The organism is Halomonas halmophila (genome assembly GCF_006540005.1).
Taxonomy (GTDB): Bacteria; Pseudomonadota; Gammaproteobacteria; order Pseudomonadales; family Halomonadaceae; genus Halomonas; species Halomonas halmophila.
Genome location: NZ_BJOC01000021.1, coordinates 1 through 161,504 on the forward strand (window position 1 = coordinate 1; position 161,504 = coordinate 161,504).

A 161,504-nucleotide genomic window follows, 5' to 3' on the forward strand; every position below is an offset into this window, starting at 1 on the left:
AAAGCGGCGCCAGCCGCGTTCTTCCAACTTAAAGCTTACAGCTTAACCCTTGAGCTCCGCTTCCATGGCTTCGAGGCTTTCTTCGGCGCTGAGCCATTGCTGTTCGAGTTCCTCGAGACGAGTGGCGAGTTCGCCGCGACGCGCGAGCTGCTGGTTGAGTTCGTCCTTGCGGGCGTCGTCGGTGTAGAGCTCGGCGTCGCCCAGGGCGGCTTCAACCTCATTCAGGTCGGCCTGGGTCTTTTCCATCTCTCGTTCGGCACGGTCGCGCTCGCGCTTGAGTGGTCGCAGCTTCTCGCGCAACTCAGCCGCAGCGCGACGCGAGGCCTTGCGGTCATCCCGGGGCTCGCCTTCTTCCTGCTGGCGTTCGGCCTTGTCGTGGCGGGCTTCGCGGCGCTGCTCCTCGAGGCGTGACTTGAGCCAGGCGCGGTAATCATCGAGGTCGCCATCGAAGGGTGTGACGCGGTGGTCGGCGACCCGCCAGAACTCGTCCACCGTGGCGCGCAGCAGGTGGCGGTCGTGGGAGACCACGATCACCGCGCCCTCGAAGCTGGCCAGTGCCTCGGTCAGGGCCTCGCGCATTTCCAGGTCGAGGTGGTTGGTCGGCTCATCCAGCAACAGCAGGTTGGGCCGCTGCCAGGCCACCAGCGACAGCGCCAGGCGCGCCTTCTCGCCGCCCGAGAAGCGCGATACATCCTCGAAGACATCATCGCCCTGGAAGCCGAAGCCGCCCAGAAAACGCCGGATCTCGGCGTCCGCGACGGTCGGCGAGAGGCGCTGGACATGCTGGAAGGGCGTGGCCGAGAGGTCCAGCCCCTCGAGCTGGTGCTGGGCGAAGTAGCCGACGGCCAGGTGTTCTCCCTCGACCCGTTCCCCATCCAGCAGCGAAAGTTCGGCGGTCAGCGACTTGATCAGGGTCGACTTGCCGGCCCCGTTGGGACCCAGCAGGCCGATGCGCTGACCGGGCTGCAGCGCCAGGTTGACGTCCTCGAGCTGGCGATGCTCGCCGGTTGCACCGTGATAGCCCAGGACGGCGTCATTCAGTACCACCAGCGGCTGGGACACCTTGTCGGAACAGGGGATGCGGAAATGAAACGGCGAGTCGGCATGGGCCTCGGCGATATCGCCCATACGCTCGAGCATCTTCAGCCGGCTCTGGGCCTGGCGCGCCTTGCTGGCCTGGTAGCGAAAGCGTGCCACGAAACGTTCGATTTCCGCCTTACGCGCCTGTTGCTTGGCGGCCTCGGCCTGCTGCAGGGCCAGTTTTTCGGCCCGGGTGCGCTCAAAGGTGGTGTAGTTGCCGCGATACAGCTCCAGCCGGCGGTGCTCGAAATGCACGATGTGATCGCAGACCGCATCGAGAAAATCGCGGTCGTGGGAAATCAGCAGCAGGGTGCCGGGATAGCGCGTCAGCCATTGCTCCAGCCACAACAGGGCATCGAGATCCAGGTGGTTGGTTGGCTCATCGAGCAGCAGCACGTCCGATGGCGTAAAGAGGGTGCGCGCCAGGTTGACGCGCATGCGCCAGCCGCCCGAAAACGAGGCCAGCGGGCGCTCCAGGTCATCCTGGCCGAAGCCCAGCCCGACCAGCAGTTGGGCGGCCCGCGCCGGGGCGCTATAGCCGTTCAACGACTCGATGGTACCGTGCAGCTCGGCTTCGCGATGCGCTTCGCCACGCGCCTGGGCCGATTCCAGCGCGGCCTCGGCCTCCCGCAGGGCCTGGTCCCCATCCAGCACATACTCGATGATGCTGCGCTCCAGCGCTTGCACTTCCTGGGCCATGTGGGCGATGCGCTGGCCACCGCTCATTTCCAGCTCGCCGCGCTCTGGCGCCAGCTCCCCCAGCAGCAGCTTGAAAAGACTCGACTTGCCGGTGCCGTTAGCCCCGACGATCCCCACCTTGTGCCCCGCGTGCAGGGTCAGGTCGGCAGCGTCCAGCAGGCTCTGAGAGCCGCGTTGCAGGGATACTTGGCGCAGTGCGATCATGCGGACTCCATTCGTCTGCGTGAGATCACCGCCCGTTGGCGGCCACCTTGTGATGAGCGACGATTCTACCGAAAACGCCGCGCTCTTGCGGTCCCGACTACCCCGGGAGTCGCTCTGGGACTTCGCCCTGGCGCTCTATGCCCGGGATGGCGCCGAGAGCGCTTGCCTGACGCTGCAGGATGAGGCCGGCGTCGAGGTCACCGAACTGCTGTGGCGCTGCTGGCTGTATCGCCATGAACTGCAGGCCGGGCATATCCCGGCGTCGCTGCGCGAGTGGCAACGCACGGTCATCACGCCCCTGCGCCAATTGCGCCGTGACCTCAAGCCAGAGGTCGAGGCGCGGCCGAGCGTATCGACGCTGCGTCAACGCATCAAGCAGGCCGAGCTGGATGCCGAGCAGGAATGCCTGCGGCGCCTGGAAAGCGCCAGCCGGGACGGCGCCATCGGCCTTTGCCCCTGCTCCCGGGCCACTCAGCCTCTGAAAAAAGTTCTACCTTTCGCCCACCAACTTCAGAAAAAATCACACTTTTTTGCCCTGGCCAGACTGGAAAGCCAGCTTGACCCTCCCAGACCCCCGCGCTAGCCTGAAAAAACACCGCGTATACGGCAACAAGACGATACATTCGATTGTACGCCGGTCGATGAGTGACTGATTTTCCGGCAAAACCTGCAGAGGAATGACAAGAATGAAGGCACACAAGCTGCTGACTACCGCGAGTATCGGGGCACTGATGCTCGGCATGTCCACCGCCGCCTATTCCGATAACTGGCGTTATGCCCACGAGGAATATGAAGGCGACGTCCAGGATGTCTTCGCACAAGCTTTCAAGGGTTATGTCGAAGATAATTCCGACCATACCGTTCAGGTTTATCGCTTCGGCGAATTGGGCGAATCCGATGACATCATGTCGCAGACCCAGAGCGGCATCCTGCAGTTCGTCAACCAGTCGCCCGGTTTCACCGGCGCTCTAATCCCCACGGCACAGATTTTCTTCATCCCCTATCTGTTGCCGACCGACATGGATACCGTTCTCGAATTCTTCGAAGAGAGCAAGGCCATCAACGAGATGTTTCCCAAGATCTATGCCAAGCATGGTCTGAAACTCCTCCAGATGTATCCAGAAGGCGAAATGGTCGTGACGGCTGACGAGCCGATCACCTCTCCCGCGGATTTCGACAACAAGAAGATCCGCACCATGACCAACCCGCTGCTGGCCGAGACCTACTCTGCCTTCGGTGCCACTCCGACGCCGCTGCCCTGGGGTGAGGTCTATGGCGGCCTGCAGACCGGCATCATCGATGGCCAGGAAAACCCGATCTTCTGGATCGAGTCCGGCGGTCTGTATGAGGTCTCCCCGCACCTGACCTTCACCAAGCATGGCTGGTTCACCACCGCCATGATGGCCAACCTGGACTTCTACAAAGGCCTGTCCGAGGAAGACCAGCAGCTGGTGCAGGAGGCTACCGACGCCGCCTACGATCACACCATGGAACACATCCAGGGTCTGGCTGAGGAATCCCTTGCCAAGATCAAGAAAGCCTCCGATGAAGTGACCGTGACGCGCCTCAACGACGAACAGATCGAAGCCTTCAAGGAGCGCGCTCCACAGGTCGAGAAGAAGTTCATCGAGATGACCGGCGAAAAGGGCCAGGAGCTGCTCGACCAGTTCAAGGCCGACCTCGAGGCCGTGCAGTCGGACAGTGAAGGCAGCGGCTCCAGCGAATCCGATGCCAAGGCTTCCGATAGTGGGTCTGCCGAGGACAGCAGTGCCGAGACCAATCAGGAAAGCTGATTCACTACTTGACCCGCATCATTCGGGGGCAGCCTGGCTGCCCCCGAATTGTTTGCGATCCTTTCGGCCGGTACCAGCGTTCATCCAACGTTGATCGCTACGCCACGCTCAGTCGCTAGGATAGCCAGAGGGTCAACCCGATTTTCGCCATGTGTCTGCTTAGGGGAGCGCGGCCATGACCGACGAAGAAGAAGCCGAAAAGCACTACCACTCCGGGCTGCCCGGTATCCTGGGCACCATTGATACACTGATCAGCAAGCTGGAAGCCATCATCCTCGCCATCGGCGTGCTGCTGATGGCCGTCAACACCATTGCCAATGTCGTCGGGCGCTTCGTCATCGGCGAGAGCCTGTTCTTCACCGGCGAGATCAACCGCATCCTGATCATCATGATCACCTTCGCGGGCATCGGCTATGCGGCACGACACGGCCGCCACATCCGCATGTCGGCCATCTACGACGCCCTGCCGGTGGGCGGTCGGCGTGCCCTGATGGTAGCAATCGCGCTGTTCACGTCCATCGTGATGTTCTTCCTGGCGTATTACGCGGTTCTTTACATTCTCACCCTTTACGATAGAGGCCGCGTCCTGCCGGCACTAGGGTTTCCGATCTTCATCATCTATGTCTGGGTGCCGCTGGGCTTCGTGATCACCGGTATTCAATACCTGTTCACCGCCATCAAGAACCTGACGTCACGTGATGTCTACCTGTCGACCTCGGTGGTCGACGGCTACAAGGATACGGAAACGGAAGTCTGACGCAGGGCGCATCGCCCCGGGGGAATACACGATGACGACAATAATGGTTACGACCATGATCGCCCTGCTACTGCTGGGCTTTCCCATGATGATTCCGCTGGCCACCGCAGCGATCATCGGCTTTATCATGATGTTCGGCGGGTTGGGTCAGATGGAAACGCTGATTCAGCAGTTGCTGGCCGGTATTCGGCCCGCCTCCCTGATTGCCGTGCCCATGTTCATTCTGGCCGCCGATATCATGACCCGGGGTCAGTCGGCCAACCGGCTGATCAACATGGTCATGGCCTTCATCGGTCATATCAAGGGCGGCCTGGCCGTCAGTACTGCGGCCTCCTGCACCCTGTTCGGTGCCGTGTCCGGCTCGACACAGGCCACCGTGGTCGCTGTGGGTTCGCCCTTGCGCCCACGCATGCTCAAGGCCGGCTACTCGGACTCCTTCACCCTGGCACTGATCATCAACTCCAGTGACATCGCCTTTTTGATTCCGCCGAGTATCGGCATGATCATCTACGGAATCGTGTCGGGCACGTCCATCGGCGAGCTGTTCATCGCCGGTATCGGCCCGGGCCTGATGATCCTGGCCATGTTTACCCTGTATGCCGTACTTTATGCCACCATCCGCGGCGTTCCGACCGAGGCAAAGTCAAGCTGGGGAGAGCGCTTCTCGGCGATTCGCTCGGCACTGTGGCCACTGGGCTTCCCGGTCATCATCATCGGTGGCATCTATGGGGGGGTCTTCAGCCCCACCGAGGCGGCGGCGGCCTGTGTGCTCTACGCCGTACTGCTCGAGTTCGTGGTCTTCCGTTCGCTGAAGCTGGGTGACATCTACGCCATCGCCAAGTCCACCGGCCTGATCACGGCCGTGGTCTTCATCCTGGTGGCCGTGGGCAACGGCTTTTCCTGGATCATTTCCTTCGCCCAGATCCCGCAGGCGATCCTCGAGGCCGTGGGTATCGGTGAAGCAGGCCCCACCGGCGTGCTGATCGCCATCTGCGTCGCCTTCTTCGTGGCCTGTATGTTCGTTGATCCGATCGTGGTCATCCTGGTGCTGACCCCGGTCTTCACCCCGGCCATCGAGGCCACCGGGCTCGACCCAGTACTGGTGGGTATCCTGATTACCCTGCAGGTGGCCATCGGTTCGGCAACGCCACCCTTCGGCTGCGACATCTTCACGGCCATTGCCATCTTCAAGCGCCCCTATCTCGATGTGATCAAGGGCACCCCACCCTTTATCTTCATGCTGGTGCTTGCCGCAGTACTGCTGATCATGTTCCCGCAGATCGCACTGTTCCTGCGTGACCTGGCCTTCAGGTAAGCGCCTCGACCGGATCAAAGGAGTAAGGTGACAATGTTCAATCGAATCATGGTGGCCGTGGATGGCTCCAAGGGCGCGGTCAAGGCACTGGAGAAGAGCGTGGCCTTGCAGCAATTGACCGGCGCGGAACTCTATGTACTGTGCGTGTTCAAGCACCACAGCCTGTTGGAGGCGTCGCTGTCGATGGTGCGCCCGGAGAAGCTGGACATTCCGGATGACGCCCTCAAGGACTACGCCACCGAAATCGCCGTACATGCCAAGACGCGTGCCACCGAGCTGGGCGTGCCGGCCGACAAGATCCGAGCCTTCGTCAAGGGCGGGCGACCCTCGCGCACCATCGTACGCTTCGCCCGCAAGCGCGAGTGCGACCTGGTGGTGATCGGTGCCCAGGGCACCAATGGCGACAAGAGCCTCTTGCTGGGCAGCGTGGCCCAGCGTGTGGCAGGCTCCTCGCACTGCCCCGTGCTGGTCGTCTGATCGTGTAGCGTTCCCGGTGGTATCGTCCCGTCGCCGGTCGAGTTGCGTGCTGCGGAACCCGACCGGCCCTGTTAGAGTCCCAAGAGTTCCATACACCATTGGCGCCCCCACGCGCCGGAGCACAAGGTTTTTCATGAAGACACTGCTGACTTCCGCTTCGCTGGTCGCTCTGTTGAGCGCTGCCCCCTTTGCACTGGCGGCTCCCGAATCCGACCAGGAGCGTCTGGGCTACAGCCTTGGCGTTACCCTGGGCAAGAGCATCAAGCAGGACGTGTCCGATCTCGACATCGATGCCTTCACTCAGGCCATTCGTGATGTCTACTCGGACGGCGAACTGGCCATGACCGACAAGGAAATGTCCAAGACGCTGACCCAGTTCCAGAAGCAAGCCCAGAAGCAAAAGGCGGCCGAAGCCAAGAAGCGTGCCGAGGCCAACAAGGCTGAAGGCAAGGCCTATCTGCAAAAGAATGCCAAGAAGGACGGCGTCACGGAGACCGAGTCCGGCCTGCAATACCGCGAGATTGAATCCGGCGACGGCGCCTCGCCGAAGGCCGGGGACACTGTCAAGGTCAACTACGAAGGCAGGCTGATCGACGGTACGGTCTTCGATAGCTCCTATAAACGTGGCGAGCCGGTCAGCTTCCGCGTAGGACAGGTCATCGAAGGTTGGCAGGAAGCCCTCAAGCTGATGAGCGTGGGCGACAAGTGGGAAATCGTGATTCCCTCCGACCTCGCCTATGGCGCCCGGGGCCAGGGCCCGATCGGGCCTCACGAAACCTTGATCTTCGAGGTGGAGCTGCTCGATGTGACCCCGGCCGAGTCTTCCTCCGACGACAGCGACACGGCCGACGGCGCCTCGGAAGAGAGTGATAGCAGCGAGGGTGACAGCAGCGCCGAATAACCCTGCTCGGCAGCGCACCTCTCTGACGGCCGGCTGATTCAGCCGGCCGTTTTTTTGTGGGCCGCCTATAGCGTATCCAGCGTCCGATTCACTGCCGTCTCGAGCGGGCCGGGCGTCGGCGAGTGCAACACACGCTCGAGTATCGCGCCGCGGTGGTTCACCAGATAAAGCGAGGCCGTGTGATCCACCGTATAGCCCGCCCCGGAATCGGGCGCCTCGTGGCGTCGCCAGATCACATCATAGCGCTCGGCAATCGCCTCGAGCTGGTCAGGGCTGCCCCTGGCGCCGATGAAGGCCTCACCGAAGGCCGCCAGATAGGTCTCCAGCCGGGCCAGGGTATCGCGTTCGGGGTCGACGGAAATCATCACCGGCACGACACGCTGACGCTGCTCCTCGGGCAGGTCCTGGCGCACCTGACGCACCACGGCCAGGCTCATCGGGCAGACATCCGGGCACCAGGTATAGCCGAAGAAGATGATCGCCAGCTGATCGTCATCCAGTCGCGACAGCGTGAATTCCCCCTGGGTCGAGGGCAGCGAGATGGGGCCGCCCGGCGGCAGGTCACGCGCCGGGTTGGCCTGCTGCCACTGCTCGAAGGCCAGCCCGGCGCCCACCAGCAGCACCAGGCATGCGGATATCGCGTACCAGCGAAGCCGTCTCATCCAGATACTCCTGCAGCGAACCTCCGGCGGGTGCCGCATGCTGCCGAAGGTGAAGTCATGAGGTCGATAGTGGCAAGATAGTGGTTTGCCGAGTGCACAGCCAGACGCACTTCGACCCCAGCCGTAAGGAGATTGCATGCAAGGCGTCGGCTCAGCCCTGGGACCGCTCTTTTTACTGATTCTGCTGGGCGCCCTGCTGGGGCGCCTCGATCAGCCGGGCGGTGACTTCTGGCCGCGCATGGAGCGGCTGATCTATTGCCTGCTGTTCCCGGCCATGCTGGTCGGCACCCTGGCCACCGCCGACATGCAGCAGGTGCCGGTGGGCCGTGTGGCCAGCGTGTTGCTGGGCGCCATGGGGCTGGTGGGAGCCGGGCTGTGGCTGGTCCGCCACTGGCTGGGGCTCGAGGCACCGGCTTTCACCTCAGCCTTCCAGGGCGCCCTGCGTTTCAACACCTATGTCGGTGTTGCGGGGGCCGCTGCCCTGCACGGCGAAGCCGGCGCCACGGTCGCGGCGGTGGCCGTGGCGCTGATGGTGCCGGTGGTCAATGTGCTCTGTGTCAGCAGCTTCATTGCCGCCGGTACCCTGGGGCGCGGCGGCCTGCGCCAGAGCCTGCTGGCACTGACCCGCAACCCGCTGATCCTGGCCTGCCTGTTGGGCATTGGCCTGAACCTGGGCGGCATCGGCCTGCCCGGCTGGAGCGCGGCGACCGTCGATCTGCTGGGGCGTGCTGCCCTGCCGCTGGGCCTGGTGGCCGTGGGGGTCGCGCTGAGACCCCGGGCGCTGCTGCGACTCGACCCGGGTATCTGGGCCGCCAACAGCGCCAAGCTGGTACTGATGCCGGCGATTGTCCTGGGCCTGGCGCTGTTGCTGGGCCTCGACCCGATCAGCCGGGATATCGTCCTGCTGTTCGCCGCCCTGCCCACGGCGACCTCGGCCTATATCCTGGCGCGCCAGCTGGGCGGCGATGCCGAGCTCATGGCCGCCCTGATCACCGGGCAGACCCTGCTGGCCATGGTGTCGTTGCCGCTATGGCTGCGGTTGGTGGGCTGACCGGACGCACGAATAAAAAGTAATAAAAAATATTCGCATTTGTGTTGACGAGGCAAATGAGAATGATTTACTCTACAAACATGGCGTTGATGAGGCGCCATGACCGAGGCAAGTTTCCTGCCAGTTGCTTGTCTGGGTTTCTCCTCCTCATTGCTAGTCACGGTCTTTTGCCGCCCCGCCCAGGGCGGCTTTCTTTTTCCCGTTCGTCGGCCCCCTCGTTCTCCCGGCTCCTTGCAAGGGCCTGCCAAGGCACTCAGTCATGCCTGGCCAGCTGCTGCTTGAGCAAGGCTCCCAGGGCCTCCACGGCCGGCCAGGACGCTGCCGAGACATGTCGCCCGTAATGCAGTTGTGCCTCGCAGCCCTTCAGGACGGGTAATCCCTCGGCCTCGCCCAGCTCGCGCATGGCCGGCGTCAATCGGTCACGCTCCAGAATTCCCAGTGCCAGGCCCGACTCCACGGCCGTTTCCAGGGCATGAATGCTGGTGCTCGTGAAAACGGCGTGCCAGGAGCGATCAATCGCGCTCAAGGCCTCGCTGCCCAACTGACGATAGGGACAATCCTCGGGATGCAGGGCCAGCGGCAAGGGGGCCGTGTTATCCACCCGCAGATCCTTGGCCCCCGCCCAGACCGGCCGGGTCCGCCATAGTGCCTCGCCACCACTCAGGTAGTAGGGACGGTCCAGGGCCACGATCAGCGACAGCTCGCCGCGCTCCAGCAGGCGCGTCAGACGACCGCTGGGCGCCGTCACCGCTTCCAGCACCACATCCGGGTGGCGGCCCAGAAAGTCCGGCAGCAGGCGCCCTACCAGACGACTCGCGTAGTCTTCCGGCATGCCGAAACGCACGCGGCCACTCAGGCCGCGACCGCTGATGCGCGCCACCAGCCCATCATGACGGCGCAGCAGCTCGCGGGCCTCGCCCAGCAGTGCCTGGCCCGCGGAGGTCGGCGTCACCCCGCGCGCGCCACGAATCAGCAAGGTGGTGTCGAGGCGTGACTCCAGGCGCTTGATCTGCATGCTCAGGGCACTAACGGTGCGGTACCGCTCTTGGGCAGCCGCCGCCAGCGTGCCCAGTCGGGCCACCGCGACGAAACTGCGCAATGCCTCGAGGTCCAGGGAGTCCGACAGGACTTCAGCCATATTGAACGCTCTCTCCAATAAGTTTCGATTCACGAAACACTTTAGTCGAGCCAGACTGTGCCGACCAGCTCCTCTTCAACACACAACGAGGCACAAGCATGATCGGCATCAGCTTTCGTCCCGGCTTTCTCCTCCGGATGCGCCCGACACCGGCCCTCGGCGCCATGGCGGTGGCACTGGGCTTCGTGGTGTGCTGGAGCAGTGGCTTCGTCGGCAGCCGCCTGGCCGTCGCCGTCGAGACGCCGGTCATGGCGCTCTATGTCTGGCGCTTCGCCCTGGCGACCCTGCTGGCCGGCGGCTGGTGGTGGTGGCGTGCGCAGCGCCGCGGGGCACGCCGGCTCGACCGCCGCGCCCTGCTACACGAGGCGCTGGTCGGCAGCCTGACGGTGGGCGGCTATCTGTTGACCATGTTGCTGGCCATCGAGGCGGGCGTCAGTGCCGGGGTCGCCGCCCTGATCGGCGCCCTCCAGCCTCTCGCCGCCATCACCCTGGCCAGCAGCTGGCTGGGCGAGCGCACCCGGCCACTACAGTGGATCGGCATGGTGGTGGCGACACTGGGCGCCGCGCTCAGCGTGCTGGATGATCTGCAGACCGTCGGTGGAGCGCCCCTCTGGGCCTATGGCCTGCCGCTGGTGGCCGTGGCCTGTGTCGCCCTGGGCAGCGCCCTGACCACCCGTCAGCGGGTCTCGCTACCGCTCGAGGCGCGCTTGACGGCACAGTTGGTAGCCGCCACCGGGGTCTTTCTGATCGCCGCGCTGGCCATGGGCCAATCGATGGCTCCGCCGTCACTCGGCCTGGATAACCTGGCGGCGATGGCCTGGCTGATCGTGCTGGCCACCTTCGGCGGCTATGGCTTCTTCGTGGAGAGTCTGCGGCGCTTCGGCGTGGGCCAGAGCGCCGGCCTGGTGGCGCTGACGCCGGCCGTGACGCTGGCCTGGACCGCCCTGATGTTCGGCGAGCTGCCCGGGAGCCTGGGCGCCATCGGCATCCTGCTGGGGCTCGTCGGCGCGGCGGTGGCCCTCAGGGCCGGACGACGCCAGCACCGCGGCGCGGATGGTCATGACGCCACGGCCAGCCCGCGGGGTCGCTGGCAGCGCCAGCCGGCTTCACGCCCCGGCACACCGGCCAGCACCCGCGAACGCGGCAGGCTCAGTCGTCGGCGCGGCGGTGAACCAGATCCCACACGCCATGCCCCAGACGCTCCCCGCGGACCTCGAACTTGGTAAGCGGACGATAGTCCGGGCGCGGCACATAGGGCGCCGAGTCGGCCTCGGCGGTATTGGCGTAACCCGGTGCCTCGGCCATCACCTCGGCCATCCATTCGGCATAGGCCTCCCAGTCGGTGGCCATGTGCAGGGTACCACCCGGCTTGAGGCGCGTGCGCACCAGCTCGACGAAGGCCGGCTGGACGATACGGCGCTTGTGGTGCTTCTTCTTCGGCCAGGGGTCGGGGAAGAACAGCTGCACGCTATCCAGGCTGGCCTCGGGCAGACACTGCTCGAGCACCGCCAGGGCATCCTCGCGATACACGCGCAGATTGGCGAGGCCACGCTTGTCGGCCTCGTCGAGCAGCTTGCCGACACCCGGCGCATGCACCTCGATGCCGATATAGTCGGTCTCGGGATGCGCCTCGGCCTGCTCGATCAACGAGGCCCCCATGCCGAAGCCGACCTCCACCACGCGCGGCGCCCGGCGGCCGAACAGGGTGTCCAGGTCCAGGCGCCCGTCTTCCAGGCTCAGCCCCAGGCGTGGCCAGACGTCCTCGAGGCCGCGGGTCTGAGCGGTGGTCATGCGGCCGGCGCGCAGCACATAACTCTTGATGCCGCGACGATGCAGCGGTGCATCGGCCGACTCGGGGCCGGAGGTATCGGTATCGTTCATGCGGTGTTCACTACTCGGGTCACGAATTCAGGAATAGCGGGCACTTGGCCCGGCTCAGGCATTGATGCGGCCACTCATCGGCGACGAGGCCTCGGCCTGCTGGCGGCACGGCATGCGGCCGGCCAGGAAGGCCTCGCGACCGGCCTGGACGGCATGGCGCATGGCACTGGCCATCAGCACCGGCTGGCGGGCATGGGCAATGGCCGAGTTCATCAGCACGCCATCACAGCCCAGCTCCATGGCCCGGGACGCTTCCGATGCCGTGCCGATCCCTGCGTCGACCAGCACCGGCACCCCGGCCTGCTCGATGATCAGGCCCAGGTTGTAGGGGTTCTGGATCCCATGCCCGGAACCGATCAAAGAGCCCAGCGGCATGATCGCGCTGCAGCCCAGCCGCTCCAGCTCGGTGGCGACGATGGGGTCATCGCTGGTATACACCATGACGTCGAAGCCGTCGTTGACCAGCGTCTCGGCGGCCGACAGCGTCTCCACGACGTTGGGGTAGAGCGTCGCCTCGTCCCCCAGCACCTCGAGCTTGACCAGGTTGTGGCCATCGAGCAGCTCGCGTGCCAGCTGACAGGTGCGCACCGCGTCCCGGGCATTGAAACAGCCCGCAGTATTCGGCAGCAGGGTATAGCGCTCGGGCGAGATCACATCGAGCAGGCCCGGGGCCGAGGCATCCTGCCCCAGATTGGTGCGGCGCACCGCGAAGGTCACGACCTCGGCCCCGCTGGCGCCGATCGCCGCCCCCGCCTCATCGAAATCGCGATACTTGCCGGTGCCCACCAGCAGGCGTGACGCAAACTCACGCCCCGCAACCTTGAGCGGCGTATCCTGGATAAAATCGGTCATGCGTCTAGAAACTCCCGTGGCTGTTATGAGTGAGCTGGCCTGCCGTCAGCCGCCGCCAATGGCATGCACGACCTCGACCCGATCCCCCTCGGCCAGGCGTGTCTCAGCGTGCACGCTCTTCGGCACGATGGCCTCGTTGACCTCCACCGCGATGCGGCGGCCCGTCAGGCCCAGGTGCTCGATCAGTTGCGACACCGAGAGGTCGTCTTCCAACTGGGTGGCTTCGCCGTTGAGTTGAACCTGCATGGCATCCTCGTGGGTCGTCACATGTTCAGCCTTGTGGCTGCCCATTGTAGCGCCTCTGCCTGACGCCGGGTACGGTAGGCGCGTCACGCAAGGGAGATTTCGAGCATGCAGGACCGATTCTGGTGGTTGGCCGTGGCGCTGTCCGGGGCCCTGATGGTGGTGATGGGCGCCCTCGGTGCCCACGCCCTGGCGGGCGAGCTGTCGCCGCGCCTGATGGCCGGCTTCGAGACCGGTGTGCGTTATCAGGCCTGGCACACCCTGGCGGTGCTGGGCGTTCTGGCCTGGCGCGCGGCCGCGCCGCTGCCCGGTCAACGACTGGTGCTGACACTCTGGGCAGCGGGCATGCTGCTGTTCAGCGGCTCGCTCTATGGCCTGAGCCTGGCCAGCGCCACCTGGCTCGGGCCCGTCACCCCGCTCGGCGGGCTGCTGCTGATACTCGGCTGGCTGGCGCTGGCCGGCGTCATCTTCAAGGCACGCTGACGGTTACGGCGTCTCGTCGCGCTTGTCCGGCGATGGCCAGACATCGGCATCGACCAGCTCGGGACGCTTGAGTACCTGCGGGTCGAAGACGGGTTCGGAGATGCCGTCGCGACGCTGACGCTCGTAGTCACGCAGCACGCTCAGCGCCGCCGGCACCAGCATCAGAATCGCCAGCAGGTTGGTCGTCGCCATCAGCCCCATGGCCAGGTCCGCAAAGTCCCAGACGAAGGTCAGTTGCGCCACCGAACCGATCATGACCATGGCCAGCACGGCCCAGCGCAGGGTTTGCTCGGCACGGCGCGCATGGCCACGGAACAGGTACTCGACATTGATGGCCGAGAAGGAATAGTTGGCCAGCAACGAAGTGTAGGAGAAGAAGAAGATACTGACCGCGATGAAGATACCGCCAAAGCCCCCCAGATGATCGACCATGGCGTCCTGGGTCAGCTTGATGCCCTGAATGGACTCGCCGGCCGATGTCGCGAGCAGGGTCTCGTAGACACCGGAAAGCAGGATGACCACCGCCGTGCAGGTGCAGATCACGATGGTGTCGACGAAGACCCCGAAGGCCTGCACGAGGCCCTGCGCCGCCGGATGCTTGACGTTGGCCTGTGCCGCGGCGTTGGGGGTCGAGCCCATGCCGGCCTCATTGGAAAACAGGCCGCGCTTGATGCCGTTCTCCATGGCGACCTTGATGGCATAACCCGCTGCACCACCGACCGCCGGGCCGAAGCCGAAGGCGCTCTTGATGATCAGCGCCAGCATCTCCGGGATGGCCGTCAGGTTCATGAACAGGATCACCAGCGCCACGATCAGATACAGGATCGCCATGGTCGGCACGATCTTCTCGGCGGTCCGCGCGACCGACTTGAGGCCGCCGAAGATCACCAGTGCCACCAGCAACACCAGCCCGACACCGGTCATCCAGCGCGGCACCCCGAAGGCGCCCTGCACGGCCTGGGCAATGGTGTTCGACTGAGCCGCGTTGAAGGCCAGTCCGTAGGCCACGATCAGGAAGAAGGCGAACAGCATGCCCAGCCAGCGCCAGCCCAGGCAACGCTCGATGTAGTAGGCCGGGCCGCCACGGAACACGCCATCCTCGTGGCGATGCTTGTAGGTCTGCGCCAGCGTCGACTCGATGAAGGCGGTCGAGAAGCCGACCAGTGCCGTCACCCACATCCAGAAGATGGCACCCGGGCCACCGACCCACAGCGCGATCGCCACCCCGGCCAGGTTACCGGTGCCGATGCGCGCCGCCATGGAGGTGGCAAACGCCTGGAAGCCGCTGATGCCTTCACCCGCACCCCGCGACGAAACGGTCACCCGCGCCATGTGGCCGAACAACCGGAACTGCATGCCCCGGGTCAGGATGGTGAAAAGCAGCCCGGCCCCCAGCAGCAGGTAGACCAGAATGTAGGACCAGACGAAATTGCTGACCGGGTTCATCACGGCATAGGCCGCATCCTGCAGGGTCAGAAGGAGGGACGTGATCACATCCATGTGTTGGGCTCCAGACAGTGGGGTAGTCACCCCGCCACCCGGGTGCGCGGGTCGGCGGGGCGGTTCGTGCAACACTGCCGCCCAGTCTAGAGGGGCGCTGCGCGCTTGTCAGCCGCACTGGCGCGCCTCGTCGTCGGTCAGCCCTGCTTGTGCACGGCGCGCCAGTGGTGCAGCAGCGGCTCGGTGTAACCGGCAGGCTGCGCGCGTCCCTTGAAGATCAGCTCGGAGGCAGCCTGGAAGGCATGCGACGCCGCGAAATCGGCACTCATCGGCGTGTAGTCGGGATCATCGGCATTCTGATCATCGACGACCCTGGCCATGCGCTCCAGGGTATCGCGAACGCGTGCTTCATCCACCACGCCGTGATAGAGCCAGTTGGCCACATGCTGACTGGAAATCCGCAGGGTCGCACGGTCTTCCATCAGGCCGACATCATGCACATCGGGCACCTTGGAGCAGCCCACGCCATGCTCGACCCAGCGCACCACATAGCCCAGGATCCCCTGGCAGTTGTTGTCGAGCTCCTGCTGGATCTCATCCTCGCGCCACTCCGCGCGCTCGGCCACCGGCACACAGAGCAGTTCATCCAGGCAGTCCGGCTCGCCCAGGGCTTCCAGCTCGCGCTGTACCTCGGTCACGCTGACCTGGTGGTAATGCAGGGCATGCAGGGTCGCGGCGGTGGGTGACGGCACCCAGGCCGTGTTGGCGCCGGCCCTGGGGTGACCGACCTTCTGCTCGAGCATGGCCGCCATGCGATCCGGCATCGGCCACATGCCCTTGCCGATCTGGGCGCGTCCGCGCAGGCCGCAGGCCAGCCCCGTCTGGACATTGCTGCGCTCATAGGCGCCGATCCAGGTACTGCCCTTCATCTCGCCCTTGCGAATCATGGCGCCGGCCTGCATGGCGGTGTGCATTTCATCGCCGGTACGATCGAGGAAACCGGTGTTGATGAACACTACCCGCGAGCTGGCCTCGGCGATGCAGGCCTTGAGATTGACCGAGGTACGCCGTTCTTCATCCATGATGCCCATCTTGAGGGTGTCACGCTCCAGGCCCAGCAGGTCCTCGACGCGCTCGAAGAGTTTGCGGGTAAACGCCACTTCCTGGGGGCCATGCATCTTTGGCTTGACGATATACACCGAGCCCTCGCGGGAGTTGCGCGGCTGACCCGCGCCCCGGGCCAGGTCGTGCATGGCCAGCAGGCTGGTCACCACGGCATCGAGAATGCCCTCGGGCAGCTCCTGGCCCTCGGCATCGAGCACCGCCGGGGTGGTCATCAGGTGCCCCACATTGCGCACGAACATCAGGGCGCGGCCGGGCAGAGTGAGCTCTCTGCCGTCCGGCGTCGTCCACTGCCGATCGGCATTGAGACGCCGGGTAATGGACTGGCCCCCCTTGTCGAGCGAGGCTTCCAGGTCGCCCTTCATCAGGCCCAGCCAGTTGGCATAGACCGCGACCTTATCCTCGGCATCCACCGCCGCCACCGAGTCCTCGCAATCCATGATCGAGGTCAGCGCCGACTCGACCACCACATCCTTGATGCCCGCCGGGTCGGTCTTGCCGATGGGGTGGGCGGCGTCCACCCGGATCTCCAGGTGGAGGTCGTGATTGACCAGCAGCACGGCCTCCGGCGCGCTCGGCTCGCCCTGGAAGCCCACCAGCTTGCCGGGCTGCTTGAGGCCGGTCTCGCGGCCGCCCTCGAGGGTCACGATCAGGTGGCCGTCGCGCAGCGCGTACTTGACCGCTTCACGGTGCGAACCGGTGGCCAGTGGCGCGGCGCGGTCCAGCACACCCTTGGCGTAGGCGACCACCCGGGCGGCACGCTCGGGGTTGAAGCCCTCGCCCCGCTCGGCGCCATCCGTGTCGGGGATGACATCGGTGCCATAGAGCGCATCATAGAGACTGCCCCAGCGCGCATTGGCTGCATTCAGTGCATAGCGGGCGTTGTTGACCGGCACCACCAGCTGCGGCCCGGCCTGCACCGCGATCTCGCGATCCACGCCGGTGGTGGTGACCTCGACGCGGGATGGCGCCTTGACGCGATAGCCAATCTCCTCGAGAAATGCCCGATAGGCCGCCATGTCGCGCACCGGCCCGGGATGCTCGCCATGCCAGGCATCGAGTTCGGCCTGCAGGCGTTCCCGCTCGGCCAGCAGTTCGCGGTTGCCGGGCGTCAGGTCATGAAAGAGTGCATCCACGCCCGCCCAGAAGGCATCCGGATCGACGCCGGTGCCCGGCAGGGCCTGTTCGTTGAGGAAACGGTCGAGTTCGGCGGCCACCTGGAGGCGGTGGCGAGTGATGCGTTGGCTCATGGATCATTCTCCCTGGACATGCCGGCTCAGCGCCAAGGGACGTCGAGCCACTGTTCACAAATGATGAGGATGTCGAATCGAGTTTGTGGAAAATTATTCCACGTGTAAAGCTGATGACCGGCCCTCGACCGCCCGTATCGACCAAATGACGAGACACCACCCCGGTGAATGCGCAGCGTTGACTGGCCCCACCGGTTGCATGACGCTAGCATGGGCGGGCACAGCAGAGGATGCGATGAGCGACTTTACCGCCCTACAGGAACATGGCCCCCTGGCCCCGGTCGATCAGGCCGACGACGCCCTGGCACGCTATCTGGATCATTATGGTCTCAGTTCGCTGCTGAGCGAGCCGTTGACCCTGCATGCCGGCTTTGTGGAGACCCAGGGATTTCGCCTCTGGACCCAGGTCTGGACGCCGCCCGATCCCATCGGCACGATCGTGGTGGTGCACGGCTACTATGATCACCTGGGTCTCTACCGCCACCTGCTCGAGAGCCTGCTGGAGCGCCACTGGCGCATCGTGCTGTGGGACCTGCCGGGGCACGGCCTGTCCAGCGGCGTTCGCGCCTCCATCGGCGACTTCGATGAGTACGGGGCCTGTCTGGCGGCGCTGCGTCGCGACCTCGAAGCGCGCGAGCTCGCCGCGCCCCCCTGGGTGGGCATTGGCCAGAGCACCGGTGCCGCCATCCTCGCCACCGATGCCCTGACCCACGACGACGCGGAACACTGGCAGGGCCTGGTGCTGCTGGCCCCGCTGGTGCGCCCCTATGGCTGGTCGCAGGCCAACTGGCTGCAACGCCTGGTCGGCCCCTTCGTGCGCACCGTGCCCCGACGCTTTCGCGACAACTCCACCGACAGCGACTTCGCCACCTTCCTGCGCGAGAGTGACCCCCTGCAGCCGGATCGTCTGGCCATGCAATGGGTCAATGCCATGCGCCGCTGGATGCCGCGCCTGATCGCCCTGCCGCCGAGCCGCATGCCGACCCTCATCCTGCAGGGCGAGCAAGATTCCACCGTCGACTGGCCATTCAACCTCGGTGTGCTCAAGCGCAAGTTTCCCAATGCCGAGATATGCCGTTATCCCGACGCACGCCATCACCTGGTCAACGAGTCGGAGCCCATACGCCGCACTCTGTTCGCGGACCTGGCGCGTTTTCTCGCCGACCTTGAAGAGGGCTTCGAGGCCCTGCCACCGGAAGGGTCGGAACCCGCATGACAACCCGCTGCCTTGCACTCATCACCCTGCTGCTGATGCTGGCCGGCTGTGCCGCCCATACCCCCCAGGGCCCCGCGACGGTACGCCAGGCATTGTTCGGCCTCGGCGAACGCGCCGCCGAGCAGGTGGCCAAGGCGTCGCCCCTGCCCACTCCGCATACCGACCTGGTGCTGCTGCTGGCCACACCGGACGTCGACCCGGCGCTGGGCATCACCGACGAACGCCTGATGGAAAGCCTGACCCGAGCCCTGCTGGGGCTGGATGAGGGCCCTCAGGTACTCGACTGGCGGCCCGCCATCGTCGGCGAAGCCGGCGGCAACCAGTGGCGGCTCGACAGCAGCCTGGCCGCCTCGGGCCCACGACTGACGCTCTCCGATCGTGAGCTGCTGCCCTATCGCCTGACCCTCAGCCTGCGCCGTCCCGGCGAATCGCAACACCTGTGGCAGACGCACATCGACGGCGCCCTCGACGCCACCGCCCTGTGACCCATCATCCGGGCACTGCCTAGCCGCCCTTTAGCAGGCGATCCAGCTGACGATAGCCGATGGCCTCGACCAGATGTTCACGACTCGGCTGCGCGGCCCCGACCAGATCGGCCAGGGTCAGAGCCACCCGCAATACGCGATGAAAGGCCCGCGCCGAAAGCTGCAGGCGCTCCAGCACCTCGGCCAGCCAGGCGCGGTCTTCCGCGCCCAGCGCACACGCCGCCTCGAGCTCCGGCCCCGCCAGATGCGCGTTCAGGGCGCCCCGCTCCAGCTGGCGCCGGCGGGCTGCCAGCACCCGCTGACGCACCGTGGCCGAGTCTTCGCCGGGCTCGCGGGAGGTCAGCTGGTCCGCCGGCAGGCTCGCCACTTCCACCTGCAGATCGATTCGATCGAGCAGTGGCCCGGAAAGGCGCGCCTGGTAGCGTTGTATCTGCGCCGCCGTGCAGTGGCAGGCCTGGCGCGGATCGCCCAGATGGCCACAGGGGCAGGGGTTCATGGCGGCCACCAGCTGAAACCGCGCCGGATAGCGCCGCTCGTGACTCGCCCGGGCGATATGGATTTGCCCGGACTCCATGGGCTCGCGCATGACTTCCAGCACATGGCGCGAGAACTCCGGCAGCTCGTCGAGAAACAGCACACCGTGGTGCGCCAGCGAAATCTCGCCCGGCCTGGGACGCGACCCGCCGCCCACCAGCGCCACGGCACTGGCCGTGTGATGCGGTCCCCGGAACGGCCGACAACCCCACTGTTCGGCCAGCGGCAGGCCGCTGACCGAGCGCACCGCCGCCACTTCCAGGGCCTCGTCATCGCTCAGTGGCGGCAGGATGCCGGGCAGGCGGCTGGCCAGCATGGTCTTGCCGGTACCTGGCGGTCCGGCAAACAACAGGTTGTGGCCGCCGGCCGCCGCCACTTCCAGAGCACGTCGCGCCTGGTGCTGGCCGCGTACCTCGCACAGGTCCGGCTGCGGCGTATCACGTCGCGGAGGCGCCTGCAGCTGGTGCACGGGGAGCTTTTCCTGGCCCAGCAGATGAGCCACCACCTCGAGCAGATGCTCTGCCGGCAGCACCTCCAGATCCCCGGCGAGTGCCGCCTCATCGGCATTGGCGCGCGGCACGACCAATGAGCGGCCGGCCTGACGCGTGGCCATGGCCAGCGGCAGCACACCACTCGCCGGGCGCAGGCTGCCATCCAGTGCCAGCTCGCCGACGCACTCCAGCTCTGCCAAGGCCTCGGGCGGAATCTGCCCGGAGGCCACCAGCAACCCCAGGGCAATCGGCAGGTCGAAGCGACCGCCCTCCTTGGGCAGGTCGGCCGGCGCCAGATTGAGGGTGATACGCCGCAGCGGAAACTCGAACCCTGCGTTGACCAGGGCACTGCGTACGCGCTCGCGACTCTCCTTGACCGCCGCCTCCGGCAGGCCCACCAGGGTGATGCCCGGCAAGCCATTCGAAAGGTGGACCTCCACCAGCACCTCGGGCGCCTCCAGGCCGAGGCCCGCCCGGGTGCGAATTATCGCCAGCGTCATCGGCGTTCCCTCGCGCCACTAGTCCGTGAGTCATCCTTGCGTTGACTGTCAGGCTAGACCAGTGGCGGGACGCCTGCCCGCAATTCAGCGGTGTGCCGATTCCGTGTCGTCGACACCCTGGTTGCCAACTTGCTCGCTACTCGCCTCGGTAGTGCCAGGGTGCGGAGTCTCGGCGGTGCCTGCCTCCAGCGCGGGCTCGCTGACTTCCTCGGCGTCGGGGTCGCTGGCGGCGACCGAGGCATCCAAGGCGTCTTCCAGGGCAGCGACCTGCTGTTCAAGGGCTTCGACGCGGCCGCGGGTGCGTTGCAGCACATCCATCAGGATGTCGAAGTCTTCCCGCGAGACCAGCTCGAGGCGGTCGAAGGCGCCCTTGACGACCTGGTGCACGCCTTTCTGGACATCTTCCGGTGCCTGGGAGGCACCCTGCAGGCGCTCACCAATCTGCTGGGCCAAACGGCCGATGCGATCCTGACTGACCATCTTGTGTCTCCTGAACGACGTAGGGGGATCCTCCTGACAGGATACGCAAGGCGCCCGCGCCGCGCATTCTTCTCTCCATGCGCACCATGCGCCAGCCGCTCGCCCATGGTGCGCTGCACCAGAAAACCGGCACCAAAGTGGTGCGATGGCGCCGGCATGCGTGTCGCCCGGCACCCCTCCAGCCGGCTCATTTCGCTCGCATATACCTGAAAATAAAGCGTTATCCCCTTACTGGCATGGTTTGCGCTACTGCCTTGCAAAACATGCACCGTGCGGCATCGCGCCTCACACTTCGATAATCACAAGGGGAACACCGGTATGAAACTGATTACCGCCGTCATCAAGCCCTTCAAGCTCGACGACGTTCGTGAGGCCCTCGCCGACAATGGCGTTCAGGGCATCACGGTCACCGAGGTCAAGGGCTTCGGGCGCCAGAAGGGGCATACAGAGCTGTATCGCGGCGCCGAGTACGTCGTCGACTTTCTGCCCAAGGTCAAGGTGGAGATCGCCGTAGACGATGACCGCCTGGATACCGTGCTGGAGGCCATCTGCAATGCCGCCAACAGCGGCAAGATCGGCGATGGCAAGGTCTTTGTGACGCCTCTCGAGGACGTCATTCGCATTCGAACCGGTGAGCGTGGCGGCGACGCCGTTTGATCGCCTCCCAGCTTCCTGCCTGTTCCCGATACGGAGACGCTTGTCATGACTGAACTCGCCTATGCACTCGATACCTTCTACTTCCTGGTCTGCGGCGCCCTGGTCATGTGGATGGCCGCCGGTTTCTCGATGCTCGAGGCCGGCCTGGTGCGGTCCAAGAACACCGCCGAGATCCTGACCAAGAACATTTCCCTGTTCGCCATTGCCTGCACCATGTACCTGCTGGTGGGCTACTACCTGATGTATTCCAGCGGAGCCGGTGGTGTCATCCCGAGCCTCGGCTTCCTGCTGGGCGGCGAAAACACCGTGGAAGCGGTCACCGCCGGCGGCGATGGGGCGCCCTACTACTCGGCCCGCGCCGACTTCTTCTTCCAGGTGGTGTTCGTGGCCACCGCCATGTCCATCGTCTCCGGCGCCGTGGCCGAGCGCATGAAGCTGTGGGCCTTCCTGGTCTTCAGCGTGATCATGACCGGCTTCATCTACCCGGTCTCCGGCTACTGGACCTGGGGCGGCGGCTGGCTGGCCGAGGTCGGCTTCTCCGACTATGCCGGTTCCGGCATCGTGCACATGGCCGGTGCGGCCGCGGCCCTGGCCGGCGTGCTGGTGCTCGGCCCACGCAAGGGCAAATACGGCAAGAACGGAGCGATCTACGCCATCCCCGGTGCCAACATGCCGCTGGCGACCCTGGGTACCTTCGTGCTGTGGCTGGGCTGGTTCGGCTTCAACGGCGGTTCCGAGCTGAAGGTCTCCGACGTGGCCTCGGCCAACAACATGGCCCAGGTGCTGGTCAACACCAATGCAGCGGCGGCCGGTGGCGTGATCGCGGCGCTGATCCTGGCCAAGGTCTGGTTCCGCAAGGCCGACCTGACCATGGCGCTCAATGGTGCCATTGCCGGTCTGGTGTCGATCACCGCCGACCCGCTGTCGCCGAGCGCCCTGGGCGCCACCCTGATCGGCGGCTTCGGTGGCCTGCTGGTGGTGGCCTCCATCGTGACCCTCGACAAGCTCAAGCTGGATGACCCGGTGGGTGCCATCTCGGCCCACGGCGTGGTCGGCATCTGGGGGGTACTGGCGGTGCCGCTGTCCAACAGCAGCGCCAACTTCGGCGCCCAGCTCATCGGCATCTTCGGCATCTTCACCTGGGTCTTCGTGGCCAGCCTGATCGTCTGGCTGATCATCAAGGCCGCGATGGGTGTCCGCGTCAGTGAAGAAGAAGAGTACGAGGGTGTCGACCTGGCCGAGTGTGGTCTCGAGGCCTACCCCGAGTTCAACGTCACCAAGAAGTGACGCCGCACTGCCACAGGAAAGTGCACTCAAGGCCCCCTGCCAAGGGGGTCTTTTTTATTCTGTTCGCTGCAGGTGTATGCTCTGTCACAATGAAGCCTGCAAGCACGGCGTGCAGCGCCGTGGGCACACGAACCACGCGAGGACAAGACCATGAAACTGGTGACCGCTATCATCAAGCCGTTCAAGCTCGACGACGTCCGTGAATCCCTCTCCGAGATCGGCGTCCAGGGCATCACCGTCACCGAGGTCAAGGGCTTTGGCCGTCAAAAGGGCCACACCGAGCTCTACCGTGGCGCCGAATACGTGGTCGACTTCCTGCCCAAGGTCAAGCTCGAGGTCGCCGTCGACGAGGACATGACCGACCAGGTCATCGACGCCATCACCCAGGTGGCCAATACCGGCAAGATCGGCGACGGCAAGATCTTCGTCACCCCGCTCGAACAGGTCATCCGCATCCGCACCGGCGAAACCGACAAGGACGCGGTTTAACAGCAGCTGTAAGCTGTAAGCTGTAAGCTGTAAGCTGTAAGCTGACAAAGCCTCGCAATGGTGAGGCTCGTATCCAAGAAAACCCTCCGCGGTGCTGCCACGGAGGGTTTTTCTTATCGCTTAAAGCTTACGGCTTATAGCTCCGGGCGCAGCCCGGGTAGCCCGGGCGCCTGGTCATTTCTCGACGAAGGCGCGTTCGATGACGTAGTCGCCGGGGTCGCCCATGCGCGGTGAGATGTTGAAGCCGAGTTCGTCGAGCAGGGCGCTGGTCTCGTCGAGCATCGCCGGGCTGCCGCAGATCATGGCGCGGTCCTGCTTGGGGTCGATGACCGGCAGGCCATGGTCGTCGAACAGCTTGCCGCTGCGGATATGGTCGGTCAGGCGGCCGGTGGTGTGGAAGTCTTCCCGGGTCACGGTCGGGTGATAGACCAGCTTCTCGCTGATTTCCTCGCCCAGGTACTCGTGAGCCGGCAGCTCACTGGAAATGAAGTCGCTGTAGGCCAGCTCGCTGACACTGCGCACGCCGTGGACCAGCACGATCTTCTCGAAGCGCTCGTAGGCCTCGGGGTCCTGGATCAGGCTCAGGAAGGGTGCCAGGCCGGTGCCCGTCGAGAGGAGGTAGAGGTTGCGGCCGGGCAGCAGATCATCGGTCACCAGGGTGCCGGTGGGCTTGCGGCTGACCTTGACTGTGTCGCCGACCTGAAGGTGCTGGAGTCGCGAGGTCAGCGGGCCATCCGGCACCTTGATGCTGAAGAACTCGAGGTGATCCTCGTAGTTGGGACTGGCCACCGAATAAGCACGCATCAGCGGCTTGCCGTCGACCTCCAGGCCGATCATCACGAACTGGCCATTCTTGAAACGCAGGCTGCGCTCCCGCGTGGTGCGAAAGCTGAACAGCGTATCGTTCCAATGGTGGACACTGAGAACTTCTTCTTCGGCAAACTTGCCCATCTTGTCACCCTCATATTCCATGAGCGCATATGCGCGCCACTCGATCTTTGCAATGAATTCTAAGCAAGGTCAGAATATCTGTTAAATGGATTGTATGGATAAAGCTTATCTATAATCTGGATATATGAGCCGGAGACAAAGCCATGCGCTATACCCTGCGTCAGCTCGAAGTGTTCGTCGCCGTGGCGCAATACGAGAGCGTTTCCCGCGCCGCGCGGGCCCTGGCACTCTCGCAGTCCGCGGCCAGTACCGCCCTGGCCGAGCTCGAACGCCAGTTCGATTGCCGCCTGCTGGACCGCATCGGCAAGCGTCTCAAGCTGAATGCCCTGGGCTTTCAGCTGTTGCCCAAGGCGGTGGCCCTGCTCGATCGCGCCGAGGAGGTGGAGGAGCTGCTGCGCGGCCAGCAGGGCATCGGCACCCTGGATGTGGGCGCCACCCTGACCATCGGCAACTATCTGGCGACCCTGCTGATCGGGGATTTCATGCAGCGCCATCCCGGCAGTCGCGTACAGCTGCAGGTGCGCAACACGCGCACCATCGTCGAGGAGGTACGCCAGCACGAGCTGGACCTCGGCTTGATCGAGGGGCAATGCGAGGAAGACGACATCATCACCCAGCCCTGGGTGGAGGATGAACTGGCGGTGTTCTGTGCGCCGAGCCACCCCCTGGCGCACCAGGGGCCCGTCGAGCTGGACCGGTTACTGCGGGAAGCCTGGATCATGCGCGAGCAGGGCTCGGGCACGCGCCTGACGCTGGAGCAGGCAGCGCGTCATCGCCGCGGGCGCTTCAACACCCTGCTCGAGCTTGAGCATACCGAGGGGATCAAGCGAGCCGTGGAGTCGGGCCTGGGAATCGGCTGTGTCTCCAAGCTGGCGTTGCGCGATGCCTTCCGGCGCGGCAGCCTGGTGCAGATTCCGACGCCGGAACTCGATCTGAGCCGTCAGTTCTCCTTCATCTGGCATCGCCACAAGTATCTGGCCATCGGCATGCGCGAGTTTCTCAAGCAATGTCGACACATGACGGAGGGCATCCGCAGCAGTGATCAGATCGACCTGCCCTACTATTCTTGATCTTGAGCTGACGATGACCCGGCGCTGACTTCATCGAGCCTTCGTGGGGGGCGTCGGTCTTTTTCGACACTGCCTGAGCGCCGCCATCTCGGCTAGGATGGGGGCCTGCCGGCAGGGAGCGCCGGTGCAACCTCGGTCGCCTCGATCGACGTCAATCGGAGGACTCGACATGCAACAATTCCTGTTGCCACGCGCCCCGCTCAGGCGCGGCACGCTGTTGTGCTGCCATTTTCTCATCCAGCTCGGCCTGCTGACGGCCACCCTGCTGTGGCTGCTGCCGCTGACGCCCTGGCTCGCCGACACCTCCTGGCAGGCCGCCTGGCCCATCCTGCTGCCGGGGAGTGCCGCCTGGCTCCTGGCCATGCTGCTCACCCGTCTGATCCTCGAGCTGGGCCTGCTGCCCTACCATCTGGCACGCTCCCAGCGCCAGGGCCTGGCGGCGGGTGACATGATCACCCGCTCCTACGAACGGCGCCCGGCCGTGCACGACGAGCAGCGCGCCTGGACGTCCCGGACCAGCGCATTTGCCATGGACGAAGAGGCGGTCGGCAGTGCACGGGTCACTCAGTCGGCCAGCCGACCGCGCGGCGCGGCCGTCACGAACGATGATACGCCGGGCTGAGCTCGTGCAGGGCGTCCAGGAAGGCGGTGACGCTGTCGGGATCGGTAAACTGGCTGATGCCATGCCCCAGGTTGAAGATGTGGCCGGTCCCGCTGCCGTAGCTCTCCAGAATGCGCGCCACCTCGGCGCGAATCGCTCTCGGGTTGGCGAACAGCACATTGGGGTCGAGGTTGCCCTGTAGCGCCACCCGCTTACCGACCCGTGCCCGGGCATCGGAGAGTTCGGTGCTCCAGTCGAGGCCCAGGGCATCCGCACCGCTGTCGGCCATGGCCTCGAGCCATTGCCCACCGTTCTTGGTGAACAGGATCACCGGCACGCGACGTCCGTCGTGCTCTCGGATCAGGCCGTCGACGATCTGCTGCATGTAGCGCAGCGAAAACGCCTCATAGGCCGGTGTCGACAGCGCACCACCCCAGGTATCGAAGATCTGCACCACCTGGGCACCGGCACGGATCTGGGCGTTGAGGTAGTCCGTCACGGCACGCGCCAGGACGTCGAGCAGGCGATGCATGGTCTGCGGGGTGTCGTACAGCATGGCCTTCACATGGCGGAAGTCCTTGCTGGAAGCGCCTTCCACCATGTAGGTGGCCAGCGTCCAGGGGCTGCCGGTGAAGCCGATCAACGGCACCCGACCGTTCAGCTCGCGGCGCACGCTCGAAACGGCATTCATCACATACCCCAGGTCGCGCTCGGTGTCCGGCAGCGTCAGGGCGTCCACGGCCTCGGGGGTACGCACGGGCTTGCGGAACTTCGGCCCCTCGCCTGTCTCGAAATACAGCCCCAGCCCCATGGCATCGGGGATGGTCAGGATATCCGAGAACAGGATGGCCGCATCCAGCGGGTACCGCTCCAGCGGCTGAAGGGTCACCTCGCAGGCCCGGTCACGGTCCTGGCAGAGGTTCATGAAGCTGCCCGCCTGAGCACGCACCTCGCGGTATTCCGGCAGGTAGCGGCCCGCCTGGCGCATCATCCAGACCGGCGTCCGGTCAACGGGCTGGCGCGCCAGGGCACGCAGCAAGCGGTCGTTGTCGAGTTCCATGCGTTGGCTCATCCACGGAAAATGTGGCGGCCATTGTAACCCATCCAGCGCCACCGTGAGCCGGCGCCACCTTCCTGATAGAATGAGATCATCCTGACGACCATGCCCGGTCCTTCATCGAGGTACATCGTGACGATTCGCTATATCGCCTCTTCCCGGCTTCCCACTCCCTGGGCCACCTTCACCATGCACGGCTTCGAAGACGAGGCCACCGGCAAGGACCATATCGCGCTGACCCTGGGCGATACCGCCGACGGCCAGCCGGTGCTGGGCCGTGTGCACTCCGAGTGCCTGACCGGCGACGCCCTGTTCTCCATGCGCTGCGACTGCGGCTACCAGTTGCAGGAGGCCCTCAAACGCATCGCCGAGACCGGGCGCGGCGTGCTGCTGTATCTGCGTCAGGAGGGTCGCGGCATCGGCCTGCTCAACAAGATTCGCGCCTACCACCTGCAGGACCAGGGCGCCGACACCGTCGAGGCCAACGAGCAACTGGGCTTTTCTGCCGACCTGCGCCGCTACGACCTGTGCCTGCCGATGCTCGAACACCTGGGCATCGACGCGCTTCAGCTGATGACAAACAACCCGCGCAAGGTCGAGGCCCTGACCCGTGTGGGGGTTGAGGTTACCGAGCGAGTGGGCCTGACCACCGGTCTCAACCCCCACAACGAGCATTACCTGAGTACCAAGGCCGGCAAGCTGGGGCACATGATGGCGCTGGGCGATTTCACTGCGGCAAGCGACGTGGACACGGAACGCAAGCCATGATGCCGCCTGGCGGCAGGCAAATAGCCTCTTTCAATCGGCTCGATCAAGATGTTTCGGTATCGTTAAATTTAGCAGGCTAATAAAGTGTGTGACATCAAACGTCGCAAACGAGGATGACACGATGAAAACCACACTGATGACCGCTACCCTGCTGCTCACCGCACTGCCGCTGGCCGCCCAGGCGGGTCAGGCCTCCGAACGGACCCAGCAGCTCAACGAGCCGCTTGCCGCCATCAGCCAGCATGCAGCGAGCGCCCAGGTGGAGGCCGATGTCGAGTCCGACCTGGTCGCCGGCGGTGGCAGCGCCGCCATGGCCCAGGCCCGTGCCGAGCTGCGCGCCAAGCAGCAGCATCAGACCGATATCGCAGTCAGCAATGACCCGCTGCAACCGGCGCGTGAAGCCACCACCTGATCAGGGCCCGGCCAGGGCCACCTGGCACCTTCCTGACACGCCAAGGCCCCTCGCGAGGGGCCTTTTTGCGGATACCCGCTCAGCCTGTCTGTTGCTCGCTGCGCGATCCACCGCTGCCCCAGAAGATCCGCATCAGCATGGCGGCCGCCAGCAGCGCGGCTATCCCCGCCAATGCCCCCATCAACGCGCTATTGGCAAGCCCGGCGACAAAGAAGGCCAAAATGCCGGCCATGCCGGCACAGAGTGCGTAGGGCAGTTGGGTCCGCACATGGTCGATATGATCACAGGAAGACCCCGCCGAGGACAGGATGGTGGTATCAGAAATCGGCGAGCAGTGATCGCCGAAGATCCCTCCGCTGAGCACCGCCGCGATGGCCAGCGGCATGGGCAGCCCCATGGCCTCGGCGACCGGCATGGCGATCGGAATCATGATGGCGAAGGTACCGTAGGAGGTGCCCGTGGTGAAGGCCACCAGGGCCCCGATCAGGAACAGCAGGACCGGCACCAGGCTGGGCGCGATACTGGCCTCGGCCAGGGTCACCAGAAAGTCGGCCGTGCCCAGTTCGGAGGTCACGCTGCCGATCGACCAGGCCAGCGTCAGGATGATGTAGACCAGCGTCATGCTCTTGATGCCGGAAACGACCAGATCCATGGACTCGCGGAAATCGAACAGCCGCTGCTGCATGCCCATGGCCAGGCCGACTACCACCGCCACGAAGGTGGCAATCAGGATCGATAGGCCCCCATTGGCCTCGCCCACGGCGGTGACCAGGTCATTGTCGGGATAGTTGCCGGTCCACAGGAACATCGGCGGAATCATCAGCACCAGCACGCCGATGGGCACCAGCATGTTGCGCTTGCGCGCCCGAGCCTCGGGCACCACTTCCATCTCGGCCACCTCGCGGTCGGACGGCGGTGTGGCATCCGGGGCCAGCACCTCGCCGGTCTTGCGCGCGCGATTCTCGGCTCGCGCCATGGGGCCGAAATCCCACTGGGTGAAGACCACGAAGGCGATCAGCCCCAGCGCCAGCCAGGCATAGAAGTTCAACGGAATCGACGCCAGATAGATCAGGTACTCGGAGCCGCTGATGTTCATCTCGGTCAGCTGGGTGCCGATCAGCCCCATCACGAAGACCACCCAGGTGGAAACCGGACCCAGCAGACACATCGGCGCCGAGGTCGAATCGACGATATACGCCAGTTTTTCCCGAGAGACCTTCATGCGATCGGTGATCGGCCGCATCACGCTGCCCACGGTCAGGGCATTGAAGTAGTCCTCGAAGAAGATCAGCACGCCGAGCCCGAAGGTCGCGCCCTGGGCCCCGCGCGGCGAGGCCACACGGCCCGAAATGGCCCGGGCGATGGCCTGGGCGCCACCGGTGCGCTGCAGCACCGTGATCAGCACGCCGAACAGGCCGCAGTAGATCAGCACGGTGACGCTCCACTCGTCGCCGACACTGGGGATGATGAAGTCGTTGAAGCTGCTGTAGAGCCCGGCCGCCGGGTTGCCGCCGCTGAGCATGGTCGCACCCAGCCAGACGCCACAGAACAGCGCCGGAATCACATTACGCGTCACCAGCGCCAGCACGATGGCCAGCACGGGTGGCAGGAGGGAAAGCGCACCGAAGGACATCTCGGTTTCTCCTTGGAATTATTGTCAATCACCGCCGGAACGCCTCGCGGCTCAGCCGGCGAGGCACTGCCATACCCTGCCGGCCCGGCAGGGCGATGCGCATACTAAGGGGGCAAGGCGTGGGCAGCAACCGAAATGTCACATTCCGGGAAACCCCGGCCGGAGTGGCGAAAACCTGCGCGCCGGCCGGGCGTCTTCAGCGCTTCAGGCAGCGTCGGCGGAGCGCGCCTTGCGAATGCGGTCATAGGCGTTGCCGATCTCGCTGGTGCGTTCCTTGGCCACTTCCCGCATGTTGTCGGGCAGGCCCTTGGCCGCCAGCTTGTCGGGATGGTTTTCGCTCATCAGACGGCGGTACTGGCGCTTGATCTCGGCGTCGCTGGCATCCGAGGACACGCCCAGCACCTGGTAGGCGTCTTCCAGCGAGACTTCGTGCGAGGCGGCGCCACCGCCCTCGGCCGCCCCGCGCAGCATGGCTTCGACCTGCGCGATTTCGGCCTCGGAGCACCCCAGGCCGCGCACCACCCGCATCAGCATCTCGTGCTCGGCGGAGTGCAGCTCGCCATCGGCGGCGATGGCCGCCAGCTGGACCTGCAGGAACACCTGGCGCAGTGCCGGCTGACTGCCGATGATCGGTTTCAGCTTGGCCAGTTCCGCGTCCAGGTCGAAGTCATCGCGCTTGCCACGGGTGAAGTCTTCACGTGCCTTGGCCCGCTGCTCCTCGCCCAGGCGCAGGCGGTCCCACAGCTGGCGCGAGGCCTCGAGTTCCGCCTCGGTCACCTGGCCATCGGCCTTGCACATGCAGCCCATGACCGCGAAGGTCGATTCGAGAAACTGCTTTTGAACGGCGGCCAGGCGGCCCAGCATGCTGCGACGCACGCGCCGTACCAGCCAATAACCGAGACCGCCGCCGATCAGCAGCCCCACGGGCCCGCCGATCAGAAACCCCAGCAACCCACCAATCAGCACCATGGCCAGCATGTCGACTCCTTGAAGCATCTCTCGCAAACTTGGCGACGAGCATAGCATCCCGGCATGCCGGGGAGCGATGCGCGCCCGGCCGCCGGGTCAGTCGCCCAGGCGCTGTCGGATCGAGGCCTCGATGCCATCGGCATCCAGACCGCACTCGGCGAGCAACTCGGCCGGCTTGCCGTGTTCGACGAAGCCATCCGGAAGGCCCAGCTGCAGCAGCATCGAGGCACGTCCCTCGGCGGCCAGCAGCTCGGCGACCCCACTGCCGGCACCACCGGCCACCACGTTCTCTTCCAGCGTTACCAGCAGGTCGTGCTCGTCGGCCGCCGCCAGCACCGCCTCACGATCCAGCGGCTTGACCGAACGCATGTTGAGGTGGCTCGCATCGAGCCGCTCGGCGACCTCGGCGGCCGGCACATTCAGGCTACCGAAGGCCAGCAGGGCCACCCGTGGGCCGTCGCCGCCCGCCCGGCGGCGGCACTCCGCCTGACCGATGGGCAACGCTTCGAGGTGCTCGGGAACCTCGGCGCCCGGGCCGGTACCACGCGGATAGCGCACGGCCGCCGGACCGGCATGCTGGTAGGCGGCACTGAGCATGGCGCGGCATTCGGCTTCATCCGCCGGCGCCAGCACCACCATGCCGGGCACACAGCGCAGATAGCTGAGGTCCAGCGCGCCGTGGTGCGTGGGGCCGTCCTCGCCGACCACGCCGGCCCGGTCGATGGCAAAGGTCACGTCCAGATGCTGCACCGCCACGTCATGAATCAGCTGGTCGTAACCGCGCTGCAGGAAGGTGGAGTAGATCGCCACCACCGGCTTCATCGCCTCGCAGGCAATGCCGGCGGCCAGGGTCACCGCATGCTGCTCGGCGATTGCCACATCGTAGTAGCGCTCGGGATACTCCCGGGAGAAACGCACCAGATCCGAGCCCTCGCGCATCGCCGGCGTAATGCCGATCAAGCGCTCATCGGTGGCCGCCATGTCGCACAGCCAGTCGCCGAAGACGTTGCAATATTTGCGCGGCTTGGGGGCCAGGGGGTCGACCGGCTTGAGCGGCGGCGGCGTCTGGCCGGCATCGGCCTTTTCCAGCTTGGTGATGGCGTGATAGCCGATGGGATCGGCCTCGGCCGGCAGGAAGCCGCGCCCCTTGCGCGTCTTCACATGCAGGAACTGCGGGCCTTCCATGTCGCGCATGTTGCGCAGGGTCTGCACCAGGGTCGGCAGGTCATGGCCATCCAGCGGGCCGATATAGTTGAAGCCCATTTCCTCGAACAGCGTGGCCGGGCTGACCATGCCCTTCATGTGCTCTTCGGTGCGCCGCGCCAGTTCCAGGGCACCCGGCAGGTGCGAGAGCACCCGCTTGCCGTTCTCGCGCATGCTGGTATAGGGCTTGCTCGACATGATGCGGGCCAGATAGCTGGCCATGCCGCCGACATTCTCGGAGATCGACATCTCGTTGTCGTTGAGGATCACCAGCAGGTTGGCATCCACATGGCCGGCATGCGCCAGCGCCTCGAAGGCCATGCCCGCCGAGAGGGCGCCATCGCCGATCACCGCGCACACCCGGCGCTGCTCGCCACGCGCACGGGCGGCCAGTGCCATGCCCAGCGCCGCCGACACCGAGGTGCTGGAATGACCCACGCCGAAGGTGTCGTACTCGGATTCGCTGCGTCGCGGGAAGGCGGCCAGCCCGCCGAACTGGCGAATGTGCTGCATGGCCTCGCGGCGACCGGTCAGAATCTTGTGCGGATAGGCCTGATGCCCGACATCCCAGACCAGGCGGTCACGGGGCGTCTCCAGGGCATGATGCAGAGCGACCGTCAGCTCCACGACCCCCAGGCCGGCGCCGAAGTGGCCGCCGGACACACCTACGCTGTACAGCAGATAGGCACGCAGCTCATCGGCCAGCTGCGTCAACTGGGTGTCATTCATGGCGCGCAGAGCGGCCGGGGTCTCCAGGGTATCGAGCACCGGCGTGGCCGGACGCTCGACCGGAATGTCATCGAACAGCTTCATGTTGGCCCTGTGGTTCAGTGGTCACGCTCGATCATGTAGCGGGCCAGGCTGGCCAGCACATGACCTGCCTCGCCCAGCGGTGCCAGAGCCGTCACGGCCTCGTCAACCAGGGCGCTGGCCTTGGCATCGGCACCCTCGAGCCCGAGCAGGGTGGGATAGGTCGGCTTCTCGCGGGCGGCATCGGCGCCCGAGGCCTTGCCCAGCACGGCGGTGTCCCCGGTTACATCGAGCACATCGTCGCGAATCTGGAAGGCCAACCCGATGGCCGCGGCATATTGCTCCAGCGCCAGCAGGCGCTCGTCATCCTCGGCCACGGCCACCAGCCCGCCCAGGCGCACGGCGGCATGGATCAGCGCACCGGTCTTGTGGCGATGCATGGTGGCCAGCGCCGTCAGGTCGGGATGGCCGCCCACGGCATCGAGATCCAGTGCCTGGCCGGCCGCCATGCCATCCCGGCCGGCAGCACGCGCCAGGCTCGTGACCATCGCCGGCAGGCGCGGATGAGCGGTGTCGGCCAGTATCTCGAAGGCCAGCGTCTGCAGGGCGTCGCCCGCCAGAATGGCCGTCGCCTCGTCATAGGCACGGTGCACCGTGGCCTGGCCACGGCGGACATCATCGTCGTCCATGGCCGGCAGGTCGTCGTGCACCAGGGAATAGGCATGTATCAGCTCTACGGCCATGGCCGGCCCGTCCAGCGCCGTGTCGCTGGCGCCCAGCGCGCGGCCGGCGGCATACGCCAGCACCGGCCGCAGGCGCTTGCCGCCGACCATGACGCCATGCCGCATGGCGGCGTCGAGACGCGGCGACGGCGCCTCGGCGCGCATGAAGAGGGCATCCAGCCGTGCATCGACCCGACTGCGGTCATCGGCCATCAAGCGTTCAATGTCCACCGCCATCCTCCTCGGGTGGGGCGAAGGGCTTGAGGTCGACCCCACCGTTCTCGCCCTCGGTGAGGCTGCGCACCTTGAGCTCGGCTTCATCGAGCTGGCGTTGGGCATCCCGGGTCAGGCGCACCCCCTGCTCAAAGGCGGTCAACGAGTCCTCCAGCGACAGCTCGCCGGACTCCAGTCTTTCCACCAGGGCCTCCAGACGCTCGACGGTCGCCGCGAAATCCGTCGGCGCTGTCGCGTCCTTGTCCTCTTGATGCTTGTCCTGTCCCGCCATGGCTACCCTCTCAGCCATTTCACTTTGAGGCCGCCAGTATACACGCATCCCCCGGGGGGTCGTCTGCCCCGCCCACGATGCAGGATGCAGCCCGCTCATCCCTCGACGGAGGCATTTTCATCCGCATCGGCGGCGTTTGTGGTAGGATGTGCCCCCTCGTTTCGAGCCTTTCGCGGCCCTGGCCTCCCTCGGCTGCCTCGGGCATCACCTACCTGACACGCAATCGCAAGCGGCGCGCACCAAAGACAGAGGTTGATTCGACCATGGCCAAAACGTCCCTGGACAAGAGCAAGATCAAGATCCTGCTGCTCGAGGGCGTCCACCAGAGCGCGGTGGACAATTTCCTGAATGCCGGGTACACCAACATCGAGCACCTGCCGACCTCACTGGACGAGGAAACGCTGATCGAGCGGATCCGTGACGTCCATTTCATCGGCATTCGCTCGCGTACCCAGCTCAATGAGCGTGTCTTCGCCGCCGCGGAGAAGCTCGTGGCCGTGGGCTGTTTCTGCATCGGCACCAACCAGGTCGACCTGGACGCGGCCCTGGTGCGCGGCATTCCGGTGTTCAATGCGCCCTACTCGAACACCCGCTCGGTGGCCGAGCTGGTGGTGGCCGAATCCATCATGCTGCTGCGCGGCATTCCCGAGAAGAGCGCCAGTGCCCACCAGGGCGGCTGGCTCAAGTCCGCCCGCAATGCACACGAGGCCCGCGGCAAGACGCTGGGCATCGTCGGCTACGGCAGCATCGGCGCCCAGCTCTCGGTACTCGCCGAATCGCTGGGCTTCGACGTCATCTACTACGACGTGGTGACCAAGCTCGGCATGGGCAATGCGCGACAGGTCGGCAGCCTCGAGGAGCTGCTGGCCCGGGCCGACATCGTCAGCCTACACGTGCCGGATGTGCCCTCGACCCGCTGGATGATCGGCGAGGCCCAGATCAACCTGATGAAGCCGGGCAGCATTCTGATCAATGCCTCGCGCGGCAGCGTGGTGGTCATCGAGGCACTGGCCGAGGCGCTTCAGGCCGGACGCCTGCACGGTGCGGCCATCGATGTGTTCCCGGTCGAGCCCAAGGGCAACAATGAAGAGTTCGTCAGCCCGCTGCGCGGCCTCAACAACGTCATCCTGACGCCTCACATCGGCGGCTCGACGCTGGAAGCCCAGGAGAACATCGGCATCGAGGTATCCGAAAAGCTGATCACCTTCTCCGACAACGGCACCACCATCACCTCGGTCAACTTCCCCGAGGTGGCACTGCCCTCGCACCCCGGCAAGCACCGCCTGCTGCACATCCACGAGAACGTGCCCGGCGTAATGTCCGAGATCAACCGCGTGCTCTCCGAGGAAGACATCAACATTCTCGGCCAGTATCTGCAGACCAATGCCAGCATCGGCTATGTGGTCGTCGACGTGGACAAGGAGTACGGCCCCCGTGCGCTGGAGGCCTTGAGCAAGGTTGCGCACACCCGCCGCGTGCGCGTGCTGTACTCGGAAGCCAGCTTCGACTGAACCCGGCGCCTACTGTGCCGTTCCCGACGACCCCGGCCCCGTGCCGGGGTCGTTGCGTCAGGGCTGCGCCGCCCCGAAGTGCGAACACCGCGCGGGATGGGTAGAATACGCGCCACACCAACCCCGGTCCGTCCTTTGCGAGGACGACAACCAGGAGATCCGCATGTCCACACCTCAAGACCCGGGGCGCATCGTCGTGGCCGCCCTGTACAAGTTCGTCACCCTCGATGACCACGAAGCCCTGCGCGAACCATTGCGCCAGGCCATGCTCGAGCATGACGTGAAAGGCACCCTGCTGCTGGCCCGCGAGGGCATCAATGGCACCGTTTCGGCCACCCGCGAGGGCATCGACGCCCTATTGGCCTGGTTGGCCCGCGACCCACGCCTGGCGGACGTCGATCACAAGGAATCCCTCTGCGACGAGCACCCCTTCTACCGCACCAAGGTCAAGCTCAAGCGCGAGATCGTGACCATGGGCGTGCCCGATGTCGATCCCAATACTCAGTCCGGCACCTATGTCGACCCCGAACAGTGGAACGACGTCATCGCCGACCCGGAAGTCCTGGTGATCGATACCCGCAACGACTACGAGGTCGCCATCGGCTCCTTCGAGGGCGCCATCGACCCGCAGACCAAGTCGTTTCGCGAATTCCCGGAGTACGTCAAGGCGCACTACGACCCGAGCCAGCACAAGAAGGTGGCCATGTTCTGCACCGGCGGAATCCGCTGCGAGAAAGCCTCCAGCTTCATGCTCAACCAAGGCTTCGAGGAGGTCTACCACCTCAAGGGCGGCATCCTCAACTACCTGAAGCAGGTCCCCGAGCAGGACTCGCTGTGGCACGGCGACTGCTTCGTCTTCGACAACCGGGTGACCGTGCGCCACGACCTCAGCGAGGGCGAGTACGACCAGTGCCACGCCTGTCGCATGCCGATCTCCGCCGAGGACCAGCAGGCCGACACCTATGAACCCGGCGTCAGCTGCCCGCACTGCTTCGACGCCCTGCCGGACAAGACCCGCGCCGCCGCCCGCGAACGCCAAAAACAGATCGAGCTCGCCAAGCAGCGCGGCGAACCCCACCCGCTGGGCCGCGACCCCAGGCAGATGAAGGGCGAGTAGGTCACCACGCCGCCGCTCCTATCTACCGCCACGCAACCCATACAGGCGGAACCTCGCCGGCAAGACAGCGCCGGGTCGACAAGGTATGCTGGCGGCTCGATAGCTGAGGCGACGAACAAACGGGGATTCAGGTGAGCGAAGGCAAGCGACGATCAGCAGGACGACCGGCAACCGGCAAAACCAGCGGCGGGCACAGCCAGTCGCTGGTGCGCGGGCTGAACCTGCTCGAACTGCTGGCCGGCAGCCCCAACGGGCTGGCCCTCTCGGAGGTGGCCGAGGAGTCGGGCCTTGCACCATCGACCACTCACCGGCTGTTGCAGGCCCTGCAGAGCCAGGGTTACGTGACCCAGGACAACGAACTGGGCGTGTGGAAGGTCGACGTCAAGACCTTCCGCATCGGCAACAGCTTCCTCGAAGCCCGCGACTTCATCGGCACCAGCCGGCCCTTCCTGCGCCGCCTGACCGCGCAGACCGGCGAGACCTCCAACCTGGGCATCCGCGATGGCGGCACGGCGGTCTTCCTGGCCCAGTGCGAGTCGCCCCAGATGATGCGCATGATCACCCGCCTGGGCTCCCGCGCGCCCCTGCATGCCTCCGGCGTGGGCAAGGCCCTGATGGCCTGGCTGCCGGAGGACGAGATCGAACGCATCCTCGAGGAACAGGGCCTGGCGAGCATCACCAATTGCACGCTGAATGACACCGCGGCCCTCTACGCCAGCCTGGCCGAGGTACGGCAACGCGGTTATGCCTGTGACCGCGAAGAGCATGCCGTGGGCCTGCATTGCGTGGCGGCCTGCATTCACAACGAACACGGCACGCCGCTGGCGGCCATTTCGGTGTCCGGGCCCATGGCGCGCATTCCCGAGCCGCGCCTGCTGGAGCTGGGCGAGCTGGTGCGTGAAACCGCTCACGACATCACGTCCCGCCTCGGCGGGCGGGTCCCGGCGGCGGACGAAGTACCGAGCTGAGCCAGGGCTCGGCGCTCAGTCTTCCTGCAACGGGTGCTCGAGGCGCGCCATCATCTCCAGTAACTGCTCACGCTCCTGCGCCGTCAGGGGCGCCAGCAATTGCGCTTCGCGCTCGCGCACCCGGGGAATCAGCTCGGCCATCAGCTGCTGGCCCGCCTCGCTGAGGCGCAGATCATGCCAGCGCTGGTCATGCGGCGACGGCCGACGCCACACCAGTCCCCTGCCCTCCAGCGCCTGCACCGCGCGCGAGACCCGCGCCTTATCCATGCGCGTCGCGTCACGGATCTGCTTGGCGGTCATTTGCGGCTGGTGGTGCAACCAGGCCAGCACCCGCCACTGCGCCACGTTCAAGCCATGTTCATGCTCATACAGGCGTGCCAGTGCCTCGCTGACGCGATCCGCCAGCCGGTCCAGGCGATAGGGCAGAAAGTGTTCCAGGTCGAAGTCCGCTGACGATCTGTGTTCGGCCATTAGGGAAGTCCCGCAACGGTGTCAATCTTGGATGAGGCGCCGGATGATGCCATCGGCATGGGCGGATCATGTGACCCAGCCAAATAGTTGCACATGAAACCATATGCGGCTACTCTCCTCTATATAGTTTCATTTGAAACCAAGCCCGACAGGTCATCACAATGACAAGATCCCTCGACTATCAGCCTGGCTTCCGCAACCATTTCAGCAGCGAAGCCTTGCCCGGCGCGCTGCCCACCGGCCAGAACTCACCCCAGCGCTGCCCCTACGGCCTGTATGCCGAACAGCTCTCCGGTTCCGCCTTTACCGCGCCGCGTCATCGCAACCTGCGCAGCTGGCTGTATCGCATTCGCCCCTCGGTGGTGCAGAGCGCCTATGAGCCGCTGGCCATGCCCAGAGTGGCCACCGCGCCGCTCGACCAGCCCGCCGCCGATCCCAACCAGATGCGCTGGGACCCGGCCCCGCTGCCGGAGACCGCGACCGACTTCCTGGATGGCCTGCTGACGGTGGCCGTCAACGGCAATGCCGATGCTCAGCAGGGCTGTGCGGTGCACCTCTATGCCTGCAACCGCGACATGACCGAGCGTTTCTTCTACGACGCTGACGGCGAGCTGTTGATCGTGCCCCAACAGGGCGACCTGCGCCTGCGTACCGAGCTCGGCGAGCTCGAGGTCACACCGGGCGAGATCGCCCTGATCCCGCGCGGCATCAAGTTTCAGGTGCGCCTGGCCAACGGCAGCGAGGCGGCTCGCGGCTATGTCGCCGAGAACCATGGCCAACCGCTGGAGCTGCCCGAGCTGGGGCCGATCGGCGCCAATGGCCTGGCCAACCCACGCGACTTCCAGAGCCCGGTGGCCGCCTATGAGGAAATCGAGGGTGATATCGCGCTGGTGGCCAAGTTCGCCGGTCGCTTCTGGGTTACGCGCCTGGACCACTCGCCACTGGACGTGGTGGCCTGGCACGGCAACTACGCGCCCTGCAAGTACGACCTGGCATGCTTCAACACCATCAACACGGTGAGCTTCGACCATCCGGACCCGTCGATCTTCACGGTGCTGACCTCACCCTCGGAGACCCCGGGCACCGCCAACCTGGACTTCGTCATCTTTCCGCCGCGCTGGATGGTCGCCGAACACAGCTTCCGGCCGCCCTGGTTCCACCGCAACCTGATGAGCGAGTTCATGGGGCTGGTGCACGGCGCCTATGACGCCAAGGCCGAGGGTTTCCGCCCCGGGGGCGCCAGCCTGCACAACTGCATGTCGCCCCATGGCCCGGATGCCGATACCTTCGAGAAGGCCTCGACGGCGGAGCTGACGCCCCAGTACCTGGGCAATACTCTGGCCTTCATGTTCGAGAGCCGCTACGTCTTCCACCCCACCGAAGCCGCGCTGGATGCCGACTTCCGGCAGCGCGATTACGTGGATGTGTGGTCGACGCTGCGCCGCCACTTCGACCCGACGACGCGCTGAGCTGACGACGGTGATGAGCGCCGGGGACAAGACGCAGCGAGGGTCTTTTGCCATGAATGGCAAAAGTAGCGCCCAGGGATGGGTTTACAGCGCCCTCGCGGAGTCTTGTCGACGGAAAAGCTCATCACTTTCCAGCAATCGACATCCACACTCCCTCTGACAGCACAGGACAGACACCCATGAAACTCGCCTCTCTCAACCAGGGCCGCGACGGCGAACTGATCGTGGTCTCCCGCGATCTGGCCCGCGCCGTGCGCGCCACTGATATTGCCCCGACCCTGCAGGCCGCCATCGAGCACTGGGAAACACTGGCGCCACGCCTCGAGCAGCGCTACGCCCAGCTCAACGACAGCACGGCCGAGGGCGCCTTCGATCTCGATCAGCGCGCCCTGCATTCCCCCTTGCCGCGCACCTACAACTGGGCCGACGGCTCGGCCTACCTCAACCACGTTCAGCTGGTGCGCCAGGCACGCAATGCCGAGATGCCCGACAGCTTCTGGCACGACCCGCTGATGTACCAGGGCGGTGGCGACGCCTTCATCGCCCCCACCGAAGACATCGAGGCCGTCAGCGAGGAGCACGGCATCGACTTCGAGGGCGAGCTGGCGGTGATCACCGACGACGTGCCCATGGGGGTCGACGCCGCGGCCGCCGCCGAGCACATCAAGCTCATCATGCTGGTCAATGACGTCAGCCTGCGCGGTCTGATCCCCGGCGAGCTGGCCAAGGGCTTCGGCTTCTTCCAGGCCAAGCCGGCCTCCAGCTTCTCGCCGATCTGCGTGACACCGGACGAACTGGGCAACGCCTGGCAGGACAGCCGCGTCCACCTGCCGCTGACCGTGCACCTCAATGGCGAGACATTCGGCCAGCCCGAGGCCGGTCCCGACATGATCTTCGGCTTTGCCGAGCTCGTCGCCCATGCCGCCCGCACCCGGCACCTGGGCGCCGGCGCGGTGATCGGCTCGGGCACCGTCTCCAATCCGGGCCCGGATGGCGGCCCCGGCAAGCCGGTCGGTGACGGCGGCGTCGGCTACAGTTGTCTGGCCGAGGTGCGCATGGTCGAGAAGATCCTGTACGGTGAAAGCCGAACCCCCTTCCTGCGCTTCGGCGACCGGGTGCGCCTCGAGATGTTCAACCGCGACGGCCAGAGCATCTTTGGCGCCATCGACCAGCAGGTCGTGGCCTATCACGCACCCTGAGCCTCGAGGAGACCAATGCCGCATGACCACGCTCTACAGCTATTACCGCTCGTCCGCCGCCTACCGGGTGCGCATCGCCCTCCATCTGAAGGGCGTGGCGCATGAGCAGGTCGCGGTCAACCTAGCCCGGGGCGAGCAGCACAACGACGCCTACCGCGCCCACAACCCCCAGGGCCTGGTGCCGATGCTGGTCACCGATAACGGCCGCCAGCTGACCCAGTCGCTGGCGATCTGCGAGTATCTCGAGGAACGTTATCCGACGCCCGCCCTGCTGCCCGACGACGCCGAGTCGCGTGCCCGGGTCAGGGCGCTGTGCCAGGCCATCGCCAGCGACATTCATCCCTTGAACAACCTGAGGGTGCTGCAATACCTGGTGCAGGACCTCGAGGCCGGTGACGACGCCAAGCTGGCCTGGTACCAGCACTGGGTCCACCGCGGCTTCGCCGCCCTGGAGACCATGCTGACGCGCGAGGCCGGCAGCGGCGACTTCTGTCATGGCGATACGCCGAGCCTGGCGGATGTCTGCCTGGTGCCCCAGGTCTTCAATGCCGAACGCTTCGCCTGCGACCTCTCGGCCTACCCGCGGATCATGCGGATCGCCGACAACGCCCGGGCCCTGGACGCCTTCCAGCGGGCCGCCCCCGGCGAGCAGCCGGATGCCGTTTGAGGCTGATCGTGGAAGGCAACATAGGGGTTGTGGATAACTCAGCCCTGTGGATAGAAGGCGCCCTCGCCGACCAGCACGGCAGCACCGCCGACCTCGACCCAGACCTGGTCACCCTCGCGGCGCGCCCTCACCTGAATCTCGCTGGGACGCCCCATGTCGACGCCCTGGCGGATGCGCCAGCTACCGCCGCCGCGGCGCGTCCGGGTGCCCAGATAGCCGGCCAGGGCAGCCGCCGCGCTGCCGGTGGCCGGGTCCTCCTTGAGGCCGGCAAAGGCGCGAATGAAGGTGCGCGTCGCCAGGGCCTCACCGTTCGCCACGTAGAGATAGACCTGCTCGACGCCGCTCGGCGAAATGTGCTGCAACCACTGGCCGATGTCCGGCATCACCTTTGACAGCGAGGCCTCGCTGTCCAGGGGCACCAGATGAAAGGGCAGGCCACAGGAGGCCTGAATCGGGTCATCGACGATCGCCTCGGGCGCCAAGCCCAGCAGGCTGGCCGCCGCCGAACGGCCCAGCGAACTCGCCCCGACCTCGGCCGGCACCGCCGCGCTGAAGCGCGCCAGCTCCCCCTCGAAGCGCACTTCCATGGGCCCCACCGGCGCCCGCAGAGTCAGTGGCTCGGCCGTGTCGATCAGGCCCTGGGCCGCCAACAGATGGGCCGTACCGATGGTCGGGTGGCCGGCGAACGGCAGCTCGCGGCTCGGCGTGAAGATGCGAATCGGGAAGTCGTTGTCGCCCTGGCGCCGGCCGACGAAGACCGTCTCCGCCAGGTTCAGTTCGTTGGCGATCGCCTGCATTCGCGCCCCGTCCAGACCCTCGCTGGCCAGGAAAACGGCCAGCGGGTTGCCCGCCAGGGGCGTGGCGGTGAAGACATCCAGCAGGTAATAGCGCAGCAATGACGCTGTCATGAGATCTCCCGTGTCGAATGGTGTTCGCAGGCCTACAGCATAGCGTTCCTGGCGCCGACCCGCCGCTGCTCAACGTCGCCAGAATGGCTTGCGGGCTTCGTGCTCGGCGCGGGCCGCACTGATCCCGATATCGTCGAGCAACCGCGCGTCGAGATCGCGAAGCCGACGGCGCGTGTGATGCCGCTGCCGCTGGCGGCGCCAGGTCTGTCTCCAGCCAGTCAAACGATCCCGCATCATGAGCCTCCTGTCGCAGTCCCTAGAGGTGTCTCGACAGGTTAAGCTCAGCCCCGCAAGCGATACAGATTCAGTTTTAGCGTTTTTATGGGCTACAGTTGTACAGTCAGCCTGACTGTACCGAGCGCCTTGCGCTCATCTGTACCGCTTCGGATGCATATCACGATGACAGCCGCGACACGCTACGACGACATTGCCGACCTGCTCGCCCGACGCATCGACCAGGGCATCTATCCGGTCGGCGACCGGCTGCCCTCGATTCGCGCCCTGTGTCGCGAACAGGGCATCAGTGTCACCACCGCGCAGAGCGCCTATGCGCGACTCGAGGAAATGGGACTTGCCAGCGCGCGCCCTCGCTCGGGCCATTATGTGCTGCCGCGCCCCCGACCCCGGGCCTTGCCGACGGTCTCGCGCCCCGCCCAGCGACCGCTCGAGGTGGCACAATGGGACCAGGTGCTGACCATGGTTGGATCGGGCCCGAGTGCCGATCAACCACGACGCCTGGGCGCCGGCACCCCGGCCCTGGATGCCACAACCCTCAAGCCGCTTGGCCGCCTGCTGGCCGGCCTGCACCGCGACCCGGACCCTCGCGACCTCGGCTACGACAGTCTGGCCGGCCACCCGCCGCTGCGCCAGCAGGTGGCGCGCCTGGCCACCACATCCGGCTGCCTGCTGCACCCCGACGATGTGGTCATCACCACCGGCTGCCAGGAGGCCCTGGCGATCTCCCTGCGCATGCTCGCCGCTCCCGGCGACGTGGTCGCCGTGGACTCTCCCAGCTTCTACGGCGCCATGCAGATTCTCGAGGCCCATGGCCTCAAGGCAATGGAGATCCCCACCGACCCGCGCCGCGGCATCAGCCTCGAGGCGCTGGAGCTGGCGCTGGACCAGTGGCCGATTCGCGCCATTCAGGTCACGCCGACCTGCAACAACCCGCTCGGCTATTCCATGCCCGAGTCGCACAAGCGCGAACTGCTCGAGCTGGCCCGGCGCTACGACGTGGCGGTCATCGAGGACGATATCTACGGCGACCTGGCCTTCGACACGCCCCGACCCAGGGCCATCAAGGCCTTCGACGACGAGGGTCGGGTATTACTCTGCAGCGGGGTGTCGAAGAGCCTGATGCCGGGGCTGAGGGTCGGCTGGATCGAGCCGGGGCGCTACCGCGACCGAGCACTGCACGAGAAATACATCTCCACCGGCGCCTCGGCGACTCAGCCCCAGCGCGCCGTCGCCGCCTTCATCGAAAAGGGCCATTACCAGCGCCACCTGCGCGCGATCACACGCCGTTACCAGCGCCAACGGGATATCATGATCGACTGGGTTGGCGAATACTTCCCGGCCGGCACTCGCATCAGCCAGCCGCAAGGCGGCTTCCTGCTGTGGCTGGAGCTGCCCGACAGCGTCGATACGCCCCGACTCAATGAACGCCTCGCCGCTGAACGACTGCACGTGGCACCGGGCCCCATGTTCTCCGCCTCGGGCAAGTATCGCCACTGCCTGCGCCTCAATTACGCCGAGCGCCCTACCGCCTCGCTCGAGGCCGCCATTCGTCGCGTCGGTGAACTCGCGGCGCACACCATGGGCCCTGAATAAGTGAAGCCGCTTCGCCGTGGCGTTACACTGGGCGGGCCATCTCCACCGTCAGCCGAGGCCTGCATGAGTTCCCACCTGCTTTCCGTCGATTCCCTGTCACGCGATGATGTGGACCACCTGATTCGCGTCGCTTCCCGCATGGAGCCGATCGCCCAGCGGCGCAAGGTCACCCGGGTGCTGGAGGGGGCGGTGCTCGGCAACCTCTTCTTCGAGGCCAGCACGCGCACGCGGGTCAGCTTTCATGCGGCCTTCTGCCGCCTGGGTGGCAGCGTCTGCGATACCACCGGCTTCACGTTCTCCTCCATGGCCAAGGGCGAATCGCTGTATGACACCAGCCGCGTGATGAGCGGCTACTGTGACGCCATCGTCATGCGCCACCCCGACCAGGGCTCGGTGGCCGAGTTTGCCGAGGCCACCAATGTGCCGGTGATCAACGGTGGCGACGGCCCCGGCGAGCACCCCAGCCAGGCGCTGCTCGACATCTACACCATCGACAAGGAATTCGCGCTGCGTGGCAAGTCGCTGGCCGGCGCCCATATCCTGCTCACCGGTGACCTCAAGTACGGCCGCACCGTGCACTCGCTGATCAAGCTGCTGTCGCTCTATGAACCGATGCGCATCAGCCTGGTCTCGCCGCCGGGCCTCGAGATGCCGCAGCACCTGATCGAGCTGGTCGCCTCCCGTGGCCACCGAGTCGAGACTCGCGAAAGCCTGGCCGCCGACTACTCGGACGTGGACATGGTCTACACCACGCGTATCCAGAAGGAGCGCTTCACCGCCGAGATGAGCGAGGGCTTCAGCCTGTCCCGGGACTACACCGTGGACAAGGCCTTCATGGACCAGCGCGTCAACGACCACGCCATCGTCATGCACCCGCTGCCGCGCGACAGCCGCCCGGATGCCAATGACCTGGACGTGGACCTCAACGCCGATCCACGGCTGGCGATCTTTCGCCAGACCGACAATGGCATCCCCATGCGCATGGCGATCTTCGCCACCCTGCTGCAGGTCGAGGACCTGGTCGAGCGGGACATGCGCGATGTGCCCTGGTTCGTGCCGAAGACCTTCGGCGTCAACGACGTGGAGCGCTGACACCATCGGCCGGGCCCGATCGGCGAGTTTCGCCTAAGCTGATAACGGAACCGATGACGCAGATCCGCAACGGCAACCGGGGAGGCGAGCCAATGAATCTGCAACGCGCCTATATCCTGCTGGCAATCTTCTACACGGGGCTGCTCGCCCTGGGCATCCTGGCCATGATACTGGGCGGCGGCCCGCCACTGGCCCTCTTTCAGCTGGCGCTGGGCTGCGTGGCCATTGCCGGGCTGTGGGGCTACTTCCTCGGGCGGCCGGTCATGAACTGCCGCACCTGGCGTCCCTTCGCCGGCCTGCTGGTGGTCAGCATGCTGGCCCAGCTGTGGCTGGTCGTCAGCGCCTCCCCCTCCAGCGGCGAGCTCACCTGGCTGCTGGCCAGCCTGGTTTTCACCGCCCCCTCGGCCGTGCTGCTGTTCCACTATGGCCAGCGCGACCAGGACCTGTGGGCCACCCCCGACGAGCGCCAGGGTGGTCAGGCCCTGGCGGCACTGCTCGAACAGCAGCAGGAGCTGGAGGTGGACCGTCAGCAGGCGCCACGCCCCGCCAGTGTCCGTATCACCCGCGAGGGGGACCACTACCGGGCACGGGTGATGCGAGGCCAGGGAGAAGCGGCCGAGCAATTCGTGCGGCGTTTTCAGCGCCCGGCGACCCTGGCCTTCTTCATCGAGCGCTTCACCTGCCTCGAGATCGGCGATTTCGTGGCCAAGTACCGCAACGAGGACGAGCCGGCATAGCCGCAGGCAACGGATGCGGCTCCGGGATGAGCCTGCCCAGGGTTCGGGCAAGGGGACAACGGCCGGGTGGCCTGGCGGTGCGAGGAGATGAGGCGTCCGCTCAGCGTGGCAGGCCTTCCTGATCGGCCAGCCAGCCTTCGACAATCAGCACCGCGGCCAGGCCGTCGACGCCGTCGTCACGATAGTTGCCGCGATGCCCGGCGTCACGGGCGATGGTCTTGGCTTCACGGGTGGAGCCACGCTCGTCGGCCATCTCGCAGGGGATGCCATAGCGGCCGAAGAGACGCTTGCCGAACTTGCGCGCCCGGGTGCTCATGACGCTTTCGGTGTCGTCCATGTTGAGCGGCAGGCCGACCACGAACAGGTCGGGCTGCCACTCCTCGATCAGGCGCGACACCTGGTGCCAGTCGGGAATGCCGTCCCGCGCCGGCAGCGGATCCAGCACCCGGGCGCTGGCGGTCAGCTCGTTGCCCACCGCCACGCCGATGCGCCGTGTGCCGAAGTCGAAACCCAGAATCAGGCGCGGCCTGGTCACACCTTATCCCCACAGCCAGCACCTACGGCGGCGGGCTTTCCGCAACCGACACCTGTCCGCCGACGCCACAGGCCATGACGCGCCGGCATCTCAGCCATGTCCCGCTTCGCGGGTCATCAGGTTGAGATCGACACCCAGCACACCGGCACTGGCGGTCAGGCGCTGCTCGGGTTCGACCTCGAAGAGGATATCGGAACGCCCTTCCACGGTGAGCCAGGCATTGTCCTTGAGCTCGGACTCAAGCTGGCCGGATTCCCAGCCGGCGCAGCCGAGACACACCAGGAAGCGCTTCGGCCCGCCACCATTGGCCAGGGCCTGCAGGATATCCATGGAGGTGGTCAGGGCGATGTCATCGGTGACCTGCAGGCTCGAATCCCAGGCGTCGCTGCTGCCCTCGTGGAGGATGAAGCCGCGATCCTTGTGGGTCGGGCCACCATAGTAGACCGGCTCGTTGCGGTACGGGCTTTCGTTGCCCTCGAGTTCGAGCTGATCGAAGAGCGAATCCAGAGTCAGCTCCAGGGGCTTGTTGACGATGACGCCCATGGTGCCCTTTTCGTCGAAATCGCACAGATAGGTCAGCGAGCCGGCGAAATTGGAATCTTCCAGGTGCGGCATCGCCATCAGGAAGTGATTTTTCAGACTTTGCATGAGACTCCCCGGCGGTCCTGTTGAGCGCCGTCAGTTTACCTTCGCCGAATCATGCGGGCGACGGGGCGCGGTAGCGTCGAGCCTGCCGTCCCTCGCCGACCCTTCGGCATTACCCGAGGATTGTATCACCTCTACCCGGCCATACGCCGAGCGATGGCATCCATCAGTGACCCGGCGATGTCGGTGCCGCGCTGGTCGTCGATCTCGCGCACACAGGTCGGGCTGGTCACATTGATCTCGGTCACGTAATCGCCGATGACATCGAGCCCCACGAACATCAGCCCCTTGTCGCGGATCATCGGCTTGACCTGTTCGACCAGCCAGTAATCGCGGTCGGTGAGCTCGCGGCTGACGCCCCGCCCTCCGGCAGCCAGGTTGCCCCGGGTCTCGCCGGCCGAGGGTACCCGCGCCAGCCCGTAGGGCACCGGCTCGCCCTCGATCAGCAGGATGCGCGTATCGCCGTCCTTGATCTCCGGGAGGTAGCGCTGCGCCATGGCCTGACGCTGGCCGCGCTCGGTGAGCAGCTCGATCACCGAGCCGAGATTGCGGCCCTCGGGGCCGATGTGGAAAATGCCGCTGCCGCCCATGCCGTCCAGCGGCTTGAGGATGATGTCGCCATGCTCGGCATGGAAACGACGGATCTCGGCATCACGGCAGGCGACCAGCGTCGGCGCGCAGCATTGCGGGAACTGCTGGGCGAATAGCTTTTCGTTGCACGAAAGCAGCGCCCGGGTGGGATTGACCACCAGCACGCCCTCGCGCTCGGCGAACCCCAGCAGGTGCACGGCGTCCAGGAAACGGCCGTCCACCGGCGGGTCCTTGCGCATCAGCACCACGTCGAGCTCGGCGAGGGGCGCCACCCGCGACTCGCCCAGCGCATACCAGTGCTCGGGGTCACGGAAGACCTCCAGTTCCTGCCAGCGGGCATGGGCGCGGCCGTCCTGCAGGAAGAGGTCTTCCTGTTCCATGTAATACAGCGACCAGCCGCGATCCTGGGCGGCCCAGAGCATCGCCAGGCTGGTGTCTTTCTTGTAGCTGAGATCGGCGATGGGATCCATCACCACGCCAACCTTGAGGGGAGCTTGGCTCATCGCATCGGTTTCCGGCATCGAGGGAAGAAGACGACCAGTATGCCGCATGGGCGACAGGGGCACCAAGGCCAAGCATCGAGGCGCTATCGCCAAGCGCTGATCCGTCGGCAGGCCTTCAAGGAGGCGCTGTGAACCCATCCCTGGGCGCTACATTTGCCCTGCGGCGCTAAAGCATCCTGCGCCGCTTGCAGGGCCTGGGTTGGCCATCCGTGGCCAACCCGCTCGGCGGGAAGCACATCCACTGGATGTGCTTCTCCTTCCGCCTCGCCCATGGCAAATGACCTCCTTTCCGGCCTGCCCCCGGCGCGCTTTACCCTGAGTCGCCGGGGGGCCCCTGCTCCCCGCTCGGTACCAGGCGGATACCGGTCGGCTCCAGGCGGATGACACCCTGCTTGTAGAGGCGACCGATGGCCTGCTTGAAGGCATTCTTGCTGACGCCCAGGCGCGCCTTGATCTCCGCCGCCGAGCTCTTGTCGCCCAGCGGCAGATAGCCGCCACTCTCGCGCAGGGCCTTGAGCACCGACTCGCCTACCACATCGAGGCGCGCCGAGCCGCTCGGCAGCAACGACAGGTCCAGGCGGCCGTCGTCGCGTACCCGCTTCACATAGCCGGTGACGCCTTGCCCCCGGCGCAGGGGCCGATTGACCTCATCGCCATACAGCAGGCCCCAGAAACGCCGCTCGACCACGGCCTTGTAGCCCAGATCCGTCGTCTCGGCGATGACCAGCGCCACCTCATCCCCAGCACTCAGGCCTTCCGCCACATCCGCGACATGCCGATCCAGGCGCTGGCTGGCCACCGGACGCCCCTGCTGATCTTCATAGATCTTGACCAGCACACGCCGCCCGACACTGGGACGAAAGCGCTGCTCGCCATAGGGCAGCAACAGATCACGGGAATGCCCCCAATCCAGGAAGGCCCCTGTCTCATTGACCGTGACCACCGGCAGGTAGGCCACATCGCCGAGGTTCGCCCGGGGTTCCCGGGAACGGCGCATGGGCTCACGGCGAGTGTGGCCGGCGCGCGAGGCTGGACAATGGCGAGAGTCAGACATGACGGGCATACCGATCGAGGAGTGTCAGCGCATTGTCTCGCGAAGGCGCCGCCAGCAAAAGCCGCCGGCGACGGCAATCCATAGCGTCGTGGCGCCTCGACCGCCCACAAGATGAATTTCATTCACTTTGGACGGGAGAAACCTTCATTGGTGTTCATGGTTAGAGGGCTGCCAGAATACTCTCACATTGCCGATACCAACCACCGGGGAGACATTCCACCATGGCACACGACCTGATCACTCAGCGGCTCGACCAGGGCCCCCTCATCTGTGCCGAAGGCTTTCTGTTCGAGCTCGAGCGGCGCGGTTATCTCTCGGCCGGCGAGTTCGTGCCCGAAGTGGCGCTGCTGCGTCCGGACGCGCTGGAAGCCCTGCACCGCGATTTCCAGCATGCCGGCTCCGACATTGTTCAGGCCTTCACCTACAACGGCCACCGCGAAAAAATGCGCGTGATCGGCAAGGAAGAACTGCTCGAGCCGCTGAACCGGGCGGCCCTGCAGATTGCCCGCAAGGTGGCCGATGAACAGCCCGGCAACCTGATGGCCGGCAACATTTCCAACAGCAACGTCTGGGATCCGGACGACCCCGAGTCGCAACACAGCGTGCGCGCCATGTTCGATGAGATGGTGCAATGGGCCGTCGAGGAAGGCGCCGACTTCATCATCGGCGAAACCTTCTACTATGCCGGCGAAGCCCAGGCCGCCCTGGAAGCGATCAAGGCCAAGGGGCTGCCGGCCGTGATCACCCTGGCGCCGATGGCCGAAAACCGCATGATCGATGGCCCGGGCATTGTCGAAACCTGTGTGGCACTCGAGCGCAACGGCGCCAGCGTGGTCGGCCTGAACTGCTTCAGGGGGCCGGATACCATGCAGCCCTGGATCGAGCAGATTCGCGCAGCCGTGGACTGCCATGTGGCGGCACTGCCGGTGACCTACCGCACCACCGAGCAGGAGCCCACCTTCTTCAACCTCTCCGACCACCAGGGGTGCAGCTGCCCGTCGCCCCACGGGCGTCCCTTCCCGACCGCGCTGGACCCCTTGTTCTGCAATCGCTACGAACTGGGCAGCTTCGCCCGCGACGTGCATGCCCAGGGGGTCAACTACCTCGGCGTCTGCTGCGGCGCCTCGCCGATGCATGTGCGAGAGGTGGCCATGGCCGTGGGTCGTGAACCGCAGGGCGCGCAATTTGCCGAACGCATGCAGAACCACTTCATGTACGGCAACCATGATCGCCTGCCGGAGCACATCGCCGCACTGGGCGACAAGGCCTGAAAGGCAGCGCAGGGCGTGGTGCCAGCAGCGGTAGGGGAAAGGTGGCAGGAAGCATGCCGCAGGGGTTCACCGCCCGGCTATAGGTCCCCGAAGCGGTCCTGCAACAGGGTCAGCGCGACCACGGGAGCGGTCTCGGTGCGCAGGATGCGCGGCCCGAGAGTCAGGGCCTCGAAGCCGACCTGGCTGGCCGAGGCCATCTCGTTGTCCGAGAGGCCGCCTTCCGGGCCGATCAGCATGGCGGCGCGATCGGGCGTATCGCGGCGCTCGAGCACACCGGGCGTGCCCGGATGCAGGGCCAGCCGCAACGGCTCGTCGCGTTCGGCCAACCACTCGGCCAGGCTGCGTGGCGGGTGAACCGCGGGCAGGGTGGCGCGGCCACATTGCTCGCAGGCACTGGCGGCCACGGCCTGCCAGTGGGCCAGTTTCTTGGCCTCGCGCTCGCCCTTGAGGCGCACGTCGCCTCGCTCGGTGTACAACGGCGTGATGGCCGTGACGCCAAGCTCCACCGCCTTCTGGATGGCGTAGTCCATGCGATCCCCCTTGGAGATCGCCTGGCCCAGGTGCACCGCCAACGGCGACTCGCCACGCCCGGCGCCGACATGCTCGATACGCGCCACCACACGCTTGCGGTCGGCCTCGGTGAGCACGGCCTCGGCCTCGTGGCCCCGGCCATCGAACAGCACCACGGACGCGCCGACACCGAGCCGCAGGACACGACTCAGATGGCGCGCCTGGCCTTCCGGCAGCACGATGTCGCCACCGGGCGAGAGCTCGGCGGCGACATGAATGCGGGGGGCTTTGATCGCCATGTATGGGAGGGCTCTGCGGTTGTTCGGTCAAGACGATGAGCTTTTCCGCGGGCAAGGCTCTGCGAGGGCGCTGTGAACCCTTCCTTGGGCGCTACCGACGCCATGCCTGGCGTAGGACCCTCGCCCGCCTTGCCCCGGCGCTCATCTCTCGTGTCAGTCGCTTACTGGGTGGCCTGTTCGCCCTGCTGTTGCTCGGCCTCGCGCTGCTTGCGCTGGGCGTAGATCGCCTCGAAGTTGACCGGCGCCAGCATCAGCGGCGGGAAGCCGCCACGATTGACCAGGCTGTCGATGCACTCACGGGCATAGGGGAAGAGCACATTGGGGCAGAAGGCACCCAGGGTATGATCCAGCTGAGCCCCCTCGAGGCCGCCAATACGGAACATGCCCGCCTGCTCGACTTCCGCCAGGAAGGAGGTAGTGCCTTCCTCGCTGTGAGTCACCTGAGCCGTGACCTTGACCACCACTTCGTAGAGGTCCTCGTCGATCTTCTGGTGGCTGGTGTCCAGATCCAGGCCGACCTTGGGCTTGAACGGCTGCTGAAACACCGCCGGGGAGTTCGGTGCCTCGAAGGACAGGTCCTTGACATAGATGCGCTGCAGCGCGAACTGCACCTGCGGCTTGTCCTGCTGATCGGCGGCCTGGCCGTTGACGCCACTGCCCTGATTGTTGTCTTCCGCCATGGAAATACGTCCTTTGCGTTAATGAATCGAGAAAAAGAGAGACCGGTGCGTCACTTCTTGACCAGCGGCAGGCCATCGGACTGCCACTGCGTCATGCCACCCTTGAGCTTGAGCGCACGCTCGAAGCCGGCCTTGGCCAGCTTGCCCTGGACGGCGCCGGAGCTCTGGCCATGCTTGCAGACGACGATGACCGGCTTGCTCTTGTGCTTGTCGAGCTCGCCCATGCGATCATCGATGCTGCTCTGGGGAATATTGCGCGCACCGGCGATGTGGCCCGCCTTGAAATCCTTCGACTCGCGGATGTCGACCACCACGGCATCCTCGCGATTGACCAGCTGGGTGGCTTCGCTGGTCGTCACACCATGGGCACCACTGTTGCGGACCTCGTAAAGGATCCAGGCGAGCAGCACCAGCAGGAAGGCGCCCACCAGCAACGGATGGTTCTGCACAAATTCAAACAGCTGATCGATCATGGCTTGGGGTAACTCTTCGTCGGGTGCACGGTGAACGAGCCGGCCGCTTGCCGGCGGCGCCCAGTATACATGATGCAAGGGGGCTGCGAGGACGCCCCAAATGACGTCCGGCCAACCCGTGCGCTATGATGCCGTATGCAGTGGCAAGTCGCGACCCCGGTAACGCGCGCAAGGCTCGCCGACGCAACGCCACTTCCAGCTTCTGGACATTGCCCAGGGTGATGCGCCCATCGCTTCTTCACAACGAGGCCCTTCGATGACCGATACTTCGACCCCGACGCCCCGCCCGGTAGCGCTGATTATCCTCGATGGCTACGGCCACAACCCGGATGCCGAGCACAATGCCGTGCAGGCGGCCCGCACCCCCAACATGGACCGTCTGTGGGCCGAGCGCCCGCATGCCCTGCTGAATACCGACGGCCGCCATGTCGGCCTGCCGGACGGCCAGATGGGCAACTCGGAAGTCGGCCACATGAACCTCGGCGCCGGACGTATCGTCTACCAGGACTTCACGCGCATCACCAAGGCCATCGAAGACAACGAACTGGCCACCAACGCGGTGCTTACCGATGCCATCGATGCCGCCGTGGGCGCCGATCGAGCCGTCCACCTGCTGGGACTGCTGTCGCCGGGTGGCGTGCACAGCCATGAAGACCACATCCTGGCCATGGCCGAGCTGGCCGCCCAGCGTGGCGCCAGACGCATCTACCTGCATGCCTTCCTGGATGGCCGCGACACCGCGCCCAAGAGCGCCCATGCCTCCATCGAACGCGCCAACGCCCGGCTGGCCGAGCTGGTCGGCGCCGGCAATGGCTTTGTGGCCTCTCTGATCGGCCGCTACTTCGCGCTGGACCGCGACAACCGCTGGGATCGCGTCGAACAGGCCTATCGCCTGATCACCGAGGGCCATGCCGCGCATCAAACCGAGAGTGCCGAGGCCGGCCTGCAGGCGGCCTACGAGCGCGGCGAGACCGACGAATTCGTCAGCGCCACCGCCATCGCCCCGGCCGGTTCGCCCATGGCACTGCAGGACGGCGATGCCGCCCTGTTCATGAACTTCCGCGCCGACCGGGCCCGCGAGCTGACCCGCGCCTTCGTGCTGGACGACTTCGATGGCTTCGAGCGACGAGCCCGCCCGGCGCTGGCCAACGGCAGCCTGGTCACCATGACCCAGTATGCCGCCGACATTCCGGCACCGGCGGCCTTCCCGCCCACCGACCTGCCCAACACCCTGGGCGAAGTCATGGAACAGCGCGAGCTCACCCAGCTGCGCATCGCCGAGACCGAGAAGTATGCGCATGTCACCTTCTTCTTTTCCGGCGGTCGCGAGGCCGAATTCAAGGGCGAGACGCGCATCCTGGTGCCCTCGCCCCAGGACGTGAAGACCTACGACGAGAAGCCGGAGATGAGCGCCGTCGAGGTCACCGACCATCTGGTCGAGGCCATCGAGTCCGGCACCTTCGACCTGATGGTCTGCAACTATGCCAATGGCGACATGGTCGGCCATACCGGCGAGTTCGACGCCGCCGTAGCGGCCATCGAAGCCGTGGATGCCTGCGTCGGGCGCGTGGTCGAGGCCATCGAGAAGGCCGGTGGCGCCTGTCTGATCACCGCCGACCACGGCAATGCCGAGCAGATGGTCCACCCGCAGACCGGCGCGCCCCAGACCGCCCATACCACCTTCCAGGTGCCGCTGGTCTACGTCGGCCAGCGCGCACTGCAACTGCACGACGACGGCAGCCTGTGCGACCTCGCACCGACGCTGCTGGCGATGATGGACCAGCCGGTGCCCGACGAGATGACCGGCCGGATTCTGCTTGCCCCCCGGTGAGCCGGACCGTCTCGCCACGCTCCCCCGACCCTGGCCGGCGCCCCCGAGTGCCGGCCAGGTGGCGCGTCCTGGTGCTGGCCGTGACGCTGCTCGGGCTGTCATCCGCGCTGGCGGCCACCGACGAGCAGGAGGCGCAGCAGCGCCTCGATGCCATCGGCGAACGCATTCAGGACGTCACCCGCGAGCTCGACGCCACTCAGCAGGCCCGCAACGAGGCCAGCGAGAAACTGCGTCGGATCGAGACCCGGCTGGCCGAGACACACCGTCGCCTGGACGACATCCAGGCCCGGCGGCGTGCCCTGCGTGACGAGGTCGTGGCACTCGAGGAGCGACGCGAGCAGCTGGAAACCGAGCGCAAGCAGCAGCTGGCCGCTCTCGCACAGCAGATGGACGCCCTCTATCGACTGGGCCTGACGCCTCAACTCAAGCTGTTGCTCAACCAGGACGACCCTGGCCGGCTCGATCGCCTGCAGACCTATCTCAATCACCTGGCCGAGGCCCGCAATCAACGTCTCGAGGAGCTCGACAAGCTGGACACGGCCCTCGACGAGAACCAGCAGAAGCTCGACGAGCGCAGTCGCAAGCTCGACAAGCTGGCCGCCAGGCTGGAGGAGCGCTCGGCCGAACTGGCCAGCCAGATGGACGAGCGAGAAGCTCTGGTCGCCGACCTCAATGAGCGCTACGACTCCAAGCAGGCACGCCTGGCCGCGCTTGATGAGGAGCAGACTCGGGCCGCACAGGCATTGCAGCAGGTTCAGGAACGCCTCGCCCGGCTGGAGCAGCCGCCACCTTCCACATCCATCGGCAAGACCCGTGGCGATCTGCCCTGGCCGGTGCAGGGACAGCTCACTTCCGGGTTTCACCAGAAGCGCGGCGTGCACCGCAACGGCATGATGATCCGCACGGCGGCCGGCACCGACGTAGAAGCCGTGCATGCCGGCCGGGTCGTGTTCGCCGACTGGATGCGCGGCTTCGGCAACCTCTTGATCATCGACCACGGCGATGGCGTGATGACGCTCCACGCCCACCTGCGCCGGTTCAAGGCCGAGGTGGGCGCGGCGGTCGAGGCCGGCCAGGCCATCGGCGAGGTCGGCGTCTCCGGTGGCCAGGCGTCGCCGGGACTGTATTTCGAGGTCCGTCGTGCCGGCGAGCCCATCGATCCGCAGAGCTGGATCGCCAGCCGCTGAGCCGGATCGAAACGCCGGGAAAGCGCGGCGAGTGTTTTCCTGGCCACCATGGCCACGCTATGCTGGTCCCATCCTAACGAACTGCGAGAGACCGCATGTCCTTACGCCCCGCTGGCCAATCCCCTGTATGGCGCCGCCTGGTCACGATCTGGCTCCCCGTCTGCCTGCTGTTGGCCCCGCTGACCACCGTGGCGGCGCCGGAGGCGCAGCCAGAGGACAACGACCTCCCGGTGGCCGAGATCCAGGCCTTTGCCGAAGTCTTCGAGCGCATCAAGCGCGCCTATGTCGAGGATGTCGACGACGCGACCCTGTTGCGCAATGCCATGCGGGGCATGCTGAGCGAGCTCGACCCGCACTCCACCTACCTGGACGAGGAAGCCTACGACAACCTGCGCGAGTCGACCCAGGGCGAGTTCGGCGGCGTGGGCATCGAGGTCGGCAAGCGCGACGGCCAGCTCACCGTGATCACGCCCATCGATGACACGCCCGCTTCCGCGGCCGGCCTGCAGGCCCAGGACAGCATCCTGCGCATCGATGACACGCCCACCGAGAGCCTGTCGCTGCAGGAAGCCGTCGAGCTGATGCGTGGCGAGCCGGGTACGCAGATTCGCCTGACCATCCTGCGGGCCGGCGAGGACGCGCCGCGCACTATCACCCTGGAGCGCGAGATCATTCGCACCCAGAGCGTCAAGCACGACATCCTGTCACCGGGTTACGGCTACCTGCGCATCAGCCAGTTCCAGACCCGCACCGGCGACCAGGTGCTCAATGCCCTGAACGAACTGACCGACGAGCAACCGCTGCAGGGGCTGGTGCTCGACCTTCGCAACAACCCCGGCGGCGTGCTGCAGGCCGCGGTCGATGTCGCCGACGCCTTCCTCGAGGACGGCCGCATCGTCTACACCGAGGGCCGGCTGCCCGACAGCGAGCTCAGCTTCTCGGCCAGCAGCAAGACCGCGGCCCCGGACGTGCCGCTGGTCATCCTGATCAATGGCGGCAGCGCCTCGGCCGCGGAAATCGTCGCCGGCGCCCTCCAGGACCAACGGCGTGGCGTGGTGATGGGCACTCAGAGTTTCGGCAAGGGATCCGTGCAGCAGATCATGCCGCTGGGCGACGACGAAGCCCTCAAGCTGACCACGGCGCGCTATTACACGCCCAATGGCCGTTCCATCCAGGCCCAGGGCATCGAACCGGATGTCAGGGTGGTGCGGGGTCGCCTGGAGGTCGCCCAGGACAATGGTCTGCAGGTTCGTGAAGCCGACCTGGAGGGTCATTTGACCGGCAACGGCGAGGACGACGACGCCAGCCAGCTGAATACTCGCCTGCGCGATGACTATCAGCTCGGCGAGGCGCTGAACCTGCTCAAGGCACTCAACGTTCTCGAGAAGCGCAAGCGCTGAGGCCGTTCACCGGCAGCTGGCGGGCAGGCGGCCGCGGCGCCCGGCTGCCTGCTGCATCAGCAGACGCTTGAGCGGCCCAAGGCGATCGACGCTCGATAACCCCAGGTTGCGCGCCAGCGTCAGTGCCGGCTGCCGGGTACCGAACAGTACCCGAAAGGCATCCATCAGGCGCAGCATCACGGCATTGTCACCCCGCCGCCGGCGTGCATAGCGCGCCAACCAGGCTTCATCGCTCAGCGCCAGCCCCCGACGGCGGGCCGTCAGCAGCTCTTCGGCCAGCACGGCCACGTCCATCAAGCCTAGATTGGCCCCCTGGCCCGCCAGCGGGTGAATGCTGTGGGCCGCATCACCGACCAGCGCCAGCCCGGGCTGGGTATATCGCTCGGCATGGCGCTGGGTCAGGGGAAAGCTCACGGCCCGATCGGTCGGCGTGACCGCGCCCAGATGGCCACCGATGCCGGCTTCCAGCTCCGCGCCCAGTGCCTGCGGGGACAGCGCCACCAGATGCTCGGCGTGCGCCGGCGAGGTCGACCAGACAATCGAGCAGTGCCGGGCATCTCCCTGCAGCGTCAACGGCAGAAAGGCCAGGGGCCCATCGGCCAGGAAGGCTTGCCGCGCCACTCCACCATGGGGCCGCTCGCAGCGCACCGAGGTGACCACCGCCACCTGACCGGTTTCACCGCACTGCGTCGCAATTCCGGCCAGCTCGCGCAGCGGCGAACGCGCCCCGTCGGCGGCCACCACCAGCGGGGCCACGAGGCTGCCGCCCTCCTCCAGCGTCAGCGCCGATGCCCCCGAGCGCCGTTCCAGGCCGGCCACCCTCGCCGCAAAGTGACACTGCACACTGGGCAACTCCGAGAGCCGAGCCTCCAGCGCCGCGACCACCACGTCATTCTCGACGATATGACCGAGCACCGGCAGGCCCGCCTGGTCGGCCGAGAAGCTCACCTCACCGGATCCTTCGCCATCCCAGACCTGCATGTGGTGATAGGGCGTGACCCGGCGCTTTTGCATCCGCTCCCAGACACCCAGGCCTTCCAGCAGGCGTTGCGAGACAGGGGTCAGGGCACTGACACGCCGATCGGCCGCGCCACGCCCGGCCGTGTCGGCCTCTACGGGGCCGCTGCGGGCATCCACCAGGCTGACGCTCACGCCCGCCTGTCCCAGCAGGCACGCCAGGGCAGTGCCGACCATGCCCGCACCGACGATGATGACATCACTCTCTGCCGCCTCGGGCGTCATCTGCTTTCCTCACTCAAAAGATATGTCCCGGTATGCGCGCTCAACGCTCCAGGCCCATGGCCCGCCGACCCAGGGTGCGCCGCAACGGGCCGACCAGGTTGAGCCCGATCAGCCCCGCCGCTCGCGCGTGAGACAACACGGGGTGGTCGCGGCCAAAGAGTCGCACCAGCCCATCGCTGAAGCGAATCACGTTATCCCGATCGCCTCGGCGACGCGCCTCGAAATCATTCAGCGTGGCCATCGCGCCCGGGGCATCCCCTCGCACGCGGCCGGCCTCGATGGCCGCCACCAGGTCCATCACTCCACGCAAGGCCAGATTGAAGCCCTGACCGGCCACCGGATGCAACGCATGCGCCGCATTGCCCATCACCGCCAGCCCGGGACGAATGCTCTCGCTGGCCGTGACCAGAGACAGCGGATAGGCATGCCGCTTGCCGAGGCGCCGGAAACGCCCCGCCCGATCCCCGAAGCTGCGCTGGAGACGCGCCAGAAAGTCGGCATCGCTCAGCGCCAGGGCTTCCTCTTCGGCCCCTGCGGTGAAGGTCCAGACCAGCTCCATGCGTTGTCCATCCATAGGCAACAGGGCGATCGGCCCCGCGCTGCTGAAGCGCTCATAGGCCGTACCACGATGATCACGATCGACCTCCACGCTGGCAATCACCGCGACCTGTTCATAGGGCGACTCCCGGCTCTCGATCCCCAGCCGTTCCTTGAGGCCGGAGCGACCACCGTCGGCCAGCACGGTCAGGCCGGCCTCGAGGCACTCGCCAGTGGAGAGCGTCAATCGATGGCCGGCATCGGTGGCATCAATCGCCTCCACCCTGGCCGGACAGTGCCAGTCCAGCGGCAGTTCGGCGAGCTGACGATGCAGTACCCGGCCCATCCAGGCATTGGGCATGACATAGCCCAGGGCGTCGTCACCGAACTCTTCGGCACGCAGTCGCGTCGCTCCCAGACGGCCCTGCTCACTGACGTGAATGCGGCGGATCGGCGCGCCGCGTTCGGCCATGGCGTTCCACACGCCCAGGCCGGCGAAATGATTGGCCGTGCCCCGGGAAATGGCACTGGCCCGCGCATCGAAGCTGGGCTGCCAGGGAGTTTCCAGGTCTGCGGGCAAGGAGGCCGCTTCGACCACCGCCACCCTGAGCCCCTGCCCCTGTATCGCAGGCGTCAGCGCCACGCCCAGGCTGGCGCCGACCAGCCCGCCGCCGATGATCGCGACATCCACCTGTTGCGGCGCCGTGCGGGAGGCAGAATGACTCATGCGACACCCCGTAATTTCATAATATACATTACATAAAGCATGATTCACGTATCTCGCCAGCGGTTAATTATTGACCATTCACCCTGCCGATATAGCCCGGTGGGAACTCATGTATCGGCGCCTTTGCCTCGACGTCATCGCGCTACCCGGTGGCTGCCACCCACACACGTACGAAGCACTGGCCGTCGGGGCGACCAGTCGGCTCGAGACATCAATGGGATTCGTGCAGATTTGAAGCGAACGGCTCGTCACCCGACAGGGCATGCAGAATGCTGTCGCACTGACAGAAAAGGGGCCGACGGCCGCCGTGTAGCCGTGACACAGGTCAACAGGACAAGAACACAGCGACGGCAACACCCGGCATTGCCCATCATCCAGTGCCGCACACCGGTACCACGGGCACCCGCTCGGGGCGGACGCCCCGTGACACTCCGATAAGCGTAGCGCAGTGGCGGCATCTTGTCCGCTACCCGGTCAGGCCGCACCCGGCATGCGCTGGGGCCATCATCCTCGGGCGCGGCAACAGCGGCCCGTCATGGCCGGCGCGGCGCGACTCAGTGGGCGGGCCCCTGCTGCTCGGTCTGCTCGACCTGGGGCTGGCCGGGGTGCTGCTCGGTATACAGCATCATGGCCGCCATCCGGGCATGTTCAGTCAGCGCGAAGAGATCGTTTTCGTTTTCAGTGCTGTCGTCGATATCGGTCTCGATATCGGTCAGTCCTGCCAGGTCATCGATGGCCTCACGCAGGGCCTCGGACCACTGCTTGCGCGGCTCCTCGCCGGCATCCCGGACCACCTCGAGAAATCCCAGCGTCCAGTCCTGCAGGCCCTGAGCGCGCTCTCCCAGCGAAAACAGTTCATCCGGCAGCAGGGGCTCGTAGTTCATTTCCGCCGCCGAGAGGGCCTCCAGCGTCTGGCGACGCCAGCCCAGGAGGTGTTCCGCGGAGGTTTCATCCCGGGGTTGTTCGACTCCCAGGTTGTAACAGACCATCTGCAGCCAGCCCTCGGCATCCAGATCGTGCAGGGCCAGGGAGGCACACAGGCGGCCATCGAGAAACGACGGGGCCTGCATGCTGCCATGCAGCAGGAAGATATCGGCGATGGTAGAGAAGTCCTGGCGTTCGTTGATCAGTGACATGTCGCGATCCTGGAGCAATCGTGCGCGTTGACCGCGCTTGAGCGGCTCTCTTATAGTGGCTGAAATTCGTATGCATGCCCGATGTTAACGCATCGTCCCCCCAAGACGCGCCCTCGGCCCGCCGGAGCACCCATGAGCGACTCTTCTAGGCCTACCATCGACATCACCCTGCTGGAGCGGCAGTACACCATTGCCTGCCCGCCGGAGGAAGAGGACAAGCTCGAACGAGCCGCCCGCTACCTCGACCGTGCCATGCAGGGCATACACGCTCAGGGCAAGGTCATGGACCGCGAAAGGATCGCCATCATGGCGGCCCTGAACATCGCCAACGAGCTGCTCGAGACCCAGGACCATCAACGTGCCGGCGAGCAAAGCCTGAGCGAACTGAGCGAACGCTTGGACAAGGCGCTGCACCACGCCCCCGCCAAACGTGAAGGCAGTAGCGAATAAGCGGTAGGTACCGGTAAATCGCCGCATGATTCACGATCCTGGGTAGTCGAGCATGAATTCCCTGGTTCCCGGCTTTGGCCAGGCGCCTGGCTCTGCTAGGATGGAGGCGTTCCCTGGGGTGTTCGCCAGTCATTATCGTCCCTCGAGCCTATGCGCATTACCCAGGGGGCCAATTGCTAGCCGGGCCCGTGTGCATGTCCGTGAGACGGAAAGCCTGACGGCTCGGCTGCGGCCACCCACCTTGAACCAATGGGTTCAAGGGCCAGAATGACAGCGGCACTCTGGGGAACTTCATTCATCATGAGCAGCATGCCGGATACCGTCGCACCCACCAATCGACGCACACTACGGCGAGAACTCCGCCGTCGCCGACGCCAGCTGGATGCGCGTCAACAACAGCTTGCCGCCCGACGCCTCTGCCATGGCCTGCGACAGCTGCCGGAACTCTTCCGGGCCCGTCGCGTCGCCCTGTATCTACCCAATGACGGGGAAATCGACCCCACGCCCCTGCTGCCCTGGCTCGCCCGGCGCGGCGCCAACGCCTATCTGCCGGTCCTGCGTCCGCTGGCCAGCAATAGCCTGTGGTTCGTGCATTACCATGCCGACACGCCCATGGTGACCAACCGCTTCGGCATTTCCGAGCCGGACCGACGCTACGCCGCCCACCGGGCCCATCGCCAGCCGGCCTGGACATTGAATGCCATCCTGCTGCCGCTGGTTGGTTTCGATGATGAAGGCCAGCGCATCGGCATGGGCGGCGGCTTCTATGACCGCACCCTGGCCTTTACCCGCCGCCCCGGACCACGCCCTAGCCTGATCGGTGTCGCTCATGAGTGCCAGCGGGTCGAACGCCTGCCGGCCGAGCCCTGGGATGTGCCGCTGGATGCCATCGTCAGCGACCGGCAGGTTCTGCGTCCCTGAGGACGTCACAGGGCGCACAGTCGTTGCTGAACACCCTCTGTGCGATCCATACGACGCTATATAAAAAGCGGCCGGTGCCTCGGGCACCGGCCGCTTTACTTGAATCCTGCAGCTTGTCAGCGGAAGCGTTGCTCAGTTGCCGGCCAAGGCCTGTGCATAACCGGTGACCACGACAGCTACACCGAACAACAGAACCAGCACCATGACCAGGTCAGGCTTGCGCTTCATCTTCGACTCCTTGCTTGAGCTGACTTGCATAGGCGGCATCCCCGGTGCTCGGTTTCCACGACCCTGTTGCCGCATGGCCGTCCCGGTGGCGAACGTCGCGCAAAATGCGGCCTTGCCGCGGCCGATAGCACCAATCTGCCGATCGATGGCGAGGGTAGCGGATGAGGCCGGGCATGACAACTCTCATGCCCGGGTATCCCTCTGGTGGAGGAAGCCGGGAAAGGACTCGGGGCCCATCGAGCAGGGGCCGCCGCGACAGGCGGCGACCCGAAAGTATGCACTCACTATCGCTTCACGGACCGGCCATCAGGCCATGAACAGCCGATAGGCCGGATTGTCGGTTTCCTTCCAGTAGCGGTAGCCGATGTCGTCGAAGTACCCCTGGACGTGGGACAGATCATCAGCGGGCACCTGCATGCCGACCAGCACCCGGCCATAGGCCGCACCATGGTTGCGGTAATGGAACAACGAGATATTCCAGTCCTGGGGCAGATGCGTCAGGAAGTTCATCAGCGCGCCCGGGCGCTCGGGGAACTCGAAGCGATAGACCTCTTCGGCAAACCGCTCCTGGGGCCGCCCACCCCCCAGGTGACGAATATGCAGCTTGGCCAGCTCATTGTCGGTCAGGTCTTCCACCGTATAACCCGCTTCCTGCAGCTTGTCGATCACGGCCTGGCGATCCTCACCCCCGGGCTTGACCTGCACGCCGACAAAGATGTGCGCGGACTCCGGATCGGCATAGCGATAGCTGAATTCGGTCACCATGCGCTTGCCGATGGTACGGCAGAACTTCTTGAAGCTGCCGGGCCGCTCCGGGATGGTCACCGCCAGGATGGCCTCGCGCTGTTCGCCGAGTTCAGTGCGCTCAGCGATGTGCTGCAGCCGATCGAAATTGGTATTGGCCCCGGAGTTGATGCAGACCAGCGTCTCGCCGCTCGCCCCGGAGGTCTGGATATACTTCTTGAGCCCCGCCAGCGACAGGGCGCCCGAGGTCTCGGAGACGGCACGCGTCTCCTCGAAGATATCCTTGACCGCCGCGCACATTTCGTCGGTGTTGACGGTAATGACCTCATCGATGAGGTCACGCATCAGGGCGAAGGGGGCTTCACCGATCTGCGCCACGGCCACCCCTTCGGCGAACACGCCCACCTGATCCAGGATCACCCGCTCGCCGCATTCCAGGGCCGCCTTGAGGCAGGCACTGTCTTCCGACTCGACCCCGATGACCTTGACCTCCGGCCGCAGGTACTTGACGTAAGCGGCGATACCGGCGATCAGGCCGCCTCCGCCGACCGGCACGAAGATGGCGTCCAGGGGCGTGGCCTGCTGACGCAGGATTTCCATGCCCACGGTGCCCTGTCCGGCGATGACGTCGATATCATCGAAGGGCGGGATATAGGTATAGCCATGCTCCTGGATCAGCTCCTGGGCATGGGCCGCCGCCTCGGCGAAGGCATCGCCCTTGAGCACGACCCTGGCACCGCGCGCGCGCACCGCCTGTACCTTGATTTCCGGGGTGATGCGCGGCATCACGATGACCGCCTTGACGCCCATCAGCTTGGCCGCCATGGCCAGCCCCTGGGCATGGTTGCCGGCCGAGGCAGCGATGACGCCCTTGGCCTTCTGCTCATCGGTCAGCTGGGCCATGCGATTGTAGGCCCCGCGAATCTTGAAGGAATGGACCGGCTGCAGGTCCTCGCGCTTGATCAGGATCTGGTTGTTGAAGCGACGGGAAAGAAAGGGGGCCGGCGACATCGGCGTTTCCCGAGCCGCTTCATAGACCCGGGCCTGGAGGATTTTCTTGACGGTGGCTTCGAGCATCCTGATATCCCAATGGGGTAGCGCATGAAGGTCGCGATCGCCGGACCGGCGTCGCACGCAATATCTTTACCAATATACAATGTCAGCGATTCGCGAGAACGCCCCACGAACCAAGAGCAGGGTAAACCTTTATTGGTAGCATCCCGCCTGGCATGGCGTCCAGCACGGCACCGCGTTATCCCCTATAATGGCGCCGCATTCGCCATCTTCCGCAAGCGAGTACCACCATGAATCAGGACGACCTCAAGGACGCCGTGGCCGCCGCCGCCCTCGACGAGATCCGCCCGCTGCTCGGGCAGAACATCATCATCGGCGTCGGCACCGGCTCGACCGCCAACCGCTTCATCGACCAACTGGCCGGCCTGCGCAGCGACTTTCGCGGTGCCGTGGCCAGTTCGGAAGCTACCGCGGCACGCCTCAAGGGCCACGGTATCGACACATTCGAGCTCAATGAAGCCGGCACGCTTCCCGTCTACATCGATGGTGCTGACGAAGTGAATGCTCACTTCCACATGATCAAGGGCGGCGGCGCGGCGCTGACCCGCGAGAAGGTCGTGGCGGCCTGCTCGGAACGCTTCGTGTGCATCGCCGATGCCTCCAAGCGCGTGGAGCGCCTCGGCGACTTCCCCCTGCCCATCGAGGTGATCCCCATGGCGCGCTCCTATGTGGCACGGGAGCTGGTCAAGCTGGGCGCCGACCCGGTCTACCGCGAGGGCGTGGTAACCGACAACGGCAACCAGATCCTCGATTGCTACGAATTCATGATCGATGACCCGGTTGCCATGGAGGCCCGCCTCAATGCCATCGTCGGCATTGTCACCAATGGCCTGTTCGCGGCACGCGGTGCCGATGTGCTGCTGCTGGGCACCGACCGGGGCGTGGAGCGTTCGACACCCTGAGCCGTCGGCCCGGGTCGATCGGGCGGGCACTGTAGCGCATCAGGGGCGCCACAGCGTAAGCAAGCACTCACTTCTCCGGCAAGAGCCGCGCCAGGCCTTCCAGGGTGGCGTGCAAGGCCCCTCGGTTGGCCTCGACCACGGCGCGGCCAGCCTCGGCGAGCCGCGCCCGCTCCGGCGCATCACCGAACAGGCGCAACAGTGCCTCCGCCAGGGTCGCGCTGTCCTGAACCTCGACCAGCGCCGACGACTCGCGCAGGGTCGCCGCGAGATCCTCGAAATTGGCCAGCTCGGGGCCGGTCAGCACGGGGATGCCCATGGCCGCCGGTTCGAGCAGATTGTGCCCGCCCACGGGCACCAGGCTGCCGCCGACGAATGCCAGATCGGCGGCGCCATAGAGCGCCCCGAGCTCGCCCATGGTGTCGCCCAGATACACCGCCGTAGTCGCCGCCGGGATGTCACCCGCCGAACGCCGCACGCATGCCATGCCCGAGCTTGCGCACAGCTCGGCGACGGCCTCGAAGCGGCGTGGATGACGCGGCACCAGGATCAACAGGCTGTCGGGCAACGCCTGGCGCAGCCTGGCATGCGCCGCCAGCACCACTTCATCCTCGCCGGGGTGCGTCGAGCCGGCCACCCAGACGGGGCGCGACCCCAGACTTGTTCGTAAGCGCTCACTTACCTCGAATGCCCGATCATCAGTGGCCATATCGTACTTCAGCGAGCCGGTGATCGAGGTCTCATGCGCGGCCATCCCGAGGGCCTGGAAGCGCCTGGCGTCCTCGGATGACTTGGCTCCCAGCCAGTCGACATGCGACAGGGCCTCGGCCATCAGGCGCGACAGTCGCCGGTAGCTCGTCAACGAGCGCGCCGACAGCCGCCCGTTGACCACCGCCACGGGCACCTCATGGCGCTCGCAGGAAGCCAGCAGATTGGGCCACAGCTCGGTTTCGAAGAAGATCGCTAGGGCCGGCTGCAGTCGCGTCACGAAACGCCGCGCCGCGCCGGGCAAGTCCAGGGGCACGAAGTAATGACTCACTTCGCCGTAACCCCCTTCACGCTGCAGACTTTCGGCCAGTGCCATGGCACGCTCGGCGCCGGTGGCCGTCATGGTGGTGATCACCAGGCGGTGCCGGGGATAGCATCGGTACAGGGACTCGATCAGCGAGCGCGCCGCCTGGACTTCGCCGACCGAGGCACAGTGCAACCAGATCGGTCGCCGGCGATCTCTGGCGACGGGCACGCGACCGAGCCGTTCCATGCGGCTGCGGCCGGGAAGATGCTCGCGCCACACGCGCCACCACAGCAGCGGTGCCAGCAACAGCAGAACCGCGGAATAGACCCGCCTGGCCCAGGGGTGGCCACCGGCCATCAGCGCTCTCGATCCAGGATGGTCGAAATCATGGCGGTGGTGGAAACGCCATCCTCGAAGTCCAGCACCCTGACCTCGCCACCGGCGGCACGCACCGCGTCTCCCCCGGCGATGTCCTCGGGCCGATAGTCACCGCCCTTGACCAGCACATCCGGCAGGACCGCCTCGATCAGGCGCTGCGGGGTATCCTCGCTGAACGGCACTACCCAGTCCACGGCCCCCAGGCCGCTCAGCACCTGCATGCGCCGCGCCAGCGGGTTGATGGGCCGCGAGGGGCCCTTGAGGCGCCCGATGGAGGCGTCGTCGTTGACTGCCACAATCAAGCGATCACCGAGCTGGCGGGCATGTTCCAGATAGGCCACATGCCCGGCATGCAGGATATCGAAGCAGCCATTGGTCATGACAACGCGTTCGCCACGCGCCTGGGCGGCGCGCACGGCTTCGCACAGCGGCGCCGCGTCGATGGCACCGAACTCGGCCAGCTTGTCGCCGTGCAGCGCCGTATACAGCTCGGCAATCGACAGGGTGGCGGTGCCCGGCTTGGCGACCACCAGTCCGGCGGCCAGGTTGGCCAGGGTCATCGCCTCGGCAAAGCCGTGCCCTGCCGCCAGGGCCAGGCCCAGCACACCGATCACGGTGTCCCCGGCCCCGGTCACGTCGAACACCTCGCGCGCCCGGGTCGGCAGATGCAGCGGCTCCGCGCCATCGCGGATCAGCGTCATGCCGCGCTCGCTGCGCGTGATCAACAACGCCTCGAGTCCCAGCTCGGCGCGCAGGCTCTCGCCGCGCGCCGCCAGGGTGGCATCATCCGGGCATGGCCCCATCACCGCTTCGAACTCGGCCAGGTTGGGCGTGATGACGCTGGCACCACGGTAACGGGTGAAATCGGTGCCCTTGGGGTCGACCAGGATCCGCTTGCCGGCGCGACGCACACGCTCGATCAGCCCACCGACGTCACTCAGGGTGCCCTTGCCGTAATCCGACAGAATCACCAGATCGGCGTCCGGCAGGGCGAGCTCCACCTGCTCGGCCAGCCCCTGAGTATCGACCTTGCCCAACCCTTCCTCGAAATCGAGGCGAATGAGCTGCTGGTTGCGACTCATCACCCGCAGCTTGGTAATCGTCGGTATTTGCGCGCTACGCGCGAAGTAAGTGCTTACATCGGCATCTTCGAGGCGCTGCGTCAGGCGATCGGCATTGTCGTCATCGCCCACCAGGCCGGCCAGACCGGCCCGGGCACCCAGCGAGGCGATATTGAGCGCCACGTTGGCGGCACCACCGGGGCGGTCCTCGGCATCCTCGACCCGCACCACCGGCACCGGCGCCTCGGGCGAGATGCGCGAGGTGCCGCCATGCCAGTAGCGGTCCAGCATGACATCCCCCACGACCAGCAGGCGCGAGCGCTCTAGGGCCGTCAAATCAAGTTTCATCGGCAGGCTCCGTTGTCTGATGAGGCGCGGGCAACGCCAGCACGGCCTCGAGGCATTCGATGACCTCATCGGCACGAATCAGCGACATGGCATCCGGATGGCGCACGCGCTGTCCCCAGGGCACGCTGTCAGCCGCCTTGTGCAAGTACTCACTCACTGCCTGGGGGTAGCGGTTGACCACGAACTCGCGCCATCGATAAGGCCCTGCCCGGTCGGGGTTGGTCGTGGCATACAGGCCGACGGTCGGCGTGTTCATGGCATTGGCCATGTGGACCGGCCCGGAATCCGGCGCGATGACCGCCTGCGCCGCGTCGATCAGCGCCAGCAACCCCTTCAGCGATGACTCGCCAATCGCGTCGATGACCGCCCCCGACCGGGCCCGAGCGGCGATGAGCTGTCCCATCTCGCGCTCCTGGGTACTGCCGCCGCCGGTCAATACCGTCTTCAGGCCATGCTGCATCCAGGCATGCTCGACAACGGCGGCATAACCCTCGGCGGACCAGTTGCGGAAATTGCGCAGCCGCGGATTGGCACAGGGGCTCATGAGGATATAGGGCGCGCCGGCGGTGAATCCGGCGGCTTCCTGACGGGCCGCTTCGGGCACGGCCAGGGACCACTCCAGCGACAGATCGTCGACGCCCATCAAGCGCGCAAAGTCGAGGAACGACTCGAGCACGTGCGCCCGGGCGTGCGGCGCCAGCTGGCGATGGGTGAACCAGTGCTGAGCATCCTTGGCACGCGCCTTGTCGTAGCCGATGCGCAGGTCCGCCTTGAGGCCCAGGGACAGCACGCTGGCCCGCAGCGCCTGCTGCATGTGCAGCAGGACGTCGAAGCGCGTATCCGCCAGCTGGCGCCAGAGTTGGCGCATGCCGGCAAGGCCCGAGGACTTGTCATAGACGATGAACTCGACCCCGGAAAGTCCGGCCAGTAAACTGTGCTCGCCCTTGCCGATGATCCAGGTGATGCGCGCCTCGGGCCACTGGCGTTGCAGCGCACGTATCGTCGGCACCAGGTTGCAGACATCGCCCAGGGCGGAAAGGCGCAGCACACCAATGTGCTCGGGTCGGGCGGGCAGAGGATGCTTCATGCGATTGGCAACGTTTCGAAAGGGACAGACTGGCATTCTATATGATGCGGATAGTTTATGTGACGCCCACGGGGCGCCACAAATCGACCCGCAGATCTTTGATCCCGAGTATTGGCGCCGAATGGACAAGGTCGTTGGCGAAGCGCCCGGACGCGGCGCCAGCCTGTTTCTCGACGCCGACGACAACGAGCAGTGGGTACTACGCCCCTATCGACGTGGCGGGCTCATCGCAAGACTCAGCAACGAGCGATACCTGTGGTTCGGCGCGGAACGCAGTCGTGCATTTCGTGAAATGCGTTTGACCGCACAGCTGTATGCCCAGGGCTTACCCGTACCGCGCCCCATCGCCGCCGGCGTGATGCAGCACGGTTTGACGTATCGTGCCGATCTGATCACCGTTCGCCTGTCCGGGGCCCGCGCCCTGGCTGACTGCCTCACGGAGGCCGATGACACCTTGTTGCAACGCGTGGGAAGCACCATCCGGCGTTTTCACGATGTCGGCCTGGACCATGTCGACCTCAACGCCCGCAACCTTTTGATCGACCAGGATAAAAAGGTCTGGCTGATTGATCTGGACCGCTGTCGGCTGCGCCGCCCGGGCAAGTGGCAACAGGCCAACCTGACGCGTCTGGAACGCTCGCTGCACAAGCACCTGGCCCCGGACATCGCTTCGCACGTCACCCGACAGATTCAGTATGGCTATGGGTGAGTTATCCCTCATCAGATAGCTGACCTAAACTCCTGTATTAGTTGCAATATGTCCTAGTAGCCGACTGATAGGTGGTTACAATCTTTCCCAGCTTGTTATGTGAAGAGGAAGTCAAAGACTAATGGATATCGTGTTGTGTGCCGACGAAACCTATATCGACAAGGCGGCCACCGTGATGGCTTCCGTGCTGTGCCATGCCAGTCGGTCCGAGGAGATCACCTTTCATTTGTTGGGTCACGACATCAGTACGGCTTCACGTGCCAAGCTGGAAGCCTGGTTTGACAAGCTTCCCGCCAGGCTGAGGTTTACCGAGACACAGCACCAGACCACGGCACAATGGCAGGCATTATCCTTGGGGCGTTTTGGCCCGGCTGCCATGTTGCGCTTGAGCATGGAGCGCTGGCTACCAGAAGACGTCAAGCGGGTTCTCTATCTGGACTGTGACGTGCTGGTACTCGATGACGTTGCACGGTTGGCCGGTATAGAGATGCATGGATATGCCGTTGCCGCCGCCATGAATCTACAGAATGTGCCGCAAGATCGTCTCGGCATCCCCTACACGAAATATTTCAACTCGGGAATTCTACTGGTGGATCTCGACCGCTGGAAATCACGGGGAGTGATGGCCAGTATTGAGCAACGACTCAACAGCCAATCAGAGGCTACCTGGCAATATCCGGATCAAGATGCACTGAACCTGGTATTTACTGACTGGCTTCGCCTTCCCTTGCGCTGGAACATGCAGCCATACACCTACCCTGCAGTGGAAAAAAAAGCGACTCACTACGTCGAATGGCGCCACGAGTTGCTTGAAGCAGCCTCAAACCCTGCAGTGGTGCATTTCATGGGCCCCATAAAACCATGGAATGTTGACAGTCGGCACCCTTTGACATCGCTGTTTCGTAAATACATGTACTTAACGCCTTGGACTCCAATCCTGGAAGTTGGCCAGTTAAGTCCATTCAAACGGTTACGGAGACGCTTGCTTCAAGCCCCCAAATCCTGGCGCCGCCGCCGTCGCCTGCGGCAATCCCCCAGCCTGACGCTGCCCGTAGCCAGCCGAGAGGCGCGCTGATGAGAACCCTGATCGTCGTTCGTACCCTGAAAGTCGGCGGCATGGAGCGGGTGGCCGTCAATCTGGCGGATGCCTTCGCCGAGCAGGGGCATGACAGCCATTTGATGTACTTCAAGGCGCGCCCGCCCCAGCTTGCTCCACGGGATGAGCGCGTCAGAGTGCATTACTTCGCCCTGTCACGGGCCATGTGGACGTCAGGGCTGGGTGGCCCGGTGGATATCCTGGCACGCGTCGCCAACAGCCTGGTGCGCAAGAGTCACTCGCTGATTGCCGGCTGGTGGGCGGGTCGCCTCTTCGCGCGCGAGCTGGCACGGCTGGAAGACGAGTACGGGCGCTTCGATCGCATCATCTTTCGGGGCATGGGCACCTTCGAGGCGGTCTGGTCCTTTCACGATGCCCGTGCCTGCTATGTGCTGGAGAACGTACTGGGGCTGTGTCTCCAGCAGGACCGACTGGCACACCACAAGGCACGCTGCCTGTTTCACGACAAGCACCTGGTCTGCGTGTCCTCCGGCGTCGCGACACAGGTCGGGGAGACACTGGACACCCTGGGGGCCACACCGGCCTCCCTGCGCACCATCACCAACCCCTGCCCCATCGACGAGATTCGCCGCGCCGCCACGGAGACTTCAGCGGCCAGCCGCTATCCACCCTACCTGCTCAATGTGGCCCGTCTCGTGCCGCAGAAGAATCAGCGACGGCTGCTCGAGGCCTATGCCCTGATGACGACACCGATCCCGCTGGTCATCGTCGGCGAGGGGCGCCTGCGTGCGGAGCTGGAAGAGCAGGCCAGGTCGCTGCAGATCGCCGAGCGGGTGCACTTCGTGGGCAATCAGCTCAACCCTTACCCCTGGATGCAACAGGCCCGGCTGTTTGTGCTCAGCTCGAACCACGAGGGCCTGGGCATCGTGCTGCTGGAAGCCCTGGCCTGCGGCACCCCCGTGGTCAGCGTCGATTGTCCCGGCGGGGTGCGGGATATCATGCAGGGCGAGCTGGCCGAGCACCTCTGCGAGATGCCCCCCGAGGCCCTGGCCGAGTGCCTGGACCGAACGCTCGCGGCCGACGGCTATGCCATCGACGACGCCTGGTTGAATGCCTTCGCGCCGACCCGGATTGCCGCCCAGTTTCTGCAGGAGCCTGCCGACTCATGATTTCCGCCAATATCATCACCCTCGACGAAGCCGACCATATCGCCGACTGCATCGCCTCGGTGCGCCAGGTCTGCGATGACGTCGTGGTCGTGGACTCCGGCAGCCAGGATGCCACCGTGGCGATTGCCGAGTCCCTCGACGCACGGGTGGTACACCAGCCCTACCTGGGCGATGGCCTGCAGAAGAACATCGCCCTGGAACATGTGCGCCATGACTGGGTGCTGAGCGTGGATGCCGACGAGCGCCTGACGGCCGAGATGGTGGAAGCGATCCGCCGCCTGGACCTGGCCGATACCCCGCATGACGGCTTCGCCTTCCGCCGCCGCAACATGGTCGGCTCGCGCTGGGTACGGGTGTGTGGCTGGTATCCCGATTATTGCATCCGCCTCTATGATCGTCGGCGCACGCGCTTCGGCGAGGTCAAGCAGCATGCCAGTGTCGGCGCCGCCAACGTCAGACAGCTCGATGCCGACCTCTGGCACTACTCCTTTGCCAACCTCGGCGAGCTCTTCACCAAGGCGGCGCGCAATTTCAGCGGCCGCTCCGCCAAGATCATGTATCAGAAGGGCAAGCGCGCCAACGGTTGGTCACCGTTCCTTCACGGGCTGGCCGCTTTTGTTCGCAAGTACTTGTTTCAAAAAGGTTTTATGGGCGGTATCGATGGCCTTTCGGTGGCGCTGAGCGCCAGCCTGAACAGCTACCTGAAATATGCCAAGCTGCTGGAATATCAGCGCGACCCCCAGGTGCTGGCCAACGAAGATTTCAACAAGGTCTGGTGAGTCATGCGGGTAACACACGTCAACCTGGCCCGCGGTTTTCGGGGCGGTGAGCGCCAGACCGAGTTGCTTATCCGCGCCCTGAGCCGTGAGGGGCTCGACCAGCAGCTGGTGTGCCGCCGGGACTCGCCGATGCGCGAGCATCTGGCCGAGGTGCCGAGGCTCGGCTTCGTCACCGCTGATCATCAGCTGGGCGGGCAATGGCGCGCCGGGCCGGCGGACGTGGTCCATGCTCATGACGCCAAGGCCGTTCACTGGGCCTGGCTGCAGCACCGGCTCAGGGGCACCCCCTACCTGATCACCCGCCGCGTGGACACGCCGGTCAAGGACAAGGCCATCAACCGCCTGTGCTATCGCCGGGCGGCCCGGCGGGTGGCCATCTCGCGCCCCATCCAGGCACAGCTGGAGGCACGCCACTGGGGTGACATCGAGCGTATCCCCAGCGCCCATGCCGAGCTGACCACGGACCCGGTAGCCACTCAGGTCTTTCGCGATGCCTTTGCGGGCAAGTTCCTGGTCGGCCACGCCGGTGCCCTGGTCGATCGCCACAAGGGCCAGCGGGTGCTCCTCGAGAGCGCTCGACAGTTGGCCACGCAGCGCCCCGAGATGCACTTCGTGCTGCTCGGCGATGGCCCGGATGGCGAAGCGCTGCGCGCGGAATCCGGTGACCTGACCAATGTGAGCTGGCTGGGCTTCAAGGACAACATTGCCGATTACCTGGCGGGCCTGGATGTGTTTGCCTTCCCTTCGCGCAACGAGGGCCTGGGGTCCGTGCTGCTGGATGTCATGCAGCTCGAGGTACCGATCATCGCCAGTGACGTGGGTGGCATTCCCGATCTCGTCGAGCACGATGTCACCGGGTTATTGTTTCCCCCCGGGGATGCCGCCGCCCTGACGGAAGGACTGAAGCGCCTGTGCGACGATGCCGACCTGGCTAGCCGGCTGAGTCGGAAAGCCAGCGAGCGTCTGGTGAGTTACAGCCCGCGGGCCATGGCCGAGGCGTATCTGCGTCTCTATCGTCAACTATAACGCACGCATTATCAGGAGTTGTTCCAGTGAGCCCCGTCACTGCCAAGGCACACAAGAACCTGCATAAAGTCGGCATCTACTCGGGCCATGCCGCTCAGCGACTGGTTCCCGCCGCCTGGCTGCGGCATCAGCGCGAGCGGCTGCTGCGCCAGCTGCAGACCCTGCCCCGGGCCGAGCAGAACGCCATCCGCCAGCGTGTGCATTACTGCAACCGCCTGAGTGCGCCGACCACGCTACCACCGACCACCAGCAGCCTGGCGGACTTCCCGCGCGAGAAGAGCCGTTCCTACCAGCTGGACCTGGTGGCCATGCTGCGTTATTTCCCGTCGCACCTGCGCTTCTGTCACCTGTTCGGTGATGTCACCGACATCCCCGAGGTGCCGACCCTGGTCAAGAGTCGCCCGATCGCTGACGACAACCACAACAGCGTGCTGCTCAAGCTCAATCGCGTGCGTCACTACTACCTGCCCCGCGACCGGTTGAGCCATGAACAGAAGAAACCACTGGCGGTGTGGCGCGGATCCTGCCACCAGGATCATCGGCGCCGGTTTGTCGAGACCTTCCATGACCACCCGCGCTGCAATATTGCCGATATCCATCCCAATGCCGCCGGCAAGCCCTGGCATGGCGACTTCATGTCGGTCGACGAACAGTTGCAGTATCGCTATATCATCAGCCTTGAGGGCAAGGACGTGGCCACCAACCTGAAGTGGATCATGGCCTCCAACTCGCTCTGCCTGATGCGTCGGCCGCGCTTCGAGACCTGGTTCATGGAAGGACGCCTTGAGCCCGGCGTTCACTATGTCCCACTCAAGGACGACTATTCCGACCTGGACGACCAGCTGGCCTACTATGACGCCCACCCGGAAGAAGCCAGGGCCATCATTCGCCGCGCCAACCGCTACGTCGATACCTTCCGCGACCAGGCTCGCGAGCGCCTGATCGGACTCCTGGTGCTGCACAAGTACTTTGCCGATTCCGGCCAGCTCCCGCCCCTCGATCTGCCCGGCGGCGACTGACACCCGCCGTTTCCCGCCGGGGCGGAGTGTGACAAGCTGAACGGATAACCCGAGTGACCCTGTGCCGCCCCGGTGCCGCCGCCAATGAAGAGACTGCTCGATACCCTGCCTGCCACCTGGCAAGGCCCCCGCTGGTGGGCCCTGCTGGTCCTCGGGCTTGCCCTCGGCCATGCCACGGCGACCGTCACCCAGCTGTCCCACTGGGTTCTGGTACCCGTCACCGCCGCCTGGCTGATGATGGCCCATACCCTGCGCTGGGGCGCCAGATCACCGCATCCGGCGTCGCGCACCTGGCCCTGGTCGCTGCTTCCGCTGATCCTGTGGGGCATCTATGTGTACCTCGCGGACAGCTTCGGCATCGTCGATCTTGGCGCGGTCTTGTTCCATCTGCAGGCCGGCATCAGTGAACATGGCGGCGGGGAACGCATCCTGGTCGGGCTCGTCTATACCCTGACCATGTTGCCCATTCTGGCATCCTTCACCTGGCTGGTGCGTCACGACCGCCGCTGGCGACTTGTCGAGCGCCTGCTGGCCCTGGCCCTGCTGGCCGCCAATCCCTTGCTGTATGGCATCGGTCAGCGGGGCGCGGCCGTCGTCACCGAGAAAGGCGCCTGGCTGGATCAGCGCTATGTGGCCCCGATGATACTCGAGGCACCGAAGGCCCCGCCCAACCTGCTGGTTCTCTATCTGGAAAGCCTCGAGCGCACCTACGCCGATCGCCAGCGCTTCGACGATGTCTATGTGCCGCTCGGCACCCTGGGCGATCAGGGCGTGGTGTTCGAGGGGGTCCGCCAGGTCGACAATACCGGCTGGACCATGGCCGGCATGATCGCCAGTCAGTGCGGTGTGCCGCTAATGCCGGCCGGGCTGCTGCATGACAGCCAGCTGGAACCCCTGGAGCGGGTCGTGCCCGGCGTGAACTGCTTGGGTGACCTGCTGGCCGATCAGGGCTATGAGCTGACCTACATGGGCGGCGCCAGCAAGGCTTTTGCCGGCAAGGGGCGCTTCTATCAGGGCCATGGGTTTTCCCGCGTACTGGGACGCGATGACCTCACCCCGCGCCTGCGATCACCGCAGGACCTCAACAGCTGGGGGCTCTTTGATGATGACCTCTACGCCTTGACCGTCGAGGAGATTCGCCGCCTGGACGCCCAGCCAGGGCCCTGGGGACTGTTCAACTTGAGCCTGGCCACCCATCCGCCCTATGGCTACCCGCCCGACGAGTGCCGGGAACGCCAGGGCGAGTTCGATGGCGCCGATATCCTCTACAGCGTGGAGTGCTCGGCCCGCATGGCCCATGACCTGGTCAAGCGACTGGCGGGCGAAGGGTTGCTCGAGAACACCCTGGTGGTCATCGCCAGCGACCATCTGTCGATGCGGGTCTCGGCCTGGGAGCAGCTGACCGCCGGGCCGCGCAGCAACACCTTCATGCTGCTGGGCAATGATCTGACTCCACGGCGCATGAAGGTCGAGGCCTCGACCATGGATATTCTGCCCACGGTACTCGAAGCTATGGGTTTCACCATCGACTGGCACCGTGCCGGCCTGGGCGTGTCCCTGCTGTCGGAAGAGCCCACTTTGATCGAGGAGCACGGCATTTCGACGCTCAACGAGCAGCTCAAACGCGAGACCGCGCTTCACGAGCGGCTCTGGCAGGGGCTGGATATCGGCGGCATGGCACCGGATGATGTTTCCAGCACGCCCGGTGAGGCATCTCTCACGCCTCCGAAACGCGAGTAGCCCGGCCCGCTACTGCCTGCCAGTGTGCCTCGCTTAGGGTAGCCGTTTCACGAAGGGGCAGTGTCCGACGCTGCCAGAATGGCCCTCAGCAGGCGTTGCGGCGACAGCTGGTTGAGGCAGTTGGTGTGCCCCAGGGGACAGGTTCGCTGGAAGCAGGGCGAGCACTCCAGCGCCAGGTAATGGATATCGGCGTCCGGGGTCAGCGGTGGCGTATAGGCCGGCGACGAGGAGCCATAGACCGCCTGGATGCGGGTTCCCGCTGCGGCAGCGACATGCATCAGCCCCGAATCATTGGTCACCGCCTGCGCGCAGTCGGCCAGCAGGTCCACGGCGTCGCCCAGGCGCGTCTTGCCACACAGGTTGTGCACGCCCTCGATGCCCTCGGCAATCTCGTCCCCGGCGGCGGCGTCCTTGGGGCCGCCCATCACGCGGACCTCATGCCCCCTGGCTACCAGCGCCTCGGCCAGCTCACGAAAATACGCCAGCGGCCATTGCTTGGCAGGGCCGTATTCGGCGCCGGGCATCATGGCGATGGCCGGCCGCGCACTCAGTCCGAGCCGCTCCTGCAGCTGGGCCAGATTGTCGGGGTCGAGCCGCAGCGCCGGCCGCGGCAGCGCAAAGTCGCCACCGGTGGCTTCAGCGGCCGGCAGGCCGAGCGCCACGAAACGCTTCACGGTCTGGTCGAGGACCGTCTTGTCGAGGTGTCGGCGTTCATTGAGCAGGCCGTAACGCTGTTCGCCGGTAAAGCCGACACGTTGCGGTATACGCGCCAGGAAGGGCACCAGAGCGGCTTTCCACGAGCGGGGCAGGATGATGGCCCGGTCGAAGCGTCCGCGCAGCTCAGCGGCCAGCTGACGGCGTGTCGCCCAGCCGAACTCACCGTGCCCGACCTCCAGGGCCGCCACTTCATCGACTTCTGCCATGCGTTCTAGAATCGGCCGCGACCAGGCCGGCGCCACGACCCCGATCCGCGCCCTCGGCTGACGCGCCTTGAGCGTCTTGAACAGGCTCTGGGCCATGACCATGTCGCCGACCCAGGCGGGGCCGACGACCAGGATGCGCTCTGCCGTGGCCGCCTCAGCCATTCAGCCACTCCAGATAGGCCCGCACGCCCTCGGCTACCGTACGGAACTCGCGGTCGTAACCCGCCTCGCGCAGCCGCTCGACATCGGCGCGGGTGTAGCTCTGATAACGACCCTTGAGGCTCTCGGGGAAGTCGATGTACTCGATCTCGCCCTTGCCGTAATAGTCGATCACCGCCTCGCCGATCGCCTTGAAAGGCTCGGCACGCCCGGTTCCCAGGTTGAAGATCCCCGAAGCCTGGGGATTATCGAGGAACCACAGGTTCACATCGACCACATCGCCTACATAGATGAAGTCGCGGCTCTGCATGCCGGCAGCGTAACCGTCCCAGGCGCCGAACAGCTTGAGATTCTCCCCGCCGCTGATCTGGGTGTGATGGTGGAAGGCCACGCTTGCCATCTTGCCCTTGTGCTGTTCGCGCGGGCCATAGACATTGAAGTAGCGAAAGCCGACGACCTGGCTCTCGAACTCGTCGTGGCGCGCCCGCACGTACTGATCGAAGAGCAGCTTGGAGTAGCCGTAGACGTTGAGCGGCTTCTCGTGCTCAGGGTCTTCACGAAAGACCTCGCTGCCCCCGTAGATGGCCGCCGAGGAAGCATAGAGGAAGGGAATGCCCTTCAGCTGACAGAAATGCAGCAGCTCCTTGGAATACTCGAAGTTGTTCTCGAGCATGAAGCGGCCATCCCACTCGGTGGTATCCGAGCAGGCGCCTTCATGGAAGACCGCCTCGATGGGGGGCAGATGGGATGACTCGCCATTCAATGCGGCCCGCACCCTCGCCAGGAAGTCATCCTTGTCGAGGTAGTCGCCCAGCGTGCAGTCGGCCAGGTTGATGAACTTGGTGCCGTCGCGAAGGTCGTCGACCACCAGGATGTCGTCACGGCCTCGTTGATTGAGGGCCTTGACCAGATTCGAGCCGATGAAGCCGGCTCCGCCTGTCACTACGATCATGAGATTCCTCTAGACTCCGGGCCTGCGGCTATAACCGATCTGCCTGTGATTGTATACTTGACGGCTCGTGAATTCATGGCCAACGGTGCTTTCGCAATGACACAGTCGACGCCAGACGTGACAACCTTCCAGGGCTTGATCCTGGCCCTGCAGCAGTACTGGGCCGAAAAGGGCTGCGTGATCCTCCAGCCCCTGGACATGGAGGTCGGGGCTGGAACCTTCCATACGGCCACCTTCCTGCGCTCCATCGGCCCCGAGACCTGGAACGCGGCCTATGTACAGCCCTCCCGCCGCCCGACTGACGGTCGCTACGGCGAGAACCCCAACCGCCTCCAGCATTACTACCAGTTCCAGGTGGTGATGAAACCCTCGCCGGCCGAGCTGCAGGAACTCTACCTGGGCTCGCTGAAGTGCCTGGGGATCGATCCGCTGGTCCACGACATACGCTTTGTCGAGGACAACTGGGAGTCGCCGACGCTGGGTGCCTGGGGGCTCGGCTGGGAAGTCTGGCTGAACGGCATGGAGGTGACCCAGTTCACCTATTTCCAGCAGGCCGGCGGCCTGGAGTGTTATCCCGTCACCGGCGAGCTGACCTATGGCCTCGAGCGCATCGCCATGTACGTCCAGGATGTCGACAGTGTCTACGACCTGGTCTGGACGGTCGCGCCGGACGGCAGCCGCGTCACCTATGGCGACGTCTTCCTGCAGAACGAGCGCGAGCAGTCGACCTACAACTTCGAATATGCCGATGTCCCGGAACTGTTCAAGGCCTTCGACCACCAGGAAGGCCAGTGCAACAAGCTGCTCGATGCCAGACTGCCTCTCCCGGCCTATGAACAGGTGCTGAAGGCCTCGCATACCTTCAACCTGCTCGATGCCCGCCATGCCATCTCAGTGACCGAGCGTCAGCGTTATATCCTGCGTGTGCGCACCATGGCCCGTGACGTGGCTCACGCCTACTACGAATCCCGCAAGGCCGCCGGCTTCCCGCTGGCTTCCGAGGCCCTGCGCCAAGAATTGCTGGCGAACGAGTCGCCTGCCGAACAGGGAGACGCTTGATCATGGCCGCCGATACCTTTTTGCTCGAACTGGGCGTCGAAGAACTGCCGCCGGGCGCCATCGATACGCTGTCGGATGCCCTTGCCGAGGGCATTCGCCAGGGGCTGGATGACGCCAATGTCGAACACGGCCAGGTCGTCGCCTTCGCCAGTCCTCGCCGCCTGGCGGTCCAGGTGGCCCGGTTGGCCGACAAGCAGCCCGACCGCGAGATCGAGCGCCGAGGCCCGTCCCTCGCCGCCGCCTTCAAGGATGGCGAACCCACCAAGGCCGCCGAAGGTTTCGCCCGCTCCTGTGGCGTCGGCGTCGATGAGCTGATCCACTTGAAAACCGACAAGGGCACCTGGCTGGGCTACCGCGAACAGCAGATCGGTGAAGCCACCACCTCGCTGCTGCCGGCGATTGTCGAGCACGCCATCACCGCCCTGCCCGTCCCCAAGAACATGCGCTGGGGCGACTCGCGGGTCGAGTTCTCGCGTCCGGCCCATTGGCTGGTCATGCTCTACGGCAAGCAGGTGGTCGAGGCCTCGGCGTTGGGGCTGCAATCCAGTCGCACGACGCGCGGCCATCGCTTCCACGCCCCTCAGGCCTTCGAGCTGGATCACGCCGATGACTATCTGGCCTGCATGGAGAACGCCTGGGTGCTGGTGGACCGCGACAAGCGTCGCGAGCGCATTCGCGAACAGGTCCTCGCCGAAGCCGAGGTCAACGAGGCCACCGCGGTCATCGACGAGGAACTGCTGGTCGAGGTCAGTGGCCTGGTGGAATGGCCTGTCGCCCTGACCGGCAGCTTCGACGAACGCTTCCTGGAAGTGCCGGCCGAGTGTCTGGTTTCCTCGATGAAGGCCAACCAGAAGTACTTTCACCTGCTCGATGCCAAAGGCAATCTGCGTCCCCAGTTCATCACCATCGCCAATATCGAGAGCCACAAACCGGAGCTGGTCATCGACGGCAACGAGAAGGTCATTCGCCCTCGCCTGTCGGATGCCGCCTTCTTCTATGACACCGATCGCCAGCGTCCGCTCGGCGAGCGCATCAAGGAACTCTCCAGTGTGGTCTTCCAGCAGCAGCTGGGCACGCTGGCCGACAAGGCCCATCGCAGTGGTGCCATTGCCGCCTTCATCGCCAACCGTATCGGAGGTGACGTCAACCAGGCGCAACGTGCCAGCGAACTGGCCAAGTGCGACCTGGTGACCGAGATGGTGCAGGAGTTTCCCGAGCTACAGGGCACCATGGGCCGCTATTACGCCACCCATGACGGCGAATCGCACGAGGTAGCCCGAGCCCTCGAAGAGCAGTACCTGCCGCGCTTTGCCGGTGACGAGGTGCCCGCTACCGCCACCGGCCTGGCCCTGGCACTGGCCGACCGCCTCGACACCCTGACCGGCATCTTCGGCATCGGTCAGCGCCCCAGTGGCACCAAGGACCCCTTCGCCCTGCGTCGCGCCTCCATCGGGGTGCTCAACATCCTGATCAAGGCCGGGCTGGACCTGGATCTGCGCGAGCTCCTCGAGCTGGCCGCCTCCCAGCACCAGAACCTGCCGAAGGCCGAGGGGCTGGTCGACGAGGTTCAGGCCTACATGCTCGACCGCTTCCGAGCCTGGGCCCGCGACGAAGGCATCGGCGCAGAGGTGTACCTGGCCGTGCGCAGCCGTCCGGTCACCAAGCCCCTGGACTTCGCGCGTCGCCTGAAAGCCGTGCATGCGTTTGCCGATCGAGAAGAGGCCGCCGCCCTCGCCGCCGCCAACAAGCGCGTCGCCAATATCCTCGCCAAGCAGGGTGAGGGCGCAGGGCTCGACGTCAATGCCGGGCTGCTTCAGGAAGACGCCGAGAAGGCCCTCTTTGAAGCGGTGACGGCCTGCCGGCAACAGGTGTCCCCGTTATTTGCCGAAGCCCGCTACAGAGCCGCTCTAGACGTCCTGGCGGGCCTTCGCCAGCCGGTCGACGACTTTTTCGACCAGGTGATGGTCATGGCCGACGATGACGCCGTAAAACGCAATCGCCTGGCGCTGTTGGCCAGCCTGCAGGGGCTCTTCCTGGAAGTGGCGGATATCGCCGAGCTGACCTGAGTCAGTGACACCTCAGGGTTGAGCGGCTTACCGGCGGGGATTTGACCCCTCCCCGATGACACAGGGGCGTGTTTCACGTGAAACACGCCCCTGCTTTTTGAAGACCTCACCCCTGTACTCCCTGGCCTCGCCTTACTCCAGCTCCAGCCGCTCCCTCCGTTTCACACCTGTGCATTCTTCACCCCTCCTCCCTTACAGCCACCAGGCGACTTCCCCAACGGCCAATCAGGTTACCCACCGGCACGCCAACCATGTTCCACGTGAAACACCCTCGCTTTCACCTGGATGACGCTCGACTCGCGACGGCAGCTCGAAACACTAATTCCCCGCTGCTATCCAGGCTACCTTTTCCGCCCTTCAAACCACTGAGTGGCTGTCGGCATGTCAGACAGCGGATTCACTCAGGAGAGCCACATGTTTCACGTGAAACATTAATCCGCTGAGCCAGCTAATAATCATTACGGCACCACGAAACCAAGCGGCAACTTTTCCCTCTTCCCTCTTCCCTCTTCCCTCTTCCCTCTTCCCTCTTCCCTCTTCCCTCTTCCCTCTTCTCTCTTCCCTCTTCTCTCTTCCTTCTGCTCTTCTCCCGTCACCCCTCACACCAACCACGATTGTTTCATGTGAAACATCCTTCTACACTGGCGACTCTCTCATCCTGAAACAGCCGCCGACCATGTCCACCAAGCTCGTCATCCTTGACCGCGACGGGGTCATCAACCAGGACTCCCACCACTACATCAAGTCGCTGGCGGAATGGATTCCTTATCCGAGCGCCATCCAGGCGATCGCACGTCTGACGCAAGCCGGCTGGACGACTGCCATCGCCACCAACCAGTCCGGCATTGCCCGCGGTTACTATGATGAGACCGAGCTCAAGCACATGCACGACAGCCTGAATGCGCTGGTTGCCGAGGCCGGCGGCGAGATAGCCCATATCGCATACTGCCCCCATGGGCCGCACGACCAGTGTGCATGCCGCAAGCCTCTGCCTGGCATGCTGATCGATATCCGGGAAGCCCTCGGCCTGGAAACGCTGCAGGACAGCTGGATGATAGGCGATAGTCTCGGGGACCTTCAGGCCGGACAGGCCGCCGGCTGCCAGCAGGCGCTGGTATTGACAGGGAAAGGCCAGCGCACTCTCGACAGACACCCCGATATTTCCGCTTCCGATACACCGGTGTTTGAGGATCTGGCGGCCTTTACCGCATGGCTGTTGCATGACGGGGATAGCCGTTGAGGCTCGGTAGACTCGCCCGGGAACCAGGACAGCTGCCCTTTTCCGCTTCACTCAGGGGATGACCAAACCGACAGCCGTGCTTCACGTGAAACAACTTGCATGCATCCGACGCGAGCCCTCTCACGCCATCTCCCGGGCTACCCAAGCGCGACACGTTTCAAGACTTGCGATCACGGGCTATTGCCGTCAACGCGAAGCGACGCAATAGGCACCCGAGCAATTTCGCCTATTATTCAATAAATTGGCATAAAAAACGCCACACCGATAGCATCGGTGCGGCGCTTCTGCTGTTCTGGCCACAGGCGAGCACAGGGAGTGTTTCACGTGAAACACTCCCTGGAGTAATAGGGCTAGATATCCAGATTGGCCGTCAAGGCATTGCGCTCGATGAAGTCACGGCGCGGTTCGACCTCGTCACCCATGAGGGTGTTGAACATCATGTCGGCGGCCACGGCGTCCTCGATGGAGACCCGCAGCATGCGACGCGTGTTGGGGTCCATGGTGGTTTCCCACAACTGGTCAGGGTTCATTTCGCCCAGGCCCTTGTAGCGGGAGATGGAGAGGCCCCGCTGGGCTTCGTTCATCAACCACTCCAGGGCATCGTAAAAGTTCCCGACCAACTTCTTGCGCTCGCCGCGGGCGATGTAGGCACCCTCTTCCAGCAGGCCGTCCAGGGTCTCGCCCAGCCCCGCCAGGGCACGATAATCGGCTCCAGTAAAGAAGTCGACTCCCCAGATATAGTTGGAGGTGGTGCCATGGGCCGTCAGGCTGACCGCCGGCAGGAAGAAACCTCGCTCCGAGTCTTCCTCGAGATGGAAGTGGTACCGAGGGCCACCCTCATAGGAGACGATGGCATCCATCTCGGACTGCAGATGGTCGATCCAGCTCTGCATGACGGCACGATCGCGCAGGCTCTCCTCGCCCTGCAGCCTGGTGGCATGCACGATCTTTCTGAGCACGATGTCCGGGTAGACGCGAGACAGGCGATCGATCCGGTTCATGACATCGCGATATTGACTGACCAGGGCTTCGAGCTGTTCGCCTTCGATGCCGGGCGCATCGGCATTGACGTGCAGGCGTGCCCCATCCAGTGCCGTCGTCGTCAGGTACTGGGTCAGGGCCTGCTCGTCCTTGAGGTAGCTTTCCTGCTTGCCCCGCTTGATCTTGTATAGCGGCGGCTGCGCGATATAGACGTGGCCGCGCTCGATCAGCTGCGACATCTGGCGGAAGAAGAAGGTCAGCAGCAGGGTCCGAATGTGCGAGCCATCCACGTCGGCATCCGTCATGATGATGATGGAGTGATAGCGCAGCTTGTCGGGATCGAACTCTTCGCGACCGATACCACAGCCCAGGGCCGTGATCAGGGTGCCGACCTCCGCGGATGACAGCATCTTGTCGAAGCGCGCCTTCTCGACGTTGAGGATCTTGCCCTTGAGGGGCAGGATGGCCTGGGTACGCCGATCGCGTCCCTGCTTGGCACTGCCACCCGCCGAGTCACCCTCGACCAGGTAGAGTTCGGAAAGGCTGGGATCCTTTTCCTGGCAATCCGCCAGCTTGCCCGGTAGACCGGCAATGTCCAGGGCACCCTTGCGACGCGTCATGTCCCGCGCCTTGCGGGCCGCCTCGCGGGCACGAGCTGCGTCCAGCATCTTGTTGACGATGGCCTTGGCCTCGTTCGGGCGCTCGACCAGATAGTCGGAAAACTGGCGCCCCATTTCCTGCTCGACGGCCGTCTTGACCTCGGAAGACACCAGCTTGTCCTTGGTCTGCGAGGAAAACTTGGGGTCCGGCACCTTGACGGAAATGATCGCCGTCAGGCCCTCGCGTGCATCATCCCCCGAGGTGCTGACCTTGGCCTTCTTCAGGAGCCCTTCGGCCTCGATGTAGTGATTCAGGGTGCGCGTCAGGGAAGCGCGAAAACCGGCCAGGTGCGTACCACCATCCCCCTGGGGGATGTTGTTGGTATAGCAGAAGATGTTCTCGGCAAAGGTGTCATTCCACTGCATCGCCACTTCGACGCCCACGCCATCCTCGCGCTCCACATTGAAGTGGAAGACCGGATTGAGGACCGTCTTGTTGGTGTTCAGATGGTCGACGAAGGCCCGCAGACCGCCCTCGTAGTGAAAAAGCTCTTCCTTGCCGCTACGCTCGTCGGTCAGGCGAATGGCCACACCGGAATTCAGGAATGACAGCTCTCGCAAGCGCTTGGCCAGCACATCATAATGAAACTCGATGTTGTGGAAGGTCTCGGTGGAAGGCCGGAAATGCACTCGGCTGCCGCTCTGCTCGGTGGTGCCGACGACACTGAGTGGCGACTCGGCCACACCATGACGGTAAACCTGCTCGTGGACCTGTCCCTGACGCCAGATGGTCAATTTCAGCTCTTCGGAGAGCGCGTTGACGACGGAGACGCCGACACCGTGCAGGCCACCGGAGACCTTGTAGGAGTTGTCATCGAACTTTCCGCCGGCGTGCAGCACAGTCATGATCACTTCCGCGGCCGATACCCCCTCGCCTTCATGGATCTCGGTGGGAATGCCACGCCCATTGTCGCGTACCGTGATCGACTCGTCCGGATGAATCACCACCCCGATTTCACTGCAGTGGCCGGCAAGTGCCTCATCGATGGAGTTGTCCACCAGCTCGAAGACCATGTGGTGAAGGCCGGTGCCGTCATCGGTGTCGCCGATGTACATACCGGGCCGCTTGCGTACCGCATCCAGTCCCTTGAGAACCTTGATGCTCGATGAGTCGTAAGCTTGTTCGCTCATTGACTACTCCATCATGAAGTCTGTCTGTCCATTGGCAGCAGCTGCCCCTGGCCCACCTCGGAATGTTTCACGTGAAACATCGACACCGGTGTGTTCGGGTCCCACTGTTCCATCAAGGCGCCCGGATCCACACTGGTAATGAACGCCTGGCAGCGCATGTGCATCAGCCACTCACAGAAGATGCGCTTCCGGCCATCATCCAGCTCGGCGGGCAGGTCATCAATCAGATAGACGCATGAGCGCCCTGTGAGGCGTTCCAGGAGCCTGCCCTGGGCCAGCTTCAAGGCGCTCACCACGAGCTTCTGCTGGCCTCTGGAGAGGATCTCGACGGCAGGCCGGCGTCCGAGGCGAATGCTCAGATCGGCACGCTGTGGTCCCTGCTGAGTGAAGCCCATCTGCTGATCGGTTTCTCTACCTTGTTCCAGCACCTCGGCAAGCTCACGCTTGCGGTCCCAGCCGCGGGCATAGCGCAACTGCAGATCGGGCAAGCTGATAAGCCCCTCGAGCGTTTCCTGAAAGACGGGAAGAAAGGCATCCAGCCAGGCATGTCGCAGGTCATCCATGCGGGCGCCCCAATGCGCCAGCTCCCGCTCCCAGGCGCTCATTGATGCATCCTGCATTCTACCATGTCTGAGCAGGGCATTCCGATGCTTCAGCGCTCTTCTGTAGCGTTTCCAGGCATCCAGGAAGTCATGTTTCACGTGAAACACACCCCAGTCGACAAACTCACGCCGGCCGGCCGGTGAGCCTTCCAGCAGACGAAAGGCATCGGGATTGATCAACTGCAACGGCAGCGTCTGCACCAGCTCGGACACCCGCCCTACCTTTTCGCCGGAAAGCCGCATTTCCAGCTCATCGGCATCGAGACGACGGCGTACCCCGATGGGAACCGGCGGCTCACCATCAAGATGTCCATGCAACACCAGCTCGGAGGCATCATGCGCGATGGCATTGCGCAGCTGGCGTGTCCGAAAGGAACGCCCCATACCAAGCACATGAATTCCCTCGAGAAGACTCGTCTTGCCCGAGCCATTTTCACCGACGAAGACATTGATGCGTGGTCCAGGAGAGAGTTCGAGGGTCTTGAAGTTGCGCAGACCCTGGAAGGCGAGACGATCGAGAGGCATCGAAGAGAGGGTCCTGTTGCCGATGCCCTGTCAATCAGGGAATCGGCACGGCGAGTCAGAGTAATTGCGGAAGCGTCGCATGCCATGACCCGGCCCGCACAACCAGGTCGATGGCGGGCCGCTTTCCGTATGGCGCCAGCGGCAACGTCACGGGCTGCCTAGAGGCGCATGGGCATGACGACATACAAGGCATCGCCGCCACCCGGCTCCTCCAGCAGGGCGCTGCTATTGGGGTCGGCCAGGGTCAACTGAACACGATCCTCGTCCAGCACACTCATAACATCGACCAGATACCCGACATTGAAGCCGATCTCCATGGCTGGGCCGGTATATTCGACACCCACATTTTCCTCGGCCTCTTCCTGTTCAGGGTTGTTGGCCATTACGCGCAGGTTGCCTTCCTCGAGATTCAGGCGCACACCGCGATATTTCTCGTTGGAGAGGATCGCCGTGCGTGACAGCACCTGGCGCAGCTCGGCACGATCGGCGATCAGCACCTTGTCGCCCCCCTTGGGCACCACGCGTTCGTAATCCGGGAACTTGCCGTCCACCAATTTGGAGGTGAAGGTGAAATCGCCGGTATGGGCACGCACATGGGTAGACCCCAGGGTGATGCTCACCGGATCCTCACCATCATCCAGCAATCGCACCAGCTCCATGACGCCCTTGCGCGGCACGATCAGCTTCTGTGCAGGCTCGACCTGCACTTCGGCAGAGCGCGACGCCACGGCCAGACGGTGGCCGTCCGTGGCAACGGTGCGCACCAGATTGGTACCGAATTCCAGCAACATGCCATTCAGGTAGTAGCGCACATCCTGCTGCGCCATGGCGAAGGAAGTGGCATCGATCAGGCGCTTAAGGGTGCCGCGCGGCAGGCTCAGCTCTGTGCTGGCCTGGCCATCCTCGATGTTCGGAAATTCCGCCACCGGCAGCGTCGACAGCGTGAAACGCGAGCGGCCGCTGCGCAGCACGGCGCGATTGTCTTCCACCGCCAGCTGAATGTCCGATTGTTCGGGCAGCGACTTGCAGATATCCATCAGCTTGCGCGCGGGTACGGTGACCGAACCCGCCTCATCGACCTGGTTAGCCACGGTACGACCGATCAGCTCGACTTCCAGATCCGTGCCGGTCAACGAAACCTGATCCTGCTCGACCTGGATCAAGACGTTGGACAGTACCGGCAGGGTCTGACGCCGCTCCACCACGCCGGCGACCAGAGTCAGCGGGCGCAGCAGCGCTTCTCGGGAAATGGAAAATTTCATGTCGACTCCACTTCTTGTCCTGGAGGGGTGTGAAGGAAGCACTGCATAAATGTCTGCGCATGCAAATCGCTTCGTTGTGCGGTTCTCGAAAGCTCGCCTAACTACTTGTTATGTCTCGCTTTCTGTGCTCCATACGCCTTGCGCTTCACTATGCTCGGCGATGTATGCAGCACTTCCTGAGGCCGGCGAGCCGACCGGATCGATTGCGTGGCACTCAACTCGTCAGTATACGTAGCAGGTTCTTGTAGTCTTCGCGAACATCCGCGCTCTCGTCCTGCAGCGCCTGAACCTTGCGGCAGGCATGCAGCACGGTCGTGTGATCACGGCCCCCGAAGGCATCGCCGATCTCGGGCAGGCTGTGATTGGTCAGTTCCTTGGCGAGTGCCATGGCCACCTGACGCGGCCGCGCAACGGAGCGCGAACGCCGCTTCGACAGCAGGTCCGCCAGCTTGATCTTGTAGTATTCGGCCACGGTGCGCTGGATGTTATCCACACCGACCTGCTTGTCCTGCAGTGCCAGCAGGTCCTTGAGCGACTCGCGGATGAAGTCCTGGGTGATCGTCTTGCCCATGAAGTGCGAATCGGCAATGACCTTCTTCAGCGCGCCCTCCAGCTCACGGACATTGGAGCGGATCTTCTGGGCAATGAAGAAGGCGGCGTCATGGGGCAGGTTGACCTTGGCCTGATCGGCCTTCTTCATCAGGATGGCAACCCGCGTCTCGAGCTCCGGCGGCTCGATCGCCACGGTCAGCCCCCAGCCGAAGCGCGACTTCAGACGTTCCTCTACCCCACTGATTTCCTTGGGATAGCGGTCTGAGGTCATGATCATCTGCTGACCGCCCTCGAGCAAGGCGTTGAAGGTGTGGAAGAACTCTTCCTGGGAGCGCTCCTTGCCGGCAAAGAACTGGATGTCGTCGATCAGGAGTGCATCGACACTGCGGTAGAAGCGCTTGAAGTCATTGATGGCGTTGAGCTGCAGTGCCTTGACCATGTCGGCCACGAAGCGTTCCGAGTGCAGGTAGACCACGCGCGCATTCTCGCGCCGCATGTCCAGCGCATTGCCCACCGCATGCATCAGGTGCGTCTTGCCGAGGCCGACTCCGCCATACAGGAACAGCGGATTGTAGGCGCCCCCGGGGTTCTCGGAAACCTGGCGGGAGGCGGCCCTGGCCAGTTGATTCGACTTGCCCTCGACGAAGGTGTCGAAGGTAAAGTTCTGATTCAGCCCGCTGTTGTGCTTGAGGCTGCCCTCGACCTGCACCTGACGCTCTCCTGAGGTCCGACGTGGGGCACGGGCTTCCTCGGCCTCATTCCCGGCCTGGTCGATCTCCGATTCATCCGCCACATCTCCGCGCGGTGGCGTGTGCACATTGGGCGCCTGGGGCGTTGCCGAAACAGGGTCACCGAGCTCTCTCGGTTGCGGGGCAGGAGCGGCACGACGGCTGCCCACCACCAGCACGACCTTGGGCGGCTTGGCAGGCGCCAGCTCGCGCATCAGTTCGCTGATGCGCTTGGCGTACTTGTCACTGACCCAGTCGCGCACAAAGCGGTTCGGCGCCAGCAGGCGCAGCTGGTTGGCCTCCCCCTCTTCCGCCTGCAAGGGGCGGATCCAGGTATTGAACTGCTGGGAGCTCAACTCATCCTGAAGGGTAGCCAGACACTGTTGCCAGAGAGCGAGTGACACACAACCTCACATCGTAGATTCAAGAACGGCCGAACATTGTAGCGCTCAACCTGCGGGTTATCCACATGACAGCATGCCTGATTTGACAATGTGGAAAACCCTGTTTTCAGGCTGAGTGTCAAGCGGCGCACAACAGGTGGCAGCATCGGCCCCTGTGTACAGTTCTGGAATCCTTGCAGAGGCTATTCACAGCCAGCTCCCGCTTTTCTCCAAGGTTGTGCACAGCAGCAATAAAAAGCTAACTATTTGAAGATAAGACTTTAATCCAGGTTTTCCACAATTTTTCTCCCCAACAATAATAACAGAATCAGTTATCCTTTCTTCTTGTAATAATGATTGTCATGGCGACCCGAGAAACGAGGCTTGTCGGGCCCAGGTCGAGCAGGAATTGCGCCAGCGCCTGGAAATCACTACAATGCCCGGTCTTGAGCCGGTTTTGCTTGGCGCCGATGCAGCAGCCGAGCGCCTCAAACAGTTTTCGACTCCGTACCAACACCACGTGGGAATAATCAGTTATGAAACGCACCTTTCAACCCAGCGTTCTCAAGCGCAAGCGCATGCATGGTTTCCGCGCTCGCATGGCCACCAAGAATGGTCGTGCCGTCCTGGCGCGCCGTCGCGCCAAGGGCCGCAAGCGTCTAAGCGCTTGATCGAGAACACGTGTCCTGTCAGGGCTTTCCTCGGCGGCTGCGACTGCTGACCGCCGAGGACTATCGACGTGTCTTCGATTCGGCAGCCTTCAAGCTGCACGGCAAAGGGATGATGGCGCTGGCCACACCCAATACCCTGGGCCACCCGCGTATTGGCCTGATCTTCAGCAAGAAAAATGTCCGTCGGGCCGTTGATCGCAATCGTCTCAAGCGAATCACGCGTGAATCCATACGGCATCGACAGCACCGACTTCCCGCCGTGGATATCGTGCTGCTCGCCCGACGTGGCGTACAGGAGCTGGACAATGATGTTGTCCACCGCCAGTTACATGGCATGTGGCGTCGCCTTGAGCGTGAAGCGCAGAAGGCCTCACGTCGCTCCTCTGACGCCTCGACAGAGCATCGATGAAGCATCCACCCTGCGGCTGTCATCATCGTCTGGAGCTCTGATGAGCTTGTTTTCTCCGCTTGCCGCCAAGCTTGACGTCACCCCGCCGAAAGCGGACGCTCCTCTGACGAGAGCCGGCCTGCCATTGGCGGGCTTTCGTTTGTGCAGGGTGTACGAATCACGCTACGCCATCGGAATGTTCACCACCCATCGGGCAGACCCCTCATGGACGTAAAACGACTCCTCCTGCTGATTCCCCTGGCAGTGCTCGCCTACTTGATCGTAGTGCAGTGGAACCAGGACTATGGCCAGGCCACACAGGCGCCGAAAGCCCCGGGCATTGCGAGCGAGAGCTCGACAGCGCCCGAGGGCACCGAAAAGAGCAGTGACCTCTCGGTTCCTGCCAGCAGCCCTTCCAGTGCGGACATGGACAATCAGATGCCGGGTAACGAACCGGCATCCAACAGTCGCGACCTGATCGCCGTGACCACGGATGTGCTGGATATCCGTATCGACCCGCAAGGCGGCGACATCGTTTATGCCGCCCTGCCCCAGCACAAGTACGCCCAGAATTCCGACCAACCCTTCGTACTGCTTTCCGACAACGGCACCCGCAGTTATGTGGCGCGCTCGGGGTTGCAGCTGGAAGGTCATGATGGCCGCATCGCCTTCGATCCGGAGCAGACCTCCTACCAGCTGGCCAAAGGCGATGATCAGTTGCAGGTGGATCTGAACGCCACGGTCAATGGCGTAGATGTCATCAAGCGCTTCACCTTCGACCGCAACAGCTATGCGGTGAATGTCGAGTACTTGATGAACAATGCCAGCGAAACCCCATTAACCGCACGCTTTGTGGGACAGCTGGTACGTGACAACTCCAGCGACCCCTCAAGCGGGCCCAAGATGGGGATGAGCTCCTATCTGGGAGCCGCTTTTTCGACCCCGGAAGACCGCTACCTGAAGGTCGACTTCGAGGAAATTCGAAACGGCGAATTCAACAACCGCGATGTGGAAGGCGGCTGGGTGGCCATGATCCAGCACTACTTCACGTCGGCCTGGGCCCCACCCCAGGATCAGCAGAACCTCTACTATGTCGCGACCGACTCCCAGAACCGCAATGTCGCGGCCTTTGCCGGCCCCACCAAGACACTGGGTGCCCAGAGCGAAGGCTCGCTGCAGGCGACTCTCTACATGGGGCCCAAGATCCAGGATCGCCTGGAAGCCGTGGCGCCTCACCTGGAGCTGACGGTCGACTTCGGCTGGCTGTGGTTCATCGCCAACCCATTGTTCTGGCTGCTCGACCACATCCACGACATCATCGGTAACTGGGGCTGGTCCATCGTCATCCTGACGCTGCTGGTCAAGACGGCCCTTTGGCCGCTATCGGCCAAGGCTTACAAGTCCATGGCGCGCATGCGCAAGCTCGGGCCGGAGATGCAACGTCTCAAGGAACAGTATGGCGACGACCGTCAGAAGATGTCCCAGGAGATGATGAAGTTCTACCAGAAGGAGAAGATCAATCCGCTGGGCGGCTGTCTGCCGATCCTGGTTCAGATGCCGGTCTTCATCGCCCTGTACTGGATGCTGCTGGAGTCCGTGGAGCTGCGCCATGCGCCCTTCATGCTGTGGATTACCGACCTGTCGGTGAAGGACCCCTACTTCGTGCTGCCGATCCTCATGGGCGCCTCCATGTATGTGCAGCAGTTGCTGAATCCGACACCGCCGGACCCGACCCAGGCCAAGATCATGAAGATGCTGCCAGTTGTCTTCACCTTCTTCTTCCTGTGGTTCCCGGCCGGCCTGGTGATCTACTGGGTGGTCAACAACATCACCTCGATCGCCCAGCAGTACTTCATCACGCGCAAGATCGAGGCCGACCCCGAAATCGGCAAGGGCATGAAGACCAAGTAAGCAGCCACGCCTGCCCTGCTCGATCCACCAGACCCCCGCCCCTGCGGGGGTCTGGTGTTTATGGCCCATGAAACCGACAATAACCGCGATCACCACGAGGAATAGCCGATGGCCGACCATCTGTATTCGCAAGACACCATTGCCGCCCTGGCGACACCGCCCGGCCAGGGTGGTGTCGGCATCATTCGCGTCTCGGGGCCTCTCAGCCGCTCGATCGCCGAGCGGGTACTGGGGTCCTGCCCGGCCCCGCGACACGCCTTGCACCTGCCTTTTCAGGGCCACAACGGCCTACTCGACGAAGGCATCGCGCTGTTCTTCGCCGGGCCCCATTCCTTTACCGGGGAAGATGTCCTCGAACTCCAGGGCCATGGCGGCACCGTGATCATGGACCTGCTGCTGGAGCGCTGTGTTCAGCTGGGCGCGCGGCTGGCCCGACCCGGGGAGTTTTCCGAGCGCGCCTTCCTCAACGACAAGCTGGACCTGGCCCAGGCCGAAGCCATCGCCGACCTGATCGAAGCCAGCTCGCGCGGCGCTGCCGAGAATGCGCTGCGTTCGCTTCAGGGCGAGTTCTCGACACGGGTCGACACCCTCGTCCAGCAGTTGATCGAATTGCGCATGTATGTCGAGGCCGCCATCGATTTCCCCGAAGAAGAAGTCGACTTTCTCGCCGACGGCCATGTCGCCGGCAAGCTCGACGCGATTCGCACCACTCTGACCGAGGTGCGCGACAGTGCTGGCCAGGGGGCCCTGATGCGCGAAGGCATGAACGTGGTCATTGCCGGGCGCCCCAATGCCGGCAAGTCCAGCCTGCTGAACGCCCTCACCGAGCAGGACACCGCCATCGTCACCGAGATCGAGGGCACCACCCGCGACGTCCTGCGCGAACATATCCACCTGGACGGCATGCCGCTGCACGTAATCGATACCGCCGGGTTGCGTGATACCCCGGACGCCGTGGAGCAGATCGGTGTCGCACGGGCCTGGTCGGAAATCGAAAAAGCGGATCGCGTGCTCTTGATGGTGGATGCCATGACCACCGACAGCGTGGATCCGATGGCCATCTGGCCGGAATTCGTCGCGCGACTCGCCGATCCCGGCCGCCTGACCCTGGTGCGCAACAAGGTGGATAGCAGCCAGGAAACGCCGGGTATGGACACTTCCAGCGCGACACCGATCATCCGGCTCTCGGCGAAGACCGGTGAGGGTGTGGATAACTTGAAGGATCACCTGAAGTCGGTGATGGGGTTTTCCACAACCACCGAAGGACGCTTCTCGGCCCGCCGCCGCCACCTGGACGCCCTCGACCGGGCCGCCTCGGCGCTGGACAACGGCAGGGCACAGCTATCCGGACACGGCGCCGGCGAACTGCTGGCGGAGGACCTGCGAGATGCCCAGCAGGCCCTGGGGGAAATCACCGGGGAGTTCAGCGCCGATGACCTGCTCGGCGAGATCTTCGGTAGCTTCTGTATCGGCAAGTGACGCTCGGCGCAGCGTATCCCGGCATGCGCACGGCAAGTCCGGAACAGCGGCTACTCGGGGACCCACCAATCCGCTCGGTAATGGCTGGCGTCACCCCATAGTGGCGTCAGCCTGTGCATGGCATCCGCGAGACGTTGCTCCAGCCCCCAGGGCGGGTTGATGACCAGCATGCCACTGCCATGCATGCCGCCTTCCCGGCCGACCGTCCCCAGGCTCAGTTCGCTGCGCCATATCTTGCGCTGGCCACCCGCCTTCAGGGCCTCGAGCAGTGTCATGTAATGCTCTGCCGGCAGCAACGGATACCACACCAGCATGATGGCATGGCGTGCCTTGCGCATGGCCTCGAGCAGGGTATCCGCCACCTCGGCGTACTCGCTCTTGCGTTCATAGCTGGGATCCACCAGCACGCAGAGTCGCGGGGATTTGACGGGCAAGCCGCTCAGCAATCCCGAGAGGCCATCGGCATGTCGATGACGTGCCCGGACAGGCAGCTCCTGCTGACTCAGGTGGCCATGCTCGCCGGGATGCAGCTCGAAGAGTTGCAGGCTGTCCTGCGCGCGCAGTCGCTGGGCCATCCACCAGGGGGATCCCGGGTAATGGTCGAGCCTGGTGGCTGGCTGATGCTGCTGAGCGCTTGCCAGGCCGGCCAGCCAGTCCTCGAGCAGGGGATCGGCCTGCAACGTCTGGCGTGCCTGCCAGAGCTTCTCGGCCCCATGGCGGTACTCTGCCAGGCGCGAGGTTTCTTTCGCCTGCAGGGGATAGCGACCACGGCCGGCATGAGTATCTATGTACGTAACAGATGACTTTTTACGTAATAAATGATCAATCACCGCATAAAGCGTCAGATGCTTGTGAACGTCGGCGAAATTACCCGCATGGTAGGCGTGCTGATACGAAAGCATGGTCACGGATTCCGAGGTCGACAAGGCAAGAGCCCGCCCCTCGGAGAGGTCGGCGGGCCGGTTTGAGAGCGGCTCGAGAAGCCGGGGTGATCAACTCTGTTGGATGGGCGACAGTGTCAGCTCGACACGACGATTCTGGGCACGGCCGGACTCGGTATCGTTGCTGGCCACCGGCTGGCTTTCCCCGTAGCCCTGCATGTTGAGCCGACTGGTGGCCACGCCGGAGCGGGCGAGGTATTGGCCCACTGCCTGGGCACGGCGCTCGGAGAGTTGCTGGTTGTAGCCGGCATCCCCGATGCTGTCGGTGTGCCCGGCAATATTGATGCGTGTGTCGGTGTACTCGGTCAGCACCCGCGACACATCGTTCAGGGCACTGGTGGCCGAGGATGTCAGCTCGCTGGAGTCGAAACCGAAGGTGACGCTGCTGGGCATGTTGAGCACAATATCGTTGCCATCGCGCTCAACACCGATGCCGGTACCTTCCATGCTGCGACGCAACTGCTCTTCCTGACGATCCATGTAGGCTCCCACACCACCACCGATTGCCGCGCCGGCGGCGGCACCGATCAAGGCCCGGTCACGACGGCTGGAGCTGCCATCACCGCTCAGGGCACCGGCCGCGGCCCCGACCACGGCACCAATGGCCGCCCCGGTCCCGGTATTACCGCGCTGGGTCTGTCCGCTATTCGAATTGGTGGTGCTGCACCCTACCAGCAGCACGGCAACGGCCACGGGAACGAGCGAACGAAAGGGTTTGGTCATGCGAGTACTCCTTGAAATGACATTGATTATCCATTAGGGAACGCTGGTTAAATCGACGAGCATAGTGAAGCGCAAGGCGCACGGAGCACAGAAAGCGAGACATAACAATTAGTTAGGCGAGCCTTCGAGCACCGTGTAACGAAGCGATTCACATGTGCAGGCATTTAAGCAGTGTTTCCTTGGGCACCGGCCTCACCGATCGGGTTCACTGATAATGGCCAGTAGCTCGTTCAAGAATAATAGCCCTCGGGATGATGCTTGCAGCCTCCGAGTATCTTCCACCAAAAGTCCTTTTTCTCGAGCCTCCTGCAGACGCGCGTGCATCAGCGACGCCGGCTTGCCGGCATTGGCCTCCCAGGTTGCCATGGACACCCCATCGACGAGCCGCAGGGCGTTCATGGCGAATTCCAGCGGCAGTTCTTCATCGCTCACCGGGGCGCGACCAGCCACGAAACCACGCGGATCCTGATGCCGACGCAGGTAGGCCTCGGGCTGACGAGCCTTCCAGCGCCTTTCGATAGCGAGTTCGCCCTCCGCCCGGGCACTCAGCTTGCCATGTGCCCCGGCACCTATGCCCAGATAATCTCCGAACTGCCAGTAATTGAGGTTGTGGCGAGCGCGCCGCGCGGGGCGTGAGTAGGCCGAAATCTCGTAGCGTGCCAGCCCGGCGGCCTCGAGCTTGTCATGTCCCATGTCCTGGATGTCCCAGAGCACTTCTTCCTCGGGCAGGGTCGGCGGATGGGAATGAAATTCGGTATTGGGCTCCAGGGTCAGCTGGTACCAGGACAGATGCTCCGGCGCGAGCGCCAGGGCCTGGTCCAGATCGGCCAGCGCCGACGCCACGCTCTGACCCGGGAGCCCATGCATCAGGTCGATATTGAGGTTATCGAAGCCCGCCTCGCGTGCTTCCTGAACGGCCGCCTGGGCATCATCACCGCTGTGGATACGCCCCAGCGCCGTCAACTGCTCATCCTGAAAACTCTGCACGCCCAGTGACAGCCGATTGATGCCCGCCGCGCGATAACCGGCGAAGCGCCCTCGCTCCAGGGTACCCGGATTGGCCTCGAGAGTGATCTCGATATCCTCGGCCAACGGCAGGCAAGCCTCCAGCGCCTGCAGCAGGCGACGATAGAAGGAGGCCGACATCAGGCTGGGCGTGCCGCCGCCGATGAACACGCTGACCACTTCACGCCCGGCGGCCAACGGCAGATCGGCCTTCAGGTCGTCGATCAGCGCCGCCAGATAGGCTTCTTCCGGCAAAGCCGCACCGCGCCCCACACCGTGTGAATTGAAGTCACAGTAGGGGCACTTGCGCACGCACCAGGGCACATGGACGTAGAGCGCCAGGGGCGGAAGCGTGTTCGACGCAGTACTCATGGTGTTTCGGACAAGGCCGTCACCAAGGCGCCCAAGGCACGCCCCCGATGACTCAGCCGATTCTTCTCGGCGGCCGTCAGCTCCGCGGCCGACATGCCCTGATCCGGCAGCCAGAAGAGCGGATCATAGCCGAAACCGCTGTCCCCGCGAGGATGGGCCAGAATTTCACCCTCCCAGTGTTGCTGGACGATGAGCGGTACCGGATCCTCGGGATGGCGCAGCAATACCAGTACACACCAGTAACGGGCCTGGCGCCGACCTTCAGGCGTATCGGCCAGGGCCTCGAGAAGCTGTTGGTTGTTGCGTTCGTCACTCCTGGGTTCGCCCGCGAAACGCGCCGAGTAGATGCCCGGCCGCCCCTGGAGGGCGTCGACAGCCAGGCCGGAGTCATCGGCCAGGGCCGCGGCTCCACTGACGCGACTGGCTTCACGCGCCTTGAGCAGGGCGTTTTCGACAAAGGTCACTCCGGTCTCTTCGACCTCCACAACATCGTATGCGGACTGCGGCTGGACCTCGTAACCCAGGGGCGAGAGTAATTGATGAAATTCATTCAACTTGCCGGCGTTACCGCTGGCGATTACCAATTGTTGGGGCATTTCGTACGCTCTTGCCAGACAAAACGGATAAGGGATTCATGGCAGTATTTTAGGCGTAATAGCCAGCATAAGGAATGAGCCTGGCGGAACGTCTGACAGCGCTCAGATTGCGGCGGCTCGCGGCACTGACAGGCGTGCGCAACGCATGAACAAACTTTTTACAGCCATCTATTACATTGCGTTAAGATGCATGCTATAGAGACGTACTAAGCTTAAACGACTAAGACCTGTGGTGAAACAACGTGAACCGAGAGCCCGGAGAGGCCCTGGCCGCAGGTTCTGCATCAGCCGTTCTAACGGCAATTGGCAGCGTAAAGGCGACTGGCGTTCTTTGCAGGGGAAGATCGTCGACACCCTGGGATGCAGGCAACATCACCATGCATGCCAAGTGCCGTGAACCATGACGACCATTCAGCCAGGCCAAGGAGGCTACCCATGGATAAGGACCACCGCTCTCTCTTGTTGGTGACAGAGCCCAGCGCCTTCTCCCAACTCTTTGTGGATTACCTGCGTGAACAGGGCGATTTCCCTGTGTCCGTCACGTTGCCACAATCCCGACCGACGCATGAAGAAGCCCTGCCCACGGTCATCCTGCTGGATATCGACCACATGAGCGAAGCTTCGGTATATGCCTGGTATACCCACTATTCCGACCAGCCAGGTGTGGCTCTGGCCGTGTTCAACCTTGCCGACGAGGATCATGCCGCGGAACTGGTATCCGCCATGCACCTCCAAGGAGTCTTCTATCGTCAGGATGACCTGTCCCTCATCTGCAAGGGTCTGACCACGCTGATGGAAGGCCACCCCTGGATGTCCCGCTCACTGATGGCGCGACTCCTGGAGTTCCTGCGTCAACAGCAGATGAATGCCTATCGACCGGCCTGCGGTCTAACCCAGCGTGAACAGGAAATCATCGGCCTGCTGGGCTCGGGGTCTTCCAACCTGGAGATCGCCGACATCCTGAATGTCAGCGAGCACACCGTGAAATCACACCTCTACAATACCTTCAAGAAGATCGGTGTGAACACGCGCCGTCAGGCCGTCAGCTGGGCCCGCCAGCATCTGGGAGCCCCGCCGCCGAGAGGAGAATGAACCAGGATCCCGGAGAGCACCGGTTCTGGCCTCCACTTGTCAGCGCATATGTTCCTGCATCAGCCCGGCCAGGGTTTCAGCGGCATTGTCGGCCGTGGTATCCAAACGCACCAGCAGACGACGCTCCTCTTCGGTGAAGGCATCGAAGAGGCTGCACTGCTGTTCCAGCACACCCAGGCTCTCTTCGGTCGCCACTGACTGCCGCGTAGCCCGCTTGGCAATGCGCCGGCGCAGCGTGGCGTCATCGACCTCGAAATGGATCAGCAACACCGGAAGGCCGCGGGCCTCGGCCTGATGGCGCAGCAGGTCACGCTGCTCCCGCTGGAGACAGGTACTGTCGACGCAGACCGGCAGACCGGCATCCAGCAGCGCGCCGGCGCAGCGGGCCAGGCGCTGATAGGTTGCCTCGGTCGCCGTCCGTGAAAACATGTCCACATCCGGTTGCGGGCTCTCCTCCTGTGGATAAACATCGTACAGACGACGACGCTCGGCGGACGAACACACGCGAATGGCGCCCAGCCGCTCCACCAGGGTGCGCGTGAAACGGCTCTTGCCGCTCCCCGAGACACCGACCCCGATCACCAGGGGCGGGAAGCGAAATTCGGTATACTGCTCGGCCAGGGCGATATAACGCCGAAAATCGCTCATCGTCTCGGCCAGCAATGCCGGCTGTTCCTCGTCCCCGGCATCGCTGAAACGCCGCAGGACACGACGCGCCCCGGATAATGCCTCGATCACCTGGAAGACCGGCAAGAGTCGCGGCAACTCGTAATCGCCCGTCAGGCGCAGATAGCCATCCAGTGCCTGAAAGGCGAGGCGACGCTCATCACGGACTTCCAGGCCGACCAGCAGGGAGGCCAGATCGCTCGCCGCATCCAGCGGCCCCTCTGGGCCCGCGCCCGCAAGATCCCGATCAATGGCATTGGCCATCAGGACCCGGCCGTCATCGATCAAGCGACTCTCCGCATGAGCCCTGGCCCAACTGGCCGGCAAGAGCCCGGTGCAGCGCGCCTGTAGCACAGGTTCGAGACGCGCGATGTTTTCCTCCAGCCAGCGTTCGAGATCGGCCACCCGTTGGCGATCCTCTTCACCGTGCAGCAGTGAACCCAGGGCCTGGAGCTCTGCCTGACTGCGGTCGCGAATCAACTGCGCGGCCGATGCCTCGTCCACCGTGCCCTGTTGTGCATGCCAGGCATGCAAGGCGGCAATCAGTGACGCAAGGTCGAAATCCGCCTCCCGCGGCAGGGTGTCGTGCGGTTGCTGGCTCATTACCGATCTCCTTGCAGTAACGCCCTTCAGGCCTGATTCATCGACGCAAACACCGTTTCGGCGGCATCCAGGGTCGCCTGGATATCCTCGGGAGCATGCGCGCTGGACATGAAGCCGGCCTCGAATGCCGACGGTGCCAGGTAGATCCCCTGGTCGAGCATGGCGGAAAAGAAGCGGCGGAAGGCATCGCCATCACAGGCCGTGGCCTGGGCAAAATTGTCCACCCGGCTCTGTCCGGTGAAGAAGATGCCGAACATGCCCCCAGCCTGCTGGGTGATCATGTCGATACCCGCAGCATCGGCACGCGTCTGCAGACCTTCGCACAACGTTGCGGCACGCTGGGACAGGGCATCATGGAAGCCGGGTTCACGCACCTTGTTGAGCAGGGCAATGCCCGCCGCCATGGCCAGAGGGTTACCCGCCAGGGTGCCGGCCTGATAGATCGGTCCCAGCGGCGAGATGTTTTCCATGATCGAGCGGCGGCCGCCGAAAGCCCCCACGGGCATGCCGCCACCGACGATCTTGCCCAGGCAGGTCAGGTCCGGGGTAACGCCATAATGTGCCTGGGCGCCGCCCATGGCGACGCGAAAGCCGGTCATGACCTCATCGAAGATCAACACGCTCTCATGACGATCACAGACCCGCCGCAAGGTTTCGAGAAAGTCCGGCTGGGGCGGTATGCAATTCATGTTGCCGGCCACCGGCTCGACGATGATGCAGGCGATCTGGTCGCCGATTTCCTCGAAACAGGCCTCCACGGCATCCGGATCATTATACGACAGCGTGATGGTATGTTCGGCCAGCGATGCCGGCACGCCGGGCGAGCTCGGCTCACCATGGGTCACGGCTCCCGAGCCCGCCTTGACCAGCAGGGAGTCGGTATGACCATGGTAATTGCCCTCGAACTTGACGATCTTGTCGCGTCCCGTGTAGCCGCGGGCCAGTCGCACAGCGGACATGGTGGCCTCGGTGCCGGAATTGACCATGCGCACCATGTCCATGCTGGGGATCATCTCGCAGATCAGGTCGGCCATGTCGGTCTCGATGGCCGTCGGCGTGCCGAAGGACAGGCCATCATCGAGACGCTCGCGCACCGCGCCCAGCACATCGGGATCGGCGTGACCGGTGATCATCGGCCCCCAGGAGCCCACATAATCGATATAACGCTTGCCTTCCACATCGAATAGATACGCTCCCTGGGCACGCTCCATGAAAACCGGGGAACGGTCCATGCCCTTGAAGGCACGCACCGGCGAATTGACACCGCCGGGAATGCGTCGACAGGCCCGTTCGAAGAGCTGCGCTGATGTGGTCATGTCAACCTCTTGTCCTGTTGAGGGAAAGCTCTGGATGATGCTGGAGGCAGGAAACTGACGGCCTCCAGCTTGTGGATAATTCGTTGGATAAACTTTTGACGAGCAGTGATCGACCGGTGAACAGCGTCGAAGTGGTCGCCATCATCCCGCCAATGCTGCTTCGGCACACTCGTTCAGTATTACATACCTGGCCCGTTCCAGTAGCGCCGCGGCAGACACTGATCGTCTCCCGGGCACCAGCCGTGCGACAGCGCCTCCCAGGTAAAGGCCTGAGCCTGCTCGCAGGCGGCAACCATGGAGTCCCCCAGCGCCAGCCGAGCCGCCAGCGCCGAGGCCAGGGTGCATCCCGAGCCATGGAAGACCGCCGGCAAGCGTGGCCACTCCCACTGCCGATCACCATCCGGTGTATGCAGGGTGTGGACAACCTTGTCATCGGCGTCCGCCGCATCGGTGCCGGTAACCAGCACCGCCTGGCAGCCCTGGCGCATCAGGCTGACTGCCCTGTCGGTCTCATCCCGACATACCGCCTCGGCCAGACGCTGCAGCTCGAGATGATTGGGCGTCAGGATATCCACAAGGGGAAGCAGGCGCGACGCGTACGCCGCCGCCAGGGCATCCGTGGATAACTCACGACCACCGCCTGCCTTGAGGATCGGATCGGCCACCACCGGCACTCCGGGCCGACGCCGGACGATGTCCGCCACCGCCTCCAGGCTCGCGACATCGCTCAGCAGACCGATCTTGATGGCATCGATCTCGATACCCGCCAGCCCGTCGGCCATCTCGCTGACCAGTTCGCCGGCCACCGGCTGCACGCGGCTGACATCGCGGCAATTCTGTACCGTCATCGCCGTGGGAATCGTCAACGCCCAGCCGCCACAGGCACCGATGGCCTCGGCGTCGGCAATGATACCGGCGCCGCCGGTGGGATCGTGCCCCCCCAGGGCCAGAATTACCGGCAGGTGTCGATTGAAGGTCAAGGACGGCGTCATCAGAACGGCTTGAGCACGGCCAGCAGGATGATCCCCAGCAGGGCGATCACGGGCAGTTCATTGAAGATGCGGAAATATCTCGAGCTGCGCTGGCAGCGCTCGGCGGCAAACTGCTTGAGATAGATCAGGCATACATGATGATACGCCACCAGCAGGGCCACCAGGGTCAGCTTGATGTGCATCCAGCCCTGACTCAGCCAGCCGGGTACCAGATAGAGCATCAGGCCACCGAAGATCAGCACCGCCACCATCGAGGGCATCATGATGCCCCGATACAGCTTGCGCTCCATGGTGGTGAAATACGCCATGGCCTGCCGGTCGTCCTGATCCCGCGCCGTGGCATGGTATACATAGAGGCGCGGCAGATAGAACATCGCCGCAAACCAGGTCACCATGGCAATCAGGTGAAAGGCCTTGATCCAGAGATACATGTCACTCCTCACGTATTGCGAAAGCGGTAATAGCGCTCGATGGCATCGCGGGTAATGATACCCGAGATGCGCTGCTTGCCGGGACGATGGCCGTGTTGCACGTAGAGCGCATCGACATGCTTGGTATTGAGCCGATCGAAGGCCTCGGACAGAGTCGCCTGCAGATGGATGGGCGCCAGGTCCAGGCGCTTGCCAGGAATCTCCAGCAGGTCCATCTTGCCATCCTTGCCGATATTGTCATCGTCATCATGCTCCAGCATCCAGCGCGCCAGGGACGCCGCCTTGAGGGCCAGGGTCGGCTTGTCATCGCGAGTGCGCTCGATGACCACCCATTCGGGCTTGTCGTCCAGCAGGGCACTGGCCTCGGCACGCGTCACGCGGCGCGGCGAGCGAACCAGGGCGCGCTCCATGACCGCCGGCACCGAGACGCGTGACAGAGCCTGCATCAAGGGCTGCTGCAAGGGATGGAGTCCATGGCGGGTAACACTCACGAAAAAACCATCACAGCCACACAGCTGGCGTGACGTCAGGCCTGCCACCACCACAGCGAGCATGCCCGGCAGAATCATGCCCGGATTGTGCGTCAGCTCGAGCAGTGCCATCAGCGCCGCCAGCGGTGCCTGCAGGACGGCTCCCATCATGGCCGCCATGCCCAGCATGGCATACACCTCGGGGCCGGCCGCGACCTCCGGCAACCACCAGCCGCCGAACAGGCCACACAGGGCGCCGGCGGCACCCCCGGCCACCAGCACCGGACCAATGATGCTCACCGGGATGCCGCAGGCCACCGCCAGGGCCGTCAGCACCAGCTTGCCGAAGGCCAGGGCAATCAATACGTCCAGGGTGATCGAACCATTCAGGATGCTGCCCAGGCTGTCATACCCCATGCCCTGTACCTGGGGATACCACCAGGCCACGCCACCGACCAGGCCAGCAACCAGGGCCAGGCGTGCCGCAAAGGGGAGACGTTTCATGACATTGCACGAGCGCGCCAGCTTGACGAAGCCTCCCGCCATCAGACCGATCGCCAGTGCACTCAGCACGATCCAGGGCAGGTTGTACAACGACTCCAGCTCGACACCGCTCATCTGGAAGGGACGCACGCTTCCATAGGCCATCTGTGCCACCAGGGCACCGATGGTAGAGGCCAGGATCACCGGCATGAAACCGATCAGCGTGTATTCCATGATCACCACTTCCATGGCGAAGATGACGCCGGCAATCGGCGTGTTGAATGACGCCGAAATGCCCGCGGCCGTGCCGCACCCCACCAGCACGCGCAGGCTGTTGTGGGGCAGCCTCAGGCGTTCACCCAGGCCGCTCGACGCCGCCGCACCGAGATGAATGGCCGGGCCTTCGCGGCCCGCGGAAAGCCCACCGAGCACCGAGATCAACCCGACCCACCATTGCGTGAACCAGTTGCGCAACGGAAAGCGACCCTGATGGTAAGTCAATCGCTCGATGACATGGGCCACCCCGATCTGGCGCGCGGCAGGGGGCTGATAATGCATCCACAGGCCAATCAGGATCACCGCCAGCACCGGCAGCGAGGATCTGAGCCAGGGGGAGAGCGTCTCGAAGGCTTCAGGATCGGCATCCGGCATGAAGGCCATGGCACCGATTTCCAGCATCATGCGGAAGCCGACCATCAGACCGCCGGTGATCAGGCCAGAAAAAATGCCCAGCACGCACAGCTGCGGCAGGCCATCGACACTGGCCAGACGGCGGCGAAAGCCATCGAGCGAAAAAAAACGAAACCGGCGTCGTGACAAGAAGACCGTCCTCTGGAACCAGACAATTTCCCGGACATCCCTGCTCCAGCAGAAGCCCACAGGGTGGGTAGGACCCGCCCGACTTGTGTATCATATCCTTTTAAAAGGTCCCAGCGTTCCTGATGAGGAGTCCAACGTGATCAAGGTCGGAATCGTCGGCGGCACCGGCTATACCGGAGTCGAGCTGCTCAGGCTGCTGGCGCGTCACCCGGATGTCAGTGTCGAGGCCATCACCTCGCGCAGTGAAGCCGGCCTGGCGGTCAGCGAACTGTATCCCAATCTGCGGGGGCATTACGCCGACCTGCGTTTCAGCAACCCCGACCCCGAACGACTGGGTGCTTGTGACGCCGTCTTCTTCGCCACACCACATGGCGTAGCCCATGCCCTGGCGGGCGACCTGCTCGAACGAGGCACGCGCGTCATCGACCTGTCGGCCGACTTCCGCCTGCGCGATGCCGATGAATGGGCGGCGTGGTATGGCCAGTCTCATGGTGCCCCGAAACTCCTCGCGGAAGCGGTCTACGGCTTACCGGAAACCAACCGCGAGCGCATTCGCGGGGCACGCCTGGTCGCCGTGCCCGGCTGTTACCCGACGGCCGTGCAACTCGGCCTGCTGCCACTGCTGGAAAGCGCCTCGATCGATGCCAACCACCTGATCGCCGACTGCAAATCCGGCGTCACCGGCGCCGGGCGTGGGGCCAAGGTTGGCTCACTGCTGGCCGAGGCCAGCGAATCGATGAAATCCTATGGTGCCTCCGGTCATCGCCACCTGCCGGAAATCCGCCAGGGCCTGGGCGATGCCTTCGGCGAGCGGGTCGGCCTGACCTTCGTGCCCCATCTGACCCCGATGATCCGCGGCATCCATGCCACGCTCTATGGCCGGTTGCAGGGCGATGTCGCGGATCTCCAGGCACTCTTCGAACAGCGCTTCGCCGACGAACCCTTCGTCGACGTCATGCCGCCCGGCAGTCACCCGGAAACCCGCAGCGTCAAGGGCGCCAACATGTGCCGCATCGCCGTGCACCGCCCGGTAGATAGCGACACCGTGGTGGTCCTCTCGGTCATCGACAACCTGGTCAAGGGCGCCTCGGGTCAGGCGATACACAATCTCAACCTGATGTTCGACTGCGTCGAGACCGCCGGCCTCGACGCCCCGGCCATGATGCCCTAGCCCCCACACAATAGTTGACCTTTTTACTGGGTGGTGTGGATAATTGTCATATATTCACCTTCAAAGACGACGGGGAGGTCGCCCATGAGTGGTGTAGCATCCTTTGTTCCTACCCCGCTGTTGCTGTCCGACAGCGCCAAGGCACGCATCAGAGGCCTGGTCGAGGAAGAGGGCAACCAGGCACTCAAGCTGCGGGTCTATGTGACCGGCGGAGGTTGTTCCGGCTTTCAGTACGGCTTCGATTTTGCCGACTCGGTCGCCGAAGACGACACCCTGGTCGAGTTCGACGACGTGGCCCTGGTCGTCGATCCGCTGTCCTACCAGTATCTGGTCGGTTCAACGGTCGACTTCGAGGAAGGCCTGGCCGGTGCACGTTTCATGATCCAGAACCCCAATGCCACCACCACCTGTGGCTGCGGCGCCTCCTTCATGGTCTGACCCACCGCGCCGGAACGTTGAACCGGCGCTGACAAGGCTTCCCACCCTGACTTGACGCCTTCATGACAACTCGCCATGGTGGATACGTATTCCACAACAATTGCTCCACATGGGGAAACGTATGAAACGTCAATTGCAGGCGGTATCACTGGCGACTTGTATCGGTTTGGCTCTGAGCACTTCGGGCATGGCGATTGCTCAGGATGAAACGCTCAACGTGGCCACCGATCCAAGCTTCGTGCCCTTCGAGATGATGGACCAGGAAACCGGTGAAATGGTCGGTTTCGACATGGACATCATTCAGGAAGTCTCCGAACGCGCCGGTTTCGACTACAACCTCAAGACCATGGCCTTCAACGGCATCATCCCCGCCGTGCAAACGGGTAATGTCGATATCGCCATCGCCGGCATCACCATCACCGATGAGCGAGCCGAAGTCGTCGACTTCTCCGATCCCTACTACGACAGTGGTCTCAAGCTGCTGGTCAACGCCGATGATGACAGCATCAAGACCGTCGAGGACCTGGAAGGCAAGTCCGTCGGCACCAAGATCGGCTCCACCAGCTACAACTACCTCCAGGAAAACCTCGGCGACAGCGCCGACATCACGCCCTATCCGGGCACCAGCGACATGTACATGGCGCTGCTCGGCGGCAGTGTCGATGCTGTCTTCTATGACGCCCCCAACGTCGGCTACTTCTCCCAGACCAAGGGGGAAGGCAAGGTCAAGACCGTTGGCCCGCTCTATGAAGGTCAACAATACGGCCTGGCGATTGTCGAGGGCAGCAAATGGGTCGAGCCCATCAACAAGGCCCTGGCGTCCATGAAGAAGGATGGCACCTACGACGAAATCCACGACAAGTGGTTCGGTTCTTCCTCCAGCGAGGAATGATACAGACGTCATGCAGATCATGGGGTCGGGTCCACGGACCCGGCCCCATTGCGTTGCAGACATTACTCATCAGAGACACCCTGACCCATCCCGTGAGCGAAGGAAATCGCTCGCTGTCGGCGTTTCAGCGTCGTGCCGGCGGCGATGAAACCCAGTATTCCATCCTCAGCACTCGGCCAGCAGGGTCAGGGTATTTCCGACTAGAACGCTGAAAGGGAGACCCACTGTGGACTTTCAATTCGACTGGCAGGCCGCTTTCGCCTCCATTCCGCACCTGGCAACGGGTATTCCCTACACCCTGCTGATTTCCTTCGGTGGCCTGGCCATCGGCTTCATCATCGGCATCATCTTTGGCTTGCTGCGGATCAGCCCAGCCAAGTGGCTACACATCCCGGCCATTACCTATATCGAGATCTTTCGCGGTACTCCGGTTCTGGTTCAGGTCCTGTTCATCTTCTACGGCCTGCCGCAGATCCTGGGGGGGCCCATCAATGCCCTGGTGGCCGGTATTGCCGCCATTGCCGTCAACTCCGGGGCCTATATCTCGGAAATCGTGCGTGGTGGCGTGCAATCCGTGGAGCGCGGTCAGCGCGAGGCAGGGCTTTCGCTGGGCCTGTCGCGGATTCAGACCTTCCGCTACATCATCTGGCCCCAGGCCTTCCGGCGCATGATTCCGTCGCTCGGCAACCAGGGCATCATCAGCATCAAGGATACCTCGCTGTTCTCGGTCATCGGCGTCGGCGAACTCGTCCGCCAGGGACAGATCTACATCGCCACCACCTTCACCGCCCTGGAGGTCTACCTGATGGTTGCCCTGCTGTACCTGGCGATCACCCTGACCCTATCTTTTGCGCTGCGCATGCTCGAGCGCAAGGGCCTCGTCGGACAATAAGGAAGGCACCTCATGAACCAGCAGAAGTCCAAGGCAGGCGCCGAGCCCATCGTGCGCATGAACAAGCTCAACAAGCATTTCGGCGACTTTCACGTGCTCCAGGATATCGACCTTAGGGTCGCCACCGGCGAGGTCGTCGTGGTCATCGGCGCCAGTGGTTCCGGCAAATCGACACTGATCCGCTGCGTCAACGGCCTGGAAGAATTCCAGCAGGGCGAACTGGATGTCGACGACAGCCCCTTGCTGCCCTACGGCAAGGCCACTCAGGCCCTGCAGAAGATCCGCACCGAAGTTGGCATGGTCTTCCAGCAATTCAACCTCTTTCCGCACCTCAGCGTGCTCGACAACGTGATTCTGGCGCCCATGAAGGTGCGTGGTCAGGACCGCGAAACGGCGGTGGCGACCGGTGAACGCCTGCTCGAACGCGTGGGTATCAGCGACCAGATCCACAAATACCCCACCCAGCTCTCCGGCGGTCAACAACAGCGTGTTGCCCTGGCCCGCGCCCTGGCCATGGAACCGCGCCTGATGCTCTTCGATGAGCCCACCTCGGCGCTGGATCCCGAGATGATCGGTGAAGTCCTGGATGCCATGCGCGAGCTGGCCAACGACGGCATGACCATGATGATCGTTACCCACGAAATGGGCTTTGCCCGCGAGGTCGCCGACCGCGTGATCTTCATCGACAAGGGCCGCATCGTCGAGGAAGGCCCGCCCGAGACGATCTTCGATCAGCCTGTCGAGGCTGCCACCCAGAGTTTCCTTTCGAGGGTGCTCAAGCACTGACCGTCGCGCACGTGCGGGAGGCATTTACCGCCTTCCAGGATCTCATCGAGTGCCAATCAGGCACTTCCACAAGGCTCTGTCGTTATCGACAGGGCCTTTTTTCTGCCTGTGGATAACCAACCGGACGATGACCCCGAAATTCGCTTGCAGGCACTGCCACGCCGGTAATGCTGAACAAGAAGGCAGGTTGTTCACAGCCGCGGTGACAACTCGGGTAGAGACCGGTGGAAAAGGGCTGATTTTTCCGGCTTGTGGGCAAGTCGAGGTTTCATCCACAGCCCTCCAACAGCTCGTGCGCAGCTCGCCCGGAAGCTTTGCGTATATCAGTCAACACTGCATGCTGTTGATGTAAAAGGCTTATGACCGATTATCAACAGAAAAGCTCCACACCAGTAATAACAACAACAACAGAACTTCTTATCTATATATTATTTATATTGTTGTCTAAGGGTGTGTGAAAGGGCGCGGACCAAAATCTAGGTGTGGAAAACCCTGACGATTACCCACAGGAGGTTTATACTGGCTGGCTGATTTCATCCCCGATTCGCAATATCGGCGCCGATGCGCCGAACGAGGTGAACCTTGGATTACCCCGACCGTTTCGACGTCATCGTCATCGGTGGTGGCCATGCGGGCACCGAAGCCGCTCTGGCCTCGGCTCGCACGGGCTGCCGTACGCTGCTACTGACCCACAACATCGAGACCCTCGGTCAGATGTCGTGCAATCCCGCCATCGGCGGGATCGGCAAGAGTCATCTGGTCAAGGAGATCGATGCCCTGGGCGGTGCCATGGGCCTGGCCACCGACATGGCCGGCATCCAGTTTCGCGTGCTCAATGCCCGCAAGGGCCCCGCCGTGCGGGCGACCCGTGCCCAGGCGGACCGCGTGCTGTACAAGGCCGCCATCCGCGGCATGCTGGAAAACCAGCCCAATCTGACAATCTTTCAGCAGGCTGCCGGCGACCTGATCGTCGACGGCAACCAGGTACGCGGCGTCACCACCGAAACCGGAATCCGCTTCCACAGCGAAAGCGTGGTCTTGTGTACCGGCACCTTCCTCGGCGGAGTTATCCACATCGGGATGGACAACAGCCGCGGCGGTCGAGCCGGCGATCCGCCCTCCAATGGGCTGGCAGAGCGTCTGCGGGCCCAGCCGTTCAGCGTCGATCGACTCAAGACCGGGACGCCCCCGCGGCTGGATGCCAAGAGCGTCGATTTCTCGCAGCTCGATGCCCAACCGGGTGATGACCCGACCCCGGTCATGTCCTACATGGGCGGTCGGGATCTGCATCCGCGTCAGGTGAGCTGCCACATCGCGCACACCAACGAGCGCACCCACGAGATCATTCACGCCAACCTGGATCGGTCGCCGATGTTTTCCGGCACCATCGACAGCGTGGGACCGCGCTATTGCCCGTCCATCGAGGACAAGGTGCATCGCTTCGCGGACAAGAACAGCCATCAGATCTTCGTCGAGCCGGAGGGCCTGGAGACCCATGAGCTGTATCCCAACGGCATCTCCACGTCGCTTCCCTTCGATGTGCAGCTGCAGGTCGTGCGCTCCATCCGCGGCATGGAAAATGCCCATATCACGCGGCCCGGCTATGCCATCGAGTATGATTTCTTCGATCCGCGGGACCTGAAGCACTCGCTGGAAACCCGGCATATCGACAACCTGTACTTCGCCGGTCAGATCAATGGCACCACCGGGTACGAGGAAGCCGGCGCCCAGGGGCTGCTGGCCGGTCTCAATGCCGCCCGTCGCGCCAGGGGCCTGGAGGCCTGGTGGCCGCGTCGCGACGAAGCCTATCTGGGCGTCCTGGTGGATGACCTGATCACCCTGGGCACCCGCGAGCCCTATCGCATGTTCACGTCTCGCGCCGAGTACCGCCTGCTGCTGCGCGAAGACAACGCCGACATGCGCCTCACCGAGGCCGGTCGCGAGCTGGGCCTGATTGATGATCAGCGCTGGCAGACCTTCAGCACCAAGCGTGAAGCCGTCGAGCAGGAAACCGCGCGGCTCAAGTCCCGCTGGATACAACCCGGTGGCGAGGCGGCGGCCAGGGTCGATGAGCTCACCGGGCAGCCGCTCAAGCGGGAATACAACCTGCTCGAGTTGCTGCGCCGCCCCGAGCTGGGCTATCGCGATGTCGCCGGACTGGCGGGCGAACCAGTCGAGGATGAGCGCGTCGCCGAACAGGTGCAGATCCAGGCCAAGTACCAGGGGTATATCGATCGTCAGCAGGCCGACATCGACAAGCTCAAGCGTCATGAAGCCACGCCGCTGCCCGCCGATCTCGATTACCAACAGGTGGAAGGGCTCTCCAACGAGATCCGTCAGAAGCTCATCGAGAGCCGGCCCGAGACACTGGCGCAGGCCTCGCGTATCTCCGGTGTCACGCCGGCGGCGGTGTCGATCCTGCTCATCCATCTCAAGAAGCGCCGCCTGCTCGATGAAAGCCGGGTAGCCAACGCATGACCCAGGATGATCAGCGCTTGCGCGAACGCCTGGAACAGGGCCTCGACGAACTGGGTCTCGAGACCCGGCCGGGCACCGGGGACGCATTGATGTCGCTGTTGGCGCTGTTGCACAAGTGGAACCGTGCCTATAACCTCACCGCGATACGGGCGCCGGAAGACATGGTCTCGCGTCACCTGCTGGACAGCGCCGTCGTGGCGCCCCATGTCACCGGGTCTTCGCTGCTCGATGTGGGGGCCGGTCCCGGCTTGCCGGGACTGGTACTGGCGATTCTCGCTCCGGAGCGTCAGGTGACCCTGCTCGACAGCAACGGCAAGAAGGTACGTTTTCAACGCCAGGCGGTGATGGAGCTGGGCCTGACCAATGTCACTCCGGTCCAGGCGCGGGTCGAAACCTTCGCGGGACCGGACGCAGGTTATGACGAGGTCATCTCGCGGGCCTTCGCCAGCCTGGGGGATTTCGTCTCGCTGAGTGCCCGCCTGGTGGCGGATGGAGGACGGTGGCTGGCCATGAAGGGCCCCACCGTGGAGGATGAGTTGAGCGGATTGCCCGAGGATGTTGCCCCGGTCGCCAGTCATGAACTGCGGGTACCCTTCGAGCCCGGCCAGCGTCGGCTCGTGATACTCGAACGCACCGCTTCCACCCAGGGTCGCCACTGAGGCGTCCGTCACACGCAAGGAATGTCGCCGTGACCAAGATCATCGCCTTGACCAACCAGAAGGGCGGCGTGGGCAAGACCACATCCGCCGTCAACCTTGCCGCCAGCCTGGCGGCTCTGGACCGCCGGGTGCTGCTGGTCGACCTGGACCCTCAGGGCCATGCCACCATGGGCAGTGGGGTCGACAAGCACGAGCTGGATGGCAGTGTCCTCGACGTCATCCTCGGTGATCGCAAGTCCAGCGAGGTCATCCTCGACTGTCCCGAGGCCGGTTATGCCCTGCTGCCGGGCAATGGTGACCTGACCGCCGCCGAAGTCGAGCTTCTGGAGCGCCAGGATGGCCGTGAGCGCTGTTTGATCGACGCCCTGCGCGAGGTCGCCGCAGAGTACGACGTGGTGCTGATCGACTGCCCGCCGTCCTTGAACATGCTGACCGTCAATGGCCTGACGGCTGCCGATGGCGTGCTGATCCCGCTGCAGTGCGAGTTCTACGCTCTCGAAGGGCTGTCGGCGCTGCTCGACACCATCGAACAGATCAAGGACAGCGTGAATCCCCAGCTCGAGATCTTCGGGATCCTGCGCACCATGTACGACAACCGCAACAGCCTGACACGCGATGTCAGCAAGCAGCTGCGCGATTATTTCGGGGATGCCTTGCTCAAGGCCACCATCCCGCGCAACGTGCGAGTCGCCGAGGCACCGAGTCACGGCCTGCCGGTGACCAAGTACGCCCGTTTCTCGCGGGGTAGCCAGGCTCACCGGGTACTGGCCAAGGAATTGATCCGTCGTCTGTCGTTGTAATCGTATAGACCCTGGAACCGTATATACCCCGAAAGAGGGAAACGCGATGACGCGCAAACAACGCGCCCTGGGACGTGGCCTGGATGCCCTGATCGGCGCCAATGCCAAGCGCCGTGACAGTCTGGACTTGCCGGAAGTGGATGCCACCCTGGCGGGGGACGAACAGGACGACCAGCCTCAACGGCTCCCCGAGACCGAGGAACGCCTGGAACGCCTGCCGCTCGGCCAACTGAGCCGCGGGCGCTATCAGCCGCGGCGTGACATTCAGTCCGAAGCGCTGGAGGAACTGGCCGACTCGATCCGTGCCCAGGGCGTCATGCAGCCCATCGTGGTGCGGCCGCTGGATGACGAGCGCTATGAGATCGTGGCCGGCGAGCGGCGTTGGCGCGCCGCACAGCTGGCCGAGCTCGACGTCATCCCGGCGGTGATCCGCGAGGTCAGCGATGAAGGGGCGCTGGCGCTGGCGCTGATCGAGAACATTCAGCGCGAGAGCCTCAATCCGGTCGAGGAAGCCATGGCCATGAAGCGCCTGCTCGACGAGTTCGAGCTGACGCAGCAGCAGGCGGCGGATGCCGTCGGTCGCTCGCGCGCCCAGGTCGCCAACCTGCTACGGCTGTTGTCGCTGGACCCGGAAGTGCAGACGCTGCTCGAACGCGGTGACCTGGACATGGGCCACGCCCGGGCGCTGCTGTCGCTCTCGGGCGCCAAACAGCGCAAGGCCGCTCACGAAGTGGTCAACAAGGATCTGACGGTGCGTGCCACCGAAGCCCTGGTCAAGCAGCTTAATGCCGGCGGGTCCAAAAAGCAGACCAAGCCGGAGCAGAGCCCCGATGTGGCCAGGCTGGAATCGCGCCTCGGTGATCTTCTCGGCGCCCCCGTCAAGATCCAGCACGGCCAGAGCGGCAAGGGGCGCGTGACCATCCGCTATGCCAGCCTGGAAGAGCTCGACGGCATACTGGAGCACATTCGCTGAGGCGGGGATTCATTTAGCGGGCTAAAGAAGTTCGCGTCTTTTCATCGCCTTTTAGTCTTAACCTGGCGTGATATCGCGTATATTCGCAGCGCATCCGGTTGAAGCCAGCGAGCCGCTTCCCTATAATCGCGCCGGACCGCCGCATTGGCAGACGGTGGTTCAGAAGGTGGCCTGGGTGCCTGCAAGGTAGACAACGGAGACCTCATGGCGGCCAGGATCAAGCGCCCCAGCATCCAACGACTGTTGCTGGCTCAATTGATGGTGATAGGCCTGATAACGGTCATTGCCATTGTCGCCGATGGCCTCGGCGGCGCTGTATCAGCCCTCGAAGGGGGTGCCGTGGCATTCCTGCCGAATGCCTTTTTTGCCTGGCGAGTCTTCCGCCATCAGGGAGCCCGCCACGCCAAAAAAATAGTCAACGGTTTCTATCAGGCAGAAGCCGGAAAGTTCGGTTTGACGGCGGTACTGTTCACCCTGGTGTTCATTGCAGTGCCTCCCTCAAACCCCGCTTTCTTCTTTGGCGCTTATGTGGTGACGTTGTTCGCGCACTGGCTGGGGCCCTGGCTCTTGCGGCGGCCGTTACACACCTGAATCGAGGGCAGACAATGGCAGGCAACAACCCGACGTCCGCGTCGTATTATATCCAGCACCATCTGCAGAACCTGACCTTCGGGTATCACCCCGAAAACGGTTGGGGGTTTGCCAGCTCTGCGGAAGAAGCCACAGAAATGGGCTTCTGGGCCTTGCACCTGGATACCATGGGCTGGTCCATCGGATTGGGGCTGCTTTTTGTCCTGCTGTTCCGCAAGGTGGGCCGGGCCGCCACGACCGGCGTTCCCAGTGGTCTGCAGAACTTTGTGGAGATGCTCGTCGAATTCGTCGACAGCTCGGTCAAGGATACCTTCCACGGCAAGAGCCAACTGATTGCGCCGCTGTCGCTGACGATCTTCTGCTGGGTCTTCCTGATGAACGTCATGGACCTGGTACCCGTCGACTTCCTGCCGATGCTGGCGCAGAAGATCGGTGTGATGTTCGGCGCCGACCCGGCCAATGTCTACTTCAAGGTCGTGCCGACCACCGATATCAACGCTACGCTGGGCATGTCGCTGTCGGTCTTTGCGCTGATCATTTTCTACACCATCCGTGCCAAGGGCGTTTCCGGCTTTGTCGCCGAGATGACCCTGCATCCGTTCAACTCGCCCAACAAGCTGGTCCAGGCGCTGTTCGTGCCGGTCAACCTGTTGCTCGAGACCGTCACCCTGCTGGCCAAGCCGGTATCACTGGCGCTGCGTCTCTTCGGTAACCTCTATGCCGGCGAGCTGATCTTCATCCTGATCGCGCTGGTCGGACTCTGGCAGCTGCCGTTGCACTTCCCCTGGGCGGTGTTCCATATCCTGGTCATCACCCTGCAGGCCTTCATCTTCATGATGCTGACTATCGTCTATCTGAGCATGGCGGTAGAGAAGCACTAAGTGTTTCACCCTTAACCCACTGACCCTTAAAACCACTCGACTGAAACTGGAGACCACCATGGAAGCACAAGTTCTGGGTATGACCGCCATCGCCGTGTCCCTGCTGATCGGCCTGGGTGCCCTCGGTACCGCCATCGGCTTCGGTATCCTGGGCGGCAAGTTTCTGGAAGGCGCCGCGCGTCAGCCGGAAATGATCCCGATGCTGCAGGTGAAGATGTTCATCGTCGCTGGCCTGCTGGACGCCGTGACCATGATCGGTGTGGGTATCGCGCTGTTCTTCACCTTCGCCAATCCGTTTGTCGGTTGATCATCGACGGTCGCAACACCCGTCGAGACATTAACCCCAAACCTGTGACGCGAGAGGTGCTGGCGTGAACCTGAACCTAACCCTGATCGGCCAGGCTATCGCCTTTGCGTTCTTCGTCTGGTTCTGCATGCGGTTTGTATGGCCCCCGGTCATGCAGGCCCTGCAGGAGCGCCAGAAGAAGATCGCCGATGGCCTGGACGCTGCCAGCCGTGCATCACGTGACCTCGAAAAGGCCGAAGAGCAGGCCGAAGAGACACTGCGTGAAAGCAAGGAGCAGGCAGCCGAAATCCTGGAGCAAGCCCACAAGCGGTCCAATCAGATGATCGACGAGGCACGTGAGCAGGCCCGCCAGGAAGGCGAGCGCATGATCGCGGGTGCCAAGTCCGAGATCGAGCAGGAAGTCAACCGCGCGAAGGAAGAACTGCGAGGCGAAGTCTCGCGTCTTTCCGTAATGGGCGCCGAGCGCATCCTGGAAGCCTCCATTGACGAGAAGCAACACGCTAAGCTCGTCGAAAAACTCGCTGACGAGCTTTAAGGAGGTCTTCCATGGCGCAACTGTCTACTGTCGCTCGCCCCTATGCCAAGGCAGCTTTCGAGTTCGCTGACCAGCATCAGGCACTCGATGCCTGGGCCGGCATGCTCGACAGCGTGGCCCAGGTTGTCGGCAACGACGACCTGCGCCAGCAGGTGCTCGGCAATCCGCGACTGACCAGCACGCAGAAAGTCGAGCTGGTCGTCGAGCTCTGCGGCGATGCCGTGAACGACGAACTGCGCAACTTCCTTTTCCAGGTTGGCCACAAGGGTCGCCTGGCGGCTCTGCCGGCCATCGCCGAGCAGTTCGCGCTGCTCAAGGCTCAGCAGGAGAAGCGCATGGACGTGGAAATCGTCTCTGCCTTCCCGCTGGACGACGCGCAGCAACAAACGCTCGCGAGTGCGCTGGCCAAGCGTCTGAACCGCGAAATCTCCATTACCACTCAGGTGGACAGCAGCCTCATGGGCGGCGTGGTCCTGCGTGCCGGCGATACCGTCATCGACGGATCGGTGCGTGGTCGACTGAATCGCCTCCACGAGGCCCTTTCCGCCTGAGTCTGAGGGACATGGCATGCAGCAACTGAATCCTTCCGAGATCAGCGACATCATCAAGCAGCGTATCGAAAAGCTGGATGTCGCATCCGAAGCCCGAAACCAGGGCACCATCGTCAGCGTGTCTGACGGTATCGTGCAGATCCACGGTCTTGCCGATGCAATGTTCGGCGAGATGATCGAGTTCCCCGGCGGCATCTTCGGCATGACGCTCAACCTCGAGCGCGACAACGTCGGCGCCGTGGTGCTGGGCGACTACCTGCAGCTGGAAGAGGGCATGACCGCTCAGTGCACCGGTCGTATCCTCGAAGTTCCGGTGGGTCCGGAACTGTGCGGCCGCGTGGTCGATGCCCTGGGCAATCCGATCGACGGCAAGGGCGATCTGGGCACCGACAAGACTGACGCGGTCGAGAAGGTCGCGCCGGGCGTCATCACCCGTCAATCCGTCGACCAGCCGATCCAGACCGGCTTCAAGTCGATCGACGCCATGGTGCCGATCGGTCGCGGTCAGCGTGAGCTGATCATCGGCGACCGCCAGATCGGCAAGACGGCGATTGCCATCGACGCCATCATCAACCAGAAAGACACCGGCGTGACCAGTGTCTATGTGGCGATCGGCCAGAAGCAGTCGACCATCGCCAACGTGGTGCGCAAGCTCGAAGAGCATGGCGCCATGGAAAACACCATCGTGGTGGCGGCCGGTGCGGCCGATCCCGCGCCGATGCAGTTCCTGGCCGCCTATTCCGGCTGCACCATGGGCGAGTACTTCCGCGACCGTGGCGAAGACGCCATGATCGTCTATGACGATCTGTCCAAGCAGGCCGTGGCCTATCGTCAGGTCTCCCTGCTGCTGCGTCGTCCGCCGGGCCGTGAAGCCTTCCCGGGTGATGTCTTCTACCTCCACTCGCGTCTGCTCGAGCGGGCGGCGCGCGTCAATGAGGACTATGTCGAGAAGTTCACCGATGGTGAGGTGAAGGGCAAGACCGGCTCACTGACCGCACTGCCGATCATCGAGACCCAGGGTGGCGACGTCTCGGCTTTCGTTCCGACCAACGTGATCTCGATCACCGATGGTCAGATCTTCCTCGAGACCGACCTGTTCAACTCCGGCGTGCGTCCGGCGATCAACGCGGGCCTGTCGGTATCGCGTGTGGGCGGCTCGGCCCAGACCAAGATCATCAAGAAGCTTGGTGGCACCGTGCGCCTGGCACTGGCTCAGTATCGTGAGCTGGCGGCCTTCGCCCAGTTTGCTTCCGACCTCGACGAGTCGACCCGCAAGCAGCTGGAACACGGTCAGCGCGTGATGGAACTGATGAAGCAGAATCAGTACTCGCCGATGTCCGTGGCGGAAATGGCCGTGACCCTGTTTGCCGCCAACGAGGGCTATCTGGAAGATGTCGAGGTCAAGAAGGTGCTGGACTTCGAGCGTTCTCTGCAGGACTTCATGAAGTCCGAGTTCGCCGAACTCCTCGACACGATCAACCAGAGCGGCGACTTCAGCGACGAGATCAAGAGTGGCTTGAAGGAAGGTCTCGAAAAGTTCAAGGCAACTCAGAGCTGGTAATTCCGCCGGCCCGCTTCAGGCAAGCGGGCCTTGGAGCATTCTGAGGGCCACGAACGGAGTAGATCGCTATGGCAGCCGCAAAAGAGATTCGCTCCCAGATCGGGAGCATCAAGAACACGCAGAAGATCACCAGCGCCATGGAAATGGTGGCTGCGTCGAAGATGCGCAAGGCGCAGGACCGCATGCGGGCCAGCCAGCCCTACGCCAAGCAGATTCGCAAGGTCGTGGGCCACCTCGCCAATGCCAACCCGGAGTACAAGCATCCGTGGATGGAAGAGCGCGAGGTCAAGCGTGTCGGCTACATCGTGGTATCCAGTGACCGCGGCTTGTGCGGTGGCTTGAACGGCAACCTGTTCAAGTCGGTCGTCAAGGACGCCCAGGCCTGGCATGAGCAGGGCGCAGAACTCGACTTCTGTACGCTCGGCAGCAAGGCCAACGCCTTCTTCCGCAAGTATGGCGGTAATCTGGTGGCCTCCAGGAGCAGCCTGGGGGAAGCCCCGCGCGCCGAGGATCTGGTCGGTAGCGTCAAGGTCATGCTGGATGCCTACGACGAAGGCACGCTGGACCGCCTCTATGTGGTGTTCAATGAATTCGTCAACACCATGACGCAGAAGCCGGTGGTCCGTCAGCTGTTGCCGTTGTCTCCCGATATGGGGCGCAAGGCGCAGGATGACGACGACGAGGAATTCGAGCGTCCCAGCAGCTGGGACTACCTGTATGAGCCTGATGCCCAAGCGCTGCTGGATAGCCTGCTGGTGCGCTTCGTCGAGGCGCAGGTCTATCAGGCGGTGGTCGAGAACGTGGCCTGTGAGCAGGCTGCACGCATGATCGCCATGAAGAGTGCTACCGACAACGCCGGCAACATGATCGACGACCTGGAACTGGTGTACAACAAGGCCCGTCAGGCGGCCATTACCCAGGAAATTTCCGAGATCGTCGGTGGCGCCGCCGCCGTATAGCGCCAGGCATACAGGTTTCATTTGCAGGTACTTTGAGAGGAACCAAGATGAGCGGACGTATCGTACAAATCATCGGCGCGGTGATTGACGTAGAGTTTCCGCGGGACGAAGTGCCCAAGGTCTACGACGCGCTGACGGTCTCGAACAGCGAGACCATCCTTGAGGTCCAGCAGCAGCTGGGCGACGGCGTGGTGCGCACCATCGCCATGGGGACTACCGAGGGCCTCAAACGCGGCCTCGAGATCACCGGCACCGACGCGGCGATTTCCGTGCCGGTGGGGGAAGCGACTCTGGGACGCATCATGAACGTCCTGGGTCAGCCGATCGACGAGGAAGGTGAAATCGGCGAGCAGGAACGCATGCCGATCCACCGCAAGGCGCCGGGTTACGCCGACCAGGCAGCCGCCGAAGAGTTGCTGGAAACCGGCATCAAGGTCATCGACCTGGTCTGCCCGTTTGCCAAAGGCGGTAAGGTCGGCCTGTTCGGCGGCGCCGGCGTCGGCAAGACCGTCAACATGATGGAGCTGATCCGCAACATCGCCACCGAGCACAGCGGTTACTCCGTGTTCGCCGGTGTCGGCGAGCGGACCCGCGAGGGCAACGACTTCTATCATGAGATGCAGGAGTCCAACGTCCTCGACAAGGTGTCGCTGGTCTACGGTCAGATGAACGAGCCGCCGGGCAACCGCCTGCGTGTGGCGCTGACCGGCCTGACCATCGCCGAGAAGTTCCGCGATGAAGGCCGCGACGTGCTGCTGTTCGTCGACAACATCTACCGCTATACCCTGGCCGGTACCGAGGTGTCCGCACTGCTCGGCCGCATGCCGTCCGCGGTGGGTTATCAGCCGACGCTGGCGGAAGAGATGGGTGTTCTGCAGGAGCGCATCACCTCCACCAAGACGGGCTCCATCACTTCCGTGCAGGCCGTCTATGTGCCTGCGGACGACCTGACCGACCCGTCGCCGGCCACCACTTTCTCGCACCTGGATGCGACCGTGGTACTGGCGCGTTCCATCGCCGAGCAGGGTATCTATCCGGCTATCGACCCGCTGGATTCCACCTCGCGTCAGCTGGATCCGCTGGTCATCGGCGAGGAGCACTACAAGGCCGCGCGTGGTGTTCAGGGCGTGCTGCAGCGCTACAAGGAGCTCAAGGACATCATTGCCATCCTGGGCATGGATGAGCTGTCCGACGAGGACAAGCTCTCCGTGGATCGGGCGCGCAAGATCCAGCGCTTCCTGTCGCAGCCGTTCTTCGTGGCCGAGGTGTTTACCGGTTCTCCTGGCAAGTACGTTTCCCTCAAGGAAACGATTCGCGGGTTCCAGGGCATTCTCGACGGTGAATACGACGAACTGCCGGAGCAGGCCTTCTACATGGTCGGCACCATCGACGAAGCCGTCGAGAAAGCCAACCAGATGAAGTAATCCCTCCACCTGGGAGACGTCATCATGACGAAAAGCATCAAGTGCGAGGTCGTCAGCGCCGAGGCGTCGATCTTCTCCGGCGAGGCCGTACAGGTCGTGGCGGCCGGTCGTATGGGGGATCTAGGTATCCTCGGCGGCCATACGCCACTGCTCACCGAGCTGGCGCCCGGTCCGGTGCGGATCATCCGAGGCGAGGGCGAAGAGGATCACTTCTATGTCTCGGGTGGTTTCCTCGAGGTCCAGCCTGACGTGGTCACCGTACTGGCGGACACCGCCGTGCGTGCCGACGATCTGGACGAGGCCGCCGCCGAACAGGCTCGCCAGGAGGCGCTTCAGGCCATGCAGGACAAGTCTGCGGAGCTGGATTACACCCGCGCCGCGGCCGAACTGTCCGAAGCCATGGCTCAGCTGCGCACCATCCAGCAGCTGCGGCGCAAGGCGGGGCGCGGCTGAGCCAGCCCCGAGCCGAGCGTGACGGACCAAGGCGCCTCCCGGATATATACCGGGGGGCGCTTTTTTTATTCGCTCGGGACAATTACCTGTGGATCATCGAGCGGCCTCGATGCCGGGAGACAGCCATCATGTCATTAACAACGTCCCTGGAGCGGCATAAAGTCACACTGCTGCATGCCCTCGACATGGATGATCGCCAGCAGCTGAATCAGCAGCTGCCGGAGTTGCGCTCGGCGGATATCGCCGAGATCCTGCATGATCTGATGGAAGATGATCACGAGCTGCGGGCTCGGGCCCTGCTCGACAGTCTGCCCATCGAACGTCAGGCCAGTGTGCTGGGCCACCTGCATGATGAAGAGCAATTGGTCTTCACGGCCGTGATGCGCAACGACAAGCTGCAGGCAGTGCTCGAGGAGATGGGCTCGGACGAGCGCACTGACCTGTTCAAGGTGCTCGGCGAGGATCGCCGTGAAGTACTGCTGCGTCGCATGGCGCATCGCGAACGCGAAGAGTTGATGCGCCTGGCCAGTTACGAAGAGGGCACTGCCGGTGCCTTGATGACCTCCGATTACGTCGCGATTCCGATGGGCATCACGGTCTCGCGGGCGATGATGCGGGTGCGTCAGACTGCACCGGATGCCGAGACCATCTATCAGTTGTATGTCATCGATGAAGATGGCTGCCTGGCCGGCACCATGTCGCTGCGCCAGTTGATGGTGGCCCGTCCCGGCACCGCGGTCGACGAGCTGATGATTCGGGATGTGATTCGCGTCTCGGTCGAGACCCCGCAGGAAGATGTGGCTCGTATTGTGGCCCGCTATGACCTGTTGGCCGTGCCGGTGGTCGACGAGCAGGGACTGCTGGTGGGCATCGTCACCCATGATGATGCCCTCGATGTGGTCGAGTCCGAGGCCACCGAGGATATCCACAAGGGCATGTCCATCGGCCAACTCGAGGACGGCGTCAGTCGGGTATCTTTGCTGAGCCTGTATCGCAAGCGCGTGACCTGGCTGGTGCTGCTGGTCTTCGGCAACCTGCTGTCGGGGGCCGGCATCGCGCATTTCGAGGAAACCATCGCCGCCCAGGTGGCATTGGTCTTCTTCCTGCCATTACTGATCGGCAGTGGCGGCAATGCCGGGGCCCAGGCGGCGACCCTGATGGTACGCGGCATGGCCACCGGGGATGTCGGCGTGCGCGACTGGGGCAAGCTGCTGGGGCGCGAGTTGCTGGTCGCCGGCTCGCTGGGCCTGACCATGGCGCTGGCGGTGGCGCCGATCGGGGTGATGCGCGGCGGCGAGGCGGTGGCCCTGGTGGTCGCCATCAGCATGATTTCGATCGTGTTGTTTGGCAGTCTGCTCGGCATGTGTCTGCCCTTCGTGCTCGATCGCTTCGGCTGGGACCCGGCAACCGCCTCGGCGCCGCTGGTGACGACCCTGATCGATGCTTCCGGGGTGCTGATCTACTTCAGCTTCGCGACCCTGATACTGTCCTGAGCAGCGACTTTCCCGAACAGGACGGCGGGACAGGCCGTGATTGGAGCTGTATCCTCATGCACCGGCTACTTACTTGCAGACATAGAGTATTCCATGGATTGGCTCCAGATCGTCCTGCTTTCCATCATTCAGGGATTGACCGAGTTCCTGCCGGTTTCCAGCTCCGCCCACTTGATTCTGGTGCCGGTACTCACCGGCTGGCCGGATCAGGGTCTCGCCTTCGATGTCGCCTTGCATATCGGCAGCCTGACGGCTGTGGTGCTGTATTTTCGCCATGAGCTGCTGGTCATGATCGCCAGCTGGTATCGCAGCCTGACGCGACAGGGCACCGATGCCGATGCGCGCCTGGCCTGGTGGGTGATACTGGCGACGATTCCGGTATGTCTGGTCGGCCTGGCCTTCAAGGACAGCATCGAGAGCGTGATGCGTTCACCGCTGGTGCTGGCCGGCGGCCTTATCGTGTTTGGTATCCTGTTGGGGCTGGTCGATTGGCGCTGTCGCGGACGGCGCAACGAATACGCCATGAGCTGGAAGGATGCGCTGTGGATCGGCCTGGCCCAGGCACTGGCGCTGATACCCGGCACCTCGCGTTCGGGCATCACCATGACTGCCGCCCTGATGCTGGGACTCAACCGCGAAGCGGCGGCACGCTTTTCGTTCCTGCTGTCGATTCCGGTGATCGTGCTGGCCGGCGGTCTGGAGACCCTGGAGCTGATCCGCTCGTCACAGCCGGTGGACTGGCTGGCCCTGTCAGTGGGCGCCGTGCTGTCGGGCATCAGCGCCTATACCTGTATTCATTTCTTTCTGGCCTTCATCAAGCGCATCGGTATGCAGCCCTTTGTCATCTATCGGCTGATACTGGGGGTTGCCTTGATCTGGTTGTTCGGGTAGCGCGATCGATGAGCGCCGGGGGAGGATGAGCTGTTCCGTCGACAAGCTTTCGCGAGGGCGCTGTGAACCCATCCCTGGGCGCTACCTTTGCCATCCATGGCAAAGGACCCTCGCTTCAGCTTGTCCCCGGCGCTCATCCTGTTGGTTGGGTTCCTTCTGGAGTTTTGTCATGCCACTTTTGAATTACCGCCATGCGTTCCTGTTACTGCTGCTGGTTTTCGTGCTGGCCGGTTGTTCCGAGCGCAAGCTGGAAACCCCGGTGACCCTCAAGGGCGATATCTTCGGCACCTTCTATCAGGTCACCCTCGCCGATCCGATCACCGCCGAGCGTCGCGATACCCTGAAAAACGGCATCCTCGACGAGCTGGAAGCGGTCGATGCCTCCATGTCCACCTACCGCGATGACGCCGAGCTGGTCGCCTTTAACCAGGCACCGGTCGGTGAGTGGCAGACGCTTTCCGCGCCGTTGATTCATGTACTGAAGGTCGCTCGTTCAGTGAGCGAGGCCAGCCATGGCGCCTTCGATATCACCGTGGGCGGGCTGGTCAACCTGTGGAGCTTCGGCCCCGAAGCGCGTCCCGAAGAGGTGCCCAGTGACGCCCTGATCGAGCAGCGCCTGTCCGAGGTCGGCATGCAGACCCTGGAGCTGGATGTCGACGACAACCGCGCCAGGCGGCTCAAGGACGTCTTCGTCGACCTCTCCGGGGTGGCCAAGGGCTATGCCACCGACCAGGTTGCCGACTATCTGGATGAGCAGGGCATCGACAACTATCTGGTCAACCTGGGCGGCGAGGTCAAGGTGGATGGCCATCGTGATGGCAAGGAAGAGCCCTGGCGCATCGGTGTCGAGGTACCCCGGGATGGCCAGCCCCGGGCCGAACATGTGCTGCCGCTCGAAAATACGTCAGTGGCCACCTCGGGCGATTATCGTAATTATTTCGAAGCCGATGGGCGACGTTATTCGCATACCATCGACCCGCGCACCGGCCGCCCCATTCGCCATCAGTTGGCGTCGGTGACGGTTGTTCATCCTTCCAATGCCCGAGCCGATGCCTGGGCCACCGCCATGACGGTGCTGGGCGAGCGTGAAGGCATGCGGCTTGCCCAGCGCCACGACCTGGCCGTGCTGATGTTGGTACGCCAGGGCGAGGGCTGGCAGAGTCTGGCGAGTCCCGCCTTCGTGGCACGATTCGGTCAGGACAGGGTCAAGAGAATGGGGATCGAAGTCGTGAACGCGGTTGATCGACTCCCTTCAGGAAAAGATGAAGCGCCTTGAAGAATGGATCACAATGGGTTCTAACCCCATCTGCCAACCACAACCCGTAATCAGAGACACAATGAAGGAGTCGGGATGACCCTGGATGTCGTGATACTCGCAGCCGGCAAGGGAACGCGCATGCGTTCGGCATTGCCCAAGGTACTTCACCCGCTGGCCGGCAAGCCGATGGTGCGCCACATACTCGACACGGCGGCGGGACTCGATGCCGAGCGCACTCATGTGGTCGTCGGGCATGGCGCCGATACGCTGCGCGAGGCGCTGGCCGACTATGCGGTCAATTTCGCCCTGCAAGCCGAGCAGAAGGGCACCGGCCATGCGGTGGCCCAGTCGCTGGATCAACTCGGTGACGGCAAGGTACTGGTGCTGTACGGCGATGTGCCGCTGATTCGTCGCGACACCCTGCGAGCACTGCTGGCTCCCGTCGATGAACAGCATATGGCGTTGTTGACGGTCACCCTGGAAGATCCTGCCGGTTATGGTCGCATCATCCGTGATGAGGCCGGCGATGCGGTGGCCATCGTCGAGCAGAAGGATGCCGGCGAGGCCCAGCGGGCGGTGCGCGAGTGCAATACCGGTATCATGGCCATGACGGCGCAACAGCTGCGCCGCTGGTTGCCCCGTCTGTCGGCCGAGAATGCCCAGGGCGAATATTACCTGACCGATGTCATCGCCATGGCGGCCGCGGATGGTGTCACGGTTGCCACCGCCCAGCCCACGCGCCCGGTCGAGGTCGAAGGCGTCAATGACCGTCGCCAGATGGCACGGCTCGAGCGCACCCTGCAAGCCGATATCGCCGATGACCTGATGGCGCAAGGTGTGGCCCTGCGTGACCCCGCACGCCTGGATGTGCGCGGCCAACTGCAATGTGGGCATGACGTGGAAATCGACGTGAGTTGTATCTTCGAGGGTCATGTCGAACTGGGCGAGGGCGTCAAGGTCGGCCCGCACTGTGTGATTCGTGACAGCCACATCGGCGCCGAAACGGTCATCGAGGCCCACAGTGTCATCGAGGGTGCCGTGGTGGCCGGCCACAATCAGTTGGGGCCCTTCGCCCGACTGCGACCGGGCACGCGTCTGGCGGTAGGCGCCAGGGTCGGCAACTTCGTCGAGACCAAGAATGTCGAGGTGGGTGAGGGCTCCAAGATCAACCACCTGAGCTACGTCGGTGATGCGCGTCTTGGCCAGGGGGTGAATGTCGGCGCCGGCACCATCACCTGCAACTATGATGGCGCCAACAAACACCATACCGAGATCGGCGATGATGCCTTCATCGGCTCCAATACGGCACTGGTGGCCCCGGTTTCCATTGGCAAGGGAGCGACCGTGGGCGCTGGCTCGACCATCAATCGGGATGTGGCGGAGAATACCCTGGCGGTCGAACGTTCCAGGGTGGTTAGCAAGGATGATTGGCAGCGCCCCACCAAGCGGGGCTGAACAAGGAGATATTCTATGTGTGGCATCGTCGGCGCGGTAGCCAGGCGCAACGTTCAGGGCATTCTGCTCGAGGGCCTCAAGCGCCTGGAATATCGTGGATACGACTCGGCTGGCATGGTGGTGCGCAACGCCCACGGCCATTTGCAACGCCAGCGGGCGCTGGGCAAGGTCGCCGCCCTGGAAGACAAGCTGGAAAGTGGCGCCTTGAACGGTAACAGCGGTATCGCCCATACCCGTTGGGCGACGCATGGCCGTCCCAGCGAGGAAAACGCTCACCCTCACCAGTCCGGTGAGCGCCTGGCCGTGGTCCACAACGGCATCATCGAGAACCATGAAGGCCTGCGGGCCGAGCTGGAAGGCGAGGGTTATGTCTTCACCTCGCAGACCGACACCGAGGTCATTGCCCATCTGCTAGAGCGTGAGGCGAGTCACACGGACCTGCTGTCCGCCGTGCAGACCATCACCGCTGGACTGGATGGCGCCTATGCGCTGGGCGTCATTCATGCCGATGAACCGAATGTGGTGATCGGCACCCGCAAGGGTAGCCCGCTGGTCGTGGGCGTCGGCATCGAGGAAGCCTTTATCGCCTCGGACCCGCTGGCGTTGCTGCAGGTGACCGATCGCTTCATCTACCTCGAGGAAGGTGATGTGGTGCGGCTTTCCGGAAATGGCGGTATCGAGGTGTTTGACTCCCAGGGTGCAGCCGTCGAACGCTCAATCCAAATCTTTGAGCATGGTGATGGCAGCGCCAGCAAGGGCGACTATCGCCACTTCATGCTCAAGGAAATCCATGAGCAGCCGAAGGTCATCGCCGAAGCCCTCGAGGGCCGCCTGGGGGATCGCTCGGTACTGGTCGAAAGCTTTGGTCCGGATGCCGAGGCCCTGTTGTCGAAAGCGTCGCAGATTCACCTGGTGGCCTGCGGGACCAGCTACCATGCCGGCATGGTGGCGCGATACTGGCTGGAGCGTTATGCCGGCATTCCCGTCCAGGTCGAGGTGGCCTCCGAGTACCGCTACCGCCGCGTGGTGGTGCCCGAGAACACCCTGTTCGTGACCCTGTCACAGTCCGGCGAGACCGCCGATACCCTGGCGGCGCTGCGGTTTGCCAAGCAGGGCGGTTATCTGGGCAGCCTGGCGATCTGCAATGTGCCGGGTAGCTCGCTGGCGCGCGAATCCGATCTGACGTTGATGACCCGGGCGGGTCCGGAGATCGGCGTGGCTTCGACCAAGGCCTTCACCACCCAGTTGACGGCCCTGATGCTGCTGACCCTGGCGCTCGGTCGAGTGCGCGGTCAGGACAGCGAAGAGCAGGCCAGGCTGGTCTCGGCCCTGCGTGGCTTGCCGGCTCAGGTGGAGCGCGTGCTGGAACTGGATCCACAGATCGAGATTCTGTCGCAGGCCTTTGCCGAGAAGCACCATGCGCTCTTTCTGGGCCGCGGTGCCCACTTCCCGGTGGCCCTGGAAGGTGCTCTCAAGCTAAAGGAAATCTCCTACATTCACGCCGAGGCCTATCCGGCGGGCGAGCTCAAGCACGGTCCCCTGGCCTTGGTCGATAGTGAAATGCCGGTGATTTCGGTGGCGCCCAATGATGAACTGCTCGAGAAGCTGAAGTCGAACCTGCAGGAAGTCAGGGCGCGAGGCGGTGAACTCTTCGTGTTTGCCGATGAGAATGTCGGCCTGGCGGATGGTGACGACACCCGGGTACTTCACCTGCCGTACATCGACGAAGCCCTGGCGCCTATCCTTTATACTCTGCCGTTACAACTGCTGTCGTACCATGTTGCGGTGCTCAAGGGCACCGACGTCGACCAGCCTCGCAACCTGGCCAAGTCGGTCACCGTGGAGTGATCTCATCAGGCCCCGTCATATCCGGGGCCCATGCAAAAAAGCGCCGGGGCATTTCTGCCCCGGCGCTTTTTTTGACAGCCCGATGATGCGAGGAGCCTGGGCTTTATCTGAAAAGTCGACGAGCGAAGGATAGACAAGGCAAAAATCAGCGAAAAAGCGGAGTTTACGAGTTGTAAATGAGCACTTTGATCGGACTCGCGCGCGAGCTGATTTTTAACGCCGTATAGCCGAGCGCAGACAGTTTTCAGACATTGCCTAGAAGGCCCAGTCCTCGTCTTCCGTCTTCTCAGTACGGCCGATCACATAGGACGAACCCGAGCCGGAGAAGAAGTCGTGGTTCTCCTCGGCGCCCGGCGACAGGGCGGCCAGGATAGCGGGGTCGAGCGATTCGGTGGCATTCGGGAACAACGGCTCGAAGCCCAGGTTCATCAGCGCCTTGTTGGCGTTGTAATGCAGGAACGCCTTGACGTCCTCGGTCAGGCCGACATCGTCGTACAGTGATTCGGTGTAGTGCACCTCGTTGTCGTAGAGGTCGAGCAGCAGATCATAGGTGGTGTCCTTGATCTCCTTCTGGCGCTCCGGCGTTTCCTGCTCCAGGGCGAGCTGGAACTTGTAGCCGACGTAATAGCCGTGAACCGCCTCGTCGCGAATGATCAGACGGATCAGGTCGGCGGTGTTGGTCAGCTTGCCGCGGCTCGACCAGTACATCGGCAGATAGAAGCCGGAATAGAACAGGAAGGATTCCAGGAATACGCAGGCGACCTTGCGCATCAGCGGGTCCTGGGTATCGTAATGTTCCAGGATCAGGTCGGCTTTTTTCTGCAGGTGCGGGTTCAGCTCGCTCCAGCGATAGGCGTCATCCACATCGCGGGTGGCACAGAGGGTCGAGAAGATCGAGCTGTAGGAGCGCGCATGCACGGACTCCATGAAGCTGATGTTGGTCAGCACGGCTTCTTCATGGGGGGTGACGGCGTCGTTGATCAGCACCGGCGCGCCGATGGTGCCCTGAATGGTGTCGAGCAGTGTCAGGCCCGTGAATACCCGGATGGTCAGCTGCTGTTCCTGTTCGGTGAGGGTACTCCACGAAGGCACGTCATTGGACAGCGGGATCTTCTCCGGCAGCCAGAAGTTGCTGGTCAGTCGGTTCCAGACCTCGAGGTCCTTTTCATCCTGCAGGCGATTCCAGTTGATGGCATCGACGCGGTTCAGTCGAGCAGTCATGGTTGATATCTCATCCGGTTATGCAACTGTTTCGTGAGATGGCTTTCCGGCGATAAGCCTACGCGAGGGCGCTGTGAACCCTTCCCTGGGCGCTACATCCGCCTTCCATGGCGGATGACCCTCGCTTTGGCTTATCCCCGGCGCCGACTGTCATGGATAGCTTGTGGATGCTCTTAGAGCGTGCAGGACACGCAGCCTTCCACTTCCGTACCTTCGAGTGCCGCCTGACGCAGCCGCACGTAGTAGATCGTCTTGATGCCCTTGCGCCAGGCATAGATCTGCGCCCGGTTGATGTCCCGCGTGGTAGCCGTGTCGCGGAAGAACAGCGTCAGCGACAGGCCCTGGTCGACGTGCTGCGTGGCCTCGGCATAGGTATCGATGATCTTCTCGGGGCCGATCTCGTAGGCGTCGCGATAGTAATCTTGGTTCGCGTCGCTGAGATAGGGCGCCGGATAATAGACGCGGCCCAGCTTGCCTTCCTTGCGGATCTCGATCTTGGATACCACCGGGTGAATGCTCGAGGTGGCATGGTTGATGTACGAGATCGAGCCGGTCGGCGGCACGGCCTGCAGGTTGCGGTTGAACAGGCCATGCTGCATGACCGAGTCCCTGAGTTCACGCCAGTCCTGCTGGGTCGGGATATGAATGCCCGACTTCTCGAACAGCTCTCGCACCCGCTGGGTCCTGGGCAACCAGGTCTGTTCGGTGTACTTGTCGAAGTACCGGCCGCTGGCATAGGCGGAGTCCTCGAAGCCGGCGAAGCTTTCGCCACGCTCCATGGCCAGCTTGTTGGACGCGCGCACTGCATGATAGGTGATGGTGTAGAAGTAGAGGTTGGTGAAGTCCAGCCCCTCTTCGGACCCATAATGGATATGCTCGCGCGCCAAGTAGCCATGCAGGTTCATCTGGCCCAGGCCGATGGCGTGGGAGCGCGCGTTGGCTTCGGCAATCGACGGCACCGAGCGGATGTCGCTCATCTCGGAGACGGCGCTCAATGCCCGAATGGCGGTCTCGACGCTGGTGCCGAAGTCGGGCGAGTCCATCACGCGGGCGATGTTCAACGAGCCCAGGTTGCAGGAGATATCCTCGCCGGTGCGGCGGTAATCCAGGTTGTCGTCGTATTCGCTGGGCGTGTTGACCTGGAGAATTTCCGAACACAGGTTGCTCATGTTAATGCGACCGGCGATCGGATTGTCGCGGTTGGCCGTATCCTCGAACAGCACGTACGGGTAGCCGGACTCGAACTGCAGCTCGGCCAGCGTCTGGAAGAGCTCGCGGGCATCGACCTTGCTCTTGCGAATCCGTGAGTCGTCGACCATTTCCTGATATTTGTCGGTCACGCTGATATCGCCGAAGGGCACGCCATAAACCTTCTCGACGTCATAGGGCGAGAACAGGTACATGGGCTCGTTGCGCCTGGCCAGCTCGAAGGTCACGTCCGGAATCACCACGCCCAGCGACAGCGTCTTGATGCGGATCTTCTCGTCGGCGTTTTCGCGCTTGGTATCCAAGAACCGCAGGATGTCCGGGTGATGCGCGTTCAGGTAGACCGCGCCGGCGCCCTGACGGGCACCGAGCTGATTGGCGTACGAGAAGGCATCTTCCAGCATCTTCATGATCGGGATGACACCCGACGACTGGTTGGCGATGCGCTTGATCGGGGCCCCGGACTCACGAACATTGCTCAACGAGAAGGCCACGCCACCGCCACGTTTGGAGAGCTGCAGGGCCGAGTTGATGGCCCGGCCGATGGACTCCATGTTGTCCTCGATGCGCAGCAGAAAGCACGACACCAGCTCGCCGCGCTGCTTCTTGCCGCAGTTGAGAAAGGTCGGGGTCGCCGGCTGAAAACGGCCGTGCAGGATTTCCTCGACCAGGGTGCGTGCCAGGGATTCGTCGCCGCGGGCCAGGCTCAGGGCGACCATGCACACGCGATCCTCGAAGCGCTCCAGATAGCGGCGGCCATCGAAGGTCTTGAGGGTATAGCTGGTGTAGTACTTGAAGGCGCCGAGGAAGCTCTGGAAACGGAATTTCACCGCATAGGCCTGATCGAACAGCGACTTGATGAAGGCCGCATCATACTGCTCAAGGACTTCACTCTCGTAGTAGCCTTCCTCGACCAGGTAGTCGAGCTTTTCATCCAGGGTGTGGAAAAACACCGTGTTCTGGTTGACGTGCTGGAGGAAGTACTGGCGCGCGGCTTCCTTGTCGGCCGAGAGTTGCAGGCGGCCATCGGCATCGTAGAGGTTGAGCATGGCGTTCAACGCGTGAAAGTCCAGCTCCTTGGGCTGGGCCTTTTCAGCGGACGCCGTCGCCGATTCCTGGGGGGCGTCAGTTGGGGTCAGAGTATCATCCAGCATCGTCTATCTCCGTTGCCAGGCGCTCCTGCACCTTGGCGACATCTTCTGGGGTGCCCATCAGCTCGAAGCGATGAAGCAGTGGAACTTGGCACTTGTGGGCGATCACGCGGCCGGCCAGACAAAAGGCACTGCCGAAGTTGGTGTTGCCGCCTGCCACCACGCCGCGAATCAGGGCACGGTTGTGCGCATCGTTGAGAAAGCGAATCACCGGCGCGGGCACGGCCGTGCGGGGATCGCCATCACCATAGGTCGGAACCACCAGCACATAGGGGTTGTCGACCTGCAGTGCCTGCTCGTCGCGGCTCAAGGGAATGCGCTGGGCCGGCAAACCGAGTTTCTCCACGAAGCGATGGGTATTGCCCGATTTCGTGGAGAAATAGACCAGTTCGCTCACGCTCATGTCGGCCCTCAGCTGGCCAGCTGGCGAATGCGCTCCGGACGAAAGCCAGACCAGTGCTCATCGGCGGCCACGACCACCGGCAGCTGGCGATAACCCAGCTCGCGAACGGTGTTGGCGGCCTCGGGTTCTTCGCTGATATCGACCACGGTGTAGTCGAGACCCTGCTTGTCGAGGGCGCGATAGGTGGCGTGGCATTGCATGCAGTCGGGCGAGCTGTAAATCTTGATGATCATGATAAAGATTCTCGAACGTGACAGATTTAGCTCGGCCTTGGGCCGAACACCATGCTGGCGCCTCGCGGCGCCAATATTGTCTTCAGTATATCACAGCATTTGCGGTTCAAATACCAGATATGGTGTGGGAATCCTGTGGAAAAGGTATATATAGTGTGTGAAAAGGTAAAGTGATAGCTTGCCCATGGTCCTGAAACAGCGCCATGACGGCGTTTTCCGGAGGTCTGCAGAGCCGGGCCGATCGCCTCGAGCCGCAGTGAGTGAAGTTCCACGGCCGGGTATACTAGGTACCCAGATCGCCAGAGTCGAGGTGCTCTCGAAGGGGCGATGGTCGCAGTACAACGCAGGGATTTACCGGCAATGACGGGACGCTTGCACCTCGGCCTGCCCATGTGGGCCAATGACGACTGGCGGGGCAGCCTGTATCCGCCACATGCCGGTGAAGGTGGCAATCTCGCCGATTACGCGCGGGTCTTTTCCGCCGTCGAAGGCAATACCACCTTCTACAGCGGGGCTCCCAAAAGCGAGACGGTCGCCGCCTGGGCGCAACGGGTGCCGGCGGACTTCCGCTTCTGCTTCAAGTTGCCGGCCAGCCTGACGCACGAGCATCGGCTGCAGAATATCTCAGCCGGCTTCGATGCCTTTGTGGCTGCCCTGGCCCCCTTGAAAGCGCAGCTCGGTCCACTGATGGTGCAGTTGCCTCGCGATTTCGGTGCCGAGGAGCTCCCGCAATTGCAGGCACTGCTGGATCGCTGGCCGGCGGATATTCCCTGTGCCGTCGAGGCGCGCCACCCCGAGTTTTTCCACAAGGGTGAGGCCGAAACGACCCTCAACCGCATGTTGATAAGTCATGGCGCCAATCGCGTCATGCTGGATGTGCGCCCGTTGTTTTCCACATCAGCCGACGGCCATCCCGGCATGCAGCAGGCCCATGGCGAGAAGCCGAGACGCCCGTTGCACGTGATCTCGACAGGCTGCTTTCCCGTGGTGCGCTTCATCGGTCACATCGATGATGCGATCAATCTGGCCTATTTTCAGCCCTGGATTAACCAGCTCAAGTTGTGGATAAATCAGGGGATAAGCCCTTTTCTTTTTGTGCATACGGCGGACAACCGGCGTTCTCCCGAGATGGCGAGACAGCTGCATGCCGCACTCGGCGAACAGCTGACACTGGCGCCCCTGGCCGACTTTCCCGGCGAGCGTCAGACAAGCCTTTTCTGATCCCTCGGCAGGCTGAAAACGGCCTGGTGACTGGCCATCAAGCGTATGATCGGATATTTTTACCGGCTGATCGTCACTGGCCAAGGGTCTTGTGGGTTCACGCCTATCCCGCGTGAAACAGCGCCATGCCTCGCTCGGGTTGCCGTCCTGCCACGATCGCGGTGACGGCATGCCCGCCAGGCAGAGATCCTGCCCGGCATCCTTCCATTCCCTGGAAAATGCGGACTTCGCGATCCGAAGTGCAGCAGACGTGGCGATGACAAGCACAACGACGTCATTGCATCCGATCGATCAATGACGACACGTATCTTCAGGGTGATTTATGTCTAGCAAGCAACATGCGCACTGGTCGTCCCGACTGGCCTTCATCCTCGCCGCGACGGGGTCGGCGGTCGGTCTGGGCAATATCTGGAAATTTCCCTACATGGTGGGCGAGAGCGGTGGAGCGGCCTTCGTGCTGGTCTACCTGCTGTGTATCGCGCTGATCGGCCTGCCGATCCTGGTATCGGAGTGGCTGATCGGGCGTCGTGGCCAGAGCAACCCGGCGAATGCCATGGCCAGCGTGGCCGAGAAAGCCGGCCGCTCCCGCAACTGGATGATCGTCGGCATCAGCGGCATCCTCGGTGCCTTCCTGATCCTGTCCTTCTACAGCGTGATCGGCGGTTGGTCGCTGTACTACACCCTCAACTCGGTGACCGGCGCCTTCAGTGGCCAGGATGCCGATGGCATCGGCGCGCTGTTCAACGGCATGCTGGGCAATCCCGGTCTACTGCTGTTGGGCCACTCGGTCTTCATGCTGCTGGTCATCGGCATCGTGGCACGCGGTGTGACCAAGGGCCTGGAAGGCGCCGTGAGGACCCTGATGCCGGCACTGGGCGTGCTGCTGGCGGTGCTGGTGGGGTATGGCGTGACCACCGGCCATTTCGGCGAGGCCGTGAGTTACCTGTTCAATCCCGACTGGAGTGCGCTCTCCGGCGAAACCGTGCTGGCGGCCCTCGGTCACGCCTTCTTCACGCTCTCGCTGGGCATGGGCATCATGATGGCCTACGGTTCCTACCTGGGTGAAGAGGTCAATCTGCTCAAGACGGCGCGGACCGTGGTGATCATGGATACCGTGATCGCGCTGGGCGCCGGCCTGGCGATTTTCCCCATCGTCTTCGCCAATGACCTCGACCTGAATTCCGGGCCGGGCCTGATCTTCGTCACCCTGCCACTGGCCTTCGGCAACATGGGCGGCGGCATGATTCTTGGCCTGCTGTTCTTCCTGTTGCTGACCTTTGCCGCCCTGACCTCGGCCATCTCTCTGCTCGAACCGGTGGTCGAGTTCGTCGAGGAACGCACGCCACTGTCGCGTGCCATGTCGACGCTGGTCGCCGGCATCGGTGCCTGGGCGCTGGGCATCGCCGCACTACTGTCGTTCAATGTGTGGAGCGACCCCGTGTTGTTCGGCCTGGGTGTCTTCGACCTGCTGGACAAGCTGACCAGCAAGTTCATGCTGCCGTTGACCGGCCTGGGGGCCATCCTGTTCGCCGCCTGGCGTCTGGATCGCCAGAGTGTCGTCGACGAGCTTGGCCTGTCGGCCGGCGGGGCCAGCATCTGGCACCTGGTGACACGCTATGTGGCACCGATCGGGGTGATCGTGGTCTTCGTTTCCAGCCTCTGATGGCCGCTGCCGCGTGACCCGATGGCGGCCATTGTCATCGACAGTGGTGCCTCTGCAAGCCCCGCCACGGCGGGGCTTTGCGTATCCTGCCAGCGGTGCTTGCGGCCCCCTGGCTGGGGTCGAGCGTCGTCGGATCAGTGCATGTCGTCGTTGGGCTCGTCTTCCGGGAGTTCGGCGATATCCTGGTTGAGGCGCTTGAACTCTTCATGGAGTTCAATGCCCCGGCGGGCGCGGAGATTGCGTTGAGCGGCGGTGCGAGAACGCTGCTCGTGTTCGTTGACTTCCATGCTCATGAAGATATCGAGAAGTTCGTTCCTGACGGAGGTTAACCTTTCGGCTTTACGCATGATCGACGCTCCTGTCTGCAGTGAATGTGCCGGCATTCCGAATGCTGCTCGACACTGCACTTCTTACTATACATTACTTGACAGATTGATGACGTAGCGTCAACCAACGGCAAAAAATCCGCTGCATAGCCTGGCCGAAACCCCCTGCCGAAAAACTCCCGAGTATGTCTGGCACTGACTCGCTTGATCGATGTTGCGGCAAAGCGCCGTCTTCGGGCTCGCCGCACGTCCGGTCGGGGGCGCATTGCCTGGCAGCATGGGGCATACTGTCGGTATTGCGGTACGGATGACGCGAGCGACGCGGCGTAGCATCATTGGTGCCGACAGGATTTTCCCCACCACAAGGAGCGACGCGTGAGTCTTGGCCTGTTCGATGAAATGAGACGTCGCATGGAGCACTTTCGTCGCTCCGAGCAGAAAGTGGCGCGTTTCGTGCTGCGCAATCCCGATGAAGTCATTCACATGCGCATCGTCGATCTGGCCACCGAGGCCAAGGTCAGCGAACCCACGGTGGTGCGTTTCTGTCGCGCCCTGGGTTGTGACGGCTTTCAGGACTTCAAGCTCAAGCTGGCGCAAATGCTGGCCACGGGCAGCCAGTTCGCCCAGTTCTCGATGAACGACAGCGACTCGGTCGCCGAATTCTCCCACAGCATCTTCGACTCCACGGTCGGCACCCTGCTCTCGGTGCGCGACCGACTGGACAACGACTCCCTCAGCAAGGCCATCAATGCCCTGGGCATGGCCAATCGGGTCGAGTTCTACGGCTTCGGCGCCTCCGGTGCGGTCGCCTTCGATGCCCAGCACAAGTTCTTCCGCCTGCAGATCTCCACCGCCGCCTACAATGACCCGCACATGCAGAACATGTCGGCGGCCACGCTCAAGGACGGCGATGTGGTCGTCGCCATCTCGCAGACCGGGCGCACCAAGGCGCTGGTGGCCAGCGTGCGGCTGGCCCGTGAGGCCGGCGCCACCGTCATCGGCCTGTGCCCCAGTGACTCGCCCCTGGCCGGCGAGGTGAGCCTGCCGCTGTACATCGACGTGCACGAAGACACCGAAATCTACACCCCGATGAGCTCGCGCATCGCCCACCTGGTACTCATCGACGTCCTCGCCGTCGGGGTCGCCAAGACCCGCGGCCCCAAACTCGCCGAACAGCTCAAGGCCGTGAAACGCAGCCTCAACCCCCTGCGGTTTCCGGAAACAGACGAGTCCTGAGCCGGCGTAGCCGGCTCAGTAGAACGAAGAGGTAAGAGCGGCGCTGCGCGCCCCAAGAGGGAAGAAACCCCTTTTCATCCCGGACTAGGGGCTCAGCCTGTCTTCCCTCTTCCCTCTTCCCTCTTCCCTCTTCCCTCTTCCCTCTATGCTAAACTACCGCTCCATTTCCCGAGCAGCGATGCCTTCCCCATGGACGACGTCACGGCGATTCTCGATCACATGAACCCCGCCCAGCGCGAGGCGGTCAGTGCGCCTCAGGGCAACATGCTGGTACTCGCGGGGGCGGGCTCGGGCAAGACCCGGGTGCTGGTGCATCGCATCGCCTGGCTGATGCAGGCGGAGGGGCTGTCGCCCTATGCCGTGCTGGCCGTCACCTTCACCAACAAGGCGGCCCGCGAGATGCGCACGCGTCTCGAGGCGCTGCTGGGCATCTCGCTGCGTCATGTCTGGGTGGGCACCTTTCACTCCATCGCTCATCGTCTGCTGCGGACCCACTGGCAGGATGCGCGGCTGCCCCAGCACTTCCAGATCATCGACGGCGATGACCAGCTCCGCCTGATCAAGCGCCTGATCAAGGACTACAACATCGACGATGAGCGCTATCCGCCGCGTCAGGTGCAGTCCTTCATCTCCGGCTGCAAGGAAGAGGGCCTGCGCCCGCATCAGGTGGATGCCCATGGCGACGCCTACATGCTGCAGATGGTCGAGCTCTACGAACGCTACCAACTGACCTGCGAACGCGGCGGCCTGGTCGATTTCGGCGAACTGCTGCTGCGCAGCCTGGAACTGCTGCGCGACAACCCGGCCCTGCTGGCGCATTACCAGGAGCGCTTCGGCCATGTGCTGGTCGACGAATTCCAGGATACCAACACCCTGCAGTATGCCTGGCTCAAGCTGCTCACCGGCATGCGCACGCCGATGACCGTGGTCGGCGATGACGACCAGTCGATCTACGGCTGGCGGGGCGCACGTATCGAGAACATCCGTCGCTTCGAGAACGAGTTCCCCGAGACCAAGCTGGTGCGCCTCGAGCAGAACTATCGCTCCACCAGCGTGATCCTCGATGCCGCCAATGCCCTGATCCGCTACAACGCCGATCGCATGGGCAAGGAACTGTGGACCGCCGGCGATCATGGCGACCCCATCTCGGTATATGGCGGCTTCAACGATCTGGATGAAGCCCGCTACATCGTCGACACCATTCGTGAAAAGGTCGAGGAGGGCATCAATCGCCGCGAGGTCGCCATCCTCTACCGCTCCAATGCCCAGTCGCGGGTCATCGAGGAAACCCTGATCCGCCAGGGCGTGCCCTATCGCATCTATGGCGGCCAGCGCTTCTACGAACGCCTCGAGATCAAGAACGCCCTGGCCTACCTGCGGCTGCTGCTCAATCGCGACGACGACGCCTCCCTGGAACGGGTCATCAATGTGCCGGCACGTGGCATCGGTACCCGCACCGTCGAGACCCTGCGTCATCGGGCCCGCCAGACCGGCGAATCGCTGTGGCAGGCCCTGCACCAGGCCACCGCGGATGGCAGCCTGCGCGGGCGGGCGGTGACCTCGCTCAAGGCCTTCGCCGATCTGATCGAGCAGCTCGACAACGAAGCCGCCGGCCTGTCGCTCCACGACATCATCGACCACCTCAATGAACGCACCGGCCTGGTCGAGCATCACCGCAACGAGAAGGGCGAAAAGGGCCAGGCCCGGGTGGAGAACCTCGAGGAACTGGTCACCGCCGCCCGGGCCTTCACCCAGAGCGAGGCAGTTACCGGTGGAGATGCCTCGGATGCCGGAGAAGCCGGCGAGGGCATGGCCGCCCTGGAAGCCTTCCTGGCCGAGGCCGCCCTCAATGCCGGTGAGCACGAGGCCGAAGAGTTCGAGGACTGCGTGCAGTTGATGACATTGCACTCGGCCAAGGGCCTGGAATTTCCCGTGGTGTTCATGGCCGGCGTCGAGGAAGGCCTCTTCCCGCACAAGATGTCCATGGAAGAGCCCGGCCGCCTGGAGGAAGAACGTCGCCTCTGTTATGTGGGCATGACTCGTGCCATGCAGAAGCTCTACCTGACCCATGCCGAACTGCGTCGCCTGCACGGCAAGGAAACCTTCCAGCGCCCGTCGCGCTTCCTGCGCGAGGTCCCCGAGCACTTCCTCGAGGAAGTCCGGCTGCGCGGCCAGATCTCGCGCCCGGTGACCTCTCGACCCTCGAGCCCACAACAAGGCAGCGTCGAAGGCGGTGACGAGCTGCCCTCGCTGAGCCTGGGGCAGCGCGTCAGCCACCCGGTGTTCGGCGAAGGCGTGGTCCTCAATGCCGAAGGGCAGGGCGAGCGTGCCCGCGTGCAGATAAGCTTCGAAGGCGAGGGCGACAAATGGCTGGTGCTGGGCTTCGCCAAGCTCACCCCCCTCTGAGACATTGCGCCACCAGCGGCAGCGCCCACCCAGGCGCTGCGCTCAGCTGATGCCCTCACTCCTGCCGCCTCACTCCTAACCCCTCTCTTACCGCTCCTCACCCCAAAATGCATGCGGCGAGGGCACCCGAACCGCCTGAAGTTATCCACAAGCAGGGCCAGAATTCGAGCAAGATCTTGCCCGCTGGGCAACTTTTTGCTCGCTTCCAGGCAAGATCTTGCTCAATTGTGCTGATCTGACAAACCCTGATTTTTATCAACTTTTTGATTCAAAAGGGAGATTGGTTTTTTGGCATCAATAGTGCCCTATAAAAGGGTGTCCATCGGACACAAACGCCAATTTTTTCGAATGTCGCGCTGCGACTTCAACGTCAAGGAATCGACACATGCCAACTCCATGTTATATCAGCATCGAAGGTCAGACTCAGGGCAACATCACCGCGGGTGCCTTCACGCCTGAATCCGTCGGCAACATCTATGTCGAGGGCCACGAAGACGAGATGCTGGTCCAGGAATTCAAGCACATCGTCACTGTGCCCACCGACCCGCAGTCCGGTCAGCCGGCCGGTCAACGGGCCCACAAGCCGTTCATCTTCACTGTGGCGCTGAACAAGGCCGTGCCGCTGATGTACAACGCTCTGGCTTCCGGTGAAATGCTGCCCAACGTGGAGCTGCGCTGGTACCGCACCTCTGTGGAAGGCAAGCAGGAGCACTTTTTCACCACTACACTGACCGACGCCACCATCGTCGACGTCAATCTGCGCATGCCGCATGCCCAGGATTCGACCAAGTCCGAGTTCACGCAGCTGATGGACGTCTCCCTGGCCTACCGCAAGATCGACTGGGAGCACACCGTCGCCGGCACCTCCGGTTCCGACGACTGGCGCGCGCCGATCGAGGGTTAAACCCTCGATGCCTCACGGCGGCCTGGCCCGAGGTCAGGTCGCTGTAGTGAATCGTGGGCTTGCCTCTTGTTCAGACTTCGGCTCCTCATGAGCCTTCTCAATTTTCTGATCCGCCGCTCTGAAAAGTAGCAGACCATATATATCAATTCTCTAGTGATTGATGTTTTTTTCAACCAGACATCGACTGGTGCTGATGATTAATGGCTTTTGTGCATGCCATCCCTCCGATACACCTTGATTCCGAGAATTATTTTTCAGTTCAGGTTTAAAAGACTGATCTTTCAGGAATATGGTCGCTGTTATCGTATGATCAGGACTGATGCCCGCGTGGAAAAGATGTTATTAGTTTATCATAAATGGATGAAGATTTCTGGTTGACGCTATACTTGTCAGCAGTTGGAGACGCCTATGTTTATACAAGCGATTCAAAGCACCTGTTTTCTATACAGGTAGGTTAATTTTTGTGCAGTATATTCTGTAGGATGATGATTAAATATTTGTAATATATGTCTTACATAGCATTTCCCGCTATTTTTAACTTTGGATAACATACTGCTTTGCTTGTTTTTTTTATTTTGTTTGGGTCTTTCAATGTTTCAAACAAATGATTGATTAAGTGGTGTCGCTTTTTGGATACTCCCAATGATCATTGTGTGGTGATAACCTTCTTGCGCTTTTAAATGTGCTGATTTGTCTACATCGGCACATCTCCAGGTGGTAGTCGGTGTCTGCAGTTGCGGTGGATATCGAGCGGAGCACAAGCCGCTTTCAGGCACGATTTTGCCGCCATCAATCATCCATCAGTGCAAGCGACAAGGACTTCGATCATGGCCAAGGAAGGTTCAGTGGCGCCTAAAGAGCGCATCAACATCAAGTACGTTCCCGCCACTGGCGACAACCAGGCAGAAACGGAGCTTCCCCAGAAACTCCTCATCGTGGGCGATTTCAAGGGTGGTACCGAGGAAGCGCCGGTCGAGGACCGCGAAGCCGTTTCGGTCGACAAGAACAACTTCCAGTCGGTCATGCGTGAAGCCGGGCTCAGCCTGCAGACATCCGTGCCCAGCCGTCTGGAAGACGACAATACCGATCAGGAAATCGCGGTAAACCTGAATTTCCAGTCCCTGGAGGACTTCGGACCGGACAGCGTTGCGCGCCAGATTCCCGAGCTGCAGAAGTTGGTAGAACTGCGCGAGGCGCTGGTGGCGCTCAAGGGACCGCTGGGTAACGTCCCGGCATTTCGCGAGCGCCTTCAGGCCTTGATCGAGGATCCGGCGACCCGTGATCAGTTGCTGAGCGAGCTGGACCTCATCGACAACCCGACATCTTCCAACGACACCTGATTCTCTGCACGGAAGCGAGGCATTATCATGACGGAATCCACTCAGAACCAGGCCGTGGCCAGCGAAGAGGTTCAGTCCGAGTCACTGCTCGATCAGGTCATGGCGCAGACCCGCATGGTCCCCGAGGAAGAAGGGTACGATGTGGCCAAGCAGGGCGTGGCAGCTTTCATCAGCGAGCTGTTGAAGACTGATGACGCCGATCAGCAGGTCAACAAGTCGGTCGTCGACCGGATGATCGTCGAGCTGGATCGCAAGATCGGCCAGCAGGTCGACGAGGTCATCCATGACGATGAATTCCAGCATCTGGAGTCCGCCTGGCGCGGCTTGAAACTGCTCGTGGATCGCACGGATTTCCGCGAGAACATCAAGCTCAATGTCCTGCATGCCACCAAGGAAGAGCTGCTGGAAGACTTCGAGTTCGCCTCGGAACTCAGCCAGAGTGGCCTTTATCAGCACGTATATGCGGCGGAATACGGCCAGTTCGGCGGTGAGCCCGTGGCGGCCATGATCGGCCACTATGACTTCACGCCCTCCACGCCGGATATCAAGCTGCTGCAATATACCGCCTCGGTCGGTGCCATGTCGCATGCGCCCTTCCTGTCTTCGGTGGCACCCAGCTTCTTTGGCATCGACAGCTTCGAGGAACTGCCCAACGTCAAGGACTTCAAGGCGATCTTCGAGGGGCCGAAGTACACTCGCTGGCGCAGCCTGCGCGAGTCGGAAGACTCCCGTTATCTGGGCCTGACCGCGCCGCGTTTCCTGCTGAGGACACCTTACGACCCGGAAGAAAACCCGGCCAAGTCGTTCCACTATCGCGAGTCCGTGAGCGATAGTCACGACAACTATCTGTGGGGCAATACGGCTTACCTGCTGGCCGAGCGTCTCAACGACAGCTTTGCCAAGTACCGCTGGTGCCCGAATATCATCGGGCCGCAGAGTGGTGGTGCCGTCGAGAACCTGCCCACCCACACCTTCGAGTCCCTGGGGCAGTTGCAGAACAAGATTCCCACCGAAGTGCTGATCACCGATCGGCGCGAATTCGAGATGGCCGAGGAAGGTTTCATCTCCCTGACGATGCGCAAGGGCAGCGACAATGCAGCCTTCTTCTCGGCCAATTCGGTGCAGAAGCCCAAGTCGTTCCCCAACACGCCCGAGGGTCGGGAAGCCGAGACCAACTACAAGCTCGGCACCCAGCTGCCCTACATGTTCATCGTCAATCGCCTGGCGCACTACATCAAGGTGCTTCAGCGCGAGCAGATCGGCTCCTGGAAAGAGCGTCAGGACCTGGAGCGCGAGCTCAACACCTGGATTCGTCAGTACGTGGCGGACCAGGAAAACCCGCCTGCCGATGTGAGGAGTCGCCGTCCGCTGCGCGCCGCCTCGGTGCATGTCTCCGATGTGGAAGGCGACCCGGGCTGGTATCAGGTATCCCTGGCAGTGCGCCCGCACTTCAAGTACATGGGCGCCAACTTCGAACTGTCGCTGGTGGGTCGCCTCGACAAGGAGTGACGCCATGGCCGCTTCAAGGCACCGGAGCGGCCTGGCTGGCGCGAGCCTTTTCGAACGTCTGTCGGCACCGAGTCACTCGGTGCCGAAGGCGGATGTTGTCGAGGCCACGGTCACTTCCATCAAGCGCCACCTGGTCGAGCTTCTCAACAGTCATCCCGGACACAGCGAATGTGCACCGGGCCTGGGTCTGCTGGATCTAAACGATGCCACGCTCGGCGCGCTTGACCTTGAACTCAAGGTCGAGAGTGCCATTCGCGAGTGCATTGAGCGCTATGAACCTCGGGTTCAGCGCGTTCAAGTCGAGACCCAGCATCACCACGACAACGATCCGTTGCAGCTGCGTTTTCAGGTGCAGGCCGTGCTGGATGTCGATCACGACATGGCGGAAACCACCATCGATCTGCTGCTCAACGACAAGCGCTATCTGTGCTTGAACTGAGGCCGTTATGCTGAATCGCTACTATCGGGATGAGCTTGACTTCCTCAAGCGCCAGGGACGCGAGTTCGCCGAAGGCAACCCCGGTTTGAGCCGCTTTCTCGCCGAGCACAGCACCGATCCCGATGTCGAACGGCTGCTCGAGGGCTTTGCGTTTCTCTCGGGGCGCCTTCGCGAGAAGGTCGACGACGAGTTTCCCGAGCTGACGCATTCGCTGATCGCCATGCTGTGGCCCAACTATCTGCGGCCGGTTCCCAGTGTGACGATCACCCAGTTCACGCCGCACCTCAACAGCCTGAGCACCGGACAGGTGATAGCCAAGGGCACGACGCTGGCCAGCGCGCCAGTGGAGGACACGGTATGCCAGTTCCGTACCTGCCATGACCTGAATGTCTATCCACTGGGCCATGAAGGCGTCAAGGTACAGCATTCGCGAGAGTCATCGCAGCTCCAGTTGAATCTGTCCGTGCACAGTGACCGGCCGTTGAACGAGATCGGCATCGGGGATTTGCGCCTGTACCTGGGCAGCAGCGAGTACACGGCCCGCACTCTCTATCTGTGGCTCAACCATTACCTGTCGGGGATCGAGCTGGAGGTCGATGGACGACGTCTCGGCCTGCCTGCCAGCCTCCTGCAACCGGTGGGCATGAGCGCCAGGGATGCTTTGCTGCCCTACCCGCGCAACGCCTATCAGGGCTATCGCATCCTGCAGGAATATCTGTGCTTCCCCGAGGCCTTTCACTTTGTCGAGCTGCAGTCGCTGGGTGACTATCTGCCCCCGGGGATGGCCGAGACCATCTCGCTGCGTTTCACCTTCTCGCGCACCCTGCCGGCCGATGCCCGGGTGGTGGATGAAAGCCTGGCGCTGTTCTGCACGCCGGCCATCAACCTATTCGAGCACGATGCTGACCCGATCGATCTGACCGGCGAGCGCAGCGAGTATCGGGTACGCCCCAGCGGCCGCTACCCCTCTCACCATGAGGTCTTCAGTGTCGATGACGTGGAAGGCTGGCTGGAGAGTGAAAGCGGTCGCATTCGCGGCGCGCCACGCCGCTATGTGCCCTTCGAAAGCTTCGAACACCAGATCGAGCGGGACCGCGATCGTCAGGCGCTCTACTACCGCATTCGCGTGCGCGACAGTCTGCGGGGCGATGGCTTCGATCACGATATCGCCTTCGTGCGCGGCGATGAGCAGGCCTGCATGGGCTTTCGCGAAACCATCTCGTTGCGTCTGACCTGCAGCAACCGCGAGCTGCCGGAACGTCTAGCCATTGGAGATGTTCAGGTGCCGACCGATGAGAGTCCATCCTTCGCCGCCTTTCGCAACATCACCCGGCCCACGCCAGCCATGCGCCCGACACTGGACGGCAGCCTGCTGTGGACGTTGATCTCCAACCTGTCGTTGAACTATCTGTCACTGCTTAACCGCGACGCCCTGTGCTCCGTGCTGCGTGTCTACGATTTTCGAGCCCTGGTGGATCGGCAGGCAGAGCGCATGTCGCAGAAGCGCCTGCAGGGCATCGTCGATATCCAGACTCAGCCGGTGGACCGGCTCTACAAGGGACTGCCAGTGCGCGGACTGCGCTCGGTCATGACGCTGGACCAGGAGGCCTTCGGCGATGAAGGCGGCCTCTACCTGTTCGGCTGCATGCTGTCGCGCTTCTTCTCCCTCTACGCCAGCATCAACTCCTTTCATGAGCTGGAAGTCATCAACCAGCAGAACCGTGAGCGTTACACATGGAACTTGCAGACAGGGCAACAACCCCTGATGTGACGCTCTCCCCACTGGTCGAGGGCGCACGTCACTACAACTTTTATCGGCTGGTCGAGCTGCTTCACCAGTACCACGGCGATGACCTGGAAAGGGGCAGCGTCGTGGACACCGAACGTGTGCGCTTTCAGGCCACGGCCTCGCTGGGCTTTCCCAGCAGTGACATCCTCAACCTCGAGTCCCGGGATGCCGATACCTACAACATGCGCATCAGTTTCCTGGGACTCCAAGGCTCGCAGTCGCCCCTGCCGAGCTACTACCTGGAGTCCATGGCGCATGCGGATGCCCATCGAGAAGGCGCAGCGACAGACTTTCTCAACCTGTTCAACCATCGATATCTGACGCTGCTGTATCGCGGCTGGCGCAAGTACCGGCATTACGTTCGCTATCAGGATGGTGCCGGCGACGGACTGTCGTCCGCCGTCTTTGCACTTGCCGGCCTGGCCGATGACCGCCTGCGCGGTGAAACGCCCATCAACTGGAGCAAGATGTTGGCCTACGCCGGCCTGTTGGCCGGCCGCTCGCGATCTCCGGATGTGGTTGCCGGCATCGTCAGTCACTGCTTCGATCTGTCCGAGGTCGAGATCGAGCCCTGGGTCTATCGCCGGGTGACCATCCCCGACGACCAGCGCAGCAGTATGGGCATGCGTTGCGCCACCCTGGGGCAGGATCTGGTCTCCGGGGCGAGCGTGGCCGATATCAACGGCAAGTTCGCGCTCTGCCTGCGCGGCCTCAGTCTGGAGCGCTTCCGCGACTTCCTGCCCGACGGTCGGGATCATGCCGCCCTGGAAACCCTGGTGACCTTCGTGCTGCGTGAGCCCCTGGCCTATGACCTGGAACTGGAGCTGCTCGAAAGCGAGGTTCGCCCCATGCACCTGGGCGACAGCAAGAGCTGCCAGCTTGGCTGGACCACCTTCGTCAACCCTGACCTCAATGCCACGGCTCGGCGACGCCGGGTCCGAATCCAGATGACCCGGTGAGATTTTCATGACAGAAGCTTCCCGACATTCCGCGATCACGCTGGTGGTCACCAACAGCGAACGGCTAGAAGGCCGTTCCACCAGCAGTCATGTTTTCCCGGCCTCCGGTGGCACCCTGGGCAGCGCCCCCACGGATGACTGGCTGCTGCAGGACCATTCCGGCCGCATTCTGCCCGGCCATGCCGAGATCTGCCTGCGGGAGGGGCAGTTCTGTCTGATCGATCGCAGCGGACGCACCTTCGTCAACGACGCCTCCCTGCCCCTGGGGCAGAGCAAGTACGTGGCGCTGCGCGACGGCGACGAGCTGGTCGTCGGCGAGTATCGCATGCGCGTCCACATGGGCGACCGCCAGGCGGAGCAGGGCGGTGTGCAGTCGCTGGCCACCCTGGTCAACGATGACCAGGCCCTCCCGGAAAGTGAAGAGGCAGGCTCTTTTACCACGGTCGAGACCCAGCAACGCGACGACCCGCTCCGGGCTCTCGGCGAAACGACCGCCACGCAGCGACAGCACGACCCGCTGGATGCCCTCTCGGCACGGGACAGCGGTCAGATCGACGGCCAGGACGAGGCCGCAGACACCCTCATGACCACGGTGGACGAGGCAGACCCGGTCAGCTGGACACCTGCCCTGCCATCCCATGGACACCACAAGGAACCCAAGATGGATGAAAAGCTGCTGAATGATCTCGAGCGCTCGGTCGGCGAGCAGCTCGAGGACCGCTGGCAAGAACCCGGCCAGACCGGCATGGAGCACCTCAGTGCCTCGCCCTTGCTGCGCGCCCTGGGCGGCCAGCTCGACTTTGCCGACAGCACCGAGCAGCAGGCCTTCCTGGAAGAATCCGGCAAGACGCTGAACGCCACCATCCAGGGGCTGCTGAAGCTGCACCAGCATCATGATGATCGCCGCTATCCGCTGCGCGATCGCCATCTCCAGCCCATCGAGGACAACCCGTTGCGGCTCGGAGAGGACTATGAGCGCACCCTGCAGACCCTCTTTTCGGCCCAGCGCAGCCCGGTGCATCTATCGGCGCCGGCGGCGGTGGCCGAATGCCTGCAGCATCAGCAACAGCACATGGTGGCCATCGAAGAGGCCATCAACGAGGCACTGCAGTCGATTCTGGCCGCCTTCTCGCCGGATGCGCTGCTCAAACGCTTCATGGCCTACCGCGGCGCCGGCAGCGCCCCGGCCGACAGTGAGGGCGACTGGGCCTGGAACATGTATCGCCACTATTTCCAGGAGCTCAATTCGGGGCGTCAGCAGGGCTTCGAAAAGCTCTTCTGGGAAGTCTTCGAGCAAGCCTATGACGCCTCGCTGCGTCGTCAACAACGGGAGGCGACATGATCAAGGGTAATCTTCACCCCGGACGCAAGCCGAGGCTGGCGTGGCTGCTCATGGCGCTGATGGCCATGCTGCTGAGCGGCTGCACGACAGTCAGCAAGACCTTACAGGTATTGAGCGACCCCTCGACGCCGGTCGGCCCGCTGGAAGACCGGCCCTCGAAGGTCGATCTGAGCATGCTCGCCACCGAGAACGTCAACCCCTACCTCGGCGGCCAGGGCACGCCCCTGCGCTTCCAGATCCTGCAGCTCAAGGATGACTCGATGCTGATGGCCGCTGCTCGTCGGCAGCTCTACACCGATCTGGAAGAAGCCCTGGGCACCAATTACCTGGCGCATGACGACTTCACCCTGCTGCCGGGCCAGTTCAAGTTTTACGAGCCCTTCGAGTTGAAAGAAAACACCCGCTACATCGGCATCATCGCCTTCTATGCCGCGCCCAACCGGGCCCAGTGGAAGAAGGTCGTGCCAGTCGATGATACCGGGCGCGACTACCACCTGCTGGTGCACTTGCTGGCGCATGAAGCCAAGTTGAGAAAGGAAACCCGATGACCAGTCGTAACCGAGTCGTCTGGAGTGAAGGCCTGTTCATCAAGCCGCAACACTTCCAGCAACAGCAGAGAAGCCTGGAAGGGCTGATCGAGACTCGCCTGCGCGGCGTCGGCGGTCATCTGCATGGGTTTCTGTCGCTGGAAATCAATGCCGAGTACCTGAGCTTCGGGCGTATCTCGCTGACGCGGGCCAGTGGCGTGATGCCGGACGGTACCGCCTTTCACCTGCCCGATGATGATATCGAGCCGCCGGCACTGGAAATCACCAATGCGGCGACCGCCAACCAGATCGTCTACCTGGGGCTGCCGCTGTCCACGGATGGCGTGGCCGACGTCTCCTGGCAGGCCACCTCGCTGCCGTCGCGATATCGCGCCGAAATGCGTGGCGTGCGAGACCTGCATTCTCAGGAAGGCGACCTGGCCGACCTCCATCTGGCGCGTATCGCCCCGCGCCTGTTGCTGGAAGGCGAGGATCGCAGTGCCTATGCCTGCCTGGCGGTGGCCCGCATCGTCGAGCGGCGCCCCGATGGCAGCCTGGTGCTTGACGAGAACTTCCTGCCGACCCTGCTCAATGTCCAGGCGGCCCCGGCACTGCAACGCTTCGTCGGAGAAATGGCGGGGCTGGTCCGTGAGCGGGCGCGCAACCTGGCGCATCGCATGGCCACCCCCGACCAGAGCGGGGTCGCCGATGTCTCGGAGTTCATGCTGCTGCAGCTGCTCAACCGGGTGCACCCGCGCTTTCAGCATCTGTCGCGGCTGGGGCATCTGCATCCCGAGCGGCTCTATAACGCCATGCTCGAGGCCTGCTGCGAGATCCTCACCTTTACCGGCGAGTCGCGTCTGCCGCCCGAATTTCCGGCCTATGACCATGACCACCCGGAAACCGCCTTTCGGCCGCTGATGCAGAGCCTGCGCCAGTCGCTGTCCACGGTGCTGGAACCCAGGGCGCTGGCCATACAGCTGCAGTCGCGGCGTTTCGGTCTCAAGGTGGCCACCCTGCAGGATTCGAGCCTGCTCGACGACGCCGACTTCATCCTCGCCGTACGTGCCGACATGCCGCCGGAGCGCCTGCGCAAGCTGTTCGTGCAGCAGACCAAGGTGGCCAGCGTCGAGCGGGTGCGCGAGTTGATCAGCCTCCAGCTGCCGGGGATTCCCCTCGAGCCGCTGCCGGTGGCCCCTCGTCAGCTGCCGTTCCATGCGGGCTATACCTATTTCCGACTGGACCGCTACAGCGAGGCCTGGAACATGCTGCGCGGTGCCAGCGGCTTTGCCTTTCACGTGGCCGGGGATTTTCCCGGGCTGGAAATGCAGTTCTGGGCCATCAGGAGCTAAGCCATGTCGACGCTCGTATCATCTGACGCCACGCGCCACGAGGACACCATCAACCCCGAGGGGCTCGACTGGCTGGTGCACGGCCACGCCGGTCATCTGGATGCCGACGAAGACTACTGGTTCCGGCTGCGTGGCCACAGCATCAATCCGCTGGTCGATGCCGCCAGCCCCTTGCTGGGAATGGTGGTGCGCATCCGCCATGTCGAGCAAGTGGAAAACATCGAGCGGCTGTATCGCCAGGTCGTCGAGGAGGTGTCGTCCATCGAGGTCGAGCTCACCGAGCAGGGCTACGACCGGCCGACCCTGCTGGCCTACCGCTATGTCCTCTGCTCCTTCATCGATGAAGCCGTCATGGCCACGCCCTGGGGCAACCAGAGTGCCTGGGCCGCGCATTCATTGCTGGCGCGTTTTCACAACGAGACTTGGGGCGGCGAAAAGGTCTTCTCGATCCTCTCGCGGCTGCGCCAGGAGCCGCGGCGCTATCGCGACATGCTGGCCTTCATCTACCTCTGTCTGTGTCTGGGCTTCGAGGGGCGCTACAAGGTGCGCTCCCACGGCAAGGACGAATACGACCAGATACTGCGCGAACTCGGTGACCAACTGGCCTCGCTGGACCACCACGAGGACGACCTGCTCACTCACCCACTGGACAACGTGCAGAACACCTCCCGGCGTCAGGGAGAAAACATGCCGTTGTGGGGCATTTTCGCGATCTTCGCTGGCATGATGCTGGTGATTTACCTCGGACTCTCGATTTCGCTGGAGCACCAGGCCGACCAGGTCGGTGCGCTACTGGACCGCATTACCAACTAGGGAAGCTGGCATGCTAAGGATGGATCTGGCGGCGCTGATCGGCCGCCTCAACGGGGTTGCCCGTCAAGGACTCGAACAGGCCGCAGCACTGTGTGGCGAACAGCAGGCCGCGGAAATCAGTGCCACGCACCTGCTGCTGGCGCTGGTCGACCAGCCGCTGTGCGACGTGCGGGTCTTGCTCGAGGTGGAAGGCATCAATGTCGACGAGCTGCGTCAGGCGCTGGTCGAGGATGCCCGCCCGCCCGCCGAGCTGGAGACCGAGGTGCCGAGCTTCTCGCCGCTGCTGGTCGAGCTGCTGCAGGACGCCTGGTTGCTGGCCAGCACCGAGTTCGAGCACCGCGAGTTGCGCAGTGGCCTGATCCTCACCGCCCTGCTGCACCATGCCGAGCGCTATCTGGGTACCAGCAGCCGCGGCGTGCTGGAACGCATCAACCGTGAACGCCTGCGTCGCGATTTCACGCTGCTGACCCGCGAATCGGCCGAAGCCGTGGTCGCCACCCCCGAGTCGAATGCGCCGCGCCCGGCGAATGGCGGCGATTCCGCCCTGGCGCGCTTTGCCACCTCGCTCACCGAGCAGGCACGCAACGGCGAACTCGACCCGGTGCTGGGACGTGACCCCGAGATCGACCAGATGCTCGATATCCTCGGCCGGCGGCGCAAGAACAACCCCATCGTCCTGGGCGAGGCCGGCGTCGGCAAGAGCGCGGTCGTCGAGGGTCTAGCCCTGCGTATCGTCGCCGGCCAGGTGCCGGCCTCGCTTGCGGACGTGGAACTCATCGCCCTGGACCTGGGCGCGCTGCAGGCCGGTGCCTCGGTCAAGGGCGAGTTCGAGAAGCGCCTCAAGGGCGTCATCGAGGAAGTGCGCCAGGCGCCGCGGCCCACCCTGATGTTCATCGACGAGGCGCACACCCTGATCGGCGCCGGCAACCAGGAAGGCGGCGCCGATGCCGCCAACCTGCTCAAGCCGGCGCTGGCGCGTGGCGAGCTGCGCACCATCGCCGCGACCACCTGGCGCGAGTACAAGAAGCACTTCGAGAAGGACCCGGCGCTGTCGCGGCGCTTCCAGCCCGTCACCCTGGCCGAGCCCGATACCGAGCAGGCACTGGTCATCCTGCGCGGCCTGCGCGATGTCTACGAAACGACCCATGGCGTCCTGATCGGCGACAGCGGCCTGCGCGCCGCCGCCGAGCTCTCCGCCCGCTATCTGGCCGGCCGCCAGTTGCCCGACAAGGCCATCGACGTACTGGACACCGCCTGTACCCGACTCGCCCAGACCCTGGACGCCGAGCCACGCCGCCTCAGTCACCTGCAGAGCGAATACCAGGCGGCGCGGCGCGAGCACGACCACCTGCAGCGCGAGACGCGCCTGGGGCGTGCGGCCGACGAGCAACGCCGCAACGAGCTGATGAACCGCCTGGCCGGTCACGAGGCCGAGCTGGAGGCGCTGCAGGGCGCCTGGCAGGAACAGCGCGAATGCGTCAATGCCATGCTCGAGCTGCATCAGGCCCTGCTCGACGGCTCGCCGGATGCCGGCGATGCCCGCCCCGACGAGGATGAGCAGCGCCGCCAGGCCCTGAGCGAATACGAGGCACGCCTCGAGCAACTGCAGCGCGAGCATGCCCTGGTGCATGCCAGTGTCGAGGAAGCCCGGATCGCCGAGGTCATCGGCGACTGGACCGGAGTGCCGGTGGAGCGCATCAGCAGTGACGAACTGACGCGGCTCACCGAGCTGCCCGAGCAACTGGGCCGGGCCATCAAGGGCCAGGACGAGGCGGTCAAGCGGCTGCATCGTCACCTGCTGACCGCGCGTGCCGACCTGCGTCGCCCGGGCCTGCCTCTGGGCGCCTTCCTGCTGGTCGGCCCCAGCGGAGTGGGCAAGACCGAAACCGTGGTGCAGATCGCCGAGAGCCTCTACGGCGGGCGTCAGTTCATGACGACCATCAACATGTCCGAATATCAGGAAAAGCACACCGTCTCCCGCCTGATCGGCTCGCCCCCCGGCTATGTCGGCTTCGGCGAGGGCGGCCTGCTGACCGAGAGCATCCGTCAGCGCCCCTATTCGGTGGTACTGCTGGACGAGGTCGAGAAGGCCCACCCCGACGTGCTCAACCTCTTCTATCAGGCCTTCGACAAGGGCGAGATGGCCGACGGCGAAGGCCGGCTCATCGATTGCCGCAACGTGCTGTTCTTCCTGACCTCCAACCTGGGCTACGAGACCATCGTCCGCCATGCCGACCAGCCCGAGGCCCTGGAACCGGCGCTCTACCCGGTGCTGGCCGAGTTCTTCAAGCCGGCCCTGCTGGCGCGCATGGAAGTGGTGCCCTACTTCCCGCTGGACCGGCAGGTACTGCAGCGCATCGTCGGCGCCAAGCTCGAGACCCTGGCCGAGCGCATTCGCGACCGCCATCGCCAGGCCGAGGTGACCCTCGAGCCGGCACTGGCCGAGGCCATCTGCGAGCGCGCCAACCGCAGCGAGAACGGCGCCCGCATGCTGGACTCGGTCATCGAGGGCGAGCTGCTGCCGCCCGTTTCGCGCTCGATCCTCGAGCGCCTGTCGCGTCAGGAACCCATCTCGCGCGTGGTGCTCGGCGTCTGCGAAGACGGCTTCAAGGCAGAGGTGGCATAACCCCATGGAAGCACTGACGATCGACCCCAGCGTCACCACCCCCGACTCGGCGCCATTGGCCGGGATGGTCGGTGCCCTGACGCTGGTCGACAGTCAGTCACCCCGGCAGTTGCGCCAGCGCGCCGTAGCGCTGCTGCAGCAACGGCTGGGCATTCCCCGGGTCGGCTGCCTGGTACTGGACACCAGCGGGCGCTGGCTCTTGGATGACGATCAGGGCGTGCGGCTGGCCTGTGATGACTTCACGCACCCCTATGCCCATGCCATTCGGCGGGGTGAGCCGATGCAACTCGCGCTGGGCGAAGCGCGTTCGCGCCTCGACCACTCCGCCTTCCAGGCCCTGGTTGCCGACTGTGCACCGGACTGGATGCTCGAGGTACGCCCGTTGCGCGCCCCGGATGACGCTCGCCAATGGTTGGGCGTCATGAGCCTGGTCGGGCCACGCGACTGCCTCGCGCCGCTGACCGCCAGCACGGATTTCGAGGCCTTCGAGTCCCTGCTCTGTCAGCTCTGGGCCTGGCATTTGCGTCAGCAGGGCGAACGCCAGCGTCAGGCCAAGCTGCAGGACTCGCTGACCCGCTTCAATGCCAATGCCCGGCGTCAGATCCTGAGCGATCGCCTGGGTCAGCAGATCAAGGGCGACTCCGCCAGCATCCGGAACCTGCGGGATCAGGTCGTGCGCGCCGCCGAGACCCAGCTGGCAGTGCTGCTGCGCGGCGAAACCGGCACCGGCAAGGACCTGGTGGCGCGCGGCATACACTGGGCCTCGGCGCGCGCCGCAGAACCCTTCATGGCGCTGAACTGCGCGGCCATCCCCGAGGCACTGCTGGAGTCCGAGCTGTTCGGCTATGCCCAGGGCGCCTTCTCCGGCGCCGACCGCGCTCAGCAGGGGCTGGTCGGCCAGGCCGATGGCGGCACGCTGTTTCTCGACGAGATCGGCGACATGCCACTGTCGCTCCAGGCCAAGCTGCTGCGGGTGCTGGAGTCCGGGCGCTATCGCCCGCTGGGCGCCAGCGAGGAGTGCCGGGTCGATCTGCGACTGATCGCCGCCACCCACCAGCCGCTGCATCAGCGCATGCGCGATGGCCACTTCCGCGCCGACCTCTACTATCGCCTGAACCAGTTCCCGCTGGCGCTGCCGCCCTTGCGCGAGCGCCGTGAAGATATCGAGCCGCTGGTTCAGGCCTTCATTGCCGACTTCTGCGAGCGCGAGGACCGCGAGCTGTTGGGTATCAGCCGGGTGGCCCTGGCCGACCTGCGCGACCGCGATTACCCGGGCAACATCCGCGAACTCAAGAACCTGATCGACTACGCCTGCGCCATGACACACAGCGGCGATGATATCGACCTGATGACACTGCCCCGCAGTCCCGCCGCCAGCGATGAGGCCGACGACCCGCACGCGTCGCAGGCAGCCGGGGCGACAGGCAAGGAAGGCGCCACCGGCGATCTGCGTCAGGCACTGCGCGACTACGAGGCGACGCTGATTCAGCAGCGGCTGGACCTCTTCGAGGGCAATCGAACGCTGGCGGCCGAGAGCCTGGGGCTTCCCAAACGGACCCTGGCGCACAAGTGTCGTCAACTGCATCTGGATAACTCATGACAGCAACTCACCCCCGACACCACCGCACCTCGGGCAAGCGCCGTCCGCGCCTGGCATGGGTCACATGCTGTGTCGCGCTGGGCCTCGGCGGCGCCGCTCAGGCCAACACGCAGGGCGCCGACGCCGCGCAGCAGCGACTCGACCAGGCACGTGAGTGTGCCGCGAGCGACGTCCGCCTGGAGCGCCTGCAGTGCTATGACGCGCTCTTCCGCGAGGTCTCGACAGGCAGTGATGTGGCCTCCGGCGAGCGTTCGCGGCTGTGGCAGCGCGTGGCGCGTCTCGAGGCCAGCCGCGATGCCCAGAACATGGGGCTGATGGTCGAACAGACCGACGATAGCGTCCTGCTGAGCGTACCGGCACTGGGCGCGGTGCCGCCGCGACCGGTACTGGTGATCAGCTGTGCCGCCAAGATCACGCGGTTTCAGCTGCACCTGCCCGAGCCCAGCGATGCCAACCGGGTGGCACTGACCTTCCAGAGCGAATCGGTAAGCGTCAGCCGCGACTGGCGCGTGCTGGATGGCGGCCATGTGCTCAGTGGCGGTCGCGGGCTGCCGGCCATCGACACCCTGAAGCGTCTGCTGTCCAGCCAGCGCCTGGAGCTGGCCAGCAAGATGCCGGCCATCGATGGCCTCAGTTTCAACGTGGCGGGGCTGCGCGAGCGTATCAAGCCGCTGCGCACCATGTGCCGCTGGTGACACCAACGAACAGCGACAACTTCAGGCAAGCGACTCCTTGATGACGATATGGCGATAAGAATCACCCGCGAATCCCAGCTCGACGACATCCTCGGCCCCATCGCCGGGGGCGCCGGCCAGCCCGTGGGCAACAGCGACGACTATGACTGGCTCGATGAACAGATGATGCGCGTCGGCTCCCTGCAGCATGGCGACATGGACTGGGCCGGCGCGGAGGACCGCGCCGTGCGGCTGCTCACCGAACAGGGCAAGGACCTGCGCGTGCTGGGCCACCTGCTGCACTGTCTGCAACAGGGCGGCGACCCGGTGCGCTTCGCGCTGTCGCTGCACCTGCTGGCGGGCAGCCTCGAGCACTGGTGGGCCGAGGCCTATCCCGCCCCCGGGGCAAAAGGCAATCGCATGCGCGGCAAGCTGTTTCAGCAGTTTACCCAGCGTGGCCTCAAGCTGGCCGGTGCGCTGGACTTCGCGGCCGCCGAGGCCGAGCTGGAAGCGTGTCGCCAGGCCCTGCAGCGACTGCGCGAGCAGGCCGTTGCCCGCGAGCTGCCGGACCAGGCGCTGATCGACCTGGCGCGCCTGCTGGAGCAGACCCAGCCCGGCGCGAATGCCGCTGCCGCCTCGACAGGCCGCCACGACACCCGGCAAGCGTCAACGCCGAGCCAGACCGCCGCACCGGCGAGCGGCAACGATGCCCCCGAGCCGGCGCGCGCGCCCGAGATGCGCCTGGAGTCCGGCAACGAACGCGCCAACCGTCAGTCGCTGATCAAGATGGCCGAGTTTCTCAACGACCAGTCCCCCGGCGACCCCCTGGGCTATCGGCTGCGCCGCTATGCCATCTGGCACACCATTCAGACACTGCCGATGAGCCGTGCCGATGGCCGCACCGACCTGGCCCCGGTCTCCGCCGACCGGGTGGCCGCCTATCGCGAGGCTCTGGCAGGCCGGCCCAGCCTCGACGAATGGCGGCGCATCGAGAACAGCCTGGCGCTCAGCCCCTACTGGCTGGAAGGCCACCGCCTGAGCGCCGAGATGGCCCGGCGACTCGAGCATGAGGGTTGCGCCGAGGCCATTCGCGATGAGGTCCGCCGCTTCGTCGAACGCCTTCCCGGCCTCGACGAACTGACCTTCAGCGACGGCACGGCCTTCCTCGATGACACCACCCGGCAGTGGCTGGCCTCGGCTACAGACACCGGCCCGGCCGGCGCCAGCCTGGGGGCGGGAGGCGACCCCTGGCAAGAGGGCCTGGAAACCGCCCGCGAGTGGCTGCGAAGCGAAGGGCTGGGCGCGGCGCTGGCCGTTCTCGATGAAGGGCTGGCCGCCGCGGGCTCACCCCGCGAGCGCGTCTACTGGCGCCTGGCCAGTGCCGACCTGCTGCGCGAGGCTGGCCTCGAGGCCATGGCACGCCAGCACTATCAAGCCTTGCACGACGCCGTAAGCGGGATTTACCTCGACCACTGGGAGCCGGCCTTGCCGCAACGGCTCCAGGCGCTGAGCGAGGGCGCGTCATGAGCACAACCGAATCGACAGGGATGAGGAAAGCAGTCAAATGAAAGGACGCATAAGATCGGCGCTCAGTCGCTGGGTGCCCGGGCTCTCCACCATGCAGAGCAAGGCCAACCAGGCCCGCAGCCACGCCAATGCCGCCAAGGGCGTGCAGGGCAGCCTCAAGAATCTGGGCAAATGGCTTTGGTGGCTGCTGCTCATCGCGCTGGTCGTGGCCATCTGGTGGCTGGGGCCAAAATGGCAGGCCTTCGATACCCGCCCCCTCGAACCCTGGGTCAATCGCGCCCTGGCGACCCTGGCGTTGCTCGTCGTGGTGGCCGTGGTCTGGGGCATCCGCCTGGCGCGTCGACTCCGCGAGATCGATGAACAGGCTGAGTCGGATGCACAGCGTAACGACGATCCGGTTCTCGACCAGATCGACCGCCAGCAGGCGCGGCTCGACAGCATCCTGGCGACCCTGGTCGACCGGCTGGGCGGCGGCAGGAAGGCGCGCTACAAGCTGCCCTGGTACCTGGTCATGGGCGTCGAGAATGCCGGCAAGACCAGCCTGGTCAATCGCTCCGGCCAGAACTTCTCGCTCACCCAGCTCCTCAACGCCTCCGGGGAACACCGGCGTGAGCCGCTCGGCTTCGACTGGTGGATCGGTGACCGGGCGGTCCTCATCGACCCGGATGGCGAGCTGCTGACCCAGGGAGCCCTGCAGGAGAATGCCCCCGAGGAGGCCAAGAGCCGCCTGTGGAATCACTTTGTCGACTGGCTGGAGGAGCAGCGCCCCAGGCGGCCGTTGGATGGCGTGGTGCTGGTACTTGACCTGGCACGCCTGAGTGATGCCCGGGTGGTGGTGCGCAAGGCCTACGCCGCACTGCTGCGCGCCCGCCTCAGCGAGCTGATGGAGCGCCACGGCAGCCGCCTGCCAGTCTATGTGACCTTCAGCAAGATGGACCTGCTGCATGGCTTCGACGAGTTTTTCCGTCACTATTCGCGCACCGCCCGCAAGGCGCCGATGGGCTTCACCTTCTCCGCCGAGGCCCTGGACACCCCGGGGCAGTGGGAAGACGAGTTCGTCACGCACTACGATGCCATGCTCGAACGCCTCAACCATCAACTGCCCACCCTGCTCAACGAGTGCCGCGACCAGAACGAGCGCGAGGCGGTATTCCGCTTCGTCCGCCAGTTGGCCGGGCTGCGTGACGTCCTGCATGGCTTTTTGACCGAGGCGCTGTCCAGCGACCGCTTCTCCACCGCCGCCATGGTACGCGGGGCCTATTTCACCTCGGTGTATCAGCAGGGCGTGCCCGAAGACCCCTTCGTCGATGCCGCGGCGCGCCGCTACGGCATGGACGCCAGTGTGCTGCCCGCCCACCGCGCCGCACGCTCCGGGCAATATTTCACCGAGGAGCTTTTCGAGCGCATCATCTATCCCGAAGCCAATCTCGCCGGTGACAACGCCCGGGTGATCTGGCGGCGCGAACAGCTCAAGCGTTACAGCACCTTTGCCTGCCTGTTCGTCGGCCTGGCGATGGTCGGCGGCTGGAGCCACTTCTACCAGAAGAATCAGCAGGCCCTGGCCGCGGTGGAAGACAAGGCCCAGGCCTTCCTGATGCTCAAGCCGGATGAATGGAACATCGGCGATCCCACCGGGCGCGCCCTGCTCAAGCCGCTGAACCGTTTGATCAGCACCACAGAGGAGTTCGGTGACTACCGCTCACGGCCCTGGCTGTTCGCCGACATGGGCCTCTATCAGGGGCATGAGTTGGGGGCCGAGATCGACAATGCCTATCTCCAGCTGCTCGAGCAGAAATTCCTGCCGTCGTTGATGATCGGCATCATGGATGACATGAACGACGCCGCGGAGGGCAGCAACCGCAAGCTCTCGCTGCTGCGCATCATCCGCATGATGGCCGATGCCAGCGGTCGCCAGCCCGAGCGCGTCCACGAATTCATGGCGGCGCGTTGGCAGCGGGCCTTCCCCGGACAAGGCGATGTGCAGCGTCAACTGCTCTATCACCTCGACAATGCCATGGCCGACACCGACCTGGCCGCGCATGCCAAGGCCGGCGTGCCCGGTGCCCAGGATGCCATGGCCCCACTGCGCGGCAGCATCTCGGCGGCGCAACGCGAGCTGGCCCGCCAGCCCATGCATGAGCGCGTCTATGCTTCCCTCAAGTCCGGCAGCGACCAGCGCAGCTCGGCCATGCTCGACCTGCGCGACAGCGTCGGCCCGGCCTTCAATCTGGTCTTCATGGCGCGCAACGACGATCCGCAGAACGTGCGCATTCCCAGCCTGCTGACCCGGAGCGGCTTCGAGAACTACTTCCTCGACCAGCTCGACCAGGCCACCGAGCTGGCCCTGATCGACATGTGGGTACTCGGCAAGCGCGACGACATCGACTTCAGCAAGGCCGACCGCGAACGCCTGCAGGATGCCCTGCGCGAACTCTATGTCAGCGACTACCGCCGAACCTGGCGCGAGGCCCTGGCCGATATCCAGATGGTGCCCCTGCCCGACATCCATCAGGCCGTGGTGGTCGCCGATGGCCTGATCGGCGCCAGCCGCCCGCTGGATCGCCTGCTCGGTGCGGTTGAAGAGCAGACTGACCTCTACCCGACGCTTCCCGAGGGCGACGAGGAGGCGCGTCAGGCCCTGAAGGAATCGCCACGCTATCGGTTGGCCAGCGAGATCGAACGCGACTTCGTCGAGCTCGATGCCCTGACCCAGGCACGTGGCGACAACCCCTCCAACCTCAGCGAGATCAAGACGGCCATCGGCGAGCTGCGTGACTACCTGCGCCAGGTCGATGAGGCCAGCGACTCCGGCCGTGAAGCCTTCCTGCTGGCGCGGGACCGTATCTCCCTGGGCGGCGGTGACCCCATCACCCGTCTGCAGCACATCGCCGAGGAAACGCCGGACCCGGTTGGCCGCATGCTGACCAGCCTGGCCGACCAGAGCTGGCAGCTGCTGATGGGTTCGGCCATCCGTCACCTCGAAAAACAGTGGCGCGATGACGTGGTGACGCCCTTCCAGAGCCAACTGGCGGGCCGTTACCCACTGGCGCCGGGTTCCGAGCGCGACGTCGCCCTCAGCGACTTCGAGGACTTCTTCGCCGCCGGCGGCACCCTGGATGCCTTCTACGAGTCAAACCTCAAGCCGTTCATCAAGGAAGAAGCGCTGCGCGATTCGCGTGGCAACTCCCTGCTGCGCGAGGGCGTGATGCAGGCCTTCCAGCGCGCCGAGCGCATTCGTGACGCCTACCTGGACCGTGACGGCAGCCTGGATGTGCCCTTCTCTCTCGAGCCGCTTTCGCTGAGCTCCAACAAGCGGCGCGCGGTGATCAGTGTCGACGGCCAGCTCATCGACTATGCCCATGGCTCGCGCCACCCGGTCTCGATGATCTGGCCTAATGGCCTGCGCGAGAGCAATGAAAGCCGCATCACCCTGGTGCCCAGCGAATACAACCGTTCGCCGCGCACTCTGAGCCGCAATGGCCCCTGGGCCTGGTTCCGCCTGCTCGATCAGGCGCAGCTGGTGGGTGCCGGTCAACAAGCCCTGGAGCTCAGTTTCGATGTCGACGGTGGCAGCGTGCATTACCGACTGAGCGCCGACGGCCCGCACAACCCCTTCACCAGGCCGCTGGTGGCCGGCTTCAACCTGCCGGTGGCGCTGTATGCCGAACGCGAGGCCGACACCGACACGACGGATGATGCCCAGCGTGACGAGGGAGGTCGCGACAATGCTCAAGGCAATTAAGCACTGGGTCGACAAGGCGCGGGAGACGACCCTCGGGTCGGCGCCGACCGCGACACCCCGTGCCGAGCCGCATGCCCCGGACGCCGCCGCCACGGCGCCCACCAGGCCGCTGGCACTGCCGCTGGAGGATGCCCGCACGGACGACATCGATGGCTTTCTCGAGGCCGCCAGACGCGCCGAGCGTAGCGGGGCCTCGCCCTGGGTGCTGCGCGACGAGGCGCGCCTCGAGACCCTGCGCCGGGCTCTCGAGTTCGTCGTGCATCGCGGCCTCTGGCTGCAGCGCGATCAGCAGGGCGTGGCGCACTGGCAGGGCCGATTGCTGGCCCTGCGCCACGAGGATGGCCACGCCCTCGGCATGGCCTTCGTCTGCCGCCGCGATGACGAGGCGGCCTGGCAACTGCGCTTCTTCTACGTCGAGCCCCAGTGGCAGGAGCGCGGCCATGCCGGCCGGCTGCTCGCCACCCTGCGCAATGTGTTGCGTGGTACCCCGGTGGAAGTGCGGCTGCCGCGCCAGTGCGGCGTGGCGATACGCAGCCTCGAAAAGGCCGGTTTCGAATGTCGCTATACCGACGCTCAGGGCGTGGCCCATTACGAGGCCCCGGCCCAATGGAATGACACCAAGCGAGCGGGTCGCTCGGTTTGACACCTTAGCCCATTAGACAAGGAGGTTGAGATGGCACGCAAATTCGTACTGGTCGGCGACATCGGCACCGACCATGAAGGTTTTCCCCCGACGCCGGTCATCGAGGGAAGCCCCACGGTGATGATCGATGGCAAGCCGGTGGCGCGCCAGGGCGATGCCCTGGCACCGCACACCAAGCCGAATCATTCGTTGCACCCGCGCCAGATTGCCGAAGGCTCGGCCACGGTGATGATCGATGGCAAGCCCGCCGCCCTGACCGGCCACGAGGTGGACTGCGGCGGCGTGGTAATCGGCAGCGCCACCGGGGAGGGTAGCTGACATGGCCAAGCCCAATCGCCTGAACTTCACGCTCAGCCTGGCCGGCGGCGACAGCCTCGACCTGGCGGTGGTCGACTTCCAGCTCGACGAGGCGCTCTCCGCGCCCTTCACCCTGGAGGTCGAGGCCGTCAGCCGTCGCCCTGATCTCAAGCCCGGCGACCTGCTGGAAAGCGGCGCCACGCTCACGGTCTGGCATGATGATCAGCCGACCCGCCGCGTGCACGGCGTGGTCAGCGAGTTCGCCCGCGGGGATCGCGGCCATCGCCGCACCCATTACCACTTCACCATTCGCCCGGCGCTGTGGCGGCTTTCGCTGCGGCAGAATTCGCGCATCTTCCAGAATGTCTCGCCGCTGACGGTGATCAACACCCTGTGCGAGGAAAACGGCCTCACCGACGTGGCCTTCGCCGCCACCCGCCAGCCCGCCAAGCGCGAA

At 64.0% G+C, this 161,504-nt stretch carries 148 protein-coding genes and 1 other RNA gene; 95 read left to right on the forward strand and 54 right to left on the reverse strand.

The window, feature by feature from the left end:
- Positions 1-42: 42 nt before the first annotated feature.
- Positions 43-1,983, reverse strand: a complete 1,941-nt coding sequence (locus HHA01_RS07830) for an ATP-binding cassette domain-containing protein (RefSeq protein WP_141319447.1) — start codon at positions 1,981-1,983, stop codon at positions 43-45.
- 52 nt (positions 1,984-2,035) lie between these two features.
- Here HHA01_RS07830 and HHA01_RS07835 point away from each other — a divergent pair, with 52 nt between their 5' ends.
- From HHA01_RS07835 to bamJ, 6 genes are all read left to right on the forward strand, one after another.
- Complete coding sequence (locus HHA01_RS07835; RefSeq protein ID WP_170214854.1) at positions 2,036-2,566, forward strand: TIGR02444 family protein; 531 nt, start codon at positions 2,036-2,038, stop codon at positions 2,564-2,566.
- Between the two features lie 103 nt (positions 2,567-2,669).
- Positions 2,670-3,776 carry a TRAP transporter substrate-binding protein gene (locus HHA01_RS07840; RefSeq protein ID WP_246053849.1) on the forward strand — a complete coding sequence of 369 codons (1,107 nt, stop codon included), beginning with the start codon at positions 2,670-2,672 and terminating at the stop codon, positions 3,774-3,776.
- Between the two features lie 175 nt (positions 3,777-3,951).
- Positions 3,952-4,533: a TRAP transporter small permease gene (locus HHA01_RS07845; protein WP_141319452.1), complete on the forward strand. Its 582-nt coding sequence runs from the start codon at positions 3,952-3,954 to the stop codon at positions 4,531-4,533.
- 31 nt (positions 4,534-4,564) lie between these two features.
- Positions 4,565-5,848, forward strand: coding sequence for a TRAP transporter large permease (locus tag HHA01_RS07850; protein WP_141319454.1), 1,284 nt, complete (start codon positions 4,565-4,567; stop codon positions 5,846-5,848).
- Positions 5,849-5,881: 33 nt separating this feature from the next.
- Entirely contained in the window at positions 5,882-6,325 is a 444-nt protein-coding gene (locus HHA01_RS07855; protein WP_141319456.1) for a universal stress protein, read from the forward strand.
- A 133-nt stretch (positions 6,326-6,458) separates the two neighbouring features.
- A complete protein-coding gene (bamJ, locus tag HHA01_RS07860; RefSeq protein WP_141319458.1) occupies positions 6,459-7,226 on the forward strand; it encodes a BamJ family beta-barrel-assembly machinery protein in 768 nt (255 codons plus the stop codon).
- A gap of 65 nt (positions 7,227-7,291) precedes the next feature.
- On the opposite strand, the gene HHA01_RS07865 is transcribed toward bamJ, so the two are convergent.
- Positions 7,292-7,888 carry an SCO family protein gene (locus HHA01_RS07865; protein WP_141319460.1) on the reverse strand — a complete coding sequence of 199 codons (597 nt, stop codon included), beginning with the start codon at positions 7,886-7,888 and terminating at the stop codon, positions 7,292-7,294.
- A gap of 136 nt (positions 7,889-8,024) precedes the next feature.
- Between HHA01_RS07865 and HHA01_RS07870 the strand changes: the two genes are divergently transcribed.
- Positions 8,025-8,939 (forward strand): AEC family transporter, encoded by a 915-nt coding sequence (locus HHA01_RS07870; protein ID WP_141319461.1) that lies wholly within the window; start codon positions 8,025-8,027, stop codon positions 8,937-8,939.
- 253 nt (positions 8,940-9,192) lie between these two features.
- Here the strand turns inward: HHA01_RS07870 and HHA01_RS07875 are convergent, their stop codons facing one another.
- Complete coding sequence (locus HHA01_RS07875) at positions 9,193-10,077, reverse strand: LysR substrate-binding domain-containing protein (protein WP_141319463.1); 885 nt, start codon at positions 10,075-10,077, stop codon at positions 9,193-9,195.
- Positions 10,078-10,175: 98 nt separating this feature from the next.
- Between HHA01_RS07875 and HHA01_RS07880 the strand changes: the two genes are divergently transcribed.
- Entirely contained in the window at positions 10,176-11,303 is a 1,128-nt protein-coding gene (locus HHA01_RS07880; protein WP_141319465.1) for a DMT family transporter, read from the forward strand.
- Here the strand turns inward: HHA01_RS07880 and trmB are convergent.
- From trmB to thiS, 3 genes are read right to left on the reverse strand one after another with little or no spacing between them, the layout of a single operon-like run.
- Positions 11,227-11,958: a tRNA (guanosine(46)-N7)-methyltransferase TrmB gene (gene trmB / locus HHA01_RS07885; protein ID WP_141319467.1), complete on the reverse strand. Its 732-nt coding sequence runs from the start codon at positions 11,956-11,958 to the stop codon at positions 11,227-11,229. The genes HHA01_RS07880 and trmB overlap by 77 nt on opposite strands.
- 54 nt (positions 11,959-12,012) lie before the next feature.
- Positions 12,013-12,810 (reverse strand): thiazole synthase, encoded by a 798-nt coding sequence (locus HHA01_RS07890; RefSeq protein WP_141319469.1) that lies wholly within the window; start codon positions 12,808-12,810, stop codon positions 12,013-12,015.
- 45 nt (positions 12,811-12,855) lie between these two features.
- On the reverse strand, positions 12,856-13,056 hold the full coding sequence (gene thiS, locus HHA01_RS07895) for a sulfur carrier protein ThiS (protein ID WP_141319471.1): 201 nt from the start codon (positions 13,054-13,056) through the stop codon (positions 12,856-12,858).
- Between the two features lie 105 nt (positions 13,057-13,161).
- Between thiS and HHA01_RS07900 the strand changes: the two genes are divergently transcribed.
- Positions 13,162-13,536, forward strand: a complete 375-nt coding sequence (locus HHA01_RS07900) for a DUF423 domain-containing protein (protein WP_141319473.1) — start codon at positions 13,162-13,164, stop codon at positions 13,534-13,536.
- Between the two features lie 3 nt (positions 13,537-13,539).
- On the opposite strand, the gene HHA01_RS07905 is transcribed toward HHA01_RS07900, so the two are convergent.
- Complete coding sequence (locus HHA01_RS07905; protein ID WP_141319475.1) at positions 13,540-15,036, reverse strand: alanine/glycine:cation symporter family protein; 1,497 nt, start codon at positions 15,034-15,036, stop codon at positions 13,540-13,542.
- 137 nt (positions 15,037-15,173) lie between these two features.
- The gene (locus HHA01_RS07910) at positions 15,174-17,348 is read right to left on the reverse strand and encodes a malate synthase G (protein ID WP_141319477.1); all 2,175 of its coding nucleotides are present in this window, start codon (positions 17,346-17,348) and stop codon (positions 15,174-15,176) included.
- A 235-nt stretch (positions 17,349-17,583) separates the two neighbouring features.
- On the opposite strand from HHA01_RS07910, the gene HHA01_RS07915 reads away from it, so the two are divergent.
- Together HHA01_RS07915 and HHA01_RS07920 are read left to right on the forward strand one after the other, a co-directional pair.
- A complete protein-coding gene (locus HHA01_RS07915; protein WP_141319479.1) occupies positions 17,584-18,564 on the forward strand; it encodes an alpha/beta hydrolase in 981 nt (326 codons plus the stop codon).
- Positions 18,561-19,049, forward strand: a complete 489-nt coding sequence (locus HHA01_RS07920) for a hypothetical protein (RefSeq protein ID WP_141319481.1) — start codon at positions 18,561-18,563, stop codon at positions 19,047-19,049. Before HHA01_RS07915 ends, HHA01_RS07920 begins: the two co-directional genes overlap by 4 nt.
- 19 nt (positions 19,050-19,068) lie before the next feature.
- Here HHA01_RS07920 and HHA01_RS07925 read toward each other — a convergent pair whose 3' ends face one another.
- Together HHA01_RS07925 and HHA01_RS14935 are read right to left on the reverse strand one after the other, a co-directional pair.
- Positions 19,069-20,574 carry a YifB family Mg chelatase-like AAA ATPase gene (locus tag HHA01_RS07925; RefSeq protein ID WP_141319483.1) on the reverse strand — a complete coding sequence of 502 codons (1,506 nt, stop codon included), beginning with the start codon at positions 20,572-20,574 and terminating at the stop codon, positions 19,069-19,071.
- A gap of 84 nt (positions 20,575-20,658) precedes the next feature.
- The gene (locus HHA01_RS14935) at positions 20,659-21,054 is read right to left on the reverse strand and encodes an accessory factor UbiK family protein (RefSeq protein WP_246053850.1); all 396 of its coding nucleotides are present in this window, start codon (positions 21,052-21,054) and stop codon (positions 20,659-20,661) included.
- Between the two features lie 318 nt (positions 21,055-21,372).
- Here HHA01_RS14935 and HHA01_RS07935 point away from each other — a divergent pair, with 318 nt between their 5' ends.
- The 3 genes from HHA01_RS07935 to glnK all read left to right on the forward strand — a co-directional run bounded on the left by HHA01_RS07935 (position 21,373) and on the right by glnK (position 23,487).
- Positions 21,373-21,711: a P-II family nitrogen regulator gene (locus HHA01_RS07935; protein ID WP_141319485.1), complete on the forward strand. Its 339-nt coding sequence runs from the start codon at positions 21,373-21,375 to the stop codon at positions 21,709-21,711.
- A gap of 45 nt (positions 21,712-21,756) precedes the next feature.
- Positions 21,757-22,998: an ammonium transporter gene (locus HHA01_RS07940; RefSeq protein ID WP_141319487.1), complete on the forward strand. Its 1,242-nt coding sequence runs from the start codon at positions 21,757-21,759 to the stop codon at positions 22,996-22,998.
- A gap of 150 nt (positions 22,999-23,148) precedes the next feature.
- Complete coding sequence (gene glnK / locus HHA01_RS07945) at positions 23,149-23,487, forward strand: P-II family nitrogen regulator (protein WP_141319489.1); 339 nt, start codon at positions 23,149-23,151, stop codon at positions 23,485-23,487.
- 174 nt (positions 23,488-23,661) lie between these two features.
- Here glnK and HHA01_RS07950 read toward each other — a convergent pair whose 3' ends face one another.
- The gene (locus HHA01_RS07950) at positions 23,662-24,438 is read right to left on the reverse strand and encodes a ferredoxin--NADP reductase (protein ID WP_141319491.1); all 777 of its coding nucleotides are present in this window, start codon (positions 24,436-24,438) and stop codon (positions 23,662-23,664) included.
- A 143-nt stretch (positions 24,439-24,581) separates the two neighbouring features.
- Between HHA01_RS07950 and HHA01_RS07955 the strand changes: the two genes are divergently transcribed.
- The gene (locus HHA01_RS07955; RefSeq protein WP_141319493.1) at positions 24,582-25,508 is read left to right on the forward strand and encodes a LysR family transcriptional regulator; all 927 of its coding nucleotides are present in this window, start codon (positions 24,582-24,584) and stop codon (positions 25,506-25,508) included.
- A gap of 169 nt (positions 25,509-25,677) precedes the next feature.
- The gene (locus HHA01_RS07960; protein ID WP_141319495.1) at positions 25,678-26,130 is read left to right on the forward strand and encodes a hypothetical protein; all 453 of its coding nucleotides are present in this window, start codon (positions 25,678-25,680) and stop codon (positions 26,128-26,130) included.
- On the opposite strand, the gene hemE is transcribed toward HHA01_RS07960, so the two are convergent.
- Positions 26,105-27,169, reverse strand: coding sequence for a uroporphyrinogen decarboxylase (hemE, locus tag HHA01_RS07965; protein WP_141319497.1), 1,065 nt, complete (start codon positions 27,167-27,169; stop codon positions 26,105-26,107). The two genes, HHA01_RS07960 and hemE, sit on opposite strands and share 26 nt — an antisense overlap.
- Positions 27,170-27,298: 129 nt before the next feature.
- Between hemE and ribA the strand changes: the two genes are divergently transcribed.
- Both ribA and HHA01_RS07975 read left to right on the forward strand, forming a co-directional pair.
- A complete protein-coding gene (ribA, locus tag HHA01_RS07970) occupies positions 27,299-27,934 on the forward strand; it encodes a GTP cyclohydrolase II (RefSeq protein ID WP_141319499.1) in 636 nt (211 codons plus the stop codon).
- A gap of 121 nt (positions 27,935-28,055) precedes the next feature.
- Positions 28,056-28,346, forward strand: a complete 291-nt coding sequence (locus HHA01_RS07975; RefSeq protein WP_141319501.1) for a hypothetical protein — start codon at positions 28,056-28,058, stop codon at positions 28,344-28,346.
- 79 nt (positions 28,347-28,425) lie between these two features.
- On the opposite strand, the gene HHA01_RS07980 is transcribed toward HHA01_RS07975, so the two are convergent.
- The 5 genes from HHA01_RS07980 to HHA01_RS08000 all read right to left on the reverse strand — a co-directional run bounded on the left by HHA01_RS07980 (position 28,426) and on the right by HHA01_RS08000 (position 34,128).
- A complete protein-coding gene (locus HHA01_RS07980) occupies positions 28,426-29,979 on the reverse strand; it encodes a Na+/H+ antiporter NhaC family protein (RefSeq protein WP_141319503.1) in 1,554 nt (517 codons plus the stop codon).
- A 204-nt stretch (positions 29,980-30,183) separates the two neighbouring features.
- Positions 30,184-30,957 (reverse strand): co-chaperone DjlA, encoded by a 774-nt coding sequence (gene djlA, locus HHA01_RS07985; RefSeq protein ID WP_141319505.1) that lies wholly within the window; start codon positions 30,955-30,957, stop codon positions 30,184-30,186.
- A gap of 87 nt (positions 30,958-31,044) precedes the next feature.
- Positions 31,045-32,964, reverse strand: coding sequence for a 1-deoxy-D-xylulose-5-phosphate synthase (gene dxs, locus HHA01_RS07990; protein WP_141319507.1), 1,920 nt, complete (start codon positions 32,962-32,964; stop codon positions 31,045-31,047).
- 14 nt (positions 32,965-32,978) lie between these two features.
- Positions 32,979-33,860, reverse strand: a complete 882-nt coding sequence (locus HHA01_RS07995; RefSeq protein WP_141319509.1) for a farnesyl diphosphate synthase — start codon at positions 33,858-33,860, stop codon at positions 32,979-32,981.
- A complete protein-coding gene (locus HHA01_RS08000; protein ID WP_141319511.1) occupies positions 33,844-34,128 on the reverse strand; it encodes an exodeoxyribonuclease VII small subunit in 285 nt (94 codons plus the stop codon). The genes HHA01_RS07995 and HHA01_RS08000 overlap by 17 nt, the downstream gene beginning before the upstream one ends.
- A 263-nt stretch (positions 34,129-34,391) precedes the next feature.
- Here HHA01_RS08000 and serA point away from each other — a divergent pair, with 263 nt between their 5' ends.
- From serA to HHA01_RS08015, 3 genes are all read left to right on the forward strand, one after another.
- A complete protein-coding gene (serA, locus tag HHA01_RS08005; protein ID WP_141319513.1) occupies positions 34,392-35,639 on the forward strand; it encodes a phosphoglycerate dehydrogenase in 1,248 nt (415 codons plus the stop codon).
- 163 nt (positions 35,640-35,802) lie between these two features.
- Positions 35,803-36,756, forward strand: a complete 954-nt coding sequence (gene trhO / locus HHA01_RS08010; RefSeq protein WP_141319515.1) for an oxygen-dependent tRNA uridine(34) hydroxylase TrhO — start codon at positions 35,803-35,805, stop codon at positions 36,754-36,756.
- A 131-nt stretch (positions 36,757-36,887) separates the two neighbouring features.
- Entirely contained in the window at positions 36,888-37,724 is an 837-nt protein-coding gene (locus tag HHA01_RS08015) for an IclR family transcriptional regulator (RefSeq protein WP_141319517.1), read from the forward strand.
- A gap of 15 nt (positions 37,725-37,739) precedes the next feature.
- Here HHA01_RS08015 and HHA01_RS08020 read toward each other — a convergent pair whose 3' ends face one another.
- Positions 37,740-38,195: a MarR family winged helix-turn-helix transcriptional regulator gene (locus HHA01_RS08020; RefSeq protein WP_141319519.1), complete on the reverse strand. Its 456-nt coding sequence runs from the start codon at positions 38,193-38,195 to the stop codon at positions 37,740-37,742.
- A gap of 161 nt (positions 38,196-38,356) precedes the next feature.
- Here HHA01_RS08020 and hmgA point away from each other — a divergent pair, with 161 nt between their 5' ends.
- The 3 genes from hmgA to maiA all read left to right on the forward strand — a co-directional run bounded on the left by hmgA (position 38,357) and on the right by maiA (position 41,530).
- Positions 38,357-39,664, forward strand: a complete 1,308-nt coding sequence (gene hmgA / locus HHA01_RS08025; protein WP_141319521.1) for a homogentisate 1,2-dioxygenase — start codon at positions 38,357-38,359, stop codon at positions 39,662-39,664.
- A gap of 179 nt (positions 39,665-39,843) precedes the next feature.
- Entirely contained in the window at positions 39,844-40,863 is a 1,020-nt protein-coding gene (locus tag HHA01_RS08030) for a fumarylacetoacetate hydrolase family protein (RefSeq protein WP_141319523.1), read from the forward strand.
- Positions 40,864-40,885: 22 nt separating this feature from the next.
- Entirely contained in the window at positions 40,886-41,530 is a 645-nt protein-coding gene (gene maiA / locus HHA01_RS08035) for a maleylacetoacetate isomerase (protein ID WP_141319525.1), read from the forward strand.
- 38 nt (positions 41,531-41,568) lie between these two features.
- Here the strand turns inward: maiA and HHA01_RS08040 are convergent, their stop codons facing one another.
- Both HHA01_RS08040 and HHA01_RS08045 read right to left on the reverse strand, forming a co-directional pair.
- On the reverse strand, positions 41,569-42,438 hold the full coding sequence (locus HHA01_RS08040; RefSeq protein ID WP_141319527.1) for a PhzF family phenazine biosynthesis protein: 870 nt from the start codon (positions 42,436-42,438) through the stop codon (positions 41,569-41,571).
- A gap of 69 nt (positions 42,439-42,507) precedes the next feature.
- Complete coding sequence (locus tag HHA01_RS08045) at positions 42,508-42,672, reverse strand: YjiS-like domain-containing protein (RefSeq protein WP_246053851.1); 165 nt, start codon at positions 42,670-42,672, stop codon at positions 42,508-42,510.
- Between the two features lie 165 nt (positions 42,673-42,837).
- On the opposite strand from HHA01_RS08045, the gene HHA01_RS08050 reads away from it, so the two are divergent.
- The 3 genes from HHA01_RS08050 to HHA01_RS08060 all read left to right on the forward strand — a co-directional run bounded on the left by HHA01_RS08050 (position 42,838) and on the right by HHA01_RS08060 (position 46,097).
- Positions 42,838-44,268, forward strand: coding sequence for an aminotransferase-like domain-containing protein (locus HHA01_RS08050; protein ID WP_141319531.1), 1,431 nt, complete (start codon positions 42,838-42,840; stop codon positions 44,266-44,268).
- Positions 44,269-44,331: 63 nt separating this feature from the next.
- On the forward strand, positions 44,332-45,360 hold the full coding sequence (gene pyrB / locus HHA01_RS08055) for an aspartate carbamoyltransferase (protein WP_141319533.1): 1,029 nt from the start codon (positions 44,332-44,334) through the stop codon (positions 45,358-45,360).
- Between the two features lie 92 nt (positions 45,361-45,452).
- Positions 45,453-46,097 carry a hypothetical protein gene (locus HHA01_RS08060; RefSeq protein WP_141319535.1) on the forward strand — a complete coding sequence of 215 codons (645 nt, stop codon included), beginning with the start codon at positions 45,453-45,455 and terminating at the stop codon, positions 46,095-46,097.
- Between the two features lie 100 nt (positions 46,098-46,197).
- Here the strand turns inward: HHA01_RS08060 and ruvX are convergent, their stop codons facing one another.
- The 4 genes from ruvX to HHA01_RS08080 all read right to left on the reverse strand — a co-directional run bounded on the left by ruvX (position 46,198) and on the right by HHA01_RS08080 (position 49,425).
- A complete protein-coding gene (gene ruvX / locus HHA01_RS08065; RefSeq protein WP_141319537.1) occupies positions 46,198-46,632 on the reverse strand; it encodes a Holliday junction resolvase RuvX in 435 nt (144 codons plus the stop codon).
- Between the two features lie 90 nt (positions 46,633-46,722).
- Positions 46,723-47,280 carry a YqgE/AlgH family protein gene (locus HHA01_RS08070; protein ID WP_141319539.1) on the reverse strand — a complete coding sequence of 186 codons (558 nt, stop codon included), beginning with the start codon at positions 47,278-47,280 and terminating at the stop codon, positions 46,723-46,725.
- A 131-nt stretch (positions 47,281-47,411) separates the two neighbouring features.
- Positions 47,412-48,371 carry a glutathione synthase gene (gshB, locus tag HHA01_RS08075; protein ID WP_141319541.1) on the reverse strand — a complete coding sequence of 320 codons (960 nt, stop codon included), beginning with the start codon at positions 48,369-48,371 and terminating at the stop codon, positions 47,412-47,414.
- Between the two features lie 310 nt (positions 48,372-48,681).
- A complete protein-coding gene (locus HHA01_RS08080) occupies positions 48,682-49,425 on the reverse strand; it encodes a CvfB family protein (protein WP_174787726.1) in 744 nt (247 codons plus the stop codon).
- Between the two features lie 221 nt (positions 49,426-49,646).
- Between HHA01_RS08080 and HHA01_RS08085 the strand changes: the two genes are divergently transcribed.
- Complete coding sequence (locus HHA01_RS08085) at positions 49,647-50,696, forward strand: homocysteine S-methyltransferase family protein (protein ID WP_141319543.1); 1,050 nt, start codon at positions 49,647-49,649, stop codon at positions 50,694-50,696.
- 77 nt (positions 50,697-50,773) lie between these two features.
- Here the strand turns inward: HHA01_RS08085 and HHA01_RS08090 are convergent, their stop codons facing one another.
- The 3 genes from HHA01_RS08090 to HHA01_RS08100 form a co-directional block, all read right to left on the reverse strand.
- On the reverse strand, positions 50,774-51,505 hold the full coding sequence (locus HHA01_RS08090; protein ID WP_141319545.1) for a 16S rRNA (uracil(1498)-N(3))-methyltransferase: 732 nt from the start codon (positions 51,503-51,505) through the stop codon (positions 50,774-50,776).
- 161 nt (positions 51,506-51,666) lie between these two features.
- The gene (gene secB / locus HHA01_RS08095; protein ID WP_141319547.1) at positions 51,667-52,185 is read right to left on the reverse strand and encodes a protein-export chaperone SecB; all 519 of its coding nucleotides are present in this window, start codon (positions 52,183-52,185) and stop codon (positions 51,667-51,669) included.
- 50 nt (positions 52,186-52,235) lie between these two features.
- Positions 52,236-52,658: a rhodanese-like domain-containing protein gene (locus HHA01_RS08100; RefSeq protein ID WP_141319549.1), complete on the reverse strand. Its 423-nt coding sequence runs from the start codon at positions 52,656-52,658 to the stop codon at positions 52,236-52,238.
- Positions 52,659-52,914: 256 nt separating this feature from the next.
- Between HHA01_RS08100 and gpmI the strand changes: the two genes are divergently transcribed.
- The 3 genes from gpmI to HHA01_RS08115 all read left to right on the forward strand — a co-directional run bounded on the left by gpmI (position 52,915) and on the right by HHA01_RS08115 (position 57,076).
- Positions 52,915-54,489: a 2,3-bisphosphoglycerate-independent phosphoglycerate mutase gene (gpmI, locus tag HHA01_RS08105; protein ID WP_141319551.1), complete on the forward strand. Its 1,575-nt coding sequence runs from the start codon at positions 52,915-52,917 to the stop codon at positions 54,487-54,489.
- A 47-nt stretch (positions 54,490-54,536) separates the two neighbouring features.
- On the forward strand, positions 54,537-55,676 hold the full coding sequence (locus HHA01_RS08110) for a murein hydrolase activator EnvC family protein (protein ID WP_246053852.1): 1,140 nt from the start codon (positions 54,537-54,539) through the stop codon (positions 55,674-55,676).
- Between the two features lie 95 nt (positions 55,677-55,771).
- Entirely contained in the window at positions 55,772-57,076 is a 1,305-nt protein-coding gene (locus HHA01_RS08115) for a S41 family peptidase (RefSeq protein ID WP_141319555.1), read from the forward strand.
- Positions 57,077-57,082: 6 nt separating this feature from the next.
- Here HHA01_RS08115 and HHA01_RS08120 read toward each other — a convergent pair whose 3' ends face one another.
- The 3 genes from HHA01_RS08120 to HHA01_RS08130 all read right to left on the reverse strand — a co-directional run bounded on the left by HHA01_RS08120 (position 57,083) and on the right by HHA01_RS08130 (position 60,718).
- Positions 57,083-58,318 (reverse strand): UbiH/UbiF/VisC/COQ6 family ubiquinone biosynthesis hydroxylase, encoded by a 1,236-nt coding sequence (locus HHA01_RS08120; RefSeq protein WP_141319557.1) that lies wholly within the window; start codon positions 58,316-58,318, stop codon positions 57,083-57,085.
- 40 nt (positions 58,319-58,358) lie between these two features.
- Positions 58,359-59,582 (reverse strand): 2-octaprenyl-6-methoxyphenyl hydroxylase, encoded by a 1,224-nt coding sequence (gene ubiH / locus HHA01_RS08125; RefSeq protein WP_141319559.1) that lies wholly within the window; start codon positions 59,580-59,582, stop codon positions 58,359-58,361.
- Between the two features lie 554 nt (positions 59,583-60,136).
- A complete protein-coding gene (locus tag HHA01_RS08130; protein WP_141319561.1) occupies positions 60,137-60,718 on the reverse strand; it encodes a UPF0149 family protein in 582 nt (193 codons plus the stop codon).
- A 132-nt stretch (positions 60,719-60,850) separates the two neighbouring features.
- Here HHA01_RS08130 and HHA01_RS08135 point away from each other — a divergent pair, with 132 nt between their 5' ends.
- The 3 genes from HHA01_RS08135 to HHA01_RS08145 all read left to right on the forward strand — a co-directional run bounded on the left by HHA01_RS08135 (position 60,851) and on the right by HHA01_RS08145 (position 62,089).
- Complete coding sequence (locus HHA01_RS08135) at positions 60,851-61,168, forward strand: cell division protein ZapA (RefSeq protein WP_141319563.1); 318 nt, start codon at positions 60,851-60,853, stop codon at positions 61,166-61,168.
- A 107-nt stretch (positions 61,169-61,275) separates the two neighbouring features.
- Positions 61,276-61,460: non-coding RNA, 6S RNA (ssrS, locus tag HHA01_RS08140), on the forward strand.
- Positions 61,461-61,468: 8 nt separating this feature from the next.
- On the forward strand, positions 61,469-62,089 hold the full coding sequence (locus HHA01_RS08145) for a 5-formyltetrahydrofolate cyclo-ligase (protein ID WP_141319565.1): 621 nt from the start codon (positions 61,469-61,471) through the stop codon (positions 62,087-62,089).
- 534 nt (positions 62,090-62,623) lie between these two features.
- Here the strand turns inward: HHA01_RS08145 and ilvA are convergent.
- On the reverse strand, positions 62,624-64,138 hold the full coding sequence (gene ilvA, locus HHA01_RS08150) for a threonine ammonia-lyase, biosynthetic (RefSeq protein WP_141319567.1): 1,515 nt from the start codon (positions 64,136-64,138) through the stop codon (positions 62,624-62,626).
- Between the two features lie 227 nt (positions 64,139-64,365).
- On the opposite strand from ilvA, the gene rpiA reads away from it, so the two are divergent.
- On the forward strand, positions 64,366-65,037 hold the full coding sequence (rpiA, locus tag HHA01_RS08155) for a ribose-5-phosphate isomerase RpiA (RefSeq protein ID WP_141319569.1): 672 nt from the start codon (positions 64,366-64,368) through the stop codon (positions 65,035-65,037).
- A gap of 67 nt (positions 65,038-65,104) precedes the next feature.
- On the opposite strand, the gene waaA is transcribed toward rpiA, so the two are convergent.
- The 3 genes from waaA to HHA01_RS08170 are packed head-to-tail and all read right to left on the reverse strand — an operon-like array spanning position 65,105 to position 68,923.
- Positions 65,105-66,406 carry a lipid IV(A) 3-deoxy-D-manno-octulosonic acid transferase gene (gene waaA / locus HHA01_RS08160; protein ID WP_141319571.1) on the reverse strand — a complete coding sequence of 434 codons (1,302 nt, stop codon included), beginning with the start codon at positions 66,404-66,406 and terminating at the stop codon, positions 65,105-65,107.
- Entirely contained in the window at positions 66,406-67,836 is a 1,431-nt protein-coding gene (gene hldE, locus HHA01_RS08165) for a bifunctional D-glycero-beta-D-manno-heptose-7-phosphate kinase/D-glycero-beta-D-manno-heptose 1-phosphate adenylyltransferase HldE (protein ID WP_141319573.1), read from the reverse strand. The genes waaA and hldE overlap by 1 nt, the downstream gene beginning before the upstream one ends.
- On the reverse strand, positions 67,826-68,923 hold the full coding sequence (locus tag HHA01_RS08170; protein ID WP_141319575.1) for a glycosyltransferase family 9 protein: 1,098 nt from the start codon (positions 68,921-68,923) through the stop codon (positions 67,826-67,828). Before HHA01_RS08170 ends, hldE begins: the two co-directional genes overlap by 11 nt.
- On the opposite strand from HHA01_RS08170, the gene HHA01_RS08175 reads away from it, so the two are divergent.
- The 7 genes from HHA01_RS08175 (at position 68,922) to HHA01_RS08205 (ending at position 76,422) form a co-directional block, all read left to right on the forward strand.
- Positions 68,922-69,632, forward strand: coding sequence for a 3-deoxy-D-manno-octulosonic acid kinase (locus HHA01_RS08175; RefSeq protein ID WP_141319577.1), 711 nt, complete (start codon positions 68,922-68,924; stop codon positions 69,630-69,632). The genes HHA01_RS08170 and HHA01_RS08175 overlap by 2 nt on opposite strands.
- Positions 69,633-69,753: 121 nt before the next feature.
- Complete coding sequence (locus tag HHA01_RS08180) at positions 69,754-70,707, forward strand: glycosyltransferase family 8 protein (protein WP_141319579.1); 954 nt, start codon at positions 69,754-69,756, stop codon at positions 70,705-70,707.
- Positions 70,707-71,858 (forward strand): glycosyltransferase, encoded by a 1,152-nt coding sequence (locus tag HHA01_RS08185; protein ID WP_246053853.1) that lies wholly within the window; start codon positions 70,707-70,709, stop codon positions 71,856-71,858. The genes HHA01_RS08180 and HHA01_RS08185 overlap by 1 nt, the downstream gene beginning before the upstream one ends.
- Positions 71,855-72,637 carry a glycosyltransferase family 2 protein gene (locus tag HHA01_RS08190; RefSeq protein WP_141319581.1) on the forward strand — a complete coding sequence of 261 codons (783 nt, stop codon included), beginning with the start codon at positions 71,855-71,857 and terminating at the stop codon, positions 72,635-72,637. Before HHA01_RS08185 ends, HHA01_RS08190 begins: the two co-directional genes overlap by 4 nt.
- A 3-nt stretch (positions 72,638-72,640) precedes the next feature.
- Positions 72,641-73,663, forward strand: a complete 1,023-nt coding sequence (locus HHA01_RS08195; RefSeq protein ID WP_141319583.1) for a glycosyltransferase family 4 protein — start codon at positions 72,641-72,643, stop codon at positions 73,661-73,663.
- Positions 73,664-73,689: 26 nt separating this feature from the next.
- The gene (locus tag HHA01_RS08200; RefSeq protein ID WP_141319585.1) at positions 73,690-74,682 is read left to right on the forward strand and encodes a glycosyl transferase family 90; all 993 of its coding nucleotides are present in this window, start codon (positions 73,690-73,692) and stop codon (positions 74,680-74,682) included.
- Between the two features lie 84 nt (positions 74,683-74,766).
- The gene (locus HHA01_RS08205) at positions 74,767-76,422 is read left to right on the forward strand and encodes a sulfatase-like hydrolase/transferase (protein ID WP_141319587.1); all 1,656 of its coding nucleotides are present in this window, start codon (positions 74,767-74,769) and stop codon (positions 76,420-76,422) included.
- Positions 76,423-76,469: 47 nt separating this feature from the next.
- Here the strand turns inward: HHA01_RS08205 and waaF are convergent, their stop codons facing one another.
- Together waaF and rfaD are read right to left on the reverse strand one after the other, a co-directional pair.
- A complete protein-coding gene (waaF, locus tag HHA01_RS08210) occupies positions 76,470-77,507 on the reverse strand; it encodes a lipopolysaccharide heptosyltransferase II (protein ID WP_141319589.1) in 1,038 nt (345 codons plus the stop codon).
- The gene (rfaD, locus tag HHA01_RS08215) at positions 77,500-78,456 is read right to left on the reverse strand and encodes an ADP-glyceromanno-heptose 6-epimerase (RefSeq protein ID WP_141319591.1); all 957 of its coding nucleotides are present in this window, start codon (positions 78,454-78,456) and stop codon (positions 77,500-77,502) included. Before rfaD ends, waaF begins: the two co-directional genes overlap by 8 nt.
- 96 nt (positions 78,457-78,552) lie before the next feature.
- On the opposite strand from rfaD, the gene glyQ reads away from it, so the two are divergent.
- The 3 genes from glyQ (at position 78,553) to gmhB (ending at position 82,821) form a co-directional block, all read left to right on the forward strand.
- Positions 78,553-79,515 (forward strand): glycine--tRNA ligase subunit alpha, encoded by a 963-nt coding sequence (glyQ, locus tag HHA01_RS08220; RefSeq protein ID WP_141319593.1) that lies wholly within the window; start codon positions 78,553-78,555, stop codon positions 79,513-79,515.
- A 2-nt stretch (positions 79,516-79,517) separates the two neighbouring features.
- Complete coding sequence (gene glyS, locus HHA01_RS08225; RefSeq protein WP_141319595.1) at positions 79,518-81,581, forward strand: glycine--tRNA ligase subunit beta; 2,064 nt, start codon at positions 79,518-79,520, stop codon at positions 81,579-81,581.
- Positions 81,582-82,257: 676 nt separating this feature from the next.
- Positions 82,258-82,821 (forward strand): D-glycero-beta-D-manno-heptose 1,7-bisphosphate 7-phosphatase, encoded by a 564-nt coding sequence (gene gmhB, locus HHA01_RS08230; RefSeq protein WP_141319597.1) that lies wholly within the window; start codon positions 82,258-82,260, stop codon positions 82,819-82,821.
- A 350-nt stretch (positions 82,822-83,171) separates the two neighbouring features.
- On the opposite strand, the gene gyrB is transcribed toward gmhB, so the two are convergent.
- From gyrB to dnaA, 4 genes are all read right to left on the reverse strand, one after another.
- A complete protein-coding gene (gene gyrB / locus HHA01_RS08235; RefSeq protein WP_141319599.1) occupies positions 83,172-85,592 on the reverse strand; it encodes a DNA topoisomerase (ATP-hydrolyzing) subunit B in 2,421 nt (806 codons plus the stop codon).
- An 11-nt stretch (positions 85,593-85,603) separates the two neighbouring features.
- On the reverse strand, positions 85,604-86,719 hold the full coding sequence (gene recF / locus HHA01_RS08240) for a DNA replication/repair protein RecF (RefSeq protein WP_141319601.1): 1,116 nt from the start codon (positions 86,717-86,719) through the stop codon (positions 85,604-85,606).
- Between the two features lie 158 nt (positions 86,720-86,877).
- On the reverse strand, positions 86,878-87,981 hold the full coding sequence (gene dnaN, locus HHA01_RS08245; protein WP_141319603.1) for a DNA polymerase III subunit beta: 1,104 nt from the start codon (positions 87,979-87,981) through the stop codon (positions 86,878-86,880).
- Between the two features lie 214 nt (positions 87,982-88,195).
- On the reverse strand, positions 88,196-89,665 hold the full coding sequence (gene dnaA, locus HHA01_RS08250; protein ID WP_141319605.1) for a chromosomal replication initiator protein DnaA: 1,470 nt from the start codon (positions 89,663-89,665) through the stop codon (positions 88,196-88,198).
- Between the two features lie 515 nt (positions 89,666-90,180).
- Between dnaA and rpmH the strand changes: the two genes are divergently transcribed.
- The 4 genes from rpmH (at position 90,181) to mnmE (ending at position 94,093) form a co-directional block, all read left to right on the forward strand.
- Positions 90,181-90,315 (forward strand): 50S ribosomal protein L34, encoded by a 135-nt coding sequence (gene rpmH, locus HHA01_RS08255; protein ID WP_027960517.1) that lies wholly within the window; start codon positions 90,181-90,183, stop codon positions 90,313-90,315.
- A gap of 10 nt (positions 90,316-90,325) precedes the next feature.
- Positions 90,326-90,724, forward strand: coding sequence for a ribonuclease P protein component (rnpA, locus tag HHA01_RS08260; protein WP_141319607.1), 399 nt, complete (start codon positions 90,326-90,328; stop codon positions 90,722-90,724).
- A gap of 204 nt (positions 90,725-90,928) precedes the next feature.
- Positions 90,929-92,614 (forward strand): membrane protein insertase YidC, encoded by a 1,686-nt coding sequence (yidC, locus tag HHA01_RS08265; protein WP_141319609.1) that lies wholly within the window; start codon positions 90,929-90,931, stop codon positions 92,612-92,614.
- 108 nt (positions 92,615-92,722) lie between these two features.
- On the forward strand, positions 92,723-94,093 hold the full coding sequence (gene mnmE, locus HHA01_RS08270) for a tRNA uridine-5-carboxymethylaminomethyl(34) synthesis GTPase MnmE (RefSeq protein ID WP_141319611.1): 1,371 nt from the start codon (positions 92,723-92,725) through the stop codon (positions 94,091-94,093).
- A gap of 50 nt (positions 94,094-94,143) precedes the next feature.
- On the opposite strand, the gene HHA01_RS08275 is transcribed toward mnmE, so the two are convergent.
- From HHA01_RS08275 to rdgB, 4 genes are all read right to left on the reverse strand, one after another.
- Positions 94,144-94,995, reverse strand: a complete 852-nt coding sequence (locus tag HHA01_RS08275) for a 23S rRNA (adenine(2030)-N(6))-methyltransferase RlmJ (RefSeq protein ID WP_141319613.1) — start codon at positions 94,993-94,995, stop codon at positions 94,144-94,146.
- Positions 94,996-95,085: 90 nt separating this feature from the next.
- Complete coding sequence (locus HHA01_RS08280) at positions 95,086-95,757, reverse strand: YiaD family glycine zipper/OmpA-like lipoprotein (RefSeq protein WP_141319615.1); 672 nt, start codon at positions 95,755-95,757, stop codon at positions 95,086-95,088.
- 192 nt (positions 95,758-95,949) lie between these two features.
- On the reverse strand, positions 95,950-97,134 hold the full coding sequence (gene hemW / locus HHA01_RS08285; protein WP_141319617.1) for a radical SAM family heme chaperone HemW: 1,185 nt from the start codon (positions 97,132-97,134) through the stop codon (positions 95,950-95,952).
- The gene (gene rdgB / locus HHA01_RS08290; RefSeq protein ID WP_141319619.1) at positions 97,131-97,730 is read right to left on the reverse strand and encodes an RdgB/HAM1 family non-canonical purine NTP pyrophosphatase; all 600 of its coding nucleotides are present in this window, start codon (positions 97,728-97,730) and stop codon (positions 97,131-97,133) included. Before rdgB ends, hemW begins: the two co-directional genes overlap by 4 nt.
- A gap of 435 nt (positions 97,731-98,165) precedes the next feature.
- On the opposite strand from rdgB, the gene HHA01_RS08295 reads away from it, so the two are divergent.
- Positions 98,166-98,822 (forward strand): LuxR C-terminal-related transcriptional regulator, encoded by a 657-nt coding sequence (locus HHA01_RS08295; protein WP_141319621.1) that lies wholly within the window; start codon positions 98,166-98,168, stop codon positions 98,820-98,822.
- 39 nt (positions 98,823-98,861) lie between these two features.
- Here the strand turns inward: HHA01_RS08295 and HHA01_RS08300 are convergent, their stop codons facing one another.
- From HHA01_RS08300 to HHA01_RS08320, 5 genes are all read right to left on the reverse strand, one after another.
- Positions 98,862-100,091 carry a P-loop nucleotide/nucleoside kinase family protein gene (locus HHA01_RS08300; protein ID WP_141319623.1) on the reverse strand — a complete coding sequence of 410 codons (1,230 nt, stop codon included), beginning with the start codon at positions 100,089-100,091 and terminating at the stop codon, positions 98,862-98,864.
- A 26-nt stretch (positions 100,092-100,117) separates the two neighbouring features.
- Positions 100,118-101,407: a glutamate-1-semialdehyde 2,1-aminomutase gene (gene hemL, locus HHA01_RS08305; RefSeq protein WP_141319625.1), complete on the reverse strand. Its 1,290-nt coding sequence runs from the start codon at positions 101,405-101,407 to the stop codon at positions 100,118-100,120.
- Positions 101,408-101,586: 179 nt separating this feature from the next.
- Positions 101,587-102,399, reverse strand: coding sequence for a bifunctional hydroxymethylpyrimidine kinase/phosphomethylpyrimidine kinase (gene thiD, locus HHA01_RS08310; protein WP_141319627.1), 813 nt, complete (start codon positions 102,397-102,399; stop codon positions 101,587-101,589).
- Positions 102,399-102,830, reverse strand: coding sequence for a protoporphyrinogen oxidase HemJ (gene hemJ, locus HHA01_RS08315; RefSeq protein ID WP_141319629.1), 432 nt, complete (start codon positions 102,828-102,830; stop codon positions 102,399-102,401). Before hemJ ends, thiD begins: the two co-directional genes overlap by 1 nt.
- Positions 102,831-102,838: 8 nt before the next feature.
- Complete coding sequence (locus HHA01_RS08320; RefSeq protein ID WP_141319631.1) at positions 102,839-104,602, reverse strand: chloride channel protein; 1,764 nt, start codon at positions 104,600-104,602, stop codon at positions 102,839-102,841.
- Positions 104,603-104,738: 136 nt separating this feature from the next.
- On the opposite strand from HHA01_RS08320, the gene argC reads away from it, so the two are divergent.
- The 23 genes from argC (at position 104,739) to glmS (ending at position 127,898) form a co-directional block, all read left to right on the forward strand.
- Positions 104,739-105,773, forward strand: a complete 1,035-nt coding sequence (argC, locus tag HHA01_RS08325; RefSeq protein ID WP_141319633.1) for an N-acetyl-gamma-glutamyl-phosphate reductase — start codon at positions 104,739-104,741, stop codon at positions 105,771-105,773.
- An 84-nt stretch (positions 105,774-105,857) separates the two neighbouring features.
- Positions 105,858-106,211, forward strand: a complete 354-nt coding sequence (erpA, locus tag HHA01_RS08330) for an iron-sulfur cluster insertion protein ErpA (protein ID WP_141319635.1) — start codon at positions 105,858-105,860, stop codon at positions 106,209-106,211.
- Positions 106,212-106,332: 121 nt separating this feature from the next.
- Positions 106,333-107,103 carry a transporter substrate-binding domain-containing protein gene (locus tag HHA01_RS08335; protein ID WP_141319637.1) on the forward strand — a complete coding sequence of 257 codons (771 nt, stop codon included), beginning with the start codon at positions 106,333-106,335 and terminating at the stop codon, positions 107,101-107,103.
- Between the two features lie 226 nt (positions 107,104-107,329).
- Positions 107,330-107,995 (forward strand): amino acid ABC transporter permease, encoded by a 666-nt coding sequence (locus HHA01_RS08340; protein ID WP_141319639.1) that lies wholly within the window; start codon positions 107,330-107,332, stop codon positions 107,993-107,995.
- Positions 107,996-108,007: 12 nt separating this feature from the next.
- Positions 108,008-108,781 (forward strand): amino acid ABC transporter ATP-binding protein, encoded by a 774-nt coding sequence (locus tag HHA01_RS08345; RefSeq protein ID WP_141319641.1) that lies wholly within the window; start codon positions 108,008-108,010, stop codon positions 108,779-108,781.
- A 582-nt stretch (positions 108,782-109,363) separates the two neighbouring features.
- The gene (gene mnmG, locus HHA01_RS08350; protein ID WP_141319643.1) at positions 109,364-111,259 is read left to right on the forward strand and encodes a tRNA uridine-5-carboxymethylaminomethyl(34) synthesis enzyme MnmG; all 1,896 of its coding nucleotides are present in this window, start codon (positions 109,364-109,366) and stop codon (positions 111,257-111,259) included.
- Complete coding sequence (rsmG, locus tag HHA01_RS08355) at positions 111,256-111,918, forward strand: 16S rRNA (guanine(527)-N(7))-methyltransferase RsmG (protein ID WP_141319645.1); 663 nt, start codon at positions 111,256-111,258, stop codon at positions 111,916-111,918. Before mnmG ends, rsmG begins: the two co-directional genes overlap by 4 nt.
- A gap of 29 nt (positions 111,919-111,947) precedes the next feature.
- Positions 111,948-112,718, forward strand: coding sequence for a ParA family protein (locus HHA01_RS08360; protein WP_141319647.1), 771 nt, complete (start codon positions 111,948-111,950; stop codon positions 112,716-112,718).
- Positions 112,719-112,764: 46 nt separating this feature from the next.
- Positions 112,765-113,691, forward strand: coding sequence for a ParB/RepB/Spo0J family partition protein (locus tag HHA01_RS08365; RefSeq protein ID WP_141319649.1), 927 nt, complete (start codon positions 112,765-112,767; stop codon positions 113,689-113,691).
- Between the two features lie 204 nt (positions 113,692-113,895).
- A complete protein-coding gene (locus tag HHA01_RS08370) occupies positions 113,896-114,282 on the forward strand; it encodes an ATP synthase subunit I (RefSeq protein ID WP_141319651.1) in 387 nt (128 codons plus the stop codon).
- 14 nt (positions 114,283-114,296) lie between these two features.
- Positions 114,297-115,163, forward strand: a complete 867-nt coding sequence (gene atpB, locus HHA01_RS08375) for a F0F1 ATP synthase subunit A (protein WP_141319653.1) — start codon at positions 114,297-114,299, stop codon at positions 115,161-115,163.
- A gap of 58 nt (positions 115,164-115,221) precedes the next feature.
- Entirely contained in the window at positions 115,222-115,470 is a 249-nt protein-coding gene (atpE, locus tag HHA01_RS08380; RefSeq protein WP_013334203.1) for a F0F1 ATP synthase subunit C, read from the forward strand.
- 64 nt (positions 115,471-115,534) lie between these two features.
- Positions 115,535-116,005: a F0F1 ATP synthase subunit B gene (locus HHA01_RS08385; RefSeq protein WP_141319655.1), complete on the forward strand. Its 471-nt coding sequence runs from the start codon at positions 115,535-115,537 to the stop codon at positions 116,003-116,005.
- A gap of 11 nt (positions 116,006-116,016) precedes the next feature.
- On the forward strand, positions 116,017-116,556 hold the full coding sequence (locus HHA01_RS08390; RefSeq protein WP_141319657.1) for a F0F1 ATP synthase subunit delta: 540 nt from the start codon (positions 116,017-116,019) through the stop codon (positions 116,554-116,556).
- 16 nt (positions 116,557-116,572) lie between these two features.
- A complete protein-coding gene (gene atpA / locus HHA01_RS08395) occupies positions 116,573-118,117 on the forward strand; it encodes a F0F1 ATP synthase subunit alpha (protein ID WP_141319659.1) in 1,545 nt (514 codons plus the stop codon).
- 68 nt (positions 118,118-118,185) lie between these two features.
- Positions 118,186-119,076, forward strand: a complete 891-nt coding sequence (gene atpG, locus HHA01_RS08400) for a F0F1 ATP synthase subunit gamma (protein WP_141319661.1) — start codon at positions 118,186-118,188, stop codon at positions 119,074-119,076.
- A gap of 47 nt (positions 119,077-119,123) precedes the next feature.
- Entirely contained in the window at positions 119,124-120,500 is a 1,377-nt protein-coding gene (gene atpD / locus HHA01_RS08405) for a F0F1 ATP synthase subunit beta (protein ID WP_141319663.1), read from the forward strand.
- Positions 120,501-120,524: 24 nt separating this feature from the next.
- Entirely contained in the window at positions 120,525-120,953 is a 429-nt protein-coding gene (locus tag HHA01_RS08410) for a F0F1 ATP synthase subunit epsilon (RefSeq protein ID WP_141319665.1), read from the forward strand.
- Positions 120,954-121,081: 128 nt separating this feature from the next.
- Complete coding sequence (gene mgtE / locus HHA01_RS08415; RefSeq protein WP_141319667.1) at positions 121,082-122,446, forward strand: magnesium transporter; 1,365 nt, start codon at positions 121,082-121,084, stop codon at positions 122,444-122,446.
- 93 nt (positions 122,447-122,539) lie between these two features.
- On the forward strand, positions 122,540-123,337 hold the full coding sequence (locus HHA01_RS08420) for an undecaprenyl-diphosphate phosphatase (protein ID WP_141319669.1): 798 nt from the start codon (positions 122,540-122,542) through the stop codon (positions 123,335-123,337).
- A 169-nt stretch (positions 123,338-123,506) separates the two neighbouring features.
- Positions 123,507-124,613 (forward strand): FAD:protein FMN transferase, encoded by a 1,107-nt coding sequence (locus HHA01_RS08425; RefSeq protein ID WP_141319671.1) that lies wholly within the window; start codon positions 123,507-123,509, stop codon positions 124,611-124,613.
- Between the two features lie 75 nt (positions 124,614-124,688).
- Positions 124,689-126,050: a bifunctional UDP-N-acetylglucosamine diphosphorylase/glucosamine-1-phosphate N-acetyltransferase GlmU gene (gene glmU, locus HHA01_RS08430; RefSeq protein ID WP_141319673.1), complete on the forward strand. Its 1,362-nt coding sequence runs from the start codon at positions 124,689-124,691 to the stop codon at positions 126,048-126,050.
- Between the two features lie 15 nt (positions 126,051-126,065).
- Positions 126,066-127,898, forward strand: a complete 1,833-nt coding sequence (gene glmS / locus HHA01_RS08435) for a glutamine--fructose-6-phosphate transaminase (isomerizing) (protein WP_141319675.1) — start codon at positions 126,066-126,068, stop codon at positions 127,896-127,898.
- A gap of 255 nt (positions 127,899-128,153) precedes the next feature.
- Here glmS and nrdF read toward each other — a convergent pair whose 3' ends face one another.
- The 4 genes from nrdF to nrdH all read right to left on the reverse strand — a co-directional run bounded on the left by nrdF (position 128,154) and on the right by nrdH (position 132,112).
- On the reverse strand, positions 128,154-129,119 hold the full coding sequence (nrdF, locus tag HHA01_RS08440; protein WP_141319677.1) for a class 1b ribonucleoside-diphosphate reductase subunit beta: 966 nt from the start codon (positions 129,117-129,119) through the stop codon (positions 128,154-128,156).
- A gap of 173 nt (positions 129,120-129,292) precedes the next feature.
- Positions 129,293-131,479, reverse strand: coding sequence for a class 1b ribonucleoside-diphosphate reductase subunit alpha (gene nrdE / locus HHA01_RS08445; protein WP_141319679.1), 2,187 nt, complete (start codon positions 131,477-131,479; stop codon positions 129,293-129,295).
- Positions 131,469-131,879, reverse strand: coding sequence for a class Ib ribonucleoside-diphosphate reductase assembly flavoprotein NrdI (gene nrdI, locus HHA01_RS08450; protein ID WP_218023789.1), 411 nt, complete (start codon positions 131,877-131,879; stop codon positions 131,469-131,471). The genes nrdE and nrdI overlap by 11 nt, the downstream gene beginning before the upstream one ends.
- Before the next feature lie 8 nt (positions 131,880-131,887).
- Positions 131,888-132,112 carry a glutaredoxin-like protein NrdH gene (gene nrdH, locus HHA01_RS08455; RefSeq protein ID WP_141319681.1) on the reverse strand — a complete coding sequence of 75 codons (225 nt, stop codon included), beginning with the start codon at positions 132,110-132,112 and terminating at the stop codon, positions 131,888-131,890.
- Positions 132,113-132,472: 360 nt separating this feature from the next.
- Here nrdH and HHA01_RS08460 point away from each other — a divergent pair, with 360 nt between their 5' ends.
- Both HHA01_RS08460 and HHA01_RS08465 read left to right on the forward strand, forming a co-directional pair.
- Positions 132,473-133,333, forward strand: coding sequence for a DUF72 domain-containing protein (locus HHA01_RS08460; protein ID WP_141319683.1), 861 nt, complete (start codon positions 132,473-132,475; stop codon positions 133,331-133,333).
- A 322-nt stretch (positions 133,334-133,655) separates the two neighbouring features.
- Complete coding sequence (locus tag HHA01_RS08465; protein ID WP_141319685.1) at positions 133,656-134,996, forward strand: sodium-dependent transporter; 1,341 nt, start codon at positions 133,656-133,658, stop codon at positions 134,994-134,996.
- A gap of 134 nt (positions 134,997-135,130) precedes the next feature.
- Here HHA01_RS08465 and HHA01_RS08470 read toward each other — a convergent pair whose 3' ends face one another.
- The gene (locus tag HHA01_RS08470; protein ID WP_141319687.1) at positions 135,131-135,343 is read right to left on the reverse strand and encodes a PA3496 family putative envelope integrity protein; all 213 of its coding nucleotides are present in this window, start codon (positions 135,341-135,343) and stop codon (positions 135,131-135,133) included.
- Between the two features lie 354 nt (positions 135,344-135,697).
- On the opposite strand from HHA01_RS08470, the gene hexR reads away from it, so the two are divergent.
- The 20 genes from hexR to HHA01_RS08570 all read left to right on the forward strand — a co-directional run.
- Positions 135,698-136,558 (forward strand): transcriptional regulator HexR, encoded by an 861-nt coding sequence (hexR, locus tag HHA01_RS08475; protein ID WP_141319689.1) that lies wholly within the window; start codon positions 135,698-135,700, stop codon positions 136,556-136,558.
- 189 nt (positions 136,559-136,747) lie between these two features.
- Positions 136,748-138,964, forward strand: a complete 2,217-nt coding sequence (gene uvrD / locus HHA01_RS08480; protein ID WP_141319691.1) for a DNA helicase II — start codon at positions 136,748-136,750, stop codon at positions 138,962-138,964.
- Between the two features lie 385 nt (positions 138,965-139,349).
- Positions 139,350-139,868, forward strand: coding sequence for an Hcp family type VI secretion system effector (locus HHA01_RS08485; RefSeq protein ID WP_141319693.1), 519 nt, complete (start codon positions 139,350-139,352; stop codon positions 139,866-139,868).
- Between the two features lie 827 nt (positions 139,869-140,695).
- Positions 140,696-141,208, forward strand: coding sequence for a type VI secretion system contractile sheath small subunit (gene tssB / locus HHA01_RS08490; protein ID WP_141319695.1), 513 nt, complete (start codon positions 140,696-140,698; stop codon positions 141,206-141,208).
- 27 nt (positions 141,209-141,235) lie between these two features.
- The gene (gene tssC, locus HHA01_RS08495; RefSeq protein WP_141319696.1) at positions 141,236-142,717 is read left to right on the forward strand and encodes a type VI secretion system contractile sheath large subunit; all 1,482 of its coding nucleotides are present in this window, start codon (positions 141,236-141,238) and stop codon (positions 142,715-142,717) included.
- A gap of 4 nt (positions 142,718-142,721) precedes the next feature.
- Positions 142,722-143,156 carry a type VI secretion system baseplate subunit TssE gene (tssE, locus tag HHA01_RS08500; RefSeq protein WP_141319698.1) on the forward strand — a complete coding sequence of 145 codons (435 nt, stop codon included), beginning with the start codon at positions 142,722-142,724 and terminating at the stop codon, positions 143,154-143,156.
- Between the two features lie 7 nt (positions 143,157-143,163).
- Positions 143,164-144,927 (forward strand): type VI secretion system baseplate subunit TssF, encoded by a 1,764-nt coding sequence (gene tssF, locus HHA01_RS08505; RefSeq protein ID WP_141319700.1) that lies wholly within the window; start codon positions 143,164-143,166, stop codon positions 144,925-144,927.
- The gene (tssG, locus tag HHA01_RS08510) at positions 144,891-145,904 is read left to right on the forward strand and encodes a type VI secretion system baseplate subunit TssG (RefSeq protein WP_141319702.1); all 1,014 of its coding nucleotides are present in this window, start codon (positions 144,891-144,893) and stop codon (positions 145,902-145,904) included. Before tssF ends, tssG begins: the two co-directional genes overlap by 37 nt.
- 7 nt (positions 145,905-145,911) lie before the next feature.
- The gene (gene tagH / locus HHA01_RS08515; RefSeq protein WP_141319704.1) at positions 145,912-147,246 is read left to right on the forward strand and encodes a type VI secretion system-associated FHA domain protein TagH; all 1,335 of its coding nucleotides are present in this window, start codon (positions 145,912-145,914) and stop codon (positions 147,244-147,246) included.
- Complete coding sequence (tssJ, locus tag HHA01_RS08520; RefSeq protein WP_141319706.1) at positions 147,243-147,794, forward strand: type VI secretion system lipoprotein TssJ; 552 nt, start codon at positions 147,243-147,245, stop codon at positions 147,792-147,794. Before tagH ends, tssJ begins: the two co-directional genes overlap by 4 nt.
- Positions 147,791-149,125: a type VI secretion system baseplate subunit TssK gene (gene tssK / locus HHA01_RS08525; RefSeq protein ID WP_141319708.1), complete on the forward strand. Its 1,335-nt coding sequence runs from the start codon at positions 147,791-147,793 to the stop codon at positions 149,123-149,125. Before tssJ ends, tssK begins: the two co-directional genes overlap by 4 nt.
- Before the next feature lie 3 nt (positions 149,126-149,128).
- The gene (gene icmH, locus HHA01_RS08530; protein WP_141319710.1) at positions 149,129-149,938 is read left to right on the forward strand and encodes a type IVB secretion system protein IcmH/DotU; all 810 of its coding nucleotides are present in this window, start codon (positions 149,129-149,131) and stop codon (positions 149,936-149,938) included.
- A 10-nt stretch (positions 149,939-149,948) separates the two neighbouring features.
- Entirely contained in the window at positions 149,949-152,564 is a 2,616-nt protein-coding gene (gene tssH / locus HHA01_RS08535) for a type VI secretion system ATPase TssH (protein ID WP_141319712.1), read from the forward strand.
- A gap of 4 nt (positions 152,565-152,568) precedes the next feature.
- Positions 152,569-154,164, forward strand: a complete 1,596-nt coding sequence (locus tag HHA01_RS08540) for a sigma-54 interaction domain-containing protein (RefSeq protein ID WP_141319714.1) — start codon at positions 152,569-152,571, stop codon at positions 154,162-154,164.
- Positions 154,161-154,859 (forward strand): type VI secretion system-associated protein VasI, encoded by a 699-nt coding sequence (gene vasI / locus HHA01_RS08545; RefSeq protein ID WP_141319716.1) that lies wholly within the window; start codon positions 154,161-154,163, stop codon positions 154,857-154,859. Before HHA01_RS08540 ends, vasI begins: the two co-directional genes overlap by 4 nt.
- A gap of 48 nt (positions 154,860-154,907) precedes the next feature.
- Positions 154,908-156,365: a type VI secretion system protein TssA gene (gene tssA, locus HHA01_RS08550; RefSeq protein WP_141319718.1), complete on the forward strand. Its 1,458-nt coding sequence runs from the start codon at positions 154,908-154,910 to the stop codon at positions 156,363-156,365.
- Positions 156,366-156,402: 37 nt separating this feature from the next.
- Positions 156,403-160,107 carry a type VI secretion system membrane subunit TssM gene (gene tssM / locus HHA01_RS08555; protein ID WP_141319720.1) on the forward strand — a complete coding sequence of 1,235 codons (3,705 nt, stop codon included), beginning with the start codon at positions 156,403-156,405 and terminating at the stop codon, positions 160,105-160,107.
- Positions 160,091-160,750: a GNAT family N-acetyltransferase gene (locus HHA01_RS08560; protein WP_141319722.1), complete on the forward strand. Its 660-nt coding sequence runs from the start codon at positions 160,091-160,093 to the stop codon at positions 160,748-160,750. The genes tssM and HHA01_RS08560 overlap by 17 nt, the downstream gene beginning before the upstream one ends.
- Positions 160,751-160,780: 30 nt before the next feature.
- Positions 160,781-161,068 carry a type VI secretion system PAAR protein gene (locus tag HHA01_RS08565; RefSeq protein ID WP_141319724.1) on the forward strand — a complete coding sequence of 96 codons (288 nt, stop codon included), beginning with the start codon at positions 160,781-160,783 and terminating at the stop codon, positions 161,066-161,068.
- Between the two features lies 1 nt (position 161,069).
- On the forward strand, positions 161,070-161,504 hold a 435-nt coding region (locus tag HHA01_RS08570), incomplete at its 3' end, for a contractile injection system protein, VgrG/Pvc8 family (protein ID WP_281285684.1).

What these genes read in the sequence shown, in the direction of transcription:
- HHA01_RS07830 (WP_141319447.1), bottom strand. Translation starts at nt 1,983, where the DNA reads ATGATCGCACTGCGCCAAGTATCCCTGCAACGCGGCTCTCAGAGCCTG.
- HHA01_RS07835 (WP_170214854.1), top strand. Translation starts at nt 2,036, where the DNA reads ATGAGCGACGATTCTACCGAAAACGCCGCGCTCTTGCGGTCCCGACTA.
- HHA01_RS07840 (WP_246053849.1), top strand. Translation starts at nt 2,670, where the DNA reads ATGAAGGCACACAAGCTGCTGACTACCGCGAGTATCGGGGCACTGATG.
- HHA01_RS07845 (WP_141319452.1), top strand. Translation starts at nt 3,952, where the DNA reads ATGACCGACGAAGAAGAAGCCGAAAAGCACTACCACTCCGGGCTGCCC.
- HHA01_RS07850 (WP_141319454.1), top strand. Translation starts at nt 4,565, where the DNA reads ATGACGACAATAATGGTTACGACCATGATCGCCCTGCTACTGCTGGGC.
- HHA01_RS07855 (WP_141319456.1), top strand. Translation starts at nt 5,882, where the DNA reads ATGTTCAATCGAATCATGGTGGCCGTGGATGGCTCCAAGGGCGCGGTC.
- bamJ (WP_141319458.1), top strand. Translation starts at nt 6,459, where the DNA reads ATGAAGACACTGCTGACTTCCGCTTCGCTGGTCGCTCTGTTGAGCGCT.
- HHA01_RS07865 (WP_141319460.1), bottom strand. Translation starts at nt 7,888, where the DNA reads ATGAGACGGCTTCGCTGGTACGCGATATCCGCATGCCTGGTGCTGCTG.
- HHA01_RS07870 (WP_141319461.1), top strand. Translation starts at nt 8,025, where the DNA reads ATGCAAGGCGTCGGCTCAGCCCTGGGACCGCTCTTTTTACTGATTCTG.
- HHA01_RS07875 (WP_141319463.1), bottom strand. Translation starts at nt 10,077, where the DNA reads ATGGCTGAAGTCCTGTCGGACTCCCTGGACCTCGAGGCATTGCGCAGT.
- HHA01_RS07880 (WP_141319465.1), top strand. Translation starts at nt 10,176, where the DNA reads ATGATCGGCATCAGCTTTCGTCCCGGCTTTCTCCTCCGGATGCGCCCG.
- trmB (WP_141319467.1), bottom strand. Translation starts at nt 11,958, where the DNA reads ATGAACGATACCGATACCTCCGGCCCCGAGTCGGCCGATGCACCGCTG.
- HHA01_RS07890 (WP_141319469.1), bottom strand. Translation starts at nt 12,810, where the DNA reads ATGACCGATTTTATCCAGGATACGCCGCTCAAGGTTGCGGGGCGTGAG.
- thiS (WP_141319471.1), bottom strand. Translation starts at nt 13,056, where the DNA reads ATGCAGGTTCAACTCAACGGCGAAGCCACCCAGTTGGAAGACGACCTC.
- HHA01_RS07900 (WP_141319473.1), top strand. Translation starts at nt 13,162, where the DNA reads ATGCAGGACCGATTCTGGTGGTTGGCCGTGGCGCTGTCCGGGGCCCTG.
- HHA01_RS07905 (WP_141319475.1), bottom strand. Translation starts at nt 15,036, where the DNA reads ATGGATGTGATCACGTCCCTCCTTCTGACCCTGCAGGATGCGGCCTAT.
- HHA01_RS07910 (WP_141319477.1), bottom strand. Translation starts at nt 17,348, where the DNA reads ATGAGCCAACGCATCACTCGCCACCGCCTCCAGGTGGCCGCCGAACTC.
- HHA01_RS07915 (WP_141319479.1), top strand. Translation starts at nt 17,584, where the DNA reads ATGAGCGACTTTACCGCCCTACAGGAACATGGCCCCCTGGCCCCGGTC.
- HHA01_RS07920 (WP_141319481.1), top strand. Translation starts at nt 18,561, where the DNA reads ATGACAACCCGCTGCCTTGCACTCATCACCCTGCTGCTGATGCTGGCC.
- HHA01_RS07925 (WP_141319483.1), bottom strand. Translation starts at nt 20,574, where the DNA reads ATGACGCTGGCGATAATTCGCACCCGGGCGGGCCTCGGCCTGGAGGCG.
- HHA01_RS14935 (WP_246053850.1), bottom strand. Translation starts at nt 21,054, where the DNA reads ATGGTCAGTCAGGATCGCATCGGCCGTTTGGCCCAGCAGATTGGTGAG.
- HHA01_RS07935 (WP_141319485.1), top strand. Translation starts at nt 21,373, where the DNA reads ATGAAACTGATTACCGCCGTCATCAAGCCCTTCAAGCTCGACGACGTT.
- HHA01_RS07940 (WP_141319487.1), top strand. Translation starts at nt 21,757, where the DNA reads ATGACTGAACTCGCCTATGCACTCGATACCTTCTACTTCCTGGTCTGC.
- glnK (WP_141319489.1), top strand. Translation starts at nt 23,149, where the DNA reads ATGAAACTGGTGACCGCTATCATCAAGCCGTTCAAGCTCGACGACGTC.
- HHA01_RS07950 (WP_141319491.1), bottom strand. Translation starts at nt 24,438, where the DNA reads ATGGGCAAGTTTGCCGAAGAAGAAGTTCTCAGTGTCCACCATTGGAAC.
- HHA01_RS07955 (WP_141319493.1), top strand. Translation starts at nt 24,582, where the DNA reads ATGCGCTATACCCTGCGTCAGCTCGAAGTGTTCGTCGCCGTGGCGCAA.
- HHA01_RS07960 (WP_141319495.1), top strand. Translation starts at nt 25,678, where the DNA reads ATGCAACAATTCCTGTTGCCACGCGCCCCGCTCAGGCGCGGCACGCTG.
- hemE (WP_141319497.1), bottom strand. Translation starts at nt 27,169, where the DNA reads ATGGAACTCGACAACGACCGCTTGCTGCGTGCCCTGGCGCGCCAGCCC.
- HHA01_RS07975 (WP_141319501.1), top strand. Translation starts at nt 28,056, where the DNA reads ATGAAAACCACACTGATGACCGCTACCCTGCTGCTCACCGCACTGCCG.
- HHA01_RS07980 (WP_141319503.1), bottom strand. Translation starts at nt 29,979, where the DNA reads ATGTCCTTCGGTGCGCTTTCCCTCCTGCCACCCGTGCTGGCCATCGTG.
- djlA (WP_141319505.1), bottom strand. Translation starts at nt 30,957, where the DNA reads ATGCTGGCCATGGTGCTGATTGGTGGGTTGCTGGGGTTTCTGATCGGC.
- dxs (WP_141319507.1), bottom strand. Translation starts at nt 32,964, where the DNA reads ATGAAGCTGTTCGATGACATTCCGGTCGAGCGTCCGGCCACGCCGGTG.
- HHA01_RS07995 (WP_141319509.1), bottom strand. Translation starts at nt 33,860, where the DNA reads ATGGCGGTGGACATTGAACGCTTGATGGCCGATGACCGCAGTCGGGTC.
- HHA01_RS08000 (WP_141319511.1), bottom strand. Translation starts at nt 34,128, where the DNA reads ATGGCGGGACAGGACAAGCATCAAGAGGACAAGGACGCGACAGCGCCG.
- serA (WP_141319513.1), top strand. Translation starts at nt 34,392, where the DNA reads ATGGCCAAAACGTCCCTGGACAAGAGCAAGATCAAGATCCTGCTGCTC.
- trhO (WP_141319515.1), top strand. Translation starts at nt 35,803, where the DNA reads ATGTCCACACCTCAAGACCCGGGGCGCATCGTCGTGGCCGCCCTGTAC.
- HHA01_RS08020 (WP_141319519.1), bottom strand. Translation starts at nt 38,195, where the DNA reads ATGGCCGAACACAGATCGTCAGCGGACTTCGACCTGGAACACTTTCTG.
- hmgA (WP_141319521.1), top strand. Translation starts at nt 38,357, where the DNA reads ATGACAAGATCCCTCGACTATCAGCCTGGCTTCCGCAACCATTTCAGC.
- HHA01_RS08030 (WP_141319523.1), top strand. Translation starts at nt 39,844, where the DNA reads ATGAAACTCGCCTCTCTCAACCAGGGCCGCGACGGCGAACTGATCGTG.
- maiA (WP_141319525.1), top strand. Translation starts at nt 40,886, where the DNA reads ATGACCACGCTCTACAGCTATTACCGCTCGTCCGCCGCCTACCGGGTG.
- HHA01_RS08040 (WP_141319527.1), bottom strand. Translation starts at nt 42,438, where the DNA reads ATGACAGCGTCATTGCTGCGCTATTACCTGCTGGATGTCTTCACCGCC.
- HHA01_RS08045 (WP_246053851.1), bottom strand. Translation starts at nt 42,672, where the DNA reads ATGCGGGATCGTTTGACTGGCTGGAGACAGACCTGGCGCCGCCAGCGG.
- HHA01_RS08050 (WP_141319531.1), top strand. Translation starts at nt 42,838, where the DNA reads ATGACAGCCGCGACACGCTACGACGACATTGCCGACCTGCTCGCCCGA.
- pyrB (WP_141319533.1), top strand. Translation starts at nt 44,332, where the DNA reads ATGAGTTCCCACCTGCTTTCCGTCGATTCCCTGTCACGCGATGATGTG.
- HHA01_RS08060 (WP_141319535.1), top strand. Translation starts at nt 45,453, where the DNA reads ATGAATCTGCAACGCGCCTATATCCTGCTGGCAATCTTCTACACGGGG.
- HHA01_RS08070 (WP_141319539.1), bottom strand. Translation starts at nt 47,280, where the DNA reads ATGCAAAGTCTGAAAAATCACTTCCTGATGGCGATGCCGCACCTGGAA.
- gshB (WP_141319541.1), bottom strand. Translation starts at nt 48,371, where the DNA reads ATGAGCCAAGCTCCCCTCAAGGTTGGCGTGGTGATGGATCCCATCGCC.
- HHA01_RS08080 (WP_174787726.1), bottom strand. Translation starts at nt 49,425, where the DNA reads ATGTCTGACTCTCGCCATTGTCCAGCCTCGCGCGCCGGCCACACTCGC.
- HHA01_RS08085 (WP_141319543.1), top strand. Translation starts at nt 49,647, where the DNA reads ATGGCACACGACCTGATCACTCAGCGGCTCGACCAGGGCCCCCTCATC.
- HHA01_RS08090 (WP_141319545.1), bottom strand. Translation starts at nt 51,505, where the DNA reads ATGGCGATCAAAGCCCCCCGCATTCATGTCGCCGCCGAGCTCTCGCCC.
- secB (WP_141319547.1), bottom strand. Translation starts at nt 52,185, where the DNA reads ATGGCGGAAGACAACAATCAGGGCAGTGGCGTCAACGGCCAGGCCGCC.
- HHA01_RS08100 (WP_141319549.1), bottom strand. Translation starts at nt 52,658, where the DNA reads ATGATCGATCAGCTGTTTGAATTTGTGCAGAACCATCCGTTGCTGGTG.
- gpmI (WP_141319551.1), top strand. Translation starts at nt 52,915, where the DNA reads ATGACCGATACTTCGACCCCGACGCCCCGCCCGGTAGCGCTGATTATC.
- HHA01_RS08115 (WP_141319555.1), top strand. Translation starts at nt 55,772, where the DNA reads ATGTCCTTACGCCCCGCTGGCCAATCCCCTGTATGGCGCCGCCTGGTC.
- HHA01_RS08120 (WP_141319557.1), bottom strand. Translation starts at nt 58,318, where the DNA reads ATGACGCCCGAGGCGGCAGAGAGTGATGTCATCATCGTCGGTGCGGGC.
- ubiH (WP_141319559.1), bottom strand. Translation starts at nt 59,582, where the DNA reads ATGAGTCATTCTGCCTCCCGCACGGCGCCGCAACAGGTGGATGTCGCG.
- HHA01_RS08130 (WP_141319561.1), bottom strand. Translation starts at nt 60,718, where the DNA reads ATGTCACTGATCAACGAACGCCAGGACTTCTCTACCATCGCCGATATC.
- HHA01_RS08135 (WP_141319563.1), top strand. Translation starts at nt 60,851, where the DNA reads ATGAGCGACTCTTCTAGGCCTACCATCGACATCACCCTGCTGGAGCGG.
- HHA01_RS08145 (WP_141319565.1), top strand. Translation starts at nt 61,469, where the DNA reads ATGAGCAGCATGCCGGATACCGTCGCACCCACCAATCGACGCACACTA.
- ilvA (WP_141319567.1), bottom strand. Translation starts at nt 64,138, where the DNA reads ATGCTCGAAGCCACCGTCAAGAAAATCCTCCAGGCCCGGGTCTATGAA.
- rpiA (WP_141319569.1), top strand. Translation starts at nt 64,366, where the DNA reads ATGAATCAGGACGACCTCAAGGACGCCGTGGCCGCCGCCGCCCTCGAC.
- waaA (WP_141319571.1), bottom strand. Translation starts at nt 66,406, where the DNA reads ATGGCCGGTGGCCACCCCTGGGCCAGGCGGGTCTATTCCGCGGTTCTG.
- hldE (WP_141319573.1), bottom strand. Translation starts at nt 67,836, where the DNA reads ATGAAACTTGATTTGACGGCCCTAGAGCGCTCGCGCCTGCTGGTCGTG.
- HHA01_RS08175 (WP_141319577.1), top strand. Translation starts at nt 68,922, where the DNA reads ATGCGATTGGCAACGTTTCGAAAGGGACAGACTGGCATTCTATATGAT.
- HHA01_RS08170 (WP_141319575.1), bottom strand. Translation starts at nt 68,923, where the DNA reads ATGAAGCATCCTCTGCCCGCCCGACCCGAGCACATTGGTGTGCTGCGC.
- HHA01_RS08180 (WP_141319579.1), top strand. Translation starts at nt 69,754, where the DNA reads ATGGATATCGTGTTGTGTGCCGACGAAACCTATATCGACAAGGCGGCC.
- HHA01_RS08185 (WP_246053853.1), top strand. Translation starts at nt 70,707, where the DNA reads ATGAGAACCCTGATCGTCGTTCGTACCCTGAAAGTCGGCGGCATGGAG.
- HHA01_RS08190 (WP_141319581.1), top strand. Translation starts at nt 71,855, where the DNA reads ATGATTTCCGCCAATATCATCACCCTCGACGAAGCCGACCATATCGCC.
- HHA01_RS08195 (WP_141319583.1), top strand. Translation starts at nt 72,641, where the DNA reads ATGCGGGTAACACACGTCAACCTGGCCCGCGGTTTTCGGGGCGGTGAG.
- HHA01_RS08205 (WP_141319587.1), top strand. Translation starts at nt 74,767, where the DNA reads ATGAAGAGACTGCTCGATACCCTGCCTGCCACCTGGCAAGGCCCCCGC.
- waaF (WP_141319589.1), bottom strand. Translation starts at nt 77,507, where the DNA reads ATGGCTGAGGCGGCCACGGCAGAGCGCATCCTGGTCGTCGGCCCCGCC.
- rfaD (WP_141319591.1), bottom strand. Translation starts at nt 78,456, where the DNA reads ATGATCGTAGTGACAGGCGGAGCCGGCTTCATCGGCTCGAATCTGGTC.
- glyQ (WP_141319593.1), top strand. Translation starts at nt 78,553, where the DNA reads ATGACACAGTCGACGCCAGACGTGACAACCTTCCAGGGCTTGATCCTG.
- glyS (WP_141319595.1), top strand. Translation starts at nt 79,518, where the DNA reads ATGGCCGCCGATACCTTTTTGCTCGAACTGGGCGTCGAAGAACTGCCG.
- gmhB (WP_141319597.1), top strand. Translation starts at nt 82,258, where the DNA reads ATGTCCACCAAGCTCGTCATCCTTGACCGCGACGGGGTCATCAACCAG.
- gyrB (WP_141319599.1), bottom strand. Translation starts at nt 85,592, where the DNA reads ATGAGCGAACAAGCTTACGACTCATCGAGCATCAAGGTTCTCAAGGGA.
- recF (WP_141319601.1), bottom strand. Translation starts at nt 86,719, where the DNA reads ATGCCTCTCGATCGTCTCGCCTTCCAGGGTCTGCGCAACTTCAAGACC.
- dnaN (WP_141319603.1), bottom strand. Translation starts at nt 87,981, where the DNA reads ATGAAATTTTCCATTTCCCGAGAAGCGCTGCTGCGCCCGCTGACTCTG.
- rpmH (WP_027960517.1), top strand. Translation starts at nt 90,181, where the DNA reads ATGAAACGCACCTTTCAACCCAGCGTTCTCAAGCGCAAGCGCATGCAT.
- yidC (WP_141319609.1), top strand. Translation starts at nt 90,929, where the DNA reads ATGGACGTAAAACGACTCCTCCTGCTGATTCCCCTGGCAGTGCTCGCC.
- mnmE (WP_141319611.1), top strand. Translation starts at nt 92,723, where the DNA reads ATGGCCGACCATCTGTATTCGCAAGACACCATTGCCGCCCTGGCGACA.
- HHA01_RS08275 (WP_141319613.1), bottom strand. Translation starts at nt 94,995, where the DNA reads ATGCTTTCGTATCAGCACGCCTACCATGCGGGTAATTTCGCCGACGTT.
- HHA01_RS08280 (WP_141319615.1), bottom strand. Translation starts at nt 95,757, where the DNA reads ATGACCAAACCCTTTCGTTCGCTCGTTCCCGTGGCCGTTGCCGTGCTG.
- hemW (WP_141319617.1), bottom strand. Translation starts at nt 97,134, where the DNA reads ATGAGTACTGCGTCGAACACGCTTCCGCCCCTGGCGCTCTACGTCCAT.
- rdgB (WP_141319619.1), bottom strand. Translation starts at nt 97,730, where the DNA reads ATGCCCCAACAATTGGTAATCGCCAGCGGTAACGCCGGCAAGTTGAAT.
- HHA01_RS08295 (WP_141319621.1), top strand. Translation starts at nt 98,166, where the DNA reads ATGGATAAGGACCACCGCTCTCTCTTGTTGGTGACAGAGCCCAGCGCC.
- HHA01_RS08300 (WP_141319623.1), bottom strand. Translation starts at nt 100,091, where the DNA reads ATGAGCCAGCAACCGCACGACACCCTGCCGCGGGAGGCGGATTTCGAC.
- hemL (WP_141319625.1), bottom strand. Translation starts at nt 101,407, where the DNA reads ATGACCACATCAGCGCAGCTCTTCGAACGGGCCTGTCGACGCATTCCC.
- thiD (WP_141319627.1), bottom strand. Translation starts at nt 102,399, where the DNA reads ATGACGCCGTCCTTGACCTTCAATCGACACCTGCCGGTAATTCTGGCC.
- hemJ (WP_141319629.1), bottom strand. Translation starts at nt 102,830, where the DNA reads ATGTATCTCTGGATCAAGGCCTTTCACCTGATTGCCATGGTGACCTGG.
- erpA (WP_141319635.1), top strand. Translation starts at nt 105,858, where the DNA reads ATGAGTGGTGTAGCATCCTTTGTTCCTACCCCGCTGTTGCTGTCCGAC.
- HHA01_RS08335 (WP_141319637.1), top strand. Translation starts at nt 106,333, where the DNA reads ATGAAACGTCAATTGCAGGCGGTATCACTGGCGACTTGTATCGGTTTG.
- HHA01_RS08345 (WP_141319641.1), top strand. Translation starts at nt 108,008, where the DNA reads ATGAACCAGCAGAAGTCCAAGGCAGGCGCCGAGCCCATCGTGCGCATG.
- rsmG (WP_141319645.1), top strand. Translation starts at nt 111,256, where the DNA reads ATGACCCAGGATGATCAGCGCTTGCGCGAACGCCTGGAACAGGGCCTC.
- HHA01_RS08365 (WP_141319649.1), top strand. Translation starts at nt 112,765, where the DNA reads ATGACGCGCAAACAACGCGCCCTGGGACGTGGCCTGGATGCCCTGATC.
- HHA01_RS08370 (WP_141319651.1), top strand. Translation starts at nt 113,896, where the DNA reads ATGGCGGCCAGGATCAAGCGCCCCAGCATCCAACGACTGTTGCTGGCT.
- atpB (WP_141319653.1), top strand. Translation starts at nt 114,297, where the DNA reads ATGGCAGGCAACAACCCGACGTCCGCGTCGTATTATATCCAGCACCAT.
- atpE (WP_013334203.1), top strand. Translation starts at nt 115,222, where the DNA reads ATGGAAGCACAAGTTCTGGGTATGACCGCCATCGCCGTGTCCCTGCTG.
- HHA01_RS08390 (WP_141319657.1), top strand. Translation starts at nt 116,017, where the DNA reads ATGGCGCAACTGTCTACTGTCGCTCGCCCCTATGCCAAGGCAGCTTTC.
- atpA (WP_141319659.1), top strand. Translation starts at nt 116,573, where the DNA reads ATGCAGCAACTGAATCCTTCCGAGATCAGCGACATCATCAAGCAGCGT.
- atpG (WP_141319661.1), top strand. Translation starts at nt 118,186, where the DNA reads ATGGCAGCCGCAAAAGAGATTCGCTCCCAGATCGGGAGCATCAAGAAC.
- atpD (WP_141319663.1), top strand. Translation starts at nt 119,124, where the DNA reads ATGAGCGGACGTATCGTACAAATCATCGGCGCGGTGATTGACGTAGAG.
- HHA01_RS08410 (WP_141319665.1), top strand. Translation starts at nt 120,525, where the DNA reads ATGACGAAAAGCATCAAGTGCGAGGTCGTCAGCGCCGAGGCGTCGATC.
- mgtE (WP_141319667.1), top strand. Translation starts at nt 121,082, where the DNA reads ATGTCATTAACAACGTCCCTGGAGCGGCATAAAGTCACACTGCTGCAT.
- HHA01_RS08420 (WP_141319669.1), top strand. Translation starts at nt 122,540, where the DNA reads ATGGATTGGCTCCAGATCGTCCTGCTTTCCATCATTCAGGGATTGACC.
- HHA01_RS08425 (WP_141319671.1), top strand. Translation starts at nt 123,507, where the DNA reads ATGCCACTTTTGAATTACCGCCATGCGTTCCTGTTACTGCTGCTGGTT.
- glmU (WP_141319673.1), top strand. Translation starts at nt 124,689, where the DNA reads ATGACCCTGGATGTCGTGATACTCGCAGCCGGCAAGGGAACGCGCATG.
- glmS (WP_141319675.1), top strand. Translation starts at nt 126,066, where the DNA reads ATGTGTGGCATCGTCGGCGCGGTAGCCAGGCGCAACGTTCAGGGCATT.
- nrdF (WP_141319677.1), bottom strand. Translation starts at nt 129,119, where the DNA reads ATGACTGCTCGACTGAACCGCGTCGATGCCATCAACTGGAATCGCCTG.
- nrdE (WP_141319679.1), bottom strand. Translation starts at nt 131,479, where the DNA reads ATGCTGGATGATACTCTGACCCCAACTGACGCCCCCCAGGAATCGGCG.
- nrdI (WP_218023789.1), bottom strand. Translation starts at nt 131,879, where the DNA reads ATGAGCGTGAGCGAACTGGTCTATTTCTCCACGAAATCGGGCAATACC.
- nrdH (WP_141319681.1), bottom strand. Translation starts at nt 132,112, where the DNA reads ATGATCATCAAGATTTACAGCTCGCCCGACTGCATGCAATGCCACGCC.
- HHA01_RS08460 (WP_141319683.1), top strand. Translation starts at nt 132,473, where the DNA reads ATGACGGGACGCTTGCACCTCGGCCTGCCCATGTGGGCCAATGACGAC.
- HHA01_RS08465 (WP_141319685.1), top strand. Translation starts at nt 133,656, where the DNA reads ATGTCTAGCAAGCAACATGCGCACTGGTCGTCCCGACTGGCCTTCATC.
- HHA01_RS08470 (WP_141319687.1), bottom strand. Translation starts at nt 135,343, where the DNA reads ATGCGTAAAGCCGAAAGGTTAACCTCCGTCAGGAACGAACTTCTCGAT.
- uvrD (WP_141319691.1), top strand. Translation starts at nt 136,748, where the DNA reads ATGGACGACGTCACGGCGATTCTCGATCACATGAACCCCGCCCAGCGC.
- HHA01_RS08485 (WP_141319693.1), top strand. Translation starts at nt 139,350, where the DNA reads ATGCCAACTCCATGTTATATCAGCATCGAAGGTCAGACTCAGGGCAAC.
- tssB (WP_141319695.1), top strand. Translation starts at nt 140,696, where the DNA reads ATGGCCAAGGAAGGTTCAGTGGCGCCTAAAGAGCGCATCAACATCAAG.
- tssC (WP_141319696.1), top strand. Translation starts at nt 141,236, where the DNA reads ATGACGGAATCCACTCAGAACCAGGCCGTGGCCAGCGAAGAGGTTCAG.
- tssE (WP_141319698.1), top strand. Translation starts at nt 142,722, where the DNA reads ATGGCCGCTTCAAGGCACCGGAGCGGCCTGGCTGGCGCGAGCCTTTTC.
- tssF (WP_141319700.1), top strand. Translation starts at nt 143,164, where the DNA reads ATGCTGAATCGCTACTATCGGGATGAGCTTGACTTCCTCAAGCGCCAG.
- tssG (WP_141319702.1), top strand. Translation starts at nt 144,891, where the DNA reads ATGGAACTTGCAGACAGGGCAACAACCCCTGATGTGACGCTCTCCCCA.
- tagH (WP_141319704.1), top strand. Translation starts at nt 145,912, where the DNA reads ATGACAGAAGCTTCCCGACATTCCGCGATCACGCTGGTGGTCACCAAC.
- tssJ (WP_141319706.1), top strand. Translation starts at nt 147,243, where the DNA reads ATGATCAAGGGTAATCTTCACCCCGGACGCAAGCCGAGGCTGGCGTGG.
- tssK (WP_141319708.1), top strand. Translation starts at nt 147,791, where the DNA reads ATGACCAGTCGTAACCGAGTCGTCTGGAGTGAAGGCCTGTTCATCAAG.
- icmH (WP_141319710.1), top strand. Translation starts at nt 149,129, where the DNA reads ATGTCGACGCTCGTATCATCTGACGCCACGCGCCACGAGGACACCATC.
- tssH (WP_141319712.1), top strand. Translation starts at nt 149,949, where the DNA reads ATGCTAAGGATGGATCTGGCGGCGCTGATCGGCCGCCTCAACGGGGTT.
- HHA01_RS08540 (WP_141319714.1), top strand. Translation starts at nt 152,569, where the DNA reads ATGGAAGCACTGACGATCGACCCCAGCGTCACCACCCCCGACTCGGCG.
- vasI (WP_141319716.1), top strand. Translation starts at nt 154,161, where the DNA reads ATGACAGCAACTCACCCCCGACACCACCGCACCTCGGGCAAGCGCCGT.
- tssA (WP_141319718.1), top strand. Translation starts at nt 154,908, where the DNA reads ATGGCGATAAGAATCACCCGCGAATCCCAGCTCGACGACATCCTCGGC.
- tssM (WP_141319720.1), top strand. Translation starts at nt 156,403, where the DNA reads ATGAAAGGACGCATAAGATCGGCGCTCAGTCGCTGGGTGCCCGGGCTC.
- HHA01_RS08560 (WP_141319722.1), top strand. Translation starts at nt 160,091, where the DNA reads ATGCTCAAGGCAATTAAGCACTGGGTCGACAAGGCGCGGGAGACGACC.
- HHA01_RS08565 (WP_141319724.1), top strand. Translation starts at nt 160,781, where the DNA reads ATGGCACGCAAATTCGTACTGGTCGGCGACATCGGCACCGACCATGAA.